The sequence below is a fragment of the Nocardioides flavescens genome, from assembly GCF_009823805.1.
Classification (GTDB): Bacteria; Actinomycetota; Actinomycetes; order Propionibacteriales; family Nocardioidaceae; genus Nocardioides; species Nocardioides flavescens.
The window spans coordinates 114,471-345,156 of record NZ_WUEK01000004.1 but is presented as its reverse complement, the minus strand read 5'-3'; the positions used below and the strand labels follow the sequence as shown (position 1 = coordinate 345,156).

The 230,686-nt window shown below is 72.8% G+C and carries 211 protein-coding genes and 2 tRNA genes (2 of these 213 only partly in view); 100 read left to right on the top strand and 113 right to left on the bottom strand.

The window, feature by feature from the left end; all coding sequences use genetic code 11:
• A protein-coding gene (locus GRQ65_RS23930; protein ID WP_160877211.1) for an endonuclease/exonuclease/phosphatase family protein crosses the window boundary here: on the bottom strand, positions 1-488 show its 5' end (the start). Its footprint begins 706 nt before the window's first position; the window shows 488 of its 1,194 coding nt (coding positions 1-488); its start codon is at positions 486-488; its stop codon lies beyond the left edge, outside the window.
• Between the two features lie 125 nt (positions 489-613).
• Between GRQ65_RS23930 and GRQ65_RS08655 the strand changes: the two genes are divergently transcribed.
• The 4 genes from GRQ65_RS08655 to GRQ65_RS08640 are packed head-to-tail and all read left to right on the top strand — an operon-like array spanning position 614 to position 3,933.
• Positions 614-1,870, top strand: a complete 1,257-nt coding sequence (locus GRQ65_RS08655) for a magnesium transporter MgtE N-terminal domain-containing protein (protein ID WP_160877209.1) — start codon at positions 614-616, stop codon at positions 1,868-1,870.
• On the top strand, positions 1,863-2,396 hold the full coding sequence (locus GRQ65_RS08650; RefSeq protein ID WP_160877207.1) for a DUF1003 domain-containing protein: 534 nt from the start codon (positions 1,863-1,865) through the stop codon (positions 2,394-2,396). The genes GRQ65_RS08655 and GRQ65_RS08650 overlap by 8 nt, the downstream gene beginning before the upstream one ends.
• Positions 2,397-2,430: 34 nt before the next feature.
• The gene (locus tag GRQ65_RS08645; RefSeq protein WP_160877205.1) at positions 2,431-3,591 is read left to right on the top strand and encodes an Mrp/NBP35 family ATP-binding protein; all 1,161 of its coding nucleotides are present in this window, start codon (positions 2,431-2,433) and stop codon (positions 3,589-3,591) included.
• 9 nt (positions 3,592-3,600) lie between these two features.
• Positions 3,601-3,933, top strand: coding sequence for a sec-independent translocase (locus GRQ65_RS08640; protein WP_160877203.1), 333 nt, complete (start codon positions 3,601-3,603; stop codon positions 3,931-3,933).
• A gap of 26 nt (positions 3,934-3,959) precedes the next feature.
• Here GRQ65_RS08640 and GRQ65_RS08635 read toward each other — a convergent pair whose 3' ends face one another.
• Positions 3,960-4,496: a hypothetical protein gene (locus GRQ65_RS08635; RefSeq protein WP_160877201.1), complete on the bottom strand. Its 537-nt coding sequence runs from the start codon at positions 4,494-4,496 to the stop codon at positions 3,960-3,962.
• A gap of 198 nt (positions 4,497-4,694) precedes the next feature.
• Between GRQ65_RS08635 and GRQ65_RS08630 the strand changes: the two genes are divergently transcribed.
• A complete protein-coding gene (locus GRQ65_RS08630) occupies positions 4,695-5,294 on the top strand; it encodes a LysM peptidoglycan-binding domain-containing protein (RefSeq protein WP_160877199.1) in 600 nt (199 codons plus the stop codon).
• Positions 5,291-5,830, top strand: coding sequence for an Rv3235 family protein (locus GRQ65_RS08625; protein WP_160877197.1), 540 nt, complete (start codon positions 5,291-5,293; stop codon positions 5,828-5,830). The genes GRQ65_RS08630 and GRQ65_RS08625 overlap by 4 nt, the downstream gene beginning before the upstream one ends.
• 22 nt (positions 5,831-5,852) lie before the next feature.
• Here the strand turns inward: GRQ65_RS08625 and secA are convergent, their stop codons facing one another.
• The 15 genes from secA to GRQ65_RS08550 all read right to left on the bottom strand — a co-directional run bounded on the left by secA (position 5,853) and on the right by GRQ65_RS08550 (position 23,850).
• Positions 5,853-8,786, bottom strand: a complete 2,934-nt coding sequence (gene secA, locus GRQ65_RS08620; RefSeq protein ID WP_160877195.1) for a preprotein translocase subunit SecA — start codon at positions 8,784-8,786, stop codon at positions 5,853-5,855.
• Positions 8,787-8,891: 105 nt separating this feature from the next.
• Positions 8,892-10,100 carry a winged helix-turn-helix domain-containing protein gene (locus tag GRQ65_RS08615; protein ID WP_337191578.1) on the bottom strand — a complete coding sequence of 403 codons (1,209 nt, stop codon included), beginning with the start codon at positions 10,098-10,100 and terminating at the stop codon, positions 8,892-8,894.
• 247 nt (positions 10,101-10,347) lie between these two features.
• A complete protein-coding gene (locus GRQ65_RS08610) occupies positions 10,348-11,028 on the bottom strand; it encodes a response regulator (RefSeq protein WP_337191577.1) in 681 nt (226 codons plus the stop codon).
• 153 nt (positions 11,029-11,181) lie between these two features.
• Complete coding sequence (gene hpf / locus GRQ65_RS08605) at positions 11,182-11,799, bottom strand: ribosome hibernation-promoting factor, HPF/YfiA family (protein WP_160877191.1); 618 nt, start codon at positions 11,797-11,799, stop codon at positions 11,182-11,184.
• 129 nt (positions 11,800-11,928) lie between these two features.
• Positions 11,929-12,699, bottom strand: coding sequence for a ComF family protein (locus tag GRQ65_RS08600; protein WP_337191576.1), 771 nt, complete (start codon positions 12,697-12,699; stop codon positions 11,929-11,931).
• A 126-nt stretch (positions 12,700-12,825) separates the two neighbouring features.
• Positions 12,826-14,586, bottom strand: a complete 1,761-nt coding sequence (locus GRQ65_RS08595) for an LpqB family beta-propeller domain-containing protein (RefSeq protein ID WP_160877187.1) — start codon at positions 14,584-14,586, stop codon at positions 12,826-12,828.
• Positions 14,583-16,274 carry an MtrAB system histidine kinase MtrB gene (gene mtrB, locus GRQ65_RS08590; protein ID WP_337191575.1) on the bottom strand — a complete coding sequence of 564 codons (1,692 nt, stop codon included), beginning with the start codon at positions 16,272-16,274 and terminating at the stop codon, positions 14,583-14,585. The genes GRQ65_RS08595 and mtrB overlap by 4 nt, the downstream gene beginning before the upstream one ends.
• Before the next feature lie 19 nt (positions 16,275-16,293).
• A complete protein-coding gene (mtrA, locus tag GRQ65_RS08585; RefSeq protein ID WP_160877185.1) occupies positions 16,294-17,007 on the bottom strand; it encodes an MtrAB system response regulator MtrA in 714 nt (237 codons plus the stop codon).
• A 104-nt stretch (positions 17,008-17,111) separates the two neighbouring features.
• On the bottom strand, positions 17,112-18,542 hold the full coding sequence (ahcY, locus tag GRQ65_RS08580; RefSeq protein ID WP_160877183.1) for an adenosylhomocysteinase: 1,431 nt from the start codon (positions 18,540-18,542) through the stop codon (positions 17,112-17,114).
• 142 nt (positions 18,543-18,684) lie between these two features.
• Positions 18,685-19,659 (bottom strand): DUF808 domain-containing protein, encoded by a 975-nt coding sequence (locus GRQ65_RS08575; RefSeq protein ID WP_160877181.1) that lies wholly within the window; start codon positions 19,657-19,659, stop codon positions 18,685-18,687.
• Between the two features lie 10 nt (positions 19,660-19,669).
• Positions 19,670-20,809: an acyltransferase family protein gene (locus GRQ65_RS08570; protein ID WP_160877179.1), complete on the bottom strand. Its 1,140-nt coding sequence runs from the start codon at positions 20,807-20,809 to the stop codon at positions 19,670-19,672.
• 51 nt (positions 20,810-20,860) lie between these two features.
• Positions 20,861-21,892, bottom strand: coding sequence for an SIS domain-containing protein (locus GRQ65_RS08565; RefSeq protein WP_160877177.1), 1,032 nt, complete (start codon positions 21,890-21,892; stop codon positions 20,861-20,863).
• Positions 21,892-22,074 carry a Trm112 family protein gene (locus GRQ65_RS08560; protein WP_160877175.1) on the bottom strand — a complete coding sequence of 61 codons (183 nt, stop codon included), beginning with the start codon at positions 22,072-22,074 and terminating at the stop codon, positions 21,892-21,894. Before GRQ65_RS08560 ends, GRQ65_RS08565 begins: the two co-directional genes overlap by 1 nt.
• 26 nt (positions 22,075-22,100) lie before the next feature.
• Entirely contained in the window at positions 22,101-23,468 is a 1,368-nt protein-coding gene (locus GRQ65_RS08555; protein WP_160877173.1) for a phosphomannomutase/phosphoglucomutase, read from the bottom strand.
• Positions 23,469-23,478: 10 nt separating this feature from the next.
• Positions 23,479-23,850 carry a DUF3499 family protein gene (locus GRQ65_RS08550; RefSeq protein ID WP_160877171.1) on the bottom strand — a complete coding sequence of 124 codons (372 nt, stop codon included), beginning with the start codon at positions 23,848-23,850 and terminating at the stop codon, positions 23,479-23,481.
• A 62-nt stretch (positions 23,851-23,912) separates the two neighbouring features.
• Here GRQ65_RS08550 and GRQ65_RS08545 point away from each other — a divergent pair, with 62 nt between their 5' ends.
• The gene (locus GRQ65_RS08545; protein WP_337191574.1) at positions 23,913-24,353 is read left to right on the top strand and encodes a metallopeptidase family protein; all 441 of its coding nucleotides are present in this window, start codon (positions 23,913-23,915) and stop codon (positions 24,351-24,353) included.
• Positions 24,354-24,368: 15 nt separating this feature from the next.
• Here the strand turns inward: GRQ65_RS08545 and GRQ65_RS08540 are convergent, their stop codons facing one another.
• From GRQ65_RS08540 to GRQ65_RS08530, 3 genes are all read right to left on the bottom strand, one after another.
• The gene (locus GRQ65_RS08540) at positions 24,369-25,748 is read right to left on the bottom strand and encodes a DUF5719 family protein (protein ID WP_160877169.1); all 1,380 of its coding nucleotides are present in this window, start codon (positions 25,746-25,748) and stop codon (positions 24,369-24,371) included.
• Complete coding sequence (locus GRQ65_RS08535) at positions 25,745-28,687, bottom strand: glycosyltransferase (RefSeq protein WP_160877167.1); 2,943 nt, start codon at positions 28,685-28,687, stop codon at positions 25,745-25,747. Before GRQ65_RS08535 ends, GRQ65_RS08540 begins: the two co-directional genes overlap by 4 nt.
• An 87-nt stretch (positions 28,688-28,774) precedes the next feature.
• On the bottom strand, positions 28,775-29,029 hold the full coding sequence (locus tag GRQ65_RS08530) for a WhiB family transcriptional regulator (RefSeq protein WP_160877165.1): 255 nt from the start codon (positions 29,027-29,029) through the stop codon (positions 28,775-28,777).
• A 305-nt stretch (positions 29,030-29,334) separates the two neighbouring features.
• On the opposite strand from GRQ65_RS08530, the gene cofD reads away from it, so the two are divergent.
• From cofD to GRQ65_RS08515, 3 genes are read left to right on the top strand one after another with little or no spacing between them, the layout of a single operon-like run.
• Positions 29,335-30,405, top strand: a complete 1,071-nt coding sequence (gene cofD / locus GRQ65_RS08525) for a 2-phospho-L-lactate transferase (protein WP_160877163.1) — start codon at positions 29,335-29,337, stop codon at positions 30,403-30,405.
• The gene (gene cofE, locus GRQ65_RS08520; RefSeq protein ID WP_160877161.1) at positions 30,402-31,370 is read left to right on the top strand and encodes a coenzyme F420-0:L-glutamate ligase; all 969 of its coding nucleotides are present in this window, start codon (positions 30,402-30,404) and stop codon (positions 31,368-31,370) included. Before cofD ends, cofE begins: the two co-directional genes overlap by 4 nt.
• Positions 31,371-31,416: 46 nt before the next feature.
• Positions 31,417-32,181 carry a DUF3105 domain-containing protein gene (locus GRQ65_RS08515; protein WP_160877159.1) on the top strand — a complete coding sequence of 255 codons (765 nt, stop codon included), beginning with the start codon at positions 31,417-31,419 and terminating at the stop codon, positions 32,179-32,181.
• 125 nt (positions 32,182-32,306) lie between these two features.
• Here the strand turns inward: GRQ65_RS08515 and GRQ65_RS08510 are convergent, their stop codons facing one another.
• Positions 32,307-33,404 carry a mannose-1-phosphate guanylyltransferase gene (locus tag GRQ65_RS08510; RefSeq protein ID WP_160877157.1) on the bottom strand — a complete coding sequence of 366 codons (1,098 nt, stop codon included), beginning with the start codon at positions 33,402-33,404 and terminating at the stop codon, positions 32,307-32,309.
• 34 nt (positions 33,405-33,438) lie between these two features.
• Here GRQ65_RS08510 and GRQ65_RS08505 point away from each other — a divergent pair, with 34 nt between their 5' ends.
• On the top strand, positions 33,439-34,191 hold the full coding sequence (locus tag GRQ65_RS08505) for a TIGR03089 family protein (protein ID WP_237448006.1): 753 nt from the start codon (positions 33,439-33,441) through the stop codon (positions 34,189-34,191).
• Here the strand turns inward: GRQ65_RS08505 and GRQ65_RS08500 are convergent.
• From GRQ65_RS08500 to GRQ65_RS08460, 9 genes are all read right to left on the bottom strand, one after another.
• Entirely contained in the window at positions 34,123-34,365 is a 243-nt protein-coding gene (locus tag GRQ65_RS08500; RefSeq protein WP_160877153.1) for a hypothetical protein, read from the bottom strand. The two genes, GRQ65_RS08505 and GRQ65_RS08500, sit on opposite strands and share 69 nt — an antisense overlap.
• Positions 34,366-34,609: 244 nt before the next feature.
• Entirely contained in the window at positions 34,610-35,371 is a 762-nt protein-coding gene (locus GRQ65_RS08495; RefSeq protein WP_160877151.1) for an ABC transporter ATP-binding protein, read from the bottom strand.
• A 1-nt stretch (position 35,372) separates the two neighbouring features.
• The gene (locus GRQ65_RS08490; protein ID WP_160877149.1) at positions 35,373-36,311 is read right to left on the bottom strand and encodes an ABC transporter permease; all 939 of its coding nucleotides are present in this window, start codon (positions 36,309-36,311) and stop codon (positions 35,373-35,375) included.
• Positions 36,308-38,353, bottom strand: coding sequence for a glycosyltransferase (locus GRQ65_RS08485; protein WP_160877147.1), 2,046 nt, complete (start codon positions 38,351-38,353; stop codon positions 36,308-36,310). The genes GRQ65_RS08490 and GRQ65_RS08485 overlap by 4 nt, the downstream gene beginning before the upstream one ends.
• Positions 38,350-39,552 carry a UDP-galactopyranose mutase gene (gene glf / locus GRQ65_RS08480; RefSeq protein WP_160877145.1) on the bottom strand — a complete coding sequence of 401 codons (1,203 nt, stop codon included), beginning with the start codon at positions 39,550-39,552 and terminating at the stop codon, positions 38,350-38,352. Before glf ends, GRQ65_RS08485 begins: the two co-directional genes overlap by 4 nt.
• 11 nt (positions 39,553-39,563) lie before the next feature.
• Positions 39,564-40,346, bottom strand: coding sequence for a YqjF family protein (locus GRQ65_RS08475; protein WP_337191573.1), 783 nt, complete (start codon positions 40,344-40,346; stop codon positions 39,564-39,566).
• Between the two features lie 26 nt (positions 40,347-40,372).
• On the bottom strand, positions 40,373-41,224 hold the full coding sequence (locus GRQ65_RS08470; RefSeq protein ID WP_439331851.1) for a glycosyltransferase family 2 protein: 852 nt from the start codon (positions 41,222-41,224) through the stop codon (positions 40,373-40,375).
• Between the two features lie 65 nt (positions 41,225-41,289).
• Positions 41,290-42,198 carry a glycosyltransferase family 2 protein gene (locus GRQ65_RS08465; protein ID WP_337191572.1) on the bottom strand — a complete coding sequence of 303 codons (909 nt, stop codon included), beginning with the start codon at positions 42,196-42,198 and terminating at the stop codon, positions 41,290-41,292.
• Between the two features lie 20 nt (positions 42,199-42,218).
• Entirely contained in the window at positions 42,219-43,289 is a 1,071-nt protein-coding gene (locus GRQ65_RS08460) for a 5'-3' exonuclease (protein WP_160877142.1), read from the bottom strand.
• 64 nt (positions 43,290-43,353) lie between these two features.
• Between GRQ65_RS08460 and GRQ65_RS08455 the strand changes: the two genes are divergently transcribed.
• From GRQ65_RS08455 to GRQ65_RS08445, 3 genes are read left to right on the top strand one after another with little or no spacing between them, the layout of a single operon-like run.
• Positions 43,354-44,106, top strand: a complete 753-nt coding sequence (locus tag GRQ65_RS08455; RefSeq protein ID WP_160877140.1) for an SDR family NAD(P)-dependent oxidoreductase — start codon at positions 43,354-43,356, stop codon at positions 44,104-44,106.
• A gap of 47 nt (positions 44,107-44,153) precedes the next feature.
• Positions 44,154-44,480 carry a nuclear transport factor 2 family protein gene (locus GRQ65_RS08450; RefSeq protein ID WP_337191583.1) on the top strand — a complete coding sequence of 109 codons (327 nt, stop codon included), beginning with the start codon at positions 44,154-44,156 and terminating at the stop codon, positions 44,478-44,480.
• Positions 44,477-44,839: a hypothetical protein gene (locus GRQ65_RS08445; protein WP_160877136.1), complete on the top strand. Its 363-nt coding sequence runs from the start codon at positions 44,477-44,479 to the stop codon at positions 44,837-44,839. Before GRQ65_RS08450 ends, GRQ65_RS08445 begins: the two co-directional genes overlap by 4 nt.
• Before the next feature lie 4 nt (positions 44,840-44,843).
• Here the strand turns inward: GRQ65_RS08445 and GRQ65_RS08440 are convergent, their stop codons facing one another.
• The 5 genes from GRQ65_RS08440 to GRQ65_RS08420 form a co-directional block, all read right to left on the bottom strand.
• A complete protein-coding gene (locus GRQ65_RS08440; protein WP_160877134.1) occupies positions 44,844-45,056 on the bottom strand; it encodes a hypothetical protein in 213 nt (70 codons plus the stop codon).
• Positions 45,057-45,236: 180 nt separating this feature from the next.
• Positions 45,237-45,434 (bottom strand): hypothetical protein, encoded by a 198-nt coding sequence (locus GRQ65_RS08435; protein ID WP_160877132.1) that lies wholly within the window; start codon positions 45,432-45,434, stop codon positions 45,237-45,239.
• A 63-nt stretch (positions 45,435-45,497) separates the two neighbouring features.
• Complete coding sequence (locus GRQ65_RS08430; RefSeq protein ID WP_160877130.1) at positions 45,498-46,232, bottom strand: hypothetical protein; 735 nt, start codon at positions 46,230-46,232, stop codon at positions 45,498-45,500.
• A 251-nt stretch (positions 46,233-46,483) separates the two neighbouring features.
• A complete protein-coding gene (locus tag GRQ65_RS08425) occupies positions 46,484-48,019 on the bottom strand; it encodes an LCP family protein (protein WP_160877128.1) in 1,536 nt (511 codons plus the stop codon).
• Positions 48,020-48,117: 98 nt separating this feature from the next.
• A complete protein-coding gene (locus GRQ65_RS08420; RefSeq protein WP_337191571.1) occupies positions 48,118-48,627 on the bottom strand; it encodes an acyl-CoA thioesterase in 510 nt (169 codons plus the stop codon).
• A 24-nt stretch (positions 48,628-48,651) separates the two neighbouring features.
• On the opposite strand from GRQ65_RS08420, the gene GRQ65_RS08415 reads away from it, so the two are divergent.
• Positions 48,652-49,905, top strand: coding sequence for an LCP family protein (locus GRQ65_RS08415; RefSeq protein ID WP_160877126.1), 1,254 nt, complete (start codon positions 48,652-48,654; stop codon positions 49,903-49,905).
• Positions 49,902-50,783: a crotonase/enoyl-CoA hydratase family protein gene (locus tag GRQ65_RS08410; RefSeq protein ID WP_160877124.1), complete on the top strand. Its 882-nt coding sequence runs from the start codon at positions 49,902-49,904 to the stop codon at positions 50,781-50,783. The genes GRQ65_RS08415 and GRQ65_RS08410 overlap by 4 nt, the downstream gene beginning before the upstream one ends.
• Here the strand turns inward: GRQ65_RS08410 and GRQ65_RS08405 are convergent.
• The 4 genes from GRQ65_RS08405 to GRQ65_RS08390 all read right to left on the bottom strand — a co-directional run bounded on the left by GRQ65_RS08405 (position 50,780) and on the right by GRQ65_RS08390 (position 54,161).
• Positions 50,780-51,331, bottom strand: coding sequence for a Dps family protein (locus tag GRQ65_RS08405; RefSeq protein WP_160877122.1), 552 nt, complete (start codon positions 51,329-51,331; stop codon positions 50,780-50,782). The two genes, GRQ65_RS08410 and GRQ65_RS08405, sit on opposite strands and share 4 nt — an antisense overlap.
• Before the next feature lie 60 nt (positions 51,332-51,391).
• The gene (locus GRQ65_RS08400) at positions 51,392-52,132 is read right to left on the bottom strand and encodes a dienelactone hydrolase family protein (RefSeq protein ID WP_160877120.1); all 741 of its coding nucleotides are present in this window, start codon (positions 52,130-52,132) and stop codon (positions 51,392-51,394) included.
• A 36-nt stretch (positions 52,133-52,168) separates the two neighbouring features.
• The gene (locus tag GRQ65_RS08395; RefSeq protein ID WP_160877118.1) at positions 52,169-53,128 is read right to left on the bottom strand and encodes a hypothetical protein; all 960 of its coding nucleotides are present in this window, start codon (positions 53,126-53,128) and stop codon (positions 52,169-52,171) included.
• A gap of 112 nt (positions 53,129-53,240) precedes the next feature.
• Complete coding sequence (locus tag GRQ65_RS08390; RefSeq protein ID WP_160877116.1) at positions 53,241-54,161, bottom strand: hypothetical protein; 921 nt, start codon at positions 54,159-54,161, stop codon at positions 53,241-53,243.
• Positions 54,162-54,346: 185 nt separating this feature from the next.
• On the opposite strand from GRQ65_RS08390, the gene GRQ65_RS08385 reads away from it, so the two are divergent.
• The gene (locus GRQ65_RS08385; protein ID WP_160877114.1) at positions 54,347-54,799 is read left to right on the top strand and encodes a CoA-binding protein; all 453 of its coding nucleotides are present in this window, start codon (positions 54,347-54,349) and stop codon (positions 54,797-54,799) included.
• 19 nt (positions 54,800-54,818) lie between these two features.
• On the opposite strand, the gene GRQ65_RS08380 is transcribed toward GRQ65_RS08385, so the two are convergent.
• Positions 54,819-56,270: a short-chain fatty acid transporter gene (locus tag GRQ65_RS08380; RefSeq protein WP_160877112.1), complete on the bottom strand. Its 1,452-nt coding sequence runs from the start codon at positions 56,268-56,270 to the stop codon at positions 54,819-54,821.
• 154 nt (positions 56,271-56,424) lie between these two features.
• Positions 56,425-58,233 (bottom strand): methionine--tRNA ligase, encoded by a 1,809-nt coding sequence (metG, locus tag GRQ65_RS08375; RefSeq protein ID WP_160877110.1) that lies wholly within the window; start codon positions 58,231-58,233, stop codon positions 56,425-56,427.
• Positions 58,234-58,625: 392 nt separating this feature from the next.
• On the opposite strand from metG, the gene GRQ65_RS08370 reads away from it, so the two are divergent.
• The 6 genes from GRQ65_RS08370 to GRQ65_RS08345 all read left to right on the top strand — a co-directional run bounded on the left by GRQ65_RS08370 (position 58,626) and on the right by GRQ65_RS08345 (position 65,744).
• Positions 58,626-60,110 (top strand): ABC transporter substrate-binding protein, encoded by a 1,485-nt coding sequence (locus tag GRQ65_RS08370; RefSeq protein WP_202387792.1) that lies wholly within the window; start codon positions 58,626-58,628, stop codon positions 60,108-60,110.
• 107 nt (positions 60,111-60,217) lie between these two features.
• Complete coding sequence (locus GRQ65_RS08365) at positions 60,218-61,147, top strand: ABC transporter permease (RefSeq protein WP_160877106.1); 930 nt, start codon at positions 60,218-60,220, stop codon at positions 61,145-61,147.
• Positions 61,137-62,033 carry an ABC transporter permease subunit gene (locus GRQ65_RS23925; protein WP_202387791.1) on the top strand — a complete coding sequence of 299 codons (897 nt, stop codon included), beginning with the start codon at positions 61,137-61,139 and terminating at the stop codon, positions 62,031-62,033. Before GRQ65_RS08365 ends, GRQ65_RS23925 begins: the two co-directional genes overlap by 11 nt.
• A 62-nt stretch (positions 62,034-62,095) precedes the next feature.
• Positions 62,096-63,547: a serine hydrolase domain-containing protein gene (locus GRQ65_RS08355; RefSeq protein ID WP_160877104.1), complete on the top strand. Its 1,452-nt coding sequence runs from the start codon at positions 62,096-62,098 to the stop codon at positions 63,545-63,547.
• Positions 63,544-64,074, top strand: coding sequence for a GbsR/MarR family transcriptional regulator (locus GRQ65_RS08350; RefSeq protein WP_160877102.1), 531 nt, complete (start codon positions 63,544-63,546; stop codon positions 64,072-64,074). The genes GRQ65_RS08355 and GRQ65_RS08350 overlap by 4 nt, the downstream gene beginning before the upstream one ends.
• Entirely contained in the window at positions 64,071-65,744 is a 1,674-nt protein-coding gene (locus tag GRQ65_RS08345) for a dipeptide ABC transporter ATP-binding protein (RefSeq protein ID WP_160877100.1), read from the top strand. Before GRQ65_RS08350 ends, GRQ65_RS08345 begins: the two co-directional genes overlap by 4 nt.
• On the opposite strand, the gene GRQ65_RS08340 is transcribed toward GRQ65_RS08345, so the two are convergent.
• Positions 65,737-66,345 carry a mycothiol-dependent nitroreductase Rv2466c family protein gene (locus tag GRQ65_RS08340; RefSeq protein WP_160877098.1) on the bottom strand — a complete coding sequence of 203 codons (609 nt, stop codon included), beginning with the start codon at positions 66,343-66,345 and terminating at the stop codon, positions 65,737-65,739. The genes GRQ65_RS08345 and GRQ65_RS08340 overlap by 8 nt on opposite strands.
• An 80-nt stretch (positions 66,346-66,425) precedes the next feature.
• On the opposite strand from GRQ65_RS08340, the gene pepN reads away from it, so the two are divergent.
• Complete coding sequence (pepN, locus tag GRQ65_RS08335) at positions 66,426-68,972, top strand: aminopeptidase N (RefSeq protein ID WP_160877096.1); 2,547 nt, start codon at positions 66,426-66,428, stop codon at positions 68,970-68,972.
• 180 nt (positions 68,973-69,152) lie between these two features.
• Here the strand turns inward: pepN and clpX are convergent, their stop codons facing one another.
• The 3 genes from clpX to GRQ65_RS08320 all read right to left on the bottom strand — a co-directional run bounded on the left by clpX (position 69,153) and on the right by GRQ65_RS08320 (position 71,868).
• On the bottom strand, positions 69,153-70,436 hold the full coding sequence (gene clpX, locus GRQ65_RS08330) for an ATP-dependent Clp protease ATP-binding subunit ClpX (protein ID WP_160877094.1): 1,284 nt from the start codon (positions 70,434-70,436) through the stop codon (positions 69,153-69,155).
• Positions 70,437-70,577: 141 nt separating this feature from the next.
• On the bottom strand, positions 70,578-71,192 hold the full coding sequence (locus GRQ65_RS08325) for an ATP-dependent Clp protease proteolytic subunit (RefSeq protein WP_160877352.1): 615 nt from the start codon (positions 71,190-71,192) through the stop codon (positions 70,578-70,580).
• Positions 71,193-71,232: 40 nt separating this feature from the next.
• The gene (locus GRQ65_RS08320) at positions 71,233-71,868 is read right to left on the bottom strand and encodes an ATP-dependent Clp protease proteolytic subunit (protein WP_160877092.1); all 636 of its coding nucleotides are present in this window, start codon (positions 71,866-71,868) and stop codon (positions 71,233-71,235) included.
• Positions 71,869-72,014: 146 nt separating this feature from the next.
• On the opposite strand from GRQ65_RS08320, the gene GRQ65_RS08315 reads away from it, so the two are divergent.
• From GRQ65_RS08315 to GRQ65_RS08265, 12 genes are all read left to right on the top strand, one after another.
• Positions 72,015-73,142, top strand: coding sequence for a lipase family alpha/beta hydrolase (locus tag GRQ65_RS08315; RefSeq protein WP_160877090.1), 1,128 nt, complete (start codon positions 72,015-72,017; stop codon positions 73,140-73,142).
• Positions 73,139-73,633, top strand: coding sequence for an SRPBCC family protein (locus GRQ65_RS08310; RefSeq protein WP_160877088.1), 495 nt, complete (start codon positions 73,139-73,141; stop codon positions 73,631-73,633). Before GRQ65_RS08315 ends, GRQ65_RS08310 begins: the two co-directional genes overlap by 4 nt.
• Before the next feature lie 43 nt (positions 73,634-73,676).
• Positions 73,677-74,519: a hypothetical protein gene (locus GRQ65_RS08305; protein WP_202387790.1), complete on the top strand. Its 843-nt coding sequence runs from the start codon at positions 73,677-73,679 to the stop codon at positions 74,517-74,519.
• A 79-nt stretch (positions 74,520-74,598) separates the two neighbouring features.
• The gene (locus GRQ65_RS08300) at positions 74,599-74,868 is read left to right on the top strand and encodes a hypothetical protein (RefSeq protein WP_160877086.1); all 270 of its coding nucleotides are present in this window, start codon (positions 74,599-74,601) and stop codon (positions 74,866-74,868) included.
• A 115-nt stretch (positions 74,869-74,983) separates the two neighbouring features.
• Positions 74,984-76,732, top strand: a complete 1,749-nt coding sequence (locus GRQ65_RS08295; RefSeq protein WP_160877084.1) for a peptidoglycan-binding protein — start codon at positions 74,984-74,986, stop codon at positions 76,730-76,732.
• 87 nt (positions 76,733-76,819) lie between these two features.
• Positions 76,820-77,077 (top strand): hypothetical protein, encoded by a 258-nt coding sequence (locus tag GRQ65_RS08290; RefSeq protein ID WP_160877082.1) that lies wholly within the window; start codon positions 76,820-76,822, stop codon positions 77,075-77,077.
• Between the two features lie 51 nt (positions 77,078-77,128).
• Positions 77,129-78,043, top strand: coding sequence for an FHA domain-containing protein (locus GRQ65_RS22140; protein WP_202387789.1), 915 nt, complete (start codon positions 77,129-77,131; stop codon positions 78,041-78,043).
• 45 nt (positions 78,044-78,088) lie between these two features.
• The gene (locus GRQ65_RS08285; RefSeq protein WP_202387788.1) at positions 78,089-81,427 is read left to right on the top strand and encodes an FtsK/SpoIIIE domain-containing protein; all 3,339 of its coding nucleotides are present in this window, start codon (positions 78,089-78,091) and stop codon (positions 81,425-81,427) included.
• Positions 81,424-83,874 carry a fibronectin type III domain-containing protein gene (locus tag GRQ65_RS08280; RefSeq protein WP_160877080.1) on the top strand — a complete coding sequence of 817 codons (2,451 nt, stop codon included), beginning with the start codon at positions 81,424-81,426 and terminating at the stop codon, positions 83,872-83,874. Before GRQ65_RS08285 ends, GRQ65_RS08280 begins: the two co-directional genes overlap by 4 nt.
• A gap of 40 nt (positions 83,875-83,914) precedes the next feature.
• Positions 83,915-84,904, top strand: coding sequence for an AAA family ATPase (locus GRQ65_RS08275; protein ID WP_160877078.1), 990 nt, complete (start codon positions 83,915-83,917; stop codon positions 84,902-84,904).
• On the top strand, positions 84,901-86,082 hold the full coding sequence (locus tag GRQ65_RS23920; protein ID WP_160877076.1) for a DUF58 domain-containing protein: 1,182 nt from the start codon (positions 84,901-84,903) through the stop codon (positions 86,080-86,082). The genes GRQ65_RS08275 and GRQ65_RS23920 overlap by 4 nt, the downstream gene beginning before the upstream one ends.
• A complete protein-coding gene (locus GRQ65_RS08265; protein WP_160877074.1) occupies positions 86,079-88,202 on the top strand; it encodes a transglutaminaseTgpA domain-containing protein in 2,124 nt (707 codons plus the stop codon). Before GRQ65_RS23920 ends, GRQ65_RS08265 begins: the two co-directional genes overlap by 4 nt.
• A 74-nt stretch (positions 88,203-88,276) precedes the next feature.
• On the opposite strand, the gene GRQ65_RS08260 is transcribed toward GRQ65_RS08265, so the two are convergent.
• The 15 genes from GRQ65_RS08260 to GRQ65_RS08190 all read right to left on the bottom strand — a co-directional run bounded on the left by GRQ65_RS08260 (position 88,277) and on the right by GRQ65_RS08190 (position 101,400).
• Complete coding sequence (locus tag GRQ65_RS08260) at positions 88,277-89,887, bottom strand: protein kinase domain-containing protein (RefSeq protein ID WP_160877072.1); 1,611 nt, start codon at positions 89,885-89,887, stop codon at positions 88,277-88,279.
• Positions 89,888-89,928: 41 nt separating this feature from the next.
• Positions 89,929-91,353: a trigger factor gene (tig, locus tag GRQ65_RS08255; protein ID WP_160877070.1), complete on the bottom strand. Its 1,425-nt coding sequence runs from the start codon at positions 91,351-91,353 to the stop codon at positions 89,929-89,931.
• A gap of 561 nt (positions 91,354-91,914) precedes the next feature.
• A tRNA-Pro gene (locus GRQ65_RS08250) sits at positions 91,915-91,990 on the bottom strand.
• Between the two features lie 46 nt (positions 91,991-92,036).
• Positions 92,037-92,110 (bottom strand) — tRNA-Gly (locus tag GRQ65_RS08245).
• A gap of 45 nt (positions 92,111-92,155) precedes the next feature.
• Positions 92,156-93,211, bottom strand: a complete 1,056-nt coding sequence (locus GRQ65_RS08240) for a PP2C family protein-serine/threonine phosphatase (RefSeq protein ID WP_337191570.1) — start codon at positions 93,209-93,211, stop codon at positions 92,156-92,158.
• Positions 93,208-94,071: an Fpg/Nei family DNA glycosylase gene (locus tag GRQ65_RS08235; protein WP_160877068.1), complete on the bottom strand. Its 864-nt coding sequence runs from the start codon at positions 94,069-94,071 to the stop codon at positions 93,208-93,210. Before GRQ65_RS08235 ends, GRQ65_RS08240 begins: the two co-directional genes overlap by 4 nt.
• Positions 94,064-94,579, bottom strand: coding sequence for a ribose-5-phosphate isomerase (locus GRQ65_RS08230; RefSeq protein WP_160877066.1), 516 nt, complete (start codon positions 94,577-94,579; stop codon positions 94,064-94,066). Before GRQ65_RS08230 ends, GRQ65_RS08235 begins: the two co-directional genes overlap by 8 nt.
• Positions 94,580-94,605: 26 nt before the next feature.
• Positions 94,606-95,496 (bottom strand): alpha/beta hydrolase fold domain-containing protein, encoded by an 891-nt coding sequence (locus tag GRQ65_RS08225; protein ID WP_160877064.1) that lies wholly within the window; start codon positions 95,494-95,496, stop codon positions 94,606-94,608.
• Positions 95,497-95,500: 4 nt separating this feature from the next.
• Positions 95,501-96,055: an LURP-one-related family protein gene (locus GRQ65_RS08220; RefSeq protein WP_160877062.1), complete on the bottom strand. Its 555-nt coding sequence runs from the start codon at positions 96,053-96,055 to the stop codon at positions 95,501-95,503.
• Complete coding sequence (locus tag GRQ65_RS08215) at positions 96,052-97,104, bottom strand: DUF418 domain-containing protein (protein ID WP_160877060.1); 1,053 nt, start codon at positions 97,102-97,104, stop codon at positions 96,052-96,054. Before GRQ65_RS08215 ends, GRQ65_RS08220 begins: the two co-directional genes overlap by 4 nt.
• A gap of 3 nt (positions 97,105-97,107) precedes the next feature.
• Positions 97,108-97,626 (bottom strand): 5-(carboxyamino)imidazole ribonucleotide mutase, encoded by a 519-nt coding sequence (purE, locus tag GRQ65_RS08210; protein WP_337191569.1) that lies wholly within the window; start codon positions 97,624-97,626, stop codon positions 97,108-97,110.
• A gap of 4 nt (positions 97,627-97,630) precedes the next feature.
• Positions 97,631-98,803 carry a 5-(carboxyamino)imidazole ribonucleotide synthase gene (locus GRQ65_RS08205; RefSeq protein WP_160877058.1) on the bottom strand — a complete coding sequence of 391 codons (1,173 nt, stop codon included), beginning with the start codon at positions 98,801-98,803 and terminating at the stop codon, positions 97,631-97,633.
• A 178-nt stretch (positions 98,804-98,981) separates the two neighbouring features.
• The gene (locus GRQ65_RS08200; protein WP_160877056.1) at positions 98,982-100,004 is read right to left on the bottom strand and encodes an adenylate/guanylate cyclase domain-containing protein; all 1,023 of its coding nucleotides are present in this window, start codon (positions 100,002-100,004) and stop codon (positions 98,982-98,984) included.
• Between the two features lie 16 nt (positions 100,005-100,020).
• Positions 100,021-100,524: a PH domain-containing protein gene (locus tag GRQ65_RS08195; protein WP_160877054.1), complete on the bottom strand. Its 504-nt coding sequence runs from the start codon at positions 100,522-100,524 to the stop codon at positions 100,021-100,023.
• Positions 100,525-100,560: 36 nt separating this feature from the next.
• Positions 100,561-101,400, bottom strand: coding sequence for a biotin--[acetyl-CoA-carboxylase] ligase (locus GRQ65_RS08190; protein ID WP_337191568.1), 840 nt, complete (start codon positions 101,398-101,400; stop codon positions 100,561-100,563).
• A gap of 37 nt (positions 101,401-101,437) precedes the next feature.
• Here GRQ65_RS08190 and GRQ65_RS08185 point away from each other — a divergent pair, with 37 nt between their 5' ends.
• Together GRQ65_RS08185 and GRQ65_RS23345 are read left to right on the top strand one after the other, a co-directional pair.
• The gene (locus GRQ65_RS08185; RefSeq protein WP_160877050.1) at positions 101,438-103,057 is read left to right on the top strand and encodes an acyl-CoA carboxylase subunit beta; all 1,620 of its coding nucleotides are present in this window, start codon (positions 101,438-101,440) and stop codon (positions 103,055-103,057) included.
• 104 nt (positions 103,058-103,161) lie between these two features.
• Positions 103,162-103,344, top strand: a complete 183-nt coding sequence (locus GRQ65_RS23345) for an acyl-CoA carboxylase epsilon subunit (protein WP_337191567.1) — start codon at positions 103,162-103,164, stop codon at positions 103,342-103,344.
• A 6-nt stretch (positions 103,345-103,350) separates the two neighbouring features.
• Here the strand turns inward: GRQ65_RS23345 and GRQ65_RS08175 are convergent, their stop codons facing one another.
• On the bottom strand, positions 103,351-104,763 hold the full coding sequence (locus GRQ65_RS08175; RefSeq protein WP_160877046.1) for a DHA2 family efflux MFS transporter permease subunit: 1,413 nt from the start codon (positions 104,761-104,763) through the stop codon (positions 103,351-103,353).
• Positions 104,764-104,849: 86 nt separating this feature from the next.
• Here GRQ65_RS08175 and GRQ65_RS08170 point away from each other — a divergent pair, with 86 nt between their 5' ends.
• Together GRQ65_RS08170 and GRQ65_RS08165 are read left to right on the top strand one after the other, a co-directional pair.
• Positions 104,850-105,434 (top strand): TetR/AcrR family transcriptional regulator, encoded by a 585-nt coding sequence (locus GRQ65_RS08170; RefSeq protein ID WP_337191566.1) that lies wholly within the window; start codon positions 104,850-104,852, stop codon positions 105,432-105,434.
• Positions 105,431-106,036 (top strand): Maf family nucleotide pyrophosphatase, encoded by a 606-nt coding sequence (locus GRQ65_RS08165; RefSeq protein WP_160877044.1) that lies wholly within the window; start codon positions 105,431-105,433, stop codon positions 106,034-106,036. The genes GRQ65_RS08170 and GRQ65_RS08165 overlap by 4 nt, the downstream gene beginning before the upstream one ends.
• Here GRQ65_RS08165 and GRQ65_RS08160 read toward each other — a convergent pair.
• From GRQ65_RS08160 to GRQ65_RS08145, 5 genes are all read right to left on the bottom strand, one after another.
• Positions 105,969-106,553 carry a GtrA family protein gene (locus tag GRQ65_RS08160; RefSeq protein WP_160877042.1) on the bottom strand — a complete coding sequence of 195 codons (585 nt, stop codon included), beginning with the start codon at positions 106,551-106,553 and terminating at the stop codon, positions 105,969-105,971. The two genes, GRQ65_RS08165 and GRQ65_RS08160, sit on opposite strands and share 68 nt — an antisense overlap.
• A 20-nt stretch (positions 106,554-106,573) precedes the next feature.
• A complete protein-coding gene (locus GRQ65_RS24310) occupies positions 106,574-106,675 on the bottom strand; it encodes an MFS transporter small subunit (protein ID WP_439331850.1) in 102 nt (33 codons plus the stop codon).
• The gene (locus tag GRQ65_RS08155) at positions 106,672-108,078 is read right to left on the bottom strand and encodes an OFA family MFS transporter (protein ID WP_337191565.1); all 1,407 of its coding nucleotides are present in this window, start codon (positions 108,076-108,078) and stop codon (positions 106,672-106,674) included. The genes GRQ65_RS24310 and GRQ65_RS08155 overlap by 4 nt, the downstream gene beginning before the upstream one ends.
• Before the next feature lie 112 nt (positions 108,079-108,190).
• Positions 108,191-109,414 (bottom strand): sugar phosphate nucleotidyltransferase, encoded by a 1,224-nt coding sequence (locus tag GRQ65_RS08150; protein WP_160877040.1) that lies wholly within the window; start codon positions 109,412-109,414, stop codon positions 108,191-108,193.
• 34 nt (positions 109,415-109,448) lie between these two features.
• Positions 109,449-110,639: an acyl-CoA dehydrogenase family protein gene (locus GRQ65_RS08145; protein ID WP_160877038.1), complete on the bottom strand. Its 1,191-nt coding sequence runs from the start codon at positions 110,637-110,639 to the stop codon at positions 109,449-109,451.
• A gap of 94 nt (positions 110,640-110,733) precedes the next feature.
• Here GRQ65_RS08145 and GRQ65_RS08140 point away from each other — a divergent pair, with 94 nt between their 5' ends.
• The 7 genes from GRQ65_RS08140 (at position 110,734) to GRQ65_RS08110 (ending at position 123,515) form a co-directional block, all read left to right on the top strand.
• Positions 110,734-112,548, top strand: coding sequence for an acetyl/propionyl/methylcrotonyl-CoA carboxylase subunit alpha (locus GRQ65_RS08140; protein WP_337191564.1), 1,815 nt, complete (start codon positions 110,734-110,736; stop codon positions 112,546-112,548).
• Positions 112,545-113,726: a benzoate/H(+) symporter BenE family transporter gene (locus GRQ65_RS08135; protein ID WP_160877338.1), complete on the top strand. Its 1,182-nt coding sequence runs from the start codon at positions 112,545-112,547 to the stop codon at positions 113,724-113,726. Before GRQ65_RS08140 ends, GRQ65_RS08135 begins: the two co-directional genes overlap by 4 nt.
• A 197-nt stretch (positions 113,727-113,923) precedes the next feature.
• Entirely contained in the window at positions 113,924-114,403 is a 480-nt protein-coding gene (locus tag GRQ65_RS08130; RefSeq protein ID WP_202387787.1) for a PH domain-containing protein, read from the top strand.
• Positions 114,400-115,926, top strand: a complete 1,527-nt coding sequence (locus GRQ65_RS08125; protein ID WP_202387786.1) for a PH domain-containing protein — start codon at positions 114,400-114,402, stop codon at positions 115,924-115,926. The genes GRQ65_RS08130 and GRQ65_RS08125 overlap by 4 nt, the downstream gene beginning before the upstream one ends.
• 4 nt (positions 115,927-115,930) lie before the next feature.
• On the top strand, positions 115,931-119,455 hold the full coding sequence (locus tag GRQ65_RS08120) for an adenylate/guanylate cyclase domain-containing protein (RefSeq protein WP_160877036.1): 3,525 nt from the start codon (positions 115,931-115,933) through the stop codon (positions 119,453-119,455).
• Between the two features lie 86 nt (positions 119,456-119,541).
• Positions 119,542-119,733: a hypothetical protein gene (locus GRQ65_RS08115; protein ID WP_160877034.1), complete on the top strand. Its 192-nt coding sequence runs from the start codon at positions 119,542-119,544 to the stop codon at positions 119,731-119,733.
• A 326-nt stretch (positions 119,734-120,059) separates the two neighbouring features.
• Positions 120,060-123,515 carry a pyruvate carboxylase gene (locus GRQ65_RS08110; RefSeq protein WP_160877032.1) on the top strand — a complete coding sequence of 1,152 codons (3,456 nt, stop codon included), beginning with the start codon at positions 120,060-120,062 and terminating at the stop codon, positions 123,513-123,515.
• Between the two features lie 10 nt (positions 123,516-123,525).
• On the opposite strand, the gene GRQ65_RS08105 is transcribed toward GRQ65_RS08110, so the two are convergent.
• The 4 genes from GRQ65_RS08105 to lpdA form a co-directional block, all read right to left on the bottom strand.
• A complete protein-coding gene (locus tag GRQ65_RS08105; RefSeq protein WP_160877030.1) occupies positions 123,526-124,707 on the bottom strand; it encodes a SpoIID/LytB domain-containing protein in 1,182 nt (393 codons plus the stop codon).
• Positions 124,708-124,864: 157 nt separating this feature from the next.
• Positions 124,865-126,289, bottom strand: a complete 1,425-nt coding sequence (locus tag GRQ65_RS08100) for a right-handed parallel beta-helix repeat-containing protein (RefSeq protein WP_160877028.1) — start codon at positions 126,287-126,289, stop codon at positions 124,865-124,867.
• A gap of 231 nt (positions 126,290-126,520) precedes the next feature.
• Positions 126,521-127,927 carry an NAD(P)H-quinone dehydrogenase gene (locus GRQ65_RS08095; RefSeq protein ID WP_160877026.1) on the bottom strand — a complete coding sequence of 469 codons (1,407 nt, stop codon included), beginning with the start codon at positions 127,925-127,927 and terminating at the stop codon, positions 126,521-126,523.
• Between the two features lie 52 nt (positions 127,928-127,979).
• Positions 127,980-129,398 (bottom strand): dihydrolipoyl dehydrogenase, encoded by a 1,419-nt coding sequence (lpdA, locus tag GRQ65_RS08090; protein WP_160877024.1) that lies wholly within the window; start codon positions 129,396-129,398, stop codon positions 127,980-127,982.
• A 69-nt stretch (positions 129,399-129,467) separates the two neighbouring features.
• Between lpdA and GRQ65_RS08085 the strand changes: the two genes are divergently transcribed.
• From GRQ65_RS08085 to GRQ65_RS08055, 7 genes are all read left to right on the top strand, one after another.
• Positions 129,468-129,920, top strand: a complete 453-nt coding sequence (locus GRQ65_RS08085; RefSeq protein WP_160877022.1) for a gamma-glutamylcyclotransferase — start codon at positions 129,468-129,470, stop codon at positions 129,918-129,920.
• Between the two features lie 18 nt (positions 129,921-129,938).
• Positions 129,939-130,754, top strand: coding sequence for a purine-nucleoside phosphorylase (locus GRQ65_RS08080; protein ID WP_160877020.1), 816 nt, complete (start codon positions 129,939-129,941; stop codon positions 130,752-130,754).
• Positions 130,751-131,398, top strand: a complete 648-nt coding sequence (locus GRQ65_RS08075; RefSeq protein WP_160877018.1) for a TetR family transcriptional regulator — start codon at positions 130,751-130,753, stop codon at positions 131,396-131,398. The genes GRQ65_RS08080 and GRQ65_RS08075 overlap by 4 nt, the downstream gene beginning before the upstream one ends.
• Before the next feature lie 28 nt (positions 131,399-131,426).
• On the top strand, positions 131,427-132,248 hold the full coding sequence (locus GRQ65_RS08070; RefSeq protein WP_160877016.1) for an NAD-dependent epimerase/dehydratase family protein: 822 nt from the start codon (positions 131,427-131,429) through the stop codon (positions 132,246-132,248).
• Positions 132,249-132,280: 32 nt separating this feature from the next.
• On the top strand, positions 132,281-132,664 hold the full coding sequence (locus GRQ65_RS08065) for a MerR family transcriptional regulator (RefSeq protein ID WP_160877014.1): 384 nt from the start codon (positions 132,281-132,283) through the stop codon (positions 132,662-132,664).
• A gap of 60 nt (positions 132,665-132,724) precedes the next feature.
• Positions 132,725-133,714 (top strand): aldo/keto reductase, encoded by a 990-nt coding sequence (locus GRQ65_RS08060; protein ID WP_202387784.1) that lies wholly within the window; start codon positions 132,725-132,727, stop codon positions 133,712-133,714.
• Positions 133,715-134,041: 327 nt separating this feature from the next.
• Positions 134,042-135,682 carry a phospho-sugar mutase gene (locus GRQ65_RS08055; protein WP_337191563.1) on the top strand — a complete coding sequence of 547 codons (1,641 nt, stop codon included), beginning with the start codon at positions 134,042-134,044 and terminating at the stop codon, positions 135,680-135,682.
• Positions 135,683-135,685: 3 nt separating this feature from the next.
• On the opposite strand, the gene GRQ65_RS08050 is transcribed toward GRQ65_RS08055, so the two are convergent.
• Positions 135,686-136,306: a hypothetical protein gene (locus tag GRQ65_RS08050; protein WP_160877010.1), complete on the bottom strand. Its 621-nt coding sequence runs from the start codon at positions 136,304-136,306 to the stop codon at positions 135,686-135,688.
• A gap of 61 nt (positions 136,307-136,367) precedes the next feature.
• Between GRQ65_RS08050 and deoC the strand changes: the two genes are divergently transcribed.
• From deoC to GRQ65_RS08035, 3 genes are read left to right on the top strand one after another with little or no spacing between them, the layout of a single operon-like run.
• Entirely contained in the window at positions 136,368-137,351 is a 984-nt protein-coding gene (gene deoC, locus GRQ65_RS08045) for a deoxyribose-phosphate aldolase (RefSeq protein WP_160877008.1), read from the top strand.
• Between the two features lies 1 nt (position 137,352).
• Entirely contained in the window at positions 137,353-138,783 is a 1,431-nt protein-coding gene (locus tag GRQ65_RS08040) for an aldehyde dehydrogenase family protein (protein ID WP_160877006.1), read from the top strand.
• Entirely contained in the window at positions 138,780-139,664 is an 885-nt protein-coding gene (locus tag GRQ65_RS08035; RefSeq protein WP_160877004.1) for an aldehyde dehydrogenase family protein, read from the top strand. The genes GRQ65_RS08040 and GRQ65_RS08035 overlap by 4 nt, the downstream gene beginning before the upstream one ends.
• Positions 139,665-139,673: 9 nt before the next feature.
• On the opposite strand, the gene GRQ65_RS08030 is transcribed toward GRQ65_RS08035, so the two are convergent.
• Positions 139,674-140,294, bottom strand: coding sequence for a hypothetical protein (locus GRQ65_RS08030; protein ID WP_160877002.1), 621 nt, complete (start codon positions 140,292-140,294; stop codon positions 139,674-139,676).
• A gap of 124 nt (positions 140,295-140,418) precedes the next feature.
• Here GRQ65_RS08030 and GRQ65_RS08025 point away from each other — a divergent pair, with 124 nt between their 5' ends.
• Genes GRQ65_RS08025 through GRQ65_RS08015 form a run of 3 tightly spaced genes read left to right on the top strand, consistent with a single transcriptional unit; the run spans position 140,419 to position 142,213 of the window.
• Positions 140,419-141,045, top strand: coding sequence for a hypothetical protein (locus GRQ65_RS08025; RefSeq protein ID WP_160877000.1), 627 nt, complete (start codon positions 140,419-140,421; stop codon positions 141,043-141,045).
• Positions 141,046-141,074: 29 nt separating this feature from the next.
• Positions 141,075-141,395, top strand: coding sequence for a hypothetical protein (locus tag GRQ65_RS08020; protein ID WP_160876998.1), 321 nt, complete (start codon positions 141,075-141,077; stop codon positions 141,393-141,395).
• Positions 141,392-142,213 (top strand): hypothetical protein, encoded by an 822-nt coding sequence (locus GRQ65_RS08015; protein ID WP_160876996.1) that lies wholly within the window; start codon positions 141,392-141,394, stop codon positions 142,211-142,213. Before GRQ65_RS08020 ends, GRQ65_RS08015 begins: the two co-directional genes overlap by 4 nt.
• A 75-nt stretch (positions 142,214-142,288) precedes the next feature.
• On the opposite strand, the gene GRQ65_RS08010 is transcribed toward GRQ65_RS08015, so the two are convergent.
• Positions 142,289-142,618 carry a CBU_0592 family membrane protein gene (locus tag GRQ65_RS08010; protein WP_160876994.1) on the bottom strand — a complete coding sequence of 110 codons (330 nt, stop codon included), beginning with the start codon at positions 142,616-142,618 and terminating at the stop codon, positions 142,289-142,291.
• Between the two features lie 120 nt (positions 142,619-142,738).
• On the opposite strand from GRQ65_RS08010, the gene GRQ65_RS08005 reads away from it, so the two are divergent.
• Positions 142,739-143,659, top strand: coding sequence for a LysR family transcriptional regulator (locus tag GRQ65_RS08005; protein WP_160876992.1), 921 nt, complete (start codon positions 142,739-142,741; stop codon positions 143,657-143,659).
• Here GRQ65_RS08005 and GRQ65_RS08000 read toward each other — a convergent pair.
• Complete coding sequence (locus GRQ65_RS08000) at positions 143,641-144,234, bottom strand: TetR family transcriptional regulator (RefSeq protein WP_160876990.1); 594 nt, start codon at positions 144,232-144,234, stop codon at positions 143,641-143,643. The two genes, GRQ65_RS08005 and GRQ65_RS08000, sit on opposite strands and share 19 nt — an antisense overlap.
• 22 nt (positions 144,235-144,256) lie before the next feature.
• Here GRQ65_RS08000 and GRQ65_RS07995 point away from each other — a divergent pair, with 22 nt between their 5' ends.
• A complete protein-coding gene (locus GRQ65_RS07995) occupies positions 144,257-145,459 on the top strand; it encodes an MFS transporter (RefSeq protein ID WP_160876988.1) in 1,203 nt (400 codons plus the stop codon).
• On the opposite strand, the gene GRQ65_RS07990 is transcribed toward GRQ65_RS07995, so the two are convergent.
• Positions 145,404-145,913 (bottom strand): hypothetical protein, encoded by a 510-nt coding sequence (locus GRQ65_RS07990; protein WP_160876986.1) that lies wholly within the window; start codon positions 145,911-145,913, stop codon positions 145,404-145,406. The two genes, GRQ65_RS07995 and GRQ65_RS07990, sit on opposite strands and share 56 nt — an antisense overlap.
• 33 nt (positions 145,914-145,946) lie before the next feature.
• Here GRQ65_RS07990 and GRQ65_RS07985 point away from each other — a divergent pair, with 33 nt between their 5' ends.
• Genes GRQ65_RS07985 through GRQ65_RS07975 form a run of 3 tightly spaced genes read left to right on the top strand, consistent with a single transcriptional unit; the run spans position 145,947 to position 147,785 of the window.
• The gene (locus GRQ65_RS07985; protein ID WP_160876984.1) at positions 145,947-146,546 is read left to right on the top strand and encodes an ATP-binding protein; all 600 of its coding nucleotides are present in this window, start codon (positions 145,947-145,949) and stop codon (positions 146,544-146,546) included.
• Complete coding sequence (locus tag GRQ65_RS07980; protein WP_160876982.1) at positions 146,543-147,013, top strand: hypothetical protein; 471 nt, start codon at positions 146,543-146,545, stop codon at positions 147,011-147,013. The genes GRQ65_RS07985 and GRQ65_RS07980 overlap by 4 nt, the downstream gene beginning before the upstream one ends.
• Before the next feature lie 37 nt (positions 147,014-147,050).
• The gene (locus GRQ65_RS07975; RefSeq protein WP_160876980.1) at positions 147,051-147,785 is read left to right on the top strand and encodes a hypothetical protein; all 735 of its coding nucleotides are present in this window, start codon (positions 147,051-147,053) and stop codon (positions 147,783-147,785) included.
• An 18-nt stretch (positions 147,786-147,803) separates the two neighbouring features.
• Here the strand turns inward: GRQ65_RS07975 and GRQ65_RS07970 are convergent, their stop codons facing one another.
• Entirely contained in the window at positions 147,804-148,931 is a 1,128-nt protein-coding gene (locus tag GRQ65_RS07970; protein ID WP_160876978.1) for an adenosine deaminase, read from the bottom strand.
• Between the two features lie 77 nt (positions 148,932-149,008).
• On the opposite strand from GRQ65_RS07970, the gene GRQ65_RS07965 reads away from it, so the two are divergent.
• A complete protein-coding gene (locus tag GRQ65_RS07965) occupies positions 149,009-149,461 on the top strand; it encodes a MaoC/PaaZ C-terminal domain-containing protein (RefSeq protein ID WP_160876976.1) in 453 nt (150 codons plus the stop codon).
• A 10-nt stretch (positions 149,462-149,471) separates the two neighbouring features.
• Complete coding sequence (locus tag GRQ65_RS07960) at positions 149,472-150,014, top strand: hypothetical protein (protein WP_160876974.1); 543 nt, start codon at positions 149,472-149,474, stop codon at positions 150,012-150,014.
• A 111-nt stretch (positions 150,015-150,125) separates the two neighbouring features.
• Here the strand turns inward: GRQ65_RS07960 and GRQ65_RS07955 are convergent, their stop codons facing one another.
• The 12 genes from GRQ65_RS07955 to GRQ65_RS07900 all read right to left on the bottom strand — a co-directional run bounded on the left by GRQ65_RS07955 (position 150,126) and on the right by GRQ65_RS07900 (position 165,826).
• Positions 150,126-150,695 (bottom strand): TerD family protein, encoded by a 570-nt coding sequence (locus GRQ65_RS07955; RefSeq protein WP_160876972.1) that lies wholly within the window; start codon positions 150,693-150,695, stop codon positions 150,126-150,128.
• Positions 150,692-151,993 carry a thymidine phosphorylase gene (locus GRQ65_RS07950; protein WP_160876970.1) on the bottom strand — a complete coding sequence of 434 codons (1,302 nt, stop codon included), beginning with the start codon at positions 151,991-151,993 and terminating at the stop codon, positions 150,692-150,694. The genes GRQ65_RS07955 and GRQ65_RS07950 overlap by 4 nt, the downstream gene beginning before the upstream one ends.
• On the bottom strand, positions 151,993-153,162 hold the full coding sequence (locus GRQ65_RS07945; RefSeq protein ID WP_160876968.1) for a cytochrome P450: 1,170 nt from the start codon (positions 153,160-153,162) through the stop codon (positions 151,993-151,995). Before GRQ65_RS07945 ends, GRQ65_RS07950 begins: the two co-directional genes overlap by 1 nt.
• A complete protein-coding gene (locus tag GRQ65_RS07940) occupies positions 153,134-153,556 on the bottom strand; it encodes a cytidine deaminase (RefSeq protein ID WP_160876966.1) in 423 nt (140 codons plus the stop codon). Before GRQ65_RS07940 ends, GRQ65_RS07945 begins: the two co-directional genes overlap by 29 nt.
• Positions 153,553-154,833, bottom strand: coding sequence for an ABC transporter permease (locus GRQ65_RS07935; protein ID WP_160876964.1), 1,281 nt, complete (start codon positions 154,831-154,833; stop codon positions 153,553-153,555). Before GRQ65_RS07935 ends, GRQ65_RS07940 begins: the two co-directional genes overlap by 4 nt.
• The gene (locus tag GRQ65_RS07930; RefSeq protein ID WP_337191562.1) at positions 154,830-155,936 is read right to left on the bottom strand and encodes an ABC transporter permease; all 1,107 of its coding nucleotides are present in this window, start codon (positions 155,934-155,936) and stop codon (positions 154,830-154,832) included. The genes GRQ65_RS07935 and GRQ65_RS07930 overlap by 4 nt, the downstream gene beginning before the upstream one ends.
• Entirely contained in the window at positions 155,933-157,492 is a 1,560-nt protein-coding gene (locus tag GRQ65_RS07925) for an ABC transporter ATP-binding protein (RefSeq protein WP_337191561.1), read from the bottom strand. The genes GRQ65_RS07930 and GRQ65_RS07925 overlap by 4 nt, the downstream gene beginning before the upstream one ends.
• Positions 157,493-157,672: 180 nt before the next feature.
• Positions 157,673-158,743 carry a BMP family lipoprotein gene (locus GRQ65_RS07920; RefSeq protein WP_160876962.1) on the bottom strand — a complete coding sequence of 357 codons (1,071 nt, stop codon included), beginning with the start codon at positions 158,741-158,743 and terminating at the stop codon, positions 157,673-157,675.
• A gap of 160 nt (positions 158,744-158,903) precedes the next feature.
• A complete protein-coding gene (locus GRQ65_RS07915) occupies positions 158,904-160,115 on the bottom strand; it encodes an amidohydrolase (protein WP_237447931.1) in 1,212 nt (403 codons plus the stop codon).
• A 242-nt stretch (positions 160,116-160,357) separates the two neighbouring features.
• Complete coding sequence (gene meaB / locus GRQ65_RS07910; protein ID WP_160876960.1) at positions 160,358-161,350, bottom strand: methylmalonyl Co-A mutase-associated GTPase MeaB; 993 nt, start codon at positions 161,348-161,350, stop codon at positions 160,358-160,360.
• A gap of 568 nt (positions 161,351-161,918) precedes the next feature.
• On the bottom strand, positions 161,919-164,102 hold the full coding sequence (gene scpA / locus GRQ65_RS07905; RefSeq protein WP_160876958.1) for a methylmalonyl-CoA mutase: 2,184 nt from the start codon (positions 164,100-164,102) through the stop codon (positions 161,919-161,921).
• Positions 164,099-165,826 carry a methylmalonyl-CoA mutase family protein gene (locus tag GRQ65_RS07900; RefSeq protein WP_160876956.1) on the bottom strand — a complete coding sequence of 576 codons (1,728 nt, stop codon included), beginning with the start codon at positions 165,824-165,826 and terminating at the stop codon, positions 164,099-164,101. Before GRQ65_RS07900 ends, scpA begins: the two co-directional genes overlap by 4 nt.
• Positions 165,827-165,956: 130 nt before the next feature.
• Here GRQ65_RS07900 and GRQ65_RS07895 point away from each other — a divergent pair, with 130 nt between their 5' ends.
• Positions 165,957-169,247, top strand: coding sequence for an ATP-binding protein (locus tag GRQ65_RS07895; RefSeq protein WP_160876954.1), 3,291 nt, complete (start codon positions 165,957-165,959; stop codon positions 169,245-169,247).
• A gap of 37 nt (positions 169,248-169,284) precedes the next feature.
• Here the strand turns inward: GRQ65_RS07895 and GRQ65_RS07890 are convergent, their stop codons facing one another.
• Positions 169,285-170,067, bottom strand: coding sequence for a DUF2510 domain-containing protein (locus GRQ65_RS07890; protein WP_160876952.1), 783 nt, complete (start codon positions 170,065-170,067; stop codon positions 169,285-169,287).
• Between the two features lie 197 nt (positions 170,068-170,264).
• Between GRQ65_RS07890 and GRQ65_RS07885 the strand changes: the two genes are divergently transcribed.
• Genes GRQ65_RS07885 through GRQ65_RS07875 form a run of 3 tightly spaced genes read left to right on the top strand, consistent with a single transcriptional unit; the run spans position 170,265 to position 173,760 of the window.
• Positions 170,265-170,987, top strand: a complete 723-nt coding sequence (locus GRQ65_RS07885) for a succinate dehydrogenase cytochrome b subunit (protein ID WP_337191560.1) — start codon at positions 170,265-170,267, stop codon at positions 170,985-170,987.
• Entirely contained in the window at positions 170,984-173,023 is a 2,040-nt protein-coding gene (locus GRQ65_RS07880) for a fumarate reductase/succinate dehydrogenase flavoprotein subunit (protein ID WP_160876948.1), read from the top strand. Before GRQ65_RS07885 ends, GRQ65_RS07880 begins: the two co-directional genes overlap by 4 nt.
• Positions 173,020-173,760: a succinate dehydrogenase/fumarate reductase iron-sulfur subunit gene (locus GRQ65_RS07875; RefSeq protein ID WP_160876946.1), complete on the top strand. Its 741-nt coding sequence runs from the start codon at positions 173,020-173,022 to the stop codon at positions 173,758-173,760. The genes GRQ65_RS07880 and GRQ65_RS07875 overlap by 4 nt, the downstream gene beginning before the upstream one ends.
• A 278-nt stretch (positions 173,761-174,038) precedes the next feature.
• Here GRQ65_RS07875 and GRQ65_RS07870 read toward each other — a convergent pair whose 3' ends face one another.
• From GRQ65_RS07870 to trpS, 4 genes are read right to left on the bottom strand one after another with little or no spacing between them, the layout of a single operon-like run.
• Positions 174,039-174,260 carry an SCO4848 family membrane protein gene (locus GRQ65_RS07870; protein WP_160876944.1) on the bottom strand — a complete coding sequence of 74 codons (222 nt, stop codon included), beginning with the start codon at positions 174,258-174,260 and terminating at the stop codon, positions 174,039-174,041.
• A 33-nt stretch (positions 174,261-174,293) separates the two neighbouring features.
• Complete coding sequence (locus GRQ65_RS07865) at positions 174,294-175,364, bottom strand: YihY/virulence factor BrkB family protein (protein WP_160876942.1); 1,071 nt, start codon at positions 175,362-175,364, stop codon at positions 174,294-174,296.
• Positions 175,365-175,383: 19 nt separating this feature from the next.
• Entirely contained in the window at positions 175,384-175,899 is a 516-nt protein-coding gene (locus tag GRQ65_RS07860; protein WP_160876940.1) for a 2'-5' RNA ligase family protein, read from the bottom strand.
• A 20-nt stretch (positions 175,900-175,919) separates the two neighbouring features.
• Positions 175,920-176,981, bottom strand: a complete 1,062-nt coding sequence (gene trpS, locus GRQ65_RS07855) for a tryptophan--tRNA ligase (RefSeq protein WP_160876938.1) — start codon at positions 176,979-176,981, stop codon at positions 175,920-175,922.
• A gap of 189 nt (positions 176,982-177,170) precedes the next feature.
• Between trpS and GRQ65_RS07850 the strand changes: the two genes are divergently transcribed.
• Positions 177,171-177,926 (top strand): hypothetical protein, encoded by a 756-nt coding sequence (locus GRQ65_RS07850; protein ID WP_160876936.1) that lies wholly within the window; start codon positions 177,171-177,173, stop codon positions 177,924-177,926.
• 74 nt (positions 177,927-178,000) lie between these two features.
• Positions 178,001-179,122: a GNAT family N-acetyltransferase gene (locus GRQ65_RS07845; RefSeq protein WP_160876934.1), complete on the top strand. Its 1,122-nt coding sequence runs from the start codon at positions 178,001-178,003 to the stop codon at positions 179,120-179,122.
• On the opposite strand, the gene GRQ65_RS07840 is transcribed toward GRQ65_RS07845, so the two are convergent.
• Positions 179,059-180,324, bottom strand: coding sequence for an MFS transporter (locus tag GRQ65_RS07840; RefSeq protein ID WP_202387783.1), 1,266 nt, complete (start codon positions 180,322-180,324; stop codon positions 179,059-179,061). The genes GRQ65_RS07845 and GRQ65_RS07840 overlap by 64 nt on opposite strands.
• A 173-nt stretch (positions 180,325-180,497) precedes the next feature.
• Between GRQ65_RS07840 and GRQ65_RS07835 the strand changes: the two genes are divergently transcribed.
• Both GRQ65_RS07835 and GRQ65_RS07830 read left to right on the top strand, forming a co-directional pair.
• Positions 180,498-180,986 carry a ferritin-like domain-containing protein gene (locus tag GRQ65_RS07835; protein ID WP_160876932.1) on the top strand — a complete coding sequence of 163 codons (489 nt, stop codon included), beginning with the start codon at positions 180,498-180,500 and terminating at the stop codon, positions 180,984-180,986.
• A 75-nt stretch (positions 180,987-181,061) separates the two neighbouring features.
• Complete coding sequence (locus GRQ65_RS07830; protein ID WP_160876930.1) at positions 181,062-181,424, top strand: SIP domain-containing protein; 363 nt, start codon at positions 181,062-181,064, stop codon at positions 181,422-181,424.
• A 19-nt stretch (positions 181,425-181,443) separates the two neighbouring features.
• On the opposite strand, the gene GRQ65_RS07825 is transcribed toward GRQ65_RS07830, so the two are convergent.
• From GRQ65_RS07825 to GRQ65_RS07815, 3 genes are read right to left on the bottom strand one after another with little or no spacing between them, the layout of a single operon-like run.
• Positions 181,444-182,199 carry a DUF6498-containing protein gene (locus tag GRQ65_RS07825; protein WP_160876928.1) on the bottom strand — a complete coding sequence of 252 codons (756 nt, stop codon included), beginning with the start codon at positions 182,197-182,199 and terminating at the stop codon, positions 181,444-181,446.
• A gap of 13 nt (positions 182,200-182,212) precedes the next feature.
• The gene (locus GRQ65_RS07820; RefSeq protein WP_160876926.1) at positions 182,213-182,728 is read right to left on the bottom strand and encodes a hypothetical protein; all 516 of its coding nucleotides are present in this window, start codon (positions 182,726-182,728) and stop codon (positions 182,213-182,215) included.
• A gap of 29 nt (positions 182,729-182,757) precedes the next feature.
• Positions 182,758-184,986: an NADP-dependent isocitrate dehydrogenase gene (locus GRQ65_RS07815; protein WP_160876924.1), complete on the bottom strand. Its 2,229-nt coding sequence runs from the start codon at positions 184,984-184,986 to the stop codon at positions 182,758-182,760.
• A 122-nt stretch (positions 184,987-185,108) separates the two neighbouring features.
• On the opposite strand from GRQ65_RS07815, the gene GRQ65_RS07810 reads away from it, so the two are divergent.
• Positions 185,109-186,173, top strand: a complete 1,065-nt coding sequence (locus tag GRQ65_RS07810) for an MIP family channel protein (protein ID WP_160876922.1) — start codon at positions 185,109-185,111, stop codon at positions 186,171-186,173.
• A gap of 183 nt (positions 186,174-186,356) precedes the next feature.
• Here the strand turns inward: GRQ65_RS07810 and GRQ65_RS07805 are convergent, their stop codons facing one another.
• The gene (locus tag GRQ65_RS07805) at positions 186,357-187,073 is read right to left on the bottom strand and encodes a hypothetical protein (protein ID WP_160876920.1); all 717 of its coding nucleotides are present in this window, start codon (positions 187,071-187,073) and stop codon (positions 186,357-186,359) included.
• 67 nt (positions 187,074-187,140) lie between these two features.
• On the opposite strand from GRQ65_RS07805, the gene GRQ65_RS07800 reads away from it, so the two are divergent.
• Positions 187,141-188,127, top strand: coding sequence for a malate dehydrogenase (locus GRQ65_RS07800; RefSeq protein WP_160876918.1), 987 nt, complete (start codon positions 187,141-187,143; stop codon positions 188,125-188,127).
• Between the two features lie 116 nt (positions 188,128-188,243).
• Here GRQ65_RS07800 and GRQ65_RS07795 read toward each other — a convergent pair whose 3' ends face one another.
• From GRQ65_RS07795 to GRQ65_RS07770, 6 genes are all read right to left on the bottom strand, one after another.
• Positions 188,244-189,182: a type IV toxin-antitoxin system AbiEi family antitoxin domain-containing protein gene (locus GRQ65_RS07795; protein WP_160876916.1), complete on the bottom strand. Its 939-nt coding sequence runs from the start codon at positions 189,180-189,182 to the stop codon at positions 188,244-188,246.
• Between the two features lie 217 nt (positions 189,183-189,399).
• A complete protein-coding gene (locus GRQ65_RS23915) occupies positions 189,400-189,807 on the bottom strand; it encodes a DUF3017 domain-containing protein (RefSeq protein WP_337191558.1) in 408 nt (135 codons plus the stop codon).
• A 5-nt stretch (positions 189,808-189,812) separates the two neighbouring features.
• Complete coding sequence (locus GRQ65_RS07785; RefSeq protein WP_160876914.1) at positions 189,813-190,658, bottom strand: bifunctional methylenetetrahydrofolate dehydrogenase/methenyltetrahydrofolate cyclohydrolase; 846 nt, start codon at positions 190,656-190,658, stop codon at positions 189,813-189,815.
• Between the two features lie 67 nt (positions 190,659-190,725).
• A complete protein-coding gene (purH, locus tag GRQ65_RS07780) occupies positions 190,726-192,315 on the bottom strand; it encodes a bifunctional phosphoribosylaminoimidazolecarboxamide formyltransferase/IMP cyclohydrolase (protein WP_160876912.1) in 1,590 nt (529 codons plus the stop codon).
• Positions 192,308-192,937, bottom strand: a complete 630-nt coding sequence (gene purN, locus GRQ65_RS07775; protein ID WP_160876910.1) for a phosphoribosylglycinamide formyltransferase — start codon at positions 192,935-192,937, stop codon at positions 192,308-192,310. Before purN ends, purH begins: the two co-directional genes overlap by 8 nt.
• A gap of 21 nt (positions 192,938-192,958) precedes the next feature.
• Complete coding sequence (locus tag GRQ65_RS07770) at positions 192,959-194,329, bottom strand: cell division protein PerM (RefSeq protein WP_202387782.1); 1,371 nt, start codon at positions 194,327-194,329, stop codon at positions 192,959-192,961.
• A 135-nt stretch (positions 194,330-194,464) separates the two neighbouring features.
• Between GRQ65_RS07770 and GRQ65_RS07765 the strand changes: the two genes are divergently transcribed.
• Positions 194,465-196,387 carry a SigE family RNA polymerase sigma factor gene (locus tag GRQ65_RS07765; RefSeq protein WP_160876908.1) on the top strand — a complete coding sequence of 641 codons (1,923 nt, stop codon included), beginning with the start codon at positions 194,465-194,467 and terminating at the stop codon, positions 196,385-196,387.
• 177 nt (positions 196,388-196,564) lie between these two features.
• On the opposite strand, the gene sucD is transcribed toward GRQ65_RS07765, so the two are convergent.
• Both sucD and sucC read right to left on the bottom strand, forming a co-directional pair.
• A complete protein-coding gene (gene sucD, locus GRQ65_RS07760) occupies positions 196,565-197,458 on the bottom strand; it encodes a succinate--CoA ligase subunit alpha (RefSeq protein WP_160876906.1) in 894 nt (297 codons plus the stop codon).
• Between the two features lie 29 nt (positions 197,459-197,487).
• A complete protein-coding gene (gene sucC, locus GRQ65_RS07755; protein ID WP_160876904.1) occupies positions 197,488-198,651 on the bottom strand; it encodes an ADP-forming succinate--CoA ligase subunit beta in 1,164 nt (387 codons plus the stop codon).
• 482 nt (positions 198,652-199,133) lie between these two features.
• On the opposite strand from sucC, the gene GRQ65_RS07750 reads away from it, so the two are divergent.
• Both GRQ65_RS07750 and GRQ65_RS07745 read left to right on the top strand, forming a co-directional pair.
• Complete coding sequence (locus tag GRQ65_RS07750) at positions 199,134-200,180, top strand: M23 family metallopeptidase (protein WP_160876902.1); 1,047 nt, start codon at positions 199,134-199,136, stop codon at positions 200,178-200,180.
• A 225-nt stretch (positions 200,181-200,405) separates the two neighbouring features.
• Positions 200,406-200,735 carry an antibiotic biosynthesis monooxygenase gene (locus GRQ65_RS07745; RefSeq protein WP_160876900.1) on the top strand — a complete coding sequence of 110 codons (330 nt, stop codon included), beginning with the start codon at positions 200,406-200,408 and terminating at the stop codon, positions 200,733-200,735.
• Between the two features lie 18 nt (positions 200,736-200,753).
• On the opposite strand, the gene pcrA is transcribed toward GRQ65_RS07745, so the two are convergent.
• Positions 200,754-203,210 (bottom strand): DNA helicase PcrA, encoded by a 2,457-nt coding sequence (gene pcrA / locus GRQ65_RS07740; protein WP_160876898.1) that lies wholly within the window; start codon positions 203,208-203,210, stop codon positions 200,754-200,756.
• A 206-nt stretch (positions 203,211-203,416) separates the two neighbouring features.
• Here pcrA and GRQ65_RS07735 point away from each other — a divergent pair, with 206 nt between their 5' ends.
• Complete coding sequence (locus tag GRQ65_RS07735; protein WP_337191557.1) at positions 203,417-204,508, top strand: TerC family protein; 1,092 nt, start codon at positions 203,417-203,419, stop codon at positions 204,506-204,508.
• On the opposite strand, the gene GRQ65_RS07730 is transcribed toward GRQ65_RS07735, so the two are convergent.
• The 4 genes from GRQ65_RS07730 to GRQ65_RS07715 form a co-directional block, all read right to left on the bottom strand.
• Positions 204,409-205,851 (bottom strand): APC family permease, encoded by a 1,443-nt coding sequence (locus GRQ65_RS07730; protein WP_160876894.1) that lies wholly within the window; start codon positions 205,849-205,851, stop codon positions 204,409-204,411. The genes GRQ65_RS07735 and GRQ65_RS07730 overlap by 100 nt on opposite strands.
• Positions 205,852-205,879: 28 nt before the next feature.
• Positions 205,880-206,236 (bottom strand): hypothetical protein, encoded by a 357-nt coding sequence (locus GRQ65_RS07725; RefSeq protein ID WP_160876892.1) that lies wholly within the window; start codon positions 206,234-206,236, stop codon positions 205,880-205,882.
• Between the two features lie 82 nt (positions 206,237-206,318).
• The gene (locus GRQ65_RS07720) at positions 206,319-207,002 is read right to left on the bottom strand and encodes a LuxR C-terminal-related transcriptional regulator (RefSeq protein WP_160876890.1); all 684 of its coding nucleotides are present in this window, start codon (positions 207,000-207,002) and stop codon (positions 206,319-206,321) included.
• Positions 206,999-208,297 (bottom strand): ATP-binding protein, encoded by a 1,299-nt coding sequence (locus tag GRQ65_RS07715; RefSeq protein WP_237447930.1) that lies wholly within the window; start codon positions 208,295-208,297, stop codon positions 206,999-207,001. Before GRQ65_RS07715 ends, GRQ65_RS07720 begins: the two co-directional genes overlap by 4 nt.
• A gap of 169 nt (positions 208,298-208,466) precedes the next feature.
• Here GRQ65_RS07715 and GRQ65_RS07710 point away from each other — a divergent pair, with 169 nt between their 5' ends.
• Genes GRQ65_RS07710 through GRQ65_RS07700 form a run of 3 tightly spaced genes read left to right on the top strand, consistent with a single transcriptional unit; the run spans position 208,467 to position 210,183 of the window.
• Positions 208,467-209,681: a PspC domain-containing protein gene (locus GRQ65_RS07710; RefSeq protein ID WP_160876888.1), complete on the top strand. Its 1,215-nt coding sequence runs from the start codon at positions 208,467-208,469 to the stop codon at positions 209,679-209,681.
• Positions 209,678-210,001, top strand: a complete 324-nt coding sequence (locus GRQ65_RS07705) for a hypothetical protein (protein WP_160876886.1) — start codon at positions 209,678-209,680, stop codon at positions 209,999-210,001. Before GRQ65_RS07710 ends, GRQ65_RS07705 begins: the two co-directional genes overlap by 4 nt.
• Positions 209,998-210,183: a hypothetical protein gene (locus GRQ65_RS07700; protein ID WP_160876884.1), complete on the top strand. Its 186-nt coding sequence runs from the start codon at positions 209,998-210,000 to the stop codon at positions 210,181-210,183. The genes GRQ65_RS07705 and GRQ65_RS07700 overlap by 4 nt, the downstream gene beginning before the upstream one ends.
• Here GRQ65_RS07700 and GRQ65_RS07695 read toward each other — a convergent pair.
• Complete coding sequence (locus tag GRQ65_RS07695) at positions 210,158-210,994, bottom strand: glycerophosphodiester phosphodiesterase family protein (RefSeq protein ID WP_337191556.1); 837 nt, start codon at positions 210,992-210,994, stop codon at positions 210,158-210,160. The two genes, GRQ65_RS07700 and GRQ65_RS07695, sit on opposite strands and share 26 nt — an antisense overlap.
• A gap of 101 nt (positions 210,995-211,095) precedes the next feature.
• Between GRQ65_RS07695 and GRQ65_RS07690 the strand changes: the two genes are divergently transcribed.
• The 8 genes from GRQ65_RS07690 (at position 211,096) to GRQ65_RS07655 (ending at position 219,827) form a co-directional block, all read left to right on the top strand.
• Positions 211,096-211,638: a YbaK/EbsC family protein gene (locus GRQ65_RS07690; RefSeq protein WP_160876880.1), complete on the top strand. Its 543-nt coding sequence runs from the start codon at positions 211,096-211,098 to the stop codon at positions 211,636-211,638.
• The gene (locus GRQ65_RS07685; RefSeq protein WP_160876878.1) at positions 211,638-212,576 is read left to right on the top strand and encodes a hypothetical protein; all 939 of its coding nucleotides are present in this window, start codon (positions 211,638-211,640) and stop codon (positions 212,574-212,576) included. The genes GRQ65_RS07690 and GRQ65_RS07685 overlap by 1 nt, the downstream gene beginning before the upstream one ends.
• 157 nt (positions 212,577-212,733) lie before the next feature.
• Positions 212,734-214,470 (top strand): ABC transporter ATP-binding protein, encoded by a 1,737-nt coding sequence (locus tag GRQ65_RS07680; RefSeq protein ID WP_337191555.1) that lies wholly within the window; start codon positions 212,734-212,736, stop codon positions 214,468-214,470.
• A complete protein-coding gene (locus GRQ65_RS07675; RefSeq protein ID WP_160876876.1) occupies positions 214,467-216,239 on the top strand; it encodes an ABC transporter transmembrane domain-containing protein in 1,773 nt (590 codons plus the stop codon). Before GRQ65_RS07680 ends, GRQ65_RS07675 begins: the two co-directional genes overlap by 4 nt.
• A gap of 107 nt (positions 216,240-216,346) precedes the next feature.
• Positions 216,347-217,315, top strand: a complete 969-nt coding sequence (locus GRQ65_RS07670; RefSeq protein WP_160876874.1) for an ABC transporter ATP-binding protein — start codon at positions 216,347-216,349, stop codon at positions 217,313-217,315.
• Positions 217,315-218,043 carry an ABC transporter permease gene (locus tag GRQ65_RS07665; protein ID WP_160876872.1) on the top strand — a complete coding sequence of 243 codons (729 nt, stop codon included), beginning with the start codon at positions 217,315-217,317 and terminating at the stop codon, positions 218,041-218,043. Before GRQ65_RS07670 ends, GRQ65_RS07665 begins: the two co-directional genes overlap by 1 nt.
• Positions 218,044-218,073: 30 nt before the next feature.
• Positions 218,074-219,141: a histidine kinase gene (locus GRQ65_RS23910; RefSeq protein WP_160876870.1), complete on the top strand. Its 1,068-nt coding sequence runs from the start codon at positions 218,074-218,076 to the stop codon at positions 219,139-219,141.
• Positions 219,138-219,827, top strand: coding sequence for a response regulator (locus GRQ65_RS07655; RefSeq protein WP_337191554.1), 690 nt, complete (start codon positions 219,138-219,140; stop codon positions 219,825-219,827). The genes GRQ65_RS23910 and GRQ65_RS07655 overlap by 4 nt, the downstream gene beginning before the upstream one ends.
• A gap of 36 nt (positions 219,828-219,863) precedes the next feature.
• Here the strand turns inward: GRQ65_RS07655 and npdG are convergent, their stop codons facing one another.
• Positions 219,864-220,547, bottom strand: coding sequence for an NADPH-dependent F420 reductase (gene npdG / locus GRQ65_RS07650; protein WP_160876868.1), 684 nt, complete (start codon positions 220,545-220,547; stop codon positions 219,864-219,866).
• A gap of 89 nt (positions 220,548-220,636) precedes the next feature.
• Between npdG and GRQ65_RS07645 the strand changes: the two genes are divergently transcribed.
• From GRQ65_RS07645 to GRQ65_RS07610, 8 genes are all read left to right on the top strand, one after another.
• Positions 220,637-222,799, top strand: coding sequence for an acyltransferase family protein (locus GRQ65_RS07645; RefSeq protein ID WP_160876866.1), 2,163 nt, complete (start codon positions 220,637-220,639; stop codon positions 222,797-222,799).
• 145 nt (positions 222,800-222,944) lie between these two features.
• The gene (locus tag GRQ65_RS07640) at positions 222,945-223,979 is read left to right on the top strand and encodes an LLM class F420-dependent oxidoreductase (protein WP_160876864.1); all 1,035 of its coding nucleotides are present in this window, start codon (positions 222,945-222,947) and stop codon (positions 223,977-223,979) included.
• 1 nt (position 223,980) lies between these two features.
• Positions 223,981-224,865, top strand: coding sequence for an oxygenase MpaB family protein (locus GRQ65_RS07635; RefSeq protein WP_160876862.1), 885 nt, complete (start codon positions 223,981-223,983; stop codon positions 224,863-224,865).
• Positions 224,858-226,006 (top strand): acyl-CoA dehydrogenase family protein, encoded by a 1,149-nt coding sequence (locus GRQ65_RS07630; RefSeq protein WP_160876860.1) that lies wholly within the window; start codon positions 224,858-224,860, stop codon positions 226,004-226,006. Before GRQ65_RS07635 ends, GRQ65_RS07630 begins: the two co-directional genes overlap by 8 nt.
• Positions 226,007-226,098: 92 nt before the next feature.
• Positions 226,099-226,623: a sigma-70 family RNA polymerase sigma factor gene (locus tag GRQ65_RS07625; protein WP_337191553.1), complete on the top strand. Its 525-nt coding sequence runs from the start codon at positions 226,099-226,101 to the stop codon at positions 226,621-226,623.
• A gap of 16 nt (positions 226,624-226,639) precedes the next feature.
• Positions 226,640-227,422, top strand: a complete 783-nt coding sequence (locus GRQ65_RS07620) for a hypothetical protein (protein ID WP_160876856.1) — start codon at positions 226,640-226,642, stop codon at positions 227,420-227,422.
• 177 nt (positions 227,423-227,599) lie between these two features.
• Positions 227,600-229,735, top strand: coding sequence for an MMPL family transporter (locus GRQ65_RS07615; RefSeq protein ID WP_160876854.1), 2,136 nt, complete (start codon positions 227,600-227,602; stop codon positions 229,733-229,735).
• A gap of 27 nt (positions 229,736-229,762) precedes the next feature.
• Positions 229,763-230,686, top strand: the 5' portion of a protein-coding gene (locus GRQ65_RS07610; RefSeq protein ID WP_160876852.1) for a bifunctional FO biosynthesis protein CofGH. 1,710 nt of this gene lie beyond the right edge of the window; 924 of the gene's 2,634 nt are visible here — the first part of the coding sequence; its start codon is at positions 229,763-229,765; the stop codon falls past the right edge of the window.

Genomic DNA, 230,686 nt, shown 5'->3' with positions numbered 1-230,686 from the left:
GCCCAGCCCATCCGGGTGTCCCCCGACGCCCAGCCCTTGCGGTTGCCGCCGGAGGCGGTGTGGGAGGCGCCGAGCACGTTGAACGTCGCGACGCGGAACGTCGTCTCGTCGGCGAGCCCGCGGCGCAGCCACTCCACCGAGCGCTTGAGCCGCTTGGCGCCGACGACCTGCTGCGGCGGGACGTCCGAGACGACGGGGGTCGCGGGGGCGGTCGGGGTCGGCTCCGCGGCCGGCTCCTCCGAGCTCGGGAGGCGGTCGCCCACGTCGCCGGCGCCGGGGGTGTTCTCGTCCAGCACCGAGGGCGGCGGCGAGTCGAGACCCGAGAGGTCGGCCTCGATCGCGTCGGGCTTGCCGATCAGGCCGACGGCGCCGCCGACGAAGAGGGTCACGAACGCCACGACGACGACCACGGAGGCGACGACCTTGAGCCGGGCCAGTCGCGCGGCCCGGGGGCCGCGGGGCGGCGAGGTCGACGCGTGCTTCGACACCGTTGACGACCTCCCCGACGTGGTGGCCGGTCCCGTCCCGGCCTCGCTGGAGTTTACCGCGGGCACCCGCGTCTGTCCGGTCGTCGCGACGCCGACCGGGTGCGGGCCCCGGTAGCGTGCTGGTCGTGAGCACGGCCCCCTCCCGCGTGTACGCCGCCCGCCTGGTCGGCCTGCCGATCTTCGACCCCCAGGGGGACCAGGTCGGCAAGGTGCGCGACCTCGTGGTGGCGATCCGGTCGGAGTCGAGTCCGCCGCGCGTGCTGGGCCTGGTGGCGGAGGTCTTCGGCCGCCGTCGGATCTTCGTGCCGATGACCCGGGTGACCAACATCGACGCCGGGCAGGTCTACACGACCGGCCTGCTCAACATGCGCCGCTTCGAGCAGCGCTCGACCGAGACGCTGGTGATGGGCGAGCTGCTCGACCGCCAGGTCACCGTCACCCGCGGCGGGGCCAGCGGCACCGTGGGCACCATCTACGACGTCGCGATGGAGCAGGCGCGCAACCGCGACTGGGTGCTCTCGCGCATCGCCGTCCAGGAGCCGGCCAAGGCGCTGCGGCGCCGCGGCCAGACCCACGTCGTCGAGTGGGGCGAGGTGTCGGGGCTGACCCGGCCCGAGCCGAGCCAGGGCGCCACCCAGCTGATCCACGCCCTCAACGAGCTGCGCGCCGCCGACGCCGCGTCCGTGATCCACGACCTGCCGATGTCGCGCCGCGCCGCGGTCGTCGCCGCGCTCACCGACGAGCGCCTCGCCGACGTCCTCGAGGAGCTGCCCGAGGAGGACCAGGTCGAGATCCTGGGTCAGCTCGAGGGCGAGCGCGCCGCCGACGTCCTCGAGGAGATGGACCCCGACGACGCCGCCGACCTCATCGCCGAGCTGCCGCCCGAGACCGCGGAGCAGCTGCTCGAGCTGATGGAGCCCGACGACGCCGAGGACGTGCGTCGCCTGATGGCCTACGTCGACAACACCGCCGGCGCGATGATGACCTCCGAGCCGGTGATCCTCGGCCCCGACGCGACCGTCGCCGACGCACTCGCCCACGTGCGCAACCCCGACCTCACCCCCGCCCTGGCCGCACTGGTCTACGTCTGTCGTCAGCCGCTCGAGACGCCGACCGGTCGCTTCCTGGGGGTCGCGCACATCCAGCGGCTGCTGCGCGAGCCGCCCTCGACCCTGGTCGCCGGCGCGCTCGACGAGTCGATGCAGACCCTGCGCCCGGAGGCGACGATCGACGAGGTCGCGGCCCACCTGGCGACGTACAACCTGGTCGCGGCGCCGGTGATCGACGAGAACGGCCACCTCATCGGCGCGGTCACCGTCGACGACCTGCTCGACCACATGCTGCCGGAGAACTGGCGCGACCAGGCGGTGCGCCGTGGCTGATCGCAGCGCCCGGCCGGGTCGCCTCGACACCCCCCGCGAGGTCCGCCGCCCCCTGGTCAAGCGCCCGAGCTACGACACCGACCGCTTCGGCCGCTTCGCCGAGCAGTTCGCACGGTTCATGGGCACCGCGACGTTCCTGCTCTACATGACGCTGTTCGTCGTCGTCTGGATGGCCTGGAACGTCCTGGCGCCGCAGCACCTGCGCTTCGACGAGTTCCCCTTCATCTTCCTGACGCTCGCGCTGAGCCTGCAGGCGTCGTACGCCGCGCCGCTGATCCTGCTCGCCCAGAACCGTCAGGAGGCGCGCGACCGGGTGATCGCCGAGCAGGACCGGCAGGCGGACGCCCGGGCGCACGCCGACATGGAGTTCCTCGCCCGCGAGGTCGCGTCGCTGCGGATGGCGGTGGGCGAGGTCGCGACCCGTGACTTCCTGCGCTCCGAGCTGCGCTCGCTGCTGAGCGACCTCGACGAGCGCACAGAGGAGCGGCGTGACGCGTCAGACACCGACGGCGACGGCTCGGCGTAGGTTCGCCAGGGCCGAGCAACTAGGCTCGGACATCATGAGCAGTCCCCTCCTCGAGCAGGTCACCGCCGCCCTCGGCACCGTCAACGACCCCGAGATCAAGCGGCCGATCACCGAGCTGGGCATGGTGGACACCGTCCAGGTCGACGACGCGGGCGTCGTGCACCTGACCGTCCTGCTCACCGTGGCGGGCTGTCCGCTCAAGGACACCATCAACCGCGACGTCAACGCCGCCGTGCGCCGCGTCGACGGCATCACCGACGTCGACCTCACCCTCGGCGTGATGACCCCCGAGCAGCGCGCCGGCCTGAAGGAGACGCTCTCCGGCGGCCAGGCGCAGCGCGAGATCCTGTTCTCCCAGCCCGGCTCGCTCACCAAGGTCTTCGCGATCGCCTCCGGCAAGGGCGGCGTCGGCAAGTCGTCGGTCACGGTCAACCTCGCGCAGGCGATGGCGGCCCAGGGCCTCAAGGTCGGGATCGTCGACGCCGACATCTACGGCCACTCGGTCCCGGCCATGCTCGGCGTCGCCGACGCCCGCCCGACCCAGGTCGAGGACCTGATCATGCCGGTGCCGACCTCAAGCGGCGTCTCGGTCATCTCGATCGGCATGCTCAAGCCGCGCCGTGACCAGGTCGTCGCCTGGCGCGGCCCGATGCTCGACCGGGCGCTCGTGCAGATGCTCGCCGACGTCTACTGGGGCGACCTCGACGTGCTCCTGCTCGACCTGCCCCCGGGCACCGGCGACGTGGCGATCTCGCTCGGCCAGCACCTGCCGGGTGCCGAGGTCGTCGTCGTGACCACTCCGCAGGAGGCGGCCGCCGAGGTCGCGGAGCGCGCCGGCACGATGGCCTCGATGATGCACCAGCGCGTCGTCGGCGTCGTCGAGAACATGAGCTACCTCCCCTGCCCGCACTGCACCCCCGAGGGCAAGGAGCACCGCATCGAGCTGTTCGGCTCCGGCGGCGGCCAGCGGGTCGCCGAGACCCTCGGCCGGCGCTTCGGCTACGACGTCCCCGTGCTCGGCAGCATCCCCCTCGACGTCTCGCTGCGTGAGGGCGGCGACGTCGGCAAGCCGATCGTCGAGCACGACCCCACCGCTCCCGCGGCCGTCGTGCTGCGTGACGTCGCGACCCGGCTCGCCGGCCGCGGTCGCGGTCTGGCCGGGATGCAGCTCGGCCTCACTCCGGCCGGGCGGTAGGTTCGAGGCGTGTTCGGGATCGGACTGCCGGAGCTGGCGGTCATCGCACTGGTCGCTGTCCTCGTGTTCGGTCCTGACCGGCTGCCCGACATGGCGAAGCAGGCGGGCGCGATGCTGCGCAAGGCCCGCCAGTTCGCCAACGCCGCGCGCGACGAGCTGCGCGACGAGCTCGGGCCGGAGTACGCCGACCTCGAGCTGCGCGACCTCGACCCGCGCACGATCGTGCGCAAGCACATCATCGAGGCGATGAACGACGCCGAGGAGGACGCCAAGCCCAAGCGGCGCGGGCTGCGTCCGCTCAAGGACGGCGAGACCCCGCCGTACGACCTCGAGGCGACCTGAGGCTCCCGGCTCTCCGACCTCGGAGGTCAGCGCCGCGACTGCACCGCGGCGACGGCTCCGAAGGCCACCAGCACCTGCCGTCGCTGCTCACCCGAGCTGACCTCTACGAAGTCGGCGCCCACGCGCTCCAGCACGCCGTCGTGACGGCGACCGTCGACCACGTGGACCGAGCAGGGCTCGCCGCTCTCGGCCAGCCGTCGCAGGGCTCCCCCGACGCCGAGCCGCGTGAGCGGCGACCAGGCCACCTCCGGTAAGGAGCGCTCGGAGGCGCCGTGGACCGCGACCAGGGCCTCGAGCCGGACGATCCAGTCCTGACCGGCCCCGTGCAGCAGGCACCAGCCGGTGCCGACCCGTTCCAGGCGCCCCGCGACCGAACCGGTGCCCGACACCTCGAGCGTCACGTCGCGGTCGACGCTCGCCGCCAGCCGTGAGGCCAGCGTGACCTGCTGGTACTCCGCGCGGCTGCGGTCGGCGAGCTCCGGCTCACGCTCGGCGTCGTAGAGCGCTGCCGCCTGCCCTTCGAGGTCGTCGAGGTAGGCGAACAGCTCTTCCTCCCAGGCCACGCCTCGACCCTGGCACACCTCTTCCTCCCCGGGGCGGTAGTCACCGACGTTCTGGGGCCCTGAGACGCCTCTCAGACCCCCAGAACGTCGGTGAGTACGGATCCGGCGGCTGTGGACAACCGTTTGACGATGCCCATCGATCGGCGTTGACTGATGCAAACGCAAGCAAACGCATAGATCGGGACGAAGATGCATCGAGTGCGCTGCAGCCTGGTGGGGCTCGGCCTGACTACGGCGGCGGGCGGCCTCGTGCACCTGCTGGGCCGAGCGGCCCTGTCCCCAGCACCGCAGACAGCGGGCGACGCCGTCGTGCGGCTCTGCCTCGGGCTCCTGCTGGTGAGCACCGTGGGGGTCTGGTGCAGCAGCATCGCCGCGGTCGCCGAGGCCTGGCGAGGTGCCGGGCCGGCCCACACCCCGTCTCGCAGCGTCGTGCGCCGGCTGGTCCTCGCCGCGTGCGGCGTGGCCGTCGGCGCGGCTCTGCTGGCTCCGAGCGCGCAGGCCGCGCAGGCCCGGCCCCCCGCGGACCGGATCGCCGGGCTCCCGATGCCCGAGCGGGCGACAGACGGTCCGCACCGGTCCCGCACCGCCCCCGCTGACCCGATCGTCGTCCACGCCGGCGACACCCTCTGGCGCCTGGCCGCCGCGCGGCTGCCGCGCGACGCGTCCGACTCCGACGTCGATGCCGCCTGGCGTCGGCTCTACGCCGCCAACCGTGCGCTGATCGGCGCCGACCCCGACCTCGTCCACCCCGGGCTTCGGCTCACCGACCCCGGACCGTCCACCCAGGAGAAGCGATGACCGTCCACCGACTGCCCCACCACCGTGCCGACCGCACCGACGGGCGCACCGACGACTCCGTGCAGGGCGCGCTCGCGCTCGATCTCGGCCGCCGCGACCGTCCTCTGCCGCGCCCGCTCGCCGACGTGATCGGGATCGACACCCACGTCGACACCCAGGTCGACGCAGCGACGCGACGCGGGCTCGACGCGTGGGTCCAGCGCTTCGTGCAGGCCACGGTCGAAGTCGTAGGCGGCGACCGGCCGGTCACCCAACTGCTGCGCTGGTCGACCTCCGAGGTCTACGCCGACCTGCAGCGCCGCGCCCAGCTCGTCGCTCGGGCGGGCGGCCACGACGCCGGTCAGGAGCGGGTGCAGCCGGTCCGGCCCCACGTCGCCTCCGTGCGGACGTCGTTCGTAGGCCCGCGGGTCGTCGAGGCCAGCGCCCGCGTCCGCTACGGCGAGCGGTCACGAGCGCTGGCACTGCGCTTCGAGCGCCGGGTCTCGCGCCGCGACGGCGCTCGGCACTGGGTCTGCGTCGCGGTGGAGTTCGCCTGAGCGAGCCCCGGCCCGCGGTGGCTCAGCCGCCGGCGGCGCGGGCGGTCAGCCCGGTGGGACCACCGGGGCGGCCGTGGCACTGCTTGTACTTCTTGCCCGAGCCGCAGGGGCACTGCGCGTTGCGACCCACCTTGGCGAACGGGTCGTCGGTCGCCGACGCTTCGCTGCGCACCTCGGCCTCGCCGTCCTCCGACGGCGCGGAGTAGCTCAGCTTCTGCGGCGGACGCGGGGCGTCGAGTCCCTTGGCCTTGACCTGCGGGGTGCGCGCGAACGCCGCGGTCGGGTCCTCGAGCTCCTCGTTGGGCGACTCGGCCGGACCGGAGGCGATCTGCGGGTCATCCGCCGAGACCTCGTCGTCGGCGTCGTCGGAATCGGCGGCGTCGGAGTCGTCCTCGACGAAGTCGCCGATGGTGCGACGCAGGGGCTCCTCGACCTCGATCTCCGGCTCGTCGTCGTCATCGTCCTCGACGGTGACCTCGAGGTTGAACAGGAAGCCGACGGCCTCCTCCTTGATGCCGTCCATCATCGCCGCGAACATGTCGAAGCCCTCACGCTGGTACTCCACGAGCGGGTCGCGCTGGGAGTAGGCGCGCAGGTAGATGCCCTCGCGCAGGTAGTCCATCTCGTAGAGGTGCTCGCGCCACTTCCGGTCGAGCACCGAGAGCAGCACGCGACGCTCCAGCTCACGCATGACCTCCTCGCCGACCTCCTGCTCGCGCGCGTCGTACGCCGCCTGCGCGTCCTTCTGCAGCGTGGCGATGAGCTCCTCGCGGTCGATGCCGGCGAGCCCGCCGGCGTCCGCCACGAGCTGCTCGCGGTCGACGGTCACCGGCCAGATCTGGCGCAGGTCGGTCCACAGCTGCTCGAGGTCCCACTCCTCCGGGAACTCCTGGGTCGCTTCCGTGACGACGCCGGTCACGACGTCGTCGATGAACGTGCGGACCTGGTCCTCGATGTCCGCACCCTCGAGCACCTCGCGGCGCTCGCTGTAGATCACCTTGCGCTGGCGGTCCATGACGTCGTCGTACTTGAGGACGTTCTTGCGGGACTCGAAGTTCTGCGACTCGACCTGGCCCTGGGCGTTGGCGATCGCGTTGGTGACCCGCTTGTTCTCGATCGGGACGTCGTCGGGGATCTTCAGCGCGGTCAGCACGCGGTCGACCCAGTCGGACTTGAACAACCGCATCAGCTCGTCCTGCAGCGACAGGTAGAACCGGGACTCCCCCGGGTCGCCCTGACGGCCGGAGCGACCACGCAGCTGGTTGTCGATGCGGCGCGACTCGTGACGCTCGGTGCCGACGACGTAGAGACCGCCGAGCTCCTTGACCTCGTCGTGCTCGCGAGCGACCTGCTCCTTGACCTTCGCGAGGGTCTCGGGCCAGGCGGCGTCGTACTCCTCGGGGGTCTCGACCGGGTCGAGACCGCGCTCGCGCAGCTGCTGGTCGGCCAGGAACTCCGTCGAGCCACCGAGCATGATGTCGGTGCCTCGACCGGCCATGTTGGTCGCGACGGTGACCGCGCCGCGGTGGCCCGCGACGGCGACGACCTTCGCCTCGTCGGCGTGGTACTTCGCGTTGAGGACGGTGTGCGGGACGCCGAGCTTCTTCAGCTTGTCGGACAGGTGCTCGGACTTCTCGACCGAGACCGTGCCGACGAGGACCGGCTGGCCCTTCTCGTGGCGCTCGCGGATGTCCTCGACGACGGCGTCGTACTTCGCCTCCTCGGTGCGGTAGACGAGGTCGGGCATGTCCTTGCGGGCCATCGGCTTGTTGGTCGGGATCGGGACCACGCCGAGCTTGTAGATCTTGTCGAACTCGCTGGCCTCGGTCATCGCCGTGCCGGTCATCCCGGACAGCTTGTCGTAGAGGCGGAAGTAGTTCTGCAGGGTCACCGTGGCGAGGGTCTGGTACTCCTCGCGGACCTGCACGCCCTCCTTGGCCTCGATGGCCTGGTGGAGGCCGTCGTTGTAGCGACGCCCGGCGAGCATGCGGCCGGTGTGCTCGTCGACGATGAGCACCTCGCCCTGCATGACGACGTACTCCTTGTCCTTGCGGAACAGCTCCTTGGCCTTGATGGAGTTGTTGAGGAAGGAGATGAGCGGGGTGTTGACCGACTCGTAGAGGTTCTCGATGCCGAGGTGGTCCTCGACCTTGGTGATGCCGGGCTCGAGCACGGAGATCGTGCGCTTCTTCTCGTCGACCTCGTAGTCGACGTCCAACTCGAGGCGGCGGGCGATCTTGGCGAACTCGCCGTACCACTTCACCTCGTCCTGCGTCGGGCCGCTGATGATCAGCGGGGTGCGGGCCTCGTCGATGAGGATCGAGTCGACCTCGTCGACGACCGCGAAGTTGTGACCGCGCTGCACGCACTCCTCGATCGAGCCCGCCATGTTGTCGCGCAGGTAGTCGAAGCCGAGCTCGTTGTTGGTGCCGTAGGTGATGTCGCAGTTGTACGCCGCGCGCCGCTCGTCGGGGCGCATCTCGGGCAGGATCACGCCGACGGTGAGCCCGAGGAAGTGGTGGACGCGGCCCATCATCTCGGACTGGTACTTCGCGAGGTAGTCGTTGACCGTGACGACGTGGACGCCCTTGCCCGACAGGGCGTTGAGGTAGGACGGGAGCACGGCGACGAGGGTCTTGCCCTCACCGGTCTTCATCTCGGCGATGTTGCCGAGGTGGAGCGCCGCCCCGCCCTGGATCTGCACGTCGAACGGGCGCATGCCCAGGACCCGTCGCGCCGCCTCGCGCACGGTGGCGAACGCCTCCGGCATGAGGTCGTCGAGCTCCTCGCCCTTCGCGAGCCGCTCGCGGAACTCGGCGGTCATGCCCTGCAGCTCCTCGTCGCTCATCGCGACGAAGTCGTCCTCGATCGCGTTGACCGCGTCGGAGATGGACTGGAGCTGACGCAGGATCTTGCCCTCGCCGATGCGGAGGAGCTTGTCGAGGATGGCAGGCACGGTGGTGTGGCTCCTGGGTGGGTCTGGGTCGGCGCCGGAGGCGCGCGCGGTGTGGGCGGAGTACGCCGTCGTCCATCGTAACGGCCGGCGCGGCCGGGACGTTCCTCAGCGGAGCCCGGCCGGCTCCCGGGCGAGCTCGCGGGCCAGCTCGGCGGCCAGGTCGCCGCGCGGCTCGGTCACGACGTCGTCGAGGCCGAGCCAGCCGGCGAGGGTGCGCAGCTCGGCGGCCATCTGCTCGGCGGTGTCGGGCGGGGCGCCGTCCTCGGCCCACGCCGAGCGCACCAGCAGCCGCCCGCTCGGCCGGTCGGCCTTGAGGTCGGCCCGGCCGACGAGCTCGTCCCGCAGCAGGAACGGCAGCACGTAGTAACCGTGGACCCGCTGCTCCGGCGGGGTGTAGATCTCGATGCGGTAGTGGAAGTCGAAGAGCCGCTCGGTGCGCTCGCGCAGCCACACCACCGGGTCGAACGGGCTCAGGAACGCCCGGGCCCCGACGCGGCGCGGCCGGCGCGCGTCACGGTGCAGCCACGCCTCGCGCGGCCAGCCCTCGACCCGCACCGTCACGAGCTCGCCCTCCTCGACGAGGCTGTCGACCGCGACCCGCGCCGGCGCCTGGAGCATGCGGTGGTAGTCCGCGAGACAGCGCAGGGTCGCCACCCCGTGGGAGCGCGCGGCCCGGCGCACGAGCTCGCGGTCGGCCTCCTCGCGACTCGGCGTCGGCGCGGCCAGCACCTCGGGCGGCAGGACCCGCTCGGGCAGGTCGTAGCGGACCTCGAACTGGCTCGTGCGCCCGGCGATCGCGAGCTCGCCCGCCATGTAGAGGTAGTCGAGGGCCTTGCGCGCCTCCGACCAGTTCCAGCCCCAGTGCTCGCGCGAGCGCGGCGCCCCGTCGTCGAGCTCACGGGCGGTGCTCGCCCCGCGCGCCGCGACCTCGGCCAGGACGCGCTGGACGACCCGGTCGTCGTCGGCCTTGAGCCACTTGCCGCGCTGGGCGCGGTAGGTCGCCATCCGGTGCTGCATCACCGGCCACAGCTCGACCGGCATGAGCGCCTGCACGTGGGCCCAGTACTCCACGAGCCGGCGCGGACGCCGCTCGGCGGCCCGGTGCAGCAGCGCCGTGTCGTAGGGCCCCATCCGGGAGTAGAGCGGCACGTAGTGCGCCCGCTGCAGCACGTTGACCGAGTCGACCTGCAGCAGGCCCGTGCGCTCGAGGGTGCGCGCGAAGGTGCGCATCGTCGGCGTCGTGTGGCGCGGGTCGAGGAACCCCTGCGCGGCCAGCGCGATCCGCCGGGCCTGAGGCCGGGTCAGCGTGTCCACGACTCTCACCCAACCACCCCGCACCGACATGGCGCACCGACGCGGCGTCCGCTCGGTGGTTGAGGAAGGACGGAGTCCTGTCTCGAAACCACGTGCCGAGCCGAGGGTGGTTTCGAGACGGCGCTGGCGCGCCTCCTCAACCAGCGGTGGTCCCGTCCCGCTGCCAGCGCGGCAACACGAGACCGTCCTGCCCAGTTCGGGCGGCCGGGGACGGGCCCGGAGACTCGACCACCAGGGCGGCCAGCCCCTACGGCAGATCGAGCAGCTTCTCCTTGACGGCGTACATGACCGCCTCCATCCGCGAGTGGAGCTGGAGCTTCTCGAGGATGTTGCGCACGTGGTTCTTCACGGTGTTCTCGGAGATGAACAGGTCGCGGGCGATCTCGCGGTTGTTCATGCCCTTGGCGACCAGGCGCAGCACCTCGAGCTCGCGGTCGGTGAGCCGCAGGCCGGGGACGTGCTCGCGCTCGGGGCGCGACATCTGCTTGAACTCGTCGATCAGCTTGACCGCCATCGACGGGCTGATCAGCGACTGGCCGTCGGCGACGACGCGGATCGCCTGGGCGACCTCCTCGATCGAGGAGTCCTTGAGCAGGTAGCCCGAGGCGCCGCTCTTGACCGCCTCGTAGAGGTCGGCCTCCTCGTCGGAGACGGTGAGGATGATGATCTTGGCCGACGGGACGGCCTCCTTGATGGCCAGGCACGCCTCGATGCCGGAGCGCTTCGGCATCCGGATGTCCAGCAGCACCACGTCGGGCGCGGCGGTGGCCGCGAGGCTGGTGCCCTCCAGGCCGTCGCCGGCCTCGCCGACGACCTCGACGCCCGGCTCGGCGGCGAGGAGCATCGTCAGCCCGCGCCGGAAGAGCTCCTGGTCGTCCACGACCAGCACCCGGATGGGCTCCGGGTCCCCGTTCTTGGTGTCCACCACGGTCGCATCATGACACGTTCGGACGATCTCCCGGGCACAGATGAGCCATGCGGCCCATGCGAGGGGTGGCCCGCACGGGCCAGGTGCGCGGCCATCGGGCGTGGCCCCGGCCCGAGCGGGTCGGGCCGGGGCACGCCGATGGTGCCGGGGCGCTCAGCTCAGGTCGAGCGAGATCACGCCGTAGTCGTAGCCCTTGCGGCGGTAGACCACCGAGGGCCGCTCGCTCTCCTTGTCGACGAAGAGGTAGAAGTCGTGCCCGACGAGCTCCATCTCGTAGAGCGCCTGGTCGAGCGTCATCGCGGTGGCGGGGTGGGTCTTCTCCCGGACCACCAGCGGACCGTCACCCGTCACCTCGATCGGGCCGACCTGGTGCACCGCGTCCGTGCCGTCGGACTCGCTGTCGACGAGGTCCGCGGGGGCGAGGTCGGCGAGCGCCTGCCCGACGGAGACCGGCGCGTGGCGACCGTGGCTCACGCGACGGCGGTCGGAGGCGCGGCGCATCTGCGCCGCCATCTTGTCCAGGGCCATGTCGAGCGCGGCCATCTTGTCGGCCGCGCAGGCCTCGGCTCGGATGACGGGGCCCTTCGAGAACGCCGTGAGCTCCAGGCGTACAGCGCGGTCGCGCTGCCTGGGGTTGGCCTCGCAGTCGAGCTCGACCGCGACCCGCATGATGCGGTGGTCGTGCTTCTCGAGCCGCGTGAGCTTCTCCTCGACGTGACTGCGGTACCTCTCGGTGATCTCGCAGTGCCGACCGGTGACGACGACGTCCATCCGAACCTCCCTGTGCGCAGGTGTACCTGTCTCTGGTTGGTCAGGAGTGCCCCGGAGACCCCGGAGACGCAGAAGGCCCGGGGTGGTGTCCCCCGGGCCCGCTCGTCACGTGCACTCCATGCAGAGACGTTAGTCGTTGCCCGGCAGGGGCGGAAGGTGATCGGCTGACAATCGGCTGTGAAGACCGGTCCACCCGCCCGATCCTGGCGCGGCACGCAGGGGCGTGGCCGCGACGGCCGCCACGCGGGCGACGGGCACGCCGACCGCCTCCAGCGCCCGTTGTGCCTCGCGTGCCGTGGAGCCCGTGGTGAGGACGTCGTCGCACACCACGACCGTGGCGCGGGGCGTGTGCGTGGCGAGGCGGTGCACGCCGGGACTCGGGCAGTGCATCGACCCGGCGAGGTTGGCGCCCCGAGCCGCGGCGTCGAGCCCGGCCTGGTCGGCCACGCCGGACCGCAGCCTCAGCAGGCGGGCGACGCGGATGTCGAGGACCGGTCGCAACAGCCGCGCGGTCCGCTCGGCGAGCGCCGTCGTGTGGTCGTGGCCGCGCGCCCGCACGCTCGAGCGGCGCGACGGCACGGGGACGAGCACGACGGGGTGACCGGAGACCGGCAGGTCGGTGGCGACCGCCAGGGCCAGCAGGTGCGCGAGGGGGCGCACCAGCGCCAGGAGACGGTGCTCCTTGAGGCCGACGACGAGGGCGCGCACGGTCGCGGAGTACGGCGCGGCCGCCCACGGCTCGACGAGCCCGGGCGGCACGGGGGTGGGCCACGCGACGTAGGGCGTCCGCGGCAGGTCGGCCGCACACGCCCGGCACAGCAGCCGGCCCGGCACGGAGCACCCGAGGCAGTGGCTGCCCAGCAGCAGGTCGCGCGCCCCGTCGCCCACTCCACCGCTCACCCCACCCCTCACCCAGCCCGCCGCCACCGGACCAGTCCACCCCGGCTGCCGCGACCGCGAGGTGTGCCGGGACGCACCTGTGGAGGGCGGCGGCCGAGGGGCCACCTGTGGACGGCAGCAGGACTGCTATCCCACGTAGTCGATCCCCGTGACGCTCGGGTCGACCTCGATGGTGTTGGCCCGCGGGCCGGCGAGGTCGCTGAGCGCACCCTGCGCGACGGCGTACTCGCGGTCACCCGGCACGGGCGTGCCGGCGAGGCCCCTGATGTCGCGGTCGAGGGTGACCGCCACGGCGTCGGGGCCGACCGGCGAGCCGTCGACGGAGGCGGTGCGGACCTGGAACAGACGACGACTGACGGGGTGGAGCACCAGCAGGCTGGTGGGCGAGCGCCAGGCGACGGCCCGGATGGTGCTGTCGAAGTCGGTGCCCTCGGTGACCGATACCGCGGGCAGCGCGCGGACGACCCGGCCCTCGCCGCTGGTGAGGATGCGGCTGACCAGGAGCGCGTCGGTGTCGGGCGCGACCCGCACGACCGCGACCAGTCGCGACCCGTCGCGCGAGACGAGGAACCCCTTGACGTCGGCGCCGCTGATGCCGGGCACGTCCAGGGTGCGGACCCGGCCGCCCTGGACGTAGGACACCACCGAGCCCGACGAGCGGCGGTCGACGAGCCAGAGCCGGTCGGCGAAGTCCCAGGCCGGGTCGAGGAAGTCCTCCCCCGTCCCCACCCGCGTGACCGTCTGGTCGTCACCACCGGCCCGCACCGGGCCCACCAGCACCTCGGTGCCGGACTCGGAGACGACGGCCGCCTGCGTCGCCGCCATGTTGGGGCTCGCGGCCCGCAGCGCGTAGTCGCCCGAGCCGAACGGGCCGCTCACGTCGGCGAGGTCCTCGGGCGTGCCGCTCGCCAGGGCGCCGTCGCGCAGTCCGAAGAGCTGCGTGCTCGCGCCGGCGACGTACGGCGCGTAGGCCGCCCCGAGGTCGGTGCTGAACGTCGTCGACTGGTCGGGCAGCTGCACCGGACGCCCCCCGATCGAGACCCGGAACGCCTCGATGCTGGGGTCCTGGCGCAAGGTCCACGCCAGCTGCGCGACCAGCAGCTCGGCTTCGGCGGGTGGCGGCATCAGGTCGTCACCGGCGTCGTTGGCGAGGTCGAGCTGGGCGACGCCGGCCGAGGAGACCGACACCGAGACGAGGGAGCGGAGGTCGGAGGGGAGGAAGGTGAGCTCGGCGGACGACATGGCGGTCGAGGGGCCCGAGAGTAGGCCGTCGACGAGCGCCGAGGCCAGCTGGCGTCCGCGGGGGACGAAGACCGGCTCGGGCACCAGGATGGTGGCGGAGGGGTCGTAGAAGTAGAGCGAGGCCTGGCGGAACCGCGCCTCGAACCACGACTGCGGCACGATCAGGGCGTCGGGCGGGTCGGTGATGCGCCACTGGCCGTCCTGCAGCCCCACCGAGAACTCCAGGGTCGACGCGCCCGGGCTGAGCGCGCCCAGCCAGGCGCCGCGTGCGTCGGTGCGGTGCGCGTCGCCGAGCGTCACGTCCACGGACTGCTGGCCCACGGCGCCGCGGGCGGTCGCGGTCGCGTAGATGATCGTCTGGGTGGGCTTCCAGTTGGCCGCGGCCTCGGTGGTCAGGAACTCGCGGGCCACCGACGTCGTGATCGCGGGGGTCGCGGTCATCGCCTCGAGGAAGCCGCGCACGATCGCCTCGGGCGGGTCGTCGACACCGGGCCGACGCGGGTTGATGTTGACGGCCCGGTCCTGGCTCTGGGTGCCGGTGCTGCCCGTCTCGGTGACCGGCCCGCTGGTCGGCATGCCGACCACGCAGCCGGTCAGCAGCACGACGCACCCGACCAGGACCAGCAGGGTCCACAGCCGCCTCATCCCACCGGCTCCTTCGCGTCCTCGGGCACCAGCGGCAGCGGGCTCTGGCGCAGCGGTGCCTGCACGTGGCGGGGCAGGGTCAGGCGGAACTGCGAGCCCTCGCCCGGGCGTCCCCACGCCTGCAGCCAGCCGCCGTGCAGGTGGGTGTCCTCGAGCGAGATCGACAGCCCCAGTCCCGTGCCGCCGCTGGTGCGGGCCCGGGCGGGGTCGGCGCGCCAGAACCGGTTGAAGACCATCGCCGACTCCCCCGGCTGCAGGCCGACGCCGTAGTCGCGCACCGCGATCGCCGCGGCCTGCTCGTCGGCCGCGACCCGCAGCACCACGCGCACCGGCGCCACCGCGTCGCCCTCCGCCGGCGCCGCCGCCCCGCGCGGCCGGTCCGGGCGGGCGTGGTCGATGGCGTTGGTGACGAGGTTGCGCACGACCCGCTCGACCCGGCGCACGTCGGCCTCCGCCAGGCAGGGATGACCCGGTGCGTGCACCTCGAGGTGCACGTCGCGCTGGGCGGCCAGCGGCCGGGTCGCGTCGACCACCCGGTGCGCGACGTCGACGAGGTTGACGTCGTCGGTCTCGAGCACCGCCGCGCCCGCGTCGAAGCGGCTGATCTCCAGCAGGTCGGTGAGCAGCGTCTCGAACCGGTCGAGCTCGGTCTGCAGCAGCTCGGCCGCGCGGGCCGTCGCCGGGTCGAAGTCCTCGCGGGCGTCGTGGAGCACGTCGCCGGCCATCCGCACCGTCGTCAGCGGGGTGCGCAGCTCGTGCGAGACGTCGGAGACGAAGCGGCGCTGCACCCGGCTGAGCTCCTCGAGCTGGCGGATCTGGCGTTGCAGGTTGGACGCCATCTGGTTGAACGACGTCGCCAGCCGGGCCAGGTCGTCCTCACCGCTCACCCGCAGCCGCTCCTGCAGCCGACCGGCGGCCAGCCGCTCCGCGACCTGCCGGGCCAGCCGCACCGGGGTGACGACCTGGCGGGTGACCAGCCAGCTGACGCCGGCGATCAGCACGAGCAGCAGCCCGCCGGCGTACAGCAGCGCGCGGGTGACCAGCCCCATCGTCTGGGCCTGCTCGTCGAGCGGGAAGAGGAAGTAGATCGTGTAGCTGCTGCCGTCGGCGGGCAGCTGCACCTGGGACCCGACGGCGATGCCGGGCTCCTCCCGGACGACGCGGCCGTCGGCGTCGGTGGTGCTGATGGTGGTGTAGGTCCAGGCCAGGCGGCTCGTGGGCTGGTCGAACCGCTCCTCGAGGTCGCGGGGCACGCTGCTGAGGTCGAGCAGCGGGCTCGACTCGGTGCCGCCCTCGGCGATGCGCCCGCCCTCGCCGACCGGCCCGACCACGACGACGCCGTAGCCGCGGGTCAGCCCGCGGGAGATGATCAGGTCGACGAGGTCGCGCCGCTGGACGGACGGGTCGGCGTCGAGGCCGGAGGCCGACTCGAGCGAGGCCGTCGCCTCGGCCACCTCGTCGGCGACCTCGGACGTCACCGCCCCGACCCGCTGGTCGAGCAGGCCCTCGCGGGTCTGCTGCAGCAGCAACCACCCGACGGCGCAGATCACGGCGGTCGAGAGCAGCAGGGTGCTGGCCACCACGCGTGCCTGAACAGAACGCCGCCAGAAGGTCAGCCCGCGGCGCAGGGCGCCGGGCAGCCGGAGCCGTCGGCGGCCGGCGCGCTCGATCACCGCGCGGTTCAGCACCGGTCCACCCCCGACCGGGTCAGGCCGTGCCGGCCTTGTAGCCGACACCCCGCACGGTCAGGACGATCTCGGGGTTCTCGGGGTCGTGCTCGACCTTGGAGCGCAGCCGCTGCACGTGCACGTTGACCAGTCGGGTGTCCGCCGCGTGGCGGTAGCCCCAGACCTGCTCGAGGAGCACCTCGCGGGTGAACACCTGCCACGGCTTGCGCGCCAGGCAGACCAGCAGGTCGAACTCCAGGGGGGTCAGGCTGATCGGCTCGCCCGCCCGGGTCACCGCGTGGCCCGCGACGTCGATGGACAGATCACCGATGGCCAGCGACTCCTGCGCCTCGCGGTCGTTGCGGCGCACGCGGGCGCGGATGCGCGCGACGAGCTCCTTGGGCTTGAACGGCTTGACGACGTAGTCGTCGGCCCCGGACTCGAGCCCGACGACCACGTCGACCGTGTCGCCCTTGGCGGTCAACATGACGATCGGCACGCCGGACTCGGCGCGGATCTCCTTGCAGACGTCGATGCCGTCCTTGCCGGGCAGCATCAGGTCGAGCAGGACGACGTCGGGGCGGTAGTCGTGGAACGCCTCGATGGCCTGGTCGCCCCGGGTCACCACGCGGCCGTCGAAGCCCTCCTGGCGCAGCACGATGGTCAGCATCTCGGCGAGGGAGGCGTCGTCGTCGACGACGAGCACGCGCCCCTTCGGCGCGAGGTCGCTCGCGCCGTCCGCCAGGTCCACCATGCCCTCAAGTCTGCCGCACGGGGGTGCGCGGCCCCGAAATGCACGGCGACCCGGGCCGATCGGCCCGGGTCGCGGTGGTGGAGCGGTGAGGGTGGAGCTGAGCCTCAGTAGCGGTACTGGTCGGCCTTGTAGGGGCCGGCCACCGGCACGCCGAGGTAGGAGGCCTGCGACTCGGTGAGCTCGGTGAGGCGCACGCCGAGGGCGTCGAGGTGGAGGCGGGCGACCTCCTCGTCGAGGTGCTTCGGGAGCACGTAGACGCCGACGGGGTACTCCTCGGGCTTGGTGAAGATCTCGATCTGCGCGAGCACCTGGTTGGTGAACGAGTTCGACATGACGAACGACGGGTGGCCGGTCGCGTTGCCGAGGTTCATCAGGCGGCCCTCGGAGAGGACGATGATCGCCTTGTCGCCGGGGAAGGTCCACACGTCGACCTGCGGCTTGACGTTCTTGCGCACGACGCCGTCGTAGGACTCGAGGCCGGCCATGTCGATCTCGTTGTCGAAGTGGCCGATGTTGCCCAGGATCGCGTTGTGCTTCATCTTCGTCATCTGCTCGACGGAGACGACGTCCTTGTTGCCGGTCGCGGTGATGATGATGTCGGCGATGTCGAGGACGTTGTCGAGGGTGTCGACCTGGTAGCCGTCCATCGCGGCCTGCAGCGCGCAGATCGGGTCGATCTCGGTGACGATGACGCGGGCACCCTGGCCGCGCAGCGACTCCGCGCAGCCCTTGCCGACGTCGCCGTAGCCGCAGACGACCGCGACCTTGCCGCCGATGAGCACGTCGGTGGCGCGGTTGATGCCGTCGATGAGCGAGTGGCGGCAGCCGTACTTGTTGTCGAACTTCGACTTGGTGACCGAGTCGTTGACGTTGATGGCCGGGAAGAGCAGCGAGCCCTCCTTCATCATGTCGTAGAGGCGCAGCACACCGGTGGTGGTCTCCTCGGTGACGCCCTTGATCTCGCCGGCGATGGGCGTCCAGCGCTCCTTGGTCTCGGCGAAGGAGGCGTTGAGGACGTCGAAGATGACCTTCTGCTCGTGGCTGGTGGCCGAGGCGGGGTCGGGCGCGATGCCGGACTTCTCCATCTCGACACCGAGGTGGACGAGCAGGGTGGCGTCGCCACCGTCGTCGAGGATCATGTTGGCGAACTCGCCGCCGGGCCACTGCAGGATCTGGGTGGTGCACCACCAGTACTCCTCCAGGGACTCGCCCTTCCAGGCGAAGACCGGGACGCCGGCGGGCGCGTCGACCGTGCCCTCGGGGCCCACGACGACCGCGGCAGCGGCGTGGTCCTGGGTCGAGAAGATGTTGCAGGACGCCCAGCGCACCTCGGCGCCGAGCGCGACCAGCGTCTCGATGAGCACGGCGGTCTGGATGGTCATGTGCAGCGAGCCGGCAATCTTGGCGCCCGCGAGCGGCTTGGCGTCGCCGTAGCGCTCGCGCATCGCCATCAGGCCGGGCATCTCGTGCTCGGCGAGGGTGATCTCGGTGCGGCCGTAGTCGGCCAGAGAGAGGTCGGCGACCTTGAAGTCCATCGGGTGTCTCCTCAGACGGTGGAGTCAGGTCTGCGCCGCGCATCTGCGCGTCTTGGGATCTCCCACGCGGACCCGTCAAGCCTAGGACGCACGCCGAGGGAAGGCTGAATCCTCGACGATCCCCGACGATCCCCGAGCGCCGTCAGTGCGCGGTGGTCTCGTCCTGCGCGTTGCCGTGACCAGCCCCGTGGTGGCCGCCGCCGAACGGCAGCCGGTGGACCACCGCGAGCACGACGGCTCCCCAGACGATGCCGATCATGGCGGAGGCGCCGGTGTTGACCAGCCAGCCGAGCACCGCGCCGGCGGCGCCGGTGGCCTCGTGCACGGCCTCCTCCCAGTGGTGGACCGTGTCGTAGGGCCAGTGCCAGCCGACCTCGGCGCTGTTGACCAGGAGGATGTGGCCGCCCACCCAGAGCATCGCGGCGATGCCGACCACCGAGATCACGGCGAGCAGCCGCGGCATCGCCTTGACCATCCCGAGGCCGATCCGCTTCGACGCGGCGGAGTCGCGCTCGGCGAGGCGCAGGCCGACGTCGTCCATCTTCACGATCAGGCCCACGACGCCGTAGACCAGCACGGTGATGGCCACGGCCACCACGAGCAGGATCAGCGCCCGCGGCACGATCGCCTCGTCGGCAACCTCGTTGAGGGCGATCACCATGATCTCGGCGGACAGGATGAAGTCGGTGCGCACGGCGCTGGAGACCAGCGCCTGCTCGGCCTCGGCACCGGTCTCGGCGGCCATCGCCTTCGGCTCGTGGCCCCGGATGCGCTCCCAGACCTTCTCGGCACCCTCGTAGGCGAGGTAGGTCCCGCCCAGCATCAGGATCACCGGCAGCAGCCACGGGGCGAACTGGCTGAGCAGCAGGGCCGCCGGGAGGATGAACAGGATCTTGTTGCGCAACGAGCCGACCGCGATCTTGCGGATGATCGGCAGCTCGCGCTCGGCCGCGACGCCCGCGACGTACTGCGGGGTGACCGCGGTGTCGTCGACGACGACACCCGCCGCCTTCGCGCTCGCCCGCCCCGCGGCCGCGGCCACGTCGTCGACGGAGGCCGCGGCGAGGCGCGCCAGGGTGGCGACGTCGTCCAGCAGCCCGAACAGCCCAGCGCTCATGGACCGAACGCTAGTGGGTGCGCCGGCCGGTCGACGCCGGCTCCGCCTCGGTGGCGGTCTCGATCGCCGCCGCGATCCGGTCGGTCTGCTCGGGGGCGTCGGCGAGGGCGACGGCCTGCTTCACGTGCTTCTCGGCGTAGGCGAAGGGGTCGACGGCGTGGTTGAGCACCGTGGCGACCGGCGGCCAGGCCAGCACCATGGCGAGCACGGCCGCCCCGAGGGTCGTGACGACGAGGGCGATGGCGTAGTGGTCCTCGGCCCACGACATGTAGCCGGAGTAGGCCAGGCCCTTCACGAAGAACCCGTGGAAGAGGTAGACGACCAGGGTCGCGGCGCCCATGGCGGTGAACCAGCCGCGCACCCGCGGGACGAGGGCGTAGAACGCGAACGCACCCAGGCACCCGATCACGAGCAGCGCCGCGCGTGTGATGACTGCGCGGGTCTCGCTCACGTCGAGCTCGCCGTAGTTGGAGCGGTAGTAGAGCCACTCGGTGGAGGCCAGCTGCTCGGTCCAGGTCGTCAGGACCGCGATGGCGAGGAAGACCAGCACGGCGGCGGTGCGCACGCGGGGCGTGCGCAGCCGCTCGAGGTTGTCCTGGGTGGCGTGCAGACCGAGCACGAAGAACGGCAGCAGCCCCGAGACGCGCGCCAGGTCGAGGGTGTTGCCGGCGTAGGCGCCCGCGACGAGGCTGATCAGCACGGCCAGCCCGATCGCGACCGGGCCGGGCATCGCCTTGAAGACCGGCGTCGCGAGGCGCCAGAAGAAGAGCGCCGAGAGGTACCACATCGGCCAGTGCGGGTCCTTGAACAGGTTCTCGAGCTGCTCGCCGCCGACGTAGACGCGGAACAGCGCGATCGCGCACTCGAAGACGATGTAGGGCACGACGACGGTGCGCACCAGCTGCCACATCCGGGTGCGGGTGTAGGCGAAGGAGCGCGAGAGGTAGCCGGTGACGAAGACGAAGGCCGGCACGTGCCAGGCGTAGAGGAAGTCGTAGAGGTGGGTGGTCACCGCGTTGAACGGCAGCAGCGTCCAGGAGTGCCCGACGACGACCAGCAGCACCAGCGCCATCTTGGCGTTGTCGAACCACGGGTCGCGCTGCTTCACCGTCGTCCCGGCCGCCGCGGCCGGTGCCTGTGTCGTCGCCACCCCGGAGGAGTACCCGTCCGGGCGAGGCGGCCAAACCAGAGGCTCGTCGACCTACTCCTCGACCAGCCCGACGCGGAGGTACTCCGCGGCGTAGGTGCCGGACAGCAGCAGGGAGGCGTAGCGCGCCACGTCGGTCGACGCCTCGGTGCTGACCGTCTCCACGCGTACGCCTCGGCTCGAGGCGGCGGCGAGGAGCCGGCCGCGCTGTTCGCGCACCACGGCGTCCTCGGAGCCGTCCTCGAGGACGACCAGGACCGGGCGCAGCTCGGCGGGCGTGTCCGAGAAGGGGTCGTCGAAGACGTCGCGCTGGCGCGCGGCCTCGAGCACCGGGATCACCTGCTCGACGTCGCCCGAGAGCGCCCCGCGCCCGCTGGCGCGACGGATCGACTCGGCGACGCGTCGCGCAGCCCGGGCCGCCAGGACGCTGCCGCCCCAGACGACGGGGTTGGCGTCGGCGAGGGCGATCGCCAGCATCTTGGCGGGGTTGACCGCGAGGTCCCGGTGCGGCGAGCAGCTGATGGCGACCTCGTCGAGGGCCTCGGCGACCCGGTCGGGGTCGGCCTCGGGGCCGAGGTGGACCCGGTCGAGGAAGTCGAGCATGACCACGGCGGTCGCGAGCTGGTCGTGGGTCGCCACCGGCAGCACGGTGCTGTAGCGACCGGCCGCGTGCTCGGCGACCATCGAGGTCGGCGGGCAGGCCACGACCACCTGGCAACCGCGGCGCACGGCCTCCGCGACAGCGGAGGCCGTGCCCGTGTCCGAGCCGTCGGGCGCGAGCACGATGACGAGGTCCAGGCTGCCCGCCCAGCCCGGCAGGGCCGGGCCAGGCCAGGCGACGAACGGCACCGGGCAGGACGGCTCCAGGACCGCGCGCAGCAGGCGGGAGTCCGGGCCGGCCGCGATGACGGCGCGGGGCCGGGCCATCTCCTGCGCCCGCTCCACGCCCTCGCTCAGCGCTGTGGCGGCCTCACCCGCCTCGCGGCGCACGCGCGCGCCCGACTCCGCGAGCGTGCGCAGCCGGAGGTCGGCGGCGGCCAGCGCTGAGGAGTCGTCCAACCGCGACTCGTCGAACCAGGTGCCCATCAGTCGGGCCGTCGCGCCTCGTCGACCAGGAGCACGGGGATGTCGTCGCGCACGGGGTAGGCCAGGCCGCACTGCTGGCACACCAGCTCGCCGCCGGCGGCGGTCTCGACGGGCGAGAGGTCACCGTGGCAGTCGGGGCAGACGATGATCGCGAGGAGCTCCTCGGACAGGTTGAGCGGCATGACGCCTCCTGGGTGGGGGTGCGGGATCAGGGCTGACGGATGAGAGCGAGGACCTCGTCGCGCACCCGCTCCATCGTGGGCAGGTCGCGGCCCTCGACGTTGAGGCGCAGCAGCGGCTCGGTGTTGGAGGGCCGGACGTTGAAGGACCAGTCGGCGTGGCTGACGGTGAGCCCGTCGAGACGGTCGAGCTCGACGCCCGGCTGCCCGTCGTACGTCGTGACGAGGCGCTCGGTCACCGTCGCGACGTCGGCGACCTCGGAGTTGACCTCGCCGCTGAGCGGGTAGGGGTCGAACTCGGCCATCAGCTGCGAGAGCGGCGCGTCGGTCTCGGAGAGGGCGGCGAGGGCGTGGAGGGCGGCGAGCATGCCGGAGTCGGCGCGCCAGAAGTCGCGGAAGTAGAAGTGACCGCTGTGCTCGCCGCCGAAGACCGCGTCGGTCTCGGCCATCGTCGCCTTGATGAAGGAGTGGCCCACCCGGGTGCGGACGGGGCGGCCGCCGAGCCGCTCGACCAGCTCGGGCACGGCCCGGCTGGTGATGAGGTTGTGGATCACGACGGCGCCGGGGTCCTTGGCCAGCTCGCGCTGGGCGATCAGCCCGGTGAGCGCGCTCGGCGAGACCGCGACACCGCGCTCGTCGACGAGGAAGCAGCGGTCGGCGTCGCCGTCGAAGGCGAGGCCGATGTCGGCGCCCTCGGCGACGACGCGCTCCTGCAGGTCGCGCAGGTTGGCCGGCTCGATGGGGTTGGCCTCGTGGTGCGGGAAGGTGCCGTCGAGCTCGAAGTACATGGGCACCAGCTCGACCTGGTCGCGAGGCAGCCGGTCGAAGACGGCAGGCGCGGTGTGCCCGGCCATGCCGTTGCCGGCGTCGGCGACGACCTTGAGCCGGCGCGAGCCGGTCAACGGGGCGAGCGCGAGCAGGTGGGCGGCGTAGGCGTCGAGCAGGTCGTGCTCGCGGATGTCGCCCAGCGGGGCGGTGCCCGCGGCCCGCGGCTCCAGGACCAGGTCGCGGATCTCGGTCAGCCCCGACTCGGTGCCGAGCGGCACGGCGTTGGCCCGGCACATCTTGATGCCGTTGTAGGCCGCCGGGTTGTGGCTGGCGGTGAACATGGCGCCGGCGAGGCCGAGGTGGCCGGAGGCGAAGTAGAGCATGTCGGTCGAGGCGAGCCCGATCATCACGACGTCGGCACCGGCCTCGGAGGCCCCGGCGGCGAAGGCGCCGGCCAGGTCGGGCGAGGTGGGCCGCATGTCGTGGCCGACGACCACCTCGCGCGCACCGGTCACCTGCACGTGGGCACGCCCGACCGCACGGGCCAGCTCGGTGTCGATCTGCTCGGGCGCCAGCCCGCGGACGTCGTAGGCCTTGAAGACGGCGTGCACGGTGGCGGGGTCGACCATGCGGCGAACCCTACTGAGCGTCGTCGTGGGTGAGCATCCTCAGGTGACCCCGGCGCCCGGTCTCACGGCTGCCCTGCTCCCCCGCCGGCGCTGCGACGGGCCGGGCCACGGGTCGCGCGGCCTCCCGGACCGCGTCGGCCAGCGCGAGCAGGTCGTCGTCGGACGGCGGGCGCGGGGACAGGTCGCTGGCCAGGCGCAGGACCTCCCAGCCGCGGGGCGCGGAGAGACGCTCGCTGTGCACGCCGCACAGGTCGTAGGCGTGCGGCTCGGCGTACGTCGCGAGCGGGCCGAGGACCGCGGTCTGGTCGGCGTAGACGTAGGTGAGCGTGGCGACCGCAGGTCGGTCGCACGCGGTGCGCGAGCAGCGCCGGGCAGGACTCACCCGGCGAACCTACCTCCGGGCGCACTCGGCTCGCGCCAGGCGCGCGCACTACCCTCCTTCGCGTGGAGGAGAGCCCGACCGCGCGGCCCCGTCGACGCGACCGCCGGGGGCGCGGGATGCGCGGCCCGGCGGTGGTCCCCCGCTCCCCCGGCACCCCCGAGCGACGCACGCGCCGCGAGCGCTTCGACGAGCTCGCGCTCGGCATCGTCACGAGTGTCGACCGGCGTTGGCAGGACCGCCTCGGCCTCGTGGAGTACGCCGTCGAGGACGCCCCGCAGGTGCCCGACGACTGGACGTCCGACCAGGTGCCGCTCTCCTCACTCGTGCGCGGCAGCGGCGCGACCCCGACCCGGCTGGTGATCTTCCGCCGCCCGATCGAGCACCGGGCGGAGTCGCGCACCGACCTCGAGGCGCTGCTGCTGACCGTGGTGGTCGAGCAGGTCGCCGAGCTGCTCGGGCTCGACCCCGAGCAGGTCGACCCGCGCTACGCCGACGACGACTGAGGACCGGCCCGAGGATCAGGGGACGCCGGGGCGGACCGCCGGCACCCGGCTGGTCAGCACCGGTTCGCGCAGAGCGACCGCGGCCGCGCCCGAACCGTCGGCCGCGCTCACCAGGGCGACGGCGTGCACGCCCGTGCGCTCGGCCGTGACGGTGACGAGCGCCGTGCCGGCGGGCAGGGCCACGTCGCCGCCCGCCCCGGGGCTGAGCTCGACGCGCTGGCGGTCGAGCTGGCGCCCGCCCGCGGCGTACGCCGACACGGTGGCGACGCCCACGGCGTCGGGCCCCGCGAGGAGCAGCCGGGCCGTGCCGTCGGGCAGCACCGCCGCCGAGGTGTCATGGAGCGACGGTGTCGGCGCGGCGAGGGTGAGGTCGCCGCCGACGCGCTGGCGCAGGCCCGCGCTCACCGGCCCGGTCGAGGTCACGAGGAGTCCGGTGGCCCCCTGGGCGGTCGCGTCGGCGAGCACGTCGTCGAGCGAGACGGTGGCGGTGCCGCCCGGCGGCACCCGCACGGGCTCGACGCCCGACGGCGCGAAGGTCGCGGTGGGCGAGACGACCTGGAGCTCGGCGCGCACCTCGTCGTCGCCGGGGTTGGCGAGCACGAGGGTGCGCTCGCCGCTGCCGCCGACGAGGCCGAGCAGCAGGTTGGACGAGGAGGGCTCGGCCTGGCCGGGCAGCCAGTCCTGCGTGTTCGCCCCGGCCCCGAGCTCGTCGTAGCGGTCGACCACCTGGGCCGCGAGCCGGCCGCGTCCGGTGACCACCTCGAGGGCGAGGTCGCCGCGGCGGGGGACGATCGCTCCGAGGTCGAAGGTGGCCGAGGAGCCGCCGGGCACGGTCACGCCGCGCAGCGCGGGCACGTCGAGCTCGCCGTCGGGCGAGAGGACCGTGACGTCGGCGACGGCGGGGCCGCTGTCGGGGTTGACCAGCTCGAGCACGGAGTCGTGGGTGGCGTCGGCACCGACGCCGGTGAACCACGCGCGGGGCTGCGGCGGGGCGCAGTCGGTCGCGGCGAGCGGGGCGCTGGCCGAGCGGGTCGCGAGCAGGCCCGGCGCGAGGGCGCCGGAGCCGGAGACCACGAACGCCGACCCGTCGCCGGCGGCCGGGGTGGCGACGCGCCCCGAGCGCAGGCGCAGCGGGGTGGTCGCGGCGCCGAGCCCGACCGTGACCTCACCGTCGACGGCTCCGTCGGAGCCCGCGAGGCTGGTGATCCCCGCACCGCCGGTCGACTCCGTGCCCGGCAGAGCGGAGGGACACACGACGAGCGCGCTGGCCAGCGGCGCGTCCACGGGCGCCTCGCGACCCGGCTGCGAGCGGTCCGGGTGGAGCAGGAGCAGCGCGAGGGCGCAGACGACGGGCAGCACGACCGCCAACACCACGTCGGCTCCCGGGCGCCTCATCGGGTCCCCCGCCCGGTGGAGGGTGCGCACAGCACCAGCAGGGCCAGCACCGCGAGGCCCTGGAGCACCAGCAGCCCGACCCGCAGCCACGACCGCGGCCCGTCGAGGTCCTGTGCCGAGAGCGGCCGGTCGACCTGCCAGGCCCGGGTGCTGCGGTCCTCGGCGCTCGCCTGGACCAGGCCGGTGGTGGCGTCGAGCGAGGCCGCGACCTCGCCGTCGGCGGGCGAGGGGAGCACGACGTACTCGATGCCCTGGCGGGCCAGGGCGTCCACCGCGTCGGGGCTCGGGCGCGCGGTCAGCGACTGCACGAGTGCGGTGAAGCCGCTCAGCCTGGTGTCGTCGGGCGCCAGCGCCAGCACCTCGTCCTCCCCCGTGGTCACGCCGTCGCCGCGGCGCACGGTCCAGGTCAGTCCGTCGTCGAGGGTGCCGCGGACGACGAGGATGCCGTGCTCGGGACCCTCCTCGCTGCTCTGCACCATGTACGCCGGGATGCCGCCGTCGGTGTCGTCACCCAGCTCGTCGCCGCCGTCGGCGACCCACCAGGCGAGTCCGGCGAGCGGCGCGACGCTCGCGGCGACCACGAGCACCGCCGCCCCGATCCGGGCCGCGCCGCGGGGGGCCGTCAGCCCGAGGGAGCCGAGCACGACCGCGGTGACGAGCGCGCCCTGCGCGAGGACCACCAGGAACGCGAGCCCGGGCGGGGTCGACAGCGCGGCCAGGTCGAGGCGCACCGCGCCGAGCGCGACGGCGACGACCACGGCGAGCAGGGCCACGACCCAGCAGATCAGCACGGGGATGCGGGTGCGTCGCGGCACGAGCGCGAGGACGGCGAGCACCGGCACGACCACGCCGAGCCACCACGGCGCACCGAGGTCGTGGAAGCGGCCGAGGGCGAGCTCGAGCCCGTCCGGCGCGGGCACCGGCCAGCGCCCGGCGTCGAGCAGCAGTCCGGGGCCGGCGCCGTGGATCAGCGCGGGGACCCACCACGGGGAGAGGACGACCGGGACCACCGCGAGCGCGACGAGCGGCGGACCCCAGGCCGAGCGGTCGCGGCCGATGCCGGGCAGCAGGGTGAGCGCGAGGACCACGACCACGAGCCCGACCAGTGCGGCGACCAGCCAGGCGACCGGTGTGCAGGCGGTGACGAGAGCGAGCAGCAGGCCCGTGCGCCAGCCGGCGCGCCAGCGGCGGTCGGCCTCCGGGTCGGCGAAGCCGAGTGCCGCGTGGGCGAGCCAGGGCAGCAGCGCGGCGGCCGCGACCGGGCCGATGCGGCCCTGGCCCCAGGCGCCGGAGACGACCGGCACGACGGCGTACGTCGTCGCGCCCCACAGGATCAGCCAGCGGTTCGCACCGCGCGGCGTGGCGAGGCGACCCGTGACCCGCAGGAACCGCCAGGCGCCCCAGAGGGCGAACGGCACGGCCAGCACCAGCACGGCCGAGACCGCCGCCACCGGGCTGCCGCCCAGCGCGGTGGCGAGCACGGCGAGCGGCGCGACGTACGGCGGGGCCGGCACCGCGGTGCCGAGACCGAGCTCGTGCCAGGAGTCGAGGTGCAGCGCCCACAGGTCGCCGAGGGCCTCGGGCGCGGGCGAGAGCCCCGGCCCGGCCACCCGGCCGAGCGCACTGCGCGAGGCGACGAGCACCGCCACGACGACGAGGGCGAGCAGCACGGCGACGGGGTTGGTGAGGAAGCGCGCCACCAGCCCGGTGTCCTCGGCCATCTCGTCGTCGCTGTCGCTGCCGCCGACCTCGCGCTCGCGGCGCAGTGCGGCGAACGACGAGGGGTCGGCCTCGGCGGCGGCCGCCCGGCGCCGGTCGGCGACGTCGGCGGCCTGCTGGGTCAGCGCCGTGCCGAGGTCGGCGACCGCGTCGAGGGCGTGGCGGTAGGGCAGCCAGCGCGGGGCCAGCAGCGCTCGCTCGACCTCCGGGTCGACGGTGGCGGCGGCGCGCCGAGCGCGCCGGGCCGCACGCAGCTCGCCCGGGTGCCCCACGACGGAGACGTACGCCGCGAGGTCGTCGAGCGCCTGACCCGGGGCGCGGACCGCGACGAAGCCGACCATCCGCACCAGCGTGCCGACGAGCAGCCGTCCGAAGCGCAGCCACCACCACCGAGACCGACTGTTGGCGAGCAGCGTGAAGAGCGCGGCGCGGCGCTCCTGGTAGTGCGTGTGCCGTCCGGTGAGCGGTGTGCGCCGCTGGCCGCGGTGCGCGGCCTCCGCGTGGAAGACGACCGCCTGGGGCACGACGACGGTGCGGTGGCCGGCGGCCGCCGCGCGCCAGCCGAAGTCGAGGTCGTTGCCGAAGATCGGCAGCTCCTCGTCGAGACCGCCGAGGGCGTCGAGCACCCGGCGGCGCACCAGCATCCCGGCGGTGTTGACGGCCAGGACGGGACGGATCTCGGAGTACTGGCCCTGGTCGTACTCACCGCGCTCGAGACCGGTCTCGCGTCGTCCGGTGCCCGAGATCGTGACCCCGAGCTCGAGCAGCCGCTTCAGCGAGGGCCACTCGCGCAGCATCGGGCCCAGGACGTCGGCCTGCGGGTACTCGGCAGCGCCCGCGAGCAGGGCGAGCAGCGCCTCGGGATGGGGGCTCGCGTCGTCGTGCAGCACCCAGACCCACTCGGTGGGCTCGACTCCCTCGGTCCGGGCCTGCGCGTCGAGGTGGGCCAGCCCCGCGGAGAGAGCGGCGGGGAAGGACGTGCTCGAGGCGGCCGTGACGACGGCGTCGTCGCCGAGGGCCGCCCGCAGCAGCGCGGGCGAGTCGTCCTTGCTGCCGGTGTCGACCGCGGCGACGCGCGCCACGGGGGCGAGCTGGGCGGCCAGCCCGTCGAGCACGGTCGGGAGCCAGCGCGCCCCGTCGTGGCTGACGAGCACCACCGAGACGTCCTCGCGGGCCTGCTCCGCCTCCGGCGTACGACGGGCACGGGAGCTGGGCGACACGGTGGACCACGGTAGGGGCTCGGCAGCGACGACCCGAAATGTCCGCTCCCGAAATGCGAGCGAGCCCGGGCACAGGCCCGGGCTCCCTCAGACGGCGCGCTTCTTGAGCTTGCGCCGCTCCCTCTCGGACAGTCCGCCCCAGATGCCGAACCGCTCGTCGTTCATGAGCGCCGACTCCAGGCACTCCGTGCGGACCTCGCAGGTCAGGCAGACCTTCTTGGCCTCGCGGGTGGAGCCACCCTTCTCTGGGAAGAACGCCTCGGGATCGGTCTGCGCGCACAGTGCGCGCTCCTGCCATCCCGCGTCGTCGGTGTCCGGTTCGAGCAAGAACAGATCTCGCACGGCGTTCGCCTACTTTCGACCCTTGTCATTCGACCCTTGTGTGTCCCGCCCCCGGGGGTTGGGGCGCGGGGCGAAGCTCGACCCGGTCGTTCGACCCTTCGACCGCGTGTCGCTGCCCCTGCGTACCCGATTCGCACGGTAACGACACATGTGGAATTACATGCCTGTCGTACCCGTCTGGTCAAGCCCACTTCTGATATGGCACCCTCGCGCGGACCGAGGACTGTCCGATCGGTCAGTGCGGCATGGCCCGGGTGGGTGACCCGCACGGTGCGGGGCCGCCGTCGTGCGTCAGGCTGGGAGGCATGTCCGGCCCCGACTCCCCCACCCCGATCTCGCGCACCGCCTCGCGCCCGATCTCCCGCATCACGGTCCTCTCCGGAGGCATGGGCGGCGCGAAGTTCCTGCAGGGTCTCCTCCACGGCATCCGCACCGCGGCGCTGCCCGAGGTGGCCCCCGATGCCGTCGTGACCGTGGTCGCCAACACCGCCGACGACATCTGGGTGCACGGCCTCAAGGTCTGCCCCGACCTCGACACCGTGATGTACACCCTCGGCGACGGCATCGACCTCGAGCGCGGCTGGGGCCGGCGCGAGGAGACCTGGAGCGTGCGCACCGAGCTCGCGGAGTACGGCGTGGAGCCGACCTGGTTCGGCCTCGGCGACCGCGACGTGGCGACCCACCTCGTGCGCACCCAGATGCTCGAGGCGGGCTACCCGCTCTCCCAGGTCACCGAGGCGCTGTGCCGTCGCTGGCTGGCCCCCACCTGGGGCGCGAGCCTGCGCCTGCTCCCGATGACCGACGACCGGGTCGAGACCCACGTCGCGATCGCCGACGCCGATTCCCCGAGCGGCAAGCGGGTCGTGCACTTCCAGGAGTACTGGGTGCGCCTGCGCGCCTCGGTCCCGGCCGAGACCGTCGTCGCCGTCGGGATGGGCGAGTCGACCCCGGCGCCGGGGGTGCTCGAGGCGCTGACCGAGACCGACCTCGTCGTCCTGCCGCCGTCCAACCCGGTCGTCTCGGTCGGCACCATCCTCGGCGTCCCCGGCGTCCGCGAGGCGCTGGCCTCGACCGCGGCGCCCGTCGTCGGCCTCTCCCCCATCATCGGCGGCCACCACGTGCGCGGCATGGCCGAGCAGCTGCTGAGCTCCATCGGCGTCGAGGTCAGCGCCCGCGGGGTCGGGCTGCACTACGGCGCCAGGTCGGCCGGCGGCGTCCTCGACGGCTGGCTGGTCGACACCGCCGACGCCGAGCACGTCGACGAGCTGCGTGCGGCCGGGCTCGCGGCCGAGGCCGTCCCGCTGTGGATGATCGACCACGACGCCACCGCCGCGATGGCCGCGGCCGCCGTACGGCTCGCACGGCCCGCGCGGTGAGCGGCTCGCTCGGCGTCGTCGCCCCCGACGGCGTGCCCGAGGTGCGGCCCGGCGACGACCTCGTCGCCCTCGTGGTCGCGGCCTTCCCGCAGATCGCCGACGGCGACGTCGTCGTCGTGACCAGCAAGGTGGTCAGCAAGGCCGAGGGGCGCCTGGTGCCGGGCTCCGACCGCGCCGCCGTCCTGCCGGCCGAGACCGAGCGCGTCGTCGCGCGGCGCGGACCGACGACCATCGTCCGCACCCGCACCGGTCTCACGATGGCCGCGGCCGGCATCGACAACTCCAACGTCGAGGCCGGCACCCTCGCGCTGCTGCCGCTCGACCCCGACGCCTCGGCCCGCGCACTGCGCCGCGCCCTCGCCGAGCGCACCGGGCGCAACGTCGGCGTCGTGGTCACCGACACCGCAGGCCGGGCGTGGCGCACCGGGCAGACCGACATCGCGATCGGCGCCGCAGGCCTCGTCGTCATCGACGACCACGCGGGCCGCACCGACGCCTACGGCAACCCGCTGGCCGTGACCGCCCCCGCGGTCGCCGACGAGCTCGCCTCCGCCGCCGAGCTCGTCCTCGGCAAGCTCACCGCCCGGCCGTTCGCCCTGGTGCGCGGACGCGGCGACCTCGTGCTCCCGCGTGGCCTCGACGGCACCGGGGCGAAGGCGCTCGTGCGCCCCGAGGGCGAGGACCTGTTCGGCTACGGCGCCCGCGAGGCCGTCGTACGCGCGCTGGCCGGGCGACCCGAGGACCGTGCGCCGTTCGGCGCCCCCGCCGCGCTGGAGGAGGTCGCCGCCGCCGTCGAGCTCGTCACCGGCACGTCGCCCCGGCGGCACGACGGCGCGCTCGTGTGCACCGACGACCCGCGACTGCCGGCGCTGGCGATGGCCCACGGGTGGGTCGTCGACGTGCTGGTCGGCAGCGTTACCCACTCCGCCCCCGCCGAAACCACGATCCGACCGGCCACTCCGTAGACTTCCACCGCTCGTCTCCCATCGACCACCCGAGGTGCTCGCTCCCGTGGCCAAGAAGCCCGCCAAGTCCAGCCGTCAGGCGGTCATCGACGACCTCCGCCGCAAGCAGAAGAGCGGTGAGCGCCGTCGCGGCTTCGCCATCGTCGGCGTCTGCGTGCTCGTGGCGGCACTGATCGTCGCCGCCGCGGCGTACCGCCCGGTCAAGAGCTGGTGGGACCTGCGGCAGTACGAGGACCTCGCGCTCTCCGACATCGGCGGTCCGGCCTCGTCGTGCCAGAAGGTCGAGACGATCCAGGCCGACGGCAACCAGGACCACGTCCCGACCGGCACCCAGGTCACCTACGACCACGCCCCGCCGGCGTTCGGCGCCCACTGGAACGAGGCCAACGTCGCGCCCGCGCCGTTCAACCGGAAGTTCTACACGACCAAGGACCGTCCCGAGCTCGAGTCGCTCGTGCACAACCTCGAGCACGGCTACACGATCCTCTGGTACGACCAGACCGCGGCCGACGACAGCGGCACGATGAGCCAGATCGAGGCGCTCGCCGACAAGTTCCGCGCCAGCGACGACAACTTCCGCTTCAAGTTCATCGCCGCCCCCTGGACCGCCGAGGACGAGAAGGAGTCCGGGAAGTTCCCCGACGGCGACCACATCGCCATGACGCACTGGTCGGCCGGCGGCTCGGGCGAGACCGACACCTCCAAGCAGGTCGGCGCTTTCCAGTACTGCTCCGAGCCCAGCGGTGCCGCGCTCGAGACCTTCATGCGCGACTACCCCTACACCGACTCCCCCGAGCCCAACGCCCTCTGAGGCCTGGAGGCACCGCGCTCAGCGAGCGTGGTTCGAGACAGGACACCGTCCTTCCTCAACCACCGCCGCCGGTGGTTGAGGAGGGCCGCCAGGCCCGTCTCGAAACCACCTCGACCACCGAAGGGCTAGGTGAGGTCGGCGCGGCCCGCGCTCTTGAGGGCCGCGACGACGGCCTTGACGTCCTGCGCGCGGTCGCGGGTGGTCACGAGCAGCGCGTCGGGGGTGTCGACGACGACGACGTCGTCGAGGCCGACGACCGCGATCGGTTTGCCCGCGGCGGGCACCACGAGACCGGTGCTGTGCACGGCGGTGACGAGCGACTCGTCGCCGAGCACGACAGGCACGGCCCGGGGGCGCGGAGCGGTGCCGGCGCCGAGCAGGGCCGCCAGGGAGCTGAAGTCGCCGATGTCGTCCCAGCCGAACGACGCGGGCACGGCGGCGACGCGGCCGGCGTCGGCGGCCGGCTCGGCCACCGCGTGGTCCACGGCGATCTTGGGCAGCGTCGGCCAGACCTCCCCGATCGTGTCCGGCGCCGCGGCGAGTGCGCGGAGCGCGGCGGCGAAGTCGGGGTCGGACTCGGCGAGGAGGTCGAGCAGCACGGTCGGGCGCACGACGAACATGCCGGCGTTCCAGCGGTACTCGCCGCTAGCGAGGTAGCGGCGCGCGGTCACCTCCGACGGCTTCTCGACGAAGGACAGCACGCGGTAGCCGGAGGCGTGGCCCTCGATCGCCTCCCCGAGGTGGAGGTAGCCGAACGCCGAGCTCGGGAACGTCGGGTCGATGCCGATCGTCACGACCCAGTCCTCGCGGGCCAGCTCGGTCGCCTGGGCGACGGTGCGGCGGAAGACCTGCGGCTCCTCGATCACGTGGTCGGCCGCGAACGAGCCCATCACCGCGTCGGGGTCGCGGCGCTCGAGGAGCGCGGCGGCGTAGCCGATGGCGGCCATCGAGTCGCGCGCCGAGGGCTCGGCCACGATGGCGGAGGGGTCGAGCCCGGGCAGCTGCGCCGCGACGGCGTCGGCGTGGGAGGCGCCCGTGACGACGAGGAAGCGGTCCTCGACCAAGGGCTCGAGGCGGTCGAGGGTGCCCTGCAGCAGGGTCCGGCCCGAGCCGGTCAGGTCGCGGAGGAACTTCGGCGCCCCGGCCCGCGACAGCGGCCACAGTCGGGTGCCGGCACCGCCGGCGGGGATCACGGCCCAGAAGTGCTCGATCGGGTCAGCCATGGGCCTCACCCTAGGGTGGACCACCGTGACGACCATGGCCGACCTGCTCGCCGCCGAGCTCCGCCGTGAGCCCGGCCGCCCCTTCCTGACGTGGTACGACGAGACGACCGGCGAGCGCGTCGAGCTGTCGGTGACGACGTACGCCAACTGGGTCGCCAAGACGGCCTCGCTGCTGGTCGAGGAGCACGAGCTGGAGAAGGGCGACACGCTCCTGGTCGACCTGCCGGCGCACTGGCTCGGTCCCGTCTTCCTGGGCGCGGCCTGGAGCGCGGGGCTCGTCGTGGCGTTCCCGGCCACGGAGCCGTTCCCTGGCGCTGCCGCGCCGTCGCCCGCGGCCGTCGTGTGCGGCCCTGCGGGCCTCGACCGCTGGGCCCCGTTGGCCGACGAGCTCCCGGTGCTGGCGTGCTCGCTGCTGCCGATGGGCGTGCGGTTCGCCGAGCCGCTGCCCGCCGGCGTGCACGACGTCGGCGTCGAGGTGTGGGGTCAGCCGGACGCCTTCACGGCCTGGGACCCGCCGAGCGGTGACGACGCCGCCCTGGTCCTGGACGACGGCTCGGTGACCCAGGACGAGCTGTGGAGCCCGTGGAGCACGGCCACCGCCGGGAGGTCCTCCTCGACCGGCGGTGACCGGCTCCTCACGGTCGCGAACCCGGCTTCCCCACCAGGTGTCGCGACCTTCGTGGAGCCGCTCGTGACGGGCGGCTCGCTGGTCCTGGTCTCAGGCGCCGAGCAGCCCCGCCTCGACGCCGTGGCGCAGGCCGAGCGCACCGTCCGCCGCGTCGGCTGACTCCTGGGCCGGCCCGCCGCTGATCTCGAGCGTCGGGGCCTTCGCCGCGTGCGGAGACACCCCGACCACGTCGAGGTTGACCACCCGCGTCGCCGGGACGAGGGCGACGACCACGACACCGAGCGCCAGCAGCTGTTGGCAGGCGGTGACGAAGTGGGCGCGCGAAGGCGTCATGGGGAGTCGCTCCTGTGCGGGGGAAGTTCACACGGGTTGCAACTGTCACACGCGCACCAGGACCCCCGGAAGGGAAACTGAGTAACTACAACGCTGTAATTTCCAGTCGACACGCCGACGGACCGCAGAAAAGTCAAATTCGTCGACACAGCGTCGGACCAACGGTCCGGAGACGCCGAACGGCCGCGACGGGGATCCCGTCGCGGCCGTCCGGCGCTGCTGAGCTCTCGTGTCGAGCGCAGCCTCAGATGTCGTTGGCGTTGGCCGAGTCGTTGTCCTCGTCCTCGTCGTACTTCAGGTAGCGGATGCCGGCGCCGGCCTTGCCGTCGAAGCCGACCTCGCCCTTCTCGAGCACGATGACGCGCTCGCACATCTTGCGCACCGAGCCGGCGGAGTGGCTGACGTAGAAGAGGGTGACGCCGCTGTCGCGGACCTCTTCCATCTTCTTCATGCACTTCTTCTTGAACGGCTGGTCTCCGACGGCGAGGACCTCGTCGGCGATGAAGATGTCGCAGTCGACGTTGACGGCCACGGCGAAGCCGAGGCGGGAGAACATGCCCGAGGAGTAGTTGCCGACCGGGGTGTCGAGGAACTCCCCTACGTCGGCGAAGGCTGCGATGTCGTCGAACTTGGCCTCGGTCTCGGCGGCGGTCATGCCGAGGATGGCGGCGTTCATGTAGATGTTCTCGGTGCCGGTCATCTGCGGGTGGAACCCCGCGCCGGTGGCGATCAGCCCCGAGGCGCGGCCGCGCACACGGACGGTGCCCTCGTCGGGGCGCATGACGCCCATGATGCACTTCAGCAGCGTGCTCTTGCCACTGCCGTTGAGGCCCATGAGCCCGATGGCCTCGCCCTGCTCGACGGTGAACGAGACGTCCTTGAGGGCGTCGAAGGTGTCGCGCGTCTTCTTGCGCTTCGCCTTCGCCACCATGATCTGCTGCAAGGTGCGGGTGTAGTGACGCGAGAACGTCTTGCTGACGTTGTCGACTTCGATCGAGGTGACCATGTCAAAGACGCTCCGGAATGCGGTCGTCGAGGCGACGGAAGACCCACTGGGCGAACAGCAGGAAGAGCAGAGCGAAGCCGAGCATCGCGAAGCTGCGCTGCCACAGGTGGTCCGGGAAGTTCGCGGCGACGTCGGGGTTGAAGACTGGCCCGTCCCGGTTGGCGTCGGCGACCTCGGACGGCCCGATCGTCGTCCACCAGAAAGCGCGCTGGATGAGCAGGACGCACTCGGTCAGGGGGTTGAAGAGGTAGAGGTGGTGGAGCGTCGGGAACTCGCGGAACCGGTCCGCGACCAGGGTGTAGGGGTACATCATCGGGACGGAGAACGGCAGCATCTGCGTCAGCGTCTGGACGATGCGGGTGAGGTCGCGGAAGAGGACGTTGATCGCCGAGAACATCACCCCCATGGCCGTGCCCAGGAGGAGGACGATCACGAACGCCAGCACCGCTGCTCCGAGACCCACGAGGTCAGGCGCGAAGGAGCCGGTGGCGAGGCAGGCGATCACGAGCACGACCAGTTGCGGGCCGGTGTGGTAGAGCGAGACCAGCATCGAGGCGACCGGGAACATCTCCCGCGGCACCGGCATCTTCGACACGACGGCCTTGTTGGCCATGATCGAGCGGGTGCCGGCGTTGAACGACTCGGTGAAGAAGTGGACGATCACCATCCCCGCGAACAGGTGGATCGCGAAGTGCGGGATGTTGCCACGCTGCAGGATGATGCCGAAGACGAAGTAGAACGTGAAGAAGCGGACGGTGGGGTTGATGTAGGACCAGGCCAGCCCGAACTTGGAGCCGACGTAGCGCGCCTTGATCTCACGGCGCACCATCAGCCGCAGCAGATAGCGGTGGCTGAGGACCCGGTGCAGGCCCCCCGTGTCGCCCGGATCGCGCAACGGCTCGTGAGCGAGGTCGTGGCGCGGCGGCACGGTGGTGGTCACGCCGGCTCCTCCTGCTCGACGTCCGCACGGGCCGTCCACGGCTCGAAGGTCTTCTCCCACGTCTCCGGGGCGGTGATCGTGCCCAGCGCAGCGCGGTACTCCGCGGCGAGCTGGGGCCACTCACGCAGCAACCGCTCGTGCAGGTGCACGGTCTGGCCGAGGAGCTCTCGGTACTTCTCGGGATCGCGCCGGTAGAGCGCGGCCGAGGTGCCGTCGTTCATCGAGACCACCGCGGAGTCGTAGGACGACAGGCGGTGCCACTTCGCGTCCATCGCGCGGATCTCGGCCTCGGGGAACTCCCGGGAGAGCGGTCGCGCCGGCTTGAGGTGGCGCAGCGGCGCGAGACCGGCGGAGATCAGCGTCGAGATCCGACCGGGGACCTCGAAGGTGTCGCGGCCCTTCTTCGGCGGCTTGGTGCGCCGCACCTCGGGGAACGCCTCGCGGTCGGCGTGGAGCTGGGCATCGGTGAACTGCTTGCGGTGCGCGTTGACCTCGGCCAGCCGCGTCGGCAGCAGGTCGTGCAAGCGGTGCGGGCCGGCGAGCACGTCCTGCAGCGCCAGGTGGCGGATCTCGACGGTGGAGTACTGCATCGAGACGAGGTGAGCGATGGTGTGGTTGAGGTCCTCGCGCACCATCCGGCCGCCCCGGGGGTAGGGCGAGTGCAGCAGCGCGGCGATGAACCGGTTGCGCACGTGGAAGTAGGCCTGCCAGTCGAGCGCGTCGTTCTTGTCGGTCCACGGCACGTGCCACACGGCCGCACCGGGGAAGGTCACCGTCGGGTAGCCGGCCGCCTTGGCGCGCAGGCCGTACTCCGAGTCGTCCCACTTGATGAACAGCGGCAGCGAGAGCCCGACGTCCTCCATCACCACACGCGGGATGAGGCACATGAACCAGCCGTTGAAGTCGACGTCGACACGCTTGTGCAGCCACCGCGACGAGCGGATGTTGCGCGCCGAGAGGTCCCACTGGCTGTAGCCGTCGAGGGGGGTCTGCCACCAGAAACGCCACGGCTGCACGATCTCGCCGAAGCTGTGCAGGGAGGACTTGTTGTAGAGGCTGAACATGTGGCCGCCGACGATCGTCGGGCGGCGCGCGAGGTCGCCGAAGGTGATGGCCCGGATGATGCCCTCCGGCTCGCAGACCACGTCGTCGTCCATCATCAGCGCGTACGTCGCCGTGCCCTTGCGCACCGACTCGAGCTGACCGCGGGCGTAGCCGCCCGAGCCGCCGAGGTTGCCCTGCTCGACGATGCGCAGGGTGTCGCCGAGCGAGGCGCGCGCCTGCGCGAAGTACTCCGAGTCGGCGACCTTCTGAGTGCCCTGCTCCATGACGAGCACGGTGTCGAGGTACGGCGCGAGCCGCTCGTCCTCGCCCATCTGCGTCAGCAGCCGCGCGCAGAAGTCGGGCCGGTTCATCGTCGTGATCGCGATGTCGGCGGTGCCGTGCTCGACGCGGTCCGCGGGGACCTCGGCCGACCACTCGGCGGAGGCGATGACGGCGTCGTCGTCGCCCGCGACGACGTCGTACCAGTACCAGCCGCCGTCGACGAAGGGCTTGAGCGTCAGGTCGAACTCGAAGGTCGCGCTCGGCTCGGAGCCGGTGGTCGCCGAGTCGACGCGCTGGGCGCGACCGTTGGCCAGCGAGCGGTAGACGATCAGCGTCGCGCCGCTGCCCGAGACCTCCACGGTGAGCCGCACGGCGGTGTCGACGACCGTCCAGCGGCGCCAGTAGGAGGCCGGGAAGGCGTTGAAGTAGGTGCCGAGCGAGAGCCGCTCGCCCGAGCGGACCCGCAGCGCGGTGCGCGACTCGATCTGGTCGGGGTGGATGCCCCGCCCGGTCGAGGTGGACTGGCGGATCGCGGCGTTGTTGAGGTCCTTGGCCGCGCGGTTGCCGCCGATCTCGTACTTGTCGGCGTCGAGGTGGGCCTCCTCGGCGTCGACGTAGAGCGCGAAGACGTCGAAGTCGCGGTCCAGCGGCATGATCTGCCGCTGCAGGAGCCGCCTGCTCGTGCCGGTCCCGGCCCCGTCGGTGCTGGTGCTCATGCGTCCACTCCCCCACTGGTGAGCTGGGCGCCCTCGGCGAAGTGGGGCCGCAGCTTGTTCTCGAACATCGACAGCGCGGAACCGATCGCCATGTGCATGTCGAGGTACTTGTAGGTGCCGAGCCGGCCACCGAACAGCACGAGCGGCTCGGCCTTGGCGCGATCGCGGTAGGCGAGCAGCTTCGCCCGGTCCTCGGCGGTGTTGACCGGGTAGTAGGGCTCGTCGCCCTCCTCGGCGAAGCGGGAGTACTCGTGGACCACGATCGTCTTGCCGGGCAGGTAGGTGCGCTCGGGGTGCAGGTGCTTGAACTCGAGGATGCGGGTGTACGGCACGTCCTCGTCGTTGTAGTTGACGACGCCGGTGCCCTGGAAGTCGTCGACGTCGACGGTCTCGCGCTCGAGGTCGACGGTGCGCCACGAGAGTCGACCCTCGCTGTTGGCGAAGTACTCGTCGACCGGTCCCGTGTAGACGATCGGCACCTTCCCGGTGAACTCCTCGCGCAGGCCGTTGGACTCGTCGAGGAAGTCGGTGTCGAGGCGGACCTCGATGTTCGGGTGCTCGGCCATCCGGGTCAGCCACGCGGCGTACCCGTCGGTCGGCAGGCCCTCGTGGGTGTCGTTGAAGTAGCGGTTGTCGAAGGTGTAGCGCACCGGCAGGCGGGTGATGACGTCGGCGCTGAGCTCGCGCGGGTCGGTCTGCCACTGCTTGGCGGTGTAGCCCTTGATGAACGCCTCGTAGAGGGGGCGCCCGATCAGGCTGATCGCCTTCTCCTCGAGGTTGGTGGCGTCCAAGGTGTCGATCTCGCTGGACTGCTCGGCGATGAGCGCACGGGCCTCGTCGGGGGTGAAGCTGCGGCCGAAGAACTGGTTGATGAGCGCGAGGTTCATCGGCAGCGAGTAGACCTGGCCCTGGTACTTGCCGAAGACCCGGTGCTGGTAGTTCGTGAACGTCGTGAAGCGATTGACGTACTCCCACACCTTCTCGTTGGAGGTGTGGAAGAGGTGGGTGCCGTAGATGTGCACCTCGATGCCCGTCTCCGGGTCGATCTCGCTGTAGGCGTTGCCGCCCAGGTGCGAGCGCCGCTCCAGCACCAGCACCTTGAGGCCCAGCTCGGAGGCGCACCGCTCAGCGATCGTCAGCCCGAAGAAGCCGGAGCCGACGACCACGAGGTCGGGCCTGGACTCGCCTGCGTCTGCCACGTCGGGTGAGTCTACGGACGCGCGGGGACCTCCCCGATTCGACGCGCGCTGCGCGCGTCGTACGGCGGCCCGAAGACCGTGTGCACCCCTTCGCTGAACGCCACGTGGTCGGGCGCCCGGTCGGTCAGGCCGGGCAGGCCCACCGCGGCGACCAGCTCGTCGTCGAGGACGGCGACCTCGGCGTCGCGCAGTGGCCACGGACCGTGGCGGTTGGCGACGTAGAGGGTCCGGCCCCAGGCGTGGACGTGCAGGCCCCAGCGGCAGCTGAGGAAGTCGTCGAGCTCGGTCGCCTCCCGCTCTGCGCCGAGGCGCAGGACGACCCGGCTGCGGGCACCGCGGGTGCCGGGCCAGCGCAGCCGGGCGTCGTACGTCACCGTGTCGGCGCCGTCGGCCACCCGTCGGTCGAAGCGCATCCGGGCCCAGCGGTAGGGCAGGTTGAACACCGTGCGGGCGCCGGCCACGATCACCGACCGGTCCGTGTCCAGGCTGAGGAACACGATGCCGCGCCGACCGGTGGAGTCGACGGAGTAGAGCCGCACGTTGGTCTCGAGGAAGGTGCCGGCCCACGGCACCCCCGGACCGGTGGCGAACCCGGCGTCGACCATGCGGAAGGGCACCAGGCCGACGTAGGTGCGTCCGTCGAGCGTGTCGGGGCGCACGCCGGGCGGCATGAACCGCTCCACCTCGGCCGGGTCGACCGCCCAGTGGAGGTAGGCGAGGTCACGCCAGTCCTGGTTCATGATCACCGGGCCGCGCAGGCGCGGGGCGTCGCGGGTGATCGGCTCGACGCTCACGCCGAGGCGGTACCCGTCAGCACCCGTCAGCCCATGCGGCGCGCGTCGCGCAGCGCGCGGCGCACGTTGCGCACCTCCGCGCGCCCCCCACGCACCGGGGCGAGCGCCACGACGGCCGCGGCGATCAGCCAGGGCTTGGCCCGCACGGCGGCGTTCTCGCCGTAGCGGCGGTGCACCGCGAACAGGTTGCGGTACATGTAGTAGCCCTTCCACCCGGCGAGGTCGTGCTGCTGGTCGAAGTCGAGCTGCCGCACCAGGACCGCGTCGCGCACCGCCCAGATGCGGAACCCGGCCCGCCGGGCGCGCAGGGCGTAGTCGACGTCGTCGTAGAAGATGAAGAACGACGGGTCCGGCAGCCCGATCGCCTCGATGACGCGCCGCCGGCACATGAACCCCTCGAAGGCGACGTTCTCGACCTCGACCCGCTCGGGCATCGCGGCGCGGGTTCCGTACGTCGTCTCGACCATCGCGGTCTTGGGCTTGATGCGCAGCGGGTTGCGCAGGTCGAAGCGGACGGCGGCCTTCTCGACCAGGGCGCCGGAGGTGTCCTCGCGCACCGCCGTGAGGCAGTCCTCGTCGTTGGCCATCAGGACGCCCAGGCAGTCGGGGGCCGGGACCACGTCGTCGTCCATCAGCCAGACCCGGTCGAACCCCTGGTCGCGGGCGGCCTCGACGCCGAGGTGGAAGCCGCCGGCGCCGCCGAGGTTCTCGGCCGGGCGGATCACCTGCAGCGGCAGGTCGTCCACCGCCGCGAGGACGTCGGGGGTCTCGTCGGTGCTGGCGTTGTCGACGACGATCACAGCGTCGGGCCGGTGCTCGAGGGCCGCCAGCCCGGCCAGCATCCCGCGCAGCAGGCTCGCGCGGTTGAAGGTGACCACGACGACCGCGACGGTCTCCGCTGCCGGTGGTTGAGGAGGGCGGGCTGCGCCCGTCTCGAAACCCGTCACCGCAGGTACCTCCGGTGCCCCGTGAAGTCACCGCGCAGCCCGGCCCACGCGGCGCGCGCGCTGGTGCGCAGGCGGCCCCGGGTCGGCTTGGTCAGGGTGTAGAACCACAGCGTCTTGACCCAGAACATCAGCACGTGGGGCCAGCCGCGGTAGCGGCGCAGGTTGACGGTGTTGTTGCGCGCCATGCAGTAGTGCTTGAGGTCGCTCGGGCTGTGGTTGTACGTCGTGCGGCCGCCCATCATCGGCGTGCCGAGGTCGTCGGTCGCGGGGTGGAGCACCCGCGCGTCGACGACGGTCGCGATGCGGGCCCCCGCCTGCTGGGCGCGCCAGAGGTACTCCACGTCGTCGCCCCAGATGAAGTAGGCCGCGAGCGGGTAGCCGATCCGCGCCACCAGCTCGCGGGTGACGAGCACGCCGTTGAACGGGATCACGACGTCGCGGATCAGCCCGTCGACGGCTGCCGCCTCGACGCTGGCGAGGTCGTGGACGACCCGGGTGCCGCCGGGCAGGCGGATCGGGAAGCAGAGCCGGGACGGCTCCTGGGCAGCGACGACGGCCGGGCCCCAGAAGTCGAGGTCGTCGCGCTGCAGCAGCAGGGTCAGGCAGTCCGGCTCGGGCAGGCCGTCGTCGTCCATCAGCCAGACGAGGTCGGCCCCGTGGTCGACGGCCCAGGCGAGCCCGTGGTTGAACCCGCCGGCACCACCGCTGTTGACCGCGAGCGTGGTCGCGTGCAGGTGCGGATGGGTCGCGGCCTGCTCCCGCAGCCAGGCGCCGGTGCCGTCGCTGCTGGCGTTGTCGACGACGAGCACCTCGTGCAGCTCGCCGCCGGCCACGACCTCGTGGAGCCGGTCGAGCTGGCGCCGCAGCATGTCGAGACGGTCGAAGGTGACGACCACGGCGACCACGCGCCTGTCCTGCTGTGCGCTCAGAACAGTGCCTCCTGCACGAACGCCGGTCCCTTGCTCCTCGCGGGGACCAGCTTGGGCAGGGGGCCCTCGCGACGCTCGGCCGGCTTCCAGCGCGGGTCCTGCCAGCGCGGCTCCTGCACCCGCGCCTCGGTGACGGCACGGGAGGGCTCGCACAGGCTCAGCGCGCGGACGGCGCCGGGCAGGTGCAGCTCGAACCGCTCGTACGTCGAGCGCACGGCGGCCTCGTCGAGCGGCAGGCGCCCGGCCGTGACGTCGAGCGTGTGGGCGTCGCGCACCATCGCCATCACCTCGCGGTTGAAGGCCCACCGCTCGCGCGCCTCGGGCTCGGCCAGCGCGGCCGCCCGGGCCTTGCCGACCGCGGCGCGGCACCGCTCACCGCCGTGACGCGCGTCGTCGAAGGCCGCCTCGGCGGTGCCGAGGCCCTGCAGCAGCTTGACGGCGGTCTTGGCGCCGAAGCCGCGGACGCCGGGGAGGTTGTCGGAGGCGTCGCCGCGCAGCGCCGCGAGATCGGCGTACTGCTCGGGTCGCACGCCGGTGACCATCGCGAGCCGGGCCGGGTCGAGCAGCGGCGAGGCCTCGACCCCGCCGTTGAGGATGCGCAGCACCCGGGTGTGCTCGTCGACCAGCGCGAAGGAGTCGCGGTCGGAGGTGGCCACGACCGTCTGCGCGCCCAGCGCCGGGGCCTGCGCGGCCACGCTGGCCAGCACGTCGTCGGCCTCGAGCCCCTCCGGCACCGCGACGACCACGCCCAGCTCGCGCAGCACCTCGACCGCCAGGTCGAGCTGGCGCAGCAGCGAGTCGGGCTTGGGGTCGCGCTGAGCCTTGTAGGTCGGCCACTGACGCTTGCGTCGGCTGTTGCCCCGGTCGTCGAAGCCCACCACCACGACGTCGGCGCAGACCCGGTCGACCGCGGCCAGCAGCTGCGACAGCAGCCCGCGCACGGCCCAGCCCTGTTCGCCGTCGGGCGTGCGGTACATCGTGCGGGCGCTCGCGTGGTAGCTGCGGTGGAGCAGCGAGTTGCCGTCGACGACCAGGACGGTCGGGACGGCGGGGGCGGGCTCGGACATCGGGGCTCAGCCTAGGGCGTCACGCCGACAGCCGACCCTTCCGTGCGCCCAGCATGATGGAGGCGTGACCGCGACGGCCGACGCCCCCACCCCGCCGGACCGCCTCGACGGCCAGGTCGCGCTCATCACCGGCGGCAGCCGCGGCATCGGGTACGCCGCCGCCCGCGGCATCGGCGCCCTCGGCGCGACCGTCGTGCTCGTCGGGCGCACCGACGCCTCCGCCCGGGAGGCCGCCGAGCGGCTCGTCGCCGAGGACGTCGACGCCGTCGGCTTCGGCTGCGACGTCGCCGACCCCACCGCCGTGGCCGCGCTCCCCGACCGGCTCGGACCCCTCGCCGCCGTCGACGTCCTGGTGTGCGCGGCGGCGGTCATGAGCGAGCGCACCGCGAAGACCCTGCGGACCAGCGAGGACGAGTGGCGCCGGGTCATGGCCACCGACCTCGACGGCGTCTGGCGCACGATGACGGCGTTCGTGCCCGGGATGGTCCAGCGGCGACACGGCCGGGTCGTCGCGGTCAGCGCCTGCCTGGGCCGGATGAGCGGCCCGGGCAACGCCGGCGGGCTCGCGCCGTACCGCGTGGCCAAGGCGGGGGTCAACGCCCTCGTCCGCAACCTCGCCCACGAGCAGGGGCTCGGGATGCGCGGGGTGCTCGTCGACGCCACCTGCCCCGGCCACTGCCGCACCGACATGGGCGGCCCCGACGCCCCTCGCTCGGCCGAGCAGGGCGCCGAGACGGCCGTCTGGCTCGCCTCGCGCTCCGCGGACGGCGCCGAGACCGGCGTGCTGTGGGAGGACCGTCAGGTGGTGCCGTGGTGAGCGTCGAGGAACAGGTCGTCCGTGCGGCGCAGGATCGGGCGGACGCTCTGGCCGCCGGCGACCGCGCGCGACTGGAGGAGCTCCTGCACCCGTCGTTCCGGTGGGTGAACCACCAGGGCGGGACCATGTCGCGCCAGGAGTACGTCGACCGCAACGCCGGGGGCGGTCTCGTGTGGCGCTCCCAGCGTCTCCACGACCCCACCGTCACGGTCGTCGGCACGACCGCCGTGCTGCACACGGTGGTGAGCGACGTCGTCGCCACCACCTCGGGCGACGAGGAGTTCCGGATGCCGGTCACCCAGGTCTGGGTGCTCGGTGACGACTCCCGCTGGACCTGCCTGGCCGGGCACGCCGGACCGAGGCTGTCGGCGTGATGCGGGTCGTCGGCATCGACGAGCGCCATCTGGTCCGTGAGCGCGAGGGCGCGAACTACCTGCTGTACGTCTACGATGGCAGCGAGCTCGAGCCCCGGACGTCGTGGAGCGTCACATCTCGGCTGCTGCTCGACACGGACGTCCCGACGATCTTGCGCTGGCTGCCGGAGCACCTGCCGCGGGACGCCTGCTGGTCCCTGGGCGTCGTCACGAGTCCGCCGTACCCGGACGAGGACTCCGACGTGGTCGTCGACTGGATCGTCGGCGCCGACGTGCTGAACACCCCCGGCAGCGGCGGGATCGAGGCCGAGCTGGCCGCCGACATGCTCGCCCGACGCGACCGCGCGACCCTGCCCTGACGGGTCAGCGCCAGTCGATCTCGGTGCCGGGGTAGAGGTCGAGGCCTGGTGGGGCGTCGATGATCATCCGGGCGTGGTGTGCGGGGATAGGTCGGGTGCCGGTGTGGTCGACGAGGTAGCCGAGGCCGTGGGGGGTGAGCCAGGCGTATCGGCCTTGGCCTGATTGTCGGGCGTGGTCGCCGGCGTGGGTCTTCCACCGGTGGTGTCTGCGACCCAACGGTCCGGAGTTGTGGGTGCCGGTCTGACCGGGTGGGCCTCGGGCTGTGTACGGGGTGGGGTGGTCGTAGTCCACGCGGCGTGAGGTCGAGGTGGCGTGAGGCCGACACGGTGGTTGAGGAAGTCGCGCCAGCGACTGTCTCGAAACCACTCCGGCGAGTCGGTGTCGTCGGGGGCGGAGTCAGTGGTTTCGAGACAGGACTTCGTCCTTCCTCAACCACCGGGGCTCGAGCAGCGTGCTCGGTCCGAGCCCCTCGACGCGGGCGACGGCGGGGGTGCCGTGCAGCGCGGCTTCGTGGAGGTGGACGTAGAGCACTGTCCGGGGGCGCAGGGGTTCGAGGTCGAGCCCGCGCAGGGCGTCGAGGAGCGCCTCGGGCATCGCGGTCGCCCGGGACGGCTCTGCTTCTTCGGTGTCGTTGTCGAACAGGGCGGGTTGCTGGTGTTAGACCAAGAGCTTGAAGAGTTCGGCGGGGCGGGCGAGCCACCCGAACGCGATCGACCTCAGCTCTCGGGCGCCAGCGTCGGGGTGGCGGGGTGAGATGAGCTCGACGACGCGGGTCAGGGTGGCGTCGATCCAGTGCACGTCGCCGGCTTCGACTCTCGCGATGATCATGCGCAGACCGTGCTCGTCTGTGCGGGACATCCCGACATACCTGCGGCGGCGCTCGGCCTCGGCTCGTTCCTCGTGGAGGACGGGGTCGGCCTCGACGATCTTCGCCTCAGTCACGGCGAGGACCCGTCCGCCGGCCTCGCGGGCGATGATCCGGGCGACCGCAGCGTCGACGGTCCCGACGCAGTCGAGCGGCAGGTGCCGCGAGAGCTTCGCGACCCGGCGGGCGACCTTCACCTCGGCCTCGCCGCGGCGGACGACGGCCCAGGTCAGTGGGAGCCGGTGGCGCAGGTCGAGGACATCGGCCAGGGCGTTGCTGGTGGCGACGACACCGGTGCCGCGGGCGATCGCGATCTCACCGAGGCAGTGGTCACGCACCTTCGGCGTCCCCTGCCCACCCAGCGCGAGCGTCGCGTCCCACTTACCGACGGAGGGTCCGGAGTGCAGGTCCGCCCACGCCAGCAGAGTCTCGAGGTCGCGGACCTCTGCGAAGCGACGGTCCCTGACGGCCTCGACCGCGGAAGCCAGCACAGCCTTCTCGAGGTCGTGGTCGAGGTGCTCCGTCATACCCAGAACGCTAGACGCGACCACCGACATCCAGACCCCGTCGAGCCCATGATTGACCACGTCCGAGACAGCCAGGAGAGCAATCTTCCGGGGCCGACGGCAGTGGTTTCGAGACAGGACTTCGTCCTTCCTCAACCACCGATCGGTCGGCTCCCGGACCACCTTCGATGGGTCTCGACGACGCTCGCCGGGGCTCGCTGCTCGACCACCGGAGTGGCCGCTACCGCTGGTCGACCACCGAGCCGGTCGGCTCAGCAGGCGGCGCCGAGGTCCTCGGTCTGGTTGGCGACGTAACCGTCCTTGAGCGAGCCGAGGGAGCCGCCGGTGACGGGCTCGTCCGCGGCCGGCTTCGGCTTCTTCGGCTTGGCCGCCTTCGTCGGCTCGGACGACGCGGACGACGCGGACGACGCAGCCGGAGAGTCCGAGGCCGCCGGGGCGGCCTGGGCCGTCTGCGGCACCGGGGCGCCGACGGCCTCGGCGACCTTGGCCTGGATCAGCGCGATGTCGGGCTGGTAGGTGTCGACCAGCGGCGGGACGAGCGACAGGGTGCCGATCTTCTGGCCCTTCGCCTTGATCGCCAGCGCGATGAAGCGGTCGACCTCGCCGGCCGGGATGGAGGTGGAGACCATCGCCGAGCTGGCCTTGGCGATCTTCTGGAAGTTGCGCAGCACCACGGTCGGGTCGAGCTGGTCGAGCATCGCGCCCATGATGCACTTCTGGCGCGCCATGCGGGAGTAGTCGTCGGAGCCGTCGCGGGCCCGGGCGTACCACTGGGTCTGGAAGCCGGTGAGGGTCTGCGTGCCGGGCTCGATGTAGTCGTAGACGTCGCTGCCCAGGCCGCCGATCGGGATGCGCGAGCGGACGTTGATCTTCACGCCCCCCACCGCGTCGACGAGGTCGCGGAACCCCTTGAGGTTGACCATCGCCCAGTAGTTGACCTTCAGTCCGGTGATCCCCTCGACCGCCGAGATGGTGGCGTCGATGCCGGCGTTCTTCTTGTCCTCGAACAGCTCGAGGTGGTCACCGGCCCAGGTGTTGACGCCGTTGAGCATGCAGTGCTCGCAGTCGAAGCCCTTCGGGAACTGCTTGTCCATGACCGAGCCGGCCCGGAACGGGAAGTTCTGCATGTTGCGCGGCAGGGAGATCAGCGTGCTCTGACCGGTGCGGGCGTCGATGCTCGCGACCGTGATCGAGTCGGGGCGCAGGCCCCAGCGGTCGATGCCCGAGTCGCCGCCGAGCAGCAGCACGTTGTAGCGGCCGTCGTGGGCGCCGGTGACGTCGCCGGAGCCGAACATGGTCTGGATGAAGGTGCGCTGCACGCCCACCAGGTGCGCGCCGAACAGCAGGGTCGCGGCGACCGAGAAGCAGAGGATGCCGTTGACGCCGACCGCCGCGCGGCGGTGCGACATCGAGAGCGACAGCGGCTGCCCGAGCCGCCAGGCGTCGACGAGGAGTGCGGCCCACGCGATCGCCAGCGCCATCAGCACCAGCCGCACGGCCTGGAGCGCGGTCAGGTCGGAGACCAGCCAGAAGGCGAACTCGTGGTGCACCGTCGAGAGCACGAGGCTGACCAGGCTGACCAGCAGCAGGCCGACCCACACGCGCAGCGCGATCCTCCCGACCCGCTTGTTGCCGTAGGCGACCTGCGCGGAGCCGGGCAGCAGCAGCGTCATCGCCATGAGGGCGAGGGCGCGGCGGAACCGCACCTTGGCGGCGCGGTCAGCGGTCGTCGTACGACGATCGGCGGGCTGCTGCGGGGACGGGGAGGGGACCTGCGGGGACGGCATCGAGACGTGCTCCTGAGGGGAAGATCAGGTGGGCCCCGCCAGTATCACCAGTCACAGCAGCCTCAGCCGTCCCGACGCGCCGCCGCGGGGTCAGTCGGTCACGACTCGCGTCGCGCGGCCTCGATCTCGGCGCGGCGCGCGAGCCGGTGGGAGCGGCGGATCTCCGCCTCGTGCAGTCGGCGCACCTCGTCCGGCGACTGCGGCTCGACACCCGGGACGTCGCGTGCCCGGCCCTCGGCGTCGATGGCGACGAAGACGAAGTAGGCGCTCGCGACGTGCAGCTGCTCGCGCGACGGCTCGTCCCAGGGCTGGGCCTCGACGCGCACGCCGATCTCCATCGAGGAGCGCCCGGCCCAGTTGACCTGGGCGTAGGTGCGCACGATGTCGCCGACGTGGACCGGGGCGAGGAACGCCATCTCGTCGAGGGCCGCGGTGACGGCCGGACCGCCGCTGTGGCGCTGGGCGACGGCGCCCGCCGTGGAGTCCGCGAGCTTGACGATCTCGCCGCCGTGGATGTTGCCCAGCAGGTTGGCCTCGCGCGCCGACATCACGACGCCGAGCGAGACACGCCCGAACGCCGGGGGCAGTCCGCGACCCGTGGTGCTCACCCGCGGCACGGTAGCGTCCCCTCCATGCCTGAGCGTCCTCGAGGCGGCGGTCCGGAGGACGGCCCCGACTTCCAGTGGCTGTACGGCGGCCGTGGGGGCAACGGCGACGACCAGCCGCCGCCGACCCGTCCCGTGCGGCGCCAGCCCCGCGAGGACCCTCGCGCCGGCACCCCCCGCCCCGACGAGACCCAGGTCATGCGCACCCAGCCGCGCCCGGGCCAGGCCAGCCGGCCGACCCCGCCGCGGCCCGCTCCGACCCCGCGTGAGCCCGCCCGCCAGCCGGTTCCCCCGCCCGTCGATCCCGGTCGCGGCCGCTCCCGCCGGCGCTGGCGGCCGCGGTTCAGGCTGCGCTACGTCTTCCTGCTGATCGTGGCGTGGCTGGTCTTCCTCGTGGCGACGCCGATCCACGCCATCTCGGGGATGGACGAGATCGACTTCGCCCCGAGCGGTGAGCGCCCGGACGAGCAGCCCGGCACGACGTACCTCCTGGTCGGCAGCGACTCGCGCCAGGACCTCACGGCGGAGCAGCGCAAGGCGCTGTCGACCGGCGACGCCTCCGGCGGTCGCACCGACACGATCATGCTGCTGCACACGGGCTCCGGCCCCAACGTCCTGCTGTCGCTGCCCCGCGACTCCATCGTCGACATCCCGGGCCACGGCGAGAGCAAGATCAACGCCGCCTACGCCTACGGCGGGCCCAAGCTGCTCGTGCAGACGATCGAGCAGAACACCGGCATCCGCGTCGACGACTACGTCGAGATCGGGATGGGCGGGGTCGCCGGGGTGGTCGACGCGGTCGGCGGCATCACCGTGTGCCCGCGCACGAACATGAAGGACAAGCTCGCCGGGCTCAACATCAAGAAGGGCTGCCAGGAGGTCGACGGCACCACCGCGCTGGCCTACGCCCGCTCGCGCCACACCTCCGGCATCGGCGACATCGACCGCGTACGCCGCCAGCGCGAGGTCGTCTCGGCCGTCGGCAAGGCCGTGCTGTCGCCCTGGACGGTCGTCAACCCCGTCCGCTGGTGGAGGCTCAACCACGCCGTGCCCGACTTCTTCCAGTTCGGTCAGGGCATGGGCCCGGTGCGCATGGGCCTGTGGGCGACCGCCATGACCCGCGTCGACGGCGACAAGGGGCTCACCTGCGTCGTGCCGCTGCAGGACCTGCGCGTCACGTGGGACCCCGAGCTCGCGCCGGAGATGTTCCAGACCTTCATCGACGACGACACCGAGAAGGTCACCAAGAAGCTCTGCTCCCCCACCGGAGGCATCGGATGAGTGACGAGGCGTACGCCTACGAGACGATCACGCACGAGACCGACGCCGACGGCGTCTGCACGCTGACCCTGCACCGGCCCGAGCAGCTCAACGCGTTCGACGTGACGATGGCGCGTGAGCTCGAGCGGTTCTTCCTCACCGAGGCCCGCGACGACTCCGTCCGCGCCGTGGTGGTGACCGGGGCCGGCCGTGCGTTCTGCGCCGGCATGGACCTCGCCGTCGAGGGCAACGTCTTCGGCCTCGACGAGAGCCTCGACCCCTCCCCCGAGGCCTTCCGGGCGGCGTACGACGAGGCGCCGTACCACGACGGGATGCGCGACACCGGCGGCCGGGTCAACCTCGCGATCCACGCGCTGCCCAAGCCGGTGATCGCCGCGATCAACGGCGCCGCGGTCGGCATCGGGGCGACGATGACGCTCTCGATGGACATCCGGCTCGCCTCGACGGCGGCACGCATCGGCTTCGTCTTCGGCCGCATCGGCATCGTGCCGGAGGCCGCGTCGACGTGGTTCCTGCCGCGGATCGTCGGTCTGCAGCAGGCGCTGGAGTGGATCTACTCCGCCGACATCCTCACCGCCGAGCAGGCGCTCGAGGGGCGGCTGGTGCGCTCGGTCCACGCGCCGGAGGAGCTGCTCGGCGCGGCCCAGGAGCTGGCGCGGTCTTTCGTGAAGGGCCGTTCGGCCACGGCGCTGGGGTTGAGCAAGCAGCTGCTCTACCGCAACGCCGCGGCCCCGGACCCTCTGGAGGCGCACCTGGCCGACTCGGTCGCCATGTGGCACGCCTCCGTGGGCGACGGCAAGGAAGGCGTCGCCGCCTTCGTGGAGAAGCGGCCCGCGGAGTTCACGGGCCGCGCCTCCGAGCTGCCGCGGATCGACTAGCCGGCCTGCTGCGCGGCCTCGACCTCGGTGTGCGCACCGGCGGTCGACAGGGCGCCGCCCTTGTCCTCCAGGTGTGCGCGGATGAACCAGTGGAACAGCTCGAGCTGGTCGGTCTGGGCGATGAACATGTCCTGGGTGACCAGGTCGAGGTCGTCGAGCTCCTTGATCTGCTCGCGGTAGCTCGAGATGACGCCCTGGTATACGAGGTCGAGAGCGCCGAGGTGGGCCTGCGTGGTGTCGCGGCCGATGCTGTACTCGTCCCAGTTGCGGGCCTCGACGAGCTTGCCCGGCGTCCCGATCGGCGAGCCGCCGAGGGTGGCGATGCGCTCGGCGAGGTCGTCGGAGAAGCCGCGGACGGCGTCGACCTGCGGGTCGATCATCTCGTGCACGGAGATGAAGTGGGGCCCGACGACGTTCCAGTGCACGTGCTTGAGCGTCAGGTGCAGGTCGGTCGTCGCGTTGAGCCGGTCCTGCAGGATCTCGACCACGCGCTGGGCGTCGGCCTCGGGCATACCGGGGGTGGTGTACTTGAGCTTCTGAGTGGCCATGCCGCTCCGGTAACCGGAGCGGCGACGACGATAACGGGCCACGACGGGTGGTGCTCGGAGTCACCCACCGAGCGCACGTGAGAGCAGCGCCTGCAGCTCGCGGAAGTGCCGCTCGGCCGCGCCCTCGTCGTACATCGAGGTGTCGGCCATCGTGTAGCCGTGGGGCGCCCCGGCGTAGATCTCGTTGACGTGGGGGCGACCGGCGTCCTGCAGCGCCGCCTCGAGCGCCTCCACCGCTTCGAGCGGCATCGAGCCGTCCTGGTCGGCGTGGCCGAACGCGAACTCGGCGGTGCTCGCCGCGATCGCCAGGTGGGGGCTGTCGTCCCCGTCGGTCACCAGACCGCCGCCGTGCCAGCCACCCACGGCGCCGACCGTGCCGGGGAACTGTCCGGCCGTGCGTACGGCGAGCCGGGCGCCCATGCAGTAACCGGTCGTCGCCACCGGGCCGTCGCCCGCGTGCTCGAGCAGGGTGCGCATCCACGCCTCGGCGTCGGGCTCCGAGCGGTCCGGGGTCAGCGCACCCACGCGGTCCATCACTCCGCTCGCGAAGAACGCCTCACGCTCACCCGGCTCGCGCAGGTCGCCCTGCGGAGCCAGCTCGGCGGCCGAGCCGTCGCGGTAGAAGACGTGCGGCGCGAGCACGACGTGGCCCCACGACGCGATGCGGTCGGCCATCGACTCGATCTGCGGGCGCAGCCCGATCGCGTCGACGTAGAGCAGGACGCCCGGGGCGCCCGCCTCTCCGGTGAGGTAGGCCTCCGCGGTGCCGTCGGCCGCCTGGATCTCGATGCGCTCGCCCATGGCCCCGACTCTACGGTCGGGGGCTCACGCAGGGTCTCAGCGCGGCAGGACGCGCACCTTCACCTGACGTGTCGCCGGCTCGGTCCAGTCGTTGCCGGCGTAGGCGAAGCGCAGCACCCGCGTGCCGGGCCGGAGGCCCTTGACGACGACGCGGGCGCGACCGCCGCGCAGGGTCTTCGCGACCTTCGCGCCGGAGCCGCGCACCGTGACCCGGCCGGCCCCCTGCTGGCCCGCCGACGTCGTCACGGTGACGACGTACGCCGCGCGGTGACCGGCCCACAGCACCTTCGCGCCTCTGGCCCGGATGCGGGCGGTCTGCTTGCCGACGTTGACGTAGCCACCGCCGCCGGGGGTCGTCACGATGCCGCCGCCCGTGCCGGCGCCGGACTTGCCGCCGCCGGGGTCGCCCGGGAGCACGAGGTAGCCCGGGTCGAGGTCGCAGTGCACGCCCAGCGCGCCGAGCACGGGCGTGGCGGGCCCGATGTCGAAGGACGTGGGCACGGGCACGGGCAGCGCGCCGGGACCCGGGGTGAAGCCGCCGAGCGTGCCGGACAGGGACGCGACCCCGCCGACGACGGGCGTCGTGGCCGGGGCCAGGGTGACTCCGACCGGGGCCAGCGGGGTGCCGTCGAAGGCGCGCAGGGAGGTGACCTGCAGGCTCGTCAGCGCCGCACCGAGTCCGGCGCCGCTGAGGTCGAGGGTGCCGAGCACCGGGATGCCGGCGGGCACCGGCACGTTGGCGGTGAGGGTGTCGGGCAGGCTCGGCAGGCTGTAGGTCGCGGGCACCTTGAAGGTCGTCAGCGGCCCCACGACGCCGCCGAGGAGCGGCACGGTGCCGAGCGGGCTGGAGCAGGTGTAGGTGCCGGTCACGGTCGCCGAGGCGGCGGAGGCCGGGGCCGCGGTGGCGATCGTGAGGGTCGCGGCCGCGGTGAGTGCGGCGGTCAGGGTGGCAGTGACGCCGCGGGCCCGGCAGCGCGGGCGGGAGGAGACGGACATGCGAGGGATCCCTCGGGATGCGGTGTGGGCGCGCGGGAGCACGTCCGGCCGGTGCCGAGGGCACCGGCCGGACGGGTGGAGCTGGGTGGAGCTGCGGAGAGGTGCGGGAACGTCAGCGCATCACGCGGACGACGAAGCTCTTCTTCGCGGCGTTGGTGTAGCTGTTGCCGAGGAAGGTGAACTTGATCTTCTGCTTGCCGGCGCGCAGCTTCTTGATGACGAAGCGGATCTTGCCGTTCTTGAGGTTCTTGACCTTGGCCTTCTGACCCTTGGCCTTGACCTTGACCTGGCCGACGCCCTTCTGGCCGGCGCTGGTCTTGACCTTGACGGTCACGACGGCCTTCTGGCCGAGCTTGATCTTCTTCTTGCCCTTGGCCTTGATGGTCGCGCCCTGCTTGGCGACACTGATGCCGCCGGTGCCCGTGCCGGTCCCGGTGCCGCCCGTGCCGCCGGTGAAGACCGCGGTGCCCGGGTTGTAGGTGCACTTCACTCCGAGCGGCGCAAGCACGCCGGTCAGCAGACTCGCGTCGAACGACGTCGGGATCGGCAGAGGGAGCCCGTCAGCGCTGGGCGTGAACGCGCCGAGCGTGCCGGTGATCTGAGCCTCGCCATTCGACACCTGGGTCGCCACGCCGCTGAACTGCGTGCTGACCGGCGCCAGAGGCGTCCCGCCGAGCGCGTTGTTGAGGGTCAGCGAGAGTGAGGTGACCAGCGGTCCGAGCAGACCACCGTTGAGGTTCGACGGCAGCGAGAACGTGCCGACGATCGGGACACCGGCCGGCACCGGGACGTTGGCGGTCAGCGTCTCGGGGAGGTTCTGCAGGGTGAACTTCGCCGGAAGGGTGAAGCTGTTGCCGAGAGCGGAGAGGGGTCCCGGCAGCAGGCCGCCGAGCGGGTTGACGCAGGTGTAGGACGCCGAGCCGGTGGCCGTGGCGGCCTGGGCCGGGGTGGCGGTGACCGCGAGGCCGCCCGCGGTGAGAGCGGTCGCCGCAGCGCCGCTGACGAGGAGCCGCGAAAGGCGGTTCAGGGACATGGGTTCTCCTTCGTGCCAAAGGGAGGGGAGGGACAGCGCTACACACTGCGCATGGCAGCAATGTATGACCGGAATCTCACTCCGATCGGAGCAATTCGTCCAGACTCACCCGAAAGTGTCAGGGCGACCTGGTCAAAAGTGTCTAGTCACCCCTGACCCCGCTCGACGCCGCCTACTGTGGAGGCATGGCCACGCCGACGCAGGAGCCGACACAGGACTGGCAGGACCCCGCCGCGGTGAGACTGATGCTCGACGACTGTGAGGTCTGGGCCGTCGTGGGACTCTCGGGCGACCGCACCCGCACGGCGTACTCCATCGCCTCGCTGCTGCAGGAGCGCGGCAAGACGGTCGTGCCGATCCACCCCGCGGCCGCCGACGACCCGGAGTTCGAGGTGCTCGGCGAGCGGGGCTACGCCAGCCTCGCCGACGTGCCGTTCCCGGTCGACGTCGTCGACGTGTTCCGGCGCTCCGAGGCCGCCGGGGAGTTCGCCGACCAGGCCGTCACCATCGGCGCGCGCGGAGTGTGGCTGCAGCTCGGGGTCGTCGACGAGGCGGCGTTCGAGCGCACGACGGCGGCCGGCCTCGCCATGGTCATGGACACCTGCCCCGCGATCGAGTGGCGGCGCCGCGGGGCCTGACCCGACATCCCCGCGCAGGTCAGGGCATCACCGGCGGCACGAACTCGAACGTCGTGCCGAGCAGCCACAGCAGGAGCAGCACCACCGGCAGGTGGAAGAGGAACTGCAGGAACGTGAACCCCACCAGGTCACGCGCGCGCAGCCCGAGCACCGCGAGCAGCGGCAGCATGAAGAAGGGGTTGACCAGGTTGGGCAGCGCCTCGGCGGCGTTGTAGATCTGGACGGTCCAGCCGAGGTTCATGCCCACGTCGGTCGCCGACTGCATGACGTACGGCGCCTCGACCAGCCACTTGCCGCCGCCGGAGGGCACGAGGATCCCGAGCAGGGCGGTGTAGAGCGCGATCACGACGGCGAAGGCCCCTCCTCCGCCGACGCTGGTGAACAGGTCGGCCAGGTGCTCGGAGACCGTCACCCCGCCCCGGCCGTCGGCCCGGGTCAGCACCGCCGCCATCGCGGCGTACAACGGGAACTGCACGAGCACGCCGGCCGTGGTCGGCACCGCTCGGGCGACGGCGTTGAGGAAGCCGCGCGGGGTGCCGTGGAGCACCAGGCCCAGGATCAGGAAGACCATGAGGTAGCCGTTGAGGTTGCTGATGACGGTCAGGAACGGCAGCGTCGCGAGCTGGTGCACCAGCCAGCCGAGGGTCAGCAGGCCGAGCAGCGCGGGCAGGATCCGCGAGTGCTCGAGCCACTCCCCCGGCCGGGTGCGCTCCGCTGGCGGCTGCACGTCGTCGGAGAGGTCGATCTCCATCTCCTCGGCGGTGCGCACCGCGGCGCCCTGGGGCGCCGAGGCCCAGGCGACCGCCACCGAGAGCGCGATCAGCACCGCCGCCATCAGCAGCGACTGCCAGGTCAGGATCGTGTCGCCGAAGTCGAGCACCCCGGTGATCTCGAGCAGCTCCGGCGGCAGCGAGGCCGGCGTCGCCTGCAGCTGGGCCGCGGACGACGACAGCCCGAGCGCCCACACGGCGCCGAGACCGAGGTACGCCGCCGCGCCGAGCGCGCGGTAGTCGCTGCGCAGGTCGGGGCGCCGCGCGATGGCGCGCGCCAGCAGCCCGCTGAAGACCAGGCTGAGACCCCAGTTGAGCATCGAGACCAGGCACGACAGCAGCGCCATGAAGGCCACCGCCCCGCGCGGCGTCGAAGGCACGAGCGCGATCCGCTCGATGATCCGGGCGACCGGGCCCGACGTCGCCACGACGTACCCGGTGAGCACGACCATCGCCATCTGCAGCGTGAACGCCGTCAGGTCCCAGAACCCACCGCCGAACGTCTCCACCACCGTGACCGGACTGGCGCCGTTGACCATCGCCGCCACCGCCACGACGACCACTCCGGCCAGCGCGAACACGTAGGCGTCGGGGAACCACTTCTCCGTCCACGCCGCCGACTTCTGCGCGAAGCGCGCGAGTCCGCGCTCGCGCTGGTCGGAGGATGCGGGCTGGGGCGCTGGGGAGGACGTCGAAGCCATGCGCGGCAGTCAAGCAGAACTGCCGCCGACGGTCGGACCGGCGAGGTCCGGATCCCGGTGGTTGAGGAAGGACGAAGTCCTGTCTCGAAGCCACCTCACGAGCCGGGTGGTTTCGAGACGGCGCTGGCGCGCCTCCTCAACCATCGATCGGACGTCACTTCTCCAGGCGGGCGAGCTCCTCCTCGACGACCGAGGGGTCGAGCTTGGTGAAGATCGGCGTGGGCTTGGCGACGGGGGCGCCGACACGGACCGGGTGCGACTGCCACGACGGGGTCGCGGAGTAGTCGCCGGTGATGACGGGGTACGTCGCGAGCCCGGCGCCGTTGTCGGTGTCGAGCTCCTCGACGGTCTCGATGCGCGGCATCGGCATGAACTCGCCCTCGCCGCCGAGCGCGGCGTGCACGAGGTTGGCCGAGTGCGGCAGGAATGGCGCCAGCAGGGTGTTGCAGTCGACCACGCACTGCGCGGCGACGTGCAGCACGGTGGCGAGCCGCTCGCGCTGGGACTCGTCCTTCATCTTGTAGGGCTCGGTGACGGTGAGGTACTTGTTCACCTCGCCGACCACCCGCATCGCCTCGGCGATGCCGGCGCGCAGGCGCTGGCGCCCGACGAGGTCACCGACCGAGTCGAAGCCGGCCCGCACCGTGGCCAGGATCGTCTCGTCGACCGGCTCGAGCGCGCCGGCCGCCGGGATCTCGCCGAAGTTCTTCGCGAGCATCGTCGCGGTGCGGTTGACCAGGTTGCCCCAGCCTGCGACCAGCTCGGAGTTGGTGCGCAGCACGAAGTCCGACCAGGTGAAGTCGGCGTCGGAGGTCTCCGGCCCGGCGGCGCAGATGTAGTAGCGCAGGGCGTCGGGCTGGTAGCGCGAGAGCATGTCTCCGACCAGGATCACGTGACCGCGGCTGGTGGAGAACTGCTTGCTCTCCATCGTCATGTACTCCGAGCTCACGACCTCGGTGGGCAGGTTGAGGGTGCCGTACTCCCCCGCCTCGCCGCCGCGCTCGCCCGCGCCGTTGTAGGCCAGCAGCTCGGCCGGCCAGATGACGCTGTGGAAGACGATGTTGTCCTTGCCCATGAAGTAGTAGGACAACGCCTCGGGGTCGTTCCACCAGTCGCGCCAGCGCTCCGGGTCGCCCAGGCGCCGGGCCCACTCGATCGAGGCGGAGAGGTAGCCGACCACCGCGTCGAACCACACGTAGAGCCGCTTGGCCGACTGCTCGCGCCACCCGTCGAGCGGCACCGGGATGCCCCAGTCGATGTCGCGGGTCATGGCCCGCGGCTTGAGGTCCTCGATCAGGTTGAGCGAGAACTTGATGACGTTGGGCCGCCAGGTGCCCGAGGCCTCGCGACCGCCGAGGTAGTCCTGGAGCGCCTGCGCCAGGGCCGGGAGGTCGAGGAAGAAGTGCTGGGTCTCGATGAACTCCGGGGTCTCCCCGTTGATCTTCGAGCGCGGGTCCAGCAGGTCGGTGGGGTCGAGCTGGTTGCCGCAGTTGTCGCACTGGTCGCCGCGCGCGTCGGCGTACCCGCAGATGGGGCAGGTGCCCTCGATGTAGCGGTCGGGCAGCGTGCGCCCGGTCGAGGGCGAGATCGCGCCGTACGTCGTCTGCTCGACGAGGTAGCCGTTGGCGTGCACGCCGCGGAACAGCTCCTGCACCACGCGGTAGTGGTTGCCGGTGGTGGTGCGGGTGAACAGGTCGTAGGACAGCCCGAGATCGACGAGGTCCTGCACGATGAGCGCGTTGTTGGTGTCGGCGAGCTCGCGTGCGGTGACGCCCGCGGCGTCGGCGGCGACGAGGATCGGGGTGCCGTGCTCGTCGGTGCCGGAGACCATGAGCACGTCGTGGCCGGCCATCCGCATGTAGCGGCTGAAGACGTCGGAGGGCACGCCGAAACCGGCCACGTGGCCGATGTGGCGCGGGCCGTTGGCGTACGGCCAGGCGACGGCGGACAAGACCTTGCTCATGAGCGAAGCCTAGAAGGGGCGGACCCGTCTGCGCCCATCGGTCGTCACGGGCTCGACCCAGACGGGTCCCGATCCGGTCACGAGACGTAACACGACTCTCAACTCTCAGAAATCATTGAAGGTTTGGATCTCTCCATCAGACCAGAACGAGGCGGTCGGCGGGGCGCGGCGACCGCGCGCCGGAGCGACACGCCCCGGATGACGTCCCAGGAGGAGAACCCATGCAGCATCCCCACCGTCGGAGGCGTCGTGCGGCAGTCGTCGCTGTTGCCTTCGCTCTCGCTCTGACCGGAGCGTGCTCGGTCCCCGCCGGGGACGAGCCCGGATCCGAGGAGTCCGGCGGCGCCCAGCCCTCGGCCTCGAGCGGCACGCAGCCCGGGACCTCCCTGGTCGTGGCCGAGTCCGAGCCGGGCGACCTCAACCCCGGCAAGCAGATCACCGCCTACGACCAGGTCATGGCGCTCTACACCTCGCTCACCGACGTCGCGACCGACGGCACTGTGACGATGGCCGCGGCCGACTCGGTGACCAGCGACGACGCGACGACCTGGACGATCAAGCTCAAGGATGGCTGGACCTTCCACAACGGCGAGCCGGTGACCTCCTCGTCCTACGTCGACGCCTGGAATGCGACCGCCTACGGCCCCAACGCCTGGGCCAACTCCGGCCAGCTCGCCGAGATCGCCGGCTACGACGACCTGAACCCCGAGAGCGGCAAGCCGACCACGGACACCATGAGCGGCCTTGCCGTGGTCGACGACCTGACCTTCACCGTGACGCTCTCCGCGCCCGACGGTCAGTTCCCGCTGCAGCTCAGCCAGGCCCAGACCGGTCTGTTCCCGATACCGGAGTCGGCCTTCGACGACCTCGACGCCTACAACCTCCAGCCGGTCGGCCAGGGGCCCTACATGATGACCGAGCCCCACCAGGAGAACGAGGACATCACGGTCGTCGCCTACGACGACTACGCCGGCACCGCACCGCTGACCGAGTCCATCGTGTTCAAGAACTACGCCGACACCTCGACGGCCTACAACGACGTGCTCGCCGGCAACGTCGACGTCGCCGGCGTGGCCCCGGCCAAGATCGCCACGGCGATGAAGGAGTTCGGCGACCACTTCTACGCCAACCCGGCCCCTGGCATCGCCTTCCTCGGCCTGCCGCTCTGGGACGAGCGCTACGACGACGTCCGGGTCCGCCAGGCCATCTCGATGGCCATCGACCGGGACACGATCAACGACGTCATCTACGGCGGCCAGCTCGAGCCGGCCACGGCGTTCACCCCGCCCACCGAGCCCGGTACGCCGGAGGGCGTGTGCGGCGAGTGGTGCACCTACGACCCGACCAAGGCCAAGCAGCTCCTCGAGGAGGCCGGCGGCTGGAGCGGCGAGATGGTCGTCACCTACCCCGGTGGCTTCGGTCTCGACGAGCTCTACAAGGCCTACGCCAACCAGCTCCGCCAGAACCTCGGCATCGACGAGGTCACGACGAAGTCGACCGCCGACTTCGCCGAGTTCGCCGAGCTCCGGGCGGACGCGAAGCTCGAGGGCCCCTACTTCTCGCGCTGGGGAGCGCTCTACCCCAGCCAGCAGAACACCCTGCGGGCCTTCTTCGTCCCCGGTGGCGGCGGCGGGTGCACGAACTGCTCAGCGAGCCAGCCCGACGAGGTGGTCGACCTGCTCGAGCAGGCCGACGGCCAGGTCGACCAGGACGCAGCCATCGCGCTGTACGGCCAGGCGCAGGAGATCCTCGCCGAGCAGCTGCCGATCATCCCGATGTTCTACGAGAAGTACATGTTCGTCACCTCCGACAAGGTGAGCGACTTCCCCTCCTCGCAGGGGTCCCCCGTCTGGTCGCAGGTCGCGGTCAGCAGCTGAGCCCCCGCGGGTGGTCACGCTGCTCCCCGTCAGCGTCACCACCCGCGGGCCCCTCCCCTCCCCACCCACCCGAGCCCGAACCGAGCCCGAACCGAGAGGAGCTCCGCATGATGCGCTTCGTCGTGCGACGACTCCTGGAGCTGGTGGTCGTCTTCCTCGGCGTCACCTTCCTGATCTACGCGATGGTCTTCGCCCTCCAGGGCGACCCGATCGCCGCACTGGCCGGCGACCGACCGCTGCCGGACTCGGTGGTGCGGGTGCTGCGGGCCCGCTACCACCTCGACGAGTCGCTGTGGCAGCAGTACCTGCGCTACCTCGGCGGACTCCTCCAGGGCGACCTCGGCACCGACTTCACGGGCCGGCCCGTCTCCGAACGGATGGCCAGCCGCTGGCCGACCACCATCGTGCTCGCGCTGACGGCCTGGCTGCTCGAGGTGCTGGTCGGCGTGAGCCTCGGGCTCTGGGCCGCTCTGCGTCACGGCCGACTCGCCGACCGGGCGGTGCTCCTCGGCACCATCGTCGTCAGCTCGATCCCGATCTTCGTCCTCGGCGCGACCGCGCAGCTCTACCTGGGGGTGCGCTGGAGGGTGTTCCCGGTCTCCGGGACCCAGGACGGGTGGCCGATGGGGTTCCTGCTCCCCGCGGCCTGCCTGGCCGTCTTCGGGCTGGCCGCGGTCTCGCGGCTGATGCGCGGCAGCGTGATCGACGCGATGTCGTCCGACTGGGTGCGCACCCTGCGGGCCAAGGGCCTCTCCCCACGACGGATCGTGGGCGTGCACGTCATGCGCAACTCCGGCATCCCCGTTCTCACCTTCCTCGCCGTCGACCTGGGCTACCTGCTCGGCGGTGCGATCGTCGTGGAGGGGATCTTCAACATGCCCGGCATCGGTCAGCTGCTGTTCGCGGCGATCAGGGCTCACGAGGGCCCCACCGTCGTCGGGGTCTCGACCGTGCTCATCCTGATCTTCCTCGTGATCAGCGCACTCGTCGACATCACCAACTCCCTGCTCGACCCGAGGATCCGTCGTGACCGTTGAGATCGAACCCAGTGTCACCCCGGCCGCCGACGGGAGCGTCGTACGACGGGGGGTGTGGCGCACGCTGCGCCGGCGCCCGGCGTTCTGGGTGTGCCTGGTCGCCGTGGCCCTGCTGGCCGTGGTCGCGGCCTGGCCCGCGGGCTTCGGCGGACTGTTCGGCGGAGGCGATCCCTACGACTGCGACCTCCTGGAGAGTGCGGTGGGCCCGGGACCGGGTCACCCGCTCGGGACCGACCTGCAGGGCTGCGACATCTACACCGGCCTCGTCTACGGCACTCGCACATCCCTGAGCATCGGGCTGCTCACCACGGCCCTGGCGCTCGGGATCGCCTTCCTCGTCGGCACGACGGCCGGCTACCGAGGAGGGTGGGCCGACAGCGTGCTCGCCCGGGTCACCGACATCTTCCTCGGCTTCCCGTTCATCCTCGGCGCGATCATCATCCTCAACTCCACGGGCGACCGCTCCGTCCTGACCGTCTCGGTGGTGCTCGCGATCTTCACCTGGCCCACCATGGCCCGGATCGTCCGCACCTCGGTCCGCCAGGTGTGCGACGCGGAGTTCGTCGCGGCCGCACGGGCGATGGGACTGCGCAGCTCGCGCATCGTGGTGCGCTACGTGCTGCCCAACGCGCTCGGCCCGACCCTCGCCGTCGCCACCATCACGGTCGGCGGCGTGATCGTCGCCGAGTCGACCCTGACCTTCCTGGGTGTCGGACTGCAGGCGCCGTCGGTCAGCTGGGGTCTGCAGCTGGCCAGCGCGCAGGCCCAGTTCCAGGAACACCCGCACATGCTGCTGTTCCCCAGCCTCGTCCTCTCGGTCACCGTCATCAGCCTCATCGCGCTCGGTGACATGCTGCGGGACGCCCTCGATCCCCGCGGCCGGTAGCCGCCCGGCCCGTCCCCGCCTGCGCTCGACCACCACGCACCACGACAGAACGGATCTCGACGATGAGCACCTTCCTCCCTCCCCCGTCCTCGGTCGACGACACGACGCGCCGCGCCGACCTGGCGGCCGCCGTCCGCGAGGTGGCCGACGACGTCCTCGCCTGGGTCGATCTGCGGCGCCGGATGCTGCGCACCCCGGGCGTCCAGATCTGTGTGCGGGTCGGCGACCAGGTCCTGGTCGACGGCGCCAGCGGCGTGGCCGACTCCGAGCGCGGCACCCCGCTCACCACGTCGCACCTCTTCCGCATCGCCTCGCACTCCAAGACCTTCGCGGCCACCGCGGTCATGATGCTCGCGGAGCGGGGCGAGCTGCGGCTCGACGACACCGTGGGCGAACGGGTGCCCGACCTGGCCGGGACCCCGCTGGCGGACCGCACGGTGCGCGAGCTCCTCGGTCACCAGGCCGGGGTGGTCCGCGACGGCGCCGACTGCGACTACTGGCAGCTCATGCGACCCTTCCCGGACCGTGCCCGCCTCATCACCGACCTGGTAGACCACGGGGCGACGTTCGAACGCAACGAGCACTTCAAGTACTCCAACTACGGCTACGCGATCGCCGGGCTGGTCGTGGAGGAGGTCACCGGGGTCCGGTTCGGGGACTTCGTCCGCAAGGAGATCCTGGCCCCCCTCGGCCTGGACCGCGTGCACGCCGACGTCGACGACGTCGATCCCTCCGAGCTCGCCTCGGGCCACAGCCTGCTGCTCGACGGGGACGACACCCACTTCGTGCTCGCCAGCCCGTCGACCGGCGCGATGGCCCCGGCCACCGGGTTCACCGCCTGCGCGCGCGACCTCTCGGCGTACGCCGCCGCGCACGCCCTCGGCGTCGACGAGCTGCTCTCCGACCCGTCCAAGCGCCTCATGCAGCGCCTGGAGTCCAGGGTCATGACAGGCGAGACCGAGACCGGCCGCTACGGCCTCGGTCTCGAGCTCCACACCATCGGCGAGCGGTCCCTGGTCGGGCACAGCGGCGGCTTCCCGGGCTTCGTCACGCGCACCTTCGTCGACCCGGCCGACGGGCTGGTGGTCTCGGTCCTCACCAACGCCAGCCGCGGGCCGGCCCACGAGCTCGCGGTGGGCGTCCTCAAGCTCATCGACCTCGCACTCCGCGCTCGCAGCGCTCCGTCCGCCCCCGCGCCCGAAGGCGTGGACCTCGACGGCTTCGCGACCTCGGTCGTCGCCGGGTTCGGCCGCATCTCCGTGCTGCGACTGGGCGATCGGCTGGTGCTGATGCACCCCGACCAGGAGGACCCGACCGCGGAGTCCGTCGAGCTGGAGATCGAGGGCCCCGACCGGCTGCGCATCCCCGCACGACCGGGCTACGGGTCGGCGGGTGAGAGCGTGGAGTACGACCGCGACGAGCACGGCGTGCGCTCCCTGCGGGTGGGCGGGATGAGCGCCTGGCCGGAGTCGGTCTTCCGCGAGCGCCGCCGCGAGCAGATGGCGGCGCGATGAGCGAGGAGCAGTCCACCCTCGGCGAGGCCGCCCGCCGCTTCGTCGAGGACTTCGCCGACAACTGGCACGAGAGCGGTGCGGGCCGGATGGAGGGCCGCGTCATGGGCTACCTGCTCATCACGACGTCCGACCACGTCTCGTCCGCCGAGCTGTCCCGCGAGCTCGGGATCGCCTCGGGAGCGGTGTCGATGGCCACCCGGGCGCTGGGCGACCAGGGCTACATCCGGCGCCGCCGGCTGCCCGGGGACCGCTCCCACTACTTCGAGGCCCACGAGGACATCTGGGGAGGCTTCCTGACCAGCGAACGGCGCTGGGTCTTCCGCATGGAGTCGGTCCTCGACGAGGCCAACCAGCAGCTGGACCTCGAGGGCGCGGCGCGGCGCCGGGTCCTCATCGCGCGGGAGTACATGCGCTGGCTCGGTGACTACAACCAGCAGATGTTCCGTGACTGGCGAGCCCACCTGGCCGCCCACACCGAGGCGCTGGGCGAGGAGCCGCTCGACCCCGCGGACGAGGAGACGCCGTGACCGCGGGGCACCCGGACGCCGGGCCGCTCCTGTCGGTGCGCGGGCTCCGCATCGCCTTCGTCGACGGCTCGCACGAGCACGAGGTCGTCCACGGCGTCGACCTCGACGTCGCCCGCGGTGAGATCCTCGCCCTCGTCGGGGAGTCGGGATCCGGCAAGACCGTCACCGCCCTGGCTGCAGCGCGACTGCTGCCCGGCAACGCGCGCATCGACGGCCGGGTGCTCCTCGACGGCGTCGACCTCACGGCCCTCGACGAGCGCGAGCTGCGCTCGGTGCGCGGCAGCCGGATCGCCTTCATCTTCCAGGACCCGGCCGGCGCCCTCGACCCGGTGTTCAGCATCGGCGCCCAGCTCGTCGAAGCCATCCGGCGGCACCGCCGTGACCTGGCCCGGGCCGCGGCCCGTGAGCACGCCGTCGGCCTGCTCGACCTGGTCGGCATCCCCGACGCCCGCACCCGGATGGGCGACTACCCGCACCAGTTCTCCGGCGGGCAGTGCCAGCGCATCATGATCGCGATGGCCCTGTCGTGCGAGCCGGAGCTCCTCGTCGCCGACGAGCCGACCACCGCCCTCGACGTCACGGTGCAGCAGGAGATCCTCGACGTCCTGGTCGACCTGTCGGCGCGCCTCGGCACCACCATCGTGATCATCACCCACGACATGGGTGTGGTCGCCGACGTCGCCGACCGGGTCGTCGTGATGCGGGACGGCCGCGTCGAGGAGCAGGCCGAGGTGCATCGGCTCTTCACCGCCCCGCGGGCCGACTACACCCGGGTCCTGCTGGACGCCGTCCCGCGCCTCACGCTCGAAGGCGCAGGGCCTCTGGCGAGCGACACCCACGACGACGCCCACGACGACACAGCCCTGCTCACCGTCGAGGACCTGCAGGTCACCTACCGCACCGCCCGCGGGACGGTGGACGCGCTGCGGGGCGTCTCGCTCCGCATCACCCCGGGCGAGGTCGTGGGCCTCGTCGGTGAGTCGGGCAGCGGCAAGTCGACCATCGGGCGCGCGGTCCTGGGACTGACCCCGGTCACCTCCGGCCGGGTGCGGCTGGGCGAGGAGGACCTGAGCCACCTGCGCCGCGCCCGCCTGCGCGCCGTACGGGCCCGGATCGGCGCGGTGTTCCAGAACCCCGCCGCCGCGCTCAACCCCCGCTACACGGTCGGGGCGTCGGTGGGTGAGCCGCTGCGGGTGCACCGCGGCGTGCGAGGCGCCGAGCTGGACGCGCAGGTCGCCGCACTGCTGGAGTCCGTCCGGCTGCCAGCCGCCTGGGCACGCCGCTACCCGCACGAGCTCTCCGGTGGTCAGCGCCAGCGCGTCGCGATCGCACGCGCGGTCTCGCTGCGTCCAGAGCTCCTGATCGCCGACGAGCCCACCTCGGCCCTCGACGTCTCGGTGCAGGCCACCGTGCTCGACCTGATCCGCGACCTGCAGGACCAGCTCCGCTTCGGCTGCCTGTTCATCACCCACGACCTCGCGGTCGTCGACCGGCTGTGCGACCGCGTGGTCGTGCTCCACGCCGGGCGGGTGGTCGAGGCCGGCACGCGCAGGGAGATCCTGCACGCCCCCACCGAGGACTACACCCGTCGGCTGGTGGCCGCGTCGCCCGTCGCCGACCCCGTCGAGCAGCGTCGGCGGCGAGCGGCGCGCCGCAGCCTCGTCAGCTGAAGTCGAGCTCGCGGTTGCGCGAGCGCTTCAGCTCGAAGAAGTCCGGGTACGCCGACAGCGTGACGGCGGCGTCCCAGATGGTGCCGGCCTCCTCGCCACGGGCGATCTTGGTGAGCACGGGGCCGAAGAAGGCGTTGCCGTCGATCGCGATGCACGGGGTGCCGACCTCGTAGCCGACCTGGTCCATGCCCTCGTGGTGGCTCTTCTTGATGGCCTCGTCGTAGGACGAGTCGTCCATCGCGTCAGCGAGCGAGGTGTCGAGACCGGCGTCCTCGAGCGCGCCGACGATGAGGTCGCGGTCGAGCTTCTCGGCGCCCTGGGTGTGCTTGCGCTCCCCCATCGCCGTGTAGACCTTGGCCAGCGCCTCCTGGCCGTGCTCCTGCTCGACGGCCATGGCGACGCGCACCGGCTGCCAGGCGTCCTTGAGCAGCTCGCGGTAGTCATCGGGGATGTCCTTGTCCTGGTTGAGGTAGGCCAGGCTCATGATGTGCCACGTCACCTCGACGTCGCGCACCTTCTCCACCTCGAGCACGGTGCGCGAGGTGATCCACGCGAACGGGCAGAGCGGGTCGAACCAGAAGTCCACAGCGGTCGCAGTCATGTCTGTCCAATACCGCGTCCGGGCCGAGGTATTCCTCGGCGCCAGCGCGGCGTCATTTCCTCGGTGGCAGGATGGCGAGCATGCCTGGAACCAACCTCACCCGGGACGAGGCGGCCACCCGCGCCGCCCTCCTGGACGTCACCTCGTACTCCATCGACCTGGACCTCACGACCGGTGACCGGACCTTCGGGTCCACCACCACCATCGAGTTCACCTGTCGCGAGCCCGGCGCCGAGACGTTCGCCGACCTGGTCGGCGCGACGGTCCGCTCCATCACGCTCAACGGCGAGGCCGTCGACGTCGCGGCGTACGCCGACAGCCGGATCGCGCTGAGCGGTCTGGCCGCCGCCAACACCCTCGTCGTCGAGGCCGACTGCACCTACTCGCGCACCGGTGAGGGCCTGCACCGCTTCGTCGACCCGGCCGACGACCGGGTCTACCTCTACTCCCAGTTCGAGGTGCCGGACGCGCGTCGCGTCTACACCACCTTCGAGCAGCCCGACCTCAAGGCGCCCTACACCTTCACCGTGACCGCCCCCGAGGGCTGGGCGGTCGTCTCCAACGCCGTCAGCCCCGAGCCCGAGCCGGCCGGCGACGGCACGGCCACCTGGCGCTTCCCGACCACGCAGCGGATGTCGACCTACATCACCGCGCTCGTCGCCGGCGAGTACCACCACGTGACCGACACCTACACCGGCGCCACCCAGGAGATCCCGCTCGGCATCTACTGCCGCCAGTCGCTCGTGCCGCACCTCGACGCCGAGGAGATCTTCACGATCACCAAGCAGGGCTTCGCGTTCTTCGAGGAGCAGTTCGCCTACCCCTACCCCTTCGGCAAGTACGACCAGCTGTTCGTGCCGGAGTACAACATGGGCGCGATGGAGAACGCCGGGTGCGTCACCTTCCGCGACGAGTACCTCCCCCGCAGCCGGCAGGACCGCTCGTTCTACGAGTTCCGCGCCGAGGTGATCCTCCACGAGATGGCCCACATGTGGTTCGGCGACCTCGTGACGATGCGCTGGTGGGACGACCTCTGGCTCAACGAGTCGTTCGCCGAGTGGGCGTGTTACCACGCCGCCGTCAACGCCACCGAGTTCACCGAGTCCTGGACCGGCTTCACCAACGTCCGCAAGAACTGGGCCTACCGCCAGGACCAGCTGCCCAGCACCCACCCCATCGCGGCCGACAACCACGACCTGCAGGCCGTCGAGGTCAACTTCGACGGCATCACCTACGCCAAGGGCGCCTCGGTGCTCAAGCAACTCGTCGCCTGGGTCGGCCTGGACAACTTCCTCGCCGGGCTGCGCGAGTACTTCCGCGACCACGAGTTCGCCAACTCCGAGTTCACCGACCTGCTCTCCGCCCTGGAGAAGTCCAGCGGTCGCGAACTCGAGTCGTGGGCCCAGGAGTGGCTGCAGACCTCCGGCGTCAACACCCTCGCCCCGGCGTTCGACCTCGCCGAGGACGGCACCTACGCCTCCTTCGCGGTGCAGCAGAGCGCCACCGACGAGCACCCGACCCTGCGCCGGCACCGGCTCGGCATCGGCCTCTACGACGAGGTCGACGGCCGCCTGGTGCGTCGTACGTCGTTCGAGATCGACGTCGAGGGCGCCTCTACGGAGGTCCCGCAGCTGGTCGGCGAGCGCCAGCCCGACCTGCTGCTGCTCAACGAGGGCGACCTCGCCTACGCCAAGATCCGCCTCGACGAGCGCTCGCTCGCCACCGCGATCTCGGGGATCGCCACCCTCGACGACGCCCTGGCCCGCGCGCTGCTCTGGGGTGCCGCGTGGGACATGACGCGCGACGCCGAGCTGTCGGCCACCGCGTTCGTCGACCTGGTGCTCTCGGGGCTGCCGTCGGAGACCGACGCGTTCGGCGTGTCCCGCATCCCGACGTACGCCGCCACCGCGGTGAACCTCTACTCCGCCCCCGATCGGCGCGACGCGCTGCGCGCCACCTGGGAGTCCGGGCTGCGCGGGCTGCTGCTCGACGCCGAGCCGGGCAGCGACCACCAGCTGTCGTTCGCGCGCGCCTACGCCGGCGCCGCGCACGGCGACCAGGCGCTCGCCGACCTCGAGGGGCTGCTCGACGGCTCCTTCACCGTCGAGGGGCTCGCCGTCGACGCCGACCTGCGCTGGACCCTGCTCAACGGCCTGGCCCGCAACGGTCGCGCCGACGCGGCCCGCATCGACGCCGAGCTCGCCGAGGACAACACCATCTCGGGCCAGGAGCGCGCGGCCGCCGCCCGCGCCCTGCGCCCCGACGCCCAGGCCAAGGCGGAGGCATGGGAGATCGCGATGGTGCGCGACGACGTGCCCAACGAGACCCAGCGCTCCGTGGTCCTCGCCTTCCAGGTCCCCGGTCAGGACGACGTGCTCGCGCCGTACGTCGAGCGCTACCTCGCCGCTGCCGACACCATGTGGGAGGAGAAGGGCACCCAGCGCGCCTCGACGGCCCTGGAGTTCATGTTCCCCAAGCCGCTGGCCAGCGCCGAGCTCCTCGAGCGCGTGGACGCCTGGCTCGAGAGCTCCCCGGCCAACCCGGCGGCCAAGCGCTACGTCCGCGAGGGCCGCGCCGACGTCGCCCGCGCCCTCGCCGCCCAGGAGAAGGACGCCGCCGAGCACTGAGGCCCACCGGGACCACGAGAGTGGTTTCGAGACAGGACTTCGTCCTTCCTCAACCACCGTCACGGTGGTTGAGGAGGTCGCGCTGGCGACCGTCTCGAAACCACCTCTTCGATCGGGGATACGACGAAGGCCCGGGATCGGTGATCCCGGGCCTTCGTCGTGTGGTGCGTGGGGCCTGCGTCAGGCGGACTTCTTCTTCTTGGTCTCGGACTCGCGCGGGACGAGGGTCGGCGCGACGTCGTCGACGACGGTCTCGCGGGTGACGACGACCTTGGCCACGTCGCCGCGGGAGGGGACGTCGTACATCACGTGGAGGAGGACCTCCTCGATGATCGCGCGCAGGCCGCGGGCGCCGGTGCCGCGCTCCATCGCCTTGTCCGCGATCGCGGCGACGGCCTCGTCGGTGAACTCGAGGTCGACGCCGTCGAGCTCGAAGAGCTTCTGGTACTGCTTGACCAGCGCGTTGCGCGGCTCGGTGAGGATCTGGACCAGGGCCTCCTGGTCGAGCTTGCTCACGCTGGCGATCAGCGGCAGGCGGCCGATGAACTCGGGGATCAGACCGAACTTGGTGAGGTCCTCCGGGCGGACCTGCGCGAGCAGGTCGTCGGCGTCGCGCTCGGTCTGGCCGCGGACCTCGGCGGTGAAGCCGAGGGTCTTCTTGCCGACCCGCTGCTCGACGATGTGCTCGAGCCCGGCGAACGCACCACCCACCACGAACAGGATGTTGGTGGTGTCGATCTGGATGAACTCCTGGTGGGGGTGCTTGCGGCCCCCCTGCGGCGGCACCGAGGCGGTGGTGCCCTCGATGATCTTCAGCAGCGCCTGCTGCACGCCCTCACCGGAGACGTCGCGCGTGATCGAGGGGTTCTCGGCCTTGCGGGCCACCTTGTCGATCTCGTCGATGTAGATGATCCCGGTCTCGGCCTTCTTGACGTCGTAGTCGGCGGCCTGGATCAGCTTGAGCAGGATGTTCTCGACGTCCTCGCCGACGTAGCCGGCCTCGGTCAGCGCCGTGGCGTCGGCGATCGCGAAGGGGACGTTGAGCATCCGCGCGAGGGTCTGGGCGAGGTAGGTCTTGCCGCAGCCGGTCGGGCCGATCACGAGGATGTTGGACTTCGCGACCTCGACGGCCTCCTCCTTGGAGTGCCGCCCGGAGGTGGGCTGGAGGCCGGCCTGGACCCGCTTGTAGTGGTTGTAGACCGCGACGGCGAGCGACTTCTTGGCCTGCTCCTGGCCGATCACGTAGGCGTTGAGGAACTCGAAGATCTCACGCGGCTTGGGCAGCTCGTCGAGGCTGACCTCGGTGCCCTCGCTGAGCTCCTCCTCGATGATCTCGTTGCACAGGTCGATGCACTCGTCGCAGATGTACACGCCTGGACCGGCGATGAGCTTCTTGACCTGCTTCTGACTCTTGCCGCAGAACGAGCACTTGAGCAGATCACCTCCGTCACCGATGCGGGCCACGAGGTTCCTCCCTCTCCACTGCTGAATGCACCCCGCCGTCAGTCGGGGCCTCCCGAACGGTACCCGGTCGGGAACCGCAACCGTGGACGGACACGGGGTCGGTCTCGGCCCCGTGTCCGTCCGTCAAGGCGTGTGGCTGGATCAGCCGGCCGCGAGGGCGGGCGTGCCCTTGCGGGACTCGATCACGTTGTCGATCAGGCCGTACTCGACGGCCTGGGCGGCGGTGAGGATCTTGTCGCGCTCGATGTCGCGGCTGACCTGGTCCATGTCGCGGCCGGTGTGGTCGGAGATCATCTTCTCCAGCAGCTCGCGCATCCGCAGGATCTCGTTGGCCTGGATCTCGATGTCCGAGGTCTGGCCGAAGGTGCCCTCGGTGTAGGGCTGGTGGATCAGGATGCGGCTGTTGGGCAGCGCCAGCCGCTTGCCGGGCGCACCGGCGCCGAGCAGGATCGCGGCGGCCGAGGCGGCCTGGCCGATGCACACCGTCTGCACGTCGGACTTGATGAAGTTCATCGTGTCGTAGATGGCGGTGAGCGCGGTGAAGGAGCCGCCGGGGCTGTTGATGTAGATCTGGATGTCCTGGTCGGGGTTCATCGACTCCAGGCACATCAGCTGCGCGATGACGGCGTTGGCGACGTCGTCGGAGATCGGCGTGCCGAGGTAGATGATGCGGTCCTCGAACAGCTTGCCGTAGGGGTCGATGCGGCGGAACCCGTAGGAGGTCCGCTCCTCCCACTGCGGGATGTAGTAGTTCATGCTCGGGCTCGGGTCCACGACGTGCTCGTTCATCGGTGTGTCAGTCCTTCTGCCGCGCGGGGCGGCCGTCGTCGGCGGCTTCGCGGGCGTTGGTGATGACCTGGTCGACCAGGCCGTACTCCTTGGCCTGCTCCGCGGTGAACCAGCGGTCGCGGTCGGCGTCCTGCTCGACCTGCTCGATCGGCTGGCCGGTGTGCTCGGCGATCAGCTCGAGCAGCACCTTCTTGATGTGGAGCGACTGCTGGGCCTGGATCTTGATGTCCGAGGCCGAGCCGCCCATGCCCGAGGAGGGCTGGTGCATCATGATGCGCGAGTGGGGCAGCGCGTAGCGCTTGCCCTTGGCACCGGCGCACAGCAGGAACTGGCCCATCGAGGCCGCCAGCCCCATGCCGACGGTTGCCACGTCGTTGGGGATGTAGTTCATGGTGTCGTAGATCGCCATGCCGGCGTCCACCGAGCCACCCGGGCTGTTGATGTGGAGGAAGATGTCGGTCTCGGGGTCCTCCGCCGACAGCAGCAGCAGCTGGGCGCAGATCGCGTTCGCGTTCTGGTCGCGGACCTCGGAGCCGAGGAAGACGATGCGCTCGCGCAGCAGCCGCTGGTAGATGTGGTCGTCGAGGACGGCGATGCCGCCGCCGCCACCGGCCACCGGGCCGGGCCAGGTCTGATCAGTCACGTCTTCGACCCTAGCCGGGTGCGGGGACAGTTCCACGGCTCATCCCCTCTTGTTCGCCGACAGCAGAGCCGGGCGCGGGTCGCGGCCAGCTGCCAGCTGCCAGACGACTGGGTGCACATCTGTGCACCGACGGGTACCCTCCCGACATGCCGACCGCACCGGGTCCGACCGTCCTCGACGCCCTGTCGCTGCTCGCGGAGGTCGCCGACGAGCTCGTGGTGCGCAGCGTGCGCGACACCCACCTCGCCGTGCTCGACCGCACGCCCGCCGGCCGCGTGCACCGCGGCATCACCGGCGCCGTGTACGGCGGGCTGACCCACGCGCTGACCGGCGCCAGCCGAGGTCTGGACTCGCTGGCCGCGACCGGCGTCGGCCCGCGGCTCGAGTCGGACCCGCGCGGACGCTTCCTCTCCTCCGCGGTCAACGGGCTGATCGGCGACCGGCTGCTGCGCGAGCGGCCCCAGCTCGCGATCCCGATGGCTCTGCGCCGCGACGGGGCCGACGTCGACCCCGAGCCCGAGCCCCTCGCCGCGGCGTACCCCGACGCCACGGGGAAGGTCGTCGTCCTGCTCCACGGCCTGTGCGAGAACGAGTCGTTCTGGTCGCTGCACCGCGAGCGCACCGGCACGACGTACGCCGAGGCGCTGGCCGGGCGGGGCTGGACCCCGCTCCTGCTGCGCGCCAACACCGGCCTGCCGCTGCGCGAGAACGGCGCCGCCCTCACGGCGCTGCTGCAGCGGGTGGTCGACGGCTGGCCCGTCCCGGTCACCCGGATCGCCCTGGTGGGCCACTCGATGGGCGGGCTCGTCATGCGCGCCGCCGCCGGCGTCGTCTCCGACCACGACACCCCCTGGGCCGGGCTCGTCAGCGACGTCGTCACCCTCGGCACCCCCCACCTCGGCGCCCCGGTCGCGTGGGGTGTCGGCGAGGGCTCGAAGGGCCTGTCGAAGCTCAAGGAGACCGCGGCGTTCGGTCGGGTGCTCGACTGGCGCTCGCGCGGGGTGCACGACCTCGTGCACGGCCTCGCCGAGGACGTCGCGCCCCTCCCCCACGCCCGCTACCACCTGGTCGCCGCCACGCTGACCCGCTCCGAGCGCCACCCCGTCGGCTCGGTGGTCGGCGACCTGCTCGTGCGGCCGCACTCGGCGTACGGCCAGGACCGCACGCGGAGCCTGTTCCCCGGCGCGGACGTGCTGCACGTGGGCCGCACCGACCACTTCGGCCTGCTAAACCACCCCGAGGTCCACGACGCGCTCGAGCGGTGGCTCGCGTGAGCGCCGCCGACCGCGAGCTGCGGGCCGAGACGACGGTCGCGGCCTCGCCGCAGGCGGTCTGGGAGGTGCTCTCGGACCCCCGCGAGATGCCCCGGCTCTCCGACGAGCTGGTGCGGATGGTGCCGCTCGGCGGCAGCGACCTGCGCCCGGGCCGGACCTGCCTGGGCGTCAACCGGCGCGGACCCGTGGTGTGGCCGACGCGCAGCGTCGTGGCCGAGGTCGAGCCGGGACGGCTGCTGAGCTGGGACACCCTCTCCAGCGGCGCGCGCTGGATCTGGGAGCTCGAGCCGGTCGCCGACGACCGCGGCGGGCAGGCCACCCGGGTGGTGCACCGGCGTCCGGTGCCCGAGCGGCTCACCCGCGCGAGCGGACTGTTCGCCGGGCTGCTGCTCGGTGGCGCCGAGGGTCACGCCGACGAGCTGGAGGCCGGGATGGCACGCTCGGTCGCGCGCCTGAAGGAGCGCGTCGAGAGCCGCTCGCGAGGCGTCTGACCGACCGCCCGCGCGACGCCGCGCGCTGTGCCAGACTCGGGGCATGCTGCGCGTCACCCTGCGCGGGTCGGGCCTGCCCACGGTGACCGTCGGCTCCGGCGAGACCCTGCTCTTCGGGCGCTCCCCGCACGCCGCGATCCCCGACGGCGACCCCGACGCGGCCGTGCGCACCTCGGCGCTGGTGCTGCCCCGCTGCGCCCCCCACGTGAGCCGGCTGCTGGGCGAGCTCGTCGTCGGCGACGAGATCGCGCGGCTGCGCTGGCACGGCGCCGGGGAGACCCAGGTCAGCAGCCTGTTCGACGCCCCGGGCGGCGCACGCCGCGTGACCGTCACCGAGGGCATGTCACTGCTGCTCGACGAGGGCGAGAACCAGCTCGCCGTCATGCGCGGGCGTCGCGGCGCCGACGGCAGCTTCGAGGACCTGACCATCGTCGTCGACGTCGAGACCTCGACCCCTGAGGCGGCACCGCGCACCCGGCCCGACCTCGAGGACGACGACGCCGGCGTCACCGCCCCCGCACCGCGGCTCGTGCCGGAGACCCGCGAGTGGTTCGTGGCGCTGGCCCTGGCCGAGCCCTGGCTGGTCGGCACCGACGACTACCCCCGCCCGCCGTCCAACCGCGAGATCTACGAGCGGGTGCTCGGCTGGCACGGCTACGCCTGGAACCTCCAGCGCGCCCAGCGCGTGGACGACGCGATCCGCTCGATCTCCGCGCTGGCCTTCGGTCCGCGCGACGACCCGTTCCGTGCGGGCGCCGGCCGCGCCCAGAACGTCCGCTTCGCGGTCGGGCGGCGTACGGCGGAGGTCCGGCTGGTCACGACCGACGACCTCGACCGGGCCGAGCGCGCCGCCGCACGGCGGAACGTTCCACCGGCCGGCGCCTAGCGGGTCGCGCCGCACCCTGCCTACGTTCCTCCGCGTCGCCCGGAACCGCCGGGCCGCCGGACAGCGGAGGAGCAGCACGATGAGCCACTCCATGCAGGGGATGGACACCGACCAGGGCCGCAGCATCGGCCAGGGCATGGGCCAGCACGCCGAGCAGGTCTCGGGGGTCGTCAGCCGGGTGGGCGCGATCGTCGGGGCGATGAAGTGGCAGGGCGCCGACCGGGAGACCTTCCTGCAGGACTGGCAGGGCAGCTTCGCCCCGCAGGCCGAGAACGCCTCGCAGACCCTGCGCGAGCAGGGCGACCTCCTCTGCCGTCACGCCGAGGCCCAGGACCAGGCCAGCTCCTGACAGGAACCTTCCACCCCGCCGACCGTCGACCCGGTCGGCCCGCCGGACCTAGCGTCTGGCCCGCCAGACCACCAGCACCCAGCACCAGCCAGTCACATCTCGGGAGGTGACCCGCATGTCGTCGTTCCTCGGAGCAGACACCGACGAGCTGCGCAGCGTCGGCCAGGAGTGCGAGCAGGCCAAGGAGACCGTCGACGGCGTCATCGCCTTCCTCAAGGCCCTCATCGCGCTGCTGCGCGCCGCGTCGTTCTTCAGCGGCGGCGCGAGCGCCGCCTACGCGCAGTACCTCGAGACCGTCGTCCTGCCGTGGATGCAGAAGATCTCGATGGCCCTCGGCCTGTTCGCGAAGGTGCTCAACGCCAACGCGGACGCCCAGGACCAGGCCTCCGACGGCAGCACGCTGTCCCTCGGCTCCGCGCTACCGACCTACACCTCGCAGGTCGGCTCCGGCAGCAGCGCCGTGCAGCCCTACCAGGGCGTACCGCTGGTCACGCCCGGCGTCCAGGGCGGCGTCCCCAGCCAGACCGCCGCGCTCGGCCAGATCGCCCAGATCACCAACGCGGCCCTGGGCCAGGGCTCGGGCCAGGCCTCATCCGCCGGTACGACGCTCGGCGGGTCCACGATCGGCGGTGCCACCGGCGGGTTCCCCGTGCCGGCCGGTGGCACCGCCTCCCCCCCCGGCACCACCCCGGGCGCGGCAGGCCAGATCGCCCCCTGCGCCACCATCGACGCAAAGCCGCTGGTCACGGGCTACGACGCGACCTCGCAGGGCGCCTTCCAGGGCCAGCTCGGCATCGGCGGTGGCCACGGCGCCGCGGGGGCACCGAGCGCCGACGGCTCGCTCGGCTCGGGCAGCGGCGTGGGCGGTGGCGGCCTCGGCAGCCTGGGCGGGGGCACCGTCGACGGCGCCGCCGGTCACGGCGGCTCGGGTGCCCCGAGCATCCACACCAGCGACGAGACGCCCGGCTACGGCGGCGGCTCCCCCGGCGCTGAGGCCCTCGGTGCGGTGTCGGCTCCGCTGGCCGACGCCGCCCGGGTCGGCAGCGACTCCTCCGGCACGTCGTACGGCGCGGCGGCGACGATGGGGGCCGGCGCGGCCGCCCTCGGGGTCGGCGGCGCGACGCTGGCGGCCAGCCGGGGTGCCGGGACGACCGATCCGACGGTCGACGCCATCGCCTCGACGAACGGCCGCGGCTCCTCGGGGGCGCAGGTGCGCGAGCTGCAGCAACGGCTCACGGACGCGGGCTACGACACGCACGGCGTGGACGGTCAATGGGGCCGGGGCACCGAGGCGGCCTACCAGGCCTACCGCGAGGCGCACCCGCTCCCGATCCGCGAGGGCACCGGGTGGACCAGCCCCGACGGCTTCGACTACTCCCAGGTGACCGGCGTGCGCGGCAACGAGCGCGTGACGCCGGAGTTCCTGCGCGGCGTGGAGGGCGTGGCGCAGCGCGTCGGCGCCCGACCCGAGCACCTGCTGGCGGCGATGAGCTTCGAGACGGGCGGCAGCTTCCGCCCCGACGTCGTCAACCCGCGCAGCGGGGCGACCGGGCTGATCCAGTTCATGCCCGACACCGCCGCCGGCTACGGCACCTCGACCGAGGCGCTCGCCCGCATGACGCCGACCGAGCAGCTGCCCTACGTCGAGCGCTACCTCGAGCGGTTCCGCGGGTGGGTCGGCGACGTCCCCTCCCTCTACTCCTCGATCCTGGGCGGCCACCCGATGCCGGCCGACCAGGCGATGTTCACCGACGGCTCCGCGGCGTACACCCAGAACCGCGAGCTCGACGCCGACGGCAACGGACGCGTCACCGTCCGCGAGGCCGCCGACCAGATCGACCGCCGGCTCGCCGGCCGTCGCTGACCGACCGGTCAGCCTCACCACCGCCAGAGATCACCAGAGATCACCAGCGACACAACCACCGAAGCAAGGAGCACACCCGTCATGGTCATGAAGGGCATGGACATCGAGGCCGGTCGCCAGTCGGCCACGGTCATCAGCCAGGGCGCCAGCGAGCTCGAGCAGCTCACCAACACCCTCACCCAGTCGCTCGAGGGGTTCCAGTGGGTCGGCCCGGACGCCGAGCGCACCCGCCAGACCTGGCAGTCGGAGCACCGCACGGCGCTGACCAACATCACCGCCTCGCTGCAGGAGTTCTCCCAGCTCATCAACAACCAGGCCCAGGAGCAGGAGCAGGTCTCGTCCTGACCTGAGTCCCGCGCGAGCACACGTCGACCGACGGCACCGAGGAGGACCACCGTGCAGACCTGGATCCTCTCCGTCCGACCCGCACCGGAGTCGGGACTGCCGTCGGTCGACGTGTGCGTGCGGGCCAGGGCCGAGTCGACCGTCGCCGACCTGGCGCGGGCGCTCGGCCGCCACCTCGCCCCCGCCCAGCACGACCTCTCGCTCGTCCCGACCGACGGCGGTCAGCCGTGGCCCGCGGACCGTCCACTGAGCGAGTGCGGTCTGCGCACCGGCGACCTTGTCGACGTCGTGCAGGCCCCGACCGCCTGGCGCACCCGTCCCGGCGGTCCGACCCGCTCCCGCGCGGTCCTGCGCGTCGTGGACGGCCCCGACCGCGGTCGCCGGGTGCGCGTCGGCGCCGCCCAGGCCACCATCGGCCGAGCCCCCGGCTGCACCCTGCAGCTGAGCGACCCGCTCGTCTCCCAGCGGCACGCCCGCATCGACCTCGGCCCCCGCCCCGTCGTCCACGACGAGGGGTCGGCCAACGGCACCACCGTCGCGCAGGTCCCGGTCGCGGCCACCGCGGTCGACTGGGGCACCACCGTGCGCCTCGGCGCCACGACGGTGGCCGTCGAGCGCGGCGACGTCGTCGAGGCCGACCAGCCCGTCTCGGTCTTCCGCCCGCCCCGCTTCGGCGACCCGCTGCGCGACGAGGTGCTCGAGGCCCCGGCTCCCCCGACCAAGCACCGCCCGACACCGCTGCCGTGGGCGATGCTGTTGCTCCCCATGGTCATGGGCCTGGCCATCATGCTGCGCTCGCCCGGGCCCTACGCCCTGATCTACATGCTGGCCTGGCCGGTCGTCGGCGGCCTCGGCTACTGGCAGCAGCGTCGAGCGGCCGAGCGGAACTTCGCCGACGAGCTGCGCGACTGGCGCGTCGACCTCGACGCCCTCCTCAGCGAGCTCGACGACCACGCCGTCGCGTAGCGCGAGCGCAGCCTCGACGACTACCCCGACGTCGAGACGCTGCGGGTGCGCGCCGCCTCGCGCGACCGCTACCTGTGGGCGCGGGCCGCCGACCGCCAGGAGTTCCTCTCGACCCGTCTGGGCCTCGGCACCGTGCCGGCGATGCTGCGGGCCGAGGTGCGCGACGGCGGCGACCGCGCCACCCGACGCAGCGCCGCCGCCGAGGTCGCCGAGCGCGACCTGCTCGACGACCTGCCGGTCCTCGCCGACCTCGCCGCACACCCGGTCGTGGCCGTCACCGGGCCGGAGCCCGCCGTCGACGCCCTCGTGCGGGCGCTGCTGCTGCGCACCGGCTTCGACCACTCCCCCGCCGAGCTGTCCGTGGCCGCCGCCCTGGGCCACGACCGCGCCCACCACGAGGCGTGGCTGCGCTGGCTGCCGCACGTCGCCGCCCGCGAGGGCGGCGAGCCCGCGGTCGCCATCGGCGCCCGCGCGGCGACCGCGCTGCTCGAGCACCTCGCGAGCGAGGGCGTCACCCGAGGCCACACCGTCTGCGTCGTCGACGAGGCGGCCGGCATCCCCCGGCGCACCGTCGAGGCCGTCGCGGCGGGGGCCCTCGAGCGCGGCCTCCACCTGCTCTGGCTCGGCCGCCGTGCCGAGGAGGTGCCGGCGGCGACCGGCCTGCTGGTCGACCTCGACGCGGGCCGGGTCGGCGTGCGCGACCGCGGCGGCGTGGCCGGACTGGCCCTCGCCGACGCCGTGAGCCTCGACCATGCGTGGCGCCACGCGCGCTCCGTCACGGCGTACGTCGACGAGGCGGCGGTCCTGCCGCCCAGCACCGCGATCCCGCAGGTCGTGCGGCTCACCGAGGTCAGCAGCGACCTCGAGGACCTCGACGACACCGACGCGGTGCGCCGGCGCTGGGCGCAGTCCGCCGGGCTGCGCGCCCAGATCGGCCGCGGCGCCGACGGCACGGTCACCATCGACCTGCGCGACGACGGCCCGCACGGCCTCGTCGCGGGCACGACCGGCTCCGGCAAGAGCGAGCTGCTGCAGTCGCTCATCTGCTCGCTCGCCCTCAACAACCCGCCGGAGCGGATCGCGTTCCTGCTGGTCGACTACAAGGGCGGCGCGGCGTTCCGCGAGTGCGCCGACCTGCCGCACACCGTCGGCTACATCACCGACCTGACCCCCGCGCTCGTCTCCCGGGCGCTGACGTCGCTCAGCGCCGAGATCACCGCCCGCGAGGAGCTGCTCGCGCGCTACGCCGTCAAGGACCTCGTGCAGCTCGAGCGCGAGCACCCGGAGGCCGCTCCGCCCAGCCTGCTGATCTGCGTCGACGAGTTCGCGGCGCTGACCCAGGAGGTGCCCGACTTCGTCGACGGGATGGTCAACCTCGCCCAGCGCGGCCGCTCGCTCGGCATGCACCTGCTCCTCGCCACCCAGCGCCCGGCGGGCGTCGTGACCGGCCCCATCCGGGCCAACACCGACCTGCGCATCGCCCTGCGCGTCTCCTCGGCCGACGACTCGCGCGACGTCATCGACCTGCCCGAGGCGGCCCACATCTCCCGTCGTACGCCGGGCCGCGCGTGGGTGCGCCGCACCGGCCACGGCACGGCGGAGCTGGTGCAGTCGGCCTGGACGGGCGCCCGCGCTCCGCTGGCCGAGGCCGAGGCGGCCGTCGAGGTCACGCCGTTCACCGCCACCGCCGGTGACGGCCCCGGTGAGCAGGGCGAGGGTCGCCTCGACCCGCGCACCGACCTCGAGCGGTGCGTGCGCAGCATCCAGACGGCGTTCGTCATGAGCGAGGCCGCCCCTCCCCACCGCCCCTGGCTCCCGGCGCTGCCGAGCGAGCTGCTGCTCGACGCCGAGCTCGTCGCCGGTGCGGCCACGGGAGCGGGGCGGGTGGTGCTGGGGCGCATCGACGACCCGGCCGCGCAGGCCCAGCCGCTGTGGGTGGCCGACCTCGCCGCGACTGGTCACCTGCTGGTGCAGGGCGCCTCCGGCTCCGGCAAGACCGAGCTGCTGCGCACCGTCGCCCTCTCCGCCTCGCTGGGCGACGCCGCGGCGGGCGTGGCGCCCTACGTCTACGGCATCGACTGCGCGGGCGGCGGCCTCACCGCGGTGGCCGGGCTGCCCACCGTCTCCGCCGTCGTGCCCGAGACCCAGCAGGGCCGGGTGCTGCGCCTGCTGCGCCTGCTGCGTCGTACGGCGCTCGACCGCGCCGGCGCACTGGCCGCACACGGCTGCTCCGACGTCGACGACCTGGCCCGCAGCGGCGTGCGGCTGCCGCGGGTCTACCTGCTCGTCGACAACCTCCCGGCGCTCCTCGAGCTGCTCGAGGGCGGCGGCTCGGTCACGCGCGAGCACCTCGACCACCTCACGCAGGTGCTGCAGAACGGTCGCCGCGTCGGCGTCCACGTCGTCGCGACCGCCCCCGGGCGCACCGGCGTCCCGACCTCGACCGCCTCGGCGTTCGGCAGCCGCGTCGTGCTGCGGATGACGAGCAAGGACGACTACCTCATGCTCGGCGTGCCCGGCGGCGTGCTGGACGCCGACAGCGCCCCCGGTGCGGGCCTCGTCGGCAGCCGGCGCGTGCAGGTGATGACCACCGGTGGCGTCGGCACCCCCGTGCAGGCCGAGCGGGTGCGCGGCATCGGCGAGCGCCTGCTGCCCCACGTCGAGTCCCGCCCCGCGGCGCCCGTGCCGCCGATGCCCGGACGGGTCGACCCCGCCCTGCTCCCCGCCCCCGAGACGGGCGGCGGCCGGGCCCACGTCGCGCTCGCGGTCGACGCCGACGCCGTGGCGCCGGTCGCCCCCGACCTGCTGGCCGGGCCGGTGCTCGTCGCGGGTCGTCCGCGCTCCGGGCGCACCTCGGCCCTGGCCGGTCTCGTCTCAGTGGCCGCACGCGCCACAGTGCCCCCACACGTCATCCACCGTTCATCTCCCCTTGACACCCTCGCTGACCTGCAGCGATGGCTCGGCGAGGCACCGGAGAGTTCCGGTTCGTGGGCGCTCGTGGTGGTCGACGGCGCGGATCTTTGGGATGCTCGGGCGGTGACCGATCTCGGGGTCAAGGACACGGTTGCGCAGCTGATCTCGTCGTTGGGCGAGCACTCGGCGCGCGTCTCCCTCGTCGCTTCGGCCGACCTGACCGCCGCGCGCCAGCGCCCGGGCATGGGCGCGTCCGCGGACGGGCTGCTCGCCTTCGCCAAGTCGTCCCGGCGCGGGCTGCTGCTGCAGCCGGAGTGGAACGACGGCGACGCCTTCGGCCTCACCGTGCCCACCAAGACGGTCGAGCCGATGAGCGGCGTGGGTCGCGGCCTGTGGTGCGAGGCCGGTGAGGCCCGCGTGGTCCAGGCCCTCGGCGCGCCCCAGGACGAGCCGGCCGGGGTGGGCGCGTGAGCACGCGGACGGACGGACCGACGAACGGGCCGACGAACGGGCCCCAGGACAGCACGCGCTGGGCGCGACTGCTCGATCGCCGCCGCAGCCAGCGAGGCTTCGCCGAGGCCTCGGTGCTCGTGGTCGCTGGCTCGCTGCTGGCGGGCGTGCTGTTCGGCACCGGACTGAGCCGCACGGCCGTCGACATCGGCGACGGGCTCACCTGGTTCTCCGACGACCCGACCGGCGAGGTCATCCAGGTCAACCCCGCCACCGGCCGCCCCGAGGCCCGCATCGACGTGGGCGACGCGGGCGACCGGCTCGCCGTCGCTCAGTACGACGGCCGCCTGATCGTCACCAACGACACGACCGGCGAGCTGACGTCGTTCGACCTGGCCAGCATCCTGGCCTCCGGCTCGCGCCGGGTCACCCCGGGCGGCGCGACGAGCGTCCTGCACCACGACGGCCAGGTCTTCCTCGTGGACCGCGACCGCGCGACGCTCGCGGCCATCGACCCCGTCAGCACCGACACGGTGGGGCAGCTGTGGCAGTCGCCCGACGGCATCAGCGACGCCGTCGTCGACGGCGACGGCACCCTGTGGGTCGTGGACCCGAAGGGGCTGCTCACCGAGCTGCGCTGGTCGGCCAGCGCGGGAGAGTTCGTCACCGAGCGCGAGCGCCCGGTCGACCACAGCGGCCCCGGCTCCGTGCTGGTGGCCCACGAACGCGGCGTGACGCTGTTCGGTCCCGACGCCGGCATCGTCGTGCAGACCGACACCGGACGTGACGACGAGGTAGTCACCAGCGTGCCCCGGCTCTCCGGCGACCTGCTGGCCCCCGAGGACGCACCCGCCGGCCTGGTCCCGGTCTCCTCCCCCGCCACCGGCACCGTCGTCATCGTCTCCGGCGGCGCCGTGCACGAGGTCGACCTCACCGCGGTCGGCTGCGACCGGCCCGACCGTCCCGCCGTCTTCGAGTCCACCGTCTTCGTGCCGTGCGCGGGCAAGAGCAAGGTGGTGCGCCTGGCCGCCGACGGGCGCCGCGCCGGCGACGACATCGCCGTCCCCGACGGCGGCGAGCCCGAACTGCTGGTCGACGACGGCACGCTGCTCATCAACGTCCCCGGCGCCGACCAGGGCGTCGCTGTCCACGAGGACGGCGTCGTGTCGAGCATCGTGCGCTACGACGAGGACACCCCCACCGCCGGCGGCGGCGGCGACCCCGTCGACGCCGCCACCGTCGACGACATCGCCGCCCAGGACGCCGTCGCGACCCCGCCGACGCCGACCCCCTCCCAGCAGCCGTTCCAGCAGCCCGACGCCCCCGCCGTCTCGCCGACCCAGTCCCCCGGCCCGGGTCAGCCGACCTCGGGCAGCACCAACGGACCGTCGTTCAGCAACGGCAACGGGAACGGCAACGGGAACGGCAACGGGAACGGCAACAACGGCCCCAAGGGTCCGACCGTCGTCGTGCCCAGCCAGGACCAGCACCAGCCGCCGCAGGTGCCGACCACCTCGCCGACGACCACCACCCTGTCCAAGCCCTACGACGTGGTCGCGACCCCGCTGCCGACCGGCCAGGTGGGCCTGGCCTGGAGCTACGGCACCGGCGCGGTCGACGGGTTCATCGTCCAGGAGGTCGGCGCGACCGTGCCCCTGGCCCTCGTCGACGGTGCCGCGCGCAAGGTCACGGTCGACGTCGAGCCGGGTCCGCACCGGTTCACGGTCACGGCCACCCGGGCCGGCGCCCTGCCCGCGACCTCCAACGTGACCGAGGAGCTGGTGAGCGCCGGGCGCCCCGACGCACCGGGAGGTCTCTCCGGGTCGGTCGTCGGGAGCGCGTCGACGACGACCGCGACGGTGAGCCTGTCGTGGACGGCTCCGGACGACAACGGCGCCACCGTCACCGGCTACACCGTCGTCGCGCAGAGCGGCGCGGGTGAGCGCCGCCTCGACGTGACCGGCACCAAGGCCTCCTTCGAGATCCAGTGCGCCGACACCTACTGCGACCCCGGCCCGGTGAAGGTGACCGTGAGCGCCCGCAACAGCGTCGGCACGAGCGGGTCGACCTCGGCGACCCTGACCTACGCCGGCCCGACCCCGCCGCCCCCGCCGACCGCCGGCGTCCAGCTCGTCACCGGGCAGGACCACGCGTGGTCCTCGCCGCAGGAGGGGTTCGGCACCACCACGCTGACCCTCGCCCCGCCGGCCGACTGGGCCTCCTGGTCGGGCACCTGCAGCTGGACCCACACCGGCAACACCGGTGGGCCGACGTCGGGCACGATCCCGTGCGGGGCCCGCTCCCTCGACGTCGCCATCGACAACGGCATCGTCCGGGGCTCCGGGCAGGCCGACGTCTCCCACTCCATCGTCTTCACGGCGACCGGTCGCGGCGGCACCTCGCAGAGCGCGACCTTCCAGTGGGTGACCAGCCAGCCGACGCTGTGCGACACCTGCGCCACTCCCTGACCCAGCCCGTGAGACGCAACGACTGTTCCGAGGAGCACCCGTGACCAGCACCCTCGCGCCCGCCGGGCCGAGCGAGGCCGCCGTGGCGGCGTTCCGCCAGCTGCACCAGCGGCTCGGCGACGCCGTCGAGACCGCTCTGCACGGCAAGCGGGCGGCGGTCGACCTGGTGCTCGTCTCGGTCTTCGCCGGCGGTCACGTGCTGCTCGAGGACGTGCCCGGCACGGGCAAGACCACGCTGGCCCGCGCGGTGGGCAAGGCGCTCGGTGGTGACGTGCGCCGGGTCCAGTTCACCCCCGACCTGCTGCCCAGCGACGTGACCGGCACGACGGTCTTCGACCCCCGCGACGGCCAGATCCGCTTCCGCGAGGGTCCGGTCTTCGCCCACGTCGTGCTGGCCGACGAGATCAACCGCGCCGCCGCCAAGACCCAGTCGTCGCTGCTCGAGGTGATGGCCGAGCGCACCGTCACGGTGGACGGCGAGTCGCACCGCGTGCCCGACCCGTTCCTGGTCATCGCCACGCAGAACCCCGTCGACCTCGACGGCACCTACCGCCTGCCCGAGGCGCAGCTCGACCGGTTCCTCGTGCGGGTCAGCCTCGGCTTCCCCGACGCCGAGCACGAGATCGAGGTGCTGCGCCCCGGCAGCAGCGCCGGTCACGTCGACGACGTGGCCGCCGTGACGACGCCCGAGGAGGTCGCGGCCACCGCCCGCGCGCTCGAGTCGCTCCACGTCGCCGACCTGCTGCTGCGCTACGTCCGCGACCTCGGCGTCGCGATCCGCGAGGACCCGCGGGTGCGGCTCGGCGCGAGCACCCGCGGCCTGCGGGCGCTCGTGCGCTGCCTGCAGGTGCACGCCGCCTCCCAGGGCCGCAACTACGTCGTCCCCGGTGACGTGCAGCGCCTCGCCGAGCCCGTGCTGGCCCACCGCACCGTGCTGACGCGCGACGCGCTCCTGGCGGGCCACACACCGGTCGGCGTCGTCCACGACGCGCTCCAGGCGGTGCCGCCGCCGCAGCCCGACGGGGCGTGAGCGGCGTGGGTCGCGCGGTCACCCCGCGAGGCCGGCGCGTCCTCGCCCTGGGCCTGGTGCTCCTCGGTCTCGGTCTCGCCCTGCACTACCCGCTCGTCGCCGGCACGGGCGGGGCGCTCCTGCTGCTCGTCGCCGCCGAGGTCGCGGCCGTGGTCGTCGCCCCGGACCTCACGGTGCGCCGCACGGTCAGCCCCACCGTCGTCGAGCGCCACCAGGAGTGCCGCGGCCGACTGCACGTGACCGGGCGCCGTCGCGCGGGCCTGGCCCGACTGGAGGTGAGCGACACCGTCGACGGCGACCTGGTGCCGGTGCCGCTGCCCGACTCCACCCGTGCCGCCACGGTCTCGGTGCCCTACACGATCCCGACCCCGCGCCGCGGCCTCGTGCCGGTCGGGCCCGTGCGCCTGCGTCGCGTCGGGCTCGCCGGGATGGCTGAGCACACGACCTCGGTCGGCGTGGTCGACCAGGTGCGGGTGCTGCCCCGCCGCCTGCCGCTCGCCGGCCTGCCCGCCGGCACCCGTCGTACGGCGGCCGGCTCCGACAGCGCGTGGGAGCTCGGCGGCACCGACCTCGTCGGCCTCCACGAGTACGCCGTGGGCGACGACCTGCGCCGGCTCCACTGGGCCACGAGCGCCCGCACCGGAGCGCTGATGGTGCGCGAGGACGTCGACCCCGCCGAGCCGCACGTGCGGGTGGTGCTCGACGACCGGCCGGGCTCCTACGCCGGCGCGCGGTCCGGCTCCGCGGAGGCCTTCGAGGACGCCGTCGAGCTCGCCTCCGCCCTGTGCCGCACCGCCCAGCTCGGCGGCCACCCCGTGCGTTTCACGACGGCGAGCGGACGCCACGAGGTCGACGTGCCGGGCTCGCCGGCCGGACAGCCGCGCCGGGAGGCCCACGAGCTCGAGTGGCTCCTCGCCGAGATCGACCTCGCCGCCGACGACACCGTCGCCCCGCCCCACAGCGACCGCGCCGACGTCGCCGTCGCCGTCTCGGGCCACCTCGCCGACCGCCACGACGTGCGCCGGCTCCTCGACGTCGGCGGCGCCCCCACCCAGGTGCACCTCGTCGTCGACCCGCTGCCGTCCGTCACGAGCCTCGACGCCGCCGGGGTCCTCGAGCTGCGCGGGCACTCCTCGGTCGCGCTCACCGAGACCTGGGACCGGGTGGTCGAGCCGTGACCCCCGCACCCGGGAGCCACGCGCTCGCGGCCACGGTGTGGGCCGCCGCGCTGGTCGCGGGCGGCTCGCTCGCGCTGGCCGGCACCTGGGACTCCTGGCTGGTGCGGCTCGCGCTCGTCCTCGCGTCGGTCGTGCCGCTGGTGCTGCTGCGGGCGGTCACCGGCCTCGGTGTCTCGCGCTGGGCGACCTCGACCGCACTCGCCGCGCTGCTCGTGCTCCTCGCCTACCTCATGACCGCGGGCGCCGGCACCGGCCTGCTCGCGACGCTCTCCGACGCGGTGCCGCGACTGCTCACCGAGCCCACGCCGTACGCCCGGCGCGCCGACCTGCTCGCCGCGCCCGTGCTGCTGACCGGGCTGGTCTCCCTGCTGGCGGGGCTGCGCGCCGACGGACGCACCCGGGTCGGCCCGGTCGCCGGGGCCTTCGTGCTCTACCTCGCCGGGGCCCTGTTGAGCGGGGGCCGCAGCGACCCGCACGGTCTGCTCGCCGTGCTGCTCGTGGTGCTCGCCCTCGCCGGGTGGGTGCTCCTCGACCGCCGTGCCGAGAGCCAGCGCGACCGCCTGCTCACCGTCCTGCCCGTCGCTGGCGTCGCCGGGGTGCTGCTGGCGGCGGTGGCGGTCGTGCCCGCCGACGGCGCCTTCCAGCCCCGCGAGCACGTCGACCCGCCCCTGACCGAGGTCGAGGCGGCCAGCCCGCTCCCCCGGCTCGGCGCGTGGGCCGCCAACCCCGACGTCGAGCTGTTCCGGGTGCGCGGGCCCGCCGTCCCGCTGCGCCTGGTCGCCCTCGGCACCCACGACGGCAGCCAATGGCGCGCCGGCACGGAGTACGCCCCCGTCGGCTCCACCCGCCGCACCTCCCTGCCCGCGGGCGACGAGAGGCGCCGCGTCGACGAGTCCGTCGAGCTGACGGGTCTCGGCGGGCCCTGGCTGCCGACGCCGGGCGACCCCGTGGGTGTGTCCGGCGGTGTGTCGGACGGTGTCTCTGGCGGCGGCCAGCCGCTCGTCGACCTCGAGACCGGCACGCTCCTCGAGACCGGAGCGGGCGAGGGCACGCGCTACCGCGTCAGCGCCGAGGTCGACGCCCCCGACCCCCAGCAGCTCCTCGCCGCCACCGTGCCGACCGGGGCCGGGACCCGGCCCTACCTGCAGCAGCCCACCCTGCCGGCCGGCCTCACGGCGTACGCCGCCCGCGTGGTGCGCGACGCCACCACGCCCTACGAGCGCGCCGTCGCGATCGAGCAGGCCGTCCAGAACCAGCGCGCGCTGTCCTCGAGCGCGACCTCCGGCTCGGCGTACTGGCGCATCGAGCAGTTCCTCTTCGGCGAGCCGGGGCAGCCGGGCGCGCGGGTGGGGACGTCGGAGCAGTTCGCCACGGCCTTCGCGCTGCTCGCGCGGGCCAGTGGCCTGCCCACGCGGGTCGTCGTGGGGTTCCGGCCGGGGAGCCCCGAGCCGGGTGCGACGGGCGCCGACGCCGAGACCCGCGTCGTGAGGGGTGCGGATGCACTGGCCTGGCCCGAGGTCTACTTCGACCGGCTCGGGTGGGTGCCGTTCAGCCCGACGCCCGACGACGACACGTTCGACGACGGACGGCCCGTCGTCGCCCCGGAGCCGACCACCGACGGTGGCGACGGACCCGGCCCCGGCGACGGCGCGTCCGTCGCCCCCTCGACGGCCTCTGACCCGGACGACGCGGCCGAGGCCGCGTCGACCGGGAGCGGCGGGTTGGGAGCGGGAGTGCTCGCAGGTGGCGCAGCCGTGCTGCTCGCCGCGCTCCTGGGTGCGCTGGCGCTGCTGCGGCGCTGGCGCACCCGACGCCACCTGCGCCGGGGCGACGCCGGCGCGTGGGCGGAGGTCCTCGACGCGCTGACGCTGTCCGGACACCCGGCCGACCGCTCGCTCGACGCGACCCGGATCGCCGCCGCCGCCGACGCGCGGTGGGGCACCACGGCCGCGCACTCCCTGGCCGAGCGGGCCGAGCGCGCCGTCTTCGGGCCCGCGGCCACCCCCGGGTCGGCCCTGACCGAGGACCTGCGCCGCGTACGCCGGGCCGCGCGGGGCGGCGTACCGCTCTGGCGACGCTGGTGGTGGTGGGTCGACCCGCGGGTGCTGGGAAAGCGCTGATCAATGGCAGAGGGCGGCCTCAGCCCCGCCCCCATTGATCATCACTCTCCTAGGCCGCTGAGCCGGCTCGCGGGTCAGGGCGCGGTCGGTCGGACGCAGCGCGGGTTCTGCGCGGCCTCGCCGATCGCGCCGTCGGTGTCGAGGACCGTCAGCTTGAAGCAGGCCCGCTCGCCTTGGGCGAGCGGCACCGTCAGGGTCGCCTCTCGGGTGCCGGGCGGGAACTGACGCAGGTCGCGCGTGGGCAGCGTCTGCAGCAGCACGAAGGTGCCGCGACCGTCGGTCGGGTCGTTCCAGTTCATCTCGATGCTGACGCCGTCGCTGCGGATGCCGGTGAAGTCGAAGGTCAGGGCCGGGTCGAAGACCTTGACCTGCGGGTCGCCGGTCTCGGTCGGAGCGGCATCGAGGGTGGGGACGGCCTCGCCGCCGACGTCCGTCGTCGGCTGCGCGGTGCTCGTCGTGTCGTCGTCGCCGCTGCGCAGCGCCGCACCGACGACGCTGAGGCCGGTCCCGACGAGCAGGGCCAGCGCGGCCAGCCCGATGAGCAGCCGGCGCCGGCTGCGGGCCTGGGGGTCGGGCGGGGCGTCGGGCTCCGGTCGAGGGGAAGCGAGGACCTCGACCGGGGGCTCAGGCGCGGACTCGGGCTCGGGCGGACGCGCGCTGGTCGCGGCGTCCTCACCGGCGGCGTCGCGGTGGGCCAGCACCGACAGGGCGACGGGCTTCGGCTCCACCGGCGCCTCGGACGCGGCCGGCGGCTCGACCGGGAGCTCCACGGGTGCGGGCGCCGGGGCCAGGGGTCGCGCCGCGGCATCGGGCCGCCACGCCGTGGCGCGCAGGTCGCTCAGCGCGTCGCGCAGCTCGGCAGCGCTGCCCCAGCGCTGGTCGAGGTCCTTGGCCAGGCACCGGTCGATGACAGCCAGGAGAGGCTCCCCCTCCCGCTGTGCGGGGCCGAGGTCGGGGCGGCGGTGCGCCGAGGTGCGGACCCTTCGCAGATAGGCCAGCGCCGAGTCGTCGTCGGGGTCGTCGCTCGCGAACGGCGCCCGCCCGTCGAGCAGGGTGAACAGCGTCGAGCCGAGCGCCCACACGTCGTCGGCCTCCGTGGGCATCGCCCCGTCCAGCAGCTGAGGGGAGGCGTGACGGTAGGTGAACGTCTCGACCGACGCGGTGTGCTCGGTGTCGACCAGCCGGGCGATCCCGAAGTCCGCGAGCACCCACGACGTCGGCAGCACGAGCACGTTCTGCGGCTTGACGTCGCGGTGCAGCACCCCGTGGGCGTGGGCGAAGGCCAGCGCGTCGGCGACGACCCGGCCGGCCGCGACGACCTCGTCGACGCCGAGCGGCCCGCGCTCGCGCAGCTGGTCGTGCAGGCTGCCGCGCTCGTAGAAGTCCATGACGATCGCCGGTCGCCCGGAGGCGGTGGTGCCGGTCGCGAGGACGGTGACGACGTAGGGGTGCTGGCGGCCGAGCTCGACGGTGATCTCGATCTCGCGCATGAACCGCTCGACGCGGTGCGGCTCGTCGACCGCGAGCACCTTGACGGCGACCGAGCGCCCGAGGCGGAGGTCACGGGCGCGGTAGACGACGGAGTCGCCACCGCGCCCGACCTCGACGAGATCGGCGTAGCCCTCGAGGGCCTCGTCGGCCGTGCCGACGGGGCTCGGTGGGCGCCACGCACTGTCGTCGCTCACGCTGTCCCGATTCCCCGTCGGCGGCTCGGCTACGCAGGGGTCTAGCTGTTGGTGCTCTCCTGCTCGGTGGCCTCGTCCGTGGACTCCTCGGTCGCCTCGTCGGCGGCGTCCTCGGTGGCCTCGACCTCGGCCTCGGGCTCACCGATGGTGCCGTCGGGGCGGAGGTTCTTCAGCTCGACGACCTCGCCGGAGGCGTCCTTGACGGTCGCACCCTCGACGATCTGGGCGAGCGCCTTGCCGCGCAGGATCTCCTGGACCAGGTCCGGGATGTGGTTGTGCTCGAACATGTGGTTCGCGAACTCCTGCGGGTCCTGACCGGACTGCTGGGCGCGGCGGACCAGGTGCTGGGAGAGCTCGTTCTGGTCGACGCCGAACTCCTCCTTCTTCGCGATCTCGTCGAGGACGAACTGCGCGGCGACGGCGTCGCGGACCCGGCGCTCGAGGTCGGCCTCGAACTCCTCCTGGGTCTGCTCCTGCTCCTCGAGGTAGGCGTCCATCGTCATGCCGGCCATCGCGAGCTGCTGCTCGATCTGCTGGCGGCGGGCGTTGAGCTCGTCGGTGACCATGGTCTCCGGCAGCGGCACCTCGACCTTGTCGAGCAAGGCCTCGAGGACGGCGTCGCGGGCGCCGGCGGCCTGCTCGAGGCGCTTGCCGCGGGTGAGGCGCTCGCGGACGTCGTCGGTCAGCTCGGCGACGGTGTCGAACTCCGAGGCCTCCTGGGCGAAGTCGTCGTCGAGCTCGGGGAGCTCCTGCTCCTGGACCTGGGTGACCTTGACGAGCACCTCGACGGGCTCGCCCACGAGGTCGCCGCCGACGAGCTCGGAGCTGAAGGACTTCTCCTCGCCGGCGCTCAGGCCGACCAGGGCCTCGTCGAGCCCGGGGATCATCCCGCCGCGACCGACCTGGTAGCTCATGCCGGTCAGCTCGGCGCCGTCGAGCACCTCGCCGTCGCGGCTGGCGGTCAGGTCGATGACGACGAAGTCGCCGTCGGCCGCCGCGCGCTCGACGTCGGACAGGGTGCCGAAGCGCTCGCGCAGGGCCTGCAGCTGCTCCTCGACGTCGGCGTCGGTGACCTCGAGGTCGTCGACGGTGGCCTCGAGGCCGTCGTACTCGGGCAGGTCGATCGTCGGCTTGACGTCCACCTCGGCGGTGAACTCGAGACCGTCCTCGTCCTGCTTGGTGACCTCGACCTCGGGCTGGGCCAGCGGCTGCAGGTCGTTGGACTGCAGGGCCTCGATGTACTTCTCCGGGAGGACGTCGTTGATCGCCTGGGCGAGCACCGCCTCGCGGCCGACCTGGCGGTCGATGATGGCCGGGGGCACCTTGCCGCGGCGGAAGCCGGGGACGTTGATCTGCTTGGCGATCTGCTGGTAGGCCGCGTCGAGGCTCGGCTTGAGCTCCTCGAAGGGCACCTCGACGGTCAGCTTGGCCCGGGTCGGGCTCAAGGTCTCGACGGCGCTCTTCACTGCTTGTTCATCCTCCTGGTGGGCCTACCGGCCCGTGGTCGACGTCCGACCCCTCAGCGTATCCGCGCGGTGATCGGCGCACGAATCGGTCCCAGTTCGGCCTGGGTTGGGCGGCGGCGCCCTGCTACCTCAGGGCATCGACACGCAGCTGCTCGCGCATTGCCGCCGGCGGCTAGGAAGAAGGTCTTCCGCGGGCTCTGAAGGAGAAGCATTTTGTTACCCTGAGCTCGCTCGTGGGCTGAAGGGCGTCCTGACGCTGGTCGTCGGCGGCTTCCTCCACCCGTTTGGGTGGCTTCTAGTAATACCGCTCCTGATCGTCCAGTGCCTTCAAGTTTCCTACAGCACTCGGAAGGAGTCCGATATGACGGATGGAATTGCGAGTTCGTCTCGCCTGAGGAAGTTCTCAGTCTCGTTCAGGCCAATCCGCCGGCGTACTTGAGCCCACGAGCACCCGAGGTTCAAGCGGGAACGCTGCATCTGATGATCACGTCTCGTTGTGAAGCAAGTTGCACCGAGGTCCGCCGCCGGTCTGCTCGCATCCGCAACGTTTGGACCACGAATTGGTCGGGGCGACAGGACTCGAACCTGCGGTCTCCTGCTCCCAAAGCAGGCGCGCTAGCCACTACGCTACGCCCCGGTCAGGGCGGCTCACGGACGCCCGAGGGCGCCCGAGAGACCGGTCCTGGAGCGGATGACGGGAATCGAACCCGCGTAGCCAGTTTGGAAGACTGGGGCTCTACCATTGAGCTACATCCGCGCGGCCCCGACGCTGCCCGAGGGCTCCGGCCGAGACGAGCGGAATCTACCGCCCGGAGCGCTGCGCCCGCGAAACGACGACCATCGCGCGGTCGTCGTCCGGTGAGCCGAGGGCGTCCACCAGCCGCTCGGCCACCCGGTCGACACCGTGATCGCCGGTCCCCAGCAGCCGCCGGCCCTCGTCGAGCAGCCGCTCGAGCCCCTGGTCGAGGTCGCGGTCGGCGCGCTCGACCATGCCGTCGGTGTAGAGCAGCATCGTCGTGCCGGGCTCGGCGAGACGGCCGGTCGCGACGCTGAACTCCGCGTCAGGGATCAGCCCCAGCACCGGGCCGTCGCTGGTGAGCACCTCGCGCTCGGTCCCGGACAGTACGACGGCAGGCGGGTGCCCGGCGGACCGGACGGCGAAGCTGCCGTCGGTCAGGGTCAGCGAGAGGTGCACGGCCGTGGCGAAGCCCTCGTCCCAGTCCTGACGCAGCAGGTAGTCGTTGGCGGCCGGCAGGAAGTCCTCGGGCGGGAGCGCCCCGAGCAACCCGCCGAACACCCCCGACAGCAGGAGCGCGCGGGTGCCGGCGTCCTCGCCCTTGCCGGACACGTCGACGACGGCGATCTCGAGCCGCTCCGGCGTCGGGCAGGTGGCGACCAGGAAGTCGCCCGCGAACGGCGTACCGCCGGCCGAGCGCAGCGCCCGCTCCACCCGCCAGTCGGAGGGCAGGTCGGGGATGCCGCCCTGGGCGAGGATCGAGTCGCGCAGGTCGACGAACATCGACTCCCCCGTGACCCCGGCGACACCGAGCCGCGAGCGGCGCACCGAGAAGCCCAGCACGATCAGCGCCATCAGCACCTGGATGCCGACCGCACCCCACGTGCGCGCGCTGATCGAGTCCTGCAGCAGCAGCGACGTCACGAGGGCGAGGACCACCCAGCCGACGAACCACGGGAGCCGCCGCGGTGAGAGCACCAGGCTGCCGAGCAGCAGCGGCACCATCAGCGCGGTGATCGGCACGACGTCGGGGTCGATCCCGACGGCCACGACGACCAGCACCGGCAGCACGACCAGCCCCGCCAGGACGCGGTCGAAAGGCTGGCGGTGCCCGCGCCTCACGACCCGGCTCCCACCGCCCGCGAGCGGAACCTCGGCTGGCACCGGGGGCACCAGAACAGGTTGCGCGCCTGCAGCTCCTCGGTGCGCACCGTCGCGCCGCAGACCCGGCAGGGGTCGCCGGCGCGCCGGTAGACGTAGTTGAGACCCCGCCGGCGCCGCGAGCGCAGCTCGGCCTCGGTGAGGTGCTCGGGCCGCACGGTGTCGATGCGGCCGGTGCGCACGCCGTCGGCCATCAGCACGACGAGGTCGTCCCACATCGCGCGCCACGTCGAGACGCGGAGGGAGTTGCCGGCCCGGAACGGGTCGACGCGGTGGCGGAACAGGATCTCGGCGCGGTAGACGTTGCCGATCCCGGCGACCACCGACTGGTCCATCAGCAGCCCGGCGATGGGCGCGCGGCTGCGCTTGATCCGCGCCCAGGCGCGGTCGGGGTCGGCGTCGGGTCGCAGCGGGTCGGGTCCGAGCCGGTCGAGGATGGCCTCGACCTGGGCGGGCACCAGGAGCTCGCAGGCGGTCGCGCCCCGCAGGTCGGCGTACGACGCCCTCGCGTCGGGCCCGTCGCCGGCGTCGGCCTGCACGAGGCGCATCCGCACCTGGCCGACCGGCGGGTGCACCTCGACGGCCGCCCGGTGCACGGCGAACTTGCCGTAGAGACCGAGGTGGACGTGCACGACGTCGTCGTCGTCGAAGTCGACGAAAAGGTGCTTGCCCGCCGACGTCGCCGAGCGCAGGACCCGGCCGTCGAGGAGGGCGGCCGACTCCGCGAAGCGCCCCTGGGGGCTGCTCACGCGCACGGGGTGCCCGGCGAACGCTCCGTCGAGCGCGCTCGCCAGGCGGTGGAGGGTGTGCCCCTCAGGCATCGCTCTGCTGAGCCGACTGCTGAGCGGACTCGGGCAGCGGCGGCAGCTCCCGGGTGCGCTCGTAGTCGCCGACCTGGCCGATGCGGCGCAGGTGGCGCTCGTCGCCGCTGAACGGCGTGGAGAGGAAGACCTCGACGAAGCGGGTCATGTCCTCGAGCGGGTGCATCCGACCGCCGACCGAGACGACCTGGGCGTCGTTGTGCTCGCGCGCCAGCGACGCGGTCTCCTCCGACCAGGCGAGGGCGCACCGGATGCCCTCGACCTTGTTGGCGGCGATCTGCTCGCCGTTGCCCGAGCCGCCGATGACGACGCCGAGGCTGTCGAGGCCGCCGTCGCGGTCCTCGCGCACCCCCTCGGCCGCCCGCAGGCAGAAGACGGGGTAGTCGTCGACGGCGTCGTAGACGTGGGGACCGTGGTCGACCGGCTCGTAGCCGTGCTCGGTCAGCCACGAGACGAGGTGGGCCTTCAGGTCGAGTCCGGCGTGGTCGGATCCGAGGTGGACACGCATGGCGCCCATCCTCTCAGCCGGGTGGTTCACGCGTGCGAGCGGATGAACGACGCCCCCTGGGCCATCAGCTGGTCGGCCGCGGGGAAGACCTGCCGGTGGCGCCAGAAGCCGTGCAGCTGACCGAGCCACCGGGTGCCGACCGCCTGCCCGCCGGCCTCACCGATCAGCTCGACGAGCCGCTCCCCCTCGTCGCGCAGCGGGTCGTGCTCGGCGGTGGTGACCAGCGTCGGGGGCAGGGTGCCGAGCCGGTCGCTGAGCAGCGGCGCGAGGTCGGGGTCGGTGAGGTCGGCCGCGGAGGCGGCGTACTGGCGCCAGTACCACGCCGCCTCCTCGGGGTCGAAGCCCGTGTCGGCCTGCTCGGCGTACGACGCGAACCCGGCGGTCGGGTCGAGGAACGGGTAGTGGAGCACGAGCGCGCGGAACCGGCCCGGGTGCCGCAGCGCGGCCACGAGCGCGAGGTTGGCGCCCGCGCTGTCGCCGTGGGCGTACGCCGGCCCGTCGAGATCGAGCGAGGACGCCTCGCGCTCGAGCCAGGCGAGCACGGTGTCGACGTCGTCGGGCGCGGCCGGGAAGCGGTGCTCGGGGGCCAGGCGGTAGTCGACGGAGAGCACGGCGATCCCGAGGCCGTGGGCGAAGCGGCGGCAGGGACGGTCGTGCACCTCGACGTCGTTGAAGACGAAGCCGCCCCCGTGCAGGTGCACCACGACGCCAGGAGCAGCGTCGGCGGGACGGTAGAGCCGCACCGGCACCCCGTCGGCGTCGAGGTCGCGGACCTCGGCGAGCTCGAGCGGCGGCTCGGCGAGGGCGAGCTCGCGGGCGGCGACGCGCGCTGCCGCGATGTCGTAGCCGGGCGCGTGCACGCGCGGTTCGCCGCGGGCGTGCTCGACGGCGCGACGGGCCTCGGGTGAGAGGGCCACGGGCTCAGCGCCCCATGAGGGCGTCCATGGCGACCGCGACGGCCGCGGCGACCCGGAAGTCCACCCGCTGGTCGGGCACGTGCACGGTGTAGCGGTCGCGGACGCTGCCCTGGCGCTCGACGCCGAGCAGCGGCTGGCCCTCGGAGCTCACGTAGTCGAAGTGGATCGGCAGGAACGGGATGTCGGTGAAGCGGCGGATGACCGCGATCCACTGGCTGCGCTCCTGGCCGGTGCCGGTGTAGCCCGGACCCTCGATGTGGAACGTCGAGCGCATGAGGCTGGCGCCGAAGTCCTTGCGGAAGAAGCCGATCTGCTCGCCGTCGGCGGCGAAGATGTCGTAGCCGGAGTTGAGGTCGATCCGCTTGCGCGCCTTGAAGCTGAAGACCTTCTGGCTCTTCGACTTGTCGGTGTAGAAGGTCACCTCCTCCTTGAACGCCAGCCGCTTCTGCTCGGCGAAGGCCAGCGTCTGCCCGGCCGGGTCGACCGCCTCGTAGCGGTTGGTGGTCATGGCGAACTTCTGGTGCACGAAGAACTGCGGGACGTGGCTCACGGCGCTCATGGGCGCGAGCCTAGTGAAGCGCCGGCGCGCGCGAGGACGGACTCGAGAGGTCCGCGCCGACGGGCGGCGACGAAGGCGGCGCCGATCACCACGAGCACCAGCACGTGCCAGCCGTAGGAGCCCGGCTCCTCGGCCGGCCAGACCCGGTCGGTGCGCATCACGACGTGCAGGGTGTAGAGCGTCAGCGTCATCGTGCCCGCCCCGAAGAGCACGGCCAGCGGCCGTGTTCCTCCGGGCGGCAGCGCCCCGGCCACGAGCAGGCACAGGCCGATGACGGCCATCGCGCACCCGCCGGTCTGCAGCAGGTCGAACGGCGTGCCGCTGTGCGGGGCCACGACCAGCAGCCACGCCGCGCCGTCGCCGGTGGGCGTGGTGCCGTAGAAGGTCTCGCCGACCTCCACCCGGGCCAGGCCGGGCTGGGCGGTGAGCACCCGCGAGACGGCGTACGCCGCCAGGGCGAGCGGCGCACCGAGCGCAACGAGCCGGGCCTGGAGCACCGGGCTGCGCAGGTCGCTGCGCCCGATGGCCAGACCGAGCAGGAGGTAGGCGAGCCACACGCCCGCCGGGTAGTAGCCGGTGAACAGCAGCTCGGAGAGCAGGTGGCCGGGCTCGGCGAGCTGGTCGAACGCCGGGCTCGCGGTCTGGCGCTCCGGCAGCTCGGGGCGCAGCAGGTAGGATCCGACCGGCGCGGCCACCGCCCACAGTGCGGCGAGCGGCCACAGGACCCGCGCGGGCAGCCGCAGGAACGGCAGGCCGAGCACGAACAGCACGCCGTAGTAGGTCAGGATCACCGCGATGCCGGTGTCGAGCTCGCCGAGCGCGAGGCCGAGCAGCGCGATCAGCACCGCGCGCACCGCGATCCCGCGGCGCGTCGTACGCCGGTCGAGCAGGACCAGGCTCACCCCGGCCAGCACCGCGAACAGCGCCGAGGCGCGGCCGTCGACGAGCGGGCTGTCGTCGAGGACGTGCGCCGCGACCATGCCGAGGAGCGCGAGGCAGCGGGCGACGTCGAGGCCGACGAGCCTAGCCGCGCCACCCCCGGTCGGCACGGACTAGAAGCCCACCCGGCGCGGTCCGGCGCCGCGACGCACGACCTCGCCCTTGGCGTGGGCGCTCTGCTTGAGCTCGGCCTGGAAGGCCGTCATCCGCTCCTGCAGCGCCGGGTCGGTGGCGGCCAGGATGCGCACGGCGAGCAGCCCGGCGTTGCGCGCGCCGCCGATGGCGACGGTGGCGACCGGCACCCCGGCCGGCATCTGCACGATCGAGAGCAGCGAGTCGAGCCCGTCGAGGGTCTTGAGCGGCACCGGTACGCCGATCACCGGCAGCGGCGTGACCGCCGCGAGCATGCCCGGCAGGTGCGCCGCTCCCCCGGCCCCGGCGATCACCACCCGGAGGCCGCGCCCGGCGGCGTCCCTGCCGTAGTCGAGCATTTCCTGCGGCATCCGGTGCGCCGAGACCACGTCGGCCTCGAACGGCACGTCGAACTCCTCGAGCGCCTTCGCCGCCAGCTCCATCACGGGCCAGTCGGAGTCGGAGCCCATCACGATGCCGACCTGGGGTGTCTCGGTCACTGCTCTACTCGCTCTCGTTGCCGAGGTCGCCGCGGAACCACGCCGCCGCGTGGCGGGCGCGCTCCAGGCAGTCCTCGAGGTCGTCGCCGTAGGCGTTGACGTGGCCCACCTTGCGGCCCGGCCGCAGCTCCTTGCCGTACAGGTGCACCCGCAGCCGGGGGTCGCGGGCCATCGCGTGCGGGTAGCCGTCGTAGAGCCGACCGACGGCGGTGCCGTCCTCGCGGTCGGGGCCGCCGAGGACGTTGACCATCACGGTCCACCGCTCGCGGGGGGCGGGCGAGCCGAGGGGCAGGTCGAGCACGGCGCGCAGGTGGTTCTCGAACTGGCTGGTCACCGCGCCGTCCTGCGTCCAGTGGCCGGTGTTGTGCGGGCGCATCGCGAGCTCGTTGACGAGGATGCGGCCGTCGTTGGTCTCGAAGAGCTCGACGGCCAGCACACCGGTCACGTCGAGCTCCTTGGCGAGCGTCAGCGCGACGTGCTGGGCCTGGCTCGCGAGCTCGTCGTCGAGGTCGGGCGCCGGGGCGACGACCTCGTGGCAGATACCGTCGAGCTGGGTCGAGGCCACGACGGGGTAGGCCGCCGCCTGGCCGCTCGGGCTGCGCGCGACGAGCGCCGACAGCTCGCGACGGAAGTCGACGAGCTCCTCGGCGAGCACCTCGACGCCCGCGTCGGCGGCCGCGGTGAACGCCGGCTCGGCCTCCGCGGCGTCGCGCACGAACCACACGCCCTTGCCGTCGTAGCCGCCCCGGGTCGTCTTGAGCACGCACGGGAACCCGAACGCCTCGACCTCGGCGACGTCGGCCACCACCGCGTTGCGCGGGCAGGGCAGGCCCAACTCGGCGAGCCGGCGCCGCATCACGGCCTTGTCCTGGGCGTGGACGAGTGCCTCCGGCCCGGGGCGGGTCGCCACGCCCTCGGCCTGCAGCGCCCGCAGGTGCTCGGTCGGCACGTGCTCGTGGTCGAAGGTCACCACCGCGGCGCCCGCGGTCACCCGGCGCAGCACGTCGAGGTCGCGGTAGTCGCCGACGAGCTGGTCGGGCACCACCTGCGCCGCGCTGACCCCCTCGGCCTCGGCCAGCAGCCGCAGCGGGATCCCCAGCGCCGCGGCCGGCTCCGCCATCATCCGGGCGAGCTGGCCGCCCCCGATCACCGCCACCGTCGGAGCGAGCTCTGCCACGCTCCGACCCTATCGGCGCAGCCGATCGGTGGTTGAGGAGGTCGTGCAACGACCGTCTGGAACCACTGTGCCGACCTGACGTGGTTCCAGACAGGACTTCGTCCTTCCTCACCACCGGCCCCGGTGGTTGAGGAAGCCGGCTACGGCCGTCTGGAACCACTCTCGCGACGGGCCGAGCTCAGTGGCGGCGTACGGCGACCGGCTCGACGAGGCCGAAGCCGCGGACGGGGCGAGCGGGGAGCTTGCGGGTCTCGAACTGGTCGGAGGGCAGCTGCTCGGCGGTCTCGTCGTCGACGATGATCCGGTTGCGGCGGGCGACGGCCGTGAGGCGCGAGGCGAGGTTGACCGGGGGGCCGAAGACGTCGCCGAGCCGCAGGACCACCGAGCCGGTGGCGAGCCCGAGGCGGACGTCGGGCATCCGGGAGTCGCGGCCGATGACGGTGATGATCCCCTCGGCGATCTCGTACGCCGCGATCGGGTCCTCGTGCACGAACAGCACCGAGTCGCCGATCGACTTGATGACCCGGCCGCGCTGGGAGGCCACCACGTCGGCGCACCGGCCCTCGAAGAGCTCGACGAGGTCGCCGATGCGCTCCTGGGTCAGCTCGTTGGACAGCGCGGTGAAGGAGACGATGTCGGCGAACCCCACGCTGAGGCGCGAGGTGTTGACGTCCTCCTCGCGGGCGCCGAGGGCCTCGGTGCGGGCGACCGCGGCGGCGAGGTGACGCTTCCAGACGTAGACGAGCAGCGACTCGAACGGGACGCTGAACTCCTCGATCATCCTCAGCCCGATGGCCAGGGTCTCCTGGTCGCCGCTCGCCTGCTCCCGGGCCAGCTGCAGCACACGGGTGAGCAGCGCCGAGACCTCCCAGTCGGACAGGCGGGCCATGGTCTGGCCGACGGCGCGGGCGAGGTTGACCGCGAGGTCGAAGTCGACGAGGCCGGACTCGACGATGCCGTCGATGGTCGTGAGCGCCTCGGCGTCCGCGCGCGTGAACGCCGAGGTCTCGTCGTACTCCGGGAAGCCGAGCGCGCGCCAGAGCCGGCGGGCCCGCTCGAGGTCGACACCGGTCTCGGCGGCGATCTCGGCCGCGGTGAACAGGCGCACCTCCCCGAGGATCTGCTGCTCCAGACGCTCGGGCTCCGCCTCGGGACGCTCCTCGGGCCGTTCCTCCGGCCGTTCCTCGGGCCGGTCAGACACCGTTATCCGACACCGCTCAGACGCCCTCGGTGCGCGGGTGGGCGTCGGGCAGCTCGTGGACGATGTTGTGGATCAGCAGCTTGATCCGCTCGACGTGCGGGATGTCGTGGAGGTAGACGGTGCCGTCGGTGGAGGCGTCGGTGATGATCAGCGTCCCGCAGCCGAACGGCCGGTCGATGAGGTTGATCTCGATCGAGATGTCGCTGACCCGCTTCAGCGGGATGTCGTGGCCGCGCCGGGTGAGCACGCCCCAGCGGGTGATGATCCGGCGGTCGGTGATGGCGTGCACCGCGACGGCCCACAGCAGCACCGGGCGCGCCACCCACCACAGCACGCCGACGGCGACCAGCGCCCAGACGACGAGCGTGACGACGTGCTGGTCGATGAGCGTCTGGACGGCGACCCCGACGGCGAGGAGGACGACCAGCGCGAAGATCGCCGGGAAGAGTGCCTTCGGGTGCTGGCGCATGCTCGCCAGCACCTCCTCCCCCTCGTTGAGGAGCTTGCGCGAGATGGCCACGGGCCGATCATGTCACTGCCGGGGCACTCGCGTCCCTCAGTCCTGCGGGCGCTCCTGTGCGCGCACGTGGACGACGTCGCCCGCGGCCACCGCGGTGGTGGTGCCGTCGTGCTCGACGAGCAGCCGTCCTCTGCTGTCGACGCCGGTCGCGCGACCGTGCAGCGTCTGCGCCGCGGGCAGGTCGACGCGCACCTCGCGCCCGACGGTGTCGCACGCGGCTGCGTAGGACTCGGCGAGCCGCGCCTCGGCCGCCGCACCACCCGCCTGCCAGGCGGCGTACGACTCCCCCAGCGTGGCGAGGAGGTCGACCAGCAGCGCGGTGCGGTCGGGCGCACCGCCCGCCTCCAGGGCCAGCGAGGTCGCCTCGGGCACCGGGAGCTCCTGGCGCGAGGTGCTGACGTTGAGCCCGATGCCGACGACCGCGGCCGGACCGGCGGGTGAGTCCACCCGCTCGACCAGCAGCCCGGCGACCTTGCGGCCGTCGATGAGCACGTCGTTGGGCCACTTCACCGCGGCGTCGTGGCCGACGGCGCGCAGGGTCTTGCCGACCGCGTGGCCCGCCAGCAGCGGCAGCCACGGCCACGAGGCCGGCGCCACGCTCGGGCGCAGCAGCACCGAGAAGGTCAGGGCGGCGCGCGGCGGCGTCTCCCAGCGACGGTCGAGGCGACCGCGCCCGGCCGTCTGGTGCTCGGCGACGACGACGAGCCCCTCGGGCTCGCCCGCCCGGGCGCGCTCGGCCACGAGGGCGTTGGTCGAGCCCGTCTCCTCGACGACCTCGACCCGCAGCCCCGGCAGCAGGGCGCCGTCGGCCGACAGTGCGGTGGAGTCGAGCGGCGGGCGGTCCGTGGCTGGGCTCTCGTCGGCAGCGGGGCTCACGGTCACTATCGTGACCTCCAGTCGACGGAAGGAAACCATGAGCGCGCAGCCCGGTGAAGGAACCGACGTCCCCGAGGACATCGACACGCACACCACGGCGGGCAAGCTCGCCGACCTCGACCGACGCCTCGACGAGGCGGTCCACGCAGGCTCGGCCAAGGCGGTGGAGAAGCAGCACGCCAAGGGCCGCAAGACCGCTCGCGAGCGGATCGAGATGCTGTTCGACGAAGGCTCGTTCGTCGAGCTCGACGAGCTGGCGCGGCACCGCTCGACGGCGTTCGGGCTGGAGAAGAACCGCCCCTACGGCGATGGTGTGGTCACCGGCTACGGCACGGTCGACGGGCGCCAGGTGTGCGTGTTCAGCCAGGACTTCACCGTCTTCGGCGGCTCGCTGGGCGAGGTCTACGGCGAGAAGATCACCAAGGTGATGGACCTCGCCATCAGGACCGGCTGCCCGATCATCGGCATCAACGAGGGCGCCGGGGCCCGCATCCAGGAGGGCGTGGTCTCCCTCGGCCTGTACGGCGAGATCTTCCGCCGCAACGTCCACGCCTCGGGCGTGATCCCTCAGATCTCGATGATCATGGGCAACTGCGCCGGCGGGCACGTCTACTCCCCCGCGGTCACCGACTTCACCGTGATGGTCGACCAGACCTCGGCGATGTTCATCACCGGCCCCGACGTCATCAAGACCGTCACCGGCGAGGACGTCTCCATGGAGGACCTCGGCGGCGCGCGCACCCACAACACCAAGTCCGGCAACGCCCACTACATGGGCTCGGACGAGGACGACGCGATCGAGTACGTCAAGGCGCTGCTGTCTTACCTGCCGCAGAACAACCTCGACGAGCCCCCGACGTACGACGACACCTCGGACCTCGAGCCCAGCGAGACCGACCTCGCCCTCGACACCCTCATCCCCGACGGCGCCAACCAGCCCTACGACATCCACGACGTCATCACCGCCGTCACCGACGACGGCGACTTCCTCGAGGTCCAGGAGCTGTTCGCGCCCAACATCGTGGTCGGCTTCGGCCGCGTCGAGGGCCACCCCGTGGGCGTCGTGGCCAACCAGCCGATGCAGTTCGCCGGCACCCTCGACATCGACGCCTCCGAGAAGGCCGCGCGGTTCGTGCGGTTCTGCGACGCCTTCAACCTCCCGGTGCTGACCTTCGTCGACGTGCCCGGCTTCCTGCCCGGCACCGACCAGGAGTGGAACGGCATCATCCGCCGCGGCGCGAAGCTGATCTACGCCTACGCCGAGGCCACCGTCCCGCTGGTCACCGTCATCACCCGCAAGGCCTACGGCGGCGCCTACGACGTCATGGGCTCCAAGCACCTCGGCGCCGACATCAACCTGGCCTGGCCCACGGCGCAGATCGCGGTCATGGGCGCCCAGGGTGCGGCCAACATCGTGCACCGCAAGACCCTCGCCAAGGTCGAGAAGGACGGCGGCGACGTCGAGGCCAAGCGCGCCGAGCTGATCGACGAGTACGAGCAGACCCTCGCCAACCCCTACGTCGCGGCCGAGCGCGGCTACGTCGACGCCGTCATCCACCCCCACGAGACCCGCGCCGAGGTGGTGCGGGCGCTGCGCCTCCTGCGCTCCAAGCGTGAGGTGCTGCCCGCCAAGAAGCACGGGAACATCCCGCTCTGACCGCTCATTCGCCGACGAAGGAGGCCCGAATGGGCGGAACAGAAGACAGCGCGAGCGGAGCGAGCACCTCGCCTTCCCCCGCGGAGCGAGTCCCGTTCCTCAGGGTGGTGCGCGGCGACGCCACCCCCGAGGAGCTCGCGGCCCTGGTCGCCGTGCTCGCCGCCGCCGGCGGCGAGCCGGCGGCCGCGCCCCGACGCAGGCCCGAGTGGTCCGCACCCCACCGCGGCCTGCGCCGCACCCTCCCCGCCGGACCCGGCGGGTGGCGCTCCAGCGGGCTGCCCCGCTAGGTCGATCTAGCGGTGCCGCCCGGGGGCGAACGCCGCGGCGACGACGGCGACGAGGACCGCACCGGCGCCGGTGAGCAGCGCCGGACCGATCGCGCCGTCGTACCCGGTCGGCGTCAGCTGACCGCCGTTGCCGAGGAAGACCGCGGTGAGCAGCGCGATGCCCAGCGCCACCCCGAACTCGCGGATGGTCGAGTTGGCCGACGACGCGGTCGCGAAGTCGTGGTCGGGCAGGCCCTCCAGCACGGCGGTCGCGCTCGGCGCGAAGGTCAGCCCCATCCCGACGCCGGCCAGCGCGAGCGGCAGCACGAACGACGGGTACGCCGAGCTGTTCTCGGTGAGCACCGCGAACCACACCAGCGAGACGGTCTGCAGGCTCAGCCCGGTCACCAGCAGCGCCCGCAGCCCGGTGCGCGCGGCCAGCGCCCCGGCGATCGGGGCGACGACCATCGGCGCGGCGGTCCACGGCAGCGTGCGGAGGCCGGCCTCGAAGGGCGAGTAGCCCTGCACGATCTGGAGGTACTGCGAGAGCAGGAAGACCGTGCCGAACATGCCGATGGTGAAGCTCAGCCCGACGACGTTGGCGACCGAGAAGCCGCGCGAGGCGAACAGCCGCAACGGCAGCACGGCGTAGTCGCGGCGCCGCGCCCAGGCGACGTACGCCGGCACGAGGACCGCGGCGAGGACGAGGGGGCCGAGCACCCCGAGCGAGCCCCACCCGTCGTCGTTGCCGTGCACGATCCCCCAGATGCCGAGCGAGACCGCACCGCCGAGCAGCACCGTGCCGACCGGGTCGAGGCGCTGCCAGGCCCCTCGCGACTCGCGGACGGCGAGCAGCAGCAGCGGCACGGCGACGAGCGCGACGGGCACGTTGAGCCAGAAGATCGCCTGCCAGCTGACGCCCTCGACCACCGCGCCGCCGATCACCGGCCCGAGGGCCACGCCGAGGCCGGAGACGCCGCCCCAGACGCCGATGGCGACGGCGCGGGCGGCCGGCGGGACGCTCGAGGCGAGCAGGGTCAGCGAGAGCGGCATGATCGCCGCCGCTCCGAGGCCCTGCACGGCCCGGGCGGCGATGAGCGCCTCCGCCGAGGAGCTGAGCGCCGCCGCCACCGAGGCGAGCGTGAAGACCGCGATCCCCGCCAGCATCACCCGGCGACGGCCGAGCCGGTCGCCCAGCGTCGCCGCGGGGAGCATCAGCGTGGCGAAGACCAGGGTGTAGGCGTTCATGAACCACGACAGCTGGCCGACCGAGGCGTCGAGGTCGACCTGGATGACCGGCAGGGCGCTGGTCATCACGAGGTTGTCGAGGGTCGCCATGAACATCGGCAGGGAGGCGGCCACGACGGCCAGCCAGACGGGCACGCGCCGGCGCGGCGCGGAGGCGGCCGCCTCCGGGGCGGCGTCGAGGGTCGTGGTCATCGAGGGTCTCCGTCTCGGACGAGTTGTAGGCATCGAATGATTACCGGCACTCCAGACGGTAGGCATCGACTGATAACCTGTCAAGCGTGAGCACCGAGACCCGGGCCCGGATGAGCGCCGACGACCGACGTGAGCAGCTGCTGCGAGCGGGCCTGCGGGCCTTCTCCCGCGGCGGGTACGCCGGCACCAGCACCGACGAGGTGGCCCGTGAGGCCGGCGTGTCGCAGCCCTACGTCGTGCGGACCTTCGGCTCCAAGCAGGAGCTGTTCCTGCAGGTGCTGGAGCTGGCCTGCGCCGAGGTGCGGCGGGCCTTCGAGCGCGTGCTCGCCGACGCGCCGTTCGACCCCGAGGAACCCGAGGACTGGGGGCGCCTGGGGCACGCCTACACCGACCTGCTGGCCGACCGCGACCTGCTCATGGTGATGATGCACGGCTTCGCGGCGAGCGGCGACGAGCAGATCGCGGCGCGGGCCCGCGCCGGGATGGGGGCGATCTACGCGGTCGTGGCCTCGACCGGCTGCACGGACGAGCAGGCCGAGGAGTTCATCGCCCAGGGCATGCTGCTCAACGTGATGCTCTCGATCCGCGCCCACGAGCACCTCGACGAGTCGCTCCCCCTCGCCGCGCTCACCCGCTGCGCCTTCGGCGAGGCGCTGGAGGTGCTGACGTGAGCACGGGGCCCGCGCTGGTGCTGGCCTCGCAGTCCCCCGCGCGGCTCGCGACGCTGCGCTCGGCCGGCATCGAGCCGACCGTGATCGTCTCGGGCGTCGACGAGGACCAGCTCGGGCCGCTGCCTCCCGCCGAGCTCGCCCTGCGCCTGGCCGAGCTCAAGTGCGCCGCCGTCGCCGCTCGCGACGACCTGCCCGAGCGGGCACTCGTGCTCGGCTGCGACTCGGTGCTCGACCTCGACGGCGAGGCGCTCGGCAAGCCCGGCACCCCCGAGGTGGCCACCGAGCGCTGGCGACGTCAGCGCGGCCGCTCCGGGGTGCTGCACACCGGGCACAGCCTGCACGACACCGTCAGCGGCGAGACGGTCTCGGCCACGGCCTCGACGACCGTGCGCTTCGCGGACGTCGACGACGCCGAGATCGCGGCGTACGTCGCCACGGGCGAGCCGCTGCACGTCGCGGGCGCCTTCACCGTCGACGGGTACGGCGGCGCGTTCGTCACCGGCATCGAGGGCGACTTCCACAACGTCGTGGGCGTCAGCCTGCCGCTGCTCCGGGCACTGGTGGCGCGACTGGGTCACCGGTGGGTGGAACTGTGGTCGTAGCGCCGCTCCCCCCGGGCTCTCCTGCCTCACCGGGCTCGGCGAGCTCGCAGAAGTGCAGGTCGAGGGTCATCTCCGGGTCGTCGACACGCAGGAAGACGAACGTGCGGAACAGGAAGAACCGCGCGGCGTTGCCCAGCGCCAGCCCGATGACGTTGGCCGAGACGTTGTCGGAGACCGGGTCGTCGAGCCCCAGGCCGCGGCTCACCGACAGGCAGGTGATCGGGATGAGCATCGTGGCGAGGTTGATGACCACGAACGCCACCAGTCCGCCGTCTGCGTGCCGGGTGCGCCGGTCGCGGAAGGCCCAGACCTTCGTCCCGCGGAAGCTGATGACCATGCCGACCGCGTTGGCCAGCACGTAGGCGACCTCGGGGTCGTCGTTCAGCCACGCCCCGCGGAGCGGGCCGAAGCCGTGAACCAGCCAGTTGAAGAGGATCAGGGCCACCACCGTGGCCACGAGGCCCACCGCGAGGAAGCGGCTGGCCTCGAGGCCGAACCGTCTCCAGGGCTTCTCCACAGGTGGAGCCTAGTCCTCCTCTACTTCGTGAAGAGGGACGCCGCCTTGTTGAGGGTCTCGACGATCCCGTAGACCAGCGGGATCCCCACCACCGCCCAGGCGACGGCGACACGTGCGCTCATGCTCGGCTCCTCTCCGGCTCGGCCGCGGTGCGGCTCTTCGGCTCGTGGTACTTCTCGGACACCGGTCGCACCAGCAGGTTGGCGACGAAGCCGACCGCCAGCAGGCCGACCATCGTGAACAGTGCACCGCGGTAGGCCGCGGCGGTCAGCTCACCGGGCGTCCCCTCGGCGTCGAGGAACGCGTTGACGATGAGCGGCCCGGCGACCCCCGCCGCCGACCAGGCGGTCAGCAGCCGGCCGTGGATCGCACCGACCTGGTAGATGCCGAACAGGTCGCGCAGGTAGGCCGGGATCGTGGCGAAGCCACCGCCGTAGAAGGACAGGATGATCGCCGCGAACAGCACGAACAGCACGGTGGAGTTGGGGCCGACCGTGGCCAGCAGGACGTACGCCGCGAGCCCGGCGCCGAGGTAGAGCATGTAGATCGGCTTGCGGCCGATGACGTCGGAGGTCGAGGACCACACGAAGCGGCCGGCCATGTTGGCGATCGACAGGAGACCGACGAACCCACCCGCCGCGGCCGCGCTCACCGTGGAGTCGGCGCCGTCGCGGAAGAAGTCCTGGATCATCGGCGCGGCCTGCTCGAGGATGCCGATGCCGGCGGTGACGTTGCAGAACAGCACGACCCACAACAGCCAGAACTGCGGGGTGCGGATCGCGTTGGCGGCGCTCACGCTCGCCGTGGTCACCATCTTCTGCTGCTTGACCGTGCTCGGGTCGAAGCCGTCGGGGCGCCAGTCGTCGGCCGGGACCCGCACGGAGAAGGCGCCGAACATCATGAAGCAGAGGTAGACGATGCCGAGGGTGAGGAACAGCAGCATCACGGCGTGCCCGCTCGCGACCGAGCCCGCGACCGTCGAGTCGTAGCCGGAGTCGTAGGCGCCGAGCAGGCGGCCCGACAGGGGGCTCGCGATGAGCGCGCCGCCGCCGAAGCCCATGATCGCCATGCCGGTGGCGAGGCCCGGCCGGTCGGGGAACCACTTGATCAGCGTCGAGACCGGCGAGATGTAGCCGATGCCGAGTCCGATGCCGCCGATCACGCCGTAGCCGAGGTAGACCAGCCACAGCTGCCCGGTCCCGATGCCGAGCGCGCCGACCATGAACCCGGCGAACCAGAAGCAGGCGGCGAAGAACATCGCGGCGCGGGGGCCGTTGCGGTCGACCCACGTGCCCATGACCGCCGCGGACAGCCCGAGCATCACGATCGCGATGCTGAAGATGACCCCGACCGAGGTCAGCGAGGCGTCGAAGTGCTCGACCAGGGCCGTCTTGTAGACGCTCGTGGCGTAGACCTGCCCGATGCACAGGTGCACTGCCAGGGCGGCGGGCGGGATCAGCCAGCGGTTGAAGCCGGGAGCAGCGACGATGCGCTCACGGGCGAGGAAGGACGGGACCGGGACCACGCTGACCTCCGAGGTGTCGGTGCTGTGGGTCTGCTGTGAGTGGTGGAACGTTGAACCACAGCGCAGTACCCCGTCGTGAACCGGGTCACACGAACGGGTCTGGCCGCTTCCCTCAGCGGGTCGTGCCCGGCTCGAGCCGGCTGCCGGCGGGCAGGTGCCCGCGCACGGAGCAGCCCCGGCCGACGAGCGTGACGCGGTCGGGGTCCTCCAGCGCGTCCGGGCCACCGTCCAGGCGGGCGTCCGGCTCGAGGGTGCACCCGGTGTCGACGACGGCGAAGCGCACCTGCGCCCCCGCCCGCACGACGGTGTCGGCGAAGACCACGCTGTCGATGACGTGCGCACCGGCCTCGACCACCACCCCGGGCCCGAGCACGCTGCGCTCGACGGTGCCGGCGACGGTCGAGCCCGGCGATACGAGGCTGTCGACGACGCGGGCGCCGTCGAGGACCCGCGCCGGCCGCCGCTGCGGCTGGCGCGACAGGATCGGCCAGCCGCGGACGTCGAGCAGGTCGAGGTCGTCGCCCAGCACCTCGGTGTGCGCACGCAGGTAGAGGTGTGGCTGGCCCAGGTCGCGCCAGTAGCCGTCGAGCCGGTGCACGACCGTGCGGCCGCGCTCGACCAGTCGCGGCAGGAGGTGGTCCCCGAAGTCGCCGAGGCCGGTGTCGCCCGCGTCGGCGTCGGCACCCAGCTCGCGGTGCAGCTCCTCGAGCACCTCGCGCAGCACGACCGGGTCGTAGGCCACGACCTCGCAGGCGACCGTGTCACCGGCCGGCTCGTCGGGCTTGTAGGCGAAGCCGGTCACCCGGCCCTGCTCGTCGTGCTCGACGACGGCGTGGTCGCGCGGGTCGTCGCCGTCCGGCGTACGCGTGACGACCACGGTGCACTCGGCCCCGTGCTCGCGGTGGGTGTCGAGCACCTCGGTGTAGTCGAGGCGGTAGACGTGGTCGGCGCTCATCACCAGGACGACGTCGGGGCCGAACTCGTCGAGCTGGTCGCGGAAGCGGAACAGCTCGTCGGCGTTGCCGCGGGCGAACCCCTCCTCGTCGAGACCGCCCGTGCCCTCGTGCGGCAGCAGGATGCGCAGGCCACCGAGGTTGCGGTCGAGGTCCCAGGGGCGACCGTTGGCCACCTGCTCCTGCAGGGTCGAGCCCTGGAACTGCAGCGAGAGCCAGACGTCGCTGATGCCGGAGTGGGCGAGGTTGGACAGCGGGAAGTCGGCGAGCTGCAGAACGCCGGCGAACGGCAGCGCCGGCTTGGCCCGCTCGCGGGTCAGCACGTCCATGCGGCCGCCGACGCCTCCGGCCTGGACGAGAGCGAGGACGCGGGGGCGGGGCACGGACCCGGGGTACCCGGACGGCGCCCCCGCACCCCTACTCGACCGGCAGGCCCAGACCGCGGGCGATGAGCATGCGCTGGACCTCGGAGGTGCCCTCGCCGATCTCGAGCACCTTGGCGTCGCGGTAGAACCGGGCCACGGGGTACTCCTCCATGAACCCGTAGCCGCCGAAGACCTGGGTCGCGATCCGCGTCGCGGTGACGGCGGACTCGGTGGTGTAGAGCTTCGCGACGGCCGCGGCCTGCTTGAAGGCGGCCGTCGACAGCGAGGACGAGCCGCGGTCGAGGGCGTCCTTCATGGCTGCGGCCTGGTAGGTCAGCGCCCGGCTCGCACTGAGCATCACCTGCAGGTCGGCGATCTGGAACGCCACGCCCTGCTTGCGCCCGATCGGCACCCCGAAGGTCTGGCGCTCGCCGGCGTACTGCAGGGAGAGGTCGAGGCAGGCCTGGATGCAGCCGACGGCGAGCGCGGCTATCGCCACGCGCCCGTCGTCGAGGGTGGCGAGGAACTGCGCGTAGCCGCGACCGCGCTCGCCGAGCAGGTGCGACTCGGGCACCCGGCAGTCGGCGAAGCTCAGCGGGTGGGTGTCGGAGGCGTGCCAGCCGAGCTTGTCGTAGGCCTTCTCGACGGTCAGGCCGGGTGTACCGGCCGGGATCATGATCGCGCTGAGCTCGGGGCGACCGTCTGCGCGCTCGCCGGTGCGCGCGGTCACCGTGACGAGGCTGGTGATCTCGGAGCCGGAGTTGGTGATGAACTGCTTCGCGCCGTCGACGACCCACTCGCCGTCGACCAGCTCGGCCCGCGTCCGCGTGGCACCCGCGTCGGAGCCGGCGCCCGGCTCGGTGAGGCCGAACCCGGCGAGCCGCTGACCGGCCACGAGGTCGGGGAGCCAGGTCTGCTTCTGCTCCTCGGTGCCGAACGTCAGCACCGGGTTGATGCCGAGCCCGACCGCGGCCTCGAGCGTGATGCCCATCGACTGGTCGACGCGCCCGATCTCCTCGATCGCCACGCACAGGCTGGTGAAGTCGCCGTCCTCCCCCGCGCCGCCGTACTCCTCCGGGGCGGTGAGCCCGAACAGCCCGAGCTTGCCCATCTGCTGCACCACGTCGGCCGGGAAGTGGTGCTCGCGGTCCCACTGCGCGGCGTGCGGCGCGATCTGGGCCTCGGCGAACTCGCGCACGCTCTGGCGGAACTCCTCGTGCTCACGGGACAGCTCGAACTCCATGGCCCCACGGTAGCCGGTGAGGTTAACGATCGCTAACCACAGAAGAGACGATCCCCACAGGCCTGCGGGTGGACGGCGGCGATAGCCTGCGCGAGTGGCAGACACGAAGCCTGTGCAGACGAGGTCGTTGCAGAAGGTCCTGATCGCCAACCGCGGTGAGATCGCGGTGCGCGTCATCCGGGCGTGCAAGGACGCCGGGATTGGGTCCGTGGCGGTCTACGCCGAGCCCGACCGCGACGCGCTGCACGTGCGGCTGGCCGACGAGGCCCACTCCCTGGGCGGCGCCACCCCCGCGGAGTCCTACCTCGACATCGCCAAGATCATCGCGGTCGCGGAGAAGACCGGCGCCGACTCGGTCCACCCCGGCTACGGCTTCCTCGCCGAGAACGCCGACTTCGCCCAGGCCGTCATCGACGCCGGGCTGATCTGGATCGGCCCCCCGCCCGCCGCGATCGAGGCCTTGGGCGACAAGGCCAAGGCCAAGCAGATCGCCCAGAAGGCCCAGGCCCCCCTCGCCCCCGGCACCAAGGACCCCGTCGCCGACGCCGACGAGGTCGTCGAGTTCGCGAAGGCCAACGGCCTGCCGGTGGCGATCAAGGCCGTCTTCGGCGGCGGCGGCCGCGGCCTGAAGGTCGCCCGCACGCTCGAGGAGATCCCCGACGCCTACGAGTCCGCGGTCCGCGAGGCGGTCACGGCGTTCGGGCGCGGCGAGTGCCTGGTCGAGAAGTTCCTCGACAAGCCCCGCCACGTCGAGACCCAGTGCCTGGCCGACCAGCACGGCAACGTCGTGGTCGTCTCCACCCGCGACTGCTCCCTGCAGCGGCGCCACCAGAAGCTCGTCGAGGAGGCTCCCGCGCCGTTCCTCACCGACGACCAGATGACCCGTCTCTACGACTCGTCCAAGGCGATCCTGCGCGAGGCCGGCTACTACGGCGCCGGCACGTGTGAGTTCCTCGTCGCCGCCGACGGCACCATCTCCTTCCTCGAGGTCAACACCCGCCTGCAGGTCGAGCACTGCGTCTCCGAGGAGGTCACCGGCCTCGACCTCGTGCGCGAGATGTTCCGCATCGCGGCCGGCGAGGAGCTCGGCTACGACGACCCCGAGATCCGCGGGCACTCCATCGAGTTCCGCATCAACGCCGAGGACGGCGGCCGCAACTTCATGCCCGCCCCCGGCACCCTCTCGGCCTGGTCCCCGCCCAGCGGCCCCGGCGTCCGCCTCGACGGCGGCTACGAGAACGGCGAGACCATCCCCGGCTCGTTCGACTCCCTCATCGCCAAGCTCATCGTCACCGGCGCCACCCGCCAGCAGGCCCTCGAGCGCTCGCGCCGCGCTCTCGACGAGTTCGTCGTCGACGGCATGCCCACCGTCATCCCCTTCCACCGCACCGTGGTGTCCGACCCCGCCTACGTCGGCGCCTCGAACCCCTCCGGCGAGGGCTCCTTCGACGTCTACACCACCTGGATCGAGACCGACTTCGACAACCAGATCGAGCCCTTCGCCGGCGACGCCGCCGAGCCCCACAACACAGGCGAGGCCGGCGAGCGCCAGTCGGTGGTCGTCGAGGTCGGCGGCAAGCGCCTCGAGGTCGTCCTGCCCGGCGGCCTCGGCTCGGTGTCGACCGGCTCGTCCAACAGCGGGGCCGGCAAGCCCAAGCGCAAGGCCACCAAGAAGGCCGGCGCCGCCGCCTCCGGCGACGCCGTCACCTCGCCCATGCAGGGCACCGTCGTCAAGGTCGTCGTCACCGAGGGCCAGCAGGTCGCCGAGGGCGACACCGTCGTGGTCATCGAGGCCATGAAGATGGAACAGCCCCTCAAGGCCCACAAGGCCGGCACCGTCACCGGCCTGCAGGCCGAGGTCGGCGCCACCGTCACCAACGGGGCCGTGATCGCGGAGATCAAGGACTGAACGCCGGCACCCGGGCGGAGCTCGGCCAGGCGGTCGTCGCCGGGATCGTCTCCGCGCTCGTCGGCTGGACCGCGGCGTTCGCGGTGGTGCTCACCGGCCTGCGGGCGGTGGGCGCCAGCCAGGACGAGGCGGCGTCCGGGCTGCTCGTCGTCACGGTCGTCATGGGCCTCGGCTCGCTGACGTTCTCCCTCCTCACCCGGACGCCGGTCACCATGGCCTGGTCCACACCGGGTGCCGCGCTGCTGGCGACGGCGACCGTGCCGGGCGGTGGCTACGCCGCCGCCGTGGGTGCGTTCGTCGTGGCCGGGGCGCTCTACCTGCTGACCGCCCTCGTCGCGCCGCTGAGCCGCTGGGTGCAGCTGATCCCGTCCTCGCTCGCCAACGCGATGCTGGCCGGGGTGCTGCTCACGCTGTGCATCGAGCCGTTCCGGGCCCTGGCCGACGCCCCCGCCGCGGTGGGTCCTGTCCTGCTGACCTGGCTGGTCGCGCTGCGGGTCGCGCGCCGCTGGGCGACGCCGCTCGCCCTCGTGACCGCCGTCGTCGTGATCGTCGTGACCGGCTCGCTCGGCGGTGCGCACGCCGACGACCTGGTGCCGACGCTCAGCTGGACCACCCCGCACCCCGACCTCGCGGCCGCCGTCGCGATCGGGATGCCGCTCTACCTGGTCACGATGACCAGCCAGAACATCCCCGGTGTGGCGGTGCTCGCGTCCTTCGGCTACCCCGCCCCGCTGCGCGGCGTGCTCGCGTACGCCGGCGCCACGACGGTCGCGACGGCGGGCGCAGGCGGCTTCTCGACCAACCTCGGCGCGATCGCCTCGGCCATCGCCGCCGGCCCCGGCGCCGGCCCGGACCCGGCGCGCCGCTGGGTCGCCGGGGTCAGCAACGGCATCACCTACCTGGTGCTCGGGGCCTCGGCCAGCGTCGTCACCGCGGTCGCGACCGCCGCCCCCGACGGCCTGCTCGAGACCGTGGCCGGCCTCGCCCTCATCGGGGCCTTCGCCTCCTCCGCCGCCACCGCCCTGGCCGACCCCGACCACCGCGAGGCCGCCGCGCTCACCTTCGTCGTCGCCGCCTCGGGCTACGTGCTCGGCGGCGTCGGCGCGGCGTTCTGGTCGCTCCTCGCCGGCGGCCTGCTGCTGCTCGTCACCCGCACCGCCCGCTCCACCGGTGGTTGAGGAAGCGACCGGCCGGCGGTTGAGGAAGCGACCGGCCGGTGGTTGAGGAAGGACGAAGTCCTGTCTCGAAACCACACTCCGAAGCAGTGGTTTCGAGACGGCCGTGGCCGGCCTCCTCAACCACCGAACCCTGGCGCCGTAGCCGGCCTCCTCAACCACCGGGCGAGGGTGTCCCTGCCGCCGCATAGGGTCGCCGCGTGGAGCTGCGCGAGCCGGGTCAGCGGGTGAGTCCGAGGGCGCGGACGATGTGGGTCACGAGCTCGGTCGTCGAGTCGACCGTCGTCTTCGCCGTGCTGGTGGTGCTGGCGGTCTGGATCGACCTGTTCGACCTGCCGTGGTGGGTCTGGGTCCTGCTGGTGGCCGCCGATGTCGTCTACACCGCGGTCGTCCCGCAGTGGCGCTACCTCGTGCACCGTTGGGAGGTCACCGACACCGCGGTCTACACCCAGACGGGCTGGTGGGCCCGCGAACGCCGGATCGCCCCGATGTCACGGATCCAGACCGTCGACCTGGTCGAGGGCGCGGTCGCGCGCCTGTTCGGCCTCGCCACCGTCACCGTCACGACCGCCTCGGCCGCCGGGGCGCTCGAGATCGCCGGGCTCGACCGCGACGTCGCGCGGCGTCTGGTCGACGACCTGACGGTCAAGGCCGACGCCGTCGAGGGCGACGCGACGTGAGCGAGCCCGAGCTCCAGCCCGAGATCGAGCGCGACTCGGAGTGGCAGCGGCTCGACCCGCGGATGCTGCTCGTGCACCCGATCCGCGAGCTCGTCCGGTTCCTCCCGGGTCTGGTCCTGCTGGTCCTGGCCGGCAGCGCCGCGGGCGGTGAGACCTGGCAGCTGGCCTTCGTCGCCGTCCCGGTGCTGCTCGGACTCGTGCGCTACCTGACGACGCGCTTCCGCATCGGCGACGGCCGCATCGAGCTGCAGCGCGGGCTGCTCAACCGGCACGTGCTCTCGACCCCCGTCGACCGCGTGCGCACCGTCGACCTCACCTCCTCCCCGGTCCACCGCGTGCTGGGCCTCACCACCGTGCGCATCGGCACCGGCACCGCCGCGACCGACGAGGACGGCCTCGACCTCGACGGCCTGCCCGTGGCCCGGGCCCGCGAGCTGCGCGCCGAGCTGCTGCGCGCGGGGCCGGCGAGCCCGGCCGTCCCTGGCGCCACCACGCCCCCGGCGCCGGAGCCCCCCGTCGTCGAGTTCGACCCGGCGTGGCTGCGCTACGCCCCGCTCACCGGCAGCGGCGTGGTGATCGCCGCGGCGGCGTTCGGGGCGGCCAGTCAGCTGCTCAACAGCGTCGGCGGGTGGGACCGGCTCGATCCCGACCGCCTCGACGCGCCCTCGCTGTCGCTCGGCGTGCTCGTCGTCGTGGTGCTGCTGGTCGCCCTGGTCGTGGTCTCGCTCCTCGCGGTCGGAGGGTACGTCGTCACGAACTGGGGCTTCCGACTCACGCGCGTGCCCGGGAGCGGCGACTGGCACCTGACCCGCGGTCTGTTCACCACCCGTGAGACGACGCTCGACGTCGACCGCGTCGCCGGCGTGGGGCTCTCGGAGCCCCTCGGCCTCCGGTTGGCCCGGGGGGCGCGGCTCTCGGCCATCGTCACCGGGCTCGACCGCAAGCAGGCGGGCAGCTCGCTGCTCGTGCCGCCCGCTCCCCGGGGCGTCGCGGAGCGGGTCGCGGACGTCGTGCTCGGCACCCGGGCTCCCGCGACCGGGCCGCTCGTGCCCCACGGCCCCCGCGCCGTCCGGCGGCGGTGGACCCGGGCCCTGCTACCGGCCCTGGTGCCGGTCGCCGCCGCCGTCGTCGCGGTGGCGCTCGGGGCGCCGAGCTGGGTGCTCGTGAGCGTCGTCCTGCTGCCGATCGCCGCAGCGCTCGCCGCCGACCGGTCCCGGTCCCTGGGCCACGCCCTGGTCGACGGGCACCTCGCGTCGCGCAGCGGCAGCCTGGTGCGGCGCCGCCGCGTGCTCGCGGTCGAGCACGTCATCGGCTGGAACCTCCGCGCCACCTGGTGGCAGCGACGAGCCGGGCTCACCACCCTGGTCGCGACCACCGCCGGCGGGTCGCAGGCCGTCGAGGTGCTCGACGTACCCGAGGACGAGGCGGTGCGGGTCGCGCACGAGGCGATGCCGCAGCTGCTGGCGCAGTTCGTCCGCGACGGATCCGTCGTCGGGCAGGGCGGCGGAGCCCCTCTACGATGAGCCGGTGCTGACCTGCGACTCCTGCGGGACGTCGAACCCCGCCGGGCAGCGCTTCTGCGGCGAGTGCGGCACCGCGCTGGCCCGCAGCTGCCCGACGTGCGGCGCAGCGGCCCCGGCCGGGCAGCGCTTCTGCGGGGAGTGCGGTCACGCGCTCGCGGGTGCCCCGGCGACTCCTCCAGCCCCGCTAGGCCCCGCGACCCCGGTGAGCGAGCGCCGCGTCTGCTCGGTGCTCTTCGCCGACCTGGTCGGCTTCACGACGGCCTCTGAGGGTCGCGACCCCGAGGACGTGCGCGACCTGCTGTCGGCGTACTTCGCGAGCGCGCGCACCGTCGTCGAGCGCTACGGCGGGGTCGTCGAGAAGTTCATCGGTGACGCCGTGATGGCCGTGTGGGGCACCCCCGTGGCTCGTGAAGGCGACGCGGAACGCAGCGTCCGTGCGGCCCTCGACCTGGTCGCGGCCGTGGCCGAGCTCGGCGAGGCGCAGCAGCCGCTGTCGCTGCGCGCCGGCATCGTGACCGGCGAGGTCGCGGTCACCGTCGGGGCGGTCGGCGAGGGCATGGTCGCGGGCGACGTCGTCAACACCGCGGCCCGGGTGCAGGCGACGGCACGGCCCGGCCACGTCTGGGTCGACGAGACCACCCAGCGCCTCACGGCGGCCGCGATCGGCTACTCCCCCGCCGGGAGCCACGCCCTCAAGGGCAAGGCCGCTCCGGTCGAGCTGTGGGAGGCCACGCGCGTGCAGGCCAACGTCGGCGGCGCGCGCCGCATCGACGGTCTCGAGGCTCCGCTGGTGGGCCGCCAGGCCACCGAGCGGAGCCTGCGCGAGCTCTTCCACGCCACGGCCGACCGCTCGGTGCCGGCCCTGGTCGTCGTGAGCGGTCCCGCCGGCAGCGGCAAGTCCCGGCTCGGTTGGGAGCTCGAGAAGTACACCGACGGCCTCGCCGACCGGCTGCTGTGGCACCGCGGCCGGTGCCTGGCCTACGGCGACGGCATCGCCTACGGCGCCCTCGCCGAGGCGGTGCGGCAACGACTCGGCATCGGGGAGGACCTGCCCGCCGACGCCGCCTCCCAGCGACTGGTCGAGCAGCTCGCCGAGCTGGTGCCCGACGAGGCGCGGCGCGCGTTCGCCGGCGTACGCCTCGCCCGGCTGCTGGGCCTCGCCCACCCCGACGACCCGGGCGGCACCCTGGAGCGCGACGACCTCTTCGCGGGGTGGCGGCTCTTCTTCGAGCAGCTGGCCGCCTCCGCGCCCGTCGTGCTCGTCGTCGAGGACGCGCAGCACGCCGACGACGGCCTGCTCGACTTCCTCGAGCACCTGGTCGACTGGGCCCGGCAGGTGCCGGTGCACGTCGTCGTGATGGCGCGCGAGGAGCTGCTCGAACGCCGCCCCGGGCTCGGCCTGGGTCGTCACCGCACGACGCTGCCCCTCGAGGCGCTCGACGAGGCGTCGATGCGCGCCCTGGTCACCGCGCTGGTGCGAGACCTGCCGGAGCAGGCGGTGACCGCGATCGTCGCGCAGGCGGAGGGCAACCCGTTGTTCGCCGTCGAGACGGTGCGCTCGCTCATCGACCGCGACGCGATCGTGCCGATCGGCGGGGCCTACCACCTCGTGGGGGAGATCGGCACCCTCACCGTGCCCGACTCGCTCCACGGCCTCCTGGCCGCCCGGCTCGACGCCCTCGCGCCCGGCCTGCGTGCCCTCGTCGCCGACGCCGCCGTGCTCGGGCCGCGCTTCTCCGGTGACGCGCTGGCCGGGGTCAGCGAGCGTCCGCGCGAGCAGGTCGAGCAGGGGCTGGCCGAGCTCGTGCGGCGCGGCGTCCTCGACGTGAGCGCCGACCCGCTCGCCGCGACGCGCCACACCTTCACCTTCGGCCAGGGCATGCTCCGCTCGGTCGCCTACGCCACCCTGTCCCGGCGCGACCGCAAGGCGCGCCACCTCGCCGTGGCCGCGCACCTGCACGACCGGGCCTTCCGCGGCGAGGACGTCGCCGAGGTGGTCGCCCAGCACTACCTCGACGCGCTCGAGGCGTCGTCGGCCACCGACCCCGACCGCGCCGACATCGCCGGTCGGGCGCTCGACAGCCTGGTGCGCGGTGCCGAGCGCGCGTCGCGCTCGGGGGCACCCGAGCGGGCGGGCTCCCTGCTGCACCGCGCCGCGGGACTCGTGGTCGACACCGACCCGGCCCGTGCCGCCGAGCTCTCGGTGCAGGCCTCGCTGAGCTGGGCCCACGCCGGCGACCACCCGCGGGCCCTGAGCGCGGCCGAGGAGGGAGCGGCGCTGTCGCGGCGCCTCGACGAGCCGCGCGCCGTCGCCGCGGCCCAGGTGCACCAGGTCCGGGCGCTGCGGATGCTCGGGCGCTTGGCCGAGGCTCGCGAGCTCTACCGCGCCGTCTCCCCGCAGCTGCGGGAGCGACCGGACCTCGACACCGTCGAGCTGCTCGGCCAGGCCTGCGCCACCGAGGCGTTCCTGGGCGACGGGACTGCGGCGCGAGCCCTCGCGGAGGAGAGCCTCGGTCTCGCGCAACAGCTCGACGCACCCCTCGACCAGATCGCCAACCTCTTCCTCACCCAGGGCATCGCGCACCTGTTCAGCCACCGGGTCCAGCAGGGTCTGGCGAGCTTCACCTACGCCGGCACGCTCGCCGACCGCGTCGGTGCGACCTCGGTGGCGACCCGCGCCGCGCTCAACGTCTCGGGCCTGCTCACCACGACCGACCCGGCCGCGGCGCTCGAGGCCGCGGGCCGCGCCGCCGAGCTGGCGCGGCTGCACGGTCACCGCGAGAGCCTCGCGACCGCGGTCTTCAACGGCGTCGTCGCGCGCCTCGCCACCGGGACCTGGGCGGCGGCGCGCGCCGAGCTGGACGTCGCGATGGACGACAACGGCCTCGAACACGGCTACCTGCTGGCCCTGCGCGTCGTGCTGACCGCCCTCGCCGGCGACCTCGACGCGGCGGTCGAGCTGAGCGCGGGCCTGGACGAGCTGCGGCGTTCCGACGACGTGCAGGACGTCGGCCTGACGCGCTGGGTCGACGCCGTGCTGGCCTCGGAGTCGGGCGATGCCCGGGCCGCCCTGGCGGCGCTGCTGACCCCCGGCGACGGGCTCGAGGTCGTCGACGAGTCGGTGTGCTGGAGCTTCGCCGTCGCGGCCCGCGCCGGGCTCGAGGCCGGCGACGCCGACGGCGTCCGGACACTGCGTGCCCAGCTCGACGCCGCTCTCGACGACGGGGCTCCCCCGACGGTGCTGCGCGGGGACCTGGCGGCCGTGGACGCACTCCTGCTCGCCGCTGCCGCTGCCCCCGACGACGAGGTCGAGGCGGCGTCGCTGCGGGCCGTCGCGCGGCTGCGTGCCGCGAGCTTCCCGCACCAGCTCGCCCACGGCCTGCTCGACCGCGCCGGTCTGCTGGTCTCGACCGGTCGCGACCCCGGTGCCGAGCTCACGGAGGCCGTGCTCATCGCCGAGACGCTCGGCGCCGCCGACCTGCGCCGCCGCGCCCGTGTGCTGGGCGTGCCCGAGCTCGTCGCGGGCTGACCCGCGTCGTCCTCGGTCTGGACCACCCGCAGCGAGCTGAGCGGAATCCGCTGCGGGCAGCACGGCGGCGTGCCTACCGTGGCGCCATGGTCGAGTTCGTGAGCTGGGTCGGCGTCGCCATCATCGCGCTCGGTGCGCTCGTCGGCTTCACCGGCGTGGTCGCGACCAGCGCGCTGACCGTCGTGCGCGCGCTCCGCGGCACCGCCTCCGGCGAGCGCTCCAGGTCCCACGCCGGCACCGGCACCCCCGCCGCCCCGCGCCACCGCATCGCCGCCTGAGCCCCGACCCGGCGCGAACTGCCGCCGGACGCACGTCGACCCGGCGTGAAGTGCTGCCGGATAAACGCCGACCCGGCGTGAAGTGCTGCCGGATGTACGCCGACCCGGCGCAGAGTGCTGAGGGTGACTCAGCACTTCGCGCCGGGTCGGCGTACATCCACCCGCACTCTGCGCCGGGTCGACGTACCTCCCGTTGCACTTCGCGCCGGGTCGACGTGCCTCCAGTCGCACTCTGCGCCGGGTCGGCGTACGTCGGCGGGAAGGGCCGCGTCCACGTCTGCGCACCGTGACCGAACGCACACCTGGATCCCGATAGCGTTCGCGCCATGTTCTCCAAGGTGCTGGTGGCCAATCGAGGCGAGATCGCGATCCGGGGGTTCCGCGCGGCCTACGAGCTGGGTGCCCGGACGGTCGCGGTCTTCCCCCACGAGGACCGCTGGTCCGAGCACCGGTTGAAGGCCGACGAGGCCTACGAGATCGGCGAGCGCGGCCACCCGGTGCGGGCCTACCTCGACCCCGAGGGGATCGTCGCCGTGGCGGTGCGTGCCGGGGCCGACGCGGTCTACCCGGGCTACGGCTTCCTGTCCGAGAACCCCGCCCTCGCCGAGGCGTGCGCAGCGGCCGGCATCACCTTCATCGGTCCCACCCCCGACGTGCTCACGCTGACCGGCAACAAGGCCCGCGCGATCGCCGCCGCCAAGGCCGCCGGCGTGCCGACCCTGCAGAGCGTCGACCCCTCCACCGACGTCGACGCGCTCATCGAGGCCGCCCAGGCGATCCCGTTCCCGCTGTTCGTGAAGGCCGTCGCGGGCGGCGGCGGTCGCGGCATGCGCCGCGTCGACGACCCGGCCCAGCTGCGCGAGGCCGTCGAGACCTGCATGCGCGAGGCCGAGGGCGCCTTCGGCGACCCGACCGTCTTCATCGAGCAGGCCGTCGTCGACCCGCGCCACATCGAGGTGCAGATCCTCGCCGACGGCGAGGGCAACGTCATGCACCTCTTCGAGCGCGACTGCTCGGTGCAGCGGCGCCACCAGAAGGTCGTCGAGATCGCCCCGGCGCCGCACCTGCACCCCGAGCTGCGCGACCGCATGTGCGCCGACGCCGTCCGCTTCGCCCGCGAGATCGGCTACCGCAACGCCGGCACGGTGGAGTTCCTGCTCGACACCCGCGCGGTCGAGGCCCACGAGAGCGGCTGGCCGGAGGGAAGCCGGGGGGTGTGGGGGGACGAAGTCCCCCCACCGTACGTGTTCATCGAGATGAACCCGCGCATCCAGGTCGAGCACACGGTCACCGAGGAGATCACCGACGTCGACCTGGTCCAGTCGCAGATGCGGATCGCCTCCGGCGAGACCCTCGCCGACCTCGGGCTGTCGCAGGACACGGTGTCGATCCGCGGCGCCGCGCTGCAGTGCCGCATCACGACCGAGGACCCGGCCAACAACTTCCGCCCCGACACCGGGGTCATCACGACGTACCGCTCCCCCGGCGGCGGCGGGGTCCGCCTCGACGGCGGCACGACCTACACCGGCGCGGAGATCTCGGCGCACTTCGACTCGATGCTCTCCAAGCTGACGTGTCGCGCGCGCACCTTCGACAAGGCGGTCGAGAAGGCACGGCGCGCCGTGGCGGAGTTCCGCATCCGCGGCGTCACGACCAACATCGCCTTCCTGCAGGCGGTGCTCGACGACCCCGACTTCCGCGCCGGGCGCATCACCACGTCGTTCATCGAGACCCACCCGCAGCTGCTGCGGGCCCGCGGCAGCGGCGACCGCGGCACCAAGCTGATGACCTACCTGGCCGACGTGACCGTCAACCAGCCGCAGGGATCGGCGCCGGTCACGATCAGCCCGTCGACCAAGCTGCCCGCCGTCGACCTGTCCGTCCCGGCGCCCGACGGGTCGCGGCAACGGCTGCTCGCGCTCGGGCCCGAGGAGTTCGCCCGCCAGCTGCGCGCGCAGAAGCAGGTCGCGGTCACCGACACGACCTTCCGCGACGCCCACCAGTCGCTGCTCGCGACGCGCGTGCGCACGCGTGACCTGCTCGCCGTCGCGCCGTACGTCGCCCGCGCGACGCCGGAGCTGCTCTCGCTCGAGTGCTGGGGCGGAGCGACGTACGACGTGGCGCTGCGCTTCCTCGCCGAGGACCCGTGGGAGCGCCTCGCCGCGCTGCGCCAGGCCGTGCCGAACGTCTGCCTGCAGATGCTGCTGCGCGGGCGCAACACGGTCGGCTACACGCCGTACCCCACCGAGGTGACGAAGGCCTTCGTGCAGGAGGCGGCGGCCACCGGCCTCGACGTCTTCCGCATCTTCGACGCCCTCAACGACGTCGAGCAGATGCGCCCGGCGATCGAGGCCGTGCGCGAGACCGGCACGACCCTCGCCGAGGTCGCCCTCTGCTACACCGGCGACCTGCACGACCCGGCCGAGCGGGTCTACACCCTCGACTACTACCTGCGCCTGGCCGAGCAGATCGTCGACGCGGGCGCGCACGTGCTCGCGATCAAGGACATGGCCGGGCTGCTGCGGGCGCCCGCCGCGCGCACGCTCGTCACGGCGCTGCGCGAGCGCTTGGACCTGCCGGTCCACCTGCACACCCACGACACCCCCGGCGGCCAGCTCGGCACCCTGCTGGCGGCCATCGACGCCGGCGTCGACGCGGTCGACGCGGCCTGCGCGGCCGTCGCCGGCACCACCTCGCAGCCGGCGCTCTCGGCGCTGGTCTCCGGCACTGACCACTCCGAGCGCGAGACGGGGCTCTCCCTCGACGCGGTCAATTCCTTCGAGCCCTACTGGGAGGCCGTGCGCCGCGTCTACGCGCCGTTCGAGTCCGGGCTGCCCGCGCCGACCGGCCGCGTCTACACCCACGAGATCCCGGGCGGCCAGCTGAGCAACCTGCGCCAGCAGGCCATCGCGCTGGGCCTGGGCGAGAAGTTCGAGCAGGTCGAGGACATGTACGCCGCGGCCGACCGCATCCTCGGCCACATCGTCAAGGTCACGCCGTCGTCCAAGGTCGTCGGCGACCTCGCGCTCGCCCTCGTGGGCCTGGGCGCCGACCCCGAGGAGTTCGCGGCCGACCCGCAGCGCTTCGACGTGCCGGACTCGGTGATCGGCTTCCTGCACGGCGAGCTCGGCGATCCGCCGGGTGGCTGGCCCGAGCCGTTCCGCACCCGGGCGCTCGAGGGCCGCTCGTGGACCCCGCCCGACTCCGACCTCACCGACGAGCAGTCCGAGGCGCTGGCCGGCGACTCCTTCCGGCTGCGGCGCGACACGCTCAACCAGCTGCTCTTCCCCGGGCCGACGCGCACCTTCCAGGAGTCGCGCGAGACCTACGGCGACCTCACGGTGCTGCCGACCGTCGACTTCCTCTACGGCCTGCGCCGCGGCGAGGAGCACGAGGTCACCCTGGAGGAGGGCAAGACCGTCATCTTCGGACTGCAGGCGATCAGCGAGCCCGACGAGCGCGGCTACCGCACGGTGATGGCCACGATCAACGGCCAGCTGCGACCGGTGTCGGTGCGCGACCGCGCGGTCGCCTCCGAGGTCGCCGTCGCCGAGAAGGCCGACACCACCAGGCCGGGCCACGTCGCGGCGCCGTTCCAGGGTGTCGTCACGGTCGTGGTGGCCGAGGGCGACACCGTGGCGGCCGGCGACACGGTCGCGACGATCGAGGCGATGAAGATGGAGGCCTCGATCACCGCCCCGGTCGCCGGCACCGTCCAGCGTCTCGCCGTGTCGGGCACCCAGGCCGTCGAGGGCGGCGACCTGGTGGTCGTGCTGGGCTGAGGGCGAGCGCTCAGCCTGCGCTGAGCGCGAACCACGTCGAGCGCAGCCCGAAGCGGGTCCGGACGTCGTCAGCGCTGACCGTCACCGAGCCCGCCGTGCCGACGAGCGTGAGCGAGGTCGCCCGTCGACCACCGGCGTCACGGACGACCGAGACCCGGGTCAGCCGACCCAGCTGCGGCCACGCCTGCTCGACGGCGCTGCGCGCCACCGTCGCGCTCCAGCTCGCGTTGGGGTTGGCCGAGCTCGACTCGTAGGGGTCGGCCTGGGCGACGAGGTACGGCGCGGAGCCGGCCGCGCTGAAGCCGCCGTTGCTGGATGAGAACTGCGTGAACGCCGGCGCACCCTGGTAGGTCACGACCTGGCGCCGGGTCGCGCTCACCGCCGCGTCGGCGGCGGGGTGCTCGGCGGCGACGCCGCGGTAGACCTGGCACGACGTCGTGTCGCAGGTGTCAGCGACGGCCCCGGTGGCCGCGGCACGCTCCCACGCGGCGTAGGTGCGCGCGGCGACGGCCTGCGCCTGGACGGCCGCGGCCGGCCAGGTCGCGGGGACCTCCGCCGGCACCACGCCGCGCAGGTAGGTCTCGAGCGGCAGCACGTTGAGCGTCACCGGCCCGCTCGGACCAGCGACCGCGCGCAGCGCGCCGCGGTAGGCCGCGGCAGCGCCGTCGGGCAGCCGCAGCGTCACCGGCTCACCGCCCGCGCTCACCTGGGCCGGGCCCCGCACGGTGCGCAGCGTGCGCCAGCGACCGGACGTCTCGAACCGCACCCGGGTGCGCTCGCCGTGCGCCACCAGCTTCCACCGGGTGGCCGCCGGTCGCAGCCGGTCGAGACGGTAGCCCCGGCCGCCGGCGAGCCGCTGCAGGCGGAGACCCGCACGGGCGTCGACGGTCAGCGAGCGCTTGGTCGCGGCCGTCAGCTGCACGCGGATCGGGCCGCGCGCCTCGCCGAGCTGCGTCCCGGGGTAGTAGAAGCCCACGATCTGCGCCCAGCCGAGCCCCTGCGCCGCCGCTCCCTTCGCGCCGTACTGCGACATCCCCCGGCCGTGCCCGTAGCCGTGTCCGCTCAGCGTCAGCGTCGTCGCTCCCGCTCCCACCGGCACGTCCTCGGCGTACGACGGCACGCCGGTGAGCCCCACGAGGGCCAACGTCAGCGCTGCCCCCGACGCGGTCCGGGCCAGCCACGAGGTCCTCATGGCTGTCACGGTAGGTGAACGGTGGGAACCACCGCCGGTGGTTGGGGAGGTCGCGCGGAACCGGTGGTTGAGGAGGCGCGCCAGCGCCGTCTCGAAACCACGCTCCAGGACAGTGGTCTCGAGACAGGACTTCGTCCTTCCTCGACCACCGGTCGCGTCAGTACTCCGTGCTGGTCACGTCGAGCCCGGTGCGCTCGCGCCACTCGGCGACGCTGCTGCTGGTGGTGCCGTCGGCGTAGCTGGCGAAGACCGGGCCGGTGAAGTGCAGCCGGTTGCCGTCGATGGTGACGTCCTCGGCGACGGGATCCACTCCGAGGTGGTAGACCTTCTGCCACTGGGCGATGGTGTTGTCGGCGATGGTCAGCCCGCGCACGCCGGTGGAGAACTCGTCACCGGTGTCGACCACGAAGACCCACCAGTCGACCTCGAGGAAGTCGTTGCCGGTGATCTGCATGCCCGTGGCGCAGCGCAGGATCAGCCCCTTGGACCACGCGACGCCGCCGGGTGGGCGGCCGGTCGCGGTGTTGCCGGTGAAGGTGTTGTCGACGCAGGCGCCGCCGGCCCCGGTGCCGGTCTCGAGGACGTTCTCGTTGCCGTCGAGGGTGTTGCCGTGGATGCGCAGGTGCGAGGCGTTGTAGATCTCGAAGGCGCCACCGTCGGTCTCGTAGTCCGACGACGGCCCGGCGTTGCCGCTGATGACGTTGGCGGTGGCCGTCGGGCCGGGCGTCGAGGTGAGGTTGGTGAAGGCGATCGCGCTCGCCCCGAAGTCGTCGTTCGGGTGCGCGCGGGTGTTGCGGATGATGACGTCGTTGTCGTGGATGCGGTTGGCGACCACCTGGGCGCCGCGACCGCCGCCGTTGAAGTAGATGCCGGCGCCGTTGCCCGAGATGTCGTTGTCGAGGAGGCGCGAGCCGTCGGCGCCGCGCACGAAGATGCCGTAGCAGCCGAACGGCAGACCGGCGTCGTTGGTGCTCCGGCTGTCGCGCACGGTGGTGTCCCGCACGGTGACGTCGGTCGCCGCCGCGTCGATGCGCACCCCGCTGCTGCCGTTCTCCTCGAAGCCGCCGCGGGGCGAGGAGTTCGGGACGCAGCCGGTGACGGTGAGACCGGCGAGGGTCGCGTCGCGGGCCGCGATCCGCACGACGTCCTGCACCCCGGCCGCGCCGGTGACGACGACGTCGCCGTCACCGGAGGAGGCCACCGTCTGACCCGGCCGGGTGATCGTGAACGGCGCGTAGCTGCCCGCCGCGACGCTGATGGTCGCCCCCGGCGGCGCGGTCCGCACCGCCCGCGCGATCGATCGCCACGGTCTCGCCTGCGAGCCGGGTCCGGTGTCACTGCCCAGCGGGTCGACGTACCAGACCGAGCCGGAGCCGGCGTAGTCGGCTGAGTCCGCGTCGGAGTCCGCGTCGGAGTCGGCGTCGGGCTCCGGGGCGAGCGCGTCCGTCGGACCCGTGTCGACACCGGACCCGATCTCGTCGTGCGGGAACGCCCCGACGTCCTTCGCGTCGTACGCCGCCGCCCAGTCGCCCGCGCCGACGGCGGTCCACACCCGGCCGGAGTCGGTGTCGGTGTGCGCCACGGCCGGACCGGAGGGCCCGAGAGCGAGGGCGACTGTCACGCCCAGGAGACCGGTCAGCGACCGGACGGCTCGGCCGCCGCGCGTGTGCAGGTGCGTGCGCACCATGGTGCCTCCCCCGTGTCGGCCCTGGTGAGCCTAGGCGGGAGAGCAGTGGTCTGGACATGGCCCAAGGGGTGGACGTCCGTCGGGCGGATGAACAGCAGGAGTGCCGCAGTGTCCCTGCGGCCGGGCCTACTGCTCGACGCGGAAGTGGTGCAGGCGTCGCGCGGCCTCGGCGACGGAGCCGCTCATCGAGGGGTAGACGGTGAACGCCTGCGCGAGCTGGTCGGCCGTGAGCGACTCCGCCACGGCGAGCGCGACCGGGTGGATCAGCTCGCTGGCGCGCGGACCGACGACCACGCCGCCGACGACGATGCCGGTGCCGGGGCGGCAGACGAGCTTGACGAAGCCGTCGTGGACGCCCTGCATCTTGGCCCGCGGGTTGCCCGACAGCGGAAGCGAGACGACCTCGGCCTGGATGTCGCCGGCGTCGACCGCCTGCTGCGACCAGCCGACGGTGGCGATCTCGGGGGCGGTGAAGACGTTGGAGGAGACCTGCTTGAGGTCGAGCGGCTGCACGGCGTCGCCGAGCAGGTGCCACATGGCGATGCGGCCCTGCTTGGCCGCGACGGAGGCGAGCATCAGCACGCCGGTGCAGTCGCCGGCGGCGTAGACGCCGCGCGCGCTCGTGCGGCTGACCCGGTCGACGGCGACGAAGCCGCCGTCCTTGAGGACGACCCCGGCCTCCTCGAGTCCCATGTCGGCGGTGTTGGGCACCGAGCCGAGCGCCAGGATGCAGTGCGAGCCCTGCACGGATCGCCCGTCGGTGAGCGTGACGGTGACGACGTCGCCCTCGCGGGTCACCGACTCCATCCGCGACTTCGACAGCACGTTCATCCCGCGCCGGGTCAGGACGTCCTCGAGGACCCCTGACGCGTCGGCGTCCTCGCCGGGCAGCACCCGGTCGCGCGAGGAGACCAGGGTGACCGGGATGCCGAGGTTGAGGTAGGCGCTGGCGAACTCCGCGCCCGTGACGCCGGAGCCCACGACGATGAGCTCGCTCGGGACCTCGGTGAGGTCGTAGACCTGCTCCCAGGTGAGGATCCGCTCGCCGTCGGGCTGCGCGGTCGGCAGCGTGCGCGGCGCGGCGCCGGTCGCGAGCAGGACGGCGTCGGCCTCGAGCGTCTCCTCGGAGCCGTCGGCCTTCGCCACGCGGACCCGGTCGGGGCCGTCGAGACGGCCGCGGCCGTGCACCAGCGTGACCCCGTCGCGGTCGAGACGTCGCGCGATGTCGGCGGACTGCTCGGCCGCGAGGGCCTTGACCCGGGCGTTGACCTTGCCCAGGTCGACGCGGATCGAGGTGGCCGCGTCGCCCTCGTGGTCGGTGAAGTCGAGCCCCAGCTCGGCCGCGCCGCCCAGCTCGCTCATCACCTCGGCCGTGGCGATCAGGGTCTTGCTTGGCACGCAGTCGGTCAGCACCGCCGAGCCGCCGAGGCCGTCGGTGTCGACGATGGTCACCTCGGCGCCGGCCTGGGCCGCCACGTGGGCCGCCTCGTAGCCTCCCGGGCCACCGCCGATGATGACGACGCGCTCTGCCATGCGGATCCGATCTCGTCTCGGGTCGGGTGCGGGGGTCGTGCTCAGCGCCCCGTCACAGGTTGATCATGTGGCCGGCGATGCCCTCGACGGCCTCCTTCATCGCCTCCGACAGCGTCGGGTGCGCGAAGACGTTGCGGGCGACCTCGTCGGCGGTGAGGTCCCACATCTGGGCCAGCGTCAGCGCCGGCAGCAGCTCGGTGACCTCGGGGCCGATCATGTGGGCGCCGATGATCTCGTTGTGCTCGGCGTCGGCGACGATCTTGACGAAGCCGACGCCCTCGGCCATGCCGCGGGCCTTGCCGTTGGCCGAGAACGGGAACTGCGAGACCTTGACGTCGTAGCCTTTCTCCTCGGCCTGCGCCTGGGAGTAGCCGAACGACGCGATCTGCGGCTGGCAGAACGTCGCCCGCGGGATCATGTCGAAGTCGATCTCCTGCGTCTCGGCGCCCGCGATCGTCTCGGCCGCCACGACGCCCATCGCCTCGGCGGTGTGGGCCAGCATCAGCTTGCCGGTGACGTCGCCGATGGCGTAGACGCCCTCGACATTGGTGCGCCCGCGCTCGTCGACGGCGATCGCGCCGCGCTCGGTCAGCTCGACGCCCGTGGCGTCGAGGCCGTAGCCGTCGATGCGCGGGGCGAAGCCGAACGCCGCGAGGAACTTGTCGGCCTCCAGCACCTGGCTGTCGCCGCCGGCGGCCGGGCTGACGGTGACCTTGACCCCCGACCCGGTGTCCTCGACGTCGTCCACCTTGGTCGAGAGCAGCACCTTCACGCCGAGCTTCTTGTACTGCTTGAGCAGCTCCTTGGACACGTCGGCGTCCTCGGTGGGGACCATCCGGTCGAGGAACTCGACGATCGTCACGTCCACGCCGAAGTTCTTCATGACGTAGGCGAACTCGACGCCGATGGCGCCCGAGCCGCCGATGACGATCGAGGAGGGCAGCTCGCTGTCGAGGATCTGCTCCTCGTAGGTCACGAGGTTCTTGCTCACCGACATGCCGGGCAGCATCCGCACCTTGGCGCCCGTGGCGATGATCAGCTCGTCGCAGGTGTAGGCGGCGACGTTGCCGTCGCGGTCCTCGACGTTGAGCCCGTGGCCGCCGTCGCGGGGGCCGGTCAGGGTGCCCCAGCCGTCGACCTCGGTGATCTTGTTCTTCTTCATCAGGTAGTGCACGCCCTTGGCGCTGGCCTCGGCCACGCCGCGGCTGCGCTGGTGGGTCGGGCCGAACGCCATCGTGGCGTCGCCCTCGATCCCGAACGTCTTCTTCTCGTGCGTGATGATGTGGGAGATCTCGGCGTTGCGCAGCAGCGCCTTCGACGGGATGCAGCCGACGTTGAGGCACACCCCGCCCCAGTACTTCTCCTCGACGACCGCGACGGTCTTGCCGAGCTGGCTCAGGCGGATGGCGGCGACGTAGCCGCCGGGGCCGGCGCCGAGGACGATGACATCGAAGTGGCTGGTCTCGCTCACGCCTCCACAGTAGTGCTGTGTCGCAGCGCACTGGGGACCGCACCTCACCCGGCGTCTACCCTGCTGCCCGTGACCCTCTACGCGGCGTACGGGACGAACCTCGACCCGGCGCGCATGGGCGAGCGGTGCCCGCACTCCCCCCTGTCGACGACCGGGTGGCTGAGCGGGTGGCGGCTGACCTTCGGCGGGGAGGAGCACGGCTGGGACGGCGCGCTCGCCACGATCGTCCAGGACCCCTTCGACCAGGTCTACGTCGCGGTGTACGACGTCACGCCGGAGGACGAGGCCCAGCTCGACACCTGGGAGTCCGCCGACTCGGGGCTCTACCGCAAGACCAAGGTGCGGGTGTCGTCGCTGAGCGGCGAGCAGGTCGTGTGGACCTACGTCCTCGACGCCTACGAGGGTGGACTGCCGTCGGCGTCCTACCTCGGTGTGCTGGCCGACGCGGCCGAGGCCTCGAGCGCCCCCGCCGACTACGTCGCCGCGCTGCGGCGGCGTCCCTGTCGCTCCACGGGCCTGTGACGACTTAGGCTCCCCCGGATGAGTGAGCCGACCGACACCCAGACCTCGCCGTACGACCTGGCCCAGAGCGCTGCCGAGCGCCTCGCCGAGCTGACCGGTGCAGAGCGCCACGACGTCGCGCTCGTCCTCGGCTCGGGCTGGTTGCCTGCCGCCGACATGCTCGGCGAGACGCTGGCCGAGATCGAGACCACCGACCTCCCGGGGTTCAGCGCCGCGGCGGTCGCCGGCCACTCCGGCAAGATCCGCTCGGTGCAGGCCGGCGAGCACCGCGCCCTGGTGTTCCTGAGCCGCACTCACTACTACGAGGGGCGCGGCGTCGACGCCGTCGTGCACGGCGTGCGCACCGCGGCCCGCGCCGGCTGTCGCACCATCGTGCTGACCAACGGCTGCGGCGGGCTGAAGGAGACCTGGACGCCCGGCACCCCGGTGCTCATCAGCGACCACATCAACCTGACCGGCCGCTCCCCCGTCGTCGGGGCGACCTTCGTCGACCTCACCGACCTCTACAGCTCCCGGCTGCGGGCCCTGTGCCGCGAGGTCGAGCCGTCGCTCGACGAGGGCGTCTACGTCCAGTTCCCCGGTCCCCACTACGAGACCCCCGCCGAGATCGGGATGGTCCGGGCCATCGGTGGGCACCTCGTCGGCATGAGCACCACCCTCGAGGCCATCGCCGCCCGAGAGGCCGGGATGGAGGTGCTCGGCATCAGCCTCGTCACCAACCTCGCCGCGGGCATCGGCGGAGAGCCGCTCAACCACGAGGAGGTGCTCGCCGCCGGCCGCGCCGCGGCCGAGCGCATGGGCGGCCTGCTGTCCCGGGTGGTGCCACGCCTGTGACCACCCCTGCCGGAGCCGAGACCCGTCGCAAGCTCGTCGAGACGGCCACCCGCGCCTTCGCCGAGGACGGCATCGAGCGCGCCTCCCTGCTCGACATCGCCCGCCGCGCCGGCCAGCGCAACCGCGGCGCCGTGCACTACCACTTCGGCTCGCGCACCGGCATCCTCGCCGTCGTGCTCGAGGGGCACGTCGGCTTCCTCCACGAACGCCACGCCGCGCTCCTCGAGACCGCCCTCGCCACGCCGTACGACGGGCCGCAGGCGCCGCTCGGCCCGGTGCTCGAGGCCCTCATCCGCCCGTGCGTCGACCTGGCCGACCGCGACTGGGAGGGCCGCTGCTTCCTGGTGATCGTCGCCGAGCTCATCGGCGCCGACCCGGCCTCGGTCGACCCGACCATCCGCGAGGTGATGGCGCGCACCGGTGGTCAGGCGGTCTACGACGAGCTCGAGGAGCGGCTGCCGCCGCTGCCCCACGACCTGCGCGTCGAGCGACTGACGCTGATGACGACGTTCGTGCTGCGCGCCGTCGCCGACCGCGCCCAGTCGGTCGAGCAGCCCCAGGGCCGCCCCCAGCTCGACGCCGACCGGTTCACCGCCAACCTGGTGGCGATGGTCGCGGGCATGCTCACCGCCCCCGCGCCCTGACCGTCTGAGCTGTCTCTAGAGTCCGAGCATGCGAGTCCTCGTCACCGGCGCCGCCGGCAGCATCGGCCAGGTCGTCACCCTCGGACTGCTCGAGCGCGGTCACGACGTGGTCGGACTCGACCGGGTGCCCGCCCCCGACCACGGCGACCTGCCGTGGCACACCCTCGACTGCGCCGACCCCGACGCCGTCGCCGCCGTGTTCGCCGAGCAGTCCGCCGAACGCCCGCTCGACGCCGTCGTGCACCTGGCGGGCCACCCCGGCGAGGCGTCGCTGCCCGACTCGCTGACCTCCCACGTCGTCACCACGGCGGCCTTGCTCGACGCGATGGTCGAGCACGGCGTCCGCCGCCTCGTCTACGCCGGCAGCAACCACGCCGTCGGGCACACGCCGCGCCGCGAGCTGCCCGGTGAGCTCCTCGACGTCGACACCCGTCCCCGGCCCGACACCTTCTACGGCGTCGGCAAGGTCGCCGCCGAGGGGCTGCTCAGCCTCTACGCCGACCGCTACGGCCTCGACCTGGTCTCGTGCCGGATCGGGTCGTTCCTGCCCGAGCCCACGACCGTCCGCAACCTGTCGACGTGGCTCTCCCACGACGACTGCGTGCGCATGGTCGAGGCCGCCCTCACCGCGCCCGCCCCCGGCTTCGCAGTCCTCTACGGCATCTCGGCCAACACCCGGGCGTGGTGGGACCTCGCCCCCGGCCGGGCGCTGGGCTACGAGCCCCGCGACGACGCCGAAGAGTGGGCCGACCGCATCGCGGCGCGCCCCGAGGACGACGCGGAGGCCGCCCACGTCGGCGGGCCGTTCGCCGGCGAGGAGTTCTACCGGCCCGCGCTCGACCGGGCTTGACCTGGAGTGCGCTCCAGGTCGGACACTGGGGCGTGACCACCTCCGGACTGTCCATCGCCGACGCCGCCGAGCGCACCGGCCTCAGCGTCGACACGCTGCGCTACTACGAGCGCGACGGGCTGATGCTCGCCCCGGTGCCGCGCACCTCCTCGGGCCACCGCGCGTACGGCCCGGACGAGCTGCGCTGGATCACCATGGTGACCCGACTGCGCTCCACGGGCATGCCGATCCGTGACGTGCGCCGCTACGCCGCGCTCGTGCGCGCCGGTGAGGGCAACGAGGCCGAGCGTCTCGCCCTCCTGCAGGCGCACCGCCAGGTCGTGCTCGCCCGGCTCGCCGAGGTGCAGGACCACCTCGGGGCCATCGACCACAAGATCGGCATCTACACCGACGCGGTGTCCTCCTCGGCCGCCTGACCCGGTCCGCGCCCACAACCCCTTGACCTGGAGCGCACTCCAGGGAGTTCAGTGGGAGCCATGACCACCACCCGCACCCTCGGCACCACGTCCGCCCTCACCGTCAGCGAGCTCGGGCTCGGCTGCATGGGCATGTCGGAGTTCTACGGCACGGCCGACGAGCAGACCGCCCTCGACACGATCCACCGGGCGCTCGACCTCGGCGTGACCTTCCTCGACACCGCCGACATGTACGGCCCCTTCACCAACGAGCAGCTCGTCGGACGCGCCATCGCCGGTCGCCGCGACGAGGTCCAGCTCGCGACCAAGTTCGGCAACGAGCGCAACCCCGACGGCAGCTGGGTCCGCATCAACGGCACGCCGGAGTACGTCCGCTCCGCGTGCGACGCCTCCCTGCAGCGACTCGGCGTCGACCACATCGACCTCTACTACCAGCACCGCGTCGACAAGAGCGTCCCCATCGAGGAGACCGTCGGCGCCATGGCCGAGCTCGTCGAGGCCGGCAAGGTGCGCCACCTCGGGCTCTCCGAGGCGGGCGCCGAGACCATCCGGCGCGCCCACGGGGTGCACCCGATCACCGCGCTGCAGAGCGAGTACTCGCTGTTCACCCGCGACCTCGAGGACGCCGTGCTGCCGGTGCTGCGCGAGCTCGGCATCGGCCTGGTGCCCTACTCCCCGCTCGGGCGCGGCCTGCTCACCGGGGCGGTCACGGCCGACTCGCTGGAGTCCGACGACAGCCGCGCGACCGGTCGCTTCCCCCGCTTCGAGGGTGAGGCGCTCGACGCCAACCTCGCCCTCGTCGCCCGCATCCGCGAGCTCGCCGGCCAGCACGGCTGCACCCCCGGCCAGCTCGCGCTGGCCTGGGTGCTCGCCCAGGGCGACGACGTCGTGCCGATCCCCGGCACCAAGCGTGTCGCCTACCTCGAGGAGAACCTCGGCGCCACCGACGTCACCCTCTCCGACGAGGACCTCGCCGCCCTCGAGGACGCCGTCCCCCGCGACGCCGTCGTCGGCGACCGCTACGGCGACATGTCGACCATCGACGCCTGACCCGACGTCCGGCGTGCGCCGACCCGGCGCAGAGTGCTGTCAGACGTACGCCGACCCGGCGCAGAGTGCTGTCAGATGTACGCCGACCCGGCGCAGAGTGCTGTCAGATGTACGCCGACCCGGCGCATAGTGCTGTCACTTCGCGCCGGGTCGGCGTCGTTCCAGCGACACTTCGCGCCGGGTCGGCGTCGTTCCAGCGGCACTTCGCGCCGGGTCGGCGTCGTTCCGGCAGCACTTCGCGCCGGGTCGGCGTACGTGTGGTCTTAGGCTGCTGAGGTGAGTGGTGCAGCGACGTCCGACGGTGACCGTGGAGTGAGCGCAGGGCCTGTGTCAGGTCTCGTGGAGCAGGCCCGCGCGTGGGCGGCGGCGGACCCCGACGAGGTGACCCGCGCCGAGCTCGAGGAGCTCCTGGGGCGGGTCGAGGCCGGCGACGACGAGGCTGCGGCCGACCTGGCCGACCGCTTCGACGGCACCCTGGAGTTCGGCACCGCGGGGCTGCGCGGTGCGGTCGGCGCGGGCCCCAACCGGATGAACCGGGTCGTCGTCACGCGGGCGGCGGCGGGGCTCGCGGCCCACCTGCGCGACACCGGCGCCATCGGCCCCGTCGTGGTCGGCTTCGACGCCCGCCACCGCAGCGACGACTTCGCCCGCGACACCGCGGAGATCATGACCGGCGCGGGGTTCAAGGTCTGGGTCATGCCGCGACCGCTCCCGACGCCGGTGCTGGCCTTCGCGATCCGCGAGCTCGGCTGTGCCGCGGGCGTGATGGTCACCGCGAGCCACAACCCGCCGCAGGACAACGGCTACAAGGTCTACCTCGGCGACGGCAGCCAGATCGTGCCTCCGGCCGACGCCGAGATCGCCGAGCGGATCGCTGCCGTCGGGGCGATCGCCGACCTCCCCCGCGGCTCGGCGGGATCCGTGCTGGGAGAGAACCTCGTCGACCGCTACCTCGACACCGTCGCGGAGCTGGCCGAGGACGGCCCTCGCGACCTCGAGATCGTCTACACGCCGCTGCACGGCGTCGGTGGCGCGCCGGTCGTGCAGGTGCTCGAGACGGCCGGGTTCTCCACCCCTCGCGTCGTGACCGAGCAGGAGCAGCCCGACCCCGACTTCCCGACCGTGGCCTTCCCCAACCCCGAGGAGCCCGGCGCGATGGACCTCGCGATGGCGCTGGCCGCCGAGCACGGCGCCGACCTCGTGGTCGCCAACGACCCCGACGCCGACCGGTGCGCAGCGGCCGTGCCGACCGGCACCGGGTGGCGGATGCTGCGCGGCGACGAGGTCGGCGCGCTGCTCGCCCGCCACCTGCTCGACCGCGGCCGCGAGGGCACCTTCGCCTGCTCCATCGTCTCCTCCAGCCTGCTGGGCAAGCTGGCGGCCGCCGCGGGCCAGCCGTACGCCGAGACGCTCACCGGGTTCAAGTGGATCGGCCGCGTCGAGGGGCTCGCGTTCGGCTACGAGGAGGCGCTCGGCTACTGCGTCGACCCTGAGCACGTCAAGGACAAGGACGGCGTGAGCGCGCTGCTGCTGCTCTGCGAGCTCGCCGCCGAGCAGAAGGCCGCCGGCCGCACGCTCCTCGACGTCCTCGACGACATCGCCCTCGAGCACGGTCTGCACGCCACCGACCAGGTCTCGGTGCGCGTCGCCGACCTCGCCCTCATCGGCCAGGCCATGGAGCGGCTGCGCACCGCACCGCCGAGCGAGCTGGGAGGCCTCGTGGTCGAGGGGGTCGACGACCTCGCCGCCGGCAGTGTCGACCTGCCGCCCACCGACGGGCTGCGGTTCCGTCTGGCCGACGGCGCGCGGGTCGTCGTACGACCCAGTGGCACCGAGCCGAAGCTCAAGGCCTACCTCGAGGTCGTCGTGCCGGTCGACGCCGAGGCCGGTGCGGACGCCGCCCGGATCAGCGCCGCGACGCGCCTCGACGCCATCGGCGGCGACGTGCGGGCCGCGCTGGGCCTCTGAGGTCTAGACGAGCACCGCGACGACGAGGAACGCCACGGAGCCCACGAGGGCGCCGATCTCGATCCACGCGGGCTCGCGGCGGGTCTCGGAGGCGATCGTCTCGAGCTCGGCGGAGTACGCCGCCACGCCGCGACGGGCGCGGTCCTCGGCGATGAGGTCGCGCAGCCGCAGCTCGACGTAGTCGCCGTAGACCATGCCGGACTCGACGACCTTGTCGGCCTCCGCGCGCAGGCCGCCGCGCTCCTGGCGGGCCCGCTCGACGGCCGAGCCCCGCATCGCCTGGCGCAGGGTGCGCCCGGTGCCCGAGGTGACGTAGCGCTTCCCGCCCGCGCGCACGGCCATCACCTGGCGCACGGCGACCTCCTCGACGGCGGCGAGCGGGATGCGGATGGTGTCGAGCATCGTGCGCATCACCAGCGTGCCGGGCTCCACCCACACCCGCGGGCGGATCGTCGAGGTCCACACCAGCACGGCGAGCAGCAGCCCGAGCGCCGGCACCCAGAGCGGCACGTTGTCGTGGTCGACCACGCCGAGCACCACCATGGCGGCGGCCACGACGAGGCCCAGCGCGGCGCTCACGTGCCCACCCGCGCGCGCGAAGGTCTCGGTCCGCTCTGCTGCCACCGCTCCAGGGTAGGCGGCACGGAAGAGGGGGGACGGCGCGGCCGAGCCTATGCTGACCGGCATGGCTGTGGACGCTGTTGTGGACGCCGAGGAGCACGCTCCCGGGACGACCGCCGCGCCGCTCGACGTCGCCCGCTCGGACGCCTCCCTGCGCCGGTTCCTGCACGGGCTGCCCGGGGTCGACCAGGTCGGCGCCGAGGCCCGCGCGGCCGCTCTCGGGACCCGTTCGATCAAGACGACCGCGAAGGCGACCGCTCTCGACCTCGCCATCTCGATGGTCGACCTGACCACGCTCGAGGGGGCCGACACCCAGGGCAAGGTCCGCGCGCTGGGCGCCAAGGCCGTGCACCCCGACCCGAGCGACGCGAGCTGCCCGCGGGTCGCGGCGGTCTGCGTCTACCCCGACATGGTCGCCACCGCCAAGGCCGCGGTCGGCGCCAGCGGCGTCAAGGTCGCGGCCGTCGCCACGGCGTTCCCGAGCGGTCGCGCCGCGCTCGACATCAAGCTCGCCGACACCCGCGACGCGGTCGAGGCCGGCGCCGACGAGATCGACATGGTGATCGACCGCGGGGCGTTCCTGTCCGGGCGCTACCTCGAGGTCTACGAAGAGATCGTCGCCGTGCGCGAGGCCTGCGGGCCGGCCCACCTCAAGGTCATCCTCGAGACCGGGGAGCTCGCGACCTACGACAACGTCCGCCGCGCCTCCTGGCTGGCGATGCTCGCGGGCGGGCACTTCATCAAGACCTCGACCGGCAAGGTGCAGCCGGCCGCGACGCTCCCGGTCACGATGATCATGCTCGAGGCGGTCCGCGACTTCCGCGAGGCGACCGGGGTGCAGATCGGCGTCAAGCCCGCCGGCGGCATCCGCAGCGCCAAGGACGCGATCAAGAACCTCGTCGTCGTCAACGAGGTGGCCGGACCCGACTGGCTCGACCCCGACTGGTTCCGCTTCGGCGCCTCCACCCTGCTCAACGACCTGCTGATGCAGCGCATCAAGCTGACCACCGGCCGCTACACCGGCCCCGACTACGTGACGGTGGACTGAGATGGCCCGCACCGAGCTCGAGTACGCCCCCGCGCCCGAGTCGCGCAGCATCGTCGACATCAAGGCCTCCTACGGCCTGTTCGTCGGCGGGGAGTTCGTCGACGGCCACGGGTCTTCGTTCAAGACCGTCAACCCGGCGACCGAGGAGGTCCTCGCCGAGGTCGCCGAGGCCGACGAGCACGACGTCGACCTGGCCGTGAAGGCCGCTCGCCGGGCCTACGACCGGGTCTGGTCGCGGATGCCGGGCTCCGAGCGCGCGAAGTACCTCTTCCGCATCGCCCGCATCATCGCCGAGCGCTCCCGCGAGCTCGCCGTGCTGGAGTCGATCGACAACGGCAAGCCGATCCGCGAGGCCCGCGACGTCGACGTGCCAATCGTCGCCGCGCACTTCTTCTACTACGCCGGCTGGGCCGACAAGCTCAGGCACAGCGGGTACGGCGAGACGCCGCTCGGCGTCGCCGCCCAGGTCATCCCGTGGAACTTCCCGCTGATGATGCTCGCCTGGAAGGTCGCCCCGGCCCTGGCCTGCGGCAACACCGTCGTGCTCAAGCCGGCCGAGACCACGCCGCTGACCGCCCTGCTGTTCGCCGAGATCTGCCAGCAGGCCGAGCTGCCGCCGGGTGTGGTCAACATCGTGACCGGCGCCGGCGCGACCGGTCAGGCGCTGGTGGGCCACCCGGACGTCGACAAGGTCGCGTTCACCGGCTCGACCGAGGTCGGCAAGGCCATCGCCCGCTCGGTCGCCGGCACCGACAAGCGGCTCACCCTCGAGCTCGGCGGCAAGGCCGCCAACATCGTCTTCGACGACGCCCCGCTCGACCAGGCCGTCGAGGGCGTCGTCAACGGCATCTTCTTCAACCAGGGCCACGTCTGCTGCGCCGGCTCGCGCCTGCTCGTGCAGGAGTCGGTCGCCGAGGAAGTCCTGCACCGCCTCAAGCGCCGGATGGCGACCCTGCGCGTGGGTGACCCGCTCGACAAGAACACCGACGTCGGCGCCATCAACTCCCCCGAGCAGCTGGCCCGCATCCGCGAGCTCAGCGAGGCCGGCGAGGCCGAGGGCGCCGAGCGCTGGACCGCGCCCTGCCAGCTCCCGGACACCGGGTGGTGGTTCGCCCCGACGCTGTTCACCGACGTCACCCAGGCCCACCGCATCGCCCGCGAGGAGATCTTCGGCCCGGTCCTGTCGGTGCTGACGTTCCGCACGCCCGCCGAGGCGGTCGCCAAGGCCAACAACACGCCGTACGGCCTGTCGGCGGGGATCTGGAGCGACAAGGGCTCGCGCATCCTGCAGGTCGCCAGCCAGCTGCGCGCCGGCGTGGTGTGGGCCAACACGTTCAACCAGTTCGACCCCACGAGCCCCTTCGGCGGCTACAAGGAGTCGGGCCAGGGCCGCGAGGGCGGCCGCCACGGTCTGGAGGCCTACCTGCGATGACCCCGTCCCCCACCGCGCGGGCCGACGTCCGCAAGACCTACAAGCTCTACATCGGCGGCGCGTTCCCGCGCTCGGAGTCGGGCCACACCTACGAGGCGCTCGACGCCAAGGGCCGCTGGGTCGCCAACGCCGCTCTCGCCTCGCGCAAGGACGCCCGCGACGCGGTCGTCGCGGCCCGCTCCGCGTTCGGGGGCTGGTCCGGGCGCACGGCGTACAACCGCGGCCAGGTGGTCTACCGCGTCGCCGAGGTGCTCGAGGACCGCCGCGCGCAGTTCGTCGAGGCCGTGCAGCGATCCGAGGGCGTCAATGCCCGCCAGGCGAGTGCGACCGTCGACGCGAGCGTCGACCGGCTGGTCTGGTACGCCGGGTGGGCCGACAAGATCGAGCAGGTCGTCGGCGGCAGCAACCCTGTCGCCGGTCCCTACTTCAACCTCTCCGCACCCGAGCCGACCGGTGTCGTCGCGGTGCTCGCCCCGCAGGCCTCGAGCCTGCTCGGCCTGGTGTCGGTCGTGGCGCCGGTCATCGTCACCGGCAACACCGCGGTCGTCGTCTCGTCGTTCCGGCGCCCGCTGCCGGCGGTCACGTTCGGGGAGGTGCTGGCCACCTCCGACGTGCCCGGTGGCGTGGTCAACCTGCTCACCGGTGACGCCACCAGTCTCGGGCCGTGGCTCGCCGCCCACATGGACGTCAACGCGATCGACCTCGCCGGGCTCGCCGGTGACGCCGTCGTCGCCGCCCAGCACGAGGTCGCCGCCGCCGACAACCTCAAGCGGGTCGTCCGTGCCCCCGCCGCGGAGCCGGACTGGACGGCCGAGCCGCCGCTCACCGCCATGACGGCGTTCCTGGAGACCAAGACCGTCTGGCACCCGCGCGGCGTCTGAGGACGACGCTCAGCCCAGCAGGCCCTCGCTGAGGTACGACGTCGCGAGCCCGGTCACGTCGTACTCCACCTGTGCGGTCGGCTGACCCGGCGCCTCGACCTCGACGACGAGCAGTGCACCCTCCTCGGGCAGCCGCGAGACGTCGATGACGTGACCGCCTGCTCCTGCGCCGCCCTCCGCTGATCCCACGGCAGAGGTGGCCACGCAGCGGTTGTCCTGGACCTCCACCTCCGGCAGAGGCCCGCTGCGCAGCTCCTCGCAGCGCTCCGCGACCGCGGCGGTCGCTCGCTGCGCGGGTGAGCGGTCCCCGGCTTGCGGGAACGAGGTCACCTCGAGGGTGACGTCGACCGACTGGCCCCCTGCCTGCCCGTCCATCGTGCAGGTCGCCCGGGAGGTGCCACCCTCGGTCGACGTCGCATGGTCCGTCGCCGAGAGTGCGTACGCCTCCCGGAACTCCTCGGGCACGGTGGCGCAGAGATCGTCCGGCAGCGAGGACGCCGGCGTCGGGGTCGGCTCCTGCGAGCCACCCCCGCAGGCGGCGCCGAGACCAGCGACTGCGACGAGGGAGGCGACCGCAGCGGCGCGACGAGGAGAAGCGATCGGTCGCCAGGGGCGTCGCGGAGGGCGCATACCCCGAGCATGCCACCGGGCGGACCCGGGCAACCCCGCCTGTTTCGCCCCGACCCATCGGGGGCAGAGCGTCTGACAGGACGACCGTCGCACGTGCGTCCGCACCCGACCGTGAGGGGAACCCATGCCGCACCTCGACCACGAGGGCACCGCGCTGCTCCACCGCATCCAGGCGCTCGAGGGAGCGGACGTCGCGCGCGACGTGGCGCCGACGTCGGGGCGGGACGAGGCGGAGCGGCTCGAGATCACCGTCGACGCCGCGCGCCGCGTCACCCGCGTCGTGGTGCTGGACCCGTCGGGGCTGCGGACGCCGGAGAGGCTGCAGACGGCCGCGCGGGAAGCGCTGCGCGCGGCCGACGGGGCACGGCTCCTGGCCTCGCTCACCGCCTCGGGCACGGCGCAGGCGTGGCTGGAGAAGGCCGATGCCCTGCGGCGCGGTGAGGTCCGTCCCGACCCCGGGCGCCGGCCCGACGTCTCCCGCGCGGCGTCGGTCCAGCGCCGTCTGCGGAAGTCGGCGCGAGGGGATGCACCCCGATCCGTGCCGCCGCCCCCGGTCGTGGGCGTCTCGGACAACGGCTACCTGCGCGTGACCCGGTCCGGCACGGGCGAGCTCCACCGACTCGAGGTCGACCTGGAGTGGCTGCAGGCCGCCGACACCGGTCGCCTCGCCGACGCCCTCACGCAGGCGATGTCCGGGTCCCCCGCGAGCCGCACCACGGCCTACCGCGGCCACGACGGCACCACCGCCTGACGACGCCACGACAGCGGCAGGAGACGAACATGGGCACCCTGAAGGCAGACCGCGACGCACTCGACGAGGCGGCAGCCGGGTTCTACGGGATCGCGGCGGAGCTCACCAAGGCGTGCGAGTCCATCCGCCGGGGAGAGGGCCGCGGCTCGGAGTTCGGCTGGTTCGCCAGCCGGGCCGGCATCGACAGCGCCCACGACACCTTCATCGCCGACATGATCACCGCCCTGGAGGCAGGAGCCCAGCGCCAGACCCAGATCGGCGACATCATCCGGGGCATCGCACAGGACTTCGGCGACACCGACGCCGAGCAGGCCGACCGCTACCACAACCCCGACGGGACGCCGGCATGACCTACGACCACTACGCCGACTTCACGCCCGACGTCGAGTCGAGGCTCAACGAGTTCGCCGACAAGATCGAGCAGGGCCTGTCCGACGTCATCCGGCAGTGGAACGACTCCACCGCCGGCTCCCCGTGGCTCTGGCTCTCCCCGGGTCTGGCCGCGGCTGCGCAGTGGGCGCTGCAGAAGCTCGAGGAGGCGTGCCAGGCCATCTGGGACGAGTTCGAGGACTTCGTCGACGACGTCTGGGAGAAGGTCGACGACTGGACCGGCGACCCGTGGGAGCTGATGGAGATGAACGCCGCCTACATCACCGCGGCGGGCGGCATCCGCGACGAGAAGATCGTCATCGACCGGATCCTGCGCGAGGTCGGCAAGTCCTGGTCCGGCGAGGCGTTCACGTCCTTCCAGGGCGTGGCCGGGGAGCAGAAGAACTCGATCAGCGGCATCGACGGCGGCCTCACGAAGGCGGCCTCGGCGTGCGCCGAGGCCGCCAACGAGATCCGGTCCAGCTGGCGCGACGTCATCGACGCCCTGCTGCAGTACGCCGGCAGCATCATCGACGCGATCAAGGAGGGGACGAACGCCGGTCAGTGGGTCTCCCTCGAGATCGGCCCCGCCGTCAAGGTCATCGGCGACGCCGTCGTCCGCATCCTCGACCTCTGGAACACCCTGGACGCCTACTTCGACACCAACGCCACCGTGCACACCGACATGTGGCGCTCGCTCAACTCGGGCCTCGACGGGCTCGACGCCAACAACGCCTGGCCGGCGCTGTCGTCGCTCGACACCGGCGACATGAGCGACCAGGGCAGCTGGAACCGCTGACCACCGGGGTGGGGGCGCCGGTGGTCAGCGGCCGGTCAGCGGCCGGCTCGCGCCGCAGGGCGCGCCTCGGGCGGCTCAGGCAGCGCTGACGACCGGGATCGGCCCGGTGGGCGGCTCGGGGTCGCCGACGGGCTCGCGCAGCTCGACGACCGGCGCGAGGCGCTCGCGGCGCCGGGCGCGGATCGTCAGCACGATCGTCTGCGCGGCGATGCCCGACCAGAGCAGGTTGGACACGACGCTCGGCCAGGCGCCGACCGCGGAGCTGCCGGCCGCGCCGAGCAGGCCGCCGAGACCGTTGATCACGGAGTAGCGGATCGAGGTGGCGCCGAGGGTGCCTCGCGTCAACAGGACGTAGGCGCCGATGGTGCCGATGGTCCCGATCCAACCCAGTGCTGCCGCGATCATGCCCGTGCCTCTTCGTGCTCTGCCGAGGGCCGCACCGTGCGGCCTCACGACGTCCATGGTGGGACGGTCGAGGGGTTAGCGCAATTGCACTCTGATGGACTCTGGGTTCAGTATTCGTGAATGGAGATCGACCCCCGCCGTCTGCGTTTCCTGCTGGCCATCGCACGGACGGGCGGCGTTCTCGCAGCAGCCGACGAACTGAGGGTCACGCCGTCCGCGGTGAGCCAGCAGGTGACCCGACTGGAGCAGGAGACCGGCCGCACGCTGCTGCAGCGGACCCCGACCGGCAGCGTCCTGACCCCGGCCGGCCTGGCGCTCGCCGAGGCGGCCGAGGACGTCGAGCGGGCGCTCATCCTGGCCCGCGAGCGGCTCGAGACCGACGTGGCCGAGGTGAGCGGCACCGTGCGGGTCGGGGGGTTCGAGTCGTTCTTCGCGACGATCCTGGCCCCCGCGCTGCCGCAGTGGCGTGCGCGCTACCCCGGGCTGCGGATCGACACCATCGAGGCGGAGGAGGACGACCTGCTGCGGGGGCTGCGCTCGGGTGGGGTCGACGCCCTGGTCGTCGAGCTCGACGCGGAGGGCAGCTACACCCCGCCGCGCGGGACGACCGACGTACCTCTCCTCGACGAGCCGTGGAAGCTCGTCGTGCCCACCGGTCTGCTCTTCTCCACCGAGGTCGTCGACCTCGGCCGGCTCACACTCCCCTGGCTGGGCGTCGACCCCTCCGCCGCGAGCGCCCAGGCGATCGAGCGGGTGCGCCGCCTGCTCGACGCCGACACCTCGACGGCGCACACCTACTACAGCGTTCGCAACGCGCTCGCGCTCGTCGCCGCGGGCGAGGGCATCACCCTCATCCCGTCGCTCGCGCTCGAGGCCCAGACCACCGAGGGCGTCGACGCACTCGACATCCCCGGGCTCGGGATGCGCCGCATCGTGCTGCGCCACCTCTCGCGCTCACGCGGCCGCAACGCCCTGCTCGAGACCGCGACCGCGCTGGTCCGGGAGGCGGCCGCGGCGTTCTCCTACGAGCCGACGGGCTGACCTGCGGCGACCGCCCGGGCGGCGTCGTCCACGAGGATCAGCGCGATCCGGCACCCCAGCCCGGGGGCGTCCTCGCCGCGCAGCCGCAGCGCCAGCTGGCCGGACACGACCAGCACGAGGGCTCGCGCGAGCTCTTCGGCCCCTGCGCCCGCGACCGGCTCGGCCAGTGCGGTCAGCCGCTCGAGCATCGTCACGGACTCCAGCCTCAGCGCATCGGCGAGCGGGGCGGGCGGGTCGGCGTACTCCGCCGCCGTCCCGAGGAAGGCGCACCACCGCGCCCCCTCCGGTCGGGCCCGGAACGACTCGAGCGCGGCGAAGACCGCGAGCAGTCGGCCGCGGTCGTCCTCGGCCGCCGCCACGGCCTCGTCCCAGACCTCGCACCAGTGCTGGTGGCGTCGCTCGAGCGCCGCGGCGACCAGGCCCTCCTTGCTGCCGTACGCCCGGTAGAGCGTGGCCGGCGAGGCCCCGGCCCGCTGCAGCACCGCGTCGACCGGCGTCGCCACGACCCCCCGGCTGAACAGCAGCTCGTCCGCGGCGTCGAGCAGCCGGGTCCGGGTGCTGGTGCGGGTGGCCACGTCGCGAGTCTAGACTGCAGAAATGAAACGAACGTTATCGTTTCGATCCGGCCGAGAGACCGCGCTGGTCGTCGCCGGCACCGGGCTCATCGCAGCGTGCTACGGCCTGGTCCGACTGGCCTACGGCCTCTTCCTGCCCGACGTGCAGGCCTCGACCGGACTCGGCTCGAGCGCCGCTGGTCACGTCTCCTCGGGAGCCTCGCTCGCCTACTGCGTCGGGGCGCTGACCGGCACGACCGCACGCACCCGGGCGCGACTGCTGGTGGTGGTCGCGCTGGCGACCGCGGCGTTCGGCTGCGGCGGGATGGCCCTGGCGCAGGGGCCCGCGCTGTTCGCCGCGTCAGCCGTGCTCGCCTCGATCGCGGCGGGCGTGGCCTCGCCCGCCCTGGTCGAGATCGTCGCCCGCAACGTCGACGCCACCGCCGCGCCGCGAGCCCAGGCGGTCGTCAACTCCGGGACCGGCCCGGGCCTGGTCGCGGCCGGCCTGCTCGCCCTGGTGCTGCTGCCGGACTGGCGCACCGGCGTCGTGGTCGGCGGCGCCGTGACGGCGCTCGCCGCTGTCGCGGTGCTGGTGCTCGACCGGGCTCCCGTCGTACGCCGTCAGGAGGGTCCAGCGGGGCCCGGCGGTGCGCGGTGGCTGGGGGCGCTCGTCGCGCCCGCCCTCGGTGCACTGCTGCTCGGGACGGCCTCCGCGGTGGTGTGGACCTTCGGCCGCACCCGGCTCGAGGAGGCGGGCGCGAGCTCCACGGCGTCGACCTGGGCGTGGATCGCCCTCGGGCTCGGGGGCGCACTCACCGTGGCGACCGCCGCGCTGGTCGCGCGGACCGATCCCGCGCGGGCCTGGCTCGGCTGCGTCCTGACGGTCGCCGCGGCGACCGCCGTGCTCGGAACGGCCGCCGACCGCACCGCCGCCGCCGTCGGCGCCTGCCTGGTCTTCGGGTGGGGCTTCGTGGCCGCGACGTCGACGCTGATCGCGTGGACCGGCGTGTTGGCTCCCGAACGGGTGGCCGCCGGCACCTCGCTGCTGTTCGTGGTCCTGGTGCTCGGCCAGGCGATCGGCTCGTCGGCGGCGGGCGAGCTGGCCTCGCGCGCCGGGCTCGCCACGGCGTTCGTGGCGATGGCCGCCGTGGGTGTGGCCGCCGCCGCGGTGGGCTGGCGTCCCCCGGGACTCAGCCGATCAGTGCAGCGACGGCCTCGCGCACCTGCGCCCGAGGGGTCGGGCTGAGCACCGCGACGGTGACCTCGGTGACCGCGCCGCCGTCCCGCTCGAGAGCCACCTTGGTGGCGCCGACCTCGGCGTCCGGCTCGACCGCGCAGGCGGTGACGGTGCGACCGAGCAGCTCACCGAGCCAGTCGGCCGGCACACCCGCGGCGACCCCGCCGGTGCGGTCGAGGGTCGCGCAGAGCCGGTCGTAGCCGCCCGGGCGGTCGCGCACCTCGACGTAGCCCTCCTCGGCCTCTCGCCGGCAGCCGCGCTGCGTCGCCTCCGCCCCGTCGCCGACCGGCGTCCAGCCCAGCGTGGTGAGCACGTCGTCGGGGACGCGGCTGAGGCACTCGGCGGCGGTGGTGACCGACGGCGTTCCCGGCGTCGGGCGTGAGTCGTCGTCGCTCGAGCAGCCCACGACCCCGGCGGCCGCGAGCACGCTGAGCGCGACGACGAGCGACCGGCGGATTCCCACGCGGCCAGCCTGCCACGGCATGATGGGCCGGTGGTGGCTGCGCGGGTGATCGTCCTCGCCGGCCCCTCGGGCTCCGGCAAGTCCTACCTCGCCCGCCGCCTCGCCCTGCCGGTCTTCCGGCTCGACGACTTCTACCGCGACGGCGACGACCCGGCCCTGCCCCGCATCGACCACGGCGCCAACGCCGGGCTCGTCGACTGGGACGACGTCGGCTCCTGGCGCCTCGACGAGGCGTGCGCGGCCCTCGAGGAGCTCTGCCGCACCGGTCGGGTCGAGACCCCGGTCTACGACCTGTCGGCCAGCGCCCGCACCGGCCGCCGCACCCTCGACCTCGCGGGCCGACGGCTCGTCGTCGCCGAGGGCATCTTCGCCCCCGCCGTGGTCGAGCCCCTGCGCGAGGCCGGGCTGCTCGCCGCGGCCTACGTCATCCGGCGCCACCCCGTCGTGACCTTCTGGCGGCGCCTCACGCGCGACCTGCGCGAGCACCGCAAGCCCCCGCTCGTGCTGGTCCGCCGCGGCCTCGCCCTGATGCGCGACCAGCGCCGCGTCGTCGACGAGGCCGTCGCCGCCGGCTGCGAGCCGGTCACCGCCGACCGGGCCTACGCCGCCGTACGCCGCCTGCCGGTCGGGTGAGCCTCGACGTCGCGCAGCTGCGCGGGCTCAGGCAGCCCGACGCGCGCAGCTGCGGACCGAGTGCGCTCGTCGCCGCTCGGATGCTGCTGGACGGCCGAACCGTCTCGCGGGACGAGTTCGGGGCGCGGGTGCTGGCGCTGCACCGCGACGTCACCTCGGTCGCCGGCGCCGGGTTGCCCTGGCCCCGCGCGCTCGGCACCCCGCCGTGGGGCGCCGCCCGCCGGCTCGCGGCCTGGACCGGCACCCGCCACCGCACCCGGGTCAACCGGTGGCGCCACCTCTCCCCCGAGGCGTGCGGCCGCGCCGAGCCTGTGCTGGTCTACGTCGGCTCGCGATGGCTCCCGCGCCACGTGCTGCTGGTCGCCCAGGAGAGGGTCTACGACCCCGCGCGCGGCACCGTCGCGCCGGCGTACGACGGCCGGTGGCGCACGACGTGGCTGGTGGTCGAGCCCACCGGGTCGCGCTGAGAGGTTCCCGAGAGGCGGCCTCGCCACGATGCCGCGCATGAAGCGACTCTCCCTGCCCATCGCCCGGCCCGTCGTCCTGCCCCTCGTCACCTCACTCGTCCTGTGCCTCGTCGGCCTCGGCGCTCTCGTCAGCGGCACGTCCTACGCCGCGGGCCAGCTCGCCAAGGGCTCCGTCGGCACCAAGCAGCTCAAGCCGAACGCCGTCACCGGCGCCAAGGTCGAGGACGGCAGCCTGACCAAGGCCGACTTCGCCCCGGGTCAGCTGCCGGCCGGCGCGACCGGTCCCACCGGTCCGGCCGGTCCCGCGGGCGCCCCCGCACTCACGAAGGTCGCAGAGCTGCCGGTCACGGCGGTGCAGTCGACCCCGATCGACAACGGCGAGCTCTGGAGCCGGGCGGGGGACGATCTCGGTTCGTTCACGTTGACCACGGCCGGCGCACCTGTGCGCATCGACTTCGTCACCAGCGTCTACAGCACCGTGTTCTCCTGCGCCTACGAGCTGCGGATCGACGGGCGCGACAGCCTCGGCTTCGCCGGCACCGCCCCGGGCGCGGCCAACGCCCGCGACGTCACGCAGGCCGGGACCGGACAGCAGGCCGCCACCCTCACGACCCTCGTCACAGGACTCTCGGCGGGCTCGCACACCGTCTCGGCGTGGGCCTCGCCGACCACGGCCGACAAGTCGTGCACGGTCAACGCCGGCGGCTGGCGCAACGCGGTCTACGTCTCCGAGTACGCCGCCTCGACGCCGGTGGTCGTCACCACCCCCTGAGGCGACGCGCCGGCCGGGTCAGGCCTCGTCCGACCCGGCCAGCGCGGCGTACCTCGGCTTGATGACGTCGGCGATGATCGCGAGTCGCTCGTCGAAGGGCAGGAACGCCGACTTCATCGCGTTGACCGTGAACCACTCGAGGTCGCGCAGGCCGTAGCCGAAGGCCTCGGCGAGGTGGGTGAACTCCGAGGTCATCGACGTGCTGCTCATCAGCCGGTTGTCGGTGTTGACCGTGACGCGGAAGCGCAGCCGGGTGAGCAGCCCGATCGGGTGCTCGGCGATCGAGGTCGCGGCGCCGGTCTGCACGTTGGAGGCCGGGCACATCTCGAGCGGGATCCGGTTGTCGCGCACGTACGCCGCGAGCCGGCCGAGCTCGACCGAGCCGTCGTCGGCGACGGTGATGTCGTCGATGATGCGGACCCCGTGACCGAGCCGGTCGGCGCCGCACCACTGGATCGCCTCCCAGATCGACGGCAGCCCGAACGCCTCGCCGGCGTGGATGGTGAAGTGGGAGTTCTCGCGCTGGAGGTACTCGAAGGCGTCGAGGTGACGGGTGGGCGGGTAGCCGGCCTCCGCGCCCGCGATGTCGAAGCCCGCCACCCCGCGGTCGCGCCAGGCGACGCTCAGCTCGGCGATCTCGCGCGAGCGTGCCTGGTGGCGCATCGCGGTGAGCAGCTGGCGCAGGACGATGCCCGGGCCGCCGTCGGACCGGCTCGCCTCCATCCCCTGCTCGAACCCCTCCTGCACCGCCGCGACCACCTCGTCCAGAGTGAGGCCGTTCTCGACGTGCTGCTCGGGGGCGTAGCGGACCTCGGCGTAGACGACGCCGTCCGCGGCGAGGTCCTCGACGCACTCGCGGGCGATGCGGGTGAGCGCCGGGCCGGTCTGCATCACGGCGACCGTGTGGTCGAAGGTCTCGAGGTAGCTCACCAGCGACCCCGAGTCGGCCATCCGCGCGAACCACGCGCCGAGCGCCTCGGCGTCGGTCTCGGGCAGCTCGTGACCGATCTCCGCGGCGAGCTCGACGATCGTCTGCGGCCGCAGCCCGCCGTCGAGGTGGTCGTGCAGCAGCACCTTGGGTGCGAGCCTGGCCTGCTCGGGCGTGACGGGCGGACCTGCACTAGGTTCGGTGAGGACGACGCTCATGGCGTCATCCTGTCACCCGTCCCTCCCCCGTCCCGACCTGCTCCCACGCCGCTCCCACCCAGCCAGGAGGCCCGACCGTGCGCACCTTCACCGACCTCGACCAGCTCACCGCCGCCGCCGGGGAGGAGCTCGGCACCAGCGAGTGGCTCGAGGTCACCCAGGAGGCCGTCGACCGCTTCGCCGAGGCCACCGGCGACCACCAGTGGATCCACGTCGACACCGAGCGCGCGGCCGCCGGCCCGTTCGGCGGCACCATCGCCCACGGCTACATGACCCTGAGCCTGGTGCCCGCGCTCAGCCAGTCGATCTGGTCGCTCGAGACCGAGGGCCCCAAGCTCAACTACGGCGTCAACAAGGTCCGCTTCCCCACGCCGCTGCGCGTCGGCAAGCGGGTGCGCGCCCACGCCACCTTGTCGGCCGTCACCCCCGTGCCCGCCGGCACCCAGCTCGTCGTGTCCTACACCGTCGAGATCGAGGGCGAGGCCAAGCCCGCCTGCGTCGCCGAGACGGTCGTCCTGCTGCTGGGCTGAGGCTCTGCCGATGGATGCGGACGACGTACGAGCTCTGCTGCGCGACGTACCCAGCCGCTGGCGCTCGCTCCACCTCGTGCACACGGGGATCGACGACGTCGAGGCCTGGCTGCGCCACGGCGAGCTCGAGGTGCGCCGGTCCGACGGGACCGTACGCCGCGAGAGCGGCTTCACCCCGACCAGCTGGACGGTCCGCGACATCGAGCCCATCTGGACGTCGTACACCTGGGCCGCGATGCTCGACCCCTACGAGCTGTCGGAGCACGTCGACCTCGCCGACGTGCGCGAGGTCGAGGTCGAGGGTCGGCCGGCTGTCGCCTTCCGGGCGGTCGCTCGAGACGGGTACGACCCGATCTGCACCTGCTGTCCGCTCGTCCTCACCGAGGTGGCGTGGCGCCTAGAGCACGGGGACGACCGGCCGCTCCCGCCTGACCTCCCGACCGCGGCCGACATCACCCTCGACCTCGAGACCGGTATCGTCGTCGTCTGCGAGCCGGTCGGTGGCGCACCCGGCAGGATCGGCTTCCGCAACCGCATCCTCGGTGCGTCCTGATCCGCTCCCGCCCGGACTGCCCGCACGGAACTCACGCTTCCCGCACGACGATCAAGCCGGAAAGCATCAGTTCCACCGGGTACCCGGTGGAACTGGCAGCCCGGACCCCGCTCACAGGAACCGCGCGAGCCGCTCCAGCCCCTCGGAGGGCTTGGTGATCGAGACGGGCTCGCCGATGGCCTGCAGGTGCCAGCCGCCGGAGCGGACGAGCTTGGCCATCACGAGCCCGGTGTCGGGGACGCCGAGGGTGAGGGTGAAGCGCGCGAGCTCGGTCTCGCCCTCCGATCCAGCCGCCTCGTCGGCGCCCCGGTCGACGAGCGTGCAGTAGGCGTTGCGGATCCACTGCAGCGACTGACCCTGGTAGCTGCTGACCAGGAACAGGATCGTGTCGACCGGGCCGTGCACCCGGTCGAGGTCGACGGTGATCGACTCGTCGTCACCGACGCCCGACCCGGTGCGGTTGTCGCCGAGGTGCACGACCGAGCCGTCGCGGGTGCGGAGGTTGCCGAAGAAGGCGAGGTCGAAGAGCTTCCCACCGGCGAACTGCACCGCGGTCGCGTCGAGGTCGATCTCGCGTCGAAAGCCCGCTGCGCCGGCGCCGGGGTCGGCGTCCCACCCGATGCCCATCCGCAGCCGGGTGGCGCTGAGGGCGAGGTCGTCGCCCGGTCCGAGGACGCTCATGACTCGACCCGGTCGAGCACCAGCGGCGTCGCGTCGTACGCCGTGCCGGCCGGCGCGACGTCGTAGCCGCCCTCGAGCGCGGCGAGCGCCCGCTCGATCCGCTCGGGCTCGTCGGTCATCAGCGTCATCAGCGGCTGGCCCTCGGTGACCGTGTCGCCGGGGCGGGTGTGCCAGCGCACGCCGGCGGCGGCCTGCACCGGGTCCTCCTTGCGCGAGCGGCCGGCGCCCAGACGCCACGCGGCGGTGCCGACGGCGAGCGCGTCGAGCCGGGTGAGCACGCCGGAGGACGGCGCGAGGACGTCGTGGGTCTCCTTCGGCGCGGCGAGCGGGGCGTCGGGGTCGCCGTCCTGGGCGCGGATCATCTGCTTCCAGACGTCCATCGCGGACCCGTCAGCGAGCTTGTCGGCGGGGTCGACGTCGTCGCGCCCGGCGCCGGCGAGCATCTCGCGGGCCAGCGCCAGGGTCAGCTCGACGACGTCGGCGGGGCCGCCGCCGGCGAGCACCTCGACCGACTCCTCGACCTCGCAGGCGTTGCCCGCGGTGAGGCCCAGGGGCGTCGCCATGTCGGTGACCAGCGCGACGGTGCGCACCCCGGCGTCGGTGCCGAGGGCGACCATGGTCTCGGCGAGCTCGCGGGCCCGCTCGGGGGTCTTCATGAAGGCGCCCGAGCCGACCTTGACGTCGAGCACCAGCGAGCCGGTGCCCTCGGCGATCTTCTTGCTCATGATCGAGGAGGCGATCAGCGGGATCGCCTCGACGGTGCCGGTGACGTCGCGCAGGGCGTAGAGCTTCTTGTCGGCCGGGGCGAGCTGGTCGCCGGCCGCGCAGATCACGGCCCCGACGGACTCGAGCTGCGCCATCATCTCGTCGTTGCTGAGCGCGGCCCGCCAGCCCGGGATCGCCTCGAGCTTGTCGAGGGTGCCGCCTGTGTGGCCGAGCCCGCGACCGGACAGCTGCGGCACGGCGACGCCGCAGGCCGCGACCAGCGGCGCGAGCGGCAGCGTGATCTTGTCGCCGACCCCGCCGGTGGAGTGCTTGTCCGAGGTCGGCCGCGACAGGGCAGCGAAGTCCATCCGCTCGCCGGAGGCGATCATCGCCGCGGTCCAGCGCGAGATCTCCTCGCGGTCCATGCCGTTGAGCAGGATCGCCATCGCGAGCGACGACATCTGCTCGTCGGCGACCGCCCCGCGGGTGTAGGCGTCGACGACCCAGTCGATCTGGCTCTCGCTCAGCCGTCCGCCGTCGCGCTTGGCGACGATGACCTCGATGACGTCGTGAGCAGCGGCGTGAGCAGCCATCAGCTTCCTCCGGTGGGGACGTGGTGGTAGCCGCGGAGCACGAAAGTGCCGCGGCTCTCGGGCGCGTCGACGAGCCGCAGCCCGGGGTGCGCGGCGAAGAGCGCGGTCAGCGACTCCACCAGCTCCATCCGGGCCAGCGGCGCGCCGAGGCAGAAGTGCACCCCCGCGCCGAAGGCGACGTGGGGGTTGGGGTCGCGGCCGACGTCCATCGTGTCGGCGTCGGCGAAGACGGCGGGGTCGCGGTTGGCCGCACCCAGCAGCACGGCGATCTTCTGGCCCTGCTCGACGACGACCTGGGCGTCACCCTCGCCGAGCCGCACGTCGGCCGTCGCGGTGCGCTCGAACAGCTGCAGCGCCGAGTCGAAGCGCAGCATCTCCTCGACCGTGAGGGCGACGTCGTCGCCGGGGCGCAGCCCGCGCTCGAGCATCGCGACCAGGCCGTTGCCGAAGACGTTGACCGACGCCTCGTGGCCGGCGTTGAGCAGGAGCACGACCGCGGCGACCACCTCGTCGTCGCTCAGGTCGGTGGCGGCCAGGTCGCTCACCAGGTCTGCGCGCGGGGTCCGGCGCCGCTCGGCGACCAGGTCGCGCACCAGCGCCGCGAAGTCGTCGGCGGCCGCGACGGCGGCGTCGACCACCTCGGGCGGCGTCGACACCTCGTACATCCGCACGATCGCCTGCGACCAGCGGCGCAGGTCGTCGACGTGCGCGGAGTCGACCCCGAGCAGCTCGGCGATGACGAGCACCGGCAGCGGTTCGGCGTACTGCCCGATGACGTCGAAGCGGGCCGGGTCGACCTCGGCGAGCAGCGACGCGGCGATCTCGCGCACCCGCGAGCGCAGACGCTCGACGTGGCCGCGGTTGAACGCGCCCGCGACCGAGCGCCGCATCCGGGTGTGGACCGGCGGCTCGTTCTCCATCATCTGGTTGCGGTGCAGCAGGTTGAACGGCTCGAGGTAGGCCGCCGGCTCCTTGTCCTGCCACAGCCGCGCGAAGGTGCGGTCGCGCAGCACCGCGCTGGTGGTGGCGTGGTCGAAGGTCAGCCAGCTGCCCGTCGCCTCGTGCCAGGCCACCGGGTGGGCCGCTCGCTCCTCGGCGAAGAACGGGTAGGGGTCGGCGACGACCTGAGGGTCGGACAGGTCAAGCGAGGTCGTCGGCACCGAACGCATCGGGCAGCACCTCGCTCATCGGCTTCACGCCCGACACGGTCCACAGCAGCATCGTGGGGCCGCCGTTCTCCCACAGCAGCTGACGACACCGCCCACACGGCATGATGACCTCGCCGCTGCCGTTGACGCAGACCACGTGGGTCAGCCGGCCGCCACCGCTGCGGTGGAGCTCGGAGACCATGCCGCACTCGGCGCACAGCGCGACGCCGTAGGCGGCGTTCTCGACGTTGCAGCCGCTGACCACGCGGTTGTCGTCGACGAGGCCGGCGACGCCGACCTTGTAGTGGGAGTACGGCGCGTAGGCGTGCTCCATCGCCTCGACGGCCTGGGCGCGCAGCCCCTCCCAGTTGAAGTCGAGCTCCTGCTCGACGGTGCTGTCCAGAGCGTCGCTCATCCCGCACTCCCCCGTCGGTAGACCTGTCCGTCGGCCGCCGGCATGCGTAGTCGTTGGGAGGCGAAGGCGAGCACCAGCAGCGTGATGACGTACGGCGTCATGCGGGTGAAGTCACCCGGCACCTCGTCGATGAGGAAGTAGACGACGCCGATGACGACGGCGCCGACGGCGATGAGGATGCCCGCGCGGACCTGGCCGCGCCGCACCTGCAGCACCGCCAGCGCGAGGCCGAGCACGGCGACGGCGAGCAGCAGGGCGTGCACCGAGGTGCCGCCCTGGCGCAGGCCGAGGGTCTCGGTGTAGCCGAACAGGCCCGAGCCCATGAGCAGGCCGCCGGGTCGCCAGTTGCCGAAGATCATGGCCGCGAGGCCGATGTAGCCGCGCCCGCCGGTCTGGCCGTCGCGGTAGTTGCTCGAGGCGACCATGGCGAGGAAGCCACCGGCGAGACCGGCGAGACCGCCCGACATCAGCACGGCGATGAACTTGTAGCGGATGACGTCGACACCGAGCGACTCGGCTGCGGCCGGGCTCTCGCCGCACGAGCGCAGCCGCAGGCCGAACGGCGTGCGCCACAGGACGTACCAGGTCAGCACGAGCAGCAGCAGCGAGATGATGACGAGCACCGACAGGTTGGTGACCAGCGCCCGCAGCACCGAGGCGACCTGCGAGACGAAGAACCAGTCGTCCTGCTCGACGTCGCCGAGGAAGTCGCTCAGCGGCCCGATGGTCAGCGACGGCACGTCGGGGATCTTGGGCGACTGCGTGGAGCCGCCGCCGGGCAGCCCGGCGAAGGTCAGCGAGGCGAGGTACTGCACCGCGCCCAGGGCGATGATGTTGATCGCGACGCCGGAGATGATGTGGTCGACGCCGAACAGCACGGTGGCCACGGCGTGCAGCAGGCCACCGACCGCGCCCAGCGCGAAGGCGCCGAGCACGCCCGCCCAGGCGCCGTAGTGGTAGCCGAAGTAGCCGGCACCGAAGGTGCCGAGGATCATCATGCCCTCGAGGCCGATGTTGACGACGCCCGCGCGCTCGGACCAGAGACCGCCGAGACCGGCGAGCATGATCGGCATCGTCGCGATGAGAGTGGCGCGCACGGTGCCGGACGACGTGAGGTCGCCGGCGCCGGTGACGAGCTCGAGGACCGCGAGGAGCAGCAGCACGACCGGCAGCACGGCGAACCACGCCCAGCGCGGGATGCGGCGCTTGGTGGTGCCCGTTCCGGGCCCGGTCTCAGGGCCGGTCGGGACACCGGTGGCGGTGGCGGGGACGCTCATGCCGTGACCTCCTCACGCTGGGCGCGCTCGGACTCCAGCGCCCGGGCGACCGACTGCTGCTCGAGGCGTACGCCGTAGCGGCGCACGAGCTCGTAGGACACGACGACGGTCAGCACGATCACGCCCTGGGTGATGGCCACGATGTCGGGCGAGACACCGACGAGGATCTGCAGCGGGTTGGACTGCTCGTTGAGGAAGGCGAACAGCAGCGCGCCGATCGCCACCCCGACCGGATGGTTGCGCCCGAGCAGCGCGATGGCGATGCCGGCGAAGCCGAGCCCGGACTGGAACGTCGAGCCGTAGGTGTAGCTCTCGCCGAACAGCAGCGGCATGCCGACCAGCCCGGCGACCGCGCCGGAGAGCAGCATCGCGGCGACGACCATCTTGGTGACGCTGATGCCGCTGGCGACCGCCGCGGTCGTCGACCGGCCGGTGGCGCGCAGGTCGAAGCCGAAGCGGGTGCTGCCGAGCAGGAACCAGTACAGGACGCCGACGAGGACGGCGATCACGACGAAGCCGTAGATCTCCTGGCCCGGGCCGTCGCCGAAGGAGAAGCTCGGGATCCGACTGCCCTCCGGGATCTCCTTGGTGCCGATGTTGTTGCTGCCCTCCTCGCGCACCGCCGCCTTGCGTAGCAGGAACGCCACGAGCGAGGTCGCGATGAAGTTGAGCATTATCGTCGAGATCACCTCGCTCACCCCGCGGGTCGCGCGCAGCACGCCGGCGATGCCGGCCCACAGCGCGCCGACGGCCATCGCGCAGACGATCGCGAGCACGGTGTTGAGATAGCCCGGCAGCCAGGCCTCGCCGGCGACCACGGCGGCGGTGAACGCCGCGACGCGGTACTGCCCGTCGACGCCGATGTTGAACAGGTTCATCCGGAACCCGATCGCCACCGCGATGCCCGAGAGGTAGAGCACGCTCGCGCTGTTGACGATGTTGGCGATGTTGCGGCCCTCAGGCACCGACAGGATCTCGCCCCACACCCCGCCGACCGGGTCGCCGGCGATGAGGAGCACCAGGCTCGTGATGGCGAACGCCGCCACGAGGGCGAGCACCGGAGCGCTCAGCCCGAGCAGCAGCTTGGTCATCCGCGGGGTCACGCTGACACCTCCGTGTCGTCGCCGGCGCCGGTCATCGCCGAGCCGAGCTGCTCGGGCGTCACGTGGGCCGGGTCGAAGGTGCCGACCAGACGTCCGCGCAGGATCACCTCGATGCGGTCGGACAGGCCGATCAGCTCGTCGAGGTCGGCCGAGATCAGCAGCACGGCGAGGCCCTCGCGGCGCGCGGCCTTGATGTGGTCCCAGATCGCGGCCTGGGCGCCGACGTCGACGCCGCGGGTCGGGTGGGCGGCGATGAGCAGCACCGGGTCGCCGCTCATCTCGCGACCGACGATCAGCTTCTGCTGGTTGCCGCCCGACAGCGCCCGGGCGAGCACGTCGGCGCCGGGCGTGCGCACGTCGTACTGCTCGATGATGCGCTGGGTGTCGCTGCGCGCCCCCGCCTTGTCGATGAGCGGGCCCTTGACGCTGGGCGAGCGGGTCTGGTGGCCGAGGATGCGGTTCTCCCACAGCGGGGCGTCGAGCAGCAGACCGTGGCGGTGGCGGTCCTCGGGGACGTAGCCGATGCCGGCCTCGCGGCGCCGGCGCACCGACAGCCCGCCGATGTCCTGGCCGTCCAGGGAGACGGTGCCGGTCGCGGCCGGGCGCATGCCCATGATCGACTCGACGAGCTCGGCCTGGCCGTTGCCCTCGACGCCGGCGATGCCGAGCACCTCGCCGCGGTGGATGTCGAAGCTCACCGCGTCGAGCAGGGGACGCCCCGAGGGCACCGGCAGCGTCAGGTCGCGCACGGAGAGCAGCACCTGGTCGGTGACCGTCGAGGTCTCGGTGCTGGGCGAGGGCAGCTCGGAGCCGACCATGAGCTCGGCGAGCTGGCGGGCGGTGACCTCGCTCGGCGACACGGTGCGCACGGTGGTGCCGCGGCGGATCACGGTGATCTCGTCGGCGACGCTCAGCACCTCGTCGAGCTTGTGGGAGATGAAGATGACCGACAGGCCCTCGCGCTTGAGGCCCTGCAGGTTGGCGAAGAGCTCCTCGACCTCCTGCGGCACCAGCACGGCGGTGGGCTCGTCGAGGATGACGATGCGGGCGCCGCGGTAGAGGACCTTGAGGATCTCCACGCGCTGCCGGGCCCCGACGCCGAGGTCCTCGACCAGGGTGTCGGGGTGGATGTCGAGGCCGTACGCCGCGGAGATCCGCGCGATCTCGGCGCGCGCCGCGCCGCCGATGCCGTGCAGCTTCTCGGCCCCGAGCACGACGTTCTCGAGGACGGTGAGGTTGTCGGCCAGCATGAAGTGCTGGAAGACCATCCCGACGCCGTGGCGGATCGCGTCGGCCGGCGAGCTCAGACGCACCTGCTCGCCGTCGATCTCGATCGTGCCCGAGTCGGGTGGCTGGACGCCGTAGAGGATCTTCATCAGCGTCGACTTGCCGGCGCCGTTCTCACCGACGATCGCGTGGATCGTGCCACGGTGGACGTCGATGTCGATGTCGTCGTTGGCGATGACGCCGGGGAACCGCTTGCCGATCCCCCGCAGCCGGACGGAGACCGGTCCGGTCGGTGCGGTCGGGCCGGAGCCCTCCACGGTGCTGGTCACGCACGCCTCCTGTCGGGCTCACGCAGAACTGGCTGGGGACTGGCTCGGTACTGGTTCGGCGGACCCGCCGAGGTTACTCAACGCAACGGGACCCGGCGACACCCGCCTTGCGGCGGGGTCGCCGGGCCCGGTTGCTTGCGCTGGTGCAGCGGACGCTGCGGTGACTCCGGGAGGAGTCGGTCAGCTGGTCGGCTCGGTCGGCACGGTGATGTCGCCGTCGATGATCTGCTGCTTGTAGTCGTCGAGCTGGTCGACGATGTCGTCGATCTGGCCACCGCTGGTGGAGTAGCCCACGCCGTCGACCGCGAGGTCGTAGGTGGTCTGACCGGCCGGGAAGTCACCGTCGGCGACCTTGGAGAGGTACTCGTAGACCGCGACGTCGACGTTCTTGAGCATCGAGGTCATGATGACGTCCTTGACCGAGTCGTCGGCCGTCTCGTACTGGTCGGAGTCGACGCCGATGGCCTTGCCGCCGGCCTCGGAGGCCGCCTCGAAGACACCGCCGCCGGAGCCGCCGGCTGCGTGGTAGACGATGTCGGCGCCGCCGTCGAACATGCCCTCCGCGGCCGTCTTGCCCTTGGCCGGGTCGCCGAAGCCGGAGAAGTCCGGCGGCTGGCTGAGGTAGGTCACGTCGATGGTGATGTCGGGGTTGACCGCCTGGGCGCCGGCCTCGTAGCCCGCCTGGAACTTCTGGATCAGCGGGGTCTCGACGCCACCGACGAAGCCGATGTGGTCGGCCTCGGTCTTGAGCGCGGCGGCCGCGCCGACGAGGAAGGAGCCCTGCTCCTCGGCGAAGGTCAGGCTCGCGACGTTGGGCGAGTCGGCGAGGCTGGAGTCGTCGATGATCGCGAAGTGGGTGTCGGGGTACTGCTCCGAGACCTTGCCCAGCGCCTCGGCGTAGGCGAAGCCCACGGCGATGACCGGGTCGTAGCCGGCCTCGGCGAAGGTCACGAGGCGCTCCTCGCGGGCCGACTCGGCCTCGCCGTCGGTGGCCTCGGACTCCTGGGACTCGAACCCGAACTCGTCGGTGGCCTTGTCGAGGCCCGCCGCCGCGGAGTCGTTGAACGACTGGTCGCCACGACCGCCGACGTCGTAGGCCATGCCGACCTTGACGTCGCTGCTGGCGCCGCCGCCGCTGCTGGCGCCGTCACCGGCGTTGTCGCTGCCTCCGTCGTCGCCGCCGCACGCGGTCGCGCCGAGCGCGAGGATGCTGACGGCGAAGATCGATGCGAGCTTCTTGTTGCGTCGCAAGACGCCTCCTTCGTGTGTGCCGGGGCGAGGCCACCGGGCCGCTGAACGCTCGAACCCTAGACGGCACACCGCCCCGCTGGACACCCTTGGAACGCCCGTGCGACGGGTTGTTACGCAGTGGTGACCTACGGCGTCGTTCCCGCGCTCGGCGGGGCGGCGCTCAGGCGCGCAGGGCCCGGACCGCGACGTCGGAGAGCAGCCGCGCTCCGATGCCGGTGGCGCGCTCGTCGACGCGCAGGTTGCCCTGGTGCAGGTCGTACGTCGGCCCGCCGGGCGTGCGCGTGCCGAGGCGCATCATGGCGCCGGGCACGCGGTCGAGGTACCAGCCGAAGTCCTCGCCGCCCAGGCTCTGCGGTGCGGTCACCGGTCCGTCGTCGCCGAGCACGCCGCGCACGGTGTCGGCGAGCAGCCGGTAGGAGGCAGGCTCGTTGACCACCGGCGGCACGCCGCGCTGGTAGTCGATCTCCGCGCGCACGCCGTAGGGGCGCACCAGCTCGTCGACGACCTCGCGCACGACGGCCTCGCAGTCGGCCCAGGCGACGGCGTCGAGGATGCGCACGGTGCCGGTGACGACCCCAGAGCCGGGGATCACGTTGGGCGCGGAGCCGGCGTGGATGCTGCCCCACACCATGCTCACCCCGGCGCGGGGGTCCATGCGGCGGCTCAGGACCGCCGGCAGCTCGGTCGTGACCTTGGCCAGGGCGAAGGTCAGGTCACCGGTCAGGTGGGGACGGCTGGTGTGCCCGCCGGTGCCGGTCAGCCGGACCTCGACGCGGTCGGCGGCGCTGGTGAGCGGGCCGAGCCGCAGACCGACCTGGCCGACGTCGACACCGGGGTCGCAGTGCAGGGCGAAGACTCGCTCGACGCCCTCGAGCGCCCCCTGGTCCATCAGGTGCAGCGCGCCACCGGGCATGACCTCCTCGGCCGGCTGGAACAGCAGCCGCACCCGACCCGGGAGCAGCCCCCGCGCCTCGACCTCGGCGAGCGCGAGCGCGGCGCCGAGGAGGGCCGTGGTGTGCACGTCGTGGCCGCACGCGTGCGCGACGCCGGCGTTCTCGCTGGTCCAGGGGTCGTCGGTGAGGTCCTGGACGGGCAGGGCGTCCATGTCGGCGCGCAGGGCCACGCACCGCTCCCCCGCGCCCAGGTCGGCCACGAAGCCGGTGGAGCCGTGCCGGGTGACCTGCCAGCCGGCCTTCTCGACCCGCTCCCCGACCAGCTCACAGGTGCGCAGCTCCGACCACGACAGCTCGGGGTGGCGGTGCAGGTCGCGGCGCAGCTCGACGAGCTCGTCCTCGTGGCCGCTCACCACCTCGGCCACGAGCTCGGTGACCGGCTGCATGGCGGGATCGGCGGCTGCGGAGGGAGGGACCATGACCTGTCGAATCTAGTTCACGCAGCACCGGCCGACCTGCGGGGTCCGCAGGACAACCCGTCTCCTCGTGCCCACCGAGGGACGTCGAGCCGTCTCGTCGTGCACGCCGGAGCACGCCGAACCGTCTCTTCGTGCACTGCAGGACAGGCCGACCCGGCGCGTCGGGCACAGGCGCTCCTCACAGACCGTGCACGAAGAGACGGGTCGGCGCCTCAGGACGTGCACGAAGAGACGGGTCGGCGTCAGGTGGGGGCGTCGTACGCCGCGAGCAAGCGGTCGGCGGCGACGGTGGCGGGCAGCTCGCCCGAGAGCACGGCGTCGCGGACCTCGTCGCGGATGGCACGGACGCCGGTGGAGTGGCGCAGCCGCTGGTCGAGCTCGTCGCGCACGAGCGCCCAGGTGAACTCCAGCTGCTGGTGGGCGCGCTTGTCGGCCAGTCCGTCGGCGCCGAGGTGCTCGCGGTGGGCCAGGACCCGGCCCCACAGGTCCTCGACGCCGACGTCGTGCAGCCCGGAGACCGTGACGACGGGCGGCGCCCACTCCCCATTGCCGCGCACGAGGCGCAGCGCACCGGCGAGCTCGCGGGCCGCGCTCTTCGCCTCGGTCTCGCGGTCGCCGTCGGCCTTGTTGACGGCGATGACGTCGGCGATCTCCAGGATGCCCTTCTTGATGCCCTGCAGCTGGTCGCCGGTGCGCGCGAGGGTCAGGAAGAGGAACGTGTCGACCATCCCCGCGACCGTCACCTCCGACTGCCCGACGCCGACGGTCTCGACCAGCACGACGTCGTACGCCGCCGCCTCGAGCACGGCCATCGCCTGCACCGTGGCGCGCGCGACCCCGCCGAGGGTGCCGGCCGCCGGGGAGGGGCGGATGAAGGCCTGCGGGTCGACCGAGAGCCGGCCCATCCGGGTCTTGTCGCCGAGCACCGACCCCCCGGTGCGCACGCTCGAGGGGTCGACGGCCAGCACGCCGACCCGGTGACCGGCCGCGGTGAGCCGGGTGCCCAGGGCCTCGATGAAGGTCGACTTGCCGACCCCGGGCACCCCGCTGATCCCGACGCGCACCGCCGGGCTGTGCACGCCGGCGGCCTCGCCGCGGGTGAGCTCGCTCAGCAGTTCCCTGGCCGCCTCGCGGTGCTCGCGCTTCGACGACTCGACCAGCGTGATCGCGCGCGACACCGCCGCCCGCCGGCCCTCCCGGATGCCGTCGAGCAGCGCCGGGACGTCGACACTCACCTCAGCTCACCCACACGGGCACAGCCCGCGCCGCGCTCCTGCCTGGAGGGACGAGCGGCCGCGGCGGAGGAGCGAAGCGGAGGAGCCGTGGTCGCGAGGAGTGAAGGCAGGAGCATGCGGCGGCGCGGGCACGACCGAGCGGAGCGAGCACAGCGGGCACAGCCCGCGCCGCGCTCCTGCCTGGAGGGACGAGCGGCCGCGGCGGAGGAGCGAAGCGGAGGAGCCGTGGTCGCGAGGAGTGAAGGCAGGAGCATGCGGCGGCGCGGGCACGACCGAGCGGAGCGAACACAGCGGGCACAGCCCGCGCCGCGCTCCTGCCTGGAGGGACGAGCGGCCGCGGCGGAGGAGCGAAGCGGAGGAGCCGTGGTCGCGAGGAGTGAAGGCAGGAGCATGCGGCGGTGCGGGCAGGTGCGAGCGGAGCGAGCACAGCGGGCACAGCCCGCGCCGCGCTCCTGCCTGGAGGGACGAGCGGCCGCGGCGGAGGAGCGAAGCGGAGGAGCCGTGGTCGCGAGGGGTGAAGGCAGGAGCATGCGGCGGTGCGGGCACGACCGAGCGGAGCGAGGTCCATTCAGTGCTGCAGCTCGTCCCTGAGGCGGGCCAGGAGGTCGAGCGCGGACTCGGCGATGACGGTGCCGGGGAGGAACACCGCGGCGGCGCCCATCTCCTTCAGCGTCGGTACGTCGTCGGGCGGGATGACACCGCCGATGACGACCATCGTGTCGGGGGCACCCTGCTCGGCCAGCGCCTGCTTGAGGGCGGGCAGCAGCGTGAGGTGGCCGGCGGCGAGCGAGCTGACCCCGACGATGTGCACGTCGGCGTCGACCGCCTGCTGGGCGACCTCCTCGGGCGTGGAGAACAGCGGCCCCACGTCGACGTCGAAGCCCATGTCGGCGAACGCCGAGACGATCACCTTCTGGCCGCGGTCGTGGCCGTCCTGGCCCATCTTGGCGACCAGGATGCGCGGTCGACGCCCCTCGGCCTCCTCGAACTCCGCGGTGGCGTCGAGCACCTGCTGCACGAGCGAGCCGCCCTCACCGGCGGCGGCCTCGTCGCGGAACACGCCGCTGATCGTACGGATCGTGGCCTGGTGGCGGCCGTAGACCTTCTCCAGCGCGTCGCTGATCTCGCCGACGGTCGCCTTGGCCCGTGCGGCGTCGACGGCCAGCGCCAGCAGGTTGCCCTCGAGGTCGGGGCCGGGGGTGCCCTCGGCGGCCCGGGTGAGCGCCTCCAGGCTCGAGCGCACCTGCTCGTCGTCGCGCTCCTCGCGCAGCCGTTCGAGCTTGGCGACCTGGCGGCGGTAGACGTCGTCGTTGTCGACGCGCAGCACGTCGAGGGCGTCCTCGGCGGCGAGGCGGTAGGTGTTGACGCCGATGACCTTCTGCGTGCCCGAGTCGATGCGGGCCTGGGTGCGGGCGGCGGCCTCCTCGATGCGCATCTTCGGGATGCCCTGCTCGATCGCCTTGGCCATCCCGCCGGCCTGCTCGGCCTCCTGGATGTGGGCCCAGGCCTTCTCGGCGAGGTCGTGGGTGAGCCGCTCGACGTAGTAGCTGCCGGCCCAGGGATCGATGATCCCGGTGGTGCCGCTCTCCTGCTGCAGGAGCAGCTGGGTGTTGCGCGCGATCCGCGCCGAGAAGTCCGTCGGCAGTGCGATCGCCTCGTCGAGGGCGTTGGTGTGCAGCGACTGGGTGTGGCCCTGGGTCGCAGCCATCGCCTCGATGCAGGTGCGCCCGACGTTGTTGAAGACGTCCTGGGCGGTCAGCGACCAGCCGGAGGTCTGGCTGTGGGTGCGCAGGGACAGCGACTTGGGGTTCTGCGGGTCGAACTGGCGCACCAGCCGGGCCCACAGCGCGCGGGCGGCGCGGAGCTTGGCGACCTCCATGAAGAAGTTCATCCCGATCGCCCAGAAGAAGCTGAGCCGGGGGGCGAACTGGTCGATGGTCATGCCGGTGGCGAGCCCCGCCCGGATGTACTCGACGCCGTCGGCGAGCGTGTAGGCGAGCTCGAGGTCCTGGGTCGCCCCGGCCTCCTGGATGTGGTAGCCGGAGATCGAGATGGAGTTGAACCGGGGCATCCGCGCCGAGGTGTAGCTGAAGATGTCGGAGATGATCCGCATGCTCGGCTCGGGCGGGTAGATGTAGGTGTTGCGGACCATGAACTCCTTGAGGATGTCGTTCTGGATGGTCCCGCTGAGCTGCTCCGGCTTCACCCCCTGCTCCTCGGCCGCGGCGATGTAGAGCGCCAGCACCGGCAGCACGGCGCCGTTCATCGTCATCGACACCGACATCTCGTCGAGCGGGATGCCGTCGAAGAGGGTGCGGGTGTCGTAGATCGAGTCGATGGCCACGCCCGCCATGCCGACGTCGCCGCGCACCCGCGGGTGGTCGGAGTCGTAGCCGCGGTGGGTGGCGAGGTCGAAGGCGACGCTCAGCCCCTTCTGCCCGGCCGCGAGGTTGCGGCGGTAGAAGGCGTTGGACTCCTCGGCGGTGGAGAACCCGGCGTACTGCCGGATCGTCCACGGCTGGGTGGTGTACATCGTCGGGTAGGGCCCGCGCAGGAACGGCGAGAGGCCGGGCCAGGTGTCGAGGGCGTCGAGGCCCGCGAGGTCGGAGGCGTCGTAGCGCGGCTTGATCTCGATGCCCTCGGGGCTGAGCCAGCCCTCGCCGGTGGCGTGGTCTCGGGACGGTTGCTGCGCAACCTCCTCGACCACCGGCTGGGCCAGCGGCAGCCCGCGAAAGCTCTTCGGGACGCTCATGCCAGCTTCTCCCTCGTCCGGGTCAGGAACTCGATCGCGTCGACGCCCATCGCGCAGGAGTCGTCGGCCCACTCCCGCGGCTGGCCGGCGACCACCACCCAGCTGACGCCCTCGGCGCGCAGTCGCTCGGCGAGCTCGGCGCCCTCGGCGTCGTAGGCCGCGTCGGTGCCGACGACGCAGGCCACCGGTGAGCCGGCCTCCGGCGTGACGCGTACGCCGCCCGCGGCCAGCAGGTTGGTGGCGAACGTCGCGCGCGCGGTGTGCTGGGCGACCGTGCCGAGGGGCGCCAGCCGCACGGGTGTGCCCGCCGGCTCCGCGCGCAGCGCCTCGAACGCCGCGCCCCAGCGGCGCACCTCGCGGTCGTCGCGGCTGGGCTCGCGCTGCGGCAGCTCCTCGTCGACGGCAGGGAACTCGCTGAGCCCGGTGAGCGGCTGGCGCCGGGTCGCCACCCGACGGTCGCGCTCGGCCACCGTCTCCGCGACGAGCTCGCGGATCCGGGCCTCGATGTCCCCGGGGCCGTCCGCCTCGTCGAGCTCGCCGAACAGGTCCCACGCCGCGGTGGCGAGGTCGTCGGTGAGCCGCTCGACGGCGTACGCGCCGCCGGCCGGGTCGCTCACGACGGCGACGTGGGACTCCTCCACGAGCAGGGCGCTGGTGTTGCGGGCGATGCGTCGCCCGAGGGCCTCCGGCTGGCCGAGCGGGGTGTCGAACGGCAGCACCGTCACCGCGTCGGCTCCCCCGACGCCGGCGGCGAAGGCCGCGACGGTGGTGCGCAGCATGTTGACGTAGGGGTCGTAGGCGCTGAGCATCGCGCGGCTGGTGACGGCGTGCTGGCGCTGCTCGGCCGGCGTCGCGTCGCTCAGCTCCAGCACCCGGGCCCACAGCCGCCGGGCCGCCCGCAGCTTCGCGATCGTCGGGAACTGCTCGTCGCTCGCGGCGAAGCGGAACTCCACGAGCCGCACGGCGTCGTCGAGGGGCGTGCCCGCCTCCGTCAGCGTCCGGAGGTACGCCGCACCGGCGGCCAGCGACCAGGCCAGCTCCTGGACGTCGGAGGCGCCGAGGTCGTGCCAGCGGCTCGCGTCGACGACGTACGCCGCGACCCCGGCGCGCACGGCCCGGTGGGCCAGCTCGGCGTCGGCGAGCGCCGCCGGCACGCCGAGGTTGGTGCCGGGGTGGAGCTCGGCGGCGTCGGGGCGGTCGAGCAGGTGGTCGAGCAGCTCGTGGGCGAGGCCGGCCGCCGCGTCGTCGCGGGCCTCGACGACGACCGGCGCGAGGTCGAGGAACACCCCGTCGAGCAGGGTGGCCCAGTCGGGCGACGCGCCGGCACCGACCTGCAGCCAGAGCGAGGTCGCTCCGCCCTCGAGGTCGGCCATCAGCGTCTCGTGGTCGGTGCGTGCGTCGTCGCCGAGCGCGAGGTGGGCTCGCACGTCCCAGGCCCCGGCTCGCGCGGGCCGGCCGGCCGTGGTCAGCCCCTCGAGGTCGGTCGGGGTCCCGAGCGGGGTGACCGCGATGCCGTCGAGGCTGGTGCGGGCCAGCTTCGCCCACACGCGGTCGTCGGGGTCGTCGTCGCCGAGCCGCCGCGCCTTGCGGAGCACCGCGGCGGCGGCGGCCTCCCACGCGGCCCGGTCGTGGCGGTCCTCCGGGTCGGCGAGGTCGAGCGTGCCCTGGGCGGGCTCGAGGCCGCTGGGCTCGTCGAGTCCTCCCTCGAACGTGTCACTGCTCACGAGGACAACCTAGGAGGGCACCCTCGGCGCGGCCACGGACTGTGACATTTTCCGGACGCCACCTCAGCCGCTCGGACCGGATTGCCGCGTCTTGCCCCCGCGACCGGCGCCCAGCCGTGAAGATGGTCGGGTGACGGGTCCGGAGGGGGGCTCCACCGCGCCCGCACCGGCGCTGGTGGACGCGACGCTGCTGCTCGACGCCGTGCCCGACGGGCTGTGGATGCTCGACGACGAGGGCCGCACGACCTACGCCAACGCGCGGATGGCCGAGATGCTCGGCCTGCGTCCCGACGACATGACCACGCTGTCGGCGTACGACGTGCTCGACGAGCAGGGCCGGCGGGACCTGCGCGACCACCTGGTGCGCCGCCACCTCGGCACCGCGCCGCGCACCAACATCGCCTACCAGCTCTACCGGGCCGACGGCACCACGACCTGGACGATGCTGAGCCACTCCCCCGTCGTCGGCGACGACGGCGAGGTGCAGGGGTTCCTCTACCGCGCCCGCGACTACGACGAGCAGCGCGCGCTGCTCGACGAGCTGATCCACCGCGACGAGAGGTTCGCCGAGCTGCAGGCTCTGGCGCGGATCGGCAGCTGGGCCTTCGACGTGCGCACCGGTGAGGCGACCTGGTCTGAGGAGACCTACCGCCTCTGCCGGGTGCACCAGACCCCGGAGGGCAGTGCCGAGCGCGACTTCTTCCGCATCGTGCACCCCGACCACCACGAGATCCTCCGCACGGCGTACGCCAGGCTGCTCGAGCGCAGCGTGCCGATCGACGTCGAGGTGCGGTTGCTGGATGCTCCCCACGGCCTCGAGGGGGCGGCCTGGCTCCGCATCCGCGGTGTGCCCGACCACGGCGACCACGGTGAGGTGGTCCGGGTGCGCGGCACGGTGCAGGACGTGACCCAGTCCAAGGAGCACACCGAGGGCGTGCAATTCCTCGCCGACTTCTCCGGCGCCGCCAACCGCGCCCAGAACCTCCTCGAGCTCTACGAGGGCATCGACCGGCGCATCCGCCTGCACTCCGGGTGGGTGGGCCTCTACTCCTCGATCCCGCACCCGCGCGAGCCCGAGCGGCTCTACCACGCCCCGCTCCAGGACGACATCGACCCTGAGCTCGCCCAGGTGGCGAAGGGGCTCGCCGACCGGGCCCGGCGGACCCGGAGCTTCGAGACGGCGCAGGCGCCGGGCGGCACGGTCCTGCTCGCGGGGCCCGCGCTGCGCGGCGACCGGGTCGCGGCGGTGGTCGTCAGCGACACCGGTGCCCGCACGGCACCCAGCGCGGCCGACCGGGCCCTCTACGCCCAGATGCTGGGCCACCTCTCGCTGCTCGACGAGCGCGAGGAGGCCGCCCGGGCGCTCTCCGAGGCGCGCGACCAGGCGCTGCGCGCGTCGCGGGCCAAGTCGGAGTTCCTCGCCACGATGAGCCACGAGATCCGCACTCCCCTGAACGGCGTCATCGGGCTCACGGAGCTGCTGCGCCACGCGGACCTCGACGAGCGTCAGTCCCGCCTCGCCGAGGGCATCGACCGCGCCGGGCGCAACCTGCTGCTCCTGGTCAACGACGTCCTCGACCTGTCGAAGATCGAGGCCGGGCACCTCGAGCTCGAGGAGGTCGACTTCGACCTCGTCGACGTCCTCGAGCAGAGTGTCGGCCTCGTCGCGGGCACCGCGCGGGCGAAGGGCCTCGACCTCGTCGTCTCCTACGCCGCCGACGTCCCACGGGTCGTGTGCGGGGACTCGATGCGCTTCGGGCAGGTGGTCACCAACCTCGCCTCCAACGCCGTCAAGTTCACCCGCTCCGGCGAGGTCTCCGTCCGCGCGAGCTGGACCGGGTCAGCCGTGCGCGTCGACGTGCGCGACACCGGCATCGGCATCGCCCCCGACGCCGCCGAGCGCCTCTTCGAGCCCTTCACCCAGGCCGACAGCTCGACGACGCGCCACTTCGGCGGCACCGGCCTCGGGCTCGCCATCAGCTCCCAGATCGTCGCCGCCACCGGCGGCGAGATCGGCGTGAGCACCGACCAGCCGGTCGGCACGACGTTCTGGTTCACGATGCGCTTCGGCGAGGCCACCGGCACCACGACCGTCCCCGACACGGACGTCCTCGACGAGCTGCGGGCCCTCGTCGTGGCGAGCCGCGCGAGCGTCTGCTCGGGGCTCGCCGATCAGCTCGGCGCCTGGAAGGTCGCGACCGACGAGGCCACCACCGCCCCCGACGCGACGGCCCTCCTCGACCGGGCGCTGCGCGACGGGGCGGCGTACGACGTCGTCGTGGTCGACGAGGGGCTCGCCGCCGACACCGACCTCGACGCCGGGCTCGCGCGCCACGGCGAGCGGGGCTGCCGCGTGGTCCACCTCGGCTGGACGACCGAGCCGCCGAGCGGCCGGGCGGACCACCCCCGGCTCGTGACGCCCGTCCTGCCGTCGGCGCTCTTCGACACCCTCGTCGACCTGCTCCCCGGCGTCGAGGACCCCGAGGACGTGGAGCTGGCGGCTCCGCACTCCGGGGCGGGAGCCGGCACCCCCGAGCACCGCGGCCGGATCCTCGTCGTCGAGGACAACCAGATCAACCAGCTCGTCGCCGAGGGGATGCTGACGCGACTCGGCTACGAGGTCGAGATCGCCGGCAACGGTGCCGTGTGCCTGTCGCGGATGGCGGGCAACCCGGACCGCTACGACGCGGTGCTCATGGACTGCCAGATGCCGGTCATCGACGGCTTCGACGCCACCCGGGCCGTCCGGGCCCTGCAGGGCGAGGAGCGCCACACCCCGATCATCGCGATGACCGCCGCCGCGCTGACCGGCGAGCGGGAGCGCTGCCTCGAGGCGGGGATGGACGACTTCCTGACCAAGCCGGTCGATCGCGACCTGCTCGCCGAGGTCCTGGCCCACTGGGTCGGTCGAGGCACCGCCGACGACGGAGCGACAGCGGGCGGCGGGCCCCGCGACACCGAGCAGCCGACCGAGGAGCCGACCGAGGAGCCGAACGAGCAGCCGGCCGAGGAGCGGGCCGGAGGGCCCGCGGCGGGGCCGGAGGAGCAGGTGGTGCAGCTCGTCGACGAGGACGAGGTGCGCGAGCGGCTCGACACCTTCCTCGACGTCTACGGCGTCAGTCCCCAGAACGTCGCCGCGATGCTCTCCTCCTTCGCCGAGCTGTCCGGGCAGGTCGCGCACGCCGCGGCGGGGTCCGCCCCGGGGGACCTCGCCGCGCGACTGCACACCCTCAAGGGCGCGGCGGCCAACCTCGGGCTCCCGACCGTCGCCGCCGTCGCCGAGCGGCTCGAGCCGCCCGCGCGCGACGGTGCGTGCCCGAGTGCCGCCGAGCGTGCCGAGCTCGAGGGCACGCTGGCCGGCGCCGCGGCCACGCTCACGGCGTACGGCGCGAGGCGGCTCACGCTCGACCCCACGCCCTGAGCGGACCACCGGGTCGGCAGGCGGGTCGGCAGGCGGGTCAGCAGGCGGGGGTCGCCCGGGCGCCTACGCGCCGGTAGATCGCACCGCGCGCGTGCGCCTCGGCCGAGGCCGTGGCCACGCCCCGCTGGATGAGTCGCATCCCGACGTCGACACCGTCGCGCTCGACGTAGCGCAGCAGATGGCCCTCGGCGTCGCGGTCGGGCCCGCGGCGGACCAGCACGACGTCGCGCCCCTGCACGAGCTCGTCCATCACGGCGAGCGCCTCGGCGGCGCAGGCCCCGACCGGGGCATCGACGCCCACCAGGCGCACGGCCACGTCGTTGGTGAGCACGAGGGTCAGCGGGTCCGAGACCTCGGCGACCTCGAAGGTGCGGCCGGGCGCGCCGTCTCCGGGGTCGGCCGACGGCGTCGCGCCCTCGTCTCCCCCGTTCGTTCCCGCGTCCGGCGACGCGGCCCCGTCGGCGGGCTGCGACACGGTCTGGGCGGCCCCCTCGCCCTCGGAGTCCCGCGAGTCGCGCTCGACGAGCACGAGCACGCCGACCAGCACGGCCAGCACGATCAGTGCGACCCCGACGCCGCGCGGCGAGACCGCACTCATCGCGAGGCGCGCCCGCGTGATCGAGGCCGCTCCCGCTCGGGGCTCCTCGGTCGACGCCGCGCCCACCGGTCTCGCTGCGCGCGTCAGCTCGGTCCAGGCCTCGCCGTCCCAGTAGCGCTCGTGGCCCGACGGAGCGGCGTAGTCCGGGTACCACCCGGCCGCCGGTCGTCCGTCGCGTCCGCCGCGACCGGGCGCAGTGCGCGCGCTCGGGTCCCCCCGCATGATGTCCCCCACATCCGACCCGGCTCCTCAGGTCACGGTGCGACCAGGGTGCCGGGACCGGCCGGGGTTCGCCAACTCGCGGCGATCGGGTACCGCCCACGCATGAGGCAAGCCAGTGCGACGTACGTCACACCCGTGGGATGCCTCACTGCCTCGTCGATCGGACTCGCACGCCCCGCGAGAGTAGCGTTCTGACCGTGGCGACCACACGTCCGAGTCCAGACCAGACCCGCACCCTCGTGAGCGGGGCCCACGCGGCCCGCACGACGATCGCGCTGAAGCTCGCGATGGCCGTCTCCGGCCTCATCTTCATCGCCTTCGTCCTGGGGCACATGTACGGCAACCTCAAGGCGTTCGCCGGGCACGACGCGTTCAACGACTACGCCCACCACCTGCGCACCCTGGGTGAGCCCGTGCTCCCCTACGGCGGTCTGCTGTGGATCATCCGCGTGGGGCTGATCGCCTCGCTCGTGGTCCACGTGACCAGCGCGGTCCTGCTGTGGAAGCGGGCGAGCAGCGCGCGCCAGCACAAGTACGCCGTGCGCAAGTACCGCTCCAGCACGCTCTCCTCGCGCACCATGCGCTGGGGCGGGCTCACCATCCTGCTGTTCCTGGTCTGGCACCTGCTCAACTTCAGCATCGGCAAGGTCAACCCCCAGGGCGGGCCCACCAACGACCCCTACGACCTGCTGGTCGACACCTTCGAGGTGTGGTGGCTGACGCTCATCTACCTCGTCGCGATGGTCGCCCTCGGCATGCACCTGCGCCACGGCACCTGGAGTGCCTCGCAGACGCTCGGCCTCACGAACTCGGCCCGGTCCCGGCGCACCGCCAACCTGGCCGGCATCACCCTCGCCGTCGTGGTCGCCGGCGGGTTCTCGCTCGTGCCGATCTTCACCCTCTTCGGAGTCATCTCATGACCGACGCACACCGCACCACGACCCCTGACGGCATCGTGCAGGGCAGCGACGAGCAGCACGACGACGCCGCCGGCTACTACGTCGACGGCGAGCCGATCGCCGACACCAAGGCGCCCGGCGGTCCCCTCGCGGAGCGCTGGAGCACCCGCCAGTTCGACGCCAAGATCGTCAACCCGGCCAACCGCCGCAAGGTCTCGGCGATCATCGTCGGCACCGGCCTGGCCGGCGCCTCGGCCGCGGCGACGATGGGCGAGGCCGGCTACGTCGTCAAGAGCTTCTGCTACCAGGACTCGCCCCGGCGCGCGCACTCGATCGCCGCGCAGGGCGGCATCAACGCCGCCAAGAACTACAAGGGCGACGGCGACTCGGTCCACCGGCTCTTCTACGACACGATCAAGGGCGGCGACTACCGCTCGCGCGAGTCAAACGTCTACCGGCTGGCCGAGGTCAGCGTGAACATCATCGACCAGTGCGTCGCGCAGGGCGTCCCGTTCGCCCGCGAGTACGGCGGCCTGCTCGACAACCGCTCGTTCGGTGGCGTGCAGGTCTCGCGCACCTTCTACGCCCGCGGCCAGACGGGCCAGCAGCTGCTGCTCGGCGCCTATCAGGCGCTCGAGCGCCAGATCGCCGCCGGCACGGTCCACTGCTACACCCGCCACGAGATGCTCGAGCTGATCGTCGTCGACGGTCGCGCGCGCGGCATCATCGCCCGCGACCTGGTGAGCGGTGAGATCGAGACGCACCTGGCCGACGTCGTCGTGCTGGCCAGCGGCGGCTACGGCAACGTCTTCTACCTCTCCACCAACGCGATGAACTCCAACGTCACCGCGAGCTGGCGCGCCCACCGCAAGGGCGCCCTCATGGCCAACCCCTGCTACACGCAGATCCACCCGACCTGCATCCCGGTCACGGGCACGCACCAGTCGAAGCTGACGCTGATGTCGGAGTCGCTGCGCAACGACGGTCGCATCTGGGTGCCGAAGAAGAAGGCCGACTGCGACAAGGACCCGCGCGACATCCCCGAGGAGGACCGCGACTACTACCTGGAGCGGATCTACCCGGCGTTCGGCAACCTGGTCCCGCGCGACATCGCCTCTCGCCAGGCCAAGAACGTCTGCGACGAGGGCCGCGGCGTCGGTCCCGAGGTCGAGGGTGTGCGCCGTGGTGTCTACCTCGACTTCGCCGACGCGATGGAGCGGCTCGGCCGCCCGGCCATCGAGGCGAAGTACGGCAACCTGTTCGACATGTACGCCCGGATCACGGGCGAGGACCCCTACCAGGTCCCGATGCGCATCTACCCGGCCGTGCACTACGTCATGGGCGGCCTGTGGGTCGACTACGACCTGCAGTCCACGATCCCCGGGCTGTTCGTGACCGGTGAGGCCAACTTCTCCGACCACGGGGCCAACCGCCTCGGCGCCTCGGCGCTGATGCAGGGCCTCGCCGACGGCTACTTCGTCCTGCCCAACACCATCCGCGACTACCTCTCGGCCAGCCCGTTCGAGAAGATCGCCGAGGACCACCCGGCCGTCGTCGAGGCCCAGCAGGCGGTCCGCGAGCGCGTCGACAAGTTCCTCAGCACCAACGGCACCCGCAGCGTCGACTCCTACCACCGCGAGCTCGGCAACATCATGTGGGAGTACTGCGGGATGGAGCGCACCGCGGACGGCCTGCGCAAGGCCATCGACCTCATCCGCACGCTGCGCCAGGACTTCCACCGCAACGTGCGCGTGCTGGGCAGCGGGGAGAACATCAACCAGTCGCTGGAGAAGGCCGGTCGCGTGGCCGACTTCTTCGAGCTCGGCGAGCTGATGTGCATCGACGCCCTCAACCGGCGCGAGTCGTGCGGCGGGCACTTCCGCGGCGAGTCGCAGACCGAGGACGGCGAGGCGCTGCGCCACGACGACCAGTACGCCTACGTCGCCGCCTGGGCCTGGCCCGGACAGGGCGAGGACGGGGAGTCGCTCCCGCCGGTGCTGCACAAGGAGCACCTCAACTACGAGTTCACCGAGATGAAGCAGCGGAGCTACAAGTGATCATCAACCTGAAGGTCTGGCGCCAGGACAGCCCCGCTGTCGAGGGTGAGCTGGTCAGCTACCAGGTCGAGGCCTCCGAGGACATGTCGTTCCTCGAGATGCTGGACGTCCTCAACGAGGACCTCATCGGCAAGGGCGAGGAGCCCGTCGTGTTCGAGTCCGACTGCCGGGAGGGCATCTGCGGCTCGTGCGGCCTGATGATCAACGGGCAGGCCCACGGCCCCGAGGTCACGACGAGCTGCCAGCTGCACATGCGCTCGTTCAAGGACGGCGACGAGATCGTCGTGGAGCCGTGGCGCGCCGACCCCTTCCCGGTCCTCAAGGACCTGATGGTCGACCGCAGCGCCTTCGACCGCCTGATCGCCTCCGGCGGCTACGTCTCGGTCAACACCGGCGCCGCCCCCGACGCGCACGCCGTACCCGTGCCGAAGCCCAACGCCGACCGCGCGTTCGACGTCGCCACCTGCATCGGCTGCGGCGCCTGCGTCGCGGCCTGTCCCAACGGCTCCGCCTCACTGTTCCTGGGCGCCAAGATCACCCACCTCAGCGAGCTCCCGCAGGGTCAGGCCGAGCGCGACCAACGCGTCGTCAACATGGTCGGCCAGCACGACCACGAGGGCTTCGGTGGCTGCACCAACATCGGCGAGTGCACCGCCGCCTGCCCCAAGGGCATCCCGCTCGACGTCATCTCCCGGCTCAACTCCGACCTGCGCACCGCCCTGCGCCACGGTCGGTGACCGTCAGCTGACCTCGGCGCCGCAGCGCCCGTCCCCCTCGTGGGGGCGGGCGCTTCGTCGTTCCCCGGCTGGTCGAGGAGGTCGTGCGACGACCGTCTCGAGACCACCCGCGGCGAGAGTGGTTTCGAGACAGGACTTCGTCCTTCCCGACCACCGACGCCGATGGTTGAGGAGGTCGTGCAACGACCGTCTCGAAACCACTCGACCCGGACAGTGGTTTCGAGACAGGACTTCGTCCTTCCCGACCACCGAGCCGTCCAGGAGCGCCGCAGCAGGCGTCAGTCGCGGGAGCGGAGGATCCTCACGCCCAGACGGCCGAGGACGGCCGCGATGAGGACGTTGACGACGATCAGGACGGTGTGGGCGACCCAGTAGCCGGTCGCACGGTCCTCACCCGACTCGTAGGCGCTGTAGAGGTTCTTGGCGAAGTTGCCGAAGGTGATGACGTTCCAGGCGGCCACGGCGAGCAGGAGCCAGCCGTGACGTCGCTGCATCTGCATGCCTCCAGCCTACGGAGGCCGCCCCACCCGCCGTCAGGCGCCGTCCTTGCGCGCCTTGGCGACCGCGGCGGCGGCCGCGGCCCCGGCGGCTCCGAGCGCGGCGCCGGCCGCGAGCGCGCCCTTGCGGCTCGCCGGCGTCTCCCCCTCGGCGGTGTCCCGGAGGTGGTCGAGCGAGGGGCTGGCGGGGCCCTGGACGGGCTCGGAGGGCTCGGTGATGCGCTGCTCGCGCGCGAGCGGGTCGGTCCAGGCCCACGCGGCGGCGTACAGGGTGACGCGGGAGAAGTAGTTGATCCAGACGAGCAGGATCAGCGCGAGGCCGAAGACCTGGAACGCCGGCTGCCCCTGCGTCGAGCGGATCAGCAGGCCGGAGATCTGCTTGAGCACCTCGAAGCCGACCGCGCCGAGCAGGGCTCCCGACAGCATGGCCCGGACCGGGATGTCGGGCGCGGCGAGCAGGCGGAACATCGCGAAGAACAACACCGTGTTGGCGGCGAGGCCGAACGCGATCGTGAGCAGGGTGACGAGCCACCCGAGCGCGGTGCTGAGCCCCAGCCACGCGAGCAGGTCGCCGGAGAAGCCCGAGACGAAGCCCGAGACGGCGACGGCGACGAGCAGGACGGTGCCGATGATGGCGAGCGTGACCAGGTCGCGCAGCTTGCCCTTCACGAAGCTCGGCTGCTCGCGCTGGGGCAGGTCGAAGACCGCGATGAGCGCGTCGCGCAGCGCCGAGAGCCACCCCAGGCCGGAGTAGAGGACACCGGCGAGACCGATCAGCCCCACCGCTCCCGCGGCGTCCTGGATGTCGCTGAGCTGGATCTGGTTGTCGCGGGTGCCGATGATGCCGGGCAGCATCGAGTCGATCGCGCTGACCAGGGTGTCCTGCGCGCCGGGGTAGACCTTGGCGACGTAGCCGACGAGGAAGAAGGCCAGCGCCATGATCGGGAAGAACGACAGGAAGCCGAAGTAGGTCACCGCGCCGGCCTGCTGGCCGGCCTTCGCCGCGCCGTAGTGCTGCTGCATGCGCACCGCGTGGTCGACGGACGGTCGCTCCTCGCGCAGCTGCTCGACGCGATCGGTGAGGCGCTCCTTCAGGGACCCGGCCATGGCGCAGAGGTACCCGCGCTCACCCGGGCGTCAACGAGAACCTGCGGGTGGGGGTCCAGCCGCGGTCCACGTCGTGCACGTAGAGGTGGAACGTCGACACGTCGAAGGCGCACTCGAAGCCCGCGAGCTCGTCGAAGGCCTGGTCGAGGCGGTCCTCGGCGATGTCATGGGCGATCGTCACGTGCGGGTGGTAGGGGAAGCTGAGGTCGACCGCCAGCGGCCCCCGGCACACGGTCGACGCCAGCTGCTCGCACTGCGAGATGCCCTCGACCAGGGCCACGAACACCACCGGCGAGACGGGCCGGAATGTCCCCGTGCCCCGCAGGTGCACCTCGAACGGCGCGAGCTCGGCCGCGGACCGCTCCAGGTGGCGCTCGATCTCGACGAGCTCCTCGTCACTCACCTCGGTGGGCGGGACGAGCGTGATGTGGGTCGGCACCGACCCGGCCTGCGGGTCACCCACCGAGGCCCGGTAGTCCTGCAGCTCGCTGGCCCAGGGCTCCGGGATCGCGACGGCCACTCCGATCGTCGGCACCCGCACAACCTACCGGTGGGTCACCGGGCGGGGGCGACGAACCCCACCTGGCGGTAGACGTCGTCGAGCGTCGCCTGGGCGACCTCGTGGGCCCGCTCACGACCTTGCTCCAGGACCTGGGTGAGGTGCGCTTGGTCGTCCAGCAGCTCGAGCGTCCGGTCGCGGAACGGCGTCACGAACTCGACGACCACGTCGGCCAGGTCCTTCTTCAGGTCGCCGTAACCGCGGCCGGCGTACTCTTCCTCGAGGTCACCGACGGAGGTCGCGGTCAGGGCGCTGTAGATCGTCAGCAGGTTGCTGACCCCGGGCTTCTCCTCGGCGTCGAAGCGGACCTCGGAGCCCGAGTCGGTGACGGCCGAGCGGATCTTCTTGGCGCTCACCGACGGCTGGTCGAGCATCTCGATGATGCCGGCCGGGCTCGAGGCCGACTTCGACATCTTGGCCTCGGGGTTCTGCAGGTCGGCGATCTTGGCCGTCGCCTTGAGGATGTAGGGCTCCGGCAGCCGGAAGGTCTTCTTGTAGCGGCTGTTGAACCGCTGGGCGAGGTCGCGGGTCAGCTCGAGGTGCTGACGCTGGTCCTCTCCCACCGGCACGTAGTGGGGGCGGTAGAGCAGGATGTCCGCGGCCTGGAGGACGGGGTAGGTGAAGAGCCCGACGCTCGCCGCGCCCTCGCCGCCCTTGGCGGACTTGTCCTTGAACTGCGTCATCCGGCGGGCCTCGCCGAAGCCCGTCAGGCACTGCATCACCCACGCCGCCTGCGCGTGGGCCGGCACCTGGCTCTGCACGAAGATCGAGGACCGCTCGGGGTCGATGCCCATCGCCAGCAGCTGGGCGGCCGCGCGCAGGGTGCGCTCCCGCAGCACCTTCGGGTCCTGCTCGACGGTGATGGCGTGCAGGTCGGCGATGAAGAAGAACGGCGCGTGGTCGCGCTGGAGGTCGACCCACTGGCGCAGCGCGCCCAGGTAGTTGCCGAAGTGGAACGAGTCGGCGGTGGGCTGGATGCCGGAGAGCACGCGCGGGCGCGCGCCCCCCGACGGCGCCTGCGGGACGGCGACCGCGGGCTCGGTGGTGGCGGCGGACATGACCTGCATCCTCTCGCACGGAGACCGGTGGACCAGACGTGGGCCCGACCCTCGTGGCCGATCCGAGTGTCAAGGTTTGGCGACCGCCGAGCCGGGAACAGACCTGCCGTCCCGTTCTCCGACCGGCTCGGCGGGACCTCGGGACACCTCGTCGACAGCAGCCGGCCAGACACTGAAGGAGCACTCTCCATGCGCAGGTTCGCCTCGCTGAGCATCGCCGCGGTCACCACCCTGGCGCTCGCCACCCCCGCCCTGGTCTCGACGGCCACCTCGGCCTCGGCCGCCCCCGTCACCTCCGTCTCCACCACTGACGCCGCCAAGGCCAAGGCCGGCAAGATCAAGATCAAGCGCTCGTCCAAGGGTGTGCAGCCCGGCATCGGCAAGATGAAGCTCACCGCTCTGGTCAAGGGCAAGGGCAAGGTGAAGTTCGTCGTCAAGGGCGACGCCGCCAAGGTGAAGAAGGCCGTGAAGATCAAGAACGGCCGCGCGGTCTACAAGGTGCCGCCGCTGGGGACCGGCAAGTACAAGGTCACCGCCTCCTTCAAGGGCAAGAAGGGCAAGACCAAGTTCGAGGTCTACGACTCCCTCCTGACCGTCAACTCGACGACCTTCACCTACTCCGCCGCGGCCGACTGCTTCCGGGCCCCGGCCCTGAGCGGCTCGATCCGCTTCAAGGGCAAGCCGGCCACCGAGGGCTACGCCGACATCTACCAGGACGGCAAGATCAAGGGCGGCTCGAGCTCGCCGTCGTTCCTCGGGTTCACGTCGCTGAACTCCGATGGCACCTTCTCCGACTCGAGCTTCATCTGCGACGTCATCAAGGGCTCCGGCAACCTCGGCCCCAAGGGCCCGGGTACCTACTTCTTCAACGTCTACTACACCGACGGTCCGGAGTACTCGGACTACATCTCGTCGAACACCATCACCGTCAACGTCACTCCCTGACTCCCGCTCACTGACGGCCCGGTCCCCTATGGGGGCCGGGCCGTCGTGCGTCTGCAGTACGGCACCCTGGGTGCGTGGCCTCCCCCGCCCCCACCTTGACCGACGGTGCGGTGGCGCTGCGCGCGCACCGCCTGGACGACGTACCCCGCGTGGTGGAGCAGTGCCGCGACCCGCTGTCGCAGGCGTGGACCACGGTCCCCGTGCCGTACGCCGAGACCGACGCAGTCGGGTTCGTCGCCCACGTCGTGCCCGCCGGCTGGGCCACGGGCACGGAGTGGGCCTTTGCGCTCGAGGTCGACGGACGCTTCGGCGGGACCATCTCGCTGCGGCCGATCGGTGCCGACCGGGCAGAGATCGGGTTCGGCGCCCACCCCGACGTGCGCGGCACCGGTGCCGTCGAGCGGGGCGTGCGGCTGCTGCTCGCCTGGGGCCTCGAGACCCAGGGGCTGCGCACGGTCGTCTGGCGCGCCGACCGCGGCAACTGGGCCAGCCGCCGGCTGGCGTGGCGCGTCGGGTTCTCCTTCGACGGCACGGTCCGCGGCTACCTGCCCCAGCGAGGGGAGCTGATCGACGGCTGGGTCGGCACCCTGCTGGCCGGTGAGCCCCGCGAGCCGCGCTCCCCCTGGCTCGCCAACCCGCCCGTCGAGGGCGCGCGGGTCCGGCTCCGCCCCTTCCGCCCCGAGGACGCGGCGCGGGTCGTCGAGGGGCTGGGCGACGAGCGGACGCAGCACTGGCTCGCCTTCGTCCCCCGCTCCCCCGGCCTCGCGGACGCCGAGCGCTACCTCGAGCAGGTCACCGAGCGGCTCGCGACCGCGCACACCGTGACCTGGGCCGTCGCCGACGCGGGCGACGACCGGCTGCTCGGCGCCGTCGGCATCTACCGGCTCGCGGAGGAGCCGGAGCTCGGCTACTGGACGCACCCGGAGGCCCGCAGGCGCAGGCTGACGGTCGAGGCGGGCGCGCTGGCGCTGGACCACGCCTTCGGTGCGCTGTCGCTGCCGCGGGTGGCGGCGTACGTCGCCTCGCCCCACCGCGCGTCACGCCGGGTGCTCGAGCACCTCGGCTTCGCACCGACGGGCACCCGTCGCGCGGCGGCCCGCACCGGCGACGGGTCGGTCGTGGACCTCGCGGGCTACGACCTGCTGGCGACCGACTGGCCGGCCTCCGACGACGCGCTGCGGCCCTCGGTGCGGTAGGCCACGACGAGCACGACGAAGCCGGCGACCGAGGACAGCGCACCCACGAGCAGCGGCGAGCGGTAGTCGAACCCGGCCGCGATCGTCACCCCGCCGAGCCAGGCGCCGAGGGCGTTGCCGGAGTTGAGGGCGGCGTGGCTGAGCGCGGCGCCGAGCGTCTGCGCCTCCCCCGCGGCGTCGATGAGGCGCATCATGAGGGCGAGGGCGAGCACCGAGCCCACGGTGGTGACCGAGAAGACCCCGACCAGCGCCACCCAGCCGTACGGCGCGAGCGCCCAGGTCAGCAGCAGGGCGACCACGAGGCCCACCGGCGAAGCGATCAGCGAGGTGCGCAGCGACCAGTCGACGAGCATGCCCGCGACCCAGTTGCCGAAGACCATGCCCACGCCCATGGTGAGCAGGAAGACCGGCACGGCCCCCTCGCTCAGTCCACCGACGTCGGTGACCATCGGCGCGACGTAGGAGAACAGCGCGAAGAGCCCGCCGAAGCCGACGGCCCCGGCGACGAGCGCGAACCACACCTGCGGCCGCCCGAGCGCAGAGAGCTCACGGCGACCGGTGGCCGCCGGGTCACCGGGCTGGCGCGGCACGAAGAGCGTGACCATCACCAGGCTGAGCACCGCGAGCCCCGCGACGACCCAGTACGCCGCACGCCAGCCGAGTGCTTGGCCCAGCCAGGTCGCGGCGGGGACGCCGACGACGTTGGCGACCGGCAGGCCCATCATCACCAGCGAGATGGCCCGGCCGCGCCGCTCGGGGGTGACCATGTCGGCGGCGATGAGGGCCGCGACGCCGAAGTAGCCGCCGTGCGGGAGACCGTCGACGAAGCGCGCCACCATCAGCGTGCCGTACGTCGGCGCGAGCGCGCTGATGGCGTTGAAGCAGGCGTAGGCGACCATCAGCCACAGCGCGAGCGAGCGGCGGGGCAGCTTGGCGCCGAAGTAGGCGATGACCGGGGCGCCGACGACGACGCCGAGCGCGTAGGCGGAGATGACGTGGCCCGCCTGCGGGACGGTGACCCCGATCCCCTCGGCGACCTGCGGCAGGACGCCCATCGTCACGAACTCCGTCGTTCCGATCGCGAAGCTGCCGACGGCCAGCGCGAGCACGGCGAGCGTGAAGCGCGGGTCGGTGTGGTGCTCGGAACGCTTCGACTCCGCGGCCGAGGGCTGGGCGGTGCTGAGGCTCGTCACTGTCACCATGGTCCAAGGTCGAGCGCCCGCTGGCCTATTCCACGGCCGTTCACGAGGGGTGGGATCGGCCACAACGCCCAGGTCAGGGCAGCCTCCGCTTCGTTGCGCGACCTCACCCGACCGGGCAATCTGGAGTCGTTCAAGACGCTGATCCCTGCACCGGACCACACCGAGGAGTCCCCGTGACCGTCCAGACCGCCACTCCCTCCGACCTGTCCACCACGCCCGAGGTCGCCGCGGGTGCCGCGCAGTTCCTCACCCCGGTCGTCATCGACCTCGAGGCCCTGGTCGTCAACGGCAAGCAGGCCCACTGGCACGTGCGCGGCGGCAGCTTCGCCGGCGTCCACGAGCAGCTCGATCAGGTCGTCGCCCACGCCCAGGACTACGCCGACACCGCCGCGGAGCGCATCGTCGCCCTCGGCCTGCCCCTCGACTCGCGCATCGCGACCGTCGCGGCGCAGAACTCGCTGCCCGAGATGCCCGCCGGCTTCCACCAGTGGCAGGAGTCGGTCGCCCAGATCGTCAACCAGATCGACGCCGCGCTGGTCACCGTGCGCACCGCCGTCAGCGGCCTCGACGAGCTCGACCTGAGCAGCCAGGACGTCGCCATCGAGATCGAGCGTGGCCTGGTCAAGGACCGCTGGCTGCTGCAGGCGCACATCGCCCACTGATCGACGGCGGAGCTCCACCCCTTCGGGGCGGGTCCCCGGCTTGTCGGTGAGGTGAGGCTCACCTAAGGTGGTCCCATGAGGCCGCACCGACGCCGGGGACCGCTCGAGCACGTGCTCGTCGCGGGTGACCTCGCGGACGCCCCGGCCGTGGCCACGCTGTTGGCCTGCCTGCCCGACCACGCCTACGGCCAGGTCTACGTCGAGGTGCCGGTCGGCACCGCGACCGTCGACCTCGCCGCTCCCCCGCGGGTGAGCGTCAACCTCCTCACGCGGGACCCCGACGCCGAGCCCGGCCGCCTGCTGGCCGCCGCGGTCGCCGGCTGGGTCGGCGAGTGGGCGCCCGAGGAGACCGACCCCGCCCGCGCCGTCACCCTCTGGGTCGGCGCCACGGTGCGCGACCACGTCGACCCGCTCGGAGCTCCGCTCCAGCTCCTCTGAGCCTCGCTCGGACCGTTCCTCAGACCGCAGCCGGCCCGTAGAGCCCGTCACCGCGCTGCGGCAACGGTGTACGACGGCGCTGGCGCAGGTGGAACGACACGTCGATCGCCAGCTTGACCAGGCACAAGATCGCCACGCCGCCCACCGGGCCCGACGCGGGACCGTCACGCAGGAACAGGAAGAAGCCGCCGAGGATCGCGGCGTGCAGCGCCAGCATGCGGGGGTACGGCGCCCCCATCGCCTCGGTCGGGCTCACGACGCGCCGCTCGCCCCGCGCGAACCAGACGAGCACCAGCGAGACGAGGTGGCTCGCGGCGATCGCGGCGACCAGCCACAGGACCGGTGACAGGTCGCCCGGGACGCCCGACGACCACGCCAGCAGCGCGGTGAAGACCCCGTGCACGAGCGTGAAGAGCCCGTAGTGGAACGCGAAGAACGCCGCGAGCCCCCACGCCCCCAGCACGCTGGTGCGCTGAGCCCGGCCGTTGACCGTCACCGAGAGCTTCGCGGGCTCACCGGCGCCGCGGGCGGTGCCGATCCGCACGATCGTCACCGCCCACACGACGACGTTCTCGAGCCAGTAGAGGAGCAGCACGTCGCCGACGGCGACCGAGCCGCGCAGGACGGCGACCACTGGCAGCAGGTTGACCACGACCAGCACCGCCAGGGCCACCCACCAGGCGCCCGAGCCGGGCAGCCGGCGGGCCAGGCGGCTCAGCCAGGTCAGGCCCAGACCGACCGCGAGTGCGCGCGCCAGCGAGGCCAGCGCGCGCACGGGTGGACCCGCCTCAGCCGCGCGCGGTGACGGTCACGTCGGACTGCACGAGCGCGATCTGACCCGACTGCGGAGCGCACGGGCGCCCGGCGTAGCCGCCGACGTCCTGGTAGGCACCGCCCATCTGCACGCTGTCGCCGCCCTGGGCGACGATCGCACGATCGGTGTCGTAGAGGCGCAGGTCGCCGTCGACCTGGGTCGCCTCCCAGCCGGCCGGCCACACGGCGGTGAGCTCGGTGCCGTCGGCCTGCAGGATCCGGACGCACCCGTCGTCGTCGAGGGTCAGCTCGCCCGAGATGAGCGCGCCGGCCGAGTCCTGACCCGGGAGGTAGTTGGAGACCAGCAGCGGCACCCGCTCCCCGTCGACGTTGTCCTCGGGGTCGTAGTTGAAGTGCAGGATCGTCAGCCCGATCGCCGCGATCAGCACCGGCACGATCGTCGCCACGGCGTAGCCGAGCGGCGTCAGCGTGCGCCGCTCGAGGTCGGGTGGCCGGGGCGTCTGCTGGGTGCTGCTGCTGGTCTCGCTCACGCCTCCATCATCCCAGGGTCATCCCAGGGTCATCCCAGGGAGGCGATGGCGTCGTTCAGCGTCGTGGACGGGCGCATCACCTCGGCGGCCTTGGCCGGGTCGGGGCGGTAGTAGCCGCCGATGTCGGCCGGGCTGCCCTGCACGCCGTTGAGCTCGGCGACGATGGTCTCCTCCTGGGCGGCCAGCGTCTCGGCCAGCGGCGCGAACGCGGCGGCGAGCTCGGCGTCCTGCGTCTGCTGCGCGAGCTCCTGGGCCCAGTAGAGCGCGAGGTAGAAGTGCGAGCCGCGGTTGTCGATGCCCCCGATGCGACGCGTCGGCGACTTGTCGTTCTCGAGAAACGTGCCGGTCGCCTTGTCGAGGGTGTCGGCGAGCACCTGGGCGCCCGCGTTGTCGGCGTACCCGGCGAGGTGCTCGAAGGAGGCCGCGAGGGCGAAGAACTCACCGAGGCTGTCCCAGCGCAGGTAGTTCTCCTTGACCAGCTGCTGCACGTGCTTGGGCGCGGAACCGCCGGCGCCGGTCTCGAACAGGCCGCCGCCGTTCATCAGCGGGACGATCGAGAGCATCTTCGCCGAGGTGCCGACCTCGAGGATCGGGAAGAGGTCGGTGTTGTAGTCGCGCAGCACGTTGCCGGTGACCGAGATGGTGTCCTCGCCCTTGCGGATCCGCTCGAGGGAGTACGCCGTGGCCTCGGCCGGCGCCATGATCTCGATGGTCAGGCCGTCGCCCTCGTCATCCGATTCAGTGTGCTCGGGGAGGTAGGCCCGGACCTTCTCGATCAGGTTGGCGTCGTGCGCACGGGTCTCGTCGAGCCAGAACACCGCGGGCACGCCCGTGGCGCGGGCGCGGGTGACGGCGAGCTTGACCCAGTCGCGGATCGGCTCGTCCTTGGTCTGGCAGGCGCGCCAGATGTCGCCCGGCTGCACCTCGTGCTCGATCAGCGCCTCGCCGGCGCCGTTGACGACGCGGACGGTGCCGGCCGCGGGGATCTCGAAGGTCTTGTCGTGCGAGCCGTACTCCTCGGCCGCCTTGGCCATCAGCCCGACGTTGGGCACCGAGCCCATCGTCGAGGGGTCGAAGGCACCGTGCGCACGGCAGTCGTCGATGACGGTCTGGTAGACGCCGGCGTAGGAGGAGTCCGGGATCACCGCGAGGGTGTCGGCCTCCTCGCCGTCGGGGCCCCACATGTGGCCGCTGGTGCGGATCATGGCCGGCATCGAGGCGTCGATGATGACGTCGCTCGGGACGTGCAGGTTGGTGATGCCCTTGTCGGAGTCGACCATCGCCATGGCCGGGCCGTCGGCGAGGCCCTGCTGGACCGCGGCCTTGATCGCGTCGCCCTCGGGCAGCTTCTCGACCGCGCCGAGCAGGGCGCCGAGGCCGTCGTTGGGCGAGATGCCGGCGGACGTCAGCGCCTCGCCGTACTGGTCGAACAGCGTCGGGAAGAACGCCTGGACGACGTGGCCGAAGATGATCGGGTCCGAGACCTTCATCATCGTGGCCTTGAGGTGCACCGAGAACAGCACGTCCTCGGCCTTGGCGCGGGCGATCTGGTCGGCCAGGAAGCGGCGCAGCGCGGCGACGTCCATGAACGTCGCGTCGACGACCTCGCCGGCCAGCACCTTGACACCGTCCTTCAGCACGGTGGTGGTGCCGTCGGCGGCGACGTGCTCGATGCGCAGGGTGTCGTCGGCCTCGATGACGACCGACTTCTCGTTGGAGCGGAAGTCGCGGTCGTCCATCGTCGCGACGTTGGTCTTGGACTCGGGGGTCCAGGCACCCATGCGGTGCGGGTGGGCCTTGGCGTAGGCCTTGACCGAGGCGGGCGCGCGTCGGTCGGAGTTGCCCTCGCGCAGCACGGGGTTGACCGCGGAGCCCTTGACCTTGTCGTACTTCGCGCGGACCTCGCGGTCCTCGTCGGACTGGGGGTTCTCGGGGTAGTCGGGCAGGTCGTAGCCCTGCTCCTGCAGCTCCTTGATCGCGGCCTTGAGCTGCGGGATCGAGGCCGAGACGTTGGGGAGCTTGATGATGTTGGCCGACGGCTCGAGCGCGAGCTGACCGAGCTCGGCGAGGGCGTCGTCGAGGCGCTGGTCCTCGGTCAGACGCTCGGGGAACTGGCTGATGATGCGACCGGCCAGCGAGATGTCGCGGGTCTCGACGCCCACGCCCGCCTTGGCGGCGTACGCCTCGATGATCGGGAGGAACGAGTACGTCGCCAGCAGCGGCGCCTCGTCGGTGTGGGTGTAGATGATCGTGGCCATGCCTGCTCGCTCCTGGCGTCGACGGACGGTGCTCGTGCGGTCTCTTGACATCAAGATATCTCGGCTCGCGGGTGTGTGTGAACCGGGGCCCGATGTCGGGTAACGCCACTAGCATGCCGACCATGGCCGAAACGTCCAGCACCACGCAGAAGATCGCCGCCGAGGCCCTCGGCACCTACGTCCTCGTCCTCTTCGGGTGCGGGACCGCGATCTTCAGCGGCGGTGACTACCTCGCGACCGCCCTGGCCTTCGGCCTGAGCGTGCTGGTCGGCGCCTACGCCTTCGGGCGGATCTCCGGCGCCCACCTCAACCCCGCGGTCTCCGTGGGCGCGGCGGTGAGCGGGCGGATGGCCTGGCGTGAGGTGCCCGTCTACGTCGGTGCGCAGCTCGGCGGCGCGATCCTCGCCGGGCTCTCGCTGTTCGTGCTCGTCCAGGGCATCGACGGCTACGACATCTCCGTCGGCGGGCTCGGCCAGAACTCCTTCGGCGACGACGGCACCGGCTACGCCGTCTGGTCGGCGTTCCTGCTGGAGCTGCTGCTGACCGCGCTCTTCGTCTACGTCATCCTCGCCGTCACGGACGCGCGCAACGAGAGCCCCGCCTTCGCGCCGCTGACCATCGGCCTGGCGCTGACGATGATCCACCTGGCCTCGATCAACCTCACCGGCACCTCGGTCAACCCGGCCCGCTCCATCGGCGTCGCGCTCTTCGCGGGCGGCGACGCGATCCTGCAGCTGTGGCTGTTCATCCTCGCCCCGCTGGTCGGTGCGGTCGTGGCCGGCGCGACCTACCCGCTGCTGTTCGGCCAGGCCAGCGAGCCGGTCCCCGGCTCCGGCTTCTCGTTCCCGGCCCGCACCCCCGCCCCGGCGGGCTACACCCAGCCCGACCAGTTCCAGCAGGAGTGGAACCAGCAGCAGGCCGACACCGAGCACGCCGCCTGGCAGCAGGAGCCGATCATCCAGGACGGCTGGCAGTGGGACCACGCCGCGCAGGAGTGGAAGCCGCTCGAGCAGTGGCAGCCCGCCACCCCCGGCTCGCACGCCGCGGCCGACCAGACCACGGCCACCCCGGCCGTCTCCGACCCGGCGGTCTCCCCCGGCGAGCAGCCGGACCAGCGGACCGAGCAGTGGACGCAGCAGACCTACGGCGACGACCAGACGCAGTACCGCAACCCCGGTCAGCCCTGACCGCTGCGGTCGTCGTGGCGCGCCTCTTGACGGTGGTCGAGGAGGGCCGCCAGGCCCGTCCCACGGTGGTTGAGGAGGGCCGCCAGGCCCGTCCCACGGTGGTTGAGGAGGGCCGCCAGGCCCGTCCCACGGTGGTTGAGGAGGGCCGCCAGGCCCGTCTCGAAACCACCCGAGCCGCTGCGGTCAGCCGCCGCTGACGTCGAGGATCCGCAGCAGGCTGTCGTCGTCGCTCCTGGAGACGACGCCCAGCCCCTCGGCGTACAGCGTGCTGACGTCGGACGCGCCCGGCAGCTCGCTGGTGGTCTCGATCTCGAGCAGCCCGCCGAAGGTGCCGCCCGGCCCCGTGGACCCCGCGTCGGTCGAGACGACGGTTGCGACGTCCTCGACCACGCCCTCGGCGTACGCCGGGCGCCAGCCGTCACCGATGCGCGGGTGCGCCGGTACGGCGAGGCCCGCCTCCGCCCCGTCGACACCGGCTCGCCAGACGCCCTCGCGGCCGAGCCACCAGACGTTGCCGGAGCGGTCCTGGGCGTAGAGGTCGGTGACGACCGTGCCGTCGGGGTCGGTGCGATCGACCGCCGTCGCAGCCACACCGTCGACGTCGACGGTGTCGTCGCGCACCGCGACGACGACGTCGCCGCCGGCCGGGGCCGCGCCGCCCTCGACGAGCTCGTAGGTCAGCGTCGTGCCGGGGGTGAGCGGCAGCCAGGGATTGTCGACGCGGGCGACGAAGTCCGTCGGGTCCGGCGAGGGCGTCGGGACGGTCAGCTCGTCGATGCCGGTGGGGCGGCTCGGGGGCGAGGCGCTCGAGCAGCCGGCGAGGACTCCGCCCGCTCCGAGGACGAGCGCGCCGCCGAGGCCAGCCAGCGCGCGGCGTACGCGGTCCGCCCTCCGATCCACCCTGGCATCGTCGCGCACACGCGCGCTGCTAGCGTCACGAGGGTCTGTCGTCGTCTAAGGAGATGTCGTGAGCTCTGCCCCCCTCAAGGTCGCCGTCACCGGTGCCGCCGGCCAGATCGGCTACAGCCTGCTGTTCCGTCTCGCGAGCGGTGCGCTCGCGGCGGACCGCCCGATCGAGCTCCGCCTGCTCGAGATCGAGCCCGCCCTCAAGGCGCTCGAGGGCGTCGTGATGGAGCTCGACGACTGCGCGTTCCCGCAGCTCGCCGGCGTCGAGATCGGCTCCGACCCGGAGAAGATCTTCGACGGCGTCAACCTCGCGCTGCTCGTCGGCGCCCGCCCACGCGGCCCGGGCATGGAGCGCAGCGACCTGCTCTCGGCCAACGGCGCGATCTTCACCGCCCAGGGCAAGGCCCTCAACGCCGTCGCCGCCGACGACGTCCGCATCGGCGTGACCGGCAACCCGGCCAACACCAACGCGCTCATCGCCAAGTCCAACGCGCCTGACATCCCGGCCGAGCGCTTCTCGGCGCTGACCCGCCTCGACCACAACCGCGCGATCAGCCAGCTGGCCGCCAAGACCGGCGCTCCTGTCACCGACATCACCCACATGACGATCTGGGGCAACCACTCCGCCACGCAGTACCCCGACCTCTTCCACGCCGAGGTCGGCGGCCGCAACGCCGCCGAGGTCGTCGGCGACCAGGAGTGGATCGAGAGCACCTTCATCCCGACCGTCGCCAAGCGCGGCGCCGCCATCATCGAGGCCCGCGGCTCGTCCTCGGCCGCCTCGGCCGCGTCCGCCACCATCGACGCCGCCCGCGACTGGCTCTTCGGCTCCGCCGAGGGCGACTGGGTCTCGATGGCCGTCGTCTCCGACGGCTCCTACGGCGTCCCCGAGGGCCTCGTCTCGTCGTTCCCCGTCACCACGAGCAACGGTGACTGGGAGATCGTCCAGGGTCTCGAGATCGACGACTTCTCCCGTGCCCGCATCGACGCCTCCACCGCCGAGCTCGCCGAGGAGCGCGACGCCGTCACCGAGCTCGGGCTGATCTGAGCCTGGCTCGACCCTGCTCTCCGCGAAGCGCCAGTTTCACCGGGTACCCGGTGAAACTGGCGCTTCTTGCATGAAACTTCGTGCGGGCAGCGTGAGTTCCGTGGGGGCAGTGCGTGTCAGGCGGCGCGGGGCCGGTTCAGCGCCTGTCGGAGGCGCTCGCCGGTGCGATCGTCGTCGAACAGGTCCGCCCAGCACAGTCGGACGAAGCCCCAACCGGTGACCTCGCGCATCTGATCCTCGCGACGCTTCTCCCGCAGGACGGCGTCGGTGATGGTCTCGCCAGGCCGCAGGTACCGGACGTACTTATGCACACCGTCGAACTCGCCGAGCAACCCGTGCTCCGGCCAGGCCCAGTCACTGCGGCCTATGAGCCGACCATCCGGCCAGCGCACCTCGAACTGCTGGACCGGGCGGGGCAGGCTCAACCGCCGGAACTGAAGCAACCCCAGCGACTCACCCACCGACTCGGCCAGACCGGTCGCGAGACCGGTGACGATCGGGAGCGCCAGCGAGCCGGGCCAGTGCCGCATCGTCGGGATCAACTGCTCGAGCTCGGCCGTCGTGGTCAGGCGCCGGCGGATGAAGTCGTCCGCGACGACGACACCGGTCGTCACCCCATGAGCCACGGCGACGTCCAGAACGGTCCGTGCCGGCGACGTGAGCCAGACCCGACCCCGGCGCGTCAGGTCGAGCACACCGAGGGCGCCCTCGTGGTGGACGACGCCAGCCGAACGTCGGCCGCCGCCGTCGAAGTGGGTCACGTGGACCCCGTCGAGATCCAGACCGTGGTCCGGCCCACCGTGGCGTAGTACCGCTGAGTCGTGCGACAACGCAACGGTCGCGCCGTACTGCAGAGTCACTGCCACGGAGGAGAGGTCGTGCCGCCGGCGCAGGTCCGCCTGCAGCCAGTCGGGTCCACTCGCGTACGCGCCCTGTCGAATCCGGTGCAGCACACCACCACGGACCAGCCGAGCCAGGGCGTTGTCGTCGATGCCGCGACGCAGCGCGACCGACCGGAGGAGTACGCCGGACGCCGGCACCAGCTCGTTGCTCATCGCCCCAGCCTCGAACACCTGAGCGCCTCTCGCTCCGCGTCGGAGTCGGCCTGTGGAGAATCAAAGCCCCTGCCTCAGCTGTGAACTCTTCCCGGCCCTGTGGGCGCGGACTTTCCTGCCGGAACTCACGCTGCCCGCACGAAGTTTCGTCGGGTCAGCACCAGTTTCACCGGGTACCCGGTGAAACTGGCAACGCCACCCGCAGCGCCCGACCGCGTCAGGGCGTCTGGTCGGGGATCGTCTGGACGAGGAAGAACAGGGCGGCGCCCATGCCGGCGAGGATGAGGCAGTCGGTCAGACGGTGGCGCACGGCGAGCATGCCGGCGTCGCGGGAGGGCAGGACCAGGCGCAGGGCCGAGGCGGCGCAGAGTCCGCTGGCGAGCAGGCGTACGCCGAGGCGCCAGTCGCCGCTCCAGACGAACCCGATGCCGACGGCGGCCAGGGCCAGGATCGCGAGGTAGAACGCGCCGCCGATGGTCGAGGGGTAGCGACGCTCCTCCTCGAGCGGTGAGACCTCGGCCAGCTCCTCGGCGATCTCGTCCGGGGACGGCACCGGGGCCGGCTCCGGCGCCGGCTCGGGAGCAGGCTCCGCGTCCGGTGAGCGCTCGGCGGGCTGGTCGGGCACGAGGCTCAGCCCAGCGACCGTTCGGCCATCGTGACGACGTTGGAGAGCAGCATGGCGCGCGTCATCGGCCCGACCCCGCCGGGGTTGGGCGAGACCCAGCCGGCCACGTCCCAGACGTCGTCGGCGACATCGCCCGCGATCTTGCCGTCCACGCGCGAGACCCCGACGTCGAGCACGGCCGCGCCCGGCTTGACCATGTCGCCGGTGATGATGCCGGGCACGCCGGCGGCGGCGACGACGACGTCGGCGGTGCGGGTGTGGGCGGCGAGGTCGCGGGTGCCGGTGTGGCACAGGATCGCGGTGGAGTTCTCGCTGCGGCGGGTGAGGAGCAGCCCGAGCGGGCGACCGACGGTGAGGCCGCGGCCGACGACGACGACCTCCGCGCCGTTCAGCTCGACCCCGTGGCGGCGCAGCAGCTCGAGGCACCCGACCGGGGTGCAGGGCAGCGAGCCCACCGCACCGAGGACGAGGCGTCCGAGCGAGACCGGGTGCAGACCGTCGACGTCCTTGTCGGGGTCGACGCGCGAGAGGAGCGCGAACTCGTCGAGGCCCGTCGGCTGCTGCACCAGGAACCCCGTGCAGGCCGGGTCGGCGTTGAGCTCGTCGATGACCGCCTCGACCTCGGCCTGCGTCGAGCCGGCCGGCAGGTCGCGGCGGATCGACTCGATCCCGATCTCGGCGCAGTCCTTGTGCTTGGCGCCGACGTACCAGTGCGAGCCGGGGTCGTCGCCCACCAGCACCGTGCCGAGGCCCGGGGTGACCCCCCGGGCCTTGAGGGCGGAGACCCGCTCCGCGAGCTCAGCCTTGATGGTCTTGAGCGTCGCGGTGCCGTCGAGCGTCTGGGCGGTCATCGGCTCATCCTCGTCTGTCGTCGTACGTCGTGGAAGAAGCGCGCCGGCGTCCGCTGGCGCGTCCTCGCTAGTGGAAGAAGTGCCGGGTGCCGGTGAAGTACATCGTCACCCCGGCGGCCTTGCAGGCCTCGATCGTCAGCTCGTCGCGCACCGAGCCACCGGGCTGGACGATCGCGGTGACGCCCGCGTCGATGAGCACCTGCGGACCGTCCTCGAAGGGGAAGAACGCATCCGAGGCCGCGACGGCGCCACGCGCACGCTCCTCGCCCTCGGCGAGGGTGTTGGCGCGCTCGACGGCGAGGCGGCAGGAGTCCACCCGGTTGACCTGACCCATGCCGATCCCGACCGCAGCGCCGCCCTTGGCGAGCAGGATCGCGTTGGACTTCGCCGAGCGGCAGGCCCGCCACGCGAACGCGAGGTCCGCGAGCACCTCGTCGGAGGCGGCCTCGCCGGTGGCGAGCGTCCAGCCGGACGGGTCGTCGCCCTCGGCCTGGAACGAGTCGCGCACCTGCATCAGCAGCCCGCCCGAGACCGGCCGGGTCTCGACGCCACCGCGCTCGAGGTCCTCGCAGACCAGGATTCGGATGTTCTTCCCCCCTCGTGGCAGAGCCTGCAGCACCTCGACCGCGCCGTCGTCGTACGCCGGGGCGACGATCACCTCGGTGAAGGTCCCGCGCATGGACTCGGCCATGGCGACCGAGACCGGGCGGTTGACCGCGATGACGCCGCCGAAGGCCGAGGTGGGGTCGCTGGCATTGGCCCGGGTGTAGGCCTCGGCGACGTCAGCGCCGACGGCGATGCCGCACGGGTTGGCGTGCTTGATGATCGCGACGGCCGGCTCGTCGAAGTCGTACGCCGCGCGGCGGGCCGCGTCGGTGTCGACGTAGTTGTTGTAGGACATCTCCTTGCCGTGCAGCTGCTCGGCGCCGGCGAGCCCGGCGGGACCGTGACCGGAGCGGTAGAGCGCGGCGGGCTGGTGGGGGTTCTCGCCGTAGCGGAGCGCTGCCGCCTTGTCCCAGGTCGCCCCGGCCCAGGCCGGGAAGCCGGTCCCCTCGGAGGTGTCGGTCAGCACGTTGCCCATCCAGGAGGCGACGGCGACGTCGTAGGTCGCGGTGTGCACGAACGCCTCCGCGGCGAGCCGCTGGCGCTGCGCCAGCGTGAAGCCGCCCTCGCCGAGCGCGGCCACGACGTCGGCGTACGACGCGGGCGAGGTGACGATCGCGACCGAGGGGTGGTTCTTGGCCGCGGCCCGGACCATCGAGGGCCCGCCGATGTCGATCTGCTCGACGCACTCGTCGGGACCGGCGCCGGAGGCCACGGTCTGGGTGAAGGGGTAGAGGTTGGAGACCACGAGGTCGAACGGCTCGACGCCGAGCTCCTCGAGCTGCGCGACGTGGGAGTCGAGGCGGCGGTCGGCCAGGATGCCCGCGTGCACCTTGGGGTGCAGGGTCTTGACCCGGCCGTCGAGGCACTCCGGGAACCCGGTCAGGTCCTCGACCTTGGTGACGGGCAGCCCGAGCCCGGCGATGAGCGCCGCCGACCCTCCGGTCGAGACGAGCTCGACGCCGGCCTCGTGGAGCGCGGTGACGAGCTCCTCGAGCCCGGTCTTGTCGTAGACGGAGACCAGCGCGCGCCGGATCTCGATGCGGTCAGCCAAGACGGACCTTCCTGTCCTCGATGGTGTAGCCGGAGCGGGCGAGCCGCCCCACGGTGTCGACGAGCATCTGCCGCTCGGCGACCTTGATCCGTTCGTGGAGGGTCTCGACGTCGTCGTCGTCCTCCACCGCCACCGCGGCCTGCGCGGCGATCGGGCCCGTGTCGACGCCCTCGTCGACGAAGAAGAGCGTGCAGCCGGTGACCTTGACCCCGTGGGCGAGCGCGTCGGCGGGGCCGTGCATGCCGGGGAACGACGGGCTCAGCGCCGGGTGGGTGTTGACGACCCGACCGGGGAACGCCGCGAGGAAGGCCGGTCCGAGCAGCTTCATGAACCCCGCCGAGACGACCAGGTCGGGCTCGTGCTCGGCCACCGAGGCGGCCAGCGCGCGGTCCCACTCCTCGCGGGAGGCGTAGTCCTTCACCCGGTGCACGAACGTCGGCACCCCGGCGTCCTCGGCCCGCTGCAGCCCTGCGATCGCGTCGCGGTCGGCTCCGACGGCCACGACGCGGGCGCCGTACGCCGGGTCCTGGCAGGCGTCGAGCAGGGCCTGGAGGTTGGTGCCGGCCCCGGAGACCAGTACCACCAGCCGCGCGGGGGCGGACTCGGTGGCGGGGACTGGCACGGAGCAGGAGTCTAGGGCGGACTAGGGCTTCTCCGGGACCCGGGGCAGCGCGGGCTGGGTCTCCTCGACATCGAGCGACGCGGTCGGCTCCGGCGCCGTCGCAGGCTCGTCCTCGACCTCCTCGACCTCCACGTCGTCCTCCACGTCCGCGGGCTCGAGCCGGCGGCGCTGCCACCAGGTGGCGACGAGACCACCGAGGAGGCCACCGATGCCGAAGGCGACGATGCCGTGCAGCAGCACCGAGCCGGCGAACGGCGCGACCTGGCTCATCCGGCCGGGACCGACGGCGCCGCCGGCCAGGGTGGCGAGCAGGCCGAAGACCAGCCCGGCGAGCATCCCGCCGCCGCAGCCGTGCAGCGCCCCCTCCTCCCAGCGGTACGCCGGGTGGTCGCGCTGGGCGCGGGCGGCGCCGAGGGCGGCGACGAGCACCGGCACACCCATCAGCGCCGGTGTCCACGACGGCACGGGGCCGTTGTCGGGCAGCGCCGCGAGCAAGGGGAAGACCGGCAGCGCCCCGAGGGTGACGACGCCCGGCGAGACGACCGTGCCGGTGCCGACGGCGAACCCCGGCCCGAGCAGGTAGGAGCCGGAGAAGACGGCGGCGTTGGGCACGACCAGCAGCGAGACGGCGCTCATCATGACGGTCGCGGTGGTGCCGGCGTCGAGCTGGGAGAGCAGGTTGAGCGCGGTGTCGTAGTCGACGGCGAAGGCGACCACGAGCGCGACGAGCGCCGCCAGCACCCACAGCCGCAGCACGCGACGGCAGGCGGCGGCGGTGGCGACGACGGAGGCCGGCAGGGTCGCGGTCCAGATGGCCGCCCGACCCGAGCCGATCGCGACGTACGGCGCGCCGACGAGCAGGCACAGCGCCAGCGACCAGATCACGACCCGCGACTCGTCGGGGCGGGTCGTCGCCGTCGCGGCCAGGGTCACCGTGAGCAGCGCGACCGCGGCGTACGCCGCCGCGAAGAACAGCGAGGCCGCCGGCACGGTCCAGTCACGCTCGCCGTCGGCGATGCGCTCGGCGTCGGGACCGTGGCCCGAGACCGCGTCGCCGAGGCGGTGGGCCAGGCGCGCCACCACCCACGCGCAGGCGAGCGTGATCCCGAGGGGGACGGCAGTGACGAGCGTGCCCTGCACCTCCACCCCGGAGCCCTGGCCGAGCAGCCAGCCGAGGGCCCCGACGCGCAGTCCGTCGCGCGGTGTGCCGTGGGCACCGGCGTCGGAGAGGAACCAGCCGAGCACGCCGAGCGCCAGGCACACGAGCAGGGTGCTCGCGGCGGCGGTCGCGCCGGCGAGCGTCGCGAGCAGGACGAGCGGGCGACGGTGACGCAGGTCGCGGCGCAGCTCGTCCGCCGAGGGGCGGGCGGTCGGTGGCAGCAGCGTGGTCATCGCGATCCATCTTGAGCGCCGCCCCCGGTCGATCGTCGCTCCCACGCCGAGCCGCGCCGCGACCTCACCCGGGCACACACCCGGGCACTCGCCGAGTCGGGTCTTCTCAGGCTCGGTCGATACCGTGGTGCGGCCATGACCCGCTTCTCACGACGCTCGGACGCGCGTGGGTCCGCGAGCAGTCCCGAGGCCTTCGAGGCGTTCTACAAGGACGTGCGCGACCGCCTGCTGCTGCAGACCTACGCACTCACCGGCGACCTGCACGCCGCCGAGCGCGCCGTGCGCGACTCCCTCGTCGTCGCCTGGCACCACTGGCGCAAGGTCGCCCGGCTGGACCATCCCGAGGACTACGTCCGCCCCCTCGCCTGGGCCCGAGCCCAGCGCCGCAGCAGCACGCGCTGGTGGGCGCGCGCCAAGGGCATCGACCCGGACGTGCGCGCCACGCTCGACGCGCTGGGCAAGCTCACCACCACTCAGCGCAGGGTGCTGCTGCTGACCCACCTCACGTCGCTGCCCATGGACCAGATGGCCCGCGAGGTCGGCATCACCCGCCCCGCCGCGGAGCGCGAGCTGCAGTCCGCGACGGCGCAGTTCGCCGTCCAGCGGGAGGTCGCCTCGACGTCCGTGCGCCCCACCCTCGACGCCCTCGCCCCGACGCTGACCTCGGTGCGCTGGCCGCGGCCCTCGATCCTGATGCGAGCCGGCTCCGCCCGGCGTCGGCTCCACACGACGGCGGGAGCCGCGGTAGCGGTGGCCGCGCTCGTCGTCTCCGGCTCCCTGGTGAGCGACGGGGCCGGCGTCCGCCCTGCGCTCGCCGACAAGGGGATCCTCCACGGCGAGACGTCTGCGGCCCGGCCCAGCAGCACCCCGACCACTCCCCCGCCCGATCCGCTGACCGAGGCGGCGCTGCTGACCTCGGCGCAGCTGGAGGCGGCCCGGCCCGCCCAGTGGGTCCAGGGCGAGACCACCGGCAACACCGACGGCGACGGGCTGGCCTTCCAGTGCCAAGGCGCGAGGTACGCCGACAGCCGGGGCATCGGCGCCCTGCTGCGCACCTTCACCGGCACGCTGCCCAAGGTGGGTCCGGTGACCGCCGGCCAGATGGCCGAGGCCTCCGCGGACGTCACGGCCGCCGAGTCGGCGTACGACACCGCGCTGTCGTGGTACGCCGGGTGCACCACCCCGCGCGTGCAGCTGCTCTCCACCCACCGCGTGCGCGGGGTCGGCGACGAGGCGACGATGCTGGTGCTGCGCAACTGGTCCGACCCGGTCACCACCCAGGTCGTCGGGCTCGCGCGCACCGGGGCGCTCACCACCACGGTCGTCGACACCCGCACCGGCGTCGACAAGGCAGGCAGCGAGCCCGACCTCGCCCCCAGCGCCACCCTGCTCGCCAACGCCGTCACGGGGCTGTGCACCCTGCCCGACCACGGCGGCTGCGAGGCCGCGCCCCAGGTCAGCGACGCCTCCCCCGCGCCCGTCGGGCGCCACCCGTCGCTGCTCATCGAGGCCGACCTGCCCCCCGTGCCCGGGATCGACCAGCCCTGGGTCGGCACCGACCCCGTCAAGGCCCGCGAGAACGTCGCCGCGACCCGCTGCGACCAGACGTCGTTCGCGGGCCCGGAGTTCACCAAGGCCCGCACCCGCAGCTTCGTCATCCCGGCCGCGACCGACCTGCCGCCGGAGTTCGGGCTCACCGAGACCGTCGGCGCACTGCCGCGCCCGCAGGCCCAGGCCTTCGTCGACGGCATCCGCGACAAGCTCGGCGCCTGCGCCGACCAGGACCTCGGCACCGACGTCGAGCAGCTGAGCACCCAGGCCAGCGGCCCCCGCGACCTGACCGTGTGGCGCCTGACCGTCGAGGTCTCCGACCGCCGCTCGGTGCGCTACCTGATGGCCGTCATCCGCGAGGGCAACGCCGTCGCCCAGCTGACCTTCGTGCCCACCGGCGACACCGGCATCGGCACCACGGCGTTCCAGGCCCTCGCCGAGCGCGCCCAGCAGCGCCTCGGCCAGCTCACCGCCGCCGCCCAGGCCGCGACCGCCCCCGCCTCCTGAGCCACGGCGGAACCCCAGCATCTGCTGGTGTCGCCAACGTTCTGGGGTGTTGCAACACCCCAGAACGTCAGGGATCCCAGCAGATGCTGGGATTCCGTCCCCCTCCGGACGCGACGACGCCCCGACCGCAGGTGCGGCCGGGGCGTCGTGGTGGAGCGGTGGTGCGTCGGGCTCAGGTCAGCGCGACTGGAGGATCTCCCGCATGAGGGCGGCGGTCTCGGACGGCGTCTTGCCGACCTTCACGCCGACGGCCTCGAGGGCCTCCTTCTTCGCGGCCGCGGTGCCCGAGGAGCCGGACACGATGGCGCCGGCGTGGCCCATCGTCTTGCCCTCGGGAGCGGTGAACCCCGCGACGTAGCCGACGACCGGCTTGGTCACGTGGTCCTTGATGTACGCCGCAGCGCGCTCCTCGGCGTCGCCGCCGATCTCGCCGATCATCACGATCGCCTCGGTGGCCGGGTCGGCCTCGAACGCCGCGAGGGCGTCGATGTGCGTCGTGCCGACGATCGGATCGCCGCCGATGCCGATGGCGGTCGAGAAGCCGAAGTCCTTCAGCTCGTACATCATCTGGTAGGTCAGCGTGCCCGACTTCGAGACCAGGCCGATGGGACCCGTGCCCGCGATGGTGTGCGGGGTGATGCCGGCCAGCGACTCGCCCGGCGTGATGATGCCCGGGCAGTTGGGCCCGATCATCCGGGTGCCGCCGGTGTTGGCGTCGCTCTGCAGGTAGGACCACACCTCGGCGGTGTCCTGGACCGGCACACCCTCGGTGATGACCACCAGCAGGCCGATGCCGGCGTCGATGGCCTCGATGCAGGCGTCCTTGGTGAACGCCGGCGGCACGAACACCACGGAGACGTCGGCACCGGTCTCGGCCATCGCCTCCTTCACGGTGCCGTAGACGGCGAGCTCCTGGCCGCCGAGCTCGACGGTCGTGCCGGCCTTGCGCGCGTTGACGCCGCCGACGATGTTCGACCCCGCGTCGAGCATCAGGGTGGTGTGCTTGGAGCCCATCCCGCCCGTGATGCCCTGGACGATGATCTTGGAGTCCTTGTTCAGGTAGATCGACATGCTCTTCTCGTTCTCCTCGTCGTCCCGGGTCAGCCGTTGGCCAGCTCGGCGGCCTTGTCGGCCGCGCCGTCCATGGTCGCGACCTGGGTGACCAGCGGGTGGTTGAGCTCGTCCAGGATCGCGCGACCCTTGTCGACGTTGTTGCCGTCCAGGCGGACGACCAGCGGCTTGGTGGCCTGGTCGCCCAGGATCTCCAGCGCGCCCTTGATGCCGTTGGCGACCTCGTCGCAGGCGGTGATGCCGCCGAAGACGTTGACGAACACGGACTTGACCTGCTCGTCGCCGAGGATCACGTCGAGGCCGTTGGCCATCACCTCGGCGTTGGCGCCGCCGCCGATGTCCAGGAAGTTGGCGGGCTTGACGCCGCCGTGGGCCTCACCGGCGTACGCGACGACGTCGAGGGTCGACATGACCAGACCCGCGCCGTTGCCGATGATGCCGACCTCGCCGTCGAGCTTGACGTAGTTGAGGCCCTTGGCCTTGGCCTTGGCCTCGAGGGGGTCGGTCTCCTCCGAGATCTCGAACGCCTCGTGCTCGTGGTGGCGCACCTCGGAGGCGTTGTCGTCGAGCGACACCTTGCCGTCGAGGGCCTCGAGCTTGTCGCCCTCGAGCCGCGCGAGCGGGTTGACCTCGACGAGGGTGGCGTCCTCCTCCACGAAGACCGTGTAGAGCGCCTGGATCATCGTGACGGCCTGCTCGAAGACGGCCTCGGGGAACTTCGCCTCGGTGGCGATCTCGCGGGCCTTGGCCTCGTCGACGCCGGCACCCGGGTCGATGGCGATCTGCTTGACCGCGTCGGGGTTGGTCTTGGCGACCTCCTCGATCTCGACGCCGCCCTCGACGCTGGCGATGCAGAGGTACTGGCGGTTGGAGCGGTCGAGCAGGAAGGAGAAGTAGTACTCCTCCTGGGGCGGCGTCGCCGGGGTGACGAGCACCCGGTTGACGGTGAGGCCCTTGATCTCCATGCCGAGGATGTTGCTGGCGTGCTCGAACGCCTCGTCGGGGGTCTTGGCGAGCTTCACACCACCGGCCTTGCCGCGGCCGCCGGCCTTGACCTGCGCCTTGACGACGCAGAAGCCGTACTCCTCGGCGGCGCTGCGCGCCTCCTCCGGGGTGGTGACGACCTTGCCGAGGGTGGTGGTGACGCCGTGCTTGGCGAAGAGTTCCTTCGCCTGGTACTCCATCAGGTCCACGAGGGAACTTCCTTGTCGAGAACGTCGGAAACGTGCGACGACAGCCGAAGGTGCCGCCTTCGGCACCATAGACCCGCCGCTGCGCCACCGACCACGCTCGGGTCGTCTTCGTGACCCAGAACACCACCCGGCACCGACACCCGCGTCCCCGTGCGGATCAGATGCGGATCCGATGCGGATCCGCCCCCGCACCGCGCCAGGGATGCCCCGACACCTGTCCACAATCCGGTTGACAGCGATTTCGGAGGCCGGGACGGGTGGGTTAGTGTCGTCGCCGCTGCTGGATCTGAAACCTCCGCGCTGCACAGCGCTGCCTCTGTCGTCGGCCCACTGGGAGACCTTGACCCGTGCCCGGATATCGAGCTGAGCCTCACCTCACCGAGGCTGGCCCGACGACCCCTGGACCGGTCGCCACCGAGGTGCGTCCCGCAGGTCGCCGCGTCGCTGCTGTCCCCGTCGACTCGCGTCCTCTCGAGACCGCGATGACGCCGTACGTCGGCAAGCGGCGCGCTGCTGCCATGGCACCGGTGCCCGCCGCCGCGCCCGCGCACACCACCGCAAGGGGTGAGACCCAGCTCGACGCGGGTGTGATCGAGCAGGTGCTCCGCGACCTCGAGCCGGTCGACCAGACCACCTCCTTCGCGCACGAGCCCACCGCTCAGCTGCCGATGCTGCGCCCGGACACCGCCGTGCCGACTGCGACGACTGCGACCCCGGTCGTGCAGGGCGGCAAGCGGCGCGCGGCGAAGCGCAGCGCCCAGCGCACGCCGAAGGTCCGCACCACGACGTTCCTGCGCCGCCTCCCCTCCGCTCCGGTGCTGCTCGGCGTCGCGGCCCTCGCCGTGTCGGCCGGCGGCGCGGTCAAGGCCGGCGGACCCGAGGTCGTCGCCGCCCACGGCGAGAGCGGTCCCAGCGCCGCCCACGCCGCCACCGCCCTCAACGGCTCGAGCGCGACCGTCACCGTCGGTGACCGGGGCGCCGCCGTGACCCGCTCCAGCGACCGGACCGCGGCGACGAACACCGGCGACCAGCAGCAGAAGGCAGCGGCGGAGGGTCTCGCCGCCCAGCGCGACGCCGCCCTCACCGAGATCGACGGCGCCGCGGACAAGCAGTCCAAGGTGATCGCGCAGAACCTCTGGACCTACCCGCTCGAGCCGGTCGTCCTCACCGCGCGCTTCGGCCAGTACGGCCTCTGGGCCAGCTACCACACCGGCCTCGACTTCAACGGCAACACCGGTGACCAGATCCACGCCATCGCCAACGGCACCGTGATCTCGGCGAGCTACGACGGCTCCTACGGCAACAAGACCGTCGTGCAGCTCGAGGACGGCACGGAGATCTGGTACTGCCACCAGTCGGCCTTCATGGTCTCGGTCGGCGACACCGTCCGCTCCGGCGAGGTCATCGGTCTCGTCGGCGCCACCGGCCACGTCACCGGCAGCCACCTCCACGTCGAGGTCCGCCCCGGCGGCGGCGACCCGGTCGACCCCTATGCCGCGATGCAGGAGCACGGTCTCTTCCGAGACTGATCCCGCCGTGGACCGCGAGACCGAGCGCCTGCTGACGCTGCCCGCGATCCTGCTGATCGTGGTGTTCGGCGTCGGTGGGCTCATCACTCTCGTCACCGTCCTCGTCGACGCCTTCGGTCACTGAGACCCACGGCGACCTGCTCCCGATCCCGCCTCGCGAATCGTGGGCCCACGACCCGACGTCGGCTCCGAACAGCCTTCGGTGCGCCTGGCACGCTGGAGACCGTGACCGTCATCAAGATCAACGCCATCACCGTGCCGGCCGACTCCGGTGACGAGCTCGCCCACCGCTTCGCGGCCCGCGCCGGTGCCGTGGACGGCGCGGACGGGTTCGAGGGGTTCGAGCTGCTCAAGCCGACCGACGGTCGCGACCAGTGGCTGGTCGTGACGCGGTGGCGCGACGAGGACGCCTTCCAGGGCTGGCTCGACTCGGCCGGCTTCAGCGAGGGTCACCGCTCCGCCGCGGAGCGCGCCGGCGGCGAGGCCCCCAAGCCGGTGTCGACCCACAGCGAGGTCTGGAACTACGAGATCGCCGGTGGCTCCCAGCCGTCCTGAACGACGACCGGAGCTGACCTACAGCTTCTCCACCGGCGCGTAGCGCAGCAGCAGCCGCTTGACGCCCTCGGAGCCGAAGTCGATCGAGGCGACCTGCTTCTCGCCGGCCCCCTCGAGGGCGACGACGGTGCCCATGCCGAAGCTGTCGTGCAGGACCCGGTCGCCCGGGTCGAGGCTGGGGATCGCGCGGGCGGGCTTGGCCTTCGACGCCGCGTCGGCGCGGGCCGCAGCGGAGCTGAAGTTGCGCCGGCCCCGGTCGGTCGGGGTCCCCGAGCCCCAGCTGTCGCCGCCGCGCGAGCCGCGACCGTACGACGAGGACAGGTCGTCGCGCTGCCAGACCGCCTGGGCGGCCTCGGTGCGGCGCCAGTCGACGAGGTCGACGGGCAGTTCATCGAGGAAGCGCGAGCCCGGGTTGTGGGCCGGCGCGCCCCAGGCGGAGCGGACGACGGCGCGGGAGATGTAGAGACGTTCGCGAGCGCGGGTGAGGCCGACGTAGGCGAGGCGGCGTTCCTCCTCGAGCTCCGGCTGGTCGCCTAGAGAGCGCGAGTGCGGGAAGACGCCGTCCTCCAGGCCGGTGAGGAAGACGACGGGGAACTCCAGCCCCTTGGCCGTGTGCAGCGTCATCAGGGTGACCACGCCGTCGCCGTCGTCGGGGATCTGGTCGGTGTCGGCGACGAGCGAGACCCGCTCGAGGAAGTCCGCGAGCCCGGGCGTCAGCACGCCGGCGTCGACGTCGGTGGGGTCGGCCGAGGGCCCGGCCACCGGATCGTCGGCGAACTCGCGGGCGACGGCGACGAGCTCACCGAGGTTCTCCTGACGGGTCTCGTCCTGGGGGTCGTCCGACTCCTCGAGGGACTTCAGGTAGCCCGAGCGCTCCAGCACCGTCTCGAGCACCACGTCGGGCCGCTCCCCCGCCGCGACCATCGACTGCAGCTCCTCGATCATCGCGACGAAGCCGCGGATCGCGGTGAGCGAGCGGGTCGCGAGCTCGGGCACGGACCCGGCGCTGCGCAGCCCCTCCCAGAACGTCGTGCCCTGGCCCGCGGCGTACGCCGTCACGAGGGCCACGGCCCGGTCGCCGATGCCGCGCTTGGGCACGTTGAGGATGCGCTGCAGCGAGACGACGTCGTCGGCGTTGACGAGCAGGCGGAGGTAGGCCAAGGCGTCGCGGATCTCGCGGCGCTCGTAGAACCGCACGCCGCCGACGACCTTGTAGGGCTGCCCGGTGCGGATGAACACCTCCTCGAACACGCGCGACTGGGCGTTGGTGCGGTAGAAGACGGCGACGTCGGCGGCCTTGTGGCCGGCGTCGACGAGCTTGTCGATCTCGTCGCTGACGAAGCGCGCCTCGTCGTGCTCGTCGTCGGCGACGTAGCCGACGATCCGCTCGCCGTCGCCGGCGTCGGACCACAGCCGCTTCTCCTTGCGGCCCTTGTTGTGACCGATGACGGCGTTGGCCGCGGTGAGGATGGTCTGAGTGGAGCGGTAGTTCTGCTCCAGCAGGATCGACGTCGCGTCGGGGAAGTCCTGCTCGAAGTCGAGGATGTTGCGGATGTTGGCGCCGCGGAAGGCGTAGATCGACTGGTCGGCGTCGCCGACGACCATCAGCTCGGCCGGCTCGACCCGCTCGCCGCCCGACGTGGGCGCCTCCTCGATGCGGGGCGCGCACAGCTCGGCGATGAGGGCGTACTGCGCGTGGTTGGTGTCCTGGTACTCGTCGACCAGCACGTGCCGGAACCGGCGGCGGTAGACCTCGCGCACGTCCGGGAACTGCTGGAACAGGTGGACGGTCAGCATGATCAGGTCGTCGAAGTCGAGCGCGTTGGCCTGCCCGAGCCGCTTCTCGTAGATCCGGTACGCCGCGGCGTAGGTCTCCTCGAGCTTGTTCTTCGCCATCGCGGTCGCGGCCTCGGCGTCGCGCAGCTCGTTCTTGTGGTCCGAGACCCAGTGCAGCAGCGAGCCGGGCTGGAACTTCTTCGGGTCGAGGTCGAGCTCCTTGACCACGCTGGCCATCAGACGCTTCTGGTCGGCGGCGTCGTAGATGGAGAACGACGACTTGTAGCCCAGTTTGTCTATCTCCTTGCGCAGGATGCGCACGCAGGCGGAGTGGAACGTCGAGACCCACATGATCCGGGCCCGGCGACCGACGAGGTCCTCGACGCGCTCCTTCATCTCCGCCGCGGCCTTGTTGGTGAAGGTGATGGCCAGGATCGAGCCGGGGTGGGCCTTGCGCTCCTGGATCAGCCAGGCGATGCGTCGCGTCAGCACCCGGGTCTTGCCGGAGCCAGCGCCGGCGACGACGAGCAGCGGTGCGCCCTCGTGCACGACGGCCGCCCGCTGCGGCTCGTTGAGGCCGTCGAGCAGCTCCTCGCGCGTCGGCCCCTGGGGCCGCTTCGCGGTGGTCGGGGCGCCCGCACCACGCTCGGTGAGGTGCTCGAAGCCGGGCAGGGAGGCGTCGACCGCAGAGTTCGTCATCGTGGCCCCAGCCTACGTCCGACCACCCCCCTTGAACGCCCCCACTAGAATCGATGCAGAGGGGAGTACCTCGCCAAGCTCCGTCGGTCAGTACGACGCCCCAGGGCGTCTCGGCGGACACCCGGGCACTGGGGCGACGCGCAGATCGCCGGCACCGGGTGAGGGAGACCTCGAGCCACTCAACCATGACTCGAGGAGAACCTCCCGTGACACTGTCCCCACCCTCCGTGATGGCGATCGACACCGTCGGCACCCCTGGTCTGTGGGCCGCCACGATCGGCGCCGTCGTCGTCCTGCTCGTCATCGACTTCTTCGCCACCCGCAAGCCGCACGAGGTCTCGATGAAGGAGGCCGTCGGCTGGTCGATCTTCTACGTCGCCCTCCCGCTGGCCTTCGGTCTGTTCATCTGGAACCAGTACGGCAACGAGCGTGGTGTCGAGTACTACACCGGCTACCTCGTCGAGAAGTCGCTGAGCGTCGACAACCTGTTCGTCTTCATGCTGCTGCTCGCGGCGTTCGCCGTCCCCGAGGCCCTCAAGCAGCGGGTGCTGCTCTACGGCATCATCGGCGCGCTGGTGCTGCGCGGCATCTTCATCGCCCTCGGCGCGGCCGCGCTCTCGGCGTTCGACTGGGTCTTCCTGGTCTTCGGTGCCGTGCTGCTCGTGACCGGCGTCAAGCTCCTCAAGGACGCCCTCAGCGGCGACGACCACGAGGAGAAGGACGTCTCGAAGATGCGGTCGGTGCGCCTGCTGCGCCGCTTCATGCCCGTCTCCGACGAGTACGACGGCCCCAGGGTCTTCACTCGCATCAACGGCGCCCGCGCGCTCACGCCGTTCGCGCTCGTCACCTTCGCGGTGCTGATGACCGACATCGTCTTCGCGATCGACTCGGTGCCCGCGGTCTACGGCATCACCGGCGACCCCTACCTCGTCTTCGCGACCAACGCCTTCGCGCTGCTTGGTCTGCGTGCGCTCTACTTCGTGCTCCAGGGCGCGCTCGCCAAGCTGGTCCACCTCGGCTTCGGTCTGGCCGCGATCCTCGGCTTCATCGGGGTCAAGCTGGTGCTCCACTGGGCGCACCTGGTGTGGCCCTCGGTCCCCGAGATCCCGACCCTGGCCTCGCTGTTCGTCATCATCGGCATCCTCGTGATCACGACGATCACCAGCCTCATCGCCTCCAAGAAGGCCGAGGAGCGCGGTCAGGAGCCGGCGACGCCGTCCGCGTCGGTAGCCCCGTCGGCGCCGTCGGCGGTGGACGAGTCGGACGACGACCGTCCGAACAGCCTCTCCGCGAGGTAGAGCAGCAGGCCGACCCCGATGAGGCCGAGGCACCAGACCACGGAGTAGGGGTCGTCCTGCACGACGTACACGGCCAGCGCGAGGTTGGCCACGAGCCCCAGCACCAGCAGCGGTGCTGGGGCTCGGAACGTCCTGTCGGTGTGGTCGCGACCGTGCAGCCTGAGCGCGGCCAGGATGACGAGGAAGTAGACGACCAGGAGCAGCAGCACCGTCACCGCGGCGAGGCGGGCGACCACGTCGATGCCGAGGCCGGCGCGGTTGAGCAGGCCACCCACGATCAGCAGCCCGCAGACGACGATCGCCGAGAACGACAGCGCGGCGTAGGGGCTCTTGCGGCCGGAGTGCACCCGCCCGAACACCTTCGGCACGACGTCCTCCCGCGACATGCCGTAGAGCACGCGCGACTGCATGACGACCGAGGCCAGCGTCGTGTTGGTGATGGCCACGCAGGCGATCACGGCGAACACCGTGCTGACCACGGTGACGGACAGCGGGATCCCGCCCGCCTCGACCACGTCGAGCAGCGGCGCCCCCGACGCGGCGAGGTCGGACGGGCCGATGACGAGCACGGCGCTGATCGAGACGAGGACGTAGATGACGCCGGCGGTCGCCATGCCGCCGATCAGCGCGCGCGGGAAGTCGCGCTGCGGATCCACTGCCTCCTCGGCCAGGTTGGCGGCGTTCTCGAAGCCGGTCATGGCGAAGAAGGCGAGACCGACGCCGGCGACCACCGCCCAGATGGCGTTGCTGTCGCCCGAGAAGTCGACGATCCGACCGAAGTCCGCGCCGCCCTGGGCGACGCGGTAGATCCCGATGCCGATGACCACCGCCAGCCCGGCCGCCTCGATCACGGTCATCACCAGGTTGGCCACGACCGACTGCACGATGCCGACGTAGTTGACGACGGCCAGCAGCAGCACGAAGACCAGCGAGACCAGCAGCGGCGGCGGGAGCTCCCAGAGCTCGGAGAAGTACGACGCGAAGCCGGTCGCGAGCGACCCGGACGCTGCGAAGCCGGCGGCGAGCATGGTCACGGTCACCAGGAAGGTGAGGAACGGGCTCGCGAAGGCGCGGTTGACGTAGAGCGAGGCACCGGCCGCCTGCGGGTACTTCGTCGCGAGCTCGGCGTAGGCCAGACCGGTGATCAGCGCGACCGAGACGCCGACGGCGAACGACAGCCAGAACGCGCCGCCCACCGCGCCGGCGACCGTGCCGATGAGGACGTAGATGCCGGAGCCCAGCACGTCGCCGAGGACGTAGAAGAACAGCAGTCGACCGGTGATCGACTGCTGCAGCTGTGAGCTCTGCTGGGTACCGCTCTGGGCCTGCTCGGTCGCGCTCATGCGACCGAGGTACCCCTCCGAGCGCGGGTCAGGTGTGCGCGGGCGACCAGAAGACGGCGACCGCGACGTTCAGCGCGGTCAGCAGCATCAGGCCCGCCCACAGCCCCTGGGGGATCCGCTCCTTGCGGACGTTGGCCATCACGAGGACGAGCAGCACCAGCCCGATGACCAGCTTGACCGCGATCTTGGCGTGGTTGACCGGCTCGTCGCCCGCCTCGAGCACACCGACCATCAGCAGACCGGTGACGAACGCCGTGCCGACGCCGTCACGCATCGCGGCGTTGACCCGCTTGTAGGGCTCGCGCGCCTGGGCGAGCAGCCCCCCGAACAGCGCCGCCCAGCCGAGCAGGTGGGCGAAGAGCAGGACGAGTCGCACGGTCTCCACAGGCCGGATCCTAGGACGCCGCCGTGCGTGCACGGAGAGCCGGGTCGGCGCTCCCCGGCGTGCACGAAGAGCCGGGTCGGCGTCAGAGGAGGCGGCGGTCGCTGGCCCAGCGGGTGAGCTCGTGGCGCGAGGAGAGCTGGAGCTTGCGCAGCACCGAGGACATGTGGGTCTCGACGGTCTTGATGGAGATGAAGAGCTCCTTGGCCACCTCCTTGTAGGCGTAGCCGCGGGCGATCAGGCGCATCACCTCGCGCTCGCGCTCGGTGAGCCGGTCGAGGTCCTCGTCGACCTGGGCGACCTCGATGGAGCCGGCGAAGGCGTCGAGGACGAACCCCGCCAGCCGCGGGGAGAAGACCGCGTCGCCGTCGGCCACACGGCGTACGGCGGAGACCAGCTCGGGTCCGGTGATGGTCTTGGTGACGTAGCCCCGGGCACCGCCGCGGATGGTGCCGATGACGTCCTCGGCGGCGTCGGAGACGCTGAGCGCGAGGTAGCGGGTCTCGGGCGAGGCGCCCTGGGCGCGTCTCATCACCTCGACGCCCCCGCCACCGGGCAGGTGCACGTCGAGCAGCACGACCCGGGGCCGGTGGGTGCTGATCGCCCGGACGGCACTGTCGACGTCCTCGGCCTCGGCGAGCACCTCGACCTGGCCGGCGCCCGAGGCGGCGAGCTCGGCGCGCACCCCGCTGCGGAACATCGCGTGGTCGTCGACGACGACGACGGGGACCGGATCTGACACGGGGTCGGGCACGGGGGTGGTGGTCACGGGCTCTCCTCCAGGGGAAGGTGCAGACGGATCTCGGTGCCCTCGCCGGGGGCGGAGCGGACCTCGGCGGCGCCGCCGTGGCGCAGCATGCGGTCGAGGATGCTGCGGCGCACCCCGAGGCGGTCGTCGGGCACGGCCGCGAGGTCGAAGCCGGCGCCCCGGTCACGCACGAACACGTCGACGGCGCTCGGCGAGACCTCGGCGTAGACGTCGACGCGGCCGGTGCCGGCGTGCTTGGCGGCGTTGGTGACGGCTTCCCGGGTCGCCTGGACGACCGGGCGCAGCGCCTCCCCGAACGGGCGGTCGCCCACCGCCACCACGTCGACGGTGACGCCGAACGCGTCCTCGACCTCGGCGGCCGCGGCGCGCAGCGCTCCCGCGAGGCTCGCGTCGTCGGTGGACTCGCCGGCGTAGAGCCACGAGCGCAGGTCTCGCTCCTGGGCGCGGGCCAGCCGCGAGACGGCGGCCGGGTCGTGGGCGCTGCGCTGGATGAGCGCGAGGGTCTGCAGCACCGAGTCGTGCAGGTGGGCGGCGACGTCCGCGCGCTCCTGGGTGCGCACCCGCTCCTCCCGCTCGGCGGTGAGGTCGGCGGCGAGCCGGAACACCCACGGGCCGACGACCAGGGCGAGGCCGCTGACCCCCAGCAGGGCGGCGAACAGCGCGACCCGCGCCTCGCCGAAGGTGCCGCCGCTCACGCTCAGCACCACCAGGGCGCCGAGCACGAGCACGAGCCCCGCCGCGACCCGGGCGTACGACGCCCACCCACCGGAGCCGAAGACCACCTGGACCGGGTCGAGCCGCCCCGACGGGCTGAGCCAGCGCTCGCGCTGGGCCTCGTCGGCCTGGCGCCACAGCAGGGCCACCCCGGCCGCGCCGAGTACGACGGGCCAGAAGACGGCGCCGCCGCCCAGGGTGGCCCGGACGACGAGCACGGCACCGATGGCGAGGGCCGCGAGCGCCACGGCGGGACCGGCGTCGACCGCCCGCCGCACCCGACCGGGTCGGCGTCCGCCGCGGGTCGCGGCCTCGCCGCCCGGGGTGCTCCGCTCGAACCGGGTGTCGGCCGGCACGACCAGCCACAGCCCGACGTAGAACGCCAGCCCGGTGCCGCCCAGCACGCTCGAGACCAGGAACGCCGCTCGCACCCAGAGCACCGGCACCCCGAGGTGCTGCGCGAGCCCGCCCGCGACGCCACCGAGCACCGGCGCGCCGGTGTCGCGCGCCATCCGGCGCGGGAAGGGCCGCGGGGGCTGACCCGAGGGCCGGCCCGCAGGCAGGGTGGAGGTGCTGGTCATGAGGAGTCCACTGTCGCAGAGCGGACGCCCGCCCCCCATGCGTGAACCCCCGCACCCGACCCCGGTCGATCCCCGAGGACCGAGGCGAGGTCCAGGGCTGGAGTTCAGGGTCGGAGTTCAGGGTCGTCCCCGATGGTGCGGGACTCCCGCGCGGCCCAGAGTGGGGAGCGTGAGCACCAGCGGACCCACCTACGACACCGAACCGCCCCCCGCCCCCTCGGCGGACCCCTCGGCGGACCCCTCGGCGGACTGGACGCGGCCGACGCGCGACGAGCTGCGCGACCTCGGCCGCATCCGGCGCACGACCGGCCCCGACCGCAAGGTCGCCGGCGTGGCCGGTGGCCTCGCGCGTCACCTCGACATCGACCCGCTCGTGCTGCGGGTGGCGTTCGTCGTGCTGGCCTTCTCCGGCTCCGGCATCCTGCTGTACGCCGCCGCGTGGCTCCTGCTGCCGGAGGACGGGTCGCAGGAGGCGGTGGTGCGTCTCGACGAGCGCAGCCGCACCGTGGCCCTGGTCATCGCGGGCGCCGTCGGCGCCCTCGTGCTGGTCGGCGACACGCTAGGTGGCTTCGACGTGCCGTGGGCGCCGGTGGTGATCGGGCTCGTCGTGCTGCTCGTGCTGGCCCTGCGCGACCGAGGCCGCGGGCCGGCCCCGACCGCTCCCCCGGTGCCGCACCACCTCGACCCCGTGACCGGTGAGCTCGTGCCGGCCGCGCCCGGGCAGTGGACCCCGCCGCCGGCGGCCCCGCGGCTGCCCCCGCGCAACCCGCGCCGGCGCGGGCCAGTGCTGTTCTGGTGGACGATGCTGCTCGCGGCGGTGGGCGTGGGCGCCCTCGCGGTCGTCGACCTGGCGGGCGCCGACGTGCCGGACCCGGCGTACGCCGCGACCGTGGCGGGCGCCTGCGGCGTGATGCTGCTGGTCGGGTCGTTCTGGGGACGGGCCGGCGGGCTCCCGCTGGTCGGCCTGCTCGCCGTCCTGGCGACCGGCGTCTCCGCGGTCGGCACCCAGGTCGACGTCGGCGACCAGACGCGCACCCCGCTCGTCGCCGCCCAGGTGCCCGACCGACTCGCCACCGGCGCGGGCGACCTCGACCTCGACCTCACCCGGGTCGGCGACCTCACCGCGCTCGACGGCCGCACGATCGAGCTGCGGGTGCGGGCCGGGAGCATCACCGTCACCGTGCCCGACGACCTGACCGTGCGCGTCGAGGCCGACGTGCGTGCCGCGGGCCAGATCGAGCTCTTCGACAGCACCCGGGGCGGCTTCGGCATCACCGACGGCTACACCCGCGTCGGCCCGGCCGGCTCCCCCACCATCACCCTCGACGCCCACGCCTTCGCCGGCGAGATCGTCGTCCGCACCGCAGAGGAGAGGTACCGGTGAGCAGTCCCCACCCCTACGAGGAGACCCGTCCCTCGGGGTTCCACCCCGTCAGCACCGGCCACCTGACCACCGGGGTCGCCGTGCTCGGCCTGGTCGGCGCCTGGGCCCTGTGGCAGTTCGGACCCGCGGGCAACGACGACGTCCGCTGGCTGGTCGCCGCGCCCTGGGTGCTGGCCGGACTCGTCGGACTCGTCGCCAGCGCCGTGACCGGCGGCCGTCGCCACCGCACGCACGGGCCGGTCGAGCCCGGGTGGGTCGGCGTCAGCGACCGCCCGACCGAGCAGCCGTCCGCGTCCGACCGGCCCGAGGAGCAGCCATGACGACCGAGCCGACCGCCCAGCAGGCGGCCCAGCCGGCCGCCCAGCCGACCGCTCCGCCCACGGTGCCGCCGGCCAGCCCGAACGCCGACCAGCACGCCGCCTCGTCCGCCAGCGAGCCACGCCGGCGCGTGCGCCGAGGCATGACCTCGAGCGCGCTCACGCCGCACCCACCGGCCGGCTGAGCCCCGCGGCCCAGACCTCGCGCCCGAGCAGGGTCGTGTCGGGGTGGTCGGTGAACAGTCCGTCGATCCCCAGGTCGAGCAGCCGCCGCACCTGGGCGTCGGCGCGCTCGGCCCCGCCCGGGTCGTCGTCGCGCACGGTCCAGGCCGTGACGCCCAGGCCGGCGCGGTGCGCCCGCGCGACCAGCTCCGGGTCGGACAGGGCCCGCGACACCGCGATGCCGATGCCGCCGGCGGGCTGGTCGAGGTCGAGGCAGACCGGGTCGTCGACGTCGACGAGCTGCACGAGCGGCAGGTCGGTGCGGTCGCGCAGCCGGTGCAGGCAGCCGGGGGTGAAGGAGGACAGCACGACCCCGGCTCGCGCGCGGGTGTCCGCGCGCCGGTCCAGGCCGTGGTCGCGCAGCGAGGCCAGCACGGCGTCCTCGAGGGCGAGGCCGGCGGCGGCGAGCTCGTCGGGGTCCTTGAGCTCGAGGTGCAGCTCGACGGGTCGGGGCTGCTCGGCCACGAGCAGGAGCAGCTCGTCGAGGGTCGCGACCTCGAGGTGGCCGTCCCAGCGCGCGCTGCGGGCCCGGCGCTCGGGCCAGCGCTCGCGGCAGCGCAGCTGCTTGAGCTCGGCCAGGGTCAGTTCCTCGACGAGCAGTCCCTCGCCGTCGGTGGTGAGACCGAGGTCGCGCTCGTGACGCAGCACCGGCACGCCGTCGGCCGTCATGACGACATCGGTCTCGAGGGCGTCGGCACCCAGCGCGATGGCCAGGCTGAACGACGCCAGCGTGTTCTCGGGGCGGTACCCCGGGGCACCGCGGTGCCCGATCACCCGAGGGAGCCTGCTCCCGTCACGGTTCATGCTTCGACGGTCCGCGCGACACGTGACCGGTCGACGGGATCGACGTGAACCTGAGGTGACACTCTGGGGCCATGTCCCTGCCCACGCTCGGCACGTTGGAGTCCCTGCCCGCCCTGGACCACCCCGAGCTGCTGGCCCCGCCCGTCCTCGCCGCGCTGCAGGGCTGGGCGCACGGCGCCGAGCTCGCGGTCGTCGCGATCGACCCCGACCACGCCGACACGGCGGTGATGGCCGAGACCTACGACCTCGGCATGGACACCGGCGCCAACTGCGTCGTCGTCGGGGGCCGGCGCGACGGGGAGGAGCGGGTCGCGGCGTGCCTGGTGCGCGCCGACACCCGCGCCGACGTCAACTCCGTCGTCAAGCGCACGCTCGACGTGCGCAAGTGCTCCTTCCTGCCGATGGAGCAGGCCGTCGAGGAGTCCGGCATGGAGTACGGCGGCATCACCCCGGTCGGTCTGCCTCCCGCCTGGCGGCTCCTGGTCGACACCCGCGTGCTCGACGTACCGGTCGCCGTCATCGGCTCCGGCCTGCGGCGCTCCAAGCTGCTGATCCCGGGCCACCTCGCCGGCGAGATCCCCGGGGCCGAGGTGGTCGAGGGGCTGGCTCGCTGATGCGCCGCGCCGGGGCGGCCGCGTGCGTCGCCGCACTGCTGCTCACCGGCGCATGCACGGACGACCCCTCCACCGATGAGACCGGCGGTGCCGCACCCGGTGGCGCGAGCCCCTCGGCGTCGATCTACACCCTCACCCCGCTCCCCGCCCCGTCCCAGGCCCCTCCCTCCGGCACGCTCGTGGCCGACCTGCGCCAGTCCTCGCGCGACGCGGCGGCCGGCCGCTTCGAGGTCTGGATCGACAACGACACCGACGACGCCATCACCCCGACCCGCATCTCCTACGCGGACGGGCGCTTCCGCGCTCCGCTGCCCGCGACCCGGCTGCGCGAGATCCCGTCGCAGTCGACGCGGGGGTTCCAGATCGCCCAGCCCGACCGGCCCGCCTGCCGCGGACGGGAGGCAGCGGCCGTCACCGCGGCCCGGGTGACCGTGGCCTACCGCACCGCGGAGGGCGAACGGCGACGCGTCACGGTGCCGGTCTCCGACGAGGCCGAGGTCGCCGAGCGCTACGCCTCCTCGCGCTGCCTCGAGCTCGGCGTCGACCGGGTCGCGACGCTCAGCTGGGCCGACGAGGTCCCCTCGAGCGGTGAGGTCGGCTCGACGAGCACCCTGACCCTGCGCGTCGACCCGACCGGCCTGCCCGGCCACACCCTGAGCATCGACAGCATCCGCGGCACCCCGATCCTCAACTCCGCCGACGGCGACTGGGAGCCCGCCGTCACGGTCGACACGGACACCGCGGCCTTTGCGCTGCCGCTGCCGGTCAAGCCCACCCGCTGCGACGCCCACGCCTTCGCCGAGTCGGGCGGCGCGACGGCGTTCGTCGTCAACCTCCACCTCGACGGCGAGCCGGGCCAGGTGACCGTGCGGATGGACCCGGCCGGTGCGGCCGCCGCCATCGCGTTCGCCAGGGCGTCCTGCGGCGACCTGACCTGAGGCGGAACGGTTTCGAGACAGGAATTCGTCCTTCCTCAACCGCCGGCACCGGTGGTTGAGGAGGCCGGCTACGGCCGTCTCGAAACCACTGTCGGCAGAGCACCCGGAGGGGTAATCCATTCGCCCGCCGGGGCGGTGCCGTCGTAGCGTCGGGTCAGTGCGCGTCCTCCCCCTCGACCACCCCGGCGAGGCGGACCACCGGTCGCCGTGGCGCTTCCTGCTGTGGCTGGCGCGGCACCAGTGGCAGACCCTCGCGGGCGGCATGGCGTTCGGCATCGTGTGGATGTCGTGCCAGGCCGTGATGCCCGCGGTGATCGGCCGGGCCATCGACCGTGGCGTCGCGGGTCGTGACGGCTCCGCGCTGGCGACGTACGCCGGTCTGCTGCTCGGCATCGGCCTGCTGCAGGCGGCGAGCGGGATCATGCGCCACCGGTTCGCGGTGACGAACTGGCTCACGACCTCCTACCGCACCGTGCAGCTCGTCGGCCGTCAGGCCGTGCGGCTGGGCGGCACGCTGCCGCGCAAGGTCTCGACCGGCGAGGTCGTCGCGATCGGCACCACCGACCTGTCCCACCTCGGCAACGTCATGGACGTCTCAGCACGCTTCTCGGGCGCGGTCGTGTCGTTCCTGCTCGTCGCAGCGATCCTGCTCTCGACCTCGGTGCCCCTCGGCCTGGTGGTCCTCATCGGGGTGCCGCTGCTCATGCTCGTCATCACGCCGCTGCTGCGCCCGCTCAACCGCCGCACCGCCGACCAGCGCCAGCTGATGGGCGACCTCTCCAACACCGCCAGCGACATCGTCGGTGGGCTGCGCGTGCTGCGCGGGATCGGCGGCGAGCAGGTCTTCCTCGACCGCTACCGCCGCCAGTCGCAGACGACCCGGGCGGCCGGCGTACGCGTCGCGCGCCTGCAGTCGGTCCTCGACGCGCTGCAGGTCTTCCTGCCCGGGGTCTTCGTCGTGCTCGTGGTCTGGCTCGGCGCGCGGTACGCCGTGCAGGGACGCATCTCGCCGGGCGAGCTCATCGCGTTCTACGGCTACTCGGCGTTCCTGATGATCCCGCTGCGCACCGCCACGGAGTACGCCAACAAGCTGATCCGCGGCCGGGTCGCGGCCGCCCGGGTGTGCCGGGTGCTGGCCCTCGAGCCCGACCACCGCGAGCCCACGCACCCCGCGAGCCCTCCGCCTCCCGGCGCGGAGCTCTCCGACGCCCGCAGCGGGCTGCGGGTGCGACCCGGCACCGTCACCGCACTGGTCAGCGACTCGCCCGACGAGAGCGCCGCGCTCGCCGACCGGCTCGGCCTGTGCGCCGCGGTGCTCGAGGACGGGCCCGACGACGAGGTCACCCTCGGCGGCGTCCCGCTGAGCCACCTGGCCTCGGCCGAGGTCCGTCGGCGCATCGTCGTCTCCGACACCGGCGCCGGCCTGTTCTCGGGCCGGCTCGGCGACGTGCTGGCCGCGGGGCGCACCGACCTCGGGTCCGCCGAGGTGCTGAGCGCTCTCGACACGGCCGCCGCCGGCGACGTCCTGGAGGCGCTGCCCGACGGGCTCGACACCGCGGTGGCCGAGCGCGGGCGGACCTTCTCGGGCGGTCAGCGCCAGCGGCTCGTGCTCGCGCGGGCGCTGGTCGCCGACCCCGAGGTGCTGGTGCTCGTCGAGCCGACCTCGGCCGTCGACGCCCACACCGAGGCGGCCGTCGCGGCGCGGCTGCGGACCCACCGCGCCGGTCGCACCACGGTCGTCGTGACCACGAGCCCGCTGCTGCTCGACGCCGTCGACGAGGTGGCGTTCGTCGAGGACGGCCGGGTCGTGGCCCACGGCACGCACGCCGACCTGCTGGCCCGCGTGCCGGCGTACCGCGCGGTCGTGGTGCGCGAGAGCGAGGTGCCGGCGTGAGCGGACGCACCGCCCTGCCCGTCGCCGACGCGCGCTCGCTGCGGCGCTACGTGCGCGACCTCGCGCGGCGCCACCCGCGGCTGCTGTGGACCGCGCTGGGCCTCCACGTGGGCGCGGCCCTCGCCGGTCTCGCCGCCCCGCGCCTGCTCGGCAACCTGGTGCAGGCCGTCGAGGAGGGCACCTCGCTCGGCCACGTCGACCGCGTCGTGCTGGCCCTCGCGGGCTTCCTGGTCCTGCAGACGGTGCTGACGCGGTACGCGCGGCTCACCAGCCAGGTGCTCGGCGAGCAGGTGCTCGCCGAGCTGCGCGAGGACTTCGTCGACCACGTGCTCGCGCTGCCCGTCGGCACCGTCGAGTCGGCCGGCTCCGGTGACCTGCTCACCCGCACCAGCCGCGACACCGACCAGCTGAGCTGGTCGGTGCGCTGGGCCCTGCCGGAGTGGACCATCGCCCTCATCACGGCCGTCGTGACCGTCATCGCCGCGGTGAGCGTCGGCTGGTGGGTGCTGCTGCCGCTGGTCGTCGGGCTGCCGCCGCTGGTGATCGGGCTGCGGTGGTACCTCGCCCGCGCCAAGGCGGGCTACCTGCGCGAGTCGGCGTCGTACTCCACGATCAACGCCACGCTCACCGAGACCGTCGAGGGCGCCCGCACCGTCGAGGCGCTCGGGCTGGGCCGCGAGCGCGTCGAGGCCATCGACGACGACATCCGGGAGTCCTACGCCGCCGAGCGCTACACGCTCTACCTGCGCACGGTCTTCTTCCCGTCCATGGAGCTGTCCTACCTGATCCCGACGGTGGCCACCCTGCTGCTGGGGGGCTACCTCTACTCCCAGGGCACGGTCAGCCTCGGTGAGGTCACCGCGGCGACGCTCTACGTGCAGATGCTCATCGACCCCGTCGACCGCATCGTGTCGATCCTCGACGAGCTGCAGCTCGGCGCCGCCTCGCTGGCGCGGCTGCTCGGGGTGGCGCAGGTGCCAGACGACCGTACGGCGACCGGCCGCCACCCCGACGGCGAGCAGCTCGACGCGAGCGACGTCCGCTTCTCCTACACCGAGGGCCGCGACGTCCTGCACGGCGTCGACCTGCACGTAGGCGTCGGCGAGCGGATCGCGATGGTCGGGCCCTCGGGCGCCGGGAAGTCCACCCTCGGCCGGTTGCTGGCCGGGATCCACCCGCCGCGCACCGGCTCGGTCACCGTCGGCGGCGTCGGGCTCACCGAGCTGCCCCTCGACGAGCTGCGCGGCCACGTCGCGCTGGTCACCCAGGAGGTGCACGTCTTCGTCGGCACCCTGCGCGAGAACCTCGCGCTCGCCGCGCCCCCGGGCGCCGGGGAGGAGCGGCTGCGCGACGCGCTCGACGCCGTCGACGCCCTCGAGTGGGCCGACGCGCTGCCCGAGGGGCTCGACACCGTCGTCGGTTCGGGCGGTCGCGCGCTCACCGCGGCCCAGGCCCAGCAGGTGGCGCTCGCCCGGCTGGTGCTGGCCGACCCCCACACGCTGGTGCTCGACGAGGCCACCTCGCTGATCGACCCGCGGGCCGCGCGCCACCTCGAGCGCTCGCTCGCGGCCGTGCTCGCGGGGCGCACGGTCATCGCGATCGCGCACCGGTTGTTCTCGGCCCACGACGCCGACCGGGTGGCCGTGGTCGAGGGCGGGGTCATCGCCGAGCTCGGGACCCACGACGAGCTCGTCGCCGCCGGCGGGTCCTACGCCGCGCTGTGGGAGTCGTGGAACGGCGGCGTCACGGACGATCGCGCCGACGCCTGACCGCTCCTGACCGGACTCTCGGCCGGAACGGTCTCTGCCTGTGGGCAGAGACGGAGATCGGTCCGCGGGCCGATCCGCTCACGGCCGGTCGCGGCGAGGCTGGAGTCATGGACATCACGAGGCCTCCCCGCCCCTCCCCTGACGACGACGCCAGCACCGACCAGGTGGTCCGCGTCCGCGGGCTGCGCAAGAGCTACGGCGACCGCGTGGTGGTCGACGACGTCGACCTGGACGTGCACCGCGGCGAGGTGCTGGGGATCATCGGCACCAACGGCGCCGGCAAGACCACGACGGTCGAGATCCTGCAGGGGCTGCGACGGGCCGACGCCGGGGAGGTGCGGGTGCTCGGTCTGGACCCGGCCCGTGACGCCGACCGGCTGCGGCCGCTGCTCGGCAGCCAGCTGCAGAGCTCGAGGCTCCCCGACCGGATGCGGGTGGACGAGGCCCTCCACCTGTTCTCGGGTCCGCGGGCCGACGGCGGTGAGACCCTGCTCGACCGCTTCGGGCTGGCGCACCGCCGGGGCTCCGCGTTCGGGTCGATGAGCGGCGGTGAGCAGCAGCGACTGTTCCTCGTGCTCGCGCTGCTGAACCGGCCCCGGCTGGTCGTGCTCGACGAGCTCACCCAGGGGCTCGACCCGGCGGCTCGCCGCGAGGTGTGGGCCGCGGTGTCGCGGCTGCGCTCCGATGGCACCACCGTCCTGCTCGTCACCCACGAGCTCGCCGAGGCGGAGGCGCTGTGCGACCGGGTCGTGGCGATGCGGGACGGGCGCGTGCTCGATGCCGGCACACCGGCCGAGCTCGTCGACCGCCACGCAGGCCGGGCCGAGATCACCTTCACCCTGCCCGCCGGACGTCCTGCCGAGCAGCTCGCCGAGGTGAGGGCGCTGCCCGGCGTGCAGCAGGTGCGACGCACCGGCGACCGGCTCGCCGTCGAGGGCGAGCGCGCCGCCATCGCCCACGTCGGACGGTGGCTCGTCGGCGCGGGGAGGGTCCCCGCGGACCTGCGGGTCGTCGTACCCGACCTCGAGAGCGCCCTGCTCGGGCTGCTGGGCGGCGTCGAGAGGACGGCGGCCTGATGAGCACCGCACGCCTCGTCGTCAGCGAGCTCCGGCTGCTCGCCCGGGACCCGTTCACCCTGACCTTCGTGCTGGCCTTCCCCGTCGTGACGATGCTGATCATCGGCGGTGCCTTCGGCAGCCAGCCCGACGAGGTGTTCCCGGTCGACCCGACGCAGTGGTACGTCGCGGCCTACCTCACCGTCGTCATCGCGGCCACCGGTCTGGTCATGCTGCCGGTGCACATAGCGGCCTATCGCGAGCGCGGCGTGCTCCGGCGGCTCACCGCGTCGGGGTTCTCTCGGTGGTCGTTCGCCGTCGCCGAGCTCGTCGTCGGGCTCGTCGCCGTCGCGGTCGGCGGCGTGGTGCTGCTCGCCGTCGCGCTGCCGGTGTACGGCGTCCCCGCGGTCGAGGATCCGCTGCGGGTCGTCGGCGCCCTGCTCGCCGCGTCCGTCGCGTTCGTCGCGCTCGGCGTCCTGCTCGGCACGCTGCTGCCGTCCGCCCGGGCGGCCCAGGCCGTCGGGCTGCTGCTCTTCTTCCCGTCGTTCCTCCTCGGCGGCGGGGGCCCGCCGCCGGCGGCCATGTCGTCGGCCCTGCAGCGCGTGGCGGAGTGGCTGCCCCTCGGCGTGGCCAACCAGGCGATCCGCGACCCGTGGCTCGGTCTCGGCGAGGCCGGCCCGCAACTGCTCGCGACTGCCCTGCTCGCCGTCGTGGCGCTGGGGCTCGCGGCGCGACGCTCGACGCTGTGACCCGGCGCTGTGAGCGGTAGCGTCGCGCGGGTGACGGGCTCGCTGAGGGTGGTGGCCCCGACGGCCCTCACGATCCTCGCGCTCGTCGGCGCGGCACTCGGGCAGCACAGCCTCGGCCGCAGCGCGGCGGGCATCGTCCTCGTCGCCGCGACGGCCCTGTGGGCAGGTCTGCGCGGATCGTCGGGCTGGCCCCTGGTGGCGGCCCTGGCGGGAGCGGCCGCGGGGTTCTGGCTGCTGGGCCACGCGCAGGCGGCCAACCTCGGCTGGTTCGGCTACAGCGCCGTCGCCGGGTGGGCCGGCACCCGGGCCGGCGCCCGGCCGACCGCGGCGCTCACGGTCGCGCTGGTGGCGGTCCTGGGCACCGAGTTCGCCAGGGAGCCGTCGGAGGCCGGGTGGTTCGCCTGGGCGGCGGGCGCCGTCTTCGCCGCGACCGCCTGCAGCCTCGCCCGTCGCCAGGGCGAGCTGCTGGAAGAGCTGCGCGACGCGCAGGCCGGGCTCGCCGAGCGCACCCGCACCGAGGAGCGCCACCGGATCGCGGGCGAGATGCACGACGTCATCGGGCACGCCCTGACCGTTTCGCTGCTCCACGTGGGCACCGCCCGCCTCGCCCTCGAGGAAGGGGACACCGAGGAGGCGGTGGCCGCCCTCGAGCTGGCCGAGAGCCAGTCGCGACGCAGCCTGGAGGAGGTGCGCAGCTCCGTCGGGCTGCTGCGCACGCACGACGGCGAGGTGACGCCGCTGCCGGGCGCCGGCGACCTCGACGCGCTGGTCGAGTCCTTCCGGGCCGCGGGGGCCCGGGTCGACGCGCGGCTGGCGGACGGCGTGCGAGCGGTGCCGGCCGCGACCGGGCTGGCGGCGTACCGCATCGTCCAGGAGGCCCTCACCAACGCGGCGCGGCACGCCCCGGGCCACCTCGCGTCGGTGCGGGTCGACCTCGACGGCGAGGTGCGCATCGTGGTCGAGAGCGACGGGCCGCCCGGGCCGCGACCCCCAGGCTCGGGCGTGACCGGCATGCGCGAGCGGGCCGAGGCCGTCGGCGGCCGACTGAGTGCCGGGCCGGGGCCCGGCGGCGGCTGGCGCGTGGAGGCGGTGCTGTGACCGGTCCTGACAGTGCTGTGGGCGGGACGAGCGTGCGGGTGCTGCTCGTCGACGACCAGGAGCTGATCCGCGCCGGGCTGAGGGGGCTGCTGCGCAGCCGGTCCGGCTTCGAGGTCGTCGGCGAGCTCCCGGACGGCGCCGAGGTCGTGGCCGAGGTCGCCCGCACGCGACCCGACGTGGTCGTGATGGACGTGAGGATGCCGCACGTCGACGGGGTCACCGCCACCCGCGCCCTGCGCGAGGTGTCCGACGCGCCGCCCGTCCTGGTGCTCACGACGTTCGAGGACGACGAGGTGCTGGCCGGAGCCCTGCGCGCCGGAGCGGCGGGGTTCCTGCTCAAGGGGGTGCCGGCCGCCGACCTGCAGCGCGCCGTCCGCACCGTCGCCGAGGGCGGCTCGTGGCTCGACCCCGCGGTCACCGGCCGGGTGCTGCAGACCTACCGCGACGGGGTCTCACCGGCCGCCGCGACGGGGCTGCTCGACGCGCTGACCCCGCGCGAGCGCGAGGTGCTCGCGCTGATCGGCGAGGGGCTCAGCAACACCGAGATCGCGGGGCGGCTCGTGCTCGGCGAGGGCACGGTCAAGACCCACGTCGGGCACGTCTTCGCCAAGCTGGGCCTGCGCGACCGGGCCGCGGCCGTGGTGTGCGCCTTCGACCAGGGGCTCGTGCGCCCGGGCGGTCGCTGAGCGAGCCCCGCGCTCGCGCCCGTCGTGCGGTCGGGCTCAGCGCTCGACGTGCTCCAGGCCGGTGATCTTGATGCCGGAGTTGGTCTTGTACTTGCGGTTGATCGAGATGAGCACGGCGGTCAGCGGCTCGAGCTGACGGGCCAGGCGCAGCTTGCCGGCGGAGACGCCGCGGCGGCCGGTCACGGCGGCGGCGAGGTCCTGGGCGACGGCCTTGCCCTCGTCGCTGTCGCCGACGCAGAGGACGTCCTCGTCGACGTACTCCTCCTCGCCCCACAGCAGGACCGCGGAGACGTTGTGGAAGGCGCCGACCACGGTGGCCTCGGGAGCGAGTGCGGCGGCGCGCTCGGCGGCCGAGCCCTCGCCGCCGTCGACGACCTTGCCGTGGGCGCCGCGCTTGTCGAAGGCGAGCGGGTTGACGCAGGAGATGACCGTCTTGCCGGCCAGCGGCAGCGAGGAGACCAGCTCGTCGTGGCCGTCCCACGGCACCGCCAGCACGACGACGTCGGCCTGCTCGCACGCGTCGGCGTTGGCGGCACCGGTGACCTCACCGGCCCCGTCGACACCGGCGAGGCGCTCGAGGATCTCCTCGGCGGTCGTCGCCGCCTTCTCCGCAGCCCGCGAGCCCAGGACCACCTGGTGGCCGTGGCGGGCGAAGCGGTAGGCCAGCCCCTTGCCCTGCGGTCCGGTCCCACCCAGCACTGCGATTCGGTACGCCGTCACCCGGCGATGCTCCCACGGGCCCTCGCCGTGACCTGCCCGGGGCCGTCCAGTTGGTACCTTGGGATCTCAGGGCAAGGACGACGGGGCGGATGGCGAAGGTTCTACGGGGGGACGTCCAAGGGCTGCGCGCGGTCGCGGTCCTGATCGTCATCGCCGCGCACGCCGGGGTCCCCTTCCTGCCCGGCGGCTTCGTCGGCGTCGACGTCTTCTACGTCATCTCCGGCTACCTCATCGCCGGACTCCTCTACCGCGAGGTGACGCTCACCGGGCGCATCTCCCTGGCGGCGTTCTGGGCCCGGCGCGCCCGCCGGATCCTGCCGGCGGCGACGCTGGTGACCGTCACGACGGTCGTGGCCTCGCTGTTCTTCATGTCGCTGCTCGACGCCCGGCAGGTCGTGGTCGACGCGCTCTGGGCCTCGGCGTTCGCGGCCAACATCAACTTCGCCCAGCAGGGCGTCTACTACTTTGCCCAGGACACCGGCCCCTCCCCGCTGCAGCACTACTGGTCGCTCGCGGTCGAGGAGCAGTTCTACGTCGTCTGGCCACTGCTGCTCCTCGCCTGTCTCGGCATCGCGCGACTCGTGCGCCGTGGTCGGGGCGGGCAGGCCGCGGAGCCCCGGGCCACCGGTGTCGACCGACTGCCGCGCTCGACCGTCGTCACCGTGCTGCTGGTCCTCACCGCCGCCTCGCTCGTGTGGTCGATCCACCAGACCGTCGCCTCCCCCGCCTCGGCGTACTTCTCGACGTTCACGCGCGCCTGGGAGCTCGGGGTCGGGGCGCTGCTGGCGCTGGTGCCCCCGTCGTCCGTGCGCCGCCTGCGCGACGTCGGGCGCGAGGCGGTGGCGCTGGTCGGCACACTGATGCTGGTCGCCTCGTGCCTGTGGATCACCGAGGCCACGCCGTTCCCGGGCATCGCGGCCACCCTGCCCGTCGCCGGCACCGCACTGCTCCTGCTCGCGGGCGCGTCCGGGGAGCCGACGGTCGCGAGCCGGGCCCTGTCGACCGCCCCGATGCGGATGATCGGCGACTGGTCCTACTCGCTCTACCTGTGGCACTGGCCGGCGCTGGTGCTCCCCGAGGCTGCCCTGGGCCGCGACCTGACGCCCGGGGAGAAGGTCATCGCGGTGCTCGTGGTGATCACGCTGTCGGCCTACTCCTTCCGCTTCGTGGAGATGCCGTTCCGCGCGGGCCGCCCGGCGTTCCGTCTCCAGCGACGTCGCGCGCTCGTGCTCTACCCGCTCAGCGCGACCACGATCGTCGCGGTCGCGTCGGCCTCGTGGTGGTACACCGGCTACGAGGGCGGCGAGCGCGGCGACAACCCGCCGATCACCGTCGCCGAGGACCCGGAGGGCGGCGCGAGCTCCGACCCGACCGCCGCCTCGATCGACACCGAGGCGCTGGTGCGGGCCTCGGTCACCGCGGCGCGGGCCAAGGCGGCGGTGCCGAGCAACCTCACCCCCGACCTGCTCAACCTGCGCGACTCCATCGCCGACGTCGGCGCCTGCGACTACGAGAACAACGTCCGACGGCTCTGCGAGCGCGGCGACGAGGACGGCGACAAGACGCTGGTGGTCGTGGGCGACTCCCACGCCCGGGCGTGGATCCCGGCGTTCAACCGGATCGCGGCGGCGGCGGGGTGGAAGGCGTACTACCTGGTCAAGCCGCAGTGCACCGCGGCGCACGTCTCGACCGCCAGCCTCGACTCCGACGAGCCGTTCACCGACTGCACGGACTTCCAGGACTGGGTCATCGACCAGGTCGACGAGCTCGAGCCCGACCTCGTCGTGGTGGCGTCCTCGCCGCCGGTCAACGGCGTGTTCACCGACGGCAAGCGGGTCACCGACCTGAGCGCGATGATCCCGGTCCTGCGCGCGGGCTACGACGACCTGTTCCTCGACCTCGAGCAGCACGCCGCGCAGGTCGCGCTGATCCGCGACGTACCGAAGTCACCCGACGACCCCGCCACGTGCCTCACGACCGGCGAACCCAACCTCGACGACTGCATGTTCCAGCCCGTCGAGCGCTCGACGATCCTCGGCGACGTGGCCGTGCAGTCGGCCACCGCCTCCGGGGTCGACGTCGTCGACCCGACACCGTGGCTGTGCTGGCAGGGCGAGTGCCCCATCGTCATCGGCGGCACGCTGTCCTACCGCGACACCGACCACCTCACGACCGAGTACGCCGCCGACCTGTGGGGCGAGCTCGGCAAGAGCCTCGGCATGATCCCGGAGAACGCGACCATCCAGGAGTAGCCCTGCAGGTGGTTTCGAGACAGGACTTCGTTCTTCCTCAACCACCGGTGCGGTGGTTGAGGAGGTCGTGCAACGACCGTCTCGAAACCGCTCACGGGAGTCACCCCCTGTTGCACCGTGACAGTGTCACTGTCACGATGGAGCCATGCTGCTCTCCACGCCCCTCCAGTACGACGGCAACCCGCGCGACACGGCCGACCAGGTCGTCGAGCTGGAGAAGGCGGGCCTCGACCTCGTCTGGGTCGCGGAGGCCTACGGGTTCGACTCCCCCACGCTCATGGGTTACCTCGCCGCGAAGACCGAGCGGCTGCAGATCGGCGCCGGCATCCTCAACGTCTTCTCCCGCACCCCCGGCGCGCTGCTGCAGACGGCCGCCGGCCTCGACAACGTCAGCAACGGCCGCGCCGTGCTCGGTCTCGGCGCGAGCGGCCCGCAGGTCATCGAGGGCTTCCACGGCCTGCCGTACGAGAAGCCGCTGGGCCGCACCCGCGAGACGATCCGCATCATCCGCTCCGGCCTCAAGCGCGAGCCGCTCGAGTCGCACGGGATCTTCGACATCCCGCTGTCGGAGGGCCGCGGGCTCGGGCTCGGCAAGCCGCTCAAGATCCTCACCAAGGTCGAGCGCGACAGCATCCCGATCTGGGTGGCGTCGCTCGGCGACAAGAACGTCGCGATGACCGCGGAGGTCGCCGACGGCTGGATGCCGATCATGTTCGTGCCCGAGCGGGCCCACGACGTGTGGGGCGAGTCGCTCGAGGCCGGCCAGGCCAAGCGATCGGCCGATCTCGGCCCGCTCCAGATCACCGCCGGCGGCATGGTGGCGATCGGCGAGGGCCAGGAGACGAAGGACCTGCTGGAGTTCCTGCGCCCGATGTACGCGCTCTACGTCGGCGGGATGGGCGCACGCGGCAAGAACTTCTACAACGAGCTGGCCCAGCAGTACGGCTACGAGGAGGAGGCCGAGAAGATCCAGGACCTCTACCTCGACGGCAAGAAGAAGGAGGCCGAGGCGCTCGTCCCCCTCGAGTGGATGGAGCTGAGCAACCTCGTCGGACCCGCCTCCTACGTCAAGGAGCGCATCGCGGCGTTCGAGGAGGCCGGGGTCACCCACCTCAACGTCTCGCCGGTCGGCGACTCCCCCACCGCGATCGTGAGCCAGCTCAAGGACTGGGTGAGCTGACATGAGGCGCGGTCGGTGGGAGCACCTCGAGGAGATCCGTCGCCTCGATCCGTACGACGACGCCGACCGCGACCGCATCGTCACGCTGACCGCGCGCCACGAGTTCCCCTGGGACTTCGACCAGGGCACCGCCATCGCCTTCCTGCGCGACTACGGCGTGCCCTCGATCAGCCGCCTGCTCGACCGCACGAAGCAGTTCGAGCACCACGGGACCAAGCGCTACGACGACACGCTGGTCTTCCAGGAGGAGGCGGTCGAGGACGGCGTCGACTCGCCCCGGGCCGCGCGGGCGGTCGAGCGCCTGAACCGCATCCACGGCCACTATCGGATCCCCGACCACGAGTTCGCCTTCGTGCTCGCCACGACGCTGGTCGGCCCGGTGCGCTGGATCCGGCGCTACGGCTGGCGCCCGCTCGAGGAGGTCGAGGTGGTGGCCCTGACCCGGTTCACCACCCGCTTCGGCGAGCTCATGCAGATCCCCGGCCTGCCCGACACCTTCGAGGGCTACGAGCGGCTGCTCGACGACTACGAGGCCGAGCACTTCGCCTTCGACCCCGCCAACCGGCGCGTCACCGAGGCCACGATCCGCATCGGCCGCGCCGCCGCGCCGTGGTGGCTCCGCCCGGCGTTCCGCCGCGTGACGATCGCGCTGATGGACGAGCCGCTGCGCGAGGCGCTCGGCATGGAGCGCCAGCCGCGCTGGCTGGTGCGCGCCCTCGACCTCGGCCTCCGGGCGCGCGGCGTCGCCCTGCGCCGGTGCGCCCCGCCCCGCCTGACGCCGTACGAACGGCACCACCCGACCTACCCCGACGGCTACCGGCTGGCCCAGATCGGCCCGGCCTCCATGCTCGACCACCTCAACAGCAAGGAGCAGGACGTTGCCTGAGCGCCCCAGCATCTACGAGACCGAGCACGAGGACTTCCGCCGCACCGTGCGGGCCTTCCTGGAGAAGGAGGTCGTGCCCCACCACGAGGAGTGGGAGAAGGCCGGCCAGGTCGACCGCGACGTCTGGCGCAAGGCCGGCGAGGCCGGCCTGCTCTGCTTCGACGTCGAGGAGGAGTACGGCGGCGCGGGGGTCCAGGACTTCCGCTACAACTGCGTGCTCACCGAGGAGATCACCAAGGTCGGCGCCAGCGGTGTCGGCTTCCCGGTGCACAACGACGTGATCGTGCCCTACATCTCGAGCCTGGCCACGCCGGAGCAGAAGCAGCGCTGGCTCCCGGGACTGGTGAGCGGTGAGCTGATCTCGGCGATCGCGATGACCGAGCCCGGTGCCGGCTCCGACCTGCAGGGCATCCGCACCAGCGCGGTCGACAAGGGCGACCACTACGTCCTGAACGGGTCGAAGACGTTCATCAGCAACGGCATCCTCTCCGACCTGGTCATCGTGGTCGCGCGCACCGACCCCGACGCCGGCCACCAGGGCATCAGCCTGCTCGTGGTCGAGCGCGGCATGGAGGGCTTCGAGCGCGGCCGCAACCTCGACAAGATCGGGATGAAGGCGCAGGACACCGCCGAGCTGTTCTTCGACAACGTCCTGGTGCCCAAGGAGAACCTCCTCGGGGCCGAGGGCAGCGGCTTCATCTCGCTGATGGAGAACCTCCCCCAGGAGCGCGTCTCGATCGCCGCCATCGCCGTCGCCGCCGTCGAGCACGTGCTCGACCTGTGCCTGGCCTACGCCAAGGAGCGCGAGGCCTTCGGCCGGCCGATCTCGAAGTTCCAGCACAACCGGTTCATGCTGGCCGAGATGGCCACCGAGGCCCACATCGCCCGGGTCTTCCTCAACGACTGCGTGCTCAAGCTCAACGCCGGCGAGGTCGACACCGCGCTCGCCTCGATGGCGAAGTACTGGACCACCGAGCTGCAGACCAAGTGGGTCGACCGCGGCGTGCAGCTGTTCGGCGGCTACGGCTACATGACCGAGTACCCCATCGCCAAGGCGTTCGCCGACTCGCGCATCCAGACGATCTACGGCGGCACCACCGAGATCCAGAAGGAGATCATCGGGCGCATGCTGGGGCTCTGACGCCCCGCTCGCCGCCGATCCGGCGCGGGTCGCGTCGAAACTTCTGGACGCCGACGTGTAACGACTCACGCCCACCCGCACTCTGGATGAGCGTGACCGACGAACTTCTGCACACACGGGTGGTCCCTGCGCGTGGGCCTTCCGAGTACGAGGAGTTCGTCGCCGCGACGAGCACCCGGATGCTCCGCACCGCCGTGCTCCTCACCGGCGACCGTCATGTCGCCGAGGACCTGGTGCAGAGCACCTATGCCCAGGTGTTCGTGCGTTGGCGCCTGGTGCGCAGGGCGGAGAGCCCGCTCGCGTACACCAGGACGATCCTGACTCGGAGGTTCCTCGCCGACCGGCGACGACGACGCGTGTCGGAGCTGCCCCTCCTCACCGAGACGGACAGAGCTGCGATCACCGCCGATCCGACCCTCCGCCTGTCCCTCCTGCAGGTCTTGGGGACCTTGCCTGCCCTGGACCGCACCGTGCTCGTGCTGCGCTACTTCCACGACCTGCCGGTGGCCGAGGTCGCCGCTCAGGTCGACCTGTCGGAGTCCGCCTGTCGGACCCGCGCTTCCCGCGCGCTCGCTCGGCTCCGCACTCACTTCCCCGATCTGGCCGACCAGGCCTGAGCCGAGAGGACTTCTCATGCTGCTCAACGAACTGATGGACGACGCCGTCGCCGACGTCGTCGCCGATCCGGCACTGGCGGTCGCCTCCCGGCGCCAGGGCCTGTCGATCCGCCGTACACGCCGCGCGCTCGCGACGGTCGGTGCGATGGTCGTCGTGGGCGCTGGCACCGCACTCGCGCTACCGGGGGGCGCAGACAGCGCCCCGGTGGCCAGAGACGTCCCGAGATCTGTGCAGCCTGCGCCGCTCAGCGGCGAGATGGTTCCCATCACCGGACCAGGAGCTGCTGCAGCACTTGCGGCGGCCGTCGAGGACGTCAGCTCCGGCACGGTGTCCCGACTGCAGGGCGACACTGGGCCCATCGGTCCCGCCGAGGCTTCGGCGGAGCTCCTGCTGCTCCCCGACACCAGCAGCGGCCCCGCCGGTCGGGTGATGGTCAACCTCCAGCCCTTGAGCCTGGGCGGCCCCACGCCCTACACCTGCGATGCCAGGTACATGACACGGTGCGACGTCCGCACCCTGCCCGGCGGCGACACCCTGCGGACCTACCACGACGACGCCGACACGGAGTACGGCGCCGCCTCGCAGCGTGCGGTGGCCGAGGTCCTGAGCCCGAGCCGTCACCTCCGCGTCGTGGTGTTCGCGATGAACGGCAACGCTTTCGAGAGGGGCTCCTTCCGGGACGAGACGGTCCTCGACATCGATCAGCTCGTGGCGGTCGCGACCCTGCCGTGGTGGAGTCGGACAGAACTACCGCGGGAGTACGTCGAGGCCGGAGCCAACAGTCGGACGCCGTCCTGAGAGAGCGACCTCGTCGGGGGCATCAACGCCGGCGCGCCTCTCTGCTCGACCAGCACGGAGGTAGCGCTGCACTGGTCTGGACCGGCGCGATGATTTGCCGCGTCTGCGCCGGTCTGTGTCGGCACCTCAGGGCAATCCCTGATGCCGACTGTCCCCGCTGAGTGGTGGAGTGACCCCGTGCACCGACGCATCGCAGGCCGGCTGACCGGCCGACGCACCAAGTGGCTCGTCCTGGCGGGCTGGATCGTGGTCCTGGTCATGGCCGCGCCGTTCGCCGGCAAGCTCACCGACGTCCAGAACAACGAGACGTCATCCTGGCTCCCGGGCGACGCCGAGTCGACCCGCGCGCTCGAGGAGCTCGCGCCGTTCCAGGACTCCGACGACATCCCGACCGCCCTGGTCTACGAGTCCGACACCGATGAGCCGCTCACCGCAGCCCAGCTCGGCGAGATCAGCGCGCAGCTGCCGGAGCTGTCCGCCCTCGACGGCGTGGTCGGTGAGGCCCGCGGACCGCTGGTGTCCTCCGACGGCGTCGTGGCGCAGTCGGTGGTGACCTTCAACTTCGGCGCCGACGGCTGGAACCAGATGCCGTCCACCGCCGACGACCTGCGCGACCTGACCCGCATCGACGGCGTCTCGACCTACGTCGCCGGCGCGGGCGGTCAGGCGGCTGACGCCTCGGAGGCGTTCGCCGGGATCGACGGCACGCTGCTGTTCGCGACCCTCGGCGTGGTCGTGCTCATCCTGCTCTTCACCTACCGCAGCCCGGTGCTGTGGCTGCTGCCGATCATCTCCTCGCTGGTCGCCCTCACCGCGACCCAGGCGATCGTCTACTTCCTGGCCAAGTACGCCGGGCTGACCGTCAACGGTCAGAGCCAGGGCATCCTCACGGTGCTCGTCATCGGGGCTGGCACCGACTACGCCCTGCTGCTCGTGGCCCGCTACCGCGAGGAGCTGCGCCGCCACGACGACCGGCACGAGGCGATGGCCTTCGCGCTGCACCGCGCGGCTCCGGCGATCCTCGCCAGCGCCGCGACGGTGGCGCTCGGCATGCTGTGCCTGCTGTTCGCCGAGATGAACTCGACCGCCGGCCTCGGCCCGGTGCTCGCCATCGGGGTCGTTGTGACCTTCGTGGTGATGGTGACCCTGCTGCCCGCACTGCTCGTGGTCGTGGGGCGCTGGGTCTTCTGGCCCCGCCGCCCGACGTTCGGCTCCGACGAGCCCACGACGCACGGACTGTGGGCCCGGGTCGGCAACGCCATCTCGCCGAGGCCGCGGCGGGTCTGGGTGGTCACCTCGCTGCTGCTCGCGGCAGCGTGCCTCGGCACGCTCAAGCTCGACACCGGTGGGCTCTCGACCGAGCAGCAGTACACCCGCGAGTTCGAGTCGGTGACCGGGCAGCGGGTCCTGGAGGACCACGGTCTCGCCGACACCTCCAACCAGCTGCTGATCGTGGCGAACGCCGACCGGGTCGACGCTGTCGTCGCCTCGCTGGACGGGGTGGCGGGCATCGGCACGCCCAGCGCCGACGCGCCGCCGGTCGACGGCGTCGCCCTCGTCCAGGCCCCGGTCGACGGAGACCCGGCCGGCCAGGCGGCGATGGCCACCGTCGAGCGGGTGCGCGACGCCGTGCACTCCGTCGACGAGGCCGATGCTCTCGTCGGGGGCGGCTCGGCGATCTTCTACGACGTGCAGGAGGCCTCGGCCCGCGACAACCTGGTCATCATCCCGGTGATCCTGCTGGTGGTGATGCTGATCCTGATGGTGCTGCTGCGGGCGGTGCTCGCGCCCCTGCTGCTGATGGGCACGGTGGTGCTGTCGTTCGGCGCCGCGCTCGGCATCTCGACGCTGCTGTTCCACGGGGTCTTCACGCGGCTGTTCTCGTCCGGCGAGGGGTTCCGGCACGCCGACGCGTCGTTCCCCTTGTTCGTGTTCGTCTTCCTGGTCGCCCTCGGCATCGACTACAACATCTTCCTGATGACCCGGGTCCGCGAGGAGACCGAGACCCGCGGCACCCGGGAGGGCTCCCTGGTGGCCCTGCGCGCGACCGGCGGTGTCATCACCTCGGCGGGGCTGGTGCTGGCCGCGACGTTCGCCGTCCTCGGGTCGCTGCCGCTCGTCTTCCTGGCCGAGCTGGGGACCGCGGTCGCACTCGGCGTCGTGCTCGACACGATGGTCGTGCGCTCGGTGCTCGTGACCGCGCTCAACCTCGACCTCGGCGGACGGATCTGGTGGCCGAGCCGGCTCGACCGCGGCGCACACCGCGTCGAGGCGCCCGCAGCGGAGCCACGGAGGGAGACGGTGGACCGGTGAGGCAGACCGCGACGTAGCCTGACGGGGATGTCCGCGCACACCTCCGAGGCCCCGACGCCCCAGCAGATCCGACGGGCGCTGGCCCGGGCCGAGCGAGGTGCCGCCCTCGACCTGGCCGAGGCGAGTGCGCTGCTGGCCGCGGCCGGTCCCGACCTCGAGCGGCTGTGCGCTGCGGCGGCGCGGGTGCGCGACGCCGGGCTTGTCGCGGCGGGCCGGCCGGGCGTCGTGACGTACTCCCCCAAGGTGTTCATTCCCGTCACGAAGCTGTGCCGCGACCGGTGCCACTACTGCACGTTCGTCGAGACCCCGGGTCAGGCGCGGCGCGAGGGCCGGGCGCCGTACCTCTCGCCCGACGAGATCCTCGACATCGCCCGCCAGGGCGCCGAGCTCGGCTGTCTCGAGGCGCTGTTCACCCTGGGCGACCGGCCCGAGGACCGCTGGCCCGAGGCGCAGGAGTGGCTCGACGAGCAGGGCTACGACTCCACGCTGGCCTACGTGCGGGCCATGGCGGTCCGGGTGCTGGAGGAGACCGGGCTGCTGCCCCACCTCAACCCCGGCGTCATGTCCTGGGAGGAGCTCAACCGGCTCAAGCCGGTCTCCCCCTCCATGGGCATGATGCTCGAGACCACCTCGCGGCGGCTGTTCGAGGAGAAGGGCCAGGCGCACTTCGGCTCGCCCGACAAGGACCCCGCGGTGCGGCTGCGGGTGCTGGAGGACGCCGGGCGGCTCTCCATCCCGTTCACCACCGGGCTGCTGGTCGGCATCGGCGAGACGCTGACCGAGCGGGCCGAGACGATCCTCGCGCTGCGGCGGGTCTCGCGCGCGTACGGCGGGGTGCAGGAGGTGATCGTGCAGAACTTCCGGGCCAAGCCCGACACCGCGATGCGCCACACCGACGACCTTGCCCTCGACGAGTACACCGCGGCCATCGCGGTCACCCGGCTCGTGCTC

Coding starts and splice junctions, on each gene's coding strand:
- GRQ65_RS08505 (WP_237448006.1), top strand. CDS start 33,439: ATGGCCGACCTGCTCGCCGCCGAGCTCCGCCGTGAGCCCGGCCGCCCC.
- GRQ65_RS07620 (WP_160876856.1), top strand. CDS start 226,640: ATGCTGCTCAACGAACTGATGGACGACGCCGTCGCCGACGTCGTCGCC.
- GRQ65_RS08230 (WP_160877066.1), bottom strand. CDS start 94,579: ATGCGTGTCCACCTCGGATCCGACCACGCCGGACTCGACCTGAAGGCC.
- GRQ65_RS07915 (WP_237447931.1), bottom strand. CDS start 160,115: ATGGTCCCTCCCTCCGCAGCCGCCGATCCCGCCATGCAGCCGGTCACC.
- GRQ65_RS08405 (WP_160877122.1), bottom strand. CDS start 51,331: ATGGCCACTCAGAAGCTCAAGTACACCACCCCCGGTATGCCCGAGGCC.
- GRQ65_RS08395 (WP_160877118.1), bottom strand. CDS start 53,128: ATGTCCGTCTCCTCCCGCCCGCGCTGCCGGGCCCGCGGCGTCACTGCC.
- GRQ65_RS08220 (WP_160877062.1), bottom strand. CDS start 96,055: ATGAGCGCCGTGAGCCACGTCCCGCAGTTCTTCGTGCACCAGAAGTTC.
- GRQ65_RS07765 (WP_160876908.1), top strand. CDS start 194,465: ATGACCCGCTTCTCACGACGCTCGGACGCGCGTGGGTCCGCGAGCAGT.
- GRQ65_RS08460 (WP_160877142.1), bottom strand. CDS start 43,289: ATGTCCGAGCCCGCCCCCGCCGTCCCGACCGTCCTGGTCGTCGACGGC.
- GRQ65_RS07975 (WP_160876980.1), top strand. CDS start 147,051: ATGAAGCGACTCTCCCTGCCCATCGCCCGGCCCGTCGTCCTGCCCCTC.
- GRQ65_RS08290 (WP_160877082.1), top strand. CDS start 76,820: ATGAAGGGCATGGACATCGAGGCCGGTCGCCAGTCGGCCACGGTCATC.
- GRQ65_RS08300 (WP_160877086.1), top strand. CDS start 74,599: ATGAGCCACTCCATGCAGGGGATGGACACCGACCAGGGCCGCAGCATC.
- GRQ65_RS07795 (WP_160876916.1), bottom strand. CDS start 189,182: ATGAGCAACGAGCTGGTGCCGGCGTCCGGCGTACTCCTCCGGTCGGTC.
- GRQ65_RS07865 (WP_160876942.1), bottom strand. CDS start 175,364: ATGGCCGGGTCCCTGAAGGAGCGCCTCACCGATCGCGTCGAGCAGCTG.
- GRQ65_RS08235 (WP_160877068.1), bottom strand. CDS start 94,071: ATGCCTGAGGGGCACACCCTCCACCGCCTGGCGAGCGCGCTCGACGGA.
- GRQ65_RS08365 (WP_160877106.1), top strand. CDS start 60,218: ATGATGCGCTTCGTCGTGCGACGACTCCTGGAGCTGGTGGTCGTCTTC.
- GRQ65_RS08565 (WP_160877177.1), bottom strand. CDS start 21,892: ATGGGCACCTGGTTCGACGAGTCGCGGTTGGACGACTCCTCAGCGCTG.
- hpf (WP_160877191.1), bottom strand. CDS start 11,799: ATGGACGTCGTCGTCACCGGTCGGCACTGCGAGATCACCGAGAGGTAC.
- GRQ65_RS08400 (WP_160877120.1), bottom strand. CDS start 52,132: ATGGGCGAGCGCATCGAGATCCAGGCGGCCGACGGCACCGCGGAGGCC.
- GRQ65_RS08415 (WP_160877126.1), top strand. CDS start 48,652: ATGCCTGAGCGTCCTCGAGGCGGCGGTCCGGAGGACGGCCCCGACTTC.
- GRQ65_RS08175 (WP_160877046.1), bottom strand. CDS start 104,763: ATGACCACGACCCTCGACGCCGCCCCGGAGGCGGCCGCCTCCGCGCCG.
- GRQ65_RS07870 (WP_160876944.1), bottom strand. CDS start 174,260: ATGCAGATGCAGCGACGTCACGGCTGGCTCCTGCTCGCCGTGGCCGCC.
- GRQ65_RS08510 (WP_160877157.1), bottom strand. CDS start 33,404: ATGGCTGACCCGATCGAGCACTTCTGGGCCGTGATCCCCGCCGGCGGT.
- GRQ65_RS08095 (WP_160877026.1), bottom strand. CDS start 127,927: ATGGCAGAGCGCGTCGTCATCATCGGCGGTGGCCCGGGAGGCTACGAG.
- pcrA (WP_160876898.1), bottom strand. CDS start 203,210: ATGACGAACTCTGCGGTCGACGCCTCCCTGCCCGGCTTCGAGCACCTC.
- GRQ65_RS07635 (WP_160876862.1), top strand. CDS start 223,981: ATGAGGCGCGGTCGGTGGGAGCACCTCGAGGAGATCCGTCGCCTCGAT.
- GRQ65_RS08060 (WP_202387784.1), top strand. CDS start 132,725: ATGACCACCACCCGCACCCTCGGCACCACGTCCGCCCTCACCGTCAGC.
- GRQ65_RS08355 (WP_160877104.1), top strand. CDS start 62,096: ATGAGCACCTTCCTCCCTCCCCCGTCCTCGGTCGACGACACGACGCGC.
- GRQ65_RS07840 (WP_202387783.1), bottom strand. CDS start 180,324: ATGGTGACAGTGACGAGCCTCAGCACCGCCCAGCCCTCGGCCGCGGAG.
- GRQ65_RS07665 (WP_160876872.1), top strand. CDS start 217,315: ATGAGCACCGCACGCCTCGTCGTCAGCGAGCTCCGGCTGCTCGCCCGG.
- pepN (WP_160877096.1), top strand. CDS start 66,426: ATGCCTGGAACCAACCTCACCCGGGACGAGGCGGCCACCCGCGCCGCC.
- GRQ65_RS07970 (WP_160876978.1), bottom strand. CDS start 148,931: ATGAGCGTCGTCCTCACCGAACCTAGTGCAGGTCCGCCCGTCACGCCC.
- GRQ65_RS08645 (WP_160877205.1), top strand. CDS start 2,431: ATGAGCAGTCCCCTCCTCGAGCAGGTCACCGCCGCCCTCGGCACCGTC.
- GRQ65_RS08025 (WP_160877000.1), top strand. CDS start 140,419: ATGCCGCACCTCGACCACGAGGGCACCGCGCTGCTCCACCGCATCCAG.
- GRQ65_RS07700 (WP_160876884.1), top strand. CDS start 209,998: ATGACGACCGAGCCGACCGCCCAGCAGGCGGCCCAGCCGGCCGCCCAG.
- ahcY (WP_160877183.1), bottom strand. CDS start 18,542: ATGGACTTCAAGGTCGCCGACCTCTCTCTGGCCGACTACGGCCGCACC.
- scpA (WP_160876958.1), bottom strand. CDS start 164,102: ATGAGCGTCCCGAAGAGCTTTCGCGGGCTGCCGCTGGCCCAGCCGGTG.
- GRQ65_RS07645 (WP_160876866.1), top strand. CDS start 220,637: ATGGCGAAGGTTCTACGGGGGGACGTCCAAGGGCTGCGCGCGGTCGCG.
- deoC (WP_160877008.1), top strand. CDS start 136,368: ATGGCTGTGGACGCTGTTGTGGACGCCGAGGAGCACGCTCCCGGGACG.
- GRQ65_RS08430 (WP_160877130.1), bottom strand. CDS start 46,232: ATGACGGAGCACCTCGACCACGACCTCGAGAAGGCTGTGCTGGCTTCC.
- GRQ65_RS08495 (WP_160877151.1), bottom strand. CDS start 35,371: ATGGTCACCTCGATCGAAGTCGACAACGTCAGCAAGACGTTCTCGCGT.
- GRQ65_RS08340 (WP_160877098.1), bottom strand. CDS start 66,345: ATGACTGCGACCGCTGTGGACTTCTGGTTCGACCCGCTCTGCCCGTTC.
- GRQ65_RS08185 (WP_160877050.1), top strand. CDS start 101,438: ATGAGCGCGCAGCCCGGTGAAGGAACCGACGTCCCCGAGGACATCGAC.
- GRQ65_RS08015 (WP_160876996.1), top strand. CDS start 141,392: ATGACCTACGACCACTACGCCGACTTCACGCCCGACGTCGAGTCGAGG.
- GRQ65_RS08410 (WP_160877124.1), top strand. CDS start 49,902: ATGAGTGACGAGGCGTACGCCTACGAGACGATCACGCACGAGACCGAC.
- GRQ65_RS08425 (WP_160877128.1), bottom strand. CDS start 48,019: ATGCCGTCCCCGCAGGTCCCCTCCCCGTCCCCGCAGCAGCCCGCCGAT.
- GRQ65_RS07880 (WP_160876948.1), top strand. CDS start 170,984: ATGACCGACGCACACCGCACCACGACCCCTGACGGCATCGTGCAGGGC.
- GRQ65_RS08035 (WP_160877004.1), top strand. CDS start 138,780: ATGACCCCGTCCCCCACCGCGCGGGCCGACGTCCGCAAGACCTACAAG.
- sucD (WP_160876906.1), bottom strand. CDS start 197,458: ATGTCGATCTACCTGAACAAGGACTCCAAGATCATCGTCCAGGGCATC.
- mtrA (WP_160877185.1), bottom strand. CDS start 17,007: ATGGTGGACCTGGCGGACGGCGCGAGCGACCTCGCGCCGAAGGGGCGC.
- GRQ65_RS08315 (WP_160877090.1), top strand. CDS start 72,015: ATGCCGACCGCACCGGGTCCGACCGTCCTCGACGCCCTGTCGCTGCTC.
- GRQ65_RS24310 (WP_439331850.1), bottom strand. CDS start 106,675: ATGAGCGCACGTGTCGCCGTCGCCTGGGCGGTGGTGGGGATCCCGCTG.
- GRQ65_RS07770 (WP_202387782.1), bottom strand. CDS start 194,329: ATGACCACGCTGCTGCCACCGACCGCCCGCCCCTCGGCGGACGAGCTG.
- GRQ65_RS07850 (WP_160876936.1), top strand. CDS start 177,171: ATGCGCAGGTTCGCCTCGCTGAGCATCGCCGCGGTCACCACCCTGGCG.
- GRQ65_RS08575 (WP_160877181.1), bottom strand. CDS start 19,659: ATGAGCGCTGGGCTGTTCGGGCTGCTGGACGACGTCGCCACCCTGGCG.
- GRQ65_RS07785 (WP_160876914.1), bottom strand. CDS start 190,658: ATGACCGCCCAGACGCTCGACGGCACCGCGACGCTCAAGACCATCAAG.
- GRQ65_RS07750 (WP_160876902.1), top strand. CDS start 199,134: ATGACGCCGTACGTCGGCAAGCGGCGCGCTGCTGCCATGGCACCGGTG.
- GRQ65_RS07830 (WP_160876930.1), top strand. CDS start 181,062: ATGAGGCCGCACCGACGCCGGGGACCGCTCGAGCACGTGCTCGTCGCG.
- GRQ65_RS07815 (WP_160876924.1), bottom strand. CDS start 184,986: ATGGCCACGATCATCTACACCCACACCGACGAGGCGCCGCTGCTGGCG.
- GRQ65_RS08500 (WP_160877153.1), bottom strand. CDS start 34,365: ATGACGCCTTCGCGCGCCCACTTCGTCACCGCCTGCCAACAGCTGCTG.
- GRQ65_RS08350 (WP_160877102.1), top strand. CDS start 63,544: ATGAGCGAGGAGCAGTCCACCCTCGGCGAGGCCGCCCGCCGCTTCGTC.
- GRQ65_RS07940 (WP_160876966.1), bottom strand. CDS start 153,556: ATGAGCGACGCTCTGGACAGCACCGTCGAGCAGGAGCTCGACTTCAAC.
- GRQ65_RS07945 (WP_160876968.1), bottom strand. CDS start 153,162: ATGCGTTCGGTGCCGACGACCTCGCTTGACCTGTCCGACCCTCAGGTC.
- GRQ65_RS07950 (WP_160876970.1), bottom strand. CDS start 151,993: ATGGCTGCTCACGCCGCTGCTCACGACGTCATCGAGGTCATCGTCGCC.
- GRQ65_RS08145 (WP_160877038.1), bottom strand. CDS start 110,639: ATGGAGTTCGAGCTGTCCCGTGAGCACGAGGAGTTCCGCCAGAGCGTG.
- GRQ65_RS08005 (WP_160876992.1), top strand. CDS start 142,739: ATGGAGATCGACCCCCGCCGTCTGCGTTTCCTGCTGGCCATCGCACGG.
- GRQ65_RS08115 (WP_160877034.1), top strand. CDS start 119,542: ATGGTCGAGTTCGTGAGCTGGGTCGGCGTCGCCATCATCGCGCTCGGT.
- GRQ65_RS07670 (WP_160876874.1), top strand. CDS start 216,347: ATGGACATCACGAGGCCTCCCCGCCCCTCCCCTGACGACGACGCCAGC.
- GRQ65_RS07690 (WP_160876880.1), top strand. CDS start 211,096: ATGTCCCTGCCCACGCTCGGCACGTTGGAGTCCCTGCCCGCCCTGGAC.
- GRQ65_RS08435 (WP_160877132.1), bottom strand. CDS start 45,434: ATGCCCGAGGCGCTCCTCGACGCCCTGCGCGGGCTCGACCTCGAACCC.
- GRQ65_RS07715 (WP_237447930.1), bottom strand. CDS start 208,297: ATGACCAGCACCTCCACCCTGCCTGCGGGCCGGCCCTCGGGTCAGCCC.
- GRQ65_RS08625 (WP_160877197.1), top strand. CDS start 5,291: ATGACCGTCCACCGACTGCCCCACCACCGTGCCGACCGCACCGACGGG.
- GRQ65_RS08380 (WP_160877112.1), bottom strand. CDS start 56,270: ATGGCTTCGACGTCCTCCCCAGCGCCCCAGCCCGCATCCTCCGACCAG.
- GRQ65_RS08040 (WP_160877006.1), top strand. CDS start 137,353: ATGGCCCGCACCGAGCTCGAGTACGCCCCCGCGCCCGAGTCGCGCAGC.
- GRQ65_RS08020 (WP_160876998.1), top strand. CDS start 141,075: ATGGGCACCCTGAAGGCAGACCGCGACGCACTCGACGAGGCGGCAGCC.
- GRQ65_RS08295 (WP_160877084.1), top strand. CDS start 74,984: ATGTCGTCGTTCCTCGGAGCAGACACCGACGAGCTGCGCAGCGTCGGC.
- GRQ65_RS08540 (WP_160877169.1), bottom strand. CDS start 25,748: ATGAGGCGCCCGGGAGCCGACGTGGTGTTGGCGGTCGTGCTGCCCGTC.
- GRQ65_RS08485 (WP_160877147.1), bottom strand. CDS start 38,353: ATGAGCACCAGCACCGACGGGGCCGGGACCGGCACGAGCAGGCGGCTC.
- GRQ65_RS07685 (WP_160876878.1), top strand. CDS start 211,638: ATGCGCCGCGCCGGGGCGGCCGCGTGCGTCGCCGCACTGCTGCTCACC.
- GRQ65_RS07890 (WP_160876952.1), bottom strand. CDS start 170,067: ATGCGGGGGGACCCGAGCGCGCGCACTGCGCCCGGTCGCGGCGGACGC.
- GRQ65_RS08305 (WP_202387790.1), top strand. CDS start 73,677: ATGCTGCGCGTCACCCTGCGCGGGTCGGGCCTGCCCACGGTGACCGTC.
- GRQ65_RS07810 (WP_160876922.1), top strand. CDS start 185,109: ATGGCCGAAACGTCCAGCACCACGCAGAAGATCGCCGCCGAGGCCCTC.
- trpS (WP_160876938.1), bottom strand. CDS start 176,981: ATGTCCGCCGCCACCACCGAGCCCGCGGTCGCCGTCCCGCAGGCGCCG.
- GRQ65_RS07935 (WP_160876964.1), bottom strand. CDS start 154,833: ATGAGCGTCCCCGCCACCGCCACCGGTGTCCCGACCGGCCCTGAGACC.
- GRQ65_RS08385 (WP_160877114.1), top strand. CDS start 54,347: ATGGCCACGCCGACGCAGGAGCCGACACAGGACTGGCAGGACCCCGCC.
- GRQ65_RS08080 (WP_160877020.1), top strand. CDS start 129,939: ATGAGTGAGCCGACCGACACCCAGACCTCGCCGTACGACCTGGCCCAG.
- GRQ65_RS08325 (WP_160877352.1), bottom strand. CDS start 71,192: ATGAACTACTACATCCCGCAGTGGGAGGAGCGGACCTCCTACGGGTTC.
- GRQ65_RS08070 (WP_160877016.1), top strand. CDS start 131,427: ATGCGAGTCCTCGTCACCGGCGCCGCCGGCAGCATCGGCCAGGTCGTC.
- metG (WP_160877110.1), bottom strand. CDS start 58,233: ATGAGCAAGGTCTTGTCCGCCGTCGCCTGGCCGTACGCCAACGGCCCG.
- GRQ65_RS08105 (WP_160877030.1), bottom strand. CDS start 124,707: ATGAGGACCTCGTGGCTGGCCCGGACCGCGTCGGGGGCAGCGCTGACG.
- GRQ65_RS07995 (WP_160876988.1), top strand. CDS start 144,257: ATGAAACGAACGTTATCGTTTCGATCCGGCCGAGAGACCGCGCTGGTC.
- GRQ65_RS07730 (WP_160876894.1), bottom strand. CDS start 205,851: ATGAGCGCGACCGAGCAGGCCCAGAGCGGTACCCAGCAGAGCTCACAG.
- GRQ65_RS08390 (WP_160877116.1), bottom strand. CDS start 54,161: ATGTCCCTGAACCGCCTTTCGCGGCTCCTCGTCAGCGGCGCTGCGGCG.
- GRQ65_RS08555 (WP_160877173.1), bottom strand. CDS start 23,468: ATGGTCGACCCCGCCACCGTGCACGCCGTCTTCAAGGCCTACGACGTC.
- GRQ65_RS08030 (WP_160877002.1), bottom strand. CDS start 140,294: ATGCGCCCTCCGCGACGCCCCTGGCGACCGATCGCTTCTCCTCGTCGC.
- cofD (WP_160877163.1), top strand. CDS start 29,335: ATGTCCGGCCCCGACTCCCCCACCCCGATCTCGCGCACCGCCTCGCGC.
- GRQ65_RS08110 (WP_160877032.1), top strand. CDS start 120,060: ATGTTCTCCAAGGTGCTGGTGGCCAATCGAGGCGAGATCGCGATCCGG.
- GRQ65_RS07640 (WP_160876864.1), top strand. CDS start 222,945: ATGCTGCTCTCCACGCCCCTCCAGTACGACGGCAACCCGCGCGACACG.
- GRQ65_RS07960 (WP_160876974.1), top strand. CDS start 149,472: ATGGATGCGGACGACGTACGAGCTCTGCTGCGCGACGTACCCAGCCGC.
- GRQ65_RS08595 (WP_160877187.1), bottom strand. CDS start 14,586: ATGAGGCGGCTGTGGACCCTGCTGGTCCTGGTCGGGTGCGTCGTGCTG.
- GRQ65_RS08010 (WP_160876994.1), bottom strand. CDS start 142,618: ATGATCGCGGCAGCACTGGGTTGGATCGGGACCATCGGCACCATCGGC.
- GRQ65_RS08560 (WP_160877175.1), bottom strand. CDS start 22,074: ATGCCGCTCAACCTGTCCGAGGAGCTCCTCGCGATCATCGTCTGCCCC.
- GRQ65_RS07955 (WP_160876972.1), bottom strand. CDS start 150,695: ATGAGCGTCCTCGGACCGGGCGACGACCTCGCCCTCAGCGCCACCCGG.